This is a genomic window from Posidoniimonas corsicana (assembly GCF_007859765.1).
GTDB classification, from domain to species: Bacteria; Planctomycetota; Planctomycetia; order Pirellulales; family Lacipirellulaceae; genus Posidoniimonas; species Posidoniimonas corsicana.
In genome coordinates this window covers 1617981-1848666 of record NZ_SIHJ01000001.1, presented here as the reverse complement: position 1 = coordinate 1848666, position 230686 = coordinate 1617981, and the positions used below count along the sequence as shown (strand labels likewise).

General features: G+C 66.9%; 176 protein-coding genes and 1 tRNA gene (1 of these 177 running past the window's edge). 82 read left to right on the top strand and 95 right to left on the bottom strand.

Annotation, left to right across the window (positions count from 1 at the left end; translation table 11 throughout):
• Window positions 1-89: 89 nt before the first annotated feature.
• Window positions 90-1127 carry a DUF1559 domain-containing protein gene (locus tag KOR34_RS07110; RefSeq protein ID WP_197531211.1) on the top strand — a complete coding sequence of 346 codons (1038 nt, stop codon included), beginning with the start codon at window positions 90-92 and terminating at the stop codon, window positions 1125-1127.
• A 63-nt stretch (window positions 1128-1190) separates the two neighbouring features.
• Window positions 1191-1607: a carboxypeptidase-like regulatory domain-containing protein gene (locus KOR34_RS07105; RefSeq protein ID WP_146563506.1), complete on the top strand. Its 417-nt coding sequence runs from the start codon at window positions 1191-1193 to the stop codon at window positions 1605-1607.
• 659 nt (window positions 1608-2266) lie between these two features.
• Here the strand turns inward: KOR34_RS07105 and KOR34_RS07100 are convergent.
• Window positions 2267-6760 (bottom strand): carboxypeptidase-like regulatory domain-containing protein, encoded by a 4494-nt coding sequence (locus KOR34_RS07100; RefSeq protein WP_197531210.1) that lies wholly within the window; start codon window positions 6758-6760, stop codon window positions 2267-2269.
• Window positions 6761-6887: 127 nt separating this feature from the next.
• Entirely contained in the window at window positions 6888-11792 is a 4905-nt protein-coding gene (locus KOR34_RS07095; protein WP_146563502.1) for a vWA domain-containing protein, read from the bottom strand.
• 280 nt (window positions 11793-12072) lie between these two features.
• Between KOR34_RS07095 and KOR34_RS07090 the strand changes: the two genes are divergently transcribed.
• The 5 genes from KOR34_RS07090 to KOR34_RS07075 are packed head-to-tail and all read left to right on the top strand — an operon-like array spanning window position 12073 to window position 17513.
• Window positions 12073-15360, top strand: coding sequence for a type VI secretion system Vgr family protein (locus KOR34_RS07090; RefSeq protein ID WP_146563500.1), 3288 nt, complete (start codon window positions 12073-12075; stop codon window positions 15358-15360).
• Window positions 15361-15412: 52 nt separating this feature from the next.
• Window positions 15413-15712: a PAAR domain-containing protein gene (locus KOR34_RS07085; RefSeq protein ID WP_146563498.1), complete on the top strand. Its 300-nt coding sequence runs from the start codon at window positions 15413-15415 to the stop codon at window positions 15710-15712.
• A gap of 7 nt (window positions 15713-15719) precedes the next feature.
• Window positions 15720-16349, top strand: a complete 630-nt coding sequence (locus KOR34_RS27450) for a DUF6931 family protein (protein ID WP_390620773.1) — start codon at window positions 15720-15722, stop codon at window positions 16347-16349.
• Window positions 16346-17023: a papain-like cysteine protease family protein gene (locus KOR34_RS07080; RefSeq protein WP_197531208.1), complete on the top strand. Its 678-nt coding sequence runs from the start codon at window positions 16346-16348 to the stop codon at window positions 17021-17023. Before KOR34_RS27450 ends, KOR34_RS07080 begins: the two co-directional genes overlap by 4 nt.
• Window positions 17024-17048: 25 nt before the next feature.
• The gene (locus tag KOR34_RS07075) at window positions 17049-17513 is read left to right on the top strand and encodes a hypothetical protein (protein WP_146563494.1); all 465 of its coding nucleotides are present in this window, start codon (window positions 17049-17051) and stop codon (window positions 17511-17513) included.
• Here the strand turns inward: KOR34_RS07075 and KOR34_RS07070 are convergent.
• Window positions 17507-18604, bottom strand: coding sequence for a hypothetical protein (locus KOR34_RS07070; RefSeq protein ID WP_146563492.1), 1098 nt, complete (start codon window positions 18602-18604; stop codon window positions 17507-17509). The genes KOR34_RS07075 and KOR34_RS07070 overlap by 7 nt on opposite strands.
• A 514-nt stretch (window positions 18605-19118) precedes the next feature.
• On the opposite strand from KOR34_RS07070, the gene KOR34_RS07065 reads away from it, so the two are divergent.
• Entirely contained in the window at window positions 19119-19745 is a 627-nt protein-coding gene (locus tag KOR34_RS07065) for a hypothetical protein (RefSeq protein ID WP_146563490.1), read from the top strand.
• Here the strand turns inward: KOR34_RS07065 and nagB are convergent.
• From nagB to hemQ, 12 genes are all read right to left on the bottom strand, one after another.
• The gene (gene nagB / locus KOR34_RS07060) at window positions 19742-21673 is read right to left on the bottom strand and encodes a glucosamine-6-phosphate deaminase (RefSeq protein WP_146563488.1); all 1932 of its coding nucleotides are present in this window, start codon (window positions 21671-21673) and stop codon (window positions 19742-19744) included. The two genes, KOR34_RS07065 and nagB, sit on opposite strands and share 4 nt — an antisense overlap.
• A gap of 37 nt (window positions 21674-21710) precedes the next feature.
• Window positions 21711-22760: a Gfo/Idh/MocA family protein gene (locus KOR34_RS07055; RefSeq protein ID WP_146563486.1), complete on the bottom strand. Its 1050-nt coding sequence runs from the start codon at window positions 22758-22760 to the stop codon at window positions 21711-21713.
• Window positions 22757-23638 (bottom strand): sugar phosphate isomerase/epimerase family protein, encoded by an 882-nt coding sequence (locus KOR34_RS07050; protein WP_146563484.1) that lies wholly within the window; start codon window positions 23636-23638, stop codon window positions 22757-22759. The genes KOR34_RS07055 and KOR34_RS07050 overlap by 4 nt, the downstream gene beginning before the upstream one ends.
• A gap of 253 nt (window positions 23639-23891) precedes the next feature.
• The gene (locus KOR34_RS07045) at window positions 23892-25031 is read right to left on the bottom strand and encodes a formylglycine-generating enzyme family protein (protein WP_197531207.1); all 1140 of its coding nucleotides are present in this window, start codon (window positions 25029-25031) and stop codon (window positions 23892-23894) included.
• Window positions 25032-25048: 17 nt separating this feature from the next.
• Complete coding sequence (locus tag KOR34_RS07040; RefSeq protein WP_228714647.1) at window positions 25049-26275, bottom strand: Gfo/Idh/MocA family protein; 1227 nt, start codon at window positions 26273-26275, stop codon at window positions 25049-25051.
• A 158-nt stretch (window positions 26276-26433) separates the two neighbouring features.
• Window positions 26434-27603 carry a LamG domain-containing protein gene (locus KOR34_RS07035; RefSeq protein WP_197531206.1) on the bottom strand — a complete coding sequence of 390 codons (1170 nt, stop codon included), beginning with the start codon at window positions 27601-27603 and terminating at the stop codon, window positions 26434-26436.
• A gap of 536 nt (window positions 27604-28139) precedes the next feature.
• Entirely contained in the window at window positions 28140-28652 is a 513-nt protein-coding gene (locus tag KOR34_RS07030) for a sigma-70 family RNA polymerase sigma factor (RefSeq protein ID WP_197531205.1), read from the bottom strand.
• A gap of 342 nt (window positions 28653-28994) precedes the next feature.
• Window positions 28995-29549 (bottom strand): hypoxanthine phosphoribosyltransferase, encoded by a 555-nt coding sequence (gene hpt, locus KOR34_RS07025; protein WP_146563474.1) that lies wholly within the window; start codon window positions 29547-29549, stop codon window positions 28995-28997.
• A 59-nt stretch (window positions 29550-29608) separates the two neighbouring features.
• Complete coding sequence (locus tag KOR34_RS07020) at window positions 29609-30862, bottom strand: NupC/NupG family nucleoside CNT transporter (protein ID WP_146563472.1); 1254 nt, start codon at window positions 30860-30862, stop codon at window positions 29609-29611.
• Between the two features lie 73 nt (window positions 30863-30935).
• Window positions 30936-31568 carry a uracil phosphoribosyltransferase gene (upp, locus tag KOR34_RS07015; RefSeq protein ID WP_146563470.1) on the bottom strand — a complete coding sequence of 211 codons (633 nt, stop codon included), beginning with the start codon at window positions 31566-31568 and terminating at the stop codon, window positions 30936-30938.
• A 66-nt stretch (window positions 31569-31634) separates the two neighbouring features.
• Window positions 31635-33014 (bottom strand): vanadium-dependent haloperoxidase, encoded by a 1380-nt coding sequence (locus KOR34_RS07010; RefSeq protein WP_146563468.1) that lies wholly within the window; start codon window positions 33012-33014, stop codon window positions 31635-31637.
• Between the two features lie 206 nt (window positions 33015-33220).
• Window positions 33221-34060 (bottom strand): hydrogen peroxide-dependent heme synthase, encoded by an 840-nt coding sequence (gene hemQ, locus KOR34_RS07005; RefSeq protein ID WP_146563466.1) that lies wholly within the window; start codon window positions 34058-34060, stop codon window positions 33221-33223.
• Window positions 34061-34314: 254 nt separating this feature from the next.
• Here hemQ and KOR34_RS07000 point away from each other — a divergent pair, with 254 nt between their 5' ends.
• The 4 genes from KOR34_RS07000 (at window position 34315) to KOR34_RS06985 (ending at window position 38101) form a co-directional block, all read left to right on the top strand.
• Window positions 34315-35391 (top strand): DUF3500 domain-containing protein, encoded by a 1077-nt coding sequence (locus KOR34_RS07000; protein ID WP_197531204.1) that lies wholly within the window; start codon window positions 34315-34317, stop codon window positions 35389-35391.
• A gap of 53 nt (window positions 35392-35444) precedes the next feature.
• Window positions 35445-35975, top strand: coding sequence for a type 1 glutamine amidotransferase domain-containing protein (locus KOR34_RS06995; RefSeq protein WP_146563462.1), 531 nt, complete (start codon window positions 35445-35447; stop codon window positions 35973-35975).
• A gap of 412 nt (window positions 35976-36387) precedes the next feature.
• Window positions 36388-37107, top strand: coding sequence for a hypothetical protein (locus KOR34_RS06990; RefSeq protein WP_146563460.1), 720 nt, complete (start codon window positions 36388-36390; stop codon window positions 37105-37107).
• Window positions 37108-37189: 82 nt separating this feature from the next.
• Entirely contained in the window at window positions 37190-38101 is a 912-nt protein-coding gene (locus tag KOR34_RS06985; RefSeq protein WP_146563458.1) for a hypothetical protein, read from the top strand.
• Here the strand turns inward: KOR34_RS06985 and KOR34_RS06980 are convergent.
• The 6 genes from KOR34_RS06980 to KOR34_RS06955 form a co-directional block, all read right to left on the bottom strand.
• Window positions 38091-39590 carry a pectate lyase family protein gene (locus KOR34_RS06980; RefSeq protein ID WP_146563456.1) on the bottom strand — a complete coding sequence of 500 codons (1500 nt, stop codon included), beginning with the start codon at window positions 39588-39590 and terminating at the stop codon, window positions 38091-38093. The genes KOR34_RS06985 and KOR34_RS06980 overlap by 11 nt on opposite strands.
• Before the next feature lie 166 nt (window positions 39591-39756).
• On the bottom strand, window positions 39757-40227 hold the full coding sequence (locus tag KOR34_RS06975; protein ID WP_146563454.1) for a hypothetical protein: 471 nt from the start codon (window positions 40225-40227) through the stop codon (window positions 39757-39759).
• A gap of 44 nt (window positions 40228-40271) precedes the next feature.
• Complete coding sequence (locus tag KOR34_RS06970) at window positions 40272-41786, bottom strand: SpoVR family protein (RefSeq protein WP_146563452.1); 1515 nt, start codon at window positions 41784-41786, stop codon at window positions 40272-40274.
• A gap of 90 nt (window positions 41787-41876) precedes the next feature.
• Complete coding sequence (locus KOR34_RS06965) at window positions 41877-42989, bottom strand: DUF444 family protein (protein WP_146563451.1); 1113 nt, start codon at window positions 42987-42989, stop codon at window positions 41877-41879.
• Between the two features lie 111 nt (window positions 42990-43100).
• Window positions 43101-45161, bottom strand: a complete 2061-nt coding sequence (locus tag KOR34_RS06960; protein WP_146563449.1) for a PrkA family serine protein kinase — start codon at window positions 45159-45161, stop codon at window positions 43101-43103.
• A gap of 605 nt (window positions 45162-45766) precedes the next feature.
• Window positions 45767-46900, bottom strand: coding sequence for a hypothetical protein (locus KOR34_RS06955; protein ID WP_146563447.1), 1134 nt, complete (start codon window positions 46898-46900; stop codon window positions 45767-45769).
• 173 nt (window positions 46901-47073) lie between these two features.
• Here KOR34_RS06955 and KOR34_RS06950 point away from each other — a divergent pair, with 173 nt between their 5' ends.
• Together KOR34_RS06950 and KOR34_RS06945 are read left to right on the top strand one after the other, a co-directional pair.
• Window positions 47074-48309: an ornithine cyclodeaminase gene (locus KOR34_RS06950; protein WP_146563445.1), complete on the top strand. Its 1236-nt coding sequence runs from the start codon at window positions 47074-47076 to the stop codon at window positions 48307-48309.
• Window positions 48310-48837: 528 nt separating this feature from the next.
• Entirely contained in the window at window positions 48838-49698 is an 861-nt protein-coding gene (locus KOR34_RS06945; protein ID WP_228714535.1) for a dimethylarginine dimethylaminohydrolase family protein, read from the top strand.
• A gap of 390 nt (window positions 49699-50088) precedes the next feature.
• Here KOR34_RS06945 and KOR34_RS06940 read toward each other — a convergent pair whose 3' ends face one another.
• Window positions 50089-51549, bottom strand: a complete 1461-nt coding sequence (locus KOR34_RS06940; protein WP_146563441.1) for a DUF6666 family protein — start codon at window positions 51547-51549, stop codon at window positions 50089-50091.
• Window positions 51550-51824: 275 nt separating this feature from the next.
• Between KOR34_RS06940 and ade the strand changes: the two genes are divergently transcribed.
• The 3 genes from ade to KOR34_RS06925 all read left to right on the top strand — a co-directional run bounded on the left by ade (window position 51825) and on the right by KOR34_RS06925 (window position 55535).
• Complete coding sequence (gene ade, locus KOR34_RS06935) at window positions 51825-53459, top strand: adenine deaminase (protein ID WP_146563439.1); 1635 nt, start codon at window positions 51825-51827, stop codon at window positions 53457-53459.
• An 89-nt stretch (window positions 53460-53548) separates the two neighbouring features.
• A complete protein-coding gene (locus KOR34_RS06930; RefSeq protein ID WP_146563437.1) occupies window positions 53549-54484 on the top strand; it encodes a serine/threonine protein kinase in 936 nt (311 codons plus the stop codon).
• 55 nt (window positions 54485-54539) lie between these two features.
• Window positions 54540-55535, top strand: coding sequence for a serine/threonine-protein kinase (locus tag KOR34_RS06925; protein ID WP_146563435.1), 996 nt, complete (start codon window positions 54540-54542; stop codon window positions 55533-55535).
• Between the two features lie 27 nt (window positions 55536-55562).
• Here the strand turns inward: KOR34_RS06925 and KOR34_RS06920 are convergent, their stop codons facing one another.
• A complete protein-coding gene (locus KOR34_RS06920; protein WP_146563433.1) occupies window positions 55563-56003 on the bottom strand; it encodes a DUF1016 domain-containing protein in 441 nt (146 codons plus the stop codon).
• Between the two features lie 97 nt (window positions 56004-56100).
• Between KOR34_RS06920 and hemB the strand changes: the two genes are divergently transcribed.
• From hemB to KOR34_RS06890, 6 genes are all read left to right on the top strand, one after another.
• Window positions 56101-57120: a porphobilinogen synthase gene (gene hemB / locus KOR34_RS06915; RefSeq protein WP_146563431.1), complete on the top strand. Its 1020-nt coding sequence runs from the start codon at window positions 56101-56103 to the stop codon at window positions 57118-57120.
• Between the two features lie 123 nt (window positions 57121-57243).
• Complete coding sequence (locus tag KOR34_RS06910; protein WP_146563430.1) at window positions 57244-58788, top strand: alpha-N-arabinofuranosidase; 1545 nt, start codon at window positions 57244-57246, stop codon at window positions 58786-58788.
• 17 nt (window positions 58789-58805) lie between these two features.
• The gene (locus KOR34_RS06905) at window positions 58806-59792 is read left to right on the top strand and encodes a family 43 glycosylhydrolase (RefSeq protein ID WP_146563428.1); all 987 of its coding nucleotides are present in this window, start codon (window positions 58806-58808) and stop codon (window positions 59790-59792) included.
• Window positions 59793-59884: 92 nt separating this feature from the next.
• The gene (locus KOR34_RS06900) at window positions 59885-62806 is read left to right on the top strand and encodes a PSD1 and planctomycete cytochrome C domain-containing protein (RefSeq protein WP_146563427.1); all 2922 of its coding nucleotides are present in this window, start codon (window positions 59885-59887) and stop codon (window positions 62804-62806) included.
• Window positions 62807-62829: 23 nt separating this feature from the next.
• Window positions 62830-64314, top strand: a complete 1485-nt coding sequence (locus KOR34_RS06895) for a DUF1501 domain-containing protein (protein WP_146563424.1) — start codon at window positions 62830-62832, stop codon at window positions 64312-64314.
• A 29-nt stretch (window positions 64315-64343) separates the two neighbouring features.
• Window positions 64344-65075: a 3-keto-disaccharide hydrolase gene (locus KOR34_RS06890; protein WP_146563423.1), complete on the top strand. Its 732-nt coding sequence runs from the start codon at window positions 64344-64346 to the stop codon at window positions 65073-65075.
• Between the two features lie 6 nt (window positions 65076-65081).
• Here KOR34_RS06890 and KOR34_RS06885 read toward each other — a convergent pair whose 3' ends face one another.
• From KOR34_RS06885 to KOR34_RS06835, 11 genes are all read right to left on the bottom strand, one after another.
• On the bottom strand, window positions 65082-67976 hold the full coding sequence (locus KOR34_RS06885) for a glycosyl hydrolase (RefSeq protein ID WP_228714534.1): 2895 nt from the start codon (window positions 67974-67976) through the stop codon (window positions 65082-65084).
• Window positions 67977-68024: 48 nt separating this feature from the next.
• Complete coding sequence (locus KOR34_RS06880) at window positions 68025-71348, bottom strand: BNR-4 repeat-containing protein (RefSeq protein WP_146563419.1); 3324 nt, start codon at window positions 71346-71348, stop codon at window positions 68025-68027.
• A 60-nt stretch (window positions 71349-71408) separates the two neighbouring features.
• Entirely contained in the window at window positions 71409-71843 is a 435-nt protein-coding gene (locus KOR34_RS06875; protein WP_146563417.1) for a hypothetical protein, read from the bottom strand.
• 65 nt (window positions 71844-71908) lie between these two features.
• The gene (locus KOR34_RS06870; protein ID WP_146565870.1) at window positions 71909-72928 is read right to left on the bottom strand and encodes a DUF1559 domain-containing protein; all 1020 of its coding nucleotides are present in this window, start codon (window positions 72926-72928) and stop codon (window positions 71909-71911) included.
• A gap of 101 nt (window positions 72929-73029) precedes the next feature.
• A complete protein-coding gene (locus tag KOR34_RS06865) occupies window positions 73030-73722 on the bottom strand; it encodes a PEP-CTERM sorting domain-containing protein (RefSeq protein ID WP_197531203.1) in 693 nt (230 codons plus the stop codon).
• Window positions 73723-73796: 74 nt separating this feature from the next.
• Entirely contained in the window at window positions 73797-77834 is a 4038-nt protein-coding gene (locus tag KOR34_RS06860; RefSeq protein WP_146563413.1) for a beta strand repeat-containing protein, read from the bottom strand.
• A 220-nt stretch (window positions 77835-78054) separates the two neighbouring features.
• The gene (locus tag KOR34_RS06855) at window positions 78055-79509 is read right to left on the bottom strand and encodes a FecR domain-containing protein (protein WP_146563411.1); all 1455 of its coding nucleotides are present in this window, start codon (window positions 79507-79509) and stop codon (window positions 78055-78057) included.
• A gap of 2 nt (window positions 79510-79511) precedes the next feature.
• A complete protein-coding gene (locus KOR34_RS06850) occupies window positions 79512-80039 on the bottom strand; it encodes a sigma-70 family RNA polymerase sigma factor (protein ID WP_146563409.1) in 528 nt (175 codons plus the stop codon).
• 190 nt (window positions 80040-80229) lie between these two features.
• Window positions 80230-81699, bottom strand: coding sequence for a porin (locus KOR34_RS06845; RefSeq protein WP_146563407.1), 1470 nt, complete (start codon window positions 81697-81699; stop codon window positions 80230-80232).
• Between the two features lie 126 nt (window positions 81700-81825).
• Complete coding sequence (locus tag KOR34_RS06840; protein WP_146563404.1) at window positions 81826-84021, bottom strand: cation:dicarboxylate symporter family transporter; 2196 nt, start codon at window positions 84019-84021, stop codon at window positions 81826-81828.
• A 239-nt stretch (window positions 84022-84260) separates the two neighbouring features.
• Window positions 84261-85244 (bottom strand): pectinesterase family protein, encoded by a 984-nt coding sequence (locus tag KOR34_RS06835; RefSeq protein ID WP_146563402.1) that lies wholly within the window; start codon window positions 85242-85244, stop codon window positions 84261-84263.
• A 610-nt stretch (window positions 85245-85854) separates the two neighbouring features.
• On the opposite strand from KOR34_RS06835, the gene KOR34_RS06830 reads away from it, so the two are divergent.
• Window positions 85855-86775, top strand: a complete 921-nt coding sequence (locus tag KOR34_RS06830; protein WP_146563401.1) for an N-acetylglucosamine-6-phosphate deacetylase — start codon at window positions 85855-85857, stop codon at window positions 86773-86775.
• 9 nt (window positions 86776-86784) lie between these two features.
• Here the strand turns inward: KOR34_RS06830 and KOR34_RS06825 are convergent, their stop codons facing one another.
• The 3 genes from KOR34_RS06825 to KOR34_RS06815 form a co-directional block, all read right to left on the bottom strand.
• Entirely contained in the window at window positions 86785-87954 is a 1170-nt protein-coding gene (locus KOR34_RS06825; protein ID WP_146563399.1) for a hypothetical protein, read from the bottom strand.
• An 81-nt stretch (window positions 87955-88035) separates the two neighbouring features.
• Window positions 88036-88485 (bottom strand): hypothetical protein, encoded by a 450-nt coding sequence (locus KOR34_RS06820; protein WP_146563397.1) that lies wholly within the window; start codon window positions 88483-88485, stop codon window positions 88036-88038.
• Window positions 88486-88553: 68 nt separating this feature from the next.
• Window positions 88554-89528 (bottom strand): DUF1559 domain-containing protein, encoded by a 975-nt coding sequence (locus KOR34_RS06815; RefSeq protein WP_146565868.1) that lies wholly within the window; start codon window positions 89526-89528, stop codon window positions 88554-88556.
• A gap of 493 nt (window positions 89529-90021) precedes the next feature.
• Here KOR34_RS06815 and KOR34_RS06810 point away from each other — a divergent pair, with 493 nt between their 5' ends.
• The gene (locus KOR34_RS06810) at window positions 90022-90747 is read left to right on the top strand and encodes a GntR family transcriptional regulator (RefSeq protein ID WP_146563395.1); all 726 of its coding nucleotides are present in this window, start codon (window positions 90022-90024) and stop codon (window positions 90745-90747) included.
• Between the two features lie 143 nt (window positions 90748-90890).
• Window positions 90891-92171, top strand: a complete 1281-nt coding sequence (locus tag KOR34_RS06805; protein WP_197531202.1) for an NRAMP family divalent metal transporter — start codon at window positions 90891-90893, stop codon at window positions 92169-92171.
• Between the two features lie 16 nt (window positions 92172-92187).
• Here KOR34_RS06805 and KOR34_RS06800 read toward each other — a convergent pair whose 3' ends face one another.
• Window positions 92188-93216: a Gfo/Idh/MocA family protein gene (locus KOR34_RS06800; RefSeq protein ID WP_146563391.1), complete on the bottom strand. Its 1029-nt coding sequence runs from the start codon at window positions 93214-93216 to the stop codon at window positions 92188-92190.
• A gap of 1102 nt (window positions 93217-94318) precedes the next feature.
• On the opposite strand from KOR34_RS06800, the gene KOR34_RS06795 reads away from it, so the two are divergent.
• The 5 genes from KOR34_RS06795 (at window position 94319) to KOR34_RS06775 (ending at window position 101026) form a co-directional block, all read left to right on the top strand.
• Window positions 94319-95107 (top strand): PEP-CTERM sorting domain-containing protein, encoded by a 789-nt coding sequence (locus KOR34_RS06795; protein WP_146563389.1) that lies wholly within the window; start codon window positions 94319-94321, stop codon window positions 95105-95107.
• Window positions 95108-95236: 129 nt separating this feature from the next.
• Window positions 95237-97036, top strand: coding sequence for an alkaline phosphatase family protein (locus KOR34_RS06790; protein WP_146563388.1), 1800 nt, complete (start codon window positions 95237-95239; stop codon window positions 97034-97036).
• Between the two features lie 63 nt (window positions 97037-97099).
• Complete coding sequence (locus KOR34_RS06785) at window positions 97100-98047, top strand: hypothetical protein (protein ID WP_146563386.1); 948 nt, start codon at window positions 97100-97102, stop codon at window positions 98045-98047.
• Between the two features lie 33 nt (window positions 98048-98080).
• Window positions 98081-100015 (top strand): alkaline phosphatase family protein, encoded by a 1935-nt coding sequence (locus tag KOR34_RS06780; RefSeq protein WP_197531201.1) that lies wholly within the window; start codon window positions 98081-98083, stop codon window positions 100013-100015.
• 135 nt (window positions 100016-100150) lie between these two features.
• Complete coding sequence (locus tag KOR34_RS06775) at window positions 100151-101026, top strand: glucosamine-6-phosphate deaminase (protein ID WP_146563382.1); 876 nt, start codon at window positions 100151-100153, stop codon at window positions 101024-101026.
• Between the two features lie 187 nt (window positions 101027-101213).
• Here the strand turns inward: KOR34_RS06775 and KOR34_RS06770 are convergent, their stop codons facing one another.
• From KOR34_RS06770 to KOR34_RS06700, 15 genes are all read right to left on the bottom strand, one after another.
• Window positions 101214-102221 (bottom strand): right-handed parallel beta-helix repeat-containing protein, encoded by a 1008-nt coding sequence (locus KOR34_RS06770; RefSeq protein ID WP_197531200.1) that lies wholly within the window; start codon window positions 102219-102221, stop codon window positions 101214-101216.
• Window positions 102221-103555, bottom strand: coding sequence for a purple acid phosphatase family protein (locus KOR34_RS06765; RefSeq protein ID WP_146563378.1), 1335 nt, complete (start codon window positions 103553-103555; stop codon window positions 102221-102223). Before KOR34_RS06765 ends, KOR34_RS06770 begins: the two co-directional genes overlap by 1 nt.
• A 106-nt stretch (window positions 103556-103661) precedes the next feature.
• A complete protein-coding gene (locus KOR34_RS06760; RefSeq protein ID WP_228714533.1) occupies window positions 103662-105140 on the bottom strand; it encodes a hypothetical protein in 1479 nt (492 codons plus the stop codon).
• Between the two features lie 138 nt (window positions 105141-105278).
• A complete protein-coding gene (locus KOR34_RS06755; protein ID WP_146563374.1) occupies window positions 105279-105746 on the bottom strand; it encodes a carboxypeptidase-like regulatory domain-containing protein in 468 nt (155 codons plus the stop codon).
• A 50-nt stretch (window positions 105747-105796) separates the two neighbouring features.
• Window positions 105797-106948, bottom strand: a complete 1152-nt coding sequence (locus KOR34_RS06750) for a DUF1559 family PulG-like putative transporter (protein ID WP_197531199.1) — start codon at window positions 106946-106948, stop codon at window positions 105797-105799.
• 83 nt (window positions 106949-107031) lie between these two features.
• Entirely contained in the window at window positions 107032-108114 is a 1083-nt protein-coding gene (locus KOR34_RS06745) for a hypothetical protein (RefSeq protein WP_146563372.1), read from the bottom strand.
• Window positions 108115-108179: 65 nt separating this feature from the next.
• Entirely contained in the window at window positions 108180-109574 is a 1395-nt protein-coding gene (locus KOR34_RS06740; protein WP_146563370.1) for a hypothetical protein, read from the bottom strand.
• Between the two features lie 74 nt (window positions 109575-109648).
• On the bottom strand, window positions 109649-110812 hold the full coding sequence (locus tag KOR34_RS06735; protein ID WP_146563368.1) for a hypothetical protein: 1164 nt from the start codon (window positions 110810-110812) through the stop codon (window positions 109649-109651).
• Window positions 110813-111476: 664 nt separating this feature from the next.
• Complete coding sequence (locus tag KOR34_RS06730; RefSeq protein WP_146563366.1) at window positions 111477-113492, bottom strand: c-type cytochrome domain-containing protein; 2016 nt, start codon at window positions 113490-113492, stop codon at window positions 111477-111479.
• Between the two features lie 14 nt (window positions 113493-113506).
• Window positions 113507-115921, bottom strand: coding sequence for a DUF1549 and DUF1553 domain-containing protein (locus KOR34_RS06725; protein ID WP_146563364.1), 2415 nt, complete (start codon window positions 115919-115921; stop codon window positions 113507-113509).
• A 2-nt stretch (window positions 115922-115923) separates the two neighbouring features.
• On the bottom strand, window positions 115924-118362 hold the full coding sequence (locus tag KOR34_RS06720; RefSeq protein WP_146563362.1) for a PPC domain-containing protein: 2439 nt from the start codon (window positions 118360-118362) through the stop codon (window positions 115924-115926).
• Complete coding sequence (locus KOR34_RS06715; RefSeq protein ID WP_146563360.1) at window positions 118362-119696, bottom strand: DUF1501 domain-containing protein; 1335 nt, start codon at window positions 119694-119696, stop codon at window positions 118362-118364. The genes KOR34_RS06720 and KOR34_RS06715 overlap by 1 nt, the downstream gene beginning before the upstream one ends.
• Before the next feature lie 31 nt (window positions 119697-119727).
• The gene (locus KOR34_RS06710; RefSeq protein WP_197531198.1) at window positions 119728-120777 is read right to left on the bottom strand and encodes a DNRLRE domain-containing protein; all 1050 of its coding nucleotides are present in this window, start codon (window positions 120775-120777) and stop codon (window positions 119728-119730) included.
• 263 nt (window positions 120778-121040) lie between these two features.
• Window positions 121041-122042, bottom strand: coding sequence for a 2-hydroxyacid dehydrogenase (locus KOR34_RS06705; RefSeq protein ID WP_146563356.1), 1002 nt, complete (start codon window positions 122040-122042; stop codon window positions 121041-121043).
• A gap of 495 nt (window positions 122043-122537) precedes the next feature.
• A tRNA-Lys gene (locus KOR34_RS06700) sits at window positions 122538-122610 on the bottom strand.
• Window positions 122611-122833: 223 nt separating this feature from the next.
• Here KOR34_RS06700 and leuC point away from each other — a divergent pair.
• Genes leuC through KOR34_RS06685 form a run of 3 tightly spaced genes read left to right on the top strand, consistent with a single transcriptional unit; the run spans window position 122834 to window position 125830 of the window.
• Entirely contained in the window at window positions 122834-124246 is a 1413-nt protein-coding gene (gene leuC, locus KOR34_RS06695; protein WP_146563354.1) for a 3-isopropylmalate dehydratase large subunit, read from the top strand.
• 50 nt (window positions 124247-124296) lie between these two features.
• The gene (gene leuD, locus KOR34_RS06690; RefSeq protein WP_146563353.1) at window positions 124297-124893 is read left to right on the top strand and encodes a 3-isopropylmalate dehydratase small subunit; all 597 of its coding nucleotides are present in this window, start codon (window positions 124297-124299) and stop codon (window positions 124891-124893) included.
• Window positions 124877-125830 (top strand): hypothetical protein, encoded by a 954-nt coding sequence (locus KOR34_RS06685; protein ID WP_146563351.1) that lies wholly within the window; start codon window positions 124877-124879, stop codon window positions 125828-125830. The genes leuD and KOR34_RS06685 overlap by 17 nt, the downstream gene beginning before the upstream one ends.
• 96 nt (window positions 125831-125926) lie before the next feature.
• On the opposite strand, the gene KOR34_RS06680 is transcribed toward KOR34_RS06685, so the two are convergent.
• The 3 genes from KOR34_RS06680 to egtD all read right to left on the bottom strand — a co-directional run bounded on the left by KOR34_RS06680 (window position 125927) and on the right by egtD (window position 129782).
• Entirely contained in the window at window positions 125927-127117 is a 1191-nt protein-coding gene (locus tag KOR34_RS06680; RefSeq protein WP_146563349.1) for a hypothetical protein, read from the bottom strand.
• 378 nt (window positions 127118-127495) lie between these two features.
• Window positions 127496-128776: an ergothioneine biosynthesis protein EgtB gene (gene egtB, locus KOR34_RS06675; RefSeq protein WP_228714532.1), complete on the bottom strand. Its 1281-nt coding sequence runs from the start codon at window positions 128774-128776 to the stop codon at window positions 127496-127498.
• Window positions 128777-128804: 28 nt separating this feature from the next.
• Window positions 128805-129782, bottom strand: coding sequence for an L-histidine N(alpha)-methyltransferase (gene egtD, locus KOR34_RS06670; protein ID WP_146563347.1), 978 nt, complete (start codon window positions 129780-129782; stop codon window positions 128805-128807).
• A gap of 401 nt (window positions 129783-130183) precedes the next feature.
• Here egtD and KOR34_RS06665 point away from each other — a divergent pair, with 401 nt between their 5' ends.
• Window positions 130184-131197 carry a hypothetical protein gene (locus tag KOR34_RS06665; protein WP_146563345.1) on the top strand — a complete coding sequence of 338 codons (1014 nt, stop codon included), beginning with the start codon at window positions 130184-130186 and terminating at the stop codon, window positions 131195-131197.
• Between the two features lie 10 nt (window positions 131198-131207).
• Here KOR34_RS06665 and KOR34_RS06660 read toward each other — a convergent pair whose 3' ends face one another.
• Window positions 131208-131696 (bottom strand): thioredoxin family protein, encoded by a 489-nt coding sequence (locus tag KOR34_RS06660; protein ID WP_146563343.1) that lies wholly within the window; start codon window positions 131694-131696, stop codon window positions 131208-131210.
• A gap of 105 nt (window positions 131697-131801) precedes the next feature.
• On the opposite strand from KOR34_RS06660, the gene KOR34_RS06655 reads away from it, so the two are divergent.
• From KOR34_RS06655 to KOR34_RS06585, 15 genes are all read left to right on the top strand, one after another.
• Window positions 131802-132323, top strand: a complete 522-nt coding sequence (locus KOR34_RS06655; RefSeq protein ID WP_146563341.1) for a peptide chain release factor family protein — start codon at window positions 131802-131804, stop codon at window positions 132321-132323.
• A 72-nt stretch (window positions 132324-132395) separates the two neighbouring features.
• On the top strand, window positions 132396-133079 hold the full coding sequence (locus KOR34_RS06650) for an HAD family hydrolase (protein WP_146563339.1): 684 nt from the start codon (window positions 132396-132398) through the stop codon (window positions 133077-133079).
• Window positions 133080-133114: 35 nt separating this feature from the next.
• On the top strand, window positions 133115-133867 hold the full coding sequence (locus KOR34_RS06645; RefSeq protein ID WP_146563337.1) for an MOSC domain-containing protein: 753 nt from the start codon (window positions 133115-133117) through the stop codon (window positions 133865-133867).
• A gap of 159 nt (window positions 133868-134026) precedes the next feature.
• Window positions 134027-135526, top strand: coding sequence for a Si-specific NAD(P)(+) transhydrogenase (sthA, locus tag KOR34_RS06640; RefSeq protein ID WP_146563335.1), 1500 nt, complete (start codon window positions 134027-134029; stop codon window positions 135524-135526).
• 48 nt (window positions 135527-135574) lie between these two features.
• Window positions 135575-137326: a DNA polymerase/3'-5' exonuclease PolX gene (polX, locus tag KOR34_RS06635; protein ID WP_146563333.1), complete on the top strand. Its 1752-nt coding sequence runs from the start codon at window positions 135575-135577 to the stop codon at window positions 137324-137326.
• Between the two features lie 107 nt (window positions 137327-137433).
• A complete protein-coding gene (locus KOR34_RS06630) occupies window positions 137434-137835 on the top strand; it encodes a hypothetical protein (protein ID WP_146563332.1) in 402 nt (133 codons plus the stop codon).
• Window positions 137836-138063: 228 nt separating this feature from the next.
• Entirely contained in the window at window positions 138064-139434 is a 1371-nt protein-coding gene (locus KOR34_RS06625; RefSeq protein WP_228714531.1) for a trypsin-like peptidase domain-containing protein, read from the top strand.
• A 42-nt stretch (window positions 139435-139476) separates the two neighbouring features.
• Entirely contained in the window at window positions 139477-140397 is a 921-nt protein-coding gene (gene thiL / locus KOR34_RS06620) for a thiamine-phosphate kinase (RefSeq protein WP_146563329.1), read from the top strand.
• Between the two features lie 45 nt (window positions 140398-140442).
• Window positions 140443-140922 carry a tRNA (adenosine(37)-N6)-threonylcarbamoyltransferase complex ATPase subunit type 1 TsaE gene (gene tsaE / locus KOR34_RS06615; RefSeq protein WP_146563327.1) on the top strand — a complete coding sequence of 160 codons (480 nt, stop codon included), beginning with the start codon at window positions 140443-140445 and terminating at the stop codon, window positions 140920-140922.
• A 569-nt stretch (window positions 140923-141491) separates the two neighbouring features.
• Window positions 141492-142199 (top strand): PEP-CTERM sorting domain-containing protein, encoded by a 708-nt coding sequence (locus KOR34_RS06610; RefSeq protein WP_146563325.1) that lies wholly within the window; start codon window positions 141492-141494, stop codon window positions 142197-142199.
• A gap of 203 nt (window positions 142200-142402) precedes the next feature.
• A complete protein-coding gene (locus tag KOR34_RS06605) occupies window positions 142403-144184 on the top strand; it encodes a hypothetical protein (protein WP_146563323.1) in 1782 nt (593 codons plus the stop codon).
• A 103-nt stretch (window positions 144185-144287) separates the two neighbouring features.
• Window positions 144288-145388, top strand: coding sequence for a DUF1559 domain-containing protein (locus tag KOR34_RS06600; protein ID WP_146563321.1), 1101 nt, complete (start codon window positions 144288-144290; stop codon window positions 145386-145388).
• Window positions 145385-145822 (top strand): hypothetical protein, encoded by a 438-nt coding sequence (locus tag KOR34_RS06595; RefSeq protein WP_146563319.1) that lies wholly within the window; start codon window positions 145385-145387, stop codon window positions 145820-145822. The genes KOR34_RS06600 and KOR34_RS06595 overlap by 4 nt, the downstream gene beginning before the upstream one ends.
• Before the next feature lie 71 nt (window positions 145823-145893).
• Window positions 145894-147915: an endo-1,4-beta-xylanase gene (locus KOR34_RS06590; RefSeq protein ID WP_146563317.1), complete on the top strand. Its 2022-nt coding sequence runs from the start codon at window positions 145894-145896 to the stop codon at window positions 147913-147915.
• A 198-nt stretch (window positions 147916-148113) separates the two neighbouring features.
• Entirely contained in the window at window positions 148114-151584 is a 3471-nt protein-coding gene (locus tag KOR34_RS06585; protein WP_146563315.1) for a hypothetical protein, read from the top strand.
• Between the two features lie 8 nt (window positions 151585-151592).
• Here KOR34_RS06585 and KOR34_RS06580 read toward each other — a convergent pair whose 3' ends face one another.
• The 3 genes from KOR34_RS06580 to KOR34_RS06570 all read right to left on the bottom strand — a co-directional run bounded on the left by KOR34_RS06580 (window position 151593) and on the right by KOR34_RS06570 (window position 155684).
• Window positions 151593-153071, bottom strand: coding sequence for a pectinesterase family protein (locus tag KOR34_RS06580; protein ID WP_197531197.1), 1479 nt, complete (start codon window positions 153069-153071; stop codon window positions 151593-151595).
• Between the two features lie 187 nt (window positions 153072-153258).
• A complete protein-coding gene (locus KOR34_RS06575; RefSeq protein WP_146563311.1) occupies window positions 153259-153813 on the bottom strand; it encodes a cbb3-type cytochrome c oxidase subunit I in 555 nt (184 codons plus the stop codon).
• An 80-nt stretch (window positions 153814-153893) separates the two neighbouring features.
• Window positions 153894-155684, bottom strand: coding sequence for a PQQ-dependent sugar dehydrogenase (locus KOR34_RS06570; RefSeq protein WP_197531196.1), 1791 nt, complete (start codon window positions 155682-155684; stop codon window positions 153894-153896).
• A gap of 360 nt (window positions 155685-156044) precedes the next feature.
• Between KOR34_RS06570 and KOR34_RS06565 the strand changes: the two genes are divergently transcribed.
• A complete protein-coding gene (locus KOR34_RS06565) occupies window positions 156045-159056 on the top strand; it encodes a tetratricopeptide repeat protein (RefSeq protein WP_146563307.1) in 3012 nt (1003 codons plus the stop codon).
• A 76-nt stretch (window positions 159057-159132) separates the two neighbouring features.
• Here KOR34_RS06565 and KOR34_RS26475 read toward each other — a convergent pair whose 3' ends face one another.
• From KOR34_RS26475 to KOR34_RS26470, 4 genes are all read right to left on the bottom strand, one after another.
• Window positions 159133-160488 (bottom strand): hypothetical protein, encoded by a 1356-nt coding sequence (locus tag KOR34_RS26475; protein WP_197531195.1) that lies wholly within the window; start codon window positions 160486-160488, stop codon window positions 159133-159135.
• Window positions 160489-160889: 401 nt separating this feature from the next.
• The gene (gene hslU / locus KOR34_RS06555; protein WP_146563305.1) at window positions 160890-162233 is read right to left on the bottom strand and encodes an ATP-dependent protease ATPase subunit HslU; all 1344 of its coding nucleotides are present in this window, start codon (window positions 162231-162233) and stop codon (window positions 160890-160892) included.
• A 439-nt stretch (window positions 162234-162672) separates the two neighbouring features.
• Window positions 162673-163230 carry an ATP-dependent protease subunit HslV gene (gene hslV / locus KOR34_RS06550; RefSeq protein ID WP_146563303.1) on the bottom strand — a complete coding sequence of 186 codons (558 nt, stop codon included), beginning with the start codon at window positions 163228-163230 and terminating at the stop codon, window positions 162673-162675.
• An 84-nt stretch (window positions 163231-163314) separates the two neighbouring features.
• Window positions 163315-163482 (bottom strand): hypothetical protein, encoded by a 168-nt coding sequence (locus KOR34_RS26470; RefSeq protein ID WP_197531194.1) that lies wholly within the window; start codon window positions 163480-163482, stop codon window positions 163315-163317.
• Window positions 163483-163594: 112 nt separating this feature from the next.
• Here KOR34_RS26470 and KOR34_RS06545 point away from each other — a divergent pair, with 112 nt between their 5' ends.
• A complete protein-coding gene (locus tag KOR34_RS06545) occupies window positions 163595-164176 on the top strand; it encodes a hydrolase (protein ID WP_146563301.1) in 582 nt (193 codons plus the stop codon).
• A gap of 168 nt (window positions 164177-164344) precedes the next feature.
• On the top strand, window positions 164345-164563 hold the full coding sequence (locus KOR34_RS06540; protein WP_146563299.1) for a carbon storage regulator: 219 nt from the start codon (window positions 164345-164347) through the stop codon (window positions 164561-164563).
• Window positions 164564-164587: 24 nt separating this feature from the next.
• Here the strand turns inward: KOR34_RS06540 and KOR34_RS06535 are convergent, their stop codons facing one another.
• From KOR34_RS06535 to KOR34_RS06525, 3 genes are all read right to left on the bottom strand, one after another.
• Window positions 164588-165538: a cell division protein FtsQ/DivIB gene (locus KOR34_RS06535; protein ID WP_146563297.1), complete on the bottom strand. Its 951-nt coding sequence runs from the start codon at window positions 165536-165538 to the stop codon at window positions 164588-164590.
• Window positions 165539-165602: 64 nt separating this feature from the next.
• Entirely contained in the window at window positions 165603-166481 is an 879-nt protein-coding gene (gene murB / locus KOR34_RS06530) for a UDP-N-acetylmuramate dehydrogenase (RefSeq protein ID WP_146563295.1), read from the bottom strand.
• Between the two features lie 114 nt (window positions 166482-166595).
• A complete protein-coding gene (locus KOR34_RS06525) occupies window positions 166596-167072 on the bottom strand; it encodes a tRNA (cytidine(34)-2'-O)-methyltransferase (RefSeq protein ID WP_146563293.1) in 477 nt (158 codons plus the stop codon).
• Between the two features lie 134 nt (window positions 167073-167206).
• On the opposite strand from KOR34_RS06525, the gene KOR34_RS06520 reads away from it, so the two are divergent.
• Genes KOR34_RS06520 through KOR34_RS06505 form a run of 4 tightly spaced genes read left to right on the top strand, consistent with a single transcriptional unit; the run spans window position 167207 to window position 170585 of the window.
• Window positions 167207-168250, top strand: coding sequence for a Gfo/Idh/MocA family protein (locus KOR34_RS06520; protein ID WP_146563291.1), 1044 nt, complete (start codon window positions 167207-167209; stop codon window positions 168248-168250).
• Window positions 168251-168284: 34 nt separating this feature from the next.
• Window positions 168285-169256 (top strand): lysophospholipid acyltransferase family protein, encoded by a 972-nt coding sequence (locus tag KOR34_RS06515; protein ID WP_146563290.1) that lies wholly within the window; start codon window positions 168285-168287, stop codon window positions 169254-169256.
• Window positions 169243-169572 carry a Rieske (2Fe-2S) protein gene (locus KOR34_RS06510; protein ID WP_146563288.1) on the top strand — a complete coding sequence of 110 codons (330 nt, stop codon included), beginning with the start codon at window positions 169243-169245 and terminating at the stop codon, window positions 169570-169572. Before KOR34_RS06515 ends, KOR34_RS06510 begins: the two co-directional genes overlap by 14 nt.
• A gap of 56 nt (window positions 169573-169628) precedes the next feature.
• Entirely contained in the window at window positions 169629-170585 is a 957-nt protein-coding gene (locus KOR34_RS06505) for a GNAT family N-acetyltransferase (protein WP_146563286.1), read from the top strand.
• Between the two features lie 738 nt (window positions 170586-171323).
• On the opposite strand, the gene KOR34_RS06500 is transcribed toward KOR34_RS06505, so the two are convergent.
• Together KOR34_RS06500 and KOR34_RS06495 are read right to left on the bottom strand one after the other, a co-directional pair.
• The gene (locus tag KOR34_RS06500; RefSeq protein WP_146563284.1) at window positions 171324-172418 is read right to left on the bottom strand and encodes an SAM-dependent methyltransferase; all 1095 of its coding nucleotides are present in this window, start codon (window positions 172416-172418) and stop codon (window positions 171324-171326) included.
• Between the two features lie 96 nt (window positions 172419-172514).
• Window positions 172515-174836: an ATP-dependent helicase gene (locus tag KOR34_RS06495; RefSeq protein ID WP_228714530.1), complete on the bottom strand. Its 2322-nt coding sequence runs from the start codon at window positions 174834-174836 to the stop codon at window positions 172515-172517.
• Between the two features lie 280 nt (window positions 174837-175116).
• Here KOR34_RS06495 and KOR34_RS06490 point away from each other — a divergent pair, with 280 nt between their 5' ends.
• The 11 genes from KOR34_RS06490 to greA all read left to right on the top strand — a co-directional run bounded on the left by KOR34_RS06490 (window position 175117) and on the right by greA (window position 185137).
• Window positions 175117-175404, top strand: coding sequence for a DNA-directed RNA polymerase subunit alpha C-terminal domain-containing protein (locus tag KOR34_RS06490; RefSeq protein ID WP_146563281.1), 288 nt, complete (start codon window positions 175117-175119; stop codon window positions 175402-175404).
• Between the two features lie 48 nt (window positions 175405-175452).
• Complete coding sequence (locus KOR34_RS06485) at window positions 175453-176796, top strand: hypothetical protein (RefSeq protein WP_146563279.1); 1344 nt, start codon at window positions 175453-175455, stop codon at window positions 176794-176796.
• A gap of 13 nt (window positions 176797-176809) precedes the next feature.
• Complete coding sequence (locus KOR34_RS06480) at window positions 176810-177229, top strand: hypothetical protein (protein ID WP_146563277.1); 420 nt, start codon at window positions 176810-176812, stop codon at window positions 177227-177229.
• Window positions 177230-177240: 11 nt separating this feature from the next.
• Entirely contained in the window at window positions 177241-177873 is a 633-nt protein-coding gene (locus tag KOR34_RS06475) for an ATP-binding cassette domain-containing protein (RefSeq protein ID WP_146563275.1), read from the top strand.
• A gap of 289 nt (window positions 177874-178162) precedes the next feature.
• On the top strand, window positions 178163-179095 hold the full coding sequence (locus KOR34_RS06470; RefSeq protein WP_146563273.1) for a hypothetical protein: 933 nt from the start codon (window positions 178163-178165) through the stop codon (window positions 179093-179095).
• 239 nt (window positions 179096-179334) lie between these two features.
• Window positions 179335-180753, top strand: a complete 1419-nt coding sequence (locus tag KOR34_RS06465; RefSeq protein WP_197531193.1) for a Mur ligase family protein — start codon at window positions 179335-179337, stop codon at window positions 180751-180753.
• 261 nt (window positions 180754-181014) lie between these two features.
• Window positions 181015-182151, top strand: coding sequence for a UDP-N-acetylglucosamine--N-acetylmuramyl-(pentapeptide) pyrophosphoryl-undecaprenol N-acetylglucosamine transferase (locus KOR34_RS06460; protein ID WP_146563269.1), 1137 nt, complete (start codon window positions 181015-181017; stop codon window positions 182149-182151).
• Window positions 182152-182330: 179 nt separating this feature from the next.
• Window positions 182331-182720, top strand: a complete 390-nt coding sequence (locus KOR34_RS06455; RefSeq protein ID WP_146563267.1) for a response regulator transcription factor — start codon at window positions 182331-182333, stop codon at window positions 182718-182720.
• Window positions 182721-182729: 9 nt separating this feature from the next.
• Window positions 182730-183716, top strand: coding sequence for an endonuclease/exonuclease/phosphatase family protein (locus KOR34_RS06450; protein WP_146563265.1), 987 nt, complete (start codon window positions 182730-182732; stop codon window positions 183714-183716).
• A gap of 104 nt (window positions 183717-183820) precedes the next feature.
• Window positions 183821-184531 (top strand): zinc ribbon domain-containing protein, encoded by a 711-nt coding sequence (locus tag KOR34_RS06445; protein ID WP_146563264.1) that lies wholly within the window; start codon window positions 183821-183823, stop codon window positions 184529-184531.
• A 126-nt stretch (window positions 184532-184657) separates the two neighbouring features.
• Entirely contained in the window at window positions 184658-185137 is a 480-nt protein-coding gene (gene greA, locus KOR34_RS06440; protein WP_146563262.1) for a transcription elongation factor GreA, read from the top strand.
• 31 nt (window positions 185138-185168) lie between these two features.
• On the opposite strand, the gene KOR34_RS06435 is transcribed toward greA, so the two are convergent.
• The 9 genes from KOR34_RS06435 to rimO form a co-directional block, all read right to left on the bottom strand.
• Window positions 185169-185942 carry a carbon-nitrogen hydrolase family protein gene (locus KOR34_RS06435; protein WP_197531192.1) on the bottom strand — a complete coding sequence of 258 codons (774 nt, stop codon included), beginning with the start codon at window positions 185940-185942 and terminating at the stop codon, window positions 185169-185171.
• Between the two features lie 1026 nt (window positions 185943-186968).
• Window positions 186969-188081 (bottom strand): glycoside hydrolase family 43 protein, encoded by a 1113-nt coding sequence (locus tag KOR34_RS06430; RefSeq protein WP_146563258.1) that lies wholly within the window; start codon window positions 188079-188081, stop codon window positions 186969-186971.
• Between the two features lie 289 nt (window positions 188082-188370).
• A complete protein-coding gene (locus KOR34_RS06425) occupies window positions 188371-190173 on the bottom strand; it encodes a hypothetical protein (protein ID WP_146563256.1) in 1803 nt (600 codons plus the stop codon).
• 600 nt (window positions 190174-190773) lie between these two features.
• Window positions 190774-194154 (bottom strand): efflux RND transporter permease subunit, encoded by a 3381-nt coding sequence (locus tag KOR34_RS06420; RefSeq protein WP_146563254.1) that lies wholly within the window; start codon window positions 194152-194154, stop codon window positions 190774-190776.
• A 30-nt stretch (window positions 194155-194184) separates the two neighbouring features.
• Window positions 194185-195501 carry an efflux RND transporter periplasmic adaptor subunit gene (locus KOR34_RS06415; RefSeq protein ID WP_146563252.1) on the bottom strand — a complete coding sequence of 439 codons (1317 nt, stop codon included), beginning with the start codon at window positions 195499-195501 and terminating at the stop codon, window positions 194185-194187.
• A gap of 127 nt (window positions 195502-195628) precedes the next feature.
• Entirely contained in the window at window positions 195629-195937 is a 309-nt protein-coding gene (locus KOR34_RS06410) for a DUF167 domain-containing protein (protein ID WP_228714529.1), read from the bottom strand.
• Window positions 195934-196980 (bottom strand): CPBP family intramembrane glutamic endopeptidase, encoded by a 1047-nt coding sequence (locus KOR34_RS06405; protein ID WP_146563250.1) that lies wholly within the window; start codon window positions 196978-196980, stop codon window positions 195934-195936. Before KOR34_RS06405 ends, KOR34_RS06410 begins: the two co-directional genes overlap by 4 nt.
• Before the next feature lie 21 nt (window positions 196981-197001).
• The gene (gene pgsA / locus KOR34_RS06400) at window positions 197002-197565 is read right to left on the bottom strand and encodes a CDP-diacylglycerol--glycerol-3-phosphate 3-phosphatidyltransferase (protein ID WP_146563248.1); all 564 of its coding nucleotides are present in this window, start codon (window positions 197563-197565) and stop codon (window positions 197002-197004) included.
• Window positions 197566-197588: 23 nt separating this feature from the next.
• Entirely contained in the window at window positions 197589-198977 is a 1389-nt protein-coding gene (gene rimO, locus KOR34_RS06395; protein WP_228714528.1) for a 30S ribosomal protein S12 methylthiotransferase RimO, read from the bottom strand.
• A gap of 169 nt (window positions 198978-199146) precedes the next feature.
• On the opposite strand from rimO, the gene KOR34_RS06390 reads away from it, so the two are divergent.
• Together KOR34_RS06390 and KOR34_RS06385 are read left to right on the top strand one after the other, a co-directional pair.
• Entirely contained in the window at window positions 199147-199914 is a 768-nt protein-coding gene (locus tag KOR34_RS06390) for an ImmA/IrrE family metallo-endopeptidase (RefSeq protein WP_146563244.1), read from the top strand.
• 182 nt (window positions 199915-200096) lie between these two features.
• Window positions 200097-200510 carry a hypothetical protein gene (locus KOR34_RS06385; protein ID WP_146563242.1) on the top strand — a complete coding sequence of 138 codons (414 nt, stop codon included), beginning with the start codon at window positions 200097-200099 and terminating at the stop codon, window positions 200508-200510.
• Window positions 200511-200519: 9 nt separating this feature from the next.
• Here KOR34_RS06385 and KOR34_RS06380 read toward each other — a convergent pair whose 3' ends face one another.
• The gene (locus KOR34_RS06380; protein WP_146563240.1) at window positions 200520-201323 is read right to left on the bottom strand and encodes a hypothetical protein; all 804 of its coding nucleotides are present in this window, start codon (window positions 201321-201323) and stop codon (window positions 200520-200522) included.
• 205 nt (window positions 201324-201528) lie between these two features.
• Between KOR34_RS06380 and KOR34_RS06375 the strand changes: the two genes are divergently transcribed.
• The 4 genes from KOR34_RS06375 to KOR34_RS26465 all read left to right on the top strand — a co-directional run bounded on the left by KOR34_RS06375 (window position 201529) and on the right by KOR34_RS26465 (window position 205201).
• Entirely contained in the window at window positions 201529-202746 is a 1218-nt protein-coding gene (locus KOR34_RS06375) for a hypothetical protein (protein WP_146563238.1), read from the top strand.
• Window positions 202747-202776: 30 nt separating this feature from the next.
• Window positions 202777-203790: a DUF6268 family outer membrane beta-barrel protein gene (locus tag KOR34_RS06370; RefSeq protein WP_146563236.1), complete on the top strand. Its 1014-nt coding sequence runs from the start codon at window positions 202777-202779 to the stop codon at window positions 203788-203790.
• Between the two features lie 145 nt (window positions 203791-203935).
• The gene (locus KOR34_RS06365) at window positions 203936-204928 is read left to right on the top strand and encodes an acyl-CoA desaturase (protein ID WP_228714527.1); all 993 of its coding nucleotides are present in this window, start codon (window positions 203936-203938) and stop codon (window positions 204926-204928) included.
• Window positions 204929-205045: 117 nt separating this feature from the next.
• Window positions 205046-205201, top strand: a complete 156-nt coding sequence (locus tag KOR34_RS26465) for a hypothetical protein (RefSeq protein ID WP_197531190.1) — start codon at window positions 205046-205048, stop codon at window positions 205199-205201.
• Window positions 205202-205209: 8 nt separating this feature from the next.
• Here the strand turns inward: KOR34_RS26465 and sucD are convergent, their stop codons facing one another.
• From sucD to sucC, 3 genes are read right to left on the bottom strand one after another with little or no spacing between them, the layout of a single operon-like run.
• Complete coding sequence (gene sucD / locus KOR34_RS06360; RefSeq protein ID WP_146563232.1) at window positions 205210-206088, bottom strand: succinate--CoA ligase subunit alpha; 879 nt, start codon at window positions 206086-206088, stop codon at window positions 205210-205212.
• 41 nt (window positions 206089-206129) lie between these two features.
• Window positions 206130-206489 (bottom strand): four helix bundle protein, encoded by a 360-nt coding sequence (locus KOR34_RS06355; protein ID WP_146563230.1) that lies wholly within the window; start codon window positions 206487-206489, stop codon window positions 206130-206132.
• Window positions 206490-206540: 51 nt separating this feature from the next.
• The gene (sucC, locus tag KOR34_RS06350) at window positions 206541-207728 is read right to left on the bottom strand and encodes an ADP-forming succinate--CoA ligase subunit beta (protein ID WP_146563228.1); all 1188 of its coding nucleotides are present in this window, start codon (window positions 207726-207728) and stop codon (window positions 206541-206543) included.
• An 879-nt stretch (window positions 207729-208607) separates the two neighbouring features.
• Between sucC and KOR34_RS06345 the strand changes: the two genes are divergently transcribed.
• The 8 genes from KOR34_RS06345 to KOR34_RS06310 all read left to right on the top strand — a co-directional run bounded on the left by KOR34_RS06345 (window position 208608) and on the right by KOR34_RS06310 (window position 216091).
• Window positions 208608-209984, top strand: a complete 1377-nt coding sequence (locus KOR34_RS06345; protein ID WP_146563226.1) for a Na(+)-translocating NADH-quinone reductase subunit A — start codon at window positions 208608-208610, stop codon at window positions 209982-209984.
• Between the two features lie 83 nt (window positions 209985-210067).
• Window positions 210068-211345, top strand: coding sequence for an NADH:ubiquinone reductase (Na(+)-transporting) subunit B (locus tag KOR34_RS06340; RefSeq protein ID WP_146563224.1), 1278 nt, complete (start codon window positions 210068-210070; stop codon window positions 211343-211345).
• Window positions 211335-212093: a Na(+)-translocating NADH-quinone reductase subunit C gene (locus KOR34_RS06335; protein ID WP_146563222.1), complete on the top strand. Its 759-nt coding sequence runs from the start codon at window positions 211335-211337 to the stop codon at window positions 212091-212093. Before KOR34_RS06340 ends, KOR34_RS06335 begins: the two co-directional genes overlap by 11 nt.
• A gap of 57 nt (window positions 212094-212150) precedes the next feature.
• Window positions 212151-212765, top strand: coding sequence for an NADH:ubiquinone reductase (Na(+)-transporting) subunit D (locus KOR34_RS06330; RefSeq protein WP_146563220.1), 615 nt, complete (start codon window positions 212151-212153; stop codon window positions 212763-212765).
• 57 nt (window positions 212766-212822) lie between these two features.
• Window positions 212823-213455 (top strand): NADH:ubiquinone reductase (Na(+)-transporting) subunit E, encoded by a 633-nt coding sequence (nqrE, locus tag KOR34_RS06325; protein ID WP_146563218.1) that lies wholly within the window; start codon window positions 212823-212825, stop codon window positions 213453-213455.
• A gap of 118 nt (window positions 213456-213573) precedes the next feature.
• Complete coding sequence (gene nqrF / locus KOR34_RS06320; protein ID WP_146563216.1) at window positions 213574-214791, top strand: NADH:ubiquinone reductase (Na(+)-transporting) subunit F; 1218 nt, start codon at window positions 213574-213576, stop codon at window positions 214789-214791.
• Window positions 214792-214795: 4 nt separating this feature from the next.
• On the top strand, window positions 214796-215860 hold the full coding sequence (locus KOR34_RS06315; protein WP_228714526.1) for an FAD:protein FMN transferase: 1065 nt from the start codon (window positions 214796-214798) through the stop codon (window positions 215858-215860).
• A gap of 12 nt (window positions 215861-215872) precedes the next feature.
• Complete coding sequence (locus tag KOR34_RS06310) at window positions 215873-216091, top strand: (Na+)-NQR maturation NqrM (RefSeq protein ID WP_146563214.1); 219 nt, start codon at window positions 215873-215875, stop codon at window positions 216089-216091.
• Here the strand turns inward: KOR34_RS06310 and KOR34_RS06305 are convergent.
• The 13 genes from KOR34_RS06305 to KOR34_RS06245 form a co-directional block, all read right to left on the bottom strand.
• The gene (locus KOR34_RS06305) at window positions 216088-217386 is read right to left on the bottom strand and encodes a glycosyltransferase family 87 protein (protein ID WP_146563212.1); all 1299 of its coding nucleotides are present in this window, start codon (window positions 217384-217386) and stop codon (window positions 216088-216090) included. The genes KOR34_RS06310 and KOR34_RS06305 overlap by 4 nt on opposite strands.
• Window positions 217376-218350: a polysaccharide deacetylase family protein gene (locus KOR34_RS06300; RefSeq protein ID WP_146563210.1), complete on the bottom strand. Its 975-nt coding sequence runs from the start codon at window positions 218348-218350 to the stop codon at window positions 217376-217378. Before KOR34_RS06300 ends, KOR34_RS06305 begins: the two co-directional genes overlap by 11 nt.
• Entirely contained in the window at window positions 218313-219731 is a 1419-nt protein-coding gene (locus tag KOR34_RS06295) for an NAD(P)/FAD-dependent oxidoreductase (RefSeq protein WP_146563208.1), read from the bottom strand. Before KOR34_RS06295 ends, KOR34_RS06300 begins: the two co-directional genes overlap by 38 nt.
• A gap of 1 nt (window position 219732) precedes the next feature.
• Window positions 219733-220563, bottom strand: a complete 831-nt coding sequence (locus KOR34_RS06290) for a glycosyltransferase family 2 protein (protein WP_146563206.1) — start codon at window positions 220561-220563, stop codon at window positions 219733-219735.
• Window positions 220564-220609: 46 nt separating this feature from the next.
• The gene (locus KOR34_RS06285; RefSeq protein ID WP_146563204.1) at window positions 220610-221413 is read right to left on the bottom strand and encodes a WecB/TagA/CpsF family glycosyltransferase; all 804 of its coding nucleotides are present in this window, start codon (window positions 221411-221413) and stop codon (window positions 220610-220612) included.
• Window positions 221410-222489, bottom strand: coding sequence for an NAD-dependent epimerase/dehydratase family protein (locus KOR34_RS06280; protein WP_146563202.1), 1080 nt, complete (start codon window positions 222487-222489; stop codon window positions 221410-221412). The genes KOR34_RS06285 and KOR34_RS06280 overlap by 4 nt, the downstream gene beginning before the upstream one ends.
• A 58-nt stretch (window positions 222490-222547) precedes the next feature.
• The gene (locus KOR34_RS06275; protein WP_146563200.1) at window positions 222548-223486 is read right to left on the bottom strand and encodes a glycosyltransferase family 2 protein; all 939 of its coding nucleotides are present in this window, start codon (window positions 223484-223486) and stop codon (window positions 222548-222550) included.
• The gene (locus tag KOR34_RS06270) at window positions 223483-224877 is read right to left on the bottom strand and encodes an O-antigen ligase family protein (RefSeq protein WP_146563198.1); all 1395 of its coding nucleotides are present in this window, start codon (window positions 224875-224877) and stop codon (window positions 223483-223485) included. The genes KOR34_RS06275 and KOR34_RS06270 overlap by 4 nt, the downstream gene beginning before the upstream one ends.
• 17 nt (window positions 224878-224894) lie before the next feature.
• Window positions 224895-226196: a lipopolysaccharide biosynthesis protein gene (locus KOR34_RS06265; protein ID WP_146563196.1), complete on the bottom strand. Its 1302-nt coding sequence runs from the start codon at window positions 226194-226196 to the stop codon at window positions 224895-224897.
• A gap of 68 nt (window positions 226197-226264) precedes the next feature.
• Window positions 226265-226972, bottom strand: coding sequence for a tyrosine-protein kinase family protein (locus tag KOR34_RS06260; protein WP_146563194.1), 708 nt, complete (start codon window positions 226970-226972; stop codon window positions 226265-226267).
• A gap of 39 nt (window positions 226973-227011) precedes the next feature.
• Window positions 227012-228565, bottom strand: a complete 1554-nt coding sequence (locus KOR34_RS06255) for a GumC family protein (protein WP_146563192.1) — start codon at window positions 228563-228565, stop codon at window positions 227012-227014.
• Window positions 228566-228603: 38 nt separating this feature from the next.
• Window positions 228604-229971: a glycosyltransferase family 4 protein gene (locus KOR34_RS06250; protein WP_146563190.1), complete on the bottom strand. Its 1368-nt coding sequence runs from the start codon at window positions 229969-229971 to the stop codon at window positions 228604-228606.
• Window positions 229968-230686: the 3' portion of a sugar transferase gene (locus KOR34_RS06245; RefSeq protein ID WP_228714525.1), read on the bottom strand. Its footprint extends 391 nt past the window's final position; 719 of the gene's 1110 nt are visible here — the last part of the coding sequence; the start codon falls outside the window, past its right edge; the stop codon is at window positions 229968-229970. Before KOR34_RS06245 ends, KOR34_RS06250 begins: the two co-directional genes overlap by 4 nt.

Below are 230686 nucleotides of genomic sequence, written 5' to 3'. Positions count from 1 at the left end.
CGTCGCCAGGCTGCTCTGGCTCCTTATCCGCCACGCGACAAGACAGACGTCCGCAGGCGTAGGTTCTTATCAAATTGAGGGTATCTATGATGTTCCGGCGATCCCAGACGCGCGGTTTTACTCTGGTTGAGCTGCTGGTGGTCATCGCGATCATCGGCGTGCTGATCGCGTTGCTCCTGCCGGCCGTGCAGGCGGCCCGCGAAGCCGCCCGCCGCATGCAGTGCTCCAACAAGCTGAAGCAGATCGCGTTGGCGATGCACAACTACCACGACTCGAACAAGGTGTTCCCCCCGGGCGCGCAGCAGAGCTCCACAAACATCGGCAACGCCAGCTACTACGTGGGCTGGACCCGAGAGATCATGCCCTTTATGGAAGACACTCAACTCAAGGACCTCTACATACCCGACGTGCCGGTCAACAGCACGACCGACTTGGGCGCCAAGACTTTCCGCGAAACTTTTGTTCCCGCGTACCTCTGCCCTTCCGACCTGACGCCGGAACTGGCTGTGCCCGCGAGCGGGCCCACCAACGGCCAGCAGTTCGCCACGTCTAGCTACGCGGCGAACGCGGGCCGGGGCGACGGCTTCGTGACCTGGTACCTGTACGAGGACGTGGGCAGCCCAAGCGACGTCAACACCCAGACCGGCCGGGAGTGGGGCTGGCGTGGACCTGTGCACACCACGATGGCGCCCGGCGCGGCGAAGCCAGCCGGTGTGGGGCTGCTGAAGCGTGAGTCGATCGCCAAGATCACCGACGGGACGTCAAAGACGATCCTGGTCGGCGAGTCGACCAACGACTTTACTCAGCGCCGCAAGTTCTGGGCGTGGACCTGGGGCAACTACCTGATGGCTCAAACCGTGCCCCAGGCGCGGACCTTCGATCACGACTTCCCCAACTGCCCGAACGACACCGGAACCTCCGGCGCCTACCCCGGGCGGTCCCGCCGCACCTGCATGTCTGCTTGGTGGGCTCGGCACCCGGCGGGGATGAACACCGCCATGTGCGACGGATCGGTCGGTTTCACGACCTTCGATATCGACCTCAACCTGTTCGCGTCGCTGGGCAGCATCGCGGCGGCCGACGACGAGAACTCGGTCTACGGCCCGCCGACCCGCGGCGGCCGGTAGCTGCTCGGCTGCGACAGCCGCTACCTAACTACCTGCACGACAACGAGAGAAAGACGCTGCGAAATGCCGGATCGCTTTGGATGGCGCCCGTTGGGGCTGCTTGGGCTGGGTGTGGCTTTTATGGTTGGTTGTGGGTCGTCCGCCGGGCTGGTTCCCGTGGAGGGCGTGGTAACTCTGGACGGCAATCCCCTGCCCAACTGCCAGGTGCTGTTCTACGTGCCCGGTGGGGGCGCCGAGACCAACTTCACCGACGTGACCGACGCCCAAGGGAAGTTCTCGCTGACCACCATCAATAACGAGGGGGTCGGCATCAAGCCTGGCAATTACACTGTGCAACTCCGGACCGGCTTTGCGGGCCCCGAACTGACCGAGACCGACCCGATCCCTAAGGAGCTGGTCCCGCCCGCTCAGCAGGAGCAGCAGTTTGAGGTTCCGCCCGAAGGCGACGCCAACGTCACCTTCGCGTTGACAAGCAAGTAGCCGGCGGCGGCGATCCAAGTCGCCGCGTTGACGAGCAAGCATACGCCGGCGGGTTCCGTGGAGCCCGCCGGCTTTTTCGTGCGCCGAGCCAGTGCTTGCGAAGAGATCCCGCCGCCCGCGACAACCGGGCTAGTCCCGAGCCAGATCGGCATCCCCTCCGCCCTGCGGGCGACGAGTGTATCTGCGACTAGCCGTTCAACGACGAAGGCTGAACACGCCAGGCTCACGGCGCGCCAATTCTGTGCCGTTTCACGCGGATCGTGGTGGAAAACGGCCACCTCGCGCGATCCAATGGGGGTAAACGCCTGTGCGCCCAGATACCTGCCAGTGACACTGGCAGGCAGGAGTTCATGCTGCGCACGTTGACCAGCGTTTCGTTTAGTGGCGTTAGGTGTCCGAACGGAGCGCCCCAAAACGGACAAAACCCCAACGGCGGCGTTTTTAGGAGTTTGCCCCAATCCACTATCAGTCCAGCACTTACGGCGAGACAAGGAGGAAATAGGCCCCGAGTTTTGTCCCTTTCGCGCGTGTTTTTGGACAAAACGAATCGGCTACCCCCCGCCTGGCAAGTAGTAAAGAGTGCCGGACGGCGGAGCGCTTCGCAGCCTCAACCGGTGGTGGTCGATAGGCCAGCTCTTGCCGGCGTGAGCAGCCGGCCGCTAGAGCGAGAGCTTAAGCTCGGCGGTCGCTGTGGCGCCCGCCTTGACCTCGACGCCCGTGGCGCCGACGCGTTGCGACTGCTCCTTGACGCTCCAAACGAGGTACTTGCCCGGCTTCACGCCAGTGAAGAGGAATTGACCCTGGGCGTTCGTGCTGGCCGAGGCGACCGGCTGCTGCGACGGGTCCCGCAGTTCGACGGTGAGCCCCGGCTGGGGGCGGACCCCCTCGGTCACCGCGCCGGCTACCCGACCTAACGACGCCTGCTCGGCGGTCACCAGCCGCACAGGCAAGCACAGTTCGCGAGTGAGACCAACGCCGTTAGTCACCTGCGCGGTGACCTCGGCGAGCGGAACGCCCGCCGGCATCGGCAGCGGCGCCACCCAACGCCCTGGGCGTTGCGGATCGGCGACGGCCGCAACGACGGCGGCGCCCTTGGGCGGCTTGCCATCAACCGCTGCGCCGACGAACAGCGAGACCGACGCAACGCCCGAAAGGTCGTCCACGGCGGTCACAGCAAACTCTACCGGCTTGCCGGCGACCGGGGTCGCGGTCGGCGAAACGGCAACGGACGTGGGCGGGTCGCCATCAATGACAATCGGCTGCAGGGTCTGAGCGATCCGGTCGCCTTGGCCATCAAACACCGTCGCGCGGAGCACGCGTCGCCCGACGATGCCATCGGTTGCGAAGCTACCCTGCTGCCCAGAAATCGTTGGGTGGATCGCGAATCGCCCGCCCACCACCTTCGGCTGAACCTTAACCATCCCCTTCCTTGCGGTGTTGTAATACCGCCGCCTATCCACGACCACCGAACCATCGGACGCAAGCTCGCCCAGCACAAGCTCCAGCGTAGCCCCGGCCGGAACGGGCGCCGCATCGGCGGAGTAATCGAGCCCGTCGCCCGACCGCACCATCGCCGGCGCAGAAAGGAGGATGGTCGGCGAGGGCACAACGTCAAGCGTCCCGTTCATCCCGTACGCGGGGCGGCGAGCACGGCGGACGATCGAACGGTCTACCCCGTTGATGGCGAGTCGCGTCAGCACCTGAGGCTGGTCGCTCCAGTCGGGCGCCAGCGTGGCCGAGAGCGTTGCCACCGGGTTCGCGGCGCCGAGGACGGCGTGCAGCCTGCCCCCCGCAACGATGGGGGCCGCGGCGTGTGGGTTGCTCAGCGACCAGGACAGTTCAACCTGCTCGGGTGATCCTGGCAGGCGCTCCGCCCGCAAGGTTGCGACCGTCGCGCCGCTCTCGTCCGGAGCGACCCGGGCGTCGAGCACACGGACGTACTCGCTTGGGTCGCGAACCGACAGCGTCGCGTCTTGTTGGTAGAGCACCTTGCCAGACGACGACTCAGAAACAACTACGGAGACTTTCTCAATATCCAACTCAGCTGTCCCGCCGGGGGCGGGACCACCCGCGGTCAGTACCAGTGGGACCTCGCCCAGCGCAGGGGCGACTGCCTCCGCGGAAAACGGACTGCCCGCATGCACGTCCGCCTTGATGGCCAAGTCGCGCGTCGTGCGGTTCTTGACGATCCAGCGCACCAGCCGCGGCCCGGTGCTGGGGGGGAGTTCGTAGTGGGACTGCAGTTTGCTGCGGACGCCGGCGACCACGGTGTACACCTCAACGGGCGACGCGGTGCACAGGCCGGGCGTAGCGATAGGTACGTGACGCACCCGTCGACCATCGGTCAATCGGAGCAATACGCCTGAGGTCGCGGCCAGGTCGGCGAAACTAGCGTTGCGGTCAAGTTGAATTGCGATCCGAAGCACCGTCCCATCGGCACACGCATCCTTGCTCTGACTAACCGCCAGGCAGGAGGCGGGCTGAAGAACGGTCGCATCCAGTTCGTCAGGGGCAACACCGACAATCCGCAATACAAGCTCCTCGCTGCGCTCACGCTCAGACAACCGAGGAAGGCCTATCCGCTGCTCGTGATCACCATTGCTGCGAAGGGGGGATACCGCGATGAGCTGTTCGCCAGACCTAGACTCTACCGACAGACGCTTGGACGCCACCGCGGCGAAGACAACTCCGCCGATATCCGTGGCGGCCGCCGCGAGCCGCTCGGAGTTTCCGAGGCGCCATGCGTCAAGCTGTGCCCGCCCCACCGCCAGGGCAGGCTCCGCCTGCCGCCCGTCGAGCGCCGCAACAAACACCCCTGGCGTCAGCACCCGGCTCGCGCGGTCACGGACCGGCAGCGGGCAGTCGCCTTCAATACGGTCGCGTGCGTCGGCGAGCGCAGCTCGGACATGGGCCAGCATCAGATTCTGGTCGAGAGGACCGCTTTGCGCGGCCGTAGATTCGACAGTCGCGGTAAGTTCGGGGGAAGGACACGCCATCATCTCCAGCAGACGCGCCGTGAACCTCGCCTCGCGGATCGCCAGCCCGCGAGACACGAAGCCGTCTTCCGACTGCCACGCATCGGGGCTCTCGGCAGACCGGGTGCGCCGCGCCACGAGCTGTTGCAGATCGTCAGCCAGCAACGCGGCTGCGGCGCCTACCGCCAGGCAGAGTGCCTCACGTCGGTCGGCATCGAGCATCGCGGTATCGAGGAGCGTCTCGGCGGTGGAGATCCGCTCCCAATCGCCGCTGGCTAGCTCGTCACGCAGTGGGTCTGTCACTTCAGGCGCCATTGGCCCCAGCAGCGTACTGAGCTGCAGGTCTAGTTCACCTGAGAGCGCGGCGATCTTCTCGATAGTCGCGAAAACGTCCTCCGCCCCTGTGCGATGTGGCGGCGATTCCAAGAGCGCCGACAAGCGAACGGCGTCCTGCGCAGCGCTGTCCCAAGCGACGTGGAGTTCAGAGCGCCCGCGGATGACGGGGAGAATCTCGGGGAGAATCGCCAGAGCACGATCACGGGCGTCGAGTCCCGTGGCGATGCTGCGTTGCACTGCAATCGCCCGAAGGTACAGATCGGCCGCACGCTGAGTGTAGCTTTCAATCTCAGCTACGCTCACGTACCCTGGCTCGCTGACGCCCGCCCAGGCGGTGCGGCTCGCGCCGTCCGCGTCGGCAAGCCATTGTTGAGCCCATCCAACAACACGCGGGTTCAACCACGCCCGCTCCCTTAGCAAACTCACCTCAAGCATACTGACGGCGGATTGCGAGGGCAGGCTCGGATTACTGGCGACAACACTAGCAAGCGCTTCGAGGTCGGCAACCTCCAGCAGCTGCAGACCGCTGCTGCGCCGCCGCAGTTCGTCGACCGCCAACGGCGCCCGCTCCCGGAAATCGGCGGGCGACTGCAAGATCACACTGATGCCCGCTTCGGCTAGCCTTGGGAAGTCGATCTCGGCAGTCGCCTTTCGGAACGCAGCGACCGAGGCCGCGCGGGCGGCTTTGGCTTTCACGTCGTTGGGTTCTGAGTTAGTCGATTCGAGCAGCGTCGCCCATGCTTGTTCGGCCGCGTCGGTGCTTGATGGGCTGTCAGCCAACATCGATGCTAACGACAGCCGTACGCGAGGTGTAACGAGGGATAAGACATTGCTGATGTCCCGCTGCAGGTGCGGCACGTGCCTAGCCAGCATCGCGTTTACACTATCAACAGGCAGACCACGACGCCAACGTCTCTCAATCTCCAGCACTTCATGCTCCAGACGATTGAGGAGACGCGGGGCCACCGCCCTGGCGCCACCCGCGACCATTGCGTCCCGCTCGGCCCATACTTGCTTAAGGCCGGAAGGATACTCGGCAACGGCCGCCCGGAGAGTCATTTGCTCATCCTTGCGGTTGCTGACCGTCAATAGGAAGTCGATGTCCTGGTCGGCAAGCAGTCGCGGCGTCTGCGGCTGTGAGCCAAACCGGGAACTCCATTCCGAGACGCGCCCGCACACATACTCGCCCAACTCAGCGGCCGATACCCGGCCGTCAGTGACGCCGGACCGGTTGCAGCCGTCCGCGTAGCCCCGGAGCGCGGCTTCGAAGAAGAGGCCGAATGTCGTGCGACCCGCACCGGTGATCTCGGTAGTACTCTCGCCCGGCGAGCAGCTCAATAGCGTCAGTCGATTCGGAGCGCGCCGCTCCTTCAGAACCGCGTAGACCTCGTCCCCAACTCCCGACGGAAGCTGGCCAGCGGGTCCGTTCGCGACGTGCCATGTGAGGTCAAGCACCAGCAGCGTTGGTCTAGGGCTCTCGTCCACTTGGTCGAGCAACCGTCCGAGCCTCAGCCCGCCCTCCCCTGTGACTGGCCTGAACTCCTTGGTCATGACCACGACCTGCCCGTCAGGATCCCTGGTGGCATATCCGGACAGGTAGATCAGGCGAGGAGTGTCGCTGTCGGAATCTCGTTGCAGCTCGGCGTGGAAAAGGTCGGCGGAGAGGTTTCGGTCCGAACTAAAGGTACTGCGCGCGAAGAACTCGCCGGCGGCGAGCGCGTCGCGGTCGTTCTCGGCACAGACGTTGTCGGGGACCAGTTGGGTGCGGAGATGACTGGCCCAGCCCGCGATGAACGTCACCCGTGGTGGGGGATCGACCCAAGCCGCGACCGCCGCCAGCACGCCAACCAGGCACGCCGCCGTTATCGCTATGCCCCACACGGAGCGTCGCGAAGTGATTGTTGAATTGGCTTGACCTTCGTTCATCAGGATTAGACCGAGGAGGTGGATATCTTGGTGAAAAGGTCGGTCAGTTGTTCGATGCGCCTAGCCACCCTACCGCGGGGAGTGGTCGCGGGGCGGTCGGCGTGGGCGGCGGGAGGTCATGTATCCTGAGCATCTGTTGCCGCGACTCGGCATGACGCTTGAAGTCAGCCAACGATGTTAGCGAGAGCCCCTTCACAGTCGCTGCGACTTGGCGGCGGGTGAGCGGCCAGAAGCGAGCGACGCTCCGCCCGGCTTCTGTGTACACCTTAAAGTCGCTCCCCGGTACGTTCGCCCCCAGCAGATTGACCATTACCGGGTGCTTGCAAGACAGCTCGATGATTAACGACGACTGTTCGACCAACTTCCCCGTAGAGTCTGGGAGCATTCCGGACTCGACATCAACGCGGTTGACCACCAGCGGCATGGCGTCGAGTTCCCAGTTCCGACCGGTCAGCTCGGCGAGCGACTGAAAGTCTTGCTCACGCCGAAGTGAAAGCGAGGCGGGAGAGTCCTCCTTAGCCGTCCACCAAACGGAGAGCTGGCCCGGTGACGATTGGCTTTGAGTGCTGAACCGCGTCACTTCGTAGCAGGGCGCGGCGTAACCGTACACGGGCTTCCAGCACCACGCTCCTGCGGAGTCGTGTTCGGACTCAATCCACAACCGACTGGGCCGAACCACCCGTAGCGCGCCTTGTGTTGCGTTACCGCTATCCCACTCTCGCTCCAAGGCTAGCAACCAGCAGGTGGCATCGTTGGGGAGCTTTCGATGCGATACTATCGTGCCACGCCACTGGTCGGTTCTAAAGCTCGGCTTTCCTTCCCACTGAAGAGCACCGAGCGTCGTCGGGGCAAAGGTGGAGCGATCGCCTCCCTGCACGACCTTTAACAGAAGGTGATCGCCGGCGTCTACCACCACCCGTGGGGAGTTCTTCGCGCTTTCGTCACTGCCAGAATCGAGGACGTAAGCGCCGGGCGGGATAGGCGTGGGCTGCCAACCGAATGGATCTGCCTGTGGAGCTACTTTCGCTGCGATAGCTTTCTGCCCATGATCGGCATTGACAGAGGTTAGCTGGATCGTTCGATCAAACCGAAAGACACTGCGTAGTTGCTGCTCTAACGTGCTACGTTCTTCAGCCTCCCACCAGCGTCCCGGAGGAGAGAGAGACGGGAGAAAGGCGAATTGAGCGCGCGCCGCTTCTTGCTCGGAAGCAGCAACCCGAAAACCAATCACCTGCAGCGATACGCCTGCGCCGGCAAGCTCGTCTTGAAGGACTTCGCCGAGCGTGGCCCCCTCTGGGTTGGCCAAGCCATCGCTCTCGATTCGGTTGTCCAGCCCGTCAGTGATAGCAACGACCGACCTGTAACCGGGAATCTCGCGCAAGTCTTTGGCGGCCGCAATGATAGCCCTCCCAAGCGGCGACTCGTTCCACGGCTCGATCCTAGGATACGCAAGCATCGCAGTAAGACGGCGGACCAGCTCCTGATTCTGAGGGTCCCATCTGGTAGGCGCGAGTACCTGCCTTACCGTTGCTTCAGCGTTGGCAACCGTCTTGTGGGAGCCGACAGCCTGGCCGAAGACCCAGACGCTTACTTGAACGCCTGCCGGCGTGTCCATCAGGAGAGAGGTCAGCGCATCAACAGCCTGTACGTACTTGGACGAGCCTGCGTCACCTACGGGTCCCATGCTTCCCGACGCGTCCAGCACGAACGCGATCCCGCCTTCAGCAGATAGGCCATTCTTGTCCATTCCACTTGCGACTACCGTGACGCCGGCCGAGCCGACGGGAGGCGGGCTGTTCGACTGGTAGTCCGGGCGATGGTAAACAACTACGTCGACCTCACGCGACGCCCGGTGGCCGCGCTGCCACGCCCGCAAGGATAGCCGCCGCGTCTCGACTACCGGCATGTCGCCAATGGCTTCATCGCGTCCATCTGCGGCGACAACCACTTGTGGGAAAGCCCCCACGTTGCCACGGATGCATACCGCACGACGCGCCGATTTGCTCGGAGTGACTACCCTCACTCCATCCGCAGCTTCGACGCTCAGGGCGGCCGCGCCGGCCATGGCGCCCTCCACGCCACAGCTGAATGGCGGGGCGACGCCCGACACCAAGCTGACTCGCTCAGGCGAAGTGATCGCAAGGGAAACGGGCCGCCGAGCGCGATTGCTTAAGCGGTCGGTCGCACTCCGCCCAGGTAGCAGCCGCTCCGCCTGTGCCAGGTAGGTGGTCGCGGCAAGCTCAGAGTACGCCGTAGCGACCCCCTCCTCGCTGTTCCACCCGTCCTCCAACACCCGCTCCGCCCGGTTGAGTAAGAAGCGGTAGAGTTGGACCCGCGTGAGCTCACTGGGTAACGAACGCTGCTTGCAGTAGTCGGCGCCTGTATTCACGCGCAGGTCCGCATCGGCCGCGGCAAGGAGGCTAGAGTAGCCCGATTCGTTCTGCTCAAGGTCCGCCGCCAGCCGTTTTGCCTGCAGGCTAGACGCGCGGACAACTCGCCGGATTCTCTGCAGGTTGACCTCAACGCTGGACACTACCGCCGCGTCAGCCGTACTAGTAGTCTGGGTCAACAATGCCGACATCGCCGCCTCGTACCCCTGCCGCCTGTCCAGGTGCTGGTCAAACCGACGCTTGCCAACGGCAGCCACCGCCAGACGAGCCCGACACCGTTGTTCCACCTGGCGCCACTTGGCCAACTCGGCTTGCGAGAGCACCGCCCCACGCTGATCTAGCGGCGCCTGACCGACCGACGGTGGCGTCACGCTAAGCAGCCGAATCCGCTGGCTGGTCTCCAACTCGGGCGCAATCAACGCTGCGTCGCGGTTGTTCCACAGCGCCGGGCCGGACCGTTCAATCAAGTCGGCCTGCCAGGACTGCATCAGTGAGCGGAGGGCGAATAGGCTCTTCTCGAGCTCTAGACGGCGTCGTTCTACCTGCGCCAGGCCGGTCGGTTGAACTTCGGTCGCGCCAGGCCCTTCCACCAGCAGGTCGCTTAGCGCATGGGCGCTCTCCCACGCCTCCTCGACCGACAGGCAGAGCTGAAGAAGGTTCTGTTGGTCGTCGCGCGCCGCGTGGGACAAACCCACGACTGCTTCCGTGTACCGGGGGAGCACCGCAAACGCGGCATCCCGCGCCGCCATCCCGGCGCGGACTTTCCCCGCCTCTTGCTGAAGCCGATCATAGATCTCGACCGCGTGCTCCAATGCGTTTTCAGCCTGCGGAAGCTGCTGCTCACCGCAGAAGAGAAGGTCCTCGCCCTGACGCCGCAGCCCGTCAGCCTCAGCGAGGTCAGTCGCGACCCAGGCAAGCACCTCGGCGGCTTGACCCTGCTCGACCACTCCCCCATCTGACGCCACGCGCTCGGCCAGGCGTCGCGTCTTCACCGCGACACGCAGCGGGTGATCCCACCTCTCATCGTCAAGACCTTGCGGCAGTCCCTCTGCCATCATGACAACCAGATGCGCCTCTGCCGGGCGCACGCCAGATCTGGGTGATACAGCCGCAATGGCGCCAGCCGTTTGCTGCAGGCGTGCGCAAGGCGCGTCCTCAAGGTGATCTAGCAGTTGGTCGAACACCTGCCGCCGAACCTGCTCGACCTCTTCGGAAGGAACCGATCTCGAAACCAGCTCCCACGCCGACCGCGCCTCACTTGCTGGACTCTTCAGCAGCTTCGCAATCAGCGGGTCGACAATGTCGTCCTTTCCAGTCCCAGGTATAGCCGCAGCCAGTTGAATCGGGTCCGGATCGCGATCCAACCGCGCCGCTACCAGCTCAAGTTCGCTTGCAAGGCTCTCAGCAGCCTCGGCAACCGATCTCGCAAGCTCAGGAGAGCCCGCCGCAAGCAGTTGTTCGTGCCGAAGCCGCAGCAGCCGCAGTCGGCGCCACGCGATTGGGGCAGTCGTCTCTGGCTGTCGTAACGCCCTCCCCACAAGTTCAATCCGCTTGGAGAGGCTCTCGACCGTGCGCTGCTCGATTGCCGGCCCCGCCAGCGGCGTTGCGCGGTACCCGGGGTTAGCAAGGGCTAGGTCTACCCCGGAGAGCCGACGGAACGACTCATCCCCCTCCGGCAAGAGCATCGTTTTTTGCTCGCGTCGATGGACCAGTCCCGCCCTGGCTTTCACGGTCGCGCGCAGGTATTCCGCGAGTTCCCTGCCGCTGATCCTTCCATTCTGGTCGACGTCTTGGGCAGCCCCACGAAGTCCTTCGATGAAGGTGTTCAGGAAGATGGTCTTGCCAGCAGCAGGCTCCCGCCACGATCTCTCCCCAGGATGGCTGGCGGAGATAACGACCAAGTTGGGAATCGCTTCGATCGCGGTGTTGAGCTCTCTCAGACCTTCCGCAAACCGGTTGCTCAACACGCCGAACGGCGTCAGACCGGGCTCCTGCGTGGCGTCGAAGACAACGAGCTTGAATTGTTCGGGCGGCAGTTTGCGTAGCTCCGCCAACAGGGCGCCTACCCGAAGGCGACGGGCGGGCGCGTCCGCCGGATCCGCGTCCGAACGGAGCAGGAATGGCCCCGTGTTGTCGCAGCCGCCGTGCAGCGAGACCAGCACTACTGCCACGTCTTCGTTCAACTGCTCGGTAGCGTCCGCCCACCCAAAGGACTCGTCGGCTAGAGTCGGCTTCTTGGGACATTCAATCAGTAGCTCGCCACCAAGTCGCAACGAGTCAGCCCCGCCCCTCAGGCCGCAGGCGCTGACAAGACCGTTCCAGCCCCAGGCGTTGTGGGGGGTGTGAAGGTTGTTTGCGTAGTCTGCTCCAACAACCGACAGCCCCACTGACTGCGGCGGCTGAAGATACGCGGTCACCCAGGCAATCGCAGCGAGCAATCCGCCAAAGCAGCAGAGACCAACAGCCACTAGCGCCCGGCGCCATGTCAAGACTCGCCCGACGCCGGTAGAGCGCACACCGCCTCCTCTTGTCACAGCTGCACGATCGGTGGACTTCATATTGGGTGTTCACCGGTTGAAAGCCGAGAGACGCCACGCCGCTTACACCGGGGCGTGTTGCTGAAACGTAGCACCCGCTTGGTGCTGTGTGGTGAAAAAGCGACGCCACTGCAGGGCCCTCACAAACGCGACGACCTGGAGCTCCGCTTCATCCGATAGACTCCACGCTCGCGTCACGGATTTCCCACCCATCACGGTCGATTGCCGAATCCTCCGGTCGCCCAGGCTCCGAAAAGATCTTCGAGACGCCCGCCGACTCCGCCGCCCCTCCCCGCCGCCCATGAGCTCCGACAACCCAGGACAAAGCGACGCGTCCTCCGACGACCAGGAGCTCAGCCAGGACAATCGCGCGCTGCGAATCTCGACGGCGCTTAATCACGGGGTCCTGCTCGTTACCCGCTTTGCTGGGCACGAAGGCGTCTCCATACCGTTTCGGTTCGAGATCGAGCTTCTCTCCGAGCAGGACGACGTTGAGTTCAACAAGCTGCTCGGCGCCTCGGCGACCGTGACCGCCGAGATCCCAAACATGCCCGCCCGCAAGTGGAATGGGGTTATTACGCGGTTCTCACAGCTGTCACGAGACGACAACTTCACCCACTACTCCGCCACCCTCGAGCCCGCCACCTACGCCCTCGCCCTCCGCACAAACTGCCGCGTCTTCCAGGAAGAGAAGATTGACGACATCCTGGACACGCTGCTTGACGGACTGGACGTCATGAAGCACTACACCAAGGCGGACCAGCGGCAGCCCCGCAACTACTGCGTGCAGTACCGGGAATCCGACTTTGCATTCTTCAGCCGTCTGGTCGAAGAGTACGGCCTGCTCTACTACTTTGAGCACCAGGACGACGCCCACACTCTGGTGCTCTGTGACGACTCGACGCAACTCAGCGAAATCCCCAACCTTGATCCGGTCGACTTCTGCGAGATCAACGAGGGTGACGGGACCGTCAAGACCTGGGAGAAGACCCAACGCCTGACTCCGACAAGCGTGTCGCTGAGGGACTCCCACTTCCAGCAGGCCGGCGATCCGTTCAAGGCGGAGAAGGACCTCGCCGACGAGGTCACGGTGGGCACGGTCAACCACAAGCTCAACCCCGCCGGCGCGAGTCACGAGCACTTCGACTGCCCTGGTCGCTACGCCGTACGGTACGACTCCTTGGGCAAGGCGTCCCTCGAGATCGAGCAGGACCAAGTCGCGGAGAGCCCGCTCAAACATATCGCTACCGATGCGTCGGCCGTCGCTCAGCAGAAGTGCGAACTGCTCGCCAACCAAGCGATCAGCATCGCCGGCGAGAGCGACGTGCTTCCGTTCTCTCCTGGCGGCGTGTTCACGCTTAACGGGCACTACAACGCCGACGGGGCCTACCTGCTGACGCACGTCAGCCACGTGGTGACGCTGGGCGTCGGTGTAACATCGGCTGCAGCGGACGATTCGCTGCAATACTCGAACGCCTTTCAGTGCCTTCCCTCATCGCTTCCGTACCGTACGCCACTCGCCACCGCCAGGCCGCTGGCATACGGGCTGCAATCCGCCAGGGTGGTAGCCGACCTGGACGCCAACCGCGGCGCCGACGACTTCAAGGAACAGCTCATTGACCAGTACGGACGCGTCAAGGTCCAGTTCTTGTGGGACCGCCGTGAGGACGCCTCGGCTGGTGAAGGGAACAACGAAGCGCCGTCCGACGGGGACGACCAGCAGCAAGAAACGGCCCAACCCGCCGACCGGTCGTGCTGGATTCGCGTCGCCCAGTTCTGGGCCGGCAAGCGCTGGGGGGCGTTCTTCCTCCCGCGGCATGGCCACGAGGTGTTGGTGGCATTCGAGCACGGAGACCCCGATCGGCCGGTCATCGTCGGTAGTTTGTACAACAGCGAGAACATGCCGCCGATGGAGCTGCCGACCAACACCGCTGTCAGCGGCATCAAGTCGTGCAGCCTACGCGGAAACCCGGAAAAGGACTCCAACTCGATCGTTTTCTTCGACGAGCTGGGCAATGAACATCTGGACCTGCATTCGGAGAAACACACGATATCGGTCACCGAAGAAAGCCATCACGAGTTTGTGGCGGGTCCATCGGTGAGAGTATTCGGCGGCCTGTCGCGGCTCTTCTCATCTGGCGCCGGCGGCGGCCCAGCGCCCCAAGCCAACCCGAACAAGCTCAAGGCGGCGGTCACCAAGAAGTACCGCAACATCGGCCTGGCCAAGAACTTTGAGGCCGACATCAATGTAACGCTGGGCAACGCCGCGAACATCGTCGGCGGCGTCCCGTGCGGCAGCTCTAACGAGTCGGTGTTCGGGGGCAAGCTCGGCCTCTGCATCGACCCGATGGGTTGGCTGGACGACGGCCTAGCCAAGCAGGTCCAAGACCTGCTGATGCCTACCGGGGAGTGGTCGGGGCTCTTCGGTCAGGGACGATACCTTCACTACGGCTCAGAAACCACCATCCGGCACGGCAGTGAAATCAATCGGCGTAGCAAGCAGGCGTTCGACAGTTCTAACCCGCGCACCTCAATGGTGGCGGGCATTGTCACCGCGTCGGCGGCGCTAACCGCGCTCGGCTTTGCGTCCCAAACTAAGAACCCGATCATCTGGGAGAACCTGGTCCGGTCACTCGGGCCGCGGGGCGTGAGTGGCGCGCTGCTCAACCTACTAATCGAGTTCGAGAAGGCCTACGGCGAGACGGACGCCGGCGCTGAGAAGCAGAGTGAGGCGAGCAGCCTCTCAGCTCAAGCGGATGCACTCAAGTCGGACTACGCGTCGCTCATCTTGCAGCTAGCAAGCAGTGTGACCGACCAGGGCGCCGCGTTGACCGCAGCGGGACAGCAAGGCTCAGCGGCCCAGCAGGCCAAGGCCGACTCGGAGGACAACTCGGTCGACGACGCGGAGCAGGAGGCCGACGACGAGAATGAGGAGGATGCGGCCACCACGAGTGACGACTCCGATCAGCCAGATGACTCGAGCGACCAAGACGCCGATGGCCCTAGCGACGACGAGATCACCTTCGGCTCAGACGACGCCGACGTCTACCAGTGCTACGACGGCCTGCTCGCAACCGGCGCGCGCCACATATCTTTGCGGGCGCGAGCGACCGATGACGACGACACCGACCCATCGCTCATCCACCTTGACGCCCAGGGGTCTGACGGCGACGACAATGGCGTCGTAGCGATCAACTCCACCGGACAAGCCACGGTTGTGTGTGGCCCCGCCAGCGTGCAGATCCGCCGTGACGGACAGACCGGCCAGATCGATATCTCCGCAGGCAACGACGGCGCCATTACGCTGTCGGTTGGTCCTGAAGGGTCGGGTTCTCAGATCACCATGACCAGTGACGGGATCAAGCTGTCGGTCGGCCCTGATGGCGGGCCCTGCCTTGAGCTGACTTCCAGCGGGGTGACCATGAGCTGTGGATCCAACAGCGTCGCGGTTGACGAGTCGGGACAGACAACCCAGGGGATGAACGTATCGCAGCAGGCTGAGATGTCGTTCGAAGCCAAAGGGACGATGGTCTCAATCGAGGGATCGGGGCAGACCGCCGTGAAGGGCGCGGTCACGATGATCAACTGACTGAGAACCTATCCCCGCATTACACCATCCACACTCTTTCCGAGGACCCACAATGGGCGCGCCGGCCGCCAGGCTCACCGACATGCACGTCTGTCCGATGGTCACGCCCGGCGTGCCGCCGATTCCGCACGTTGGCGGACCAATTTCTGGGCCTGGGGCGCCGACTGTGCTGATCGCATCGATGCCCGCCTCGGTAGTCGGCGATACGGCCGTGTGTGTCGGGCCGCCGGACACTGTGGCGATGGGCAGTTCGACCGTCCTGCTAGCCGGCGTGCCCGCCGCGCGAATGGGCGACTCAACCGCCCACGGAGGCTCGATCGTACTCGGCGCACCGACGGTATTAATGGGCTAGTAGTTTCATGCTCCCTCCCCCATCTGCAAACTCCGACCTACCGCCTGCTGACGCAATCGGTGAGTTGGCCGACGACATATGCGTCACCTCGACCGCGGCAGGGCCTTGGCCCGCCCGACTAGTTAACGAGTCTGCAGACGCCTACTTCGCTCGGCTAGTGGAATCGGGGGAACTTGACGCCGCCGTTCGTTTCGCCGCCGTACGGATGGGCCCGCGAAGGGCAACCTGGTGGGGAAGCATGTGCGTCTGGAACACCCTGCGGGACCAGCCGGACGCCAGCCCCAACGCGGCCGCGGCAGTGGACGCCGCGGTGCAGTGGGTCCTGACCCGCACCGAGGATTCAAGACGAGCCGCCCGCGAGGCGGCCGACGCGGTCGGCATGCAGACTCCCAGTGGCGCCGTAGCCGCGTCGGCCTTCTGGTCGGAGGGTAGCGTCTCACTTGTCGGATGCCCCGATGTGCCTGCCCCTCCCGGCGTCGCGGCCAAACTCGTAGTCAATGCCGTCACCATGACCGCAGCGGCGCCCGCGTCCGCCGAGCGCACTGCCGCACTGCTCCAGTCGTTACGAATCGCGGCCGAGGTTCTCGCAACGCCCTCACCATGGTCCGCCGTGGCCGTAGAGGAGTCGCCCGCGTGAGCACCCTCGCACCGCACGTAGACATTCCCTTTTGCCCGCAGCAGCGTCTTGACGGCGCCGAGCGCACCTGCGGCGCCGCGGCGTTGATGATGGTCTACGGTTCCTTCAACTCACGTCCCAGGCTAGCGGACGTGTGGCGGTCGGTTGCACAGCCGGGTCCAAACGGCCCGCGGGTGCCCACGCATCGGCTGGCCGCTGACGCAATCGCGAGCGGCAAGCCGGCGGTCTGCCTGAAGTCGGGACACGACCCTTCAGAGTGTCTGCGATGGCTGCTTAACGCGGGCTGGCGCGTGATTGTGAATCACCTATTTGATCGGCAAAGCCACGAGGGTCACTTCTCCGTCCTGCTTGAAGTCGACGCGCACACGGTCGTCCTCCACGACCCCCTACGTGGCCCGTCACGGCGGGTGACACTGCCGCGGTTTCTCGACGATTGGCTGCCCGCCTCGCCCACGGAGGAGGTGCCAGGCGGGATGCTGGTTGCCATCGGCGCCAAACGCTTCGCGGATCTCGATGACGACCGCTGCCCTGAGTGCGCGTTACCGTTCCCGCTGCCTCCCGAGCTGGGGGTCGGATGGGAAACCGCTTGGAATCGGCGTTGGCAGGCGGCGTTCTGTCCGCACTGCGACGCCTGCGTTGTGCCCACATGGCGGCCCGTGACGCAAGACGCGTAGCTGTCCCACCAAGCCGCCTACCCTCGTGATCGAAATCAACATGGCCAATCAGCAACGAATCGCCTCGATTCTCAACGCGATGCACCAAGCGTACGGCGACCTGATCGCGGCCCAGCAGGGACCAGTCGATCCTGGGCTACGCCAAGAGCTGGCCCGCATTGCTACCGGCGCCAAGCGGTGCATGGCGGAGCTCGGTGCGGCGCATCAGGCGGCAGCCACGGATCTCGCCGCCAAACAACAGCACGCCGCCAAGCTAGAAGTGGCAAACAAGCAGCGGATCGACGCCCAACGGCAGAAGCTGGCGTCGCCCCAGGCAGCCCCCTGCCCCGCCCCTGCAATCAACCCCAAACTTGGGGCTCTGCTCTCGTCAGAACTACTAGCCCGCCAGGCGCCGGTCGGAGAGCCACCACAACAGTCTGACACTTCCGGCGGCGTGCTTGACGGTTGGGAGTGGAGCACACGTGACCTTAGGCCCTTTACTGCTCAATAGCGGAAACGCAGTTCCGTGCGGATGAGTGTGTCGGTCCATGAGCGGCTCGTGCCCGCCGTAGCGTACGAGACGCCCATATCCGCGCGGTCGCAGAAGAACACGCGGAACCCACTGGCGACATTGATGAACGTCGCACCGCCGGTCGGGACGGTGACCCCCGTCGCGTCGGTGAACGCGCCGTCCTGGAACCGCCAGCCGTTCAGCTCCAGAACACCAATGACAGGCACGCATGGGTGGGGTCTGGCGATGACGCGGTTGTAGGCCATGTTGTACCGAAGCACCGGACCTGCGTAGTCGCTGGTCCCACCGAGCGGAATCCACTCGGTGAACTCAGCTTGCATGTACGAGTTGGCTGATAGGTTCAGCCCAACAATCATCCCCGGTTCAAGGGACACATGCCCCGTCCCGAGTCCCTTGAGCGATGAACCCTGCGGGATGTGGGTGTTGAACTCAAACGCCACCTGCACCAACTCGGTGTCGAATAGCAACGACTTGGTCCCAACGGTCATGTCGCCAAAGCCGGCGAAGTGCCTGCCATCCGCGTCGATCGAGCGGTAGCTGTACTCGAACGACGCACCGAACGCCCCTTGGGCGACTTCGCTGTAGTGCTTCAGCTCATCGTAATCGAGCCCGGTGAATGCCGAGGGACTGCCAGAAAACGACGGCCCCGGCCCGCTCCCGTTCGCGCGCGCCCAGAAGTACTCCGCCCGGTCGGGGGTAATCATGTCCTCGGCGTGATCCCATCGCAGCCGCTGCTGGTTCTGCGGCCTGACCGCGCTGGTGAAGAACGCAGCGTCGGCAAGGGGACGCCAGCGCGGATCGTAGCAGGGGTCGGGGCAGCAGAGCCCGCGGTACACGCCGCGGGTGAATCGTCCCCACCGCGAACTGTCGCGGCAACCGGCGCAGCAGCCGCCTGCGCCACAGGACTCGCCGCAGAACTCACAGAATGAGATCTCGATCTGGGCGACAGGCGCCTGCACGAGAACCGGCTCCGCTAGCACCTCCTCCGGGGCGGGCGCCGGCAACGGCTCGGTCGGAGTCGGCGCAGCCGCGACATACGCGGACTCGGTGAACGGGAGCGGGAGACGCAACACGTCCTCGTCCGCAACAGCAGGTCTAGTCGCCGCATGCGCCGCTAGCACGGCCATCGCGAGGCGCAGCAGCCATCGCACGCGTTCATGACGGCGCCACGGGCGTGGTGTCGGCAGGCTCATGCGGGCGAGGGGCTGTAGAGCAGGAATAAGGCGGCGGCGGAGTAACTCAACTGCCGAAGTAACAGACGTACCGGACCGTTGTAGTTGCTGTAATCGTCATTCTTGATCCCGGGACTGTGGTCGACAAATGAACGATCGCCGTAAAGTGCGAGCCCGCCAGGCGGCGTTCCGACTGCTAGCATTGGCCGTGGTCGCCGGGGCTACAGCCCGCGCACCCGCCGGGGATCTGGCCATTCCGCCAGACCCAACGGCAACGCCGCCAACCGGCTTCTGGGCGAACGCCGCTTGGGCGTGCCGGCGTGTGAGACTCCGCTGCCAAACCTCAGCGGCCGGCAAGTTTCTGACGAACGCTATACGGCCAATCAGCAAGCTGACTGGCGGGATCATCCCCGTGCCGAACGACAACCACTTCGCTGGCGCAATGGAGCTGCACTCAACCAAGCCTGCCGGGATGGCGCCCGGCGCAACGCCCAAGCCCCCTCCGCCGCCGCCGCCCGGGGTAGCCGCCGCCGCCAAGATCAAAGCGGAGAAGGCGCAGGCAAAGATCCGCCGTGAAGCGGTCGCCTACCTGGCGGGCCTCGACTGCCGGTACTACCCGGAGGCCGAAGCGGCGCTGATTGCGTCGCTTCGCGCCGACCGCGACGAGTGCGTCCGCCTTGAGGCGGCCCGTGCGCTGTTGAGCGGTTGCTGCTGCACGCCCGCGACCGAGAAAGCGCTCAGGATCAGCGCAAGCGGCACCGACGAGGACGGCAACCCATGCGAGCGGTCGAACCTGGTCCGACAGACAGCGCTCGCAGCGTGGCAGAAGTGCCAGCAGTGTGGCGTCGCGGCGCCGCTGACTCCGCCCGAAGCCCCCGTCAGCGCAGCGCCAATCGACGACGGACTCGTTCCCGCGTCATACACCGATCCAGCGCCACCCGACAGTGCGTCGACTCGCCAGCCATTGCCGGCCGCGGACCAGTCCCCCGATTCGCCCAACGGAGGACTGCTCGACCTGTGGCGGGCGTCCGCCCGCTAGACCAAGCTGGTGTCGCCCTTCCACTCGACGAAGCCTTCGATCGCTTCGTACTCGGCCAACCCAAGCTGGTCGTAAAGCCGCGCGGTTGCGCGGTTGCGGTCTTCGGCGCGTTGCCAGAATTCCCGTGGGTCGGCGCCGGGGAACAGCGCCTTGTCCTTCTGCGACTCGTGCTTGAAGATCGCCACCCGCTTACGCAGCAGCTCTTCGGGGCTGATCGGAACCGCCATCTCAATCTGCTCCGGCCCCCACTCCTGCCACGCCCCGCGGTACAACCAAACCTGCATGTCCGCGTACCAGTCGTCCTGCGAGACCTCGCCGCACGCCTGCAGCACGGCCGACAGGCAGACGCGGTGGGTGCCGTGCGGGTCCGACAGGTCGCCGGCGACGTACACCTGGTGCGGCTGCACGCTGCGGAGCAGTTCAACGGTAATCCGGACGTCCTCCTCGCCGAGCGGCTTCTTGCGGACGCGACCGGTTTCATAGAACGGCATGTCCATGAAGTGGAGGTTCTCGTCCGACACCCCGCAGCAACGGGTTGCGGCACGGGCCTCGGTGCGGCGGATGACGCCCTTGATGAACTGGACCGCCTCCGCGTCGACCTGACCTGGCTGCTTGTGCTTCAAGAAGCCGTCGATCTGCGACTCGAGCTCGGCTGTCCGGTCGACGTCGATGTTGAAGTGGCGATTAAACTCGCTGACAAAGTCGGCGAACCGCTGCGCGTCGTCGTCGAAGACAGCAATATTGCCGGATGTCTGATAGGCCACGTGCACATCGTGCCCCTGGTCCACAAGACGGATCAGGGTGCCGCCCATGCTGATGACATCGTCGTCCGGGTGCGGGGAGAAGATCAGGACGCGTTTCGGGAACAGGTGGTCACCGGGCCGGGTCCGGTCACCGGGCTGCTTGCGGCGTTCCGGCTTTCCGCCCGGCCAGCCGGTGATGGTGGCTTGCAGCGATCGGAACACGCGGAGGTTGAGGTCGTAGGCGGAACCACAAGTAGCGAGCAGGTCCTGCAGCCCCTCTTCGTTGTAGTCTTCCGCCGTAAGCTTCAGGAGCGGCTTCTCGAGCTTCCGGGCGAGCCAAATGATCGCCTTGCGGACCATCGCGTCGTCCCAGTTGACCGGGCCGACCGACCACGGTTCTAGGCAGCGGGTGAGCTGCTCCGCGGCCGCCTGGTCAAGCACGACCTGCGCGTTGGGGTGTTCCTGCAGGAAGCTCGCCGCCACGATGGTCGAAATATCTCCCTCGACGGCCTCGGCGACGATCGGCGCTTTTCCCTCGCCCCACGCCATCAGTACGACCTGCCGCGCGTCGAGGATGGTCCCCACGCCCATCGTGATCGCACGTCGCGGGACGTTGTCTTCACCGAAGAAGTCGCTCGCGGCGTCACGGCGCGTGACACGGTCGAGAGTGATCATGCGGGTCCGGCTGTTCTTGCCGGAACCGGGCTCATTGAACCCGATATGTCCGGTGCGACCGATGCCCAGCAGCTGCAGGTCAATCCCGCCGGCCTCGGCGATCTTGCCTTCGTAACGGCGGCAGTAGTCGGCGACCTCTTCCTCGGAGAGCGTGCCGTCGGGGACGTGCGCGTTCTCGGGTTTAATGTCGACGTGGTCGAACAGGTGCTCCTTCATAAACCGGACGTAGCTCTGCAGCTCCTCTGGCTGCATTGGATAGTACTCGTCCAGGTTGAAGGTGATGACATTCTGGAAGCTGAGCCCGTCTTCCCGGTGCAGCCGGATCAGTTCGTCATACACGCCGGTTGGCGTGCTGCCGGTCGCGAGCCCCAGCACACAGGTGCGTCCCTCGGCGGCGCGGCCACGGATCATGGCGGCAATCTGCTCCGCCACCGAGCGACTGGCGTCGGACGCCTGGCGGAACACGCGACACGGGATGCGTTCAATCTCTTCGATCAGCTGCGGGGTCATTTCGTCTGCTGCTTAAACGGTTACGGTCAGAAGGGGGTTAGTTTAGAGCCGCCTTGAGGCTGGCGGTTTCGAGTCGGCAGATCTCCACCGCGTCACGTGCGGCGGCTGCGGCAAGCGGGCCCGGGTCAGCGCCGTTGCTCAACACGTCGACGACGTGGGTCAGTTCGGCCTCGAACGCCCGCATGGGATCGCCGTCGCCTAGGCTGACTGGGGTAGCCGTTCCGGCCTCGTCGAGAATGGTCGGCTGGCAGCGGTAAGCGGCATGATCGACTCCAGACTCGGGGTGAGATACCGCAAACTCGAACATCAGCGCAGCGCGTTCTAATTGGATCTCAAAACCGTGCAGGAACGGCCTGCCCGGCTGCCCGACGACGCCGCCCTCACAGTGGGCCGAGATCCCCGGCGATTCGAACTCGAACAGGCTGTGCCAACGCGCGGGCAACCCCGATCGTTGGGATCCACGGGTCGTAACGACGGTGGGCATTCCGAACGCCAAGCGGATGAACTGCGCGTCGTGGACATGCAGGTCGAGCATTGGGCCGCCGACCTGGTCGGCGTCCCAGTAGTTATCGAGCCAAGCCGGGTCGGCAATCAGCCGCCGGAAGGTCCCGCCCAAGACCGCCCCGTGGCGACCCGAACGGATCTCGCCCAGCGCCCAGGCGTACTCGGGGAAGTAGGGCAGAACGTGACCGATCAGCAGAATTCGGCCGTTGGCCTCGGCGGCGGCCATCATGCGGTCGCACTCCGCGACAGTCATGGCCATCGGCTTTTCGCAGAACACGTGCTTCCCGCCCTCCAGCGCACGGACCGCGGCGTCCGCGTGGAGCGCTGGCGGCAGGCACAGGTCAACCAGGTCCACTTCAGGGCAGGCAATGACCTCATCGAGCGACGCGAACGACGCCACCTCAGATAGGTCCACCTGCGAGCCGGCGGGCCCAAAATTGCCTTTGATTCCGGTCCAATCCCCAGCCCGGCGGCGAGCGTCCCGACTGCAAACCGCGGTCACCTCAGCGCCAGGGATCTGCAAGTAGGAGAGGTAGTGCACCATCCCCATGAAACCAATGCCGACGACGCCGATGCGTGTCACTGCGGGGCCTCGCCAGCAGAGTGTTGTCCCTCCAGCAGCCCGCCGATGAAGGTGATCGCGTGTGCAATCTCCGACCGCTGGCGTTCGGGCTCCTGAGGTATCTCGCGTTCGATGGTCAACGGCCCGCGGTAGCCGATATCACTGAGGGTCTTCAGAAACTCAGCGAAATCGACATCGCCTTCGCCCAGGGGCGTTTCGGCGCCCCAAGTCTCCCCCGGGTTCTCCGACCACTTGGCGTCCTTGCAGTGCACGCTCCGCACGTACCTGCCAACCTCCTTAAGGGCGAAAATCGGCTCGCCGCACCCGTACAGGATCATGTTGGCGGGGTCAAAGTTGACAAACAGGTTCTGTCGGCCGACTGTCTCTAAGAAACCCACCAGCACGCCCGCGGGTTCCTGGCCGGTCTCGAGGTGTATGTTCACGCCGCGCTCGGCCGCGTAGTCACACGCCTCGCGGACGGCGTCGACGATAGCGGTGTACTCGGGATCGGCAGAGTCGTGGGGAACGAAACCAATGTGCAGACCAGTTGCATCGACGCCCAACGCGACGGTGAAGTCGATGATCTCCTTGAGTTCCGCAAGCCGCGCGGCGCGGGTCGCGGCGGGCGCCAGCCCGACTGTCTGCTGCACCGTCGGAATGTCGGCGTAGCTTTCTCCGTCGAAGCCCGCGAACACCACCGTCACACGCATGCCCAGCTCTTCGGCCTTCTTTTTGAACTGGGCGGCGGTCTCCGCGGAGCGTGTCGTCTGTTGAGGCGCGTGCAGGTGCAGCGTTGGCGTGCCCAGATCGTGTGCTACGTCTAGCCGGACGCCAAACCCTGCATCGATGCTTGCGAACACGCCAATAGGGTAATCCGCTGCGGAAACGCTGTTGTTCATGCGAGAGTACCGATCCTTCACCCCTGATCGGGTGGGCGGCGTGTTGGCTTCGACCCGAGCGGCCGCCGGGTCGAAATGGGAGGTGAGATTGTTAGTCTGGCCGCCAATGCAGGACGCGTCAACCGAAGCGAAACAGCTGTAAAACAGCTGGAATAGGACGTAAAGCGTATTCCTGAGGTCGTCTGCGCAGGCCGACGAGACGCCTGCGCTAAACGACAACAACCGCTCGCTTACGCGCTGCGCGATTCCGCTACTACTGCGTAGGCGACGCGTCGTTCAGTTCGGCAATCGCTTGCGGCAGATCCTTGTCGACGAGGCCCCGCTCGCCACGCCCTTCTTTGTCGATACGGAAGTCGGCGATCTTCTGGATCCGCGGCACATCGGCGTCCCAGAACTTCGCCCAGGCGTCGCGGGGGGGAGGGTCAACGGGCCTAACTACCCGAAACCCAATGTCTTGCGACTCGTCGCTCGCGTACCACCACGGGCTCTTGGGGGTATTCGGGTCGTACGCCGAAAGTTCCTCATCGTCCGTAGCGCGTCTGGCCGCGCTGCGGCAAGCCTCCGGGCTCATCAGGCACGACCCACCGCGGAGGACTCGTGGGTAGGTCTTGGTGGCAGGCGTGAACCCGAGCGGCGACTTGGCCAGTTGTGAATATCCTTCCTCAGCATACGCGTCTAGGACCCACTCGCCGGCATTGCCGTGCATGTCGTAAAGGCCCCAGGGATTTGACTTCTTGAGTCCGACCCGGTGCGTAACATCGTCGGCATTGCCGTCGTGCCAGGCATACTCGTCTAGGCGCGAGGGGTCGTCTCCGTACGAATAGGCCGAGTCGGTCCCGGCGCGACAGGCGTACTCCCATTCCGCTTCGGTTGGCAGGCGGTAGAACTCGCCCGTGATCAGACTCAGCCACTTTGTGTACTGCTTGGCCGCGAACTGCTTCATGGATACGGCGGGGAGGTCCGGATCCTCCCCGGCGGTGAACGTGAAACTGGGCTCGTACAGTCGGGATGGCGCAGTGACGGCGTCCACTCGGTTGGCGTCGGTCACGGGACGGACGCCCAGGTCATCGAACCGCTCGAACACGCCGCACAACGCCATGAAGTTCCGGTACTCGGCCCAGGTCACCTCGCGAGCGCCCATCCAGAAGGGCCGGATCGCAACCTCGCGCCTGGGCCCCTCGTCGTTCGATCGGCCCGACTCTCCTTCAGGGCTTCCTAGCAGCACCTTGCCGCTTGAGATGGCCACCATCTCGAACTGGACGGACGTGCCCGGGATGGTCTGCTGGTAGCTCTCATGATCATCGGCAGCCAGCCTGCCCGCCATCATTGCACTGGCGAACAAAGCTAGCATGCAAACGCCGGTCCCAGCGTCAGACAGGACACGAGTCTTCATCGCTCTCCTCCGAAACATTAGGCAAACGCGGTGACGCCCGGCACGGCGACACTCGGCTCGGGCACATCGGTCCAAGCGTACTCCGCGGGGCCCAACCGCTCGCTGCTCGACATCGCGTCCTCCCAGCTGAGCGTCTTGCCGGTGTACGCGGCCACGCGCCCCATAATCCCAATCATGGTGCTGTTGATCATGTAGTCTGAGTTGTCGATCGGCTTGCCGTCACGGATAGACCGGAACAGCTCCTCATGCTCCACGCGGTACATGCTCGGCTTCGGCCCATCGTACTTCCATTTGTTCTCGCCGGTGATCTGGTGCGCAAGAATCTGGGCCTTGCCCTTGGTCCCGTGCACCAGTTCGTCAACATGCATCGAGCAGCCGTCCTGTTGGCGGCACGTGAAGTAGACGCTCTGGCCCGCGGGGTACTCGTAGAAGACACTGAAGTGGTCCCAGACGTTTCCGTACTTCGACTGCACGCGCTGCTGCCGGCCGCCAAGTCCCATGGCCTTCACAGGGCTGGCGTCGCCCAGCAGCCACGCGGTTTTGTCGAGGCTGTGGATCGCCTGCTCGCCGATGATGTCGCCGCTTAGCCAGGTGTAGTAGAGCCAGTTACGGATCTGGTACTCCATCCGGCTCCAGTCCGACTTGTCGCCGCGGTGCCAGAGAGCGCCGCCGTTGTAGGAGGACTCAATCGCAATGATATCCCCGATCGCGCCGTTCTGGATCTGCTCCATCGTGGCTCGAACGCCCGGGTCGTACCGCCAGCAGAGACCCGAAACCACCGCCAGCCCCTTAGACTTTGCCTGCTCGCTAGCAGCCGCCACCCGCATCAGCCCGGGAACGTCGACCGCCACCGGCTTCTCTACGAAGCAGTGTTTTCCCTTAGCCACCGCGTACTCGAAGTGCTGCGGTCGGAAGTGGGGCGGCGTGGTGAGAAGCACAACGTCAACGCCACAGTCAATCACCCCCTTGTAAGCATCAAACCCGGAAAACATGCGTTCCGGCGTGACATCCACCTGATCGCCAACCTTTTCGTCAAACTCGACGGCGGCCAGGGTGCTTTCGAATCTGTCAGCAAACGTGTCGCCAAGCGCTACCAGTTTGGCGTTCGGATCGGCATGCAGAGCATCAATCGCAGCCCCGTTGCCGCGTCCGCCGCACCCAATCAGGCCGACTCGAATGGTGTCGTCGCCGCCCGAATGCACAGCCGGCGCCGTCGACTCGCCACTGGCAAGCACGGGGGCCATCGCCGCCACGCCGGCGACGTCTGCCAGGAATGACCGGCGGCTGCTTGAGCTAGCGTCTTTCTGAACTCTTGGCATGTTCTTGCCTATTGGTGCTTGAGGGAACGATGTTGAAGCAAGGCAGTTCGGTCGACGTGCGTCGGGCACTCCGCCGATGGACGTCAGGTGGCGCCCCTGCCTCGCTTGTGGTGCGCCTGCAGCTGTGTGTCATCTAACGGGTAGTCGTACAAAGCAATATCTCGCAATTCGCCCTGGAAGAGCCACGATGTCAGTGACTTTGGCACGAACTCCGCCGCTCCAATTCGGGCGGGCCACTCGAAGTCTATCAGCGACATCCGATGAACGCCTTCCGCGGCCAGCTCTCCATCGACGTACAGCTCAACCGCCCCTTCCACCCATTGGCCCTCCGCTTCCCTCAGTGGTCGGAACCGGGCCGCAACGTGTGTCCAGCGGTGTCGCTCCAGCGGCTCATCGCTGGTGAGCGCCTGCCAACCTGCCCCGTACTCGCCCGAGCCGCTCCAGAACTGCCAGCGGTCGTCAGCGCCCGCGTAAAGGGTAAACCCGAAGCACTGCTGGGTGGATGTGCCCGCCCCCAGCACCCAGCGAGACGTAAACACCGACTGGTACTCGGGACCGCCGGTGACGTTCGCCCAGCCCTCGATGGTAAAACCGTTGGTGAGATCTACCCGCGGCTTGGTGTCGGGTTCGATGTAGCAACCGCCATCAAAGTAGGCGCCGCGTTCCTGGGTCAGCGCAACCGCTTTCGACTCAGACGGCCACGCGCCAACCGATTGGCCGTCGAACCCGTGCTGCGTCAGATCCAACACCCGGCGGTTACGGCGCACGTGCATCAGGGGCCAGTAGGCGACGGGCCGATCACCCAAGACAACCTGTTCATAGGGGTGAAACCGATCGGTCACCTGCGACCAATCGCGGACGATATCGCCCGGATGCTCGATTGACACAACCTTGGAGGATGAAGCGTCGGGTGCCCAGTAAAACTCTGCGCCTTCAGACGGCCCGAGCTCTCGCAGCACTGCTGGACGACTCTCCCCGGGCCGGAGGGAAACCACTCTTATATCGCCGCGGTGACAAAACACTTGCAGCGGTTGGTCGGGCTCGACCACTGCCGAACACTCGGAGTCCTCACCTTCCACCGCCGCCAGTGCGGTCTGCAGCGTAATCCGCCCTTCGGCGGTAGCGCTGACGCGGCCCTGATGCACGTAGATCCCGTGATCATCGACGATCGAAACTTCGGCGGGCGCCTCAACGATCACCTCGGGCCCCGCCAGCAGTTGGATCCGTGCAACCCCATGGGCAAGCTGCACCACCTCCCCACGCCGCAACTCATCGCCTACCTGGAGCGGGCGGAGCAGACCTACCGCGGACGCCGCCGGTGATAGGCCGGTAATCGACCCCAGGCGGCCGTCCTGGTGATCGTTCACCGCCAACCTTGGGCGTAGCGAAGAGTGCAGCCCCTGCTGTTGATCAACGGCGGAGACGCGCCGGAGGGAGCCACTGGGTAACAGTCTTCCAGCAACAAGGCCTACCGCCATCGCCAAGCTGGCGGCAACTGCCAACAGCGCCCAGCCCGGCCGCAGTCCCCGCTTGGCGTTGCGTGGCTGCCCGCTCCGCCCCCGGACGCTTAAGGCGGGGTTCGCGGAGTGCGGGTCTGTGGCAGAGTAGTCACGCAAACACTCTCGCAGATGAACCGCTTCGGTGAATCGACGAACGAATGCGGGCTGTGTCCGCATCTGCTCCGCAAGCTCACTCTGCTGCTGGGGCGATAGTTCGTCGGTCACCAGCTTGTCAAGCAATCGCTCGAACTGGTCATCGTGGCTGGTGCTGCCCGTGGCATGAGTCACTGTCAGTACCCCTCGCTTTCCAGCGAAGTTCCAATGCATAGTTCGAGGGACCGCCGGATTCTCGACAGCCTCGCCGCAATCGTGTTCGGGAGCTTGCCAAGCCGCTCCCCGATCTCCTTGTGCGACATACCGGCCCCGAAACGCATTCGGATTACCTCTTGCTGAAACGGCTCGAGCTTCTTCACGCAGCCCGCGAACGCCCTCCAGCGGGCTTCAAAGCTCTCCCAGTCACTGGCTTGCTCGTCAGCGACCTGGACGAGCAACTCCTCGTCGAATTCTGCGTGCAGCACTTTCTTGCGAGACCGCAAGTGGTTGAAGGTCTCGAACCGTGCGATCGCAATGATCCAGCGGACGGCCTCCTCGTCCGGTGTTTCCCCCTCGAAACGAAACTCGGGGAGCTTTCGCCACGCCACCAGGTAGGTCGTCTGAATCAGATCATCAACCGCCCCCCGATCGAACGGCAGCATCGTGGCGATGAACCCACGAATCCGCCGCTCGTGTCGCGCAATCAACAACACGAAGTCTTCGGGGTCTAACGTTGATCCGGTCAACCCATTCCTCGGCATTGTCGATTGGCCGTTGGGGCTCGTGCGTCTTCGATCCAGCGCGCGAGGTAGGACCCGCTCTATGACAGTAACGTCGGCCGCGTAGGGGATGTGACATCCCCGCGAAAGAAAAGTACAGAATAGCGTGCCTACAGCACCATCGACGCCGTGATTGCGGCATCATGCAGCAACCTGGCGGCCCTCCGCCGCTGGGCTCCGATGCGGGTGCTGGACAAATCGGCACCTAGCGACCGGCCGAACGCCCGGCATCACGCCGGCACAACTGCGCGACTTGCCCTTTTCGCCTGCCGCTTAGCTCTTGTGAGCGGCAGTTAGGGTCTTGTGGTGGTCGAGGTCTTGCTCTTCCAACGCAGCGAGGTAGGGGAGGTTCCGATAAAGGTCCTCGTAATCCAGCCCGTACCCGACGACAAACTCGTCGGGAATGTCGAACGCGACAAAGTCGGGCTCTGCCTGCACTTCCTGGCGTCCGTGCTTGCGGAGCAGCACGGCCGAGCGGACGCTAGCCGGGTTGAACTCCTGCATCTTCTCGACCACCTTCACAAGCGTGTGGCCGGTGTCGAAGATGTCGTCAACGAGCAGCACGTCGCGTCCTGAGATGTCGAGCATCGGCTTGGCGTTTACCACCAGCTCGCCGCGGGTGGTGGTGGCGCCACGGTAGCTGCTGGCCTCGATGACGCCGAGCCGCATCGGCAGATCGATCTCACGGATCAGGTCCGCCACCAGGACCATGCTGCCGGTCAGCACACTGATGATCGTGAGCTGCCGGTCGGCGTAGCACTCGGCGATCTCGGCCGCCATACGCGCGACGCCCTGATTAAGTTCTTCACGAGTGAGAAGGGTCTTCATGGGCGCCGCCGTAGTAGGTGCTGAATGCTAGGTTAGGAGGTATCGGTCCGCGGGTCGCCTCAGAGCAGCAGCGACGCGATGCAGGCGGTCATGAATGCCGCCAGGGTGCCCCCCAGCATGGCGCGCAGGGCCAGTTTCGCCAAGTCGCCCCTGCGTTCGGGTGCAATCCCGCCTATCCCGCCGAGCTGTATCCCAATTGAGCCAAAGTTCGCAAATCCGCACAGTGCGTAGGTCAGGATCGTTGCCGAGCGGCTGGTGATCTGCTCGTTGGCGATGGCGTCGCTCAGTGTGAGGTAGGCGTAGAATTCGTTGAGGACCATCTTTTCCCCCAGCATCGCCCCGGAGGTCAGGCAATCGCCCCACTCGATCCCCATCAGCCACGCGAGCGGGGCGAACAGGTACCCGAACCCTTTCTGTAGCGTCCACGCCGCGTCGCCGGTGTACCCCGCGAAGCCGCCGACCCAGCCAACCAGCGAGTTCAGCATCGCAACCAACGCGACGAAAGCGATCAGCATCGCGGCGACGTTGAGGGCGAGCTTCATACCGGCCGACGCCCCTTCGGCGGCCGCCTCGAGGACGTTGCCGGTCGACCGCTCCATCCCCGCCGCGGCCGCGTTGGCCGTTTCGGGCTGATCGACCTCAGGCTGCATCACCTTGGCAATTAGCAAGGCCGCCGGCGCCGAAATGACCGACGCGGTCAGCAGGTGCCCGGCATCGATGCCAAACTTGACGTAGATGGCGAACACGCCACCCGCGATCGTCGCGAAACCACCTACCATCACGACCATGAGTTCTGAGAGGGTCATCTGCGCGACGTATGGCCGGATGACCAGCGGCGCCTCGGTCTGTCCGACAAAGATGTTCGCGGCGGCCGAAAGGGTTTCAGCACCGGAGGTGCCGAGCGTCCTTCGCATCACCCACGCCAGTGCCCCAACCACCAGCTGCATAATCCCCAGGTGGTACAGCACCGACATCAGCGATGAGAAGAAGATGATGGTGGGGAGCACACCGAAGGCGAACGTCCGCAGTAGCACCACCCGGGGCGGCATACCCTCGTCGGCGTCGTTTGGGTTGACGCCAAACATCAGCATCGACCCTTCGTCGACGAAGGCGAGCAGTTGATTGAAGAACTCTCCAAGCTGCTGAAAAATGTACTGCCCCCCGGGGGCCTTCAAGATCAGCAGGGCGAACGCGAGCTGCAACCCCAGTCCCATCAACACGACCCGCCACGGGAACCGCGATTTGTACGAGCTCATCAGCCAGGCCAGCAAGATCATCACTACCAGGCCCAGCAGTCCAATGTATCGCTCCATGCGCACCCTCGGAGAACAAGCAGTCAATAGGCCGACCGGCCACCCACCGCATCAGAGCAGGTGGCGGTGACGGTCAACGGACGATCGTGTTGAACGATCGGTCTCCGGCGTCACCTAGGCCGGGCACGATGAACTTCTGGTCGTTGAGCTCGGCGTCCACCTTGCAGACAAACACCTGGGCCTGTGGGAACTGCGACGCCACAGCGTCCACGCCCTCCTGCGATGCGATCAACGACAGGACCTTCGCGCGGCCCACGCCCCAGTCGTAGAGTGTCTGCAGGGCCGCGACCGCCGACCCGCCGGTCGCCAGCATCGGGTCGAGCACCAGAGCAGTATCAACCGGCTGGCCGGGCGGAAGCTTGTCGTAGTAGCGGACAGGCTGGGCAGTCGCTTCGTCGCGGTACAGCCCGAGGTGCCATACCTCAGCGGACGGGATCAGATCGAGCACTGGGTCCACCATGCCCAGGCCGGCGCGAAGGATCGGCACCAGTCCGATCCGGTCGGGCAGCTCATATCCCTGCGCCATGGCGACCGGCGTCTGCACCTGGGCGACGGTGGTCGCCAGGTCTTTGGTCGCCTCGTAGGCGAGCAGCGTCGCAAGCCGTCGGACGGAGCTGCGGAACTCGGCGGGACGCGTGGTCTCGCAGCGCAGCACCGTCAGGTGCCGCTTGATGAGCGGGTGGACGACCTCATGGACGCCTGGCATAGATGACCCTGTTTCGCCTGTAGGCCCTGGTTACCACGGCCCACGATTCTACGGCTAGCAGAGCTGTCAGAAAAGCCGGCGACGGGGCCAGGCGGCGCCCAGAGTGACGAGCAGCAGTGTTGCGGACGGCTCCGGCACCAGGCCGCCCGAAGCGATGAACGGTCCACCGCCAGCGATGTAGGTTGCAATCTGGCTGCCGGTCACCTGCGCCACGGTGTCGTCAAAGTTCCAGTGGATGCCCAGGTAGACCCGGCTGCGGCCGTTCTCGGCCATCGCTTGGCTAAAAGAGGAGAATGTTCGCTCGACGCCGGGCATCTCCTCGGACGTGAGCGTGAACAGGACGTCGTCCGTCCCGTAGAACTCCTCCAGGGTCTGGAAGAGCGCGCCGCCAAACGTGGCGTGGCCCGAAAGGTACGTGGGAAACGGTGGGGTGAAGTCGTTGCCCGTCCCGCCTGGGGCGCCGAGCGGAGTCCAGTTGGGGTCGCCCTCGGTAAGCGGGTTGCCGTCGGAATCGCCCTCGCGGATGCCGGTCACCGGCCGCCAAAAGTCGTACTCAAACTTCGAGTTCCACGCCACGATTCCGGCGTCCGCCATCGCAACGGTCGCCTTGGCGAATAGCTCAGCATTCTCTTTGACATTGTTGCCCTCTTGCACGGCAATCTCACGCAGCGCCTGGTTGTACATCCGCATCGGAGTGCCCATCCCAACTCGGTCGTACGCCCAGAAGTAGGCGATTTCTTCCTGATCGGCGGTCCGCGAGACGCTGTTCTTGGCGCCGAGTTCCTTCACCTCGTTGTACGCGTCTGCGTACTCCTGGCTGGTGAGATCCGGCATCGGCGGGGGCATGAACTGCTTGTTCGACTCGAGCATGAATGTGTCGACCTCACCCCAAGCCGGGCCCCACGCTTGCTGGCCCGGGTTTAGCGGGTCGGGCTGCCAGTGACCAACCGCGTTGGTCGGCATGTACTGCGAGCTCGAGTTGTAGCCGTCGTTGGCGCGGCCCTGGATGATCCTGTTCGCGATATAGGTCCCTAGCGCGATGCCTTCCTGCTTCTCCATGCTGTCGGGGGTCTGGGCCAGGCTGAGCGACAACTGGTTGTCCAGCATCGCCTGCTGGTCTGAGTAGATCGAACTCAGCACGGTGTAGGCCGCCTGCGCCGCGGCCGCCTTGGACGAAGCCGTGTAGGCCGGCGATGCGTGCCCGGCGCCGTAGTCGTAGAACATCGTGGCGTTGGGCGAGGTCATCGCGAACGCGTCGTAGATGGCGAGATTCATCATCGCCATACTGCGCGAGGCCATGCCGGGGTTCTGCAGCGTGGTGTTGGCCACCAGCACATCGGACGCCAGCGAGTTCCAATCGAGCACGGTGTCCGCCGCGGCGTCGACGCTAGCTGTCAGGCCGATGGCGCAGGCGAGCAGCAGTCGGTTGAGGAGGGTCTTAGTCATCGCCGCGGTTCCAGGGGTGCGAGTGCCTACTCTGTTTTCGATCCGACGCCGCTTATTGCTTTCGCCAACCGCGCGTTCAATCAGTGAAATTCAGCAGCAAGCAGACGCAGACAGCCCACCCCGCGGAAGTCGGGGGAGAATAGAAAAGATGCGCAGAAACCGGGCGTGTCGTCAGCTTGGCAGAGAACCTACCAACTCAACGCGCATTAGGCTGTTACCCGACAGTGCTCAACAAGGTGCTTGGCGTCGCAGATGTACCCCACCAGGAACGGGCCGAACTCCGCGTAGCGGGCGCTCGCCTCGTCGAAACGCATCTGGTAGACAATGTCTTTTAGGTACTCTGGGTTACTACCCCACAGTGTAACCCCCCACTCCCAGTCGTCCAAACCAATTCCGACGGTAATCAGCTGGCTCACCCGGCCGGCGAACGCCATCCCACTGCGGGCGTGCTCGCCCATCAGACGGTTCCGCTCTTCCTTGGGCGTCAGGAACCAGTTTTCCCCCACCTCCCGCTTCTTGTTCATCGGGTAGAAGCAGCACGACTGGTACGGCGGGAACTCGGGCGTAAGTCGTTGCCTGTTCATGCCTTCCAGCCTGGCGGCGTAGGCCTTCACCTTGGCTTCGTAGGCTGGAGTGCCCGGCTCGTCGCCCTCGGCCGCCACCCGTTTGCCATAGTCCTCGATGCTGGGAACGTACTCGCTTATCTCCGTCACGGAAACAAACGAGTAGCTAGGCCGCAGAACCGGCCCAGCCGCGCTAGCCATCAGACGCTGGTGGACCGAATCCACCTTCAGCGGATCGGGGTCCATCACCATCAGGCCAAAGTCCGCCTTGTGGCCGCTGACAATCGAGGTCTGCAGTCGCAGCGGCGCCTCGTCGGAATCGGGATCAAGCGCCGCGATGAGCGCGTCAGCCACCTGCTGCCGCCCTGCACCGTCCAGCCCTGCCAGAGCCGATCGGTCGAACGAGTAGTAGAGGTGGCTGCAGTGCCAACCTCCGCCGGCGGGGGTCAATGATTGCTCTGACGATGGGCGGTCGTGCTGCATGGTGGTCTAAGTTTGGTGCTTCGTACTGGGCAAGCAGGCAGTATATCAGGCGCCCGCTGAATCGGCAGGCCGCCGCCCTCGTATCTCCTCCGCTTGCCGGCGGTTTGACCTATCCACAGGCCTGATGAGGGCCCTCGACGCCCTGTTCGCGGGTCGATTAGCAGCATTGGCGTCACGGGTAGGCTGCCGGTTACAATCGCGTTGCAACGCCGCCCCGCTAACCCTTGTCGACAACCCTCATGTCCCAACGGCCAATGCATCACCTCCTGCACTCGACCTATGCGACGCTCGTCGGATTGTGCCTCATCGGCGTCGCTCGCGCTCACGAGCACGCCCATCACGACGCGCCCAGTACTCAGCTAGAGGTCAATGAGCAGATGCGACAAGCGGCGATCGATTTCCTCGCCGCGCTCCCCCCCGAAACGCGCGGCCAGACGACCTTCCCGTTCGACAGCGCCGAGCGGACGGGGTGGAACTTCGTGCCGATGGAACGGTCTGGCACGCCGCTCAAGGCGATGACTCTCGAGCAACGCCGCGCCGCCCGCCGTCTGATGCGGTCAGCGCTCAGCGATAAGGGCTACCTGAAGGCGACCACCATCATGTCGCTTGAGCAGGTCCTGAGGCTCATCGAGGCCGACCGCGAGAATGTCGAGGGCATCCGCGACCAGGAGAAGTATTGGTTCGGGGTGTTCGGCGACCCCGCCGGCGAGGGCCCCTGGGGCTGGCGGGTCGAAGGGCATCACCTGTCGCTCAACTTCACCTCAGATGGGCGCCTGGTTGTCTCCGCAACGCCACTGTTCCTCGGCGCCAACCCCCACGAGGTGAGAGTGGGGCCTCGGATCGGCCTCCGAGCGTTGGGCGAAGAAGAGGACAACGCCCGGCAGCTGATGGCGTCGCTTAGCGAGGAGCAGCGCGACAAAGTTATCATTCAGCCCGCCGCGCCGCGAGATGTCCACACCTTGCCCGGCGCGCCAATCGACCTCGGCGCGCCAGCCGGGCTCGCGCTGGCCGACATGACCCCCAAGCAGCAGACGCTGCTCAAGACTCTTGTCCGCGACCTGGTCCAGCACCTCCGCCCTGAGTTGGCCAATGAAGAGTTGCGAGCCATCGAGCAGGCCGGCTACGGCAAGCTCCACTTCGCGTGGGCCGGCGGCCTCGGCCCAGACGACAACCACTATTTCCGCGTGCACGGCCCTACACTGGTGCTTGAGTACGACAACGCCCAGGGCAACCACTCCCACCTCGTGTGGCACTCCACCGAGAACGACTTCGGGCTCGACTCGCTACAGAAGCACTATGAGCGCCACCACCTACCGGCTGTGGCCCAGTAGCAGCCATAACTGACCACACGTAACCGCAACGAATATCCACGCGAGACCTCTCGATGGACCATCCCCTCACCGGCAAACGCATCCTCTCCTTCGTCGGCGACATCTACGAAGACTTGGAGTTGTGGTACCCCAAGCTGCGGATGATTGAAGCGGGCTCCGAAGTGGTGGTCGCCGGTCCTGAGGCGGGGGTGGTCTACCAGGGGAAGAACGGCTACCCGTGCAGGTCTGACGCGTCATACCAAGAGACGACCGCCGCCGACTTCGACGGCTTGTTGGTCCCCGGCGGCTTCATGCCCGACAAACTGCGTCGCGATGAACAGGTGCTGCAGCTGGTCCGCGATTTTGACGCCGCCAAGAAGCTGGTAGCCGCCGTCTGCCACGGCGGGTGGATCCCGATCTCCGCGGGCGTGTACCGCGGCGTGCGGGTCACAGGATCGCTTGGAATCAAGGACGACCTGGTCAACGCCGGCGCGGTTTGGGAGGACGCTCCGGTGGTTGTGGATGGCCACCACGTCAGCAGCCGCAAGCCGGACGACTTGCCCGAATTCTGCCGCGGGATGCTGGAAGTTCTGTTGAAACAGTGACGGACAAAACTCTCCGAGTCTGCGTCAGCACTCTACGGGGCCCAGCCTGGCAAGCGTATCACGTCACTGTTTCGCGGCCGGCGCCTTAATTCCGTAGCCAAGTTCTAGCTCAGTCGGGACTCCTTCCTGGCTCGCACCATGTCGCGTGCTCGGCTAGCCCTGAGCATGCATCGCGACAGGATCGGACGCGCAGCCTCTCACCTGCGGCTCGCCCCCGGCACGGTCGCCGTCCTGCGCAGAACTATCTCTCGCCCGCGTGAAAGCGTTTGCAATACTGCGTGCGTTGCGGTAACGTCGGCGGGCGTGGGGCCCAGAACCCCGCTCCTCTCTTCTCACATGACCATCAGCTGTCACTTCTACGCCCACGCGTGTGGGCCGCTTCTTCGTTTCCTCTTCATCCGGGAGCAGTCTCATGAAATGGTTTCTAGCAGCGGCTTTGGTAGGCGTCGTGGCCCAGGTTTCTAGCGCGGCCACTATGCTGTTCGACTTCGGCAACTCGGGCCAGCAAACGCTGGTGAACGGCTGGAACAACGTGCTGTACCCGAATCCGGACCCGGCCCCACCGCTGTTCGCCGTGTTCGACAGCAACGGCGCCGTCGTCCCCGGGGTGACACTTGAGTTCACCGACCAGTTCTTCATCAACGGTCCACCCTCGCAACTGGGGACCGAGAGCCCTTCCGGCGACGCCGCCGCCTACCCAGTGAGCGCCACCGACGACTACTTCTTCGGACACACCGGCGACTTCGCTGGCGGTGCGGACAACCCAACCGGCGCCTTCAAGCTTACTGGCCTCGACCAAGCGACGTTGTACGATTTCACCTTCATGTCGTCCCGCACCGGCGTGAATGACTCGCGCGAGACGGCATACCTCGTCACCGGCGCAAACTCTGCCAACGGGCTATTGGAAGCCGCCAATAACGACTCCGAGGTTCTGAAACTCACCGGCATCATCCCGGACGGGAACGGTGAGATCGAGGTAACGGTCTCGGCGGGACCGAACAACACCAACGGCAACGAGTTCTACTACATCAACCTGATGCAGGTTGACACGGGGGGCCAGGTGCCCGAGCCCGCAGCGGCAGCTCTTGTACTGATGAGCGCTGCCGGACTGAGCAGGCGCCAACGCCGGTAGCCGCCGGTTCTGAGTTGGCCTCCCTCGTATCCCGCCGCGCGCGCTGCGCCGGCGCCTGAACTCGAACCACAGTGAGCAAATCATGTACACGCACAACGCGCTGCACGCGCTGGCTTTGGCGGGCTTCTTGTCCGCCACGGCCAGCGGCCAGCCGCTAAACGTCATCTTCTACGGCAACAGCTTCACCTTTGGAGCCGGCAGCACCCGCTCTGTCGACTCGCTGTTCCGCGACATTGCCGCCGCCGCGGGTGAAGAGTCGCCCTTCGTCGTGAGTGCGGCGGTCTCGGGACAGGACCTGGAATGGCACGTCGCGAACAACACTGCGCGGATCTTCTCGTCGATCCCGCCCGCCAACGACTGGGACTTGATCGTGATGCAAGAGCACTCCACAAAGCTCACCCGGGCCTACCCGGACTCACCGCCGTTCCCCGCCAGCATTGAGGAGTCAAAAACGACGGCCGTTCAGCTCCACGAGGTCGCGAAGACCCGGAGTCCGGGCGTCCGCCCAATGCTCTACGAGACCTGGGCTCGCGGGCCGGGGCACGAGTTCTACGGCGGCCCTTCACCACTGTTCTCAGGACCCGACGAGATGCAGGCCGAGATTCGGGACGGGTACAACTCGTTGCGTGACGCACTCAACGACGCCGCTGGAGATGACCTGACGACGATCGCACCGGTCGGCGACGCCTGGCAGGAGGCCAACTTCGACAATCTCCACTCCGGGGATCTTTGGCACGCCCAGAACCGTGGGACACTGCTGGCAGCGCTCGTGATCTACGGCACGGCCTACGGCGATGTGTCCACCAGCGACATCGACCTGAGTGGCGTGCTGGCGTCGCTCAGCCTCACCGCGGATGACGGGGCATTCCTCACCGCAGCGGCCGACGCCACCCTCAGCAGGGGGGCGGTGCCCGAGCCGACCGCGTTGGCGATGGCCTCGTTGGCTCTGTCGCTGGCGGTGCGCCGTCGTCAGCGGCGGCAGCCTACCCGCTGATGACGTCGACGTTGTTGCCCAGGTTGGTGTAGTCGATCTTTTCGTGCGGGTCGGTCTGGTTGAGGAACTCCTCGACATTGGTATAGCCGTCGCCGTCGGCGTCCTGAGCGCCGTCGGCGACGGAGTTGGGGTCGAGGCCGTGGCCGGCTTCCCAGTCGTCGGGCATTCCATCGTGGTCGGTGTCGGCCGGGACCGACTCGGGGTCGTAGCGGTAGTCGGGGTACCCGCCTACTTGGTCCGGGTCCGAGATGATACCCCTCTCGTGAGCGAACTCGAGGGTGCGGACCGACTCTACAACTCGGGCGTCTACGGGGTCACGACGCGGAAGCGTCGCGCCGGCCTTGCCCAAGACCTCTTCATATGCCTGCTCGGCGGTCTGTTGATTGACCGGCCAGCCTTCGAACGGCGTATTAACGCGGGCTAGTTCTTCCGGCCCACGCATCCCCTGCCAGTTGTTGGCCGTCACGTCTGGATAGCCCTCGACGATGTTTCCGGCGACGTACCACTTGCCCGGTCGCTTGGGGGCCGCCGCGTACCAGTCGCCCGCGGACCAACGGGACCCTGGCGAGTACATGTCGCGCTGTTCGATACGGGCGATTGTTGACAGCATGTTGTCGTTGGTGGCGGGGCCCGGCTTGTAGTAGTTGTTGATGACGTTGATCAGCGAGGTCTCATCACCGCCATCCATCGTGCGGTGCCGCCAGTTGCAGATCACGTTGTTGCGGTAGTCAAACTCGCCCCCCATTCCAATCGACGGGTTGCGGCCCGTGTTGCACGCGAAGAGGTTGTGATGAAACGTCGCGTCCTCGCCGCCCCAGGTGCCGCCGAACTCGTGCCCGGGCTTCATACCTTCGCTAGAGATGCAGTACTGGATGGTCAGGTTGCGGACCGGGTGCTTAACGGTCTCGGAACGGCCGGTAAGCGGATTCTCGGTCGGCTCCATATTGCGGTAGAGCGAGATATTCTCGTCACGCCCCCAGCTCACGCTGCAGTGGTCCACGATGATGGTGTGGTTGGGGTTGCCGCCGATATTGTCTGACCCCTGGCCCCCCGAGGTCACGCCACGCCGCACCCGCAGGTGCCGCAGGATTACGTTGTGGGTGTCGACGTCCAGCGAAGCGCCGGCGATGCAGACGCCGTCACCCGGCGCCGTCTGGCCGACGATCGTGATGTCGGGGTTCTCAATCGATAAGTTCGACCGCAGGTGGATAATCCCGGCGACGCGGAACACGACGATCCGCGGACCGTCTGCCTCGATCGCGGCGCGAAGACTGCCGGTCCCGCTGTCGTCGAGGTTAGTCACCTCGAGGACCTGTCCGCCACGGCCCCCCGAGGCAAACATGCCACCGCCCCAAGCCCCCGGGAAGGCTGGGATCGCGAACGGCAGACGCGGCGGGAGTGGGGGCGCCATGCCCGACTCCGGCGCCGACTTCGCCTCAAATGCAGGAACACAAATCAGCGACAACGCGAGAACGCGGACTAAACGCATGGGAGGGCTGCCTGTGGGGAGGGGAGGAATCGACGAATGCCGAGCAGGTCGCGTCCAGCGAGCCTACCAAACGCCACTGGTCGAAACCACAAATCCTGCACCCGCAGGCAGGCAATGCAAAGAGTGGGACTCGGCTAGCAACGCCGAGCCTCGCCACGTCCTTGTATCAGGACACGGCGGCCAGGAAGTCTCCGGCCAGACGATTGACGACTTCCTTGGTGAGCTGCATCGCGACCTCGCGCCGCAGGCCGCCCCTTGGCTTCTCATAGCGGTGCAGGCTGATCGACCCGCCGGTCCTTACCAGCAGCTCGTAGTAGGCGAGCGAAGCGTCGTCCTGCTGCGGCTTAGTCGAGCGGAGCTGCACGACGCACGCCTCAGCGTCGGCTTCGACAGGGCAGATCGGCTCCAGCAGGTAGGTGATCTTGTCGGTAAGCTGTTGGGCCACCAGCCTGACGTGCGGCATCGGCGCGCCGGTCAGCTTGTTGGTCTCCAGCCGCAGCTCAAACAGCGACAACGCCAGCGTGCCCGCGCGGTCGACGCGCACCACGAGCTTCTCACCGTTCTCAGACGCCGAGACAACCGTCCCGTCGATCTGAGCGGCGTTCAGCTTGCCGGCGAGTGTGTGGGCTAGGGGCATGTGTTGGTGTCTGCGGGCGGTTCGGGCGTCGACTGGCTTGGGGATCAATCGTCGTCATCCGGGTCGACGTCGTCGCCCTGATCGACCGACACCTCGCCGCCATCGAAGGAGATGACGGTCTGCGTCTCGTCGAGGATGGTGGCGATGTGCACCGGGCGGGTCCACAGCCGGTGCAGGTTCCGCAGGGTGTCCTGCGCGTAGTTCGTTTGCAACTCGACGCCCGTGTACTCGTGCTCCAGGTAGAGCTCGCCGCGGTTCTTGTAGTTGCCGTCGACCACGGCGATCTGCGGCCGGCCGAGGTTGGTCAGGTTGGCCAGCAGCTGCTGCTTGACCTGGGGGAAGGCGCGGGTCTCTATCTCATAGTACTCCGTGCCCGGGTTGTAGCCAAACTTGAACAGCTTGTGCTGACGCACAAAATCGAGCGTCAGGAACGAATCAATAAAGGTCAGGTCGTTGTGGACACGGCGGACCTCGAAGATCTTGTCCCGGCCCTCGCCGAGCTCGCGGTCCCAGTCCTGGCGTTCAGCGTAGTCGTCGCAGTCCTCGTACTCCTTGCCGTAGGCGCCGCGGTTCCAGCGGTCCTCGATGTCGCGGAACAGCTCGATGCCGAGCTTGTACGGGTTCAGCGAACCGCCTGACGACGCCACCGTGCCGGAGTGGTGATCGGCGAACTGCACGATCTCCGCCGCGCTGGCGATCTGGGTGGTCATCATCTTGCTGTGCCAGTAGCTGGCCCAACCCTCGTTCATGATCTTGGTCTGGCCCTGTGGGGCGAAGTAGTAGGCCTCGTCGCGGATAATCGACAGCACGTCCGCCTGCCACGCGTTGAGCGGCGCCTGCTCCAAGAGGAACAGCATCACGTCCCGCTCGGGCCGCTCAGGGAGCCTCTGGGGCTGGGGGTTGTCCTCGGCGTTATTCCGCTTGTACTCCGCCTTGGGATTCACGAACGGGTCCAGGTACTCCTTGCTGTCGAACCGCGCCGGCTTCGGGGGTGAGTGCTTGTTCTCGCCGTTGTCGTGCTTATCGGCCCGGCGTTTGATGAACGGCGAGTGGATGTCGATCAGGTCCTCGATGCTCAGGCAGGCGTCGATGAACTCCTCGACCGGCTCGACGCCCACCTCGTCCATGTAGCGGCGGATCCGCGCGCCGTGGTTGGCCATCTGGTCCATCATCTTGCGGTTGGTGTGGCCGAACCACGCGTTGCACTTGAAGAAGTCACAGTGTCCGTACACGTGGGCCATCACCAGCTTCTGGTCGACCATCTCGTTGCTCGCCATCAGGTAGGCGTAGCAGGGGTCGTTGTTGATGACCAGCTCGTAGATCTTCTGCAGCCCGTAGTGGTAGCCCTTGCCGAGCTTCTCGTACTCCATCCCAAACCGCCAGTGCGGGTACCGCACCGGGAAGCCCCCCTTGGCGGCGATCTCGTTGAGCCGATCGGCCGGGACCATCTCGAAGATGGTCGGGAAGAAGTCGAGCCCGTGACCGGCGGCCAGCTTCTCGATCTTCTCCTGCCACTCCTGGAGCTCAACGGGCAGAGGGGCTAATTCTGAGATGGGCATGTGGGTGGCTATTGGCTGTCAGCCATCGGCTGTTGGCTACCTACAGCCCACTTCACGAGGGGTGGGCTGCCATGGGATTGGCTTGGTTTGTTACTTGCCTTTGCCGAGGAACGTCTTAATCGACTCGTAGATCGCGTCTTTATCCTCAATCTCGCTGGTGACGATCGCCTCGTGGTTCTCGCCGAAGCGGCTCTTCAGGCGGCCGAGGAACTCGCCGCTGCCGTACGGGCTTTCGACCTGACCGTAGGCGTAGAGGTTGACGTGGGGCAGGATCCGCTCGCCGAGCTGCGAGAACGCCTTTTCGTTGTCCTCGCCCCAGTTGTCACCATCGGAGAATTGGAACACGTAGATGTTCCAGTCGGCCGGCGGGAACTGCTTCTCGATCAGGTCGGCGCACACCTTGTACGCGCTGGAAATCCGCGTGCCGCCCGACTCACGGGTGTGGTAGAAGGTGTGCTCGTCGACCTCCTTGGCCACCGCGTCGTGGATGATGTAGCGTTTCTCCAGGCCCTGGTACTGGCTGCCGAGCCAGGTGTCGATCCAGAATGCCTCGGTGCGGACGATCTCCTTCTGGTCGTCGGTCATGCTGCCCGAGACGTCCATCACGTAAATGATGACCGCGTTGACCTCCGGGTGCTGGACCGTGCTCCAGCTGCGGTACTGCTTGTCCGACTTGATCGGCACGACCCGCGGGTCGCTGGCGGTGTACTCGCCGGTCGAGATCTGCCGCTTGAGCGCCTTGAGATAGGTCCGCTTCTTGTGCCGGAGCGACTCGGGACCGGTGGAGCGGATGCTGTCGTACTTGGCCTTTTCGTCCTGCAGGTTGGCGTCGCCCTTGGGCTGGATGCGGGGGAGCTCAAGCTCATCGCCCAGGATCTCCGCCAGTTCGTCGAGGCTGACGTCGACCTCCATGAAGTGCTCGCTGCCGGGGTCGCTCCCCGCCTCACCCGGCCCGCCCTGGGGCTGGCCGCCCTTGCCGACCGGCTGCCCCTCCTCACCGTCGCCCGTGCCGACGCCACCGGCGCCGTTGTCGCCAAACCGGAACCGCGGCACGTCGAGCGACGGGATGGGGATCGACACGAGGTCCTTCCCCTTGCGGCCCATCATCTCGCCCTGCGTGACGTACTTGCGGAGGTTCTTGCGCAGGCGGCCGCGGACAATCTCGCGGAAGCGGCGTTGGTCTCTCTCGATATCTAGCGGCATTGGGCTCTATTGGCCCACCCCGGTAAGGGATGGGACTGGTCAGCGTTGTTGTGTTCCAGCCCCACCCCTGGCGGGGTGGGGTGATCGAGGCCAACTGGGCATTGGTTGCGGCTACTCCTCCTTCTTCACATCCCCCCGCGCGAAGATGCTCGCCACGTACTGCAGCACATCGGTGGCGGACTCGTCGTCGTAGCCGAAGTCACGGATCAGGCGGCCTTTGACGATGTCGATCTTCTGCTGGGTGTCCGTGTCTACGACATTCGACACCAGGCTGGTCAGCTTGATTGAGTCCTTCTGGTCCTCGAACAGCTTCAGCTCGAGCGCTTTGTGCAAGCGTTCGTTGCTGCGGAAGTCGAACTTCTTCCCGTCGATCGAGAGCGCACCGATGTAGTTCATGATCTCGCGGCGGAAGTCGTCCTTGCGGCTCTCGGGGATGTCGATCTTCTCTTCGATCCCCCGCATCAGCCGCTCGTCCGGCTCTTCGTACTCGCCGGTGAACTTGTTCTTCACCTTCTCACGCTGCGTGTAGGCCTTCACGCTGTCGATGTAGTTCGCGCACAGGCGGGTCAGGGCGTCCTCGTCGGCGGCGATCGCCCGTTGGACTTCGTTCTTCACGATGTTGGTGTACTCCTCTTTCACCACGCCTAGGAGGTCCCGGTACTCCTGCTTGGTCTCATCGCTGTTGATTAGGCTGTGGTGTTTCAGCCCTGTCTCAAGCTCGTTGAGCACCATGAACGGGTTGATGCTCTTGGCCTCCGGGTGGGCGACCAGCGCGTTGGAAAGCTTGTCCTGCACGTAGCGCGGCGAGATGCCGATCATGCCCTCGCTGGTGGCCTGCTCGCGGAGCTCGTTGATATTCTCCTCGGTGAAGCCGGGCAGCGTCTTGCCGTTGTAGAGCTTGAGCTTCTGCAGCCGAGTCAACCCAGCGTGCTTGGGCTCCACCAACCGGGTGAGTACCGCCCACATGGCGGCCATCTCGATGGTGTGCGGGGCGATGTGCTTGCCGCGGACCGTTTTGTTGTTGTAGTCCTTCTCGTAGATGCTGATCTCGTTCTTGAGGGTCGTGACGTACGGCACGTCAATCTTGACGGTCCGGTCGCGCAGGGCCTCCATGAACTCGTTGCTCTGCAGCCGCCGGTACTCCGGCTCGTTCGTGTGCCCGATAATCACCTCGTCGATGTCGGTCTGGGCGAACTTCTTGGGCTTGATGCGGTGCTCCTGGCTGGCGCCCAGCAGGTCGTACAGGAACGCCACGTCCAGCTTCAGCACCTCGACGAACTCGATGATGCCGCGGTTGGCGATGTTGAACTCGCCGTCGAAGTTGAACGCCCGTGGGTCGGAGTCGCTGCCGTACTCGGCGATCTTGCGGTAGTTGATATCACCGGTCAGCTCGGTGGCGTCCTGGTTCTTTTCGTCCTTGGGCTGGAACGTGCCCACCCCAACGCGATCCTTCTCGCTGAGGATCACCCGCTTGACGCGGATGTCCTGGACCAGGCGGGTCCAGTCGCCGTCGTAGCTCTTAAGCCGCTGCTGGTAGATGAACCGGCAGTAGGGGTCGAGGTAGCCGTCGACGCGCACCTGGTAGTCGTCCTCGCCGCGGCCTTCGTTGAGCTGCGACTCAACCTCGGGGCGGAAGCGGGTGGGGATCAGGTGCAGCGGCTCCTCGTTCATCGGGCACCACTGGATCTTCGACGCGTCGTCGGGGTCGTTCTCGTCGACCCAGCCCAGCGTGTACAGGGCGCCGTCGTCGGTGGCGCTGTAGCGCTCGAGGCCCTTCTTGAGCAGCCGCGCGATGGTGCTCTTCGAGCTGCCCACCGGGCCGTGCAGCAGCAGCACGCGGCGCTCGATGCCGTAGCCGTTGGCGGCGCTTTTCAGCGCGTTGACCAGGTCCTTGAGCGTCCGCCGCAGGCCGAACACCGCGTCCTTGCCATCGCCGTCTGGGTCGTCGAAGAAGCGGTAGTGCACGTGCTTCTCGCGGCGGGTTTCAACCGTGTCGACGCCGTACGACAGGATCATGTCGTACAGCCGCTGGTACGCGGTGCGGGTGACCTTGGGGTTCTGGCGGACCAGGTTCAGGTACTCCTCGAACGTCCCCACCCAGTTTTTACGACGGAACTGGTCTCGGTCCTGCCGCTGAGCCACCAGCTCGATGATGCTGCGTCCGTTGTCCATGCCGCGCGCTCCTGGATAAAGATACGAATGACCCTGGATATTCTCTTAGGGACGCAACAACGGCGGGTTCCGTTCGGGCTTGCCCCGGCCCGCGCGTCCTTGCTGTCCCATCGTTTCCAACGCACCAGCCATTCACTCCCGACAATCGCGCCCGCCGTCAAACGGCCTGCCCGTAGCGGATTTCGCACGGCAGCGGGCGTGCGGCAGAGGGGGCGGAGAGAGAGAACCCGCCCGGCACGCGGGAGGCAAACAAGGCTCCCGTCGCGACTCTTAGAAACGCCCGAGGGCGAAATTGGCAAAGAGCGGAAGGTGGGGATTGTCGCGAACAGAGGGAGCAGGCGCCGGCGAAACCATGCCGGCAAACAAGCCCTCGTTCACTTAAAGTATCAATCGGAATTGCGCCGCGGGCAACACCGACTTTGGAAGTTCTTCCGGCGCGATGTGCGCAAACCGCCGGAAACCGCTCGGAAACTAGGTTTCTCGCGGCGCTGCAGAATCAGCAATTGCGCTAGACAGAGGGCCCGCAAAATCCCCCCAACGGAGGGGACCCGACCTTGCCGGCGGCGTCGAGCAGCTTCGTCGAGTAGGCCTCAGCGGGCAGCCGATTAGGAGGTCGGCTTCTTCCGCCGCCGACCGCCACGGCGGCCGCGGCCGCCAGACCCGCCACGCGAGTTGAACTTCTTGCGCTCGGACCGGGCCGCGATGTTCGCGTCGACTACCACCGAGATGGCGTCGCCCCACGAAGGGACGCTGCGGTGCTTGGGCGTTGCGCCGTCGTCATCGGCATCCTCTTGAGCGTCGTCCGCACCGCCTTCGGAGGCCACCATGTCCTGAGGTTCATCTACCTCGCCGAGCGCGGCGAAGCTCTCGTCCACCGCCTCGGCGGCCTCCTCCTCGGCGGTGGTCGCGGTGTCGACCGGGGTCGAAGAAGAGCGGCGGCGGCGCCCACGGCGGCGGCGGCGGCGGCCGGTGCGCTCCTGGCCGTTGCCCTCTTCCTTCGGCGGCTGATCGCCACCGGCGGCCTCGCCGTCGGACGGGGCGTCGGCGTGCTCTTCATCGTTGTCCGTGTCGGCGGGCGCCTGCTTTGCGGCGGGCGCGTCGGACTCGGAGCGTGCAGGAGGCTCTTCTGCCGACTCGGGCGTTTCAGGGGCGGGGGCAACCGGCGCCTTGGAACGCTTGCCCGCGAACGGGAACCAGTCCGGCAGCGTGAGCTGCGACTTCGGCGCCAGGTCCCACTTGCTGGGGGCGGGCTGCTCTGCCTGATCGGCTGCTTCGGCAGGCTCGCTTGCCTGCTCGGCGGCGGGCTCGACCCGCACCTGCTGGTCCGCCGGCTCGTCGTCGGCGGGATCCTCGAGAACGGTGTCGTCGCTGCGTTTTGATACCGCGTCGTCTTGGGTATCCGCCTGCAGTTCGGCCGCGAACGCCGCCGGCGGCGCAGGCTCACTGGGCGCGACAGGCTGCTCGGGCTCGGCCGCGGGTGGCGGCGCCGCCTGAGCCGTCGCCGGCGGGGGCGTGGGGCTAACCGGCTTCGCGGCGGGGGCGTCGATGCCGAAGTCGCCTAGCAGGTTGTCCCAGCCGCTAGCGGGGCGGGTCGGCTCGTCGTACTCGACGTCCTCGGTCGGCTGGGTAGGTTGCGACGCGGGGGAACGGGCCTCCGGCTGCTGCTCAACCTCATCCGAGGGAGCGGCGCCTAGCTGGCTCGCGAGTTCGTCCCAGTTGCTCTTGTTTTGATCGCTCATTTGACTCGGTTGGTTCCGATACGGCTTTTTTGCCGGCCGTGGCGCCTGCCTGCGGCGCCGATTAGACGTAAGATTCATCATTATAGGGGTTTGTGGCCGACTCAGGAAGTCGGACCCGCCGCCCCGGCCGAGCTGGCAATCTGCGTAAACCGTCCGGAAGGGAGAGGACCGCCATGCCCGACGCTAGCCCCGCCGACCACGTCGAAGATGTCGAGGTCGCCGGCCACATCATCGATAGCCTGATCCTGCCCAAGGTGCTCGACACCGTCACCTCGGGCGGGGGAACGTTCAAGATCAAGTCGATTACCATCGGCCAGGGCCGCAACGACCCCAGCCGCGCGTTGGTCGAGGTGCGTGCCCCCAGCGAGCCCGCCCTGCAGGCGATCCTGGCCGCCATCTCCGACCACGGCGCCGTGCCCGTACACAGCGTCGACTGCCAAACCGAGCCCGTCACGCAGGCCGGCGTGCTGCCCGAAGGCTTCTACTCTTCGACCAACCAGCGGACCGAGGTGCGACTCGGCGATCACTGGGTGGGGGTCGCCGACCAGGAGATGGACTGCGGCGTCGTGATCGATTCGGAGGCCGGGCCCCGCTGCGTGCCGATGTCCGATGTCAAGCCAGGCGATCGGGTCGTGATCGGCCACGCCGGCGTGCGGGTGTTCCCCCCCGACCGCGGCGACGACGGCGGGCACGCGTTCGCGTTCATGAACAGCGCTGTGTCGACCGAGAAGCCCAAGGCCGCCCAGGTGCGTAAGATCGCCGAGCTGCTCCGCGAGAACCGGGCGGGCCGCGGCAAGACGCTGATTGTCGGCGGCCCGGCGATCGTGCACACCGGCAGCGGCCCGTTGCTGTCTGAGCTGATCCAGGGCGGCTACGTGCACAAGCTGTTCGCCGGCAACGCCCTGGCCACGCACGACATCGAGCAGGCGATGTTCGGCACCAGCCTGGGCGTGCACCTGGACGACGCCACCATCGCCGAGGCGGGTCACGAGCACCACCTGCGGGCCATTAACCGGGTCCGCCGCGCGGGGTCGATTGCCGCAGCCGTCGACCAAGGGATGCTCACCTCCGGGGTCATGCACGATTGTGTGAAGCACAACGTCGATTTCCTGCTGGCCGGCAGCATCCGCGACGACGGCCCGCTGCCCGATGTCATCACCGATGTGCTGGACGCGCAGCGGCAGATGCGCGACGGGATCCGCGACGTCACGTTCTGCCTGATGATCGCCACCACGCTGCACTCCATCGCCGTCGGCAACCTGCTGCCGGCCTGGGTGAAGGTGGTGTGCGTGGACATCAACCCGTCGACCGTCATCAAGCTGAGCGACCGCGGCAGCTTCCAAACCGTCGGCCTGGTGACCGATGTCGAGCCGTTCTTGCGGTCGCTGGTCAGCGAGGTGCGATCCTGATGAAGGTGGAGTACATCAACGGCGTCCCCCGCATCAAGCCGGCATGGCGGCCCCGCTTCAGCTTCAAGACATTTCTGCTCCTGACAGGCGTAACAAGCCTACCGCTCTACTGGTACAGCCGTCCCGAAGAGCACTGGCATGTTCATGAAAACGCGATCGTGTGTTGGAGAGAATTCGGCCTCTTGGGTTCGCAGAAAGCGGCAAGGAGCGTCATCTTTCTGCCTGAAAACTGCTTCCCCCGAATAGGCGATTGTTGGGAGTGTCCCAACTTTGTCGGCCGTTGCCTCCAAGATGCAAAAAGGGACCAGCACCTCCATTCAGACCACGTCTTATGGCAAGCGACCTCCGAAGGAATTTCTCACATCGAGCATGAAGGTGCCATGAGCCCGTCTAGGCTTAGTCGTTACCTTGCGACGACTCCACAAGGCAAACGAACGGCGAAAGGTTTCGCACAGTTTTGCGAGGAGCTCCGTGGGGACATTCCAGATTAGTATCTCGAAACCGATGGATGGCTTAGTAAGGTGAATCGTGACCACGCCCGCTAGTACCCACGCTGCAAACCAGCCCCGCATCCTCATGTGCCCGCCGCTGTTCTACGGCATCGAGTACGAAATCAATCCTTGGATGAGCACCGAGCGGCAGGCGGACCACAAGCTGGCCGGTGAGCAGTGGGACGGACTGCGCGCCGCGCTCCAGTCGGCCGGGGCGTCGATCGAACTCATGACGCCCGTCAAAGGCCTGCCCGACCTGGTGTTCACCGCCAACGCCGCGATGGTCTACCGGGACCGCGCGATCGTGGCCCGCTTCAAGCACCCGCAGCGGCAAGGCGAAACGCCGCTCGACCGCGCGTGGCTCGAGCACGACGGCCTCTCGGTCGACGACCCGCCCGCCGACCTCAGCTTCGAGGGCGCCGGCGACGCGCTCTTCTGCGGCGACACGCTCTACGCCGGCTACCGTATGCGGAGCGACGCCGGCGGCCACCAGCAGATCGGCGAGATGCTCGGCGTGCGGGTGCTGCCGCTCGAGCTGGCCGACCCGTACTACTACCACCTCGACACCTGCTTCTGCCCGCTATCGCAATCCGAGGCCGTCTATTTCCCTGGCGCGTTCGACGAATACGGCCAGAAGGTCCTCGAGGCCAACGTCCCGACGCTCATCCCCGTCGCGGCAGACGAGGCCCGCTCGTTCGCCTGCAACGCCGTGGTGGTTGGCAAGACGGTGGTCACGAACGCCGGCTGCCCCCAACTCCACAAGCAGCTCAAGGAGCGAGGCTACACGCCGATCGCCACCCCGCTGGGCGAGTTCGTCAAAGCCGGCGGCAGCGCAAAGTGCCTCACGCTCCGGCTCGACGGCGAGGAGGCCGCGGCCTGGAAGCAGACGGCCGACTGACCGCGTCTCCTCGGAATTGGCAGCCGGGCGTTTTGTCCGTTCTGTTTTGTCCAAAAACACGAGCGAAGGGGACAAAACCCGGGGCACACCGCTGCCCAGATCGTTCGTAAGTGCTTTGCAATTATTCGCTTGCGACAATCCTCCCAGACAAGGCGGCGGGGGTTTTGTCCGTTTTGGGTGGGGCGGATCGGACACCCCAGCCAACCGATCCAGACGCGGCGCAGCGAACCGCGGGCGTTCCAAATGGCGGCACACCCATGGTCAGCAACCATTGGACCGCGCGGGGTGGCCGGTTTCAGCAACAATCGGGCGCCGCAAACGAAAAAAGCCCACCCCTCGCGGGGTGGGCTCTTCGGTCGATCAGCGACGGCTGGCAGGTCGCCGTCGGGATCAATCGTCGTCGTCGACAAAGAACGAGCCGTTGTCGGCCACGCTGAACATCGGACGCCACGGGCTCTTGTACCAACGCTTGGCGGAGTGGCCGTAGTGCCACACCAGGTTCAGGCCCAGGTTCCAGCCTTCCTCCTCGGCCGCCGACTGGCCCGAGCCGCCCGGCGAGAGGTAGGTGAAGCCGGTCTGCAGCGACCACGTGTGGTTGAGCGGCGCGAAGATCTCGCCGCCGAAGATCCCGTAGCCGCCGCCGCCGCCCGCGTACAGGCTGAACTCGCCGCCGGCACAGGCGTGGTACTTCCAGAAGCCGAGGTACTGGTCGATCGGCTGGTAGGTGCGCGTCTGGCCCACGGTGCCGACCACGCCGGTCATCTCCTGGCTGTCGCTGCCGACGGCGAACTTGAAGCCCAGCTCGTGGCACTTCGGGTTGATCACGCTGATCTGGCCGCGGACCTGGTGGAAGCTGACCGACTCGATCCGCTCGTCACGCATCATGTCGTACACCACGCCGTACTGGAAACCAACCTTGTTGCGGCGGAACAGGCCCGCGGTCAGGAAGTGCTGCGTGTGCGAGTCGTCGTACAGCGGGTTCTCCGAGCTGCCGTGGAACTGGCTGCCGACCGCCTGGTAGCCCACCTGGTAGCCGAGGCCCGGCCAGGGGATCCAGGCCATCTTGCCGCCCAGGTTCAGGCCGCCGTGGATGCCGAAGTTGCCGCGGTCGCGGTACTCGTCCAGCGGCCCCTTGAAGCCGTGCACGCCGGTGAAGAACGTGAACTCCTTGATCGGCGGGATGTAGATGCACAGCGGGATGGCGCCGCGTTCGACGCAGTTGCCCAGCACCGGGTCGCAGCAGCCGCCGCCGCAACCCACCTCGCCGCAGCAGCAGTCGTCGGTGGGGTAGCCGCAGCTCGGCATGTCGCAGCAGCCGTCGACGCACCCGCACCCGGGCTCCACGAAGCCGCAGCCCGGTTCGGCGAACCCACAACCGGGGTCGCCGCAGCCGCAGGCACAGGACGAGTCGGAGAACATCTGCACGCCCGGGTCGTACGGCTCGGTCGATTCGTACACCGGCGCCGAGGCGCCGTCCGGTCGGGGCGCCATGATGCTCTCTTCGGCGGTCTGCATCACGCGGGCCGCGGTGCGGCGGGTGTGGCTGGCCTGCGAGACGTAGCCCACCTGGCCCTGCTGGCCGGTGGGTAGCTCGCGCGACGCCGCCTGCCGCTGGTTGGTGGCCGCGATCGGCGTGGCCTCGGCGGCCGGGAGCTGAGCCGGCTCCTGAGCGGACGCCCGCTTCGCCCGCTGGGCGATCGACGGCCGCTGGAAGCGGGCGGTCGAGCGGGCCGCGCCGGCCGACGACTCGGCGGCGACGCCCTGACCCTGGCCCTGCCACACGAGCTCGGCTCGGGCGGGCTGGATGCTAGCAAAGAGAACGATGAATGCTAAAGCGATTCGGGCACGCATGGTGATTCCTCGGGGACGGTCATGCGGCGATCGGACTGCGCAGCAGCTGCGTGTCGCGATGCGCCAGGCCCCCCTGGAACACTGCTTGGCATTGGTATCGACCCGGGCGTGGTCGGCCCTTTCCAAAAAGTCGTCGTAACCCAAAAAGTTTTCCAAACGCCCCCGTGCCGGCCGCGCGCGGCTGCTGGCGCCCGCGGGTCGACGCGTCGCCGCAATTCCGCCATATTGCCCGCTCCCCAGCGGCTTCCCCAACCTTACTCACAGCGGCGGCGACGATGGCAGACTTCGAGGTCCAAGGGCAGTTGGTCGATATCCCCGGGCGCCGCACGCGACCCGTGACCGTGCGGGTCGAGGGCGGCCGGATCGCCCAGATTACCGACACGCCCGACGCCCCGCCCACATACCTCATGCCTGGCTTTGTCGACGCGCACGTGCACGTGGAGAGCTCGATGCTCGTGCCGACCGAGTTCGCCCGGGCGGCGGTGGTGCACGGCACGGTGGCCACGGTGAGCGACCCGCACGAGATCGGCAACGTGCTGGGCGTGGCAGGCGTGCAGTACATGCTGGACAACGCGCAGCAGTCGCCGTTCAAGTTCTACTTCGGCGCCCCGAGCTGTGTGCCGGCCACCACCTTCGAGACCGCCGGCGCCGCGATCACGGTCGAGGAGGTGGAGCAGCTGCTCGACGACCCCCGCATCCCGTACCTCAGCGAGATGATGAACTTCCCGGGCGTGCTGAACGGCGACCCGGACTGCCTGGCGAAGATCGCCGCCGCCAAGTCCCGCGGCAAGCCGGTCGACGGGCACGCGCCCGGCCTCCGCGGCGACGACGCTGCGCGGTACATCGCCGCCGGCATCACCACCGACCACGAGTGCTTCACCAAGGAGGAGGCGCTCGACAAGCTGGCGGCCGGCTGCAAGATCTCGATCCGCGAGGGCTCCGCCGCCCGCAACTTCGACGCGCTCTACACGCTGATCGGCGAGCACCCCGGCATGACCATGCTCTGCAGCGACGACAAGCACCCCGACGAGCTGCTGCTGGGGCACATCAACAAGCTGGTCGCGCGGGCCGTGGCCGGCGGCGTGGACGCGTACGACGCGCTGCGTGCGGCCTGCGTGACCCCGGTCGAGCACTACTCGCTGGACTTGGGCCAGCTGCGCGTCGGCGACCCGGCGGACTTCATCGAGGTCGACTCGCTCACCACGTTCGGCGTGCTACGCACGTGGATCGACGGCGGGCTGGTCGCCCAGGCCGGTTCGACCAAGCTGCCGAGCCCGCCGGTGGAGGTCGTCAACCGGTTCGAGGCCCGCGAGGTGACGGCCGCCGAGCTGCGACTGCCCGCCGAGGGGGCCGCCATCCGCGTGATCGACGCCGTCGACGGGCAGCTCGTGACCGGCTGCGTCGAAGCGCCCGCCCGCGTGGTCGACGGCGCCGTGGTTTCCGACGCCGACTCGGACGTGCTGAAGATGGTGGTCGTGAACCGCTACGCCCGGGCCGACCCGGCGGTAGCGTTCGTGAAGAACTTTGGGCTCACGCGGGGCGCGATCGCCTCGAGCGTCGCGCACGACTCTCACAACGTGATCGCCGTGGGCGTCAGCGACGACGACCTCGCCGCGGCCATCAACCTGGTCATGCGGGACGGCGGCGGGCTGAGCGCCGCCTGCCTGGCGGACGACCAGCAGGCGTCGCAGCCGCTGCCGGTTGCCGGCCTGATGGCCACCGGCGACTGCCAGACGGTCGGCGAGGCCTACGGGCGGCTGGACGCGCTGGTGAAGTCGTGGGGGTCGCCGCTACGGGCGCCCTACATGACGCTCTCGTTCATGGCCCTGCTGGTCATCCCGGCGCTGAAGCTGAGCGACAAAGGCCTGTTCGACGGCGGACGGTTTGAGTTCACTCCCGTGTTCATCTGAGCCCAGCCGATTTGCCGCCGCCGACTCCCGCCGGGTATAACGGACCCGGCGGCCGACGCGCCGCCCACTCGATTCACGCAGGGGCGCACATGGCGGCACACACCATCGGCGGCTACGAGGTCGTCCACACCCTGGGCCAGGGCGCGGCGGGCGCTGTGCACCTGGTCCGCAGCGTCGAGTCGGGCGACAAGTACGCCATGAAGGTCCTCCACCCCGAGGAGGCCGAGAAGCCGTCGATCCAGAAACGCTTTGTCCGCGAGGCGGTCGTGCTGCAGAAGCTCGACCACCCGAACATCGTGCGGTTCGTTGAGTGCGGGATCGACGACGACGAGCTGTTCATCGTGATGGAGCTGGTCGAGTGCGGCTCGCTCAAGTCCGCGCTAAAGCATTACGGCAAGTTCCCCTGGCGGACCGCCGTGAAGGTGGCGGGGCAGGTCAGCGAGGGCCTGGCCCACGCGCACTCCCACGGCATCATCCACCGCGACCTGAAGCCTGCCAACGTGTTCCTGGCCAACGACGGCCGCGTCAAGATCGGCGACTTCGGCCTCGCCCGCGACCTCAACCGCCACCGCCTGACGCTCGAGGCGGCCGCCATCGGCACCTGCCGCTACATGGCGCCCGAGCAGATCCGCTGCGAGGACCCGCTGACCGGCAGCGTCGACCTCTACTCGCTGGGCGCCATCCTCTACCAGATGGTGGTCGGCGCGCCGATGTTCGACGGCTCGACGCACACCGAGGTGTTCGAGGCCCACCTCTCGGGCGAGCCGCCCCGCCTGGCCGAGCACAGCCAGGACTGCCCGCCCGAGCTGGACGCCCTGGTGGCGAGCCTGGTCGCGAAGGCCCCGGCCGGCCGGCCCAAGGACGCGCAGCAGGTGGCCGCGGCGCTGCTCGGCATCCTGCGGGCCGGGGGCGAGGGCGAGCAACGCGACCCGCGCCCCAAGCCTTCGGCGCCGGGCAAAGAGACCATCGACGAGCTCTCGATCGAGATGATCTCCGATTCCACAAAGTTTGACACCACGCTCTAATAGCCGCACCACCCGGGCGTTCGCCCCGGAAGCACCCCGGCTGCAAGGCTCCCCCATGACGCAGCGGCAGATCGGCGACTACGAATTGCTAGACAGGCTCGGCGAGGGCGCGGCGGGCGTCGCGTACCACGCGCGGCACGTCGAAACCGACCAGCGCGTGGCCCTCAAGCTGCTGGTCGACTCGGTGGCCTGCGAGGAGGAGATGCAGCAGCGGTTTGTCCGCGAGGCGACTGTCGCACAGAAGCTCGACCACCCCGGCATCGTCCACTTCCACGACTGCGGCATCCACGACGGGCAGATCTACTTCGCCATGGAGCTGGTCGACAGCGGCACGCTGGACGACGTGCTGGCCGACGGGGGGTCGCTCCCGTGGCGCGAGGCGTGCGAGGTCGCCGCCCAGACGTGCGACGCCCTCGCCCACGCGCACAGCCGCGGCGTCGTGCACCGCGACCTCAAGCCGGCCAACCTGTTCCTCACCGCCGACGGGCACGTGAAGGTGGGCGACTTCGGCCTCGCCCGCGACAACGAGCGCCACCGCCTGACCATCGCCGGGCAGACGGTCGGCACCTGCCGCTACATGGCCCCCGAACAGGTCCGCGGCGAGGACGAGCTGACCGGCGCCGTCGACATGTACGCGGTGGGGTGCCTGCTGCACATGATGACCACCAACGACTGCCCCTTCAGCGGCAACACGGTGGTCGAGATCTTCGAGCACCACCTGTTCACCGCGCCGCCAAGCCTCGCGCTGCGGTGCCCCAACTGCCCGCCGGCGCTAGAGGAACTGACCGGCCGGCTGCTTGCTAAGGACGCCGCCGACCGCCCCACCGCCGAGCAGGCCCGCGACGCGCTGCTCGCCATCGTCGAGGGACGCGACGTGCAACTGCCCGCCGCGGCGGCTGACGAACCCGCACCGCCAGAGCCGAATCTGACCGAACGGCTCAAGGCCAACGCCGCCCCAGAGGAGAAGAAGGTCTCCAGCGGCCGGCTGCTGGCCACCGCGGCCATCCTGGTTGTCGCGGCGGTCCTCGCCTTTGTCGCGTCGCGCGGCTGACCCCGCCCCGCTCCACGGCGCAGCACCTTAGCCCGCACCGCGGCGGCGCATGTAGTCGCGGACCTTCACCCGCAGCTCCTCGCTGGACCAGCCCTCCTTCTCCGCCTGCTTCAGGAACCGCAGCTGCAGCGGCCCGTCCAGTCGCGCCACCGCGGCGTGCGCGCTCCACGACTGCGACGCCAGCCGGTTGCGGATCGGCACTCGCCGCGCCACCGAGGCGTAGCGGTTGATCATCTCCGGCGAGATCGCGCCCTCGCACATCTGCGAGAAGGTCTCGCCGAAGCCGTCCTCGCCGGCGTTCAACAGGTCGCCGATCCACCACGGCCCGGCCCGTTGGCACCACAGCGCAAACTGCAGCGGACCCTTCCACGCGTCGAGCGAGGGCTTGCCAGTGATCCGCACGCCGACCGACGTGAAATCGAATGGGCCGACAGAGATCTTGGGCGGCGGCTTGGGGGTGTCGGACATGCGGTGGGGGGCGGACAGGTCGGGTGAGCAGTAGATTTTGCGTCGGGCGGGCAGATAATGGAAGGCTGATCCGACCGAGTAGCCAAGCAAGGTGATTATGTCGCTGCCCTCCTACGACTCCCGCGGCCCGTTCCCCCACACCCGCCTGCGGCGTCTGCGGCGCCACGCCTGGTCGCGGGACCTGGTGCGGGAACACCGGCTGAGCGCCGCCGACCTGATCTGGCCCGTGTTCGTCTGCGAGGGGTCGGGCCAACGCGAACCGATCGCCTCGATGCCCGGCGTCGAGCGGCTGAGCGTGGACCTGCTGCCGGCCGCGGCGGCCCGCGCCGCCGGGCTGGGCATCCCGGCGATCGCGATCTTCCCCGCCACGCCGCCCGACAAAAAAACCGACGACGCTCGCGAGGCGTTCAACGCCGAGAACCTGATCTGCCGCGCCACCCGCGCGGTGAAACAGGAAGTGGGCGACGCGCTGGGCGTGGTGGCCGACGTGGCGCTTGACCCGTACTCCAGCCACGGGCAGGACGGCCTGGTCGAGGACGGCTACGTGGTCAACGACGAGACCCTCGACGCGCTCACCCGCCAGGCGGTGGTCCAGGCCCAGGCGGGGTGCGACGTCATCGCGCCGAGCGACATGATGGACGGGCGGGTCGGCCGCATCCGCCACGCGCTCGACGAGGCGGGCTTCGACCGCGTGCTCATCATGTCGTACGCGGCCAAGTACGCCAGCGCGTTCTACGGGCCGTTCCGCGACGCCGTGGGCAGCGCCGGCGCACTCGGGACCGGCGACAAGCGGACCTACCAGATGGACCCCGCCAATACCGACGAAGCGCTGCACGAAGTGGCCCTCGACCTGGCCGAGGGCGCCGACATGGTGATGGTCAAGCCGGGCATGCCCTACCTGGATATCGTGTCGCGGGTCAAGCAGCAGTTCCGCGCGCCGACCTACGCTTACCAGGTGAGCGGCGAGTACGCGATGCTCTCCGCCGCGATCGGCAACGGCTGGCTCGACCGGCAGAAGGCGGTGCTCGAGAGCCTGGTCGCGTTCAAGCGGGCGGGGGCCGATGGCGTGCTCACCTACTTCGCGGTCGAAGCCGCCGAGTGGCTGCGCGAACACTAACGGCCGACCGCAACCCCAGCGCCGCCGCCCCGTGTGCGTGCGGCCGCCCGGCGTGCTACAATCGGGGTTCGCTTGTCTAAATTTTTGTTACCTTTTCCGTACTCCTCGCGCCCCGATCGCCCTATGCCTCGCTGCATTCGTCTCTTCTCTGTTGCCCTGCTCTGCCTGACCGCGGCCCCCACCCTCGCGGGCGAGGCGACGGCGGTCGTGAACGTGGATCAGGACGCCGGCAGGATCAACCGCCACATCTACGGCCACTTCGCGGAGCACCTGGGACGCTGCATCTACGACGGCATCTGGGTCGGCCCCGATTCGCCCATCCCCAACACCGACGGCGCCCGCAACGACGTCGTCACGGCGCTCAAGAACCTGAGCATCCCCAACCTGCGGTGGCCCGGCGGCTGCTTCGCCGACGACTACCACTGGCGTGACGGCATCGGCCCCCAGGACAAGCGCCCCAAGCGGATCAACATGCACTGGGGCCAGGTGATCGACACCAACGAGTTCGGCACGCACGAGTTCCTCAACCTGTGTGAGCTGCTCGACACCGAGCCCTACCTGGCCGGCAACGTCGGCAGCGGCACGCCCCAGGAGATGCGTGACTGGATCGAGTACATGACCTTCGACGGCGACAGCGAGCTGGCCAACCTGCGCCGCAAGAACGGCCGCGAAGAACCGTGGAAGGTGCCCTACTTCGGCGTCGGCAACGAGAACTGGGGCTGCGGCGGCAACATGCGGCCGGAGTACTACGCCGACCTCTACCGCCGCTACTCCACCTACTGCCGCAGCTTCAGCGGCAACCGCATGACGCTGGTCGCCTGCGGCGCCAACGGGCTCGACGCCAACTGGACCCGGGTGATGACCGAGCGGATCGGCCGCCGGATGCCGGCCATCTCGCTGCACTATTACACGGTCTACCCGGCGTGGGCGAACAAGACCGTCGCGACCGGCTTCGGCGAGGAAGAGTGGGCGGCGGTCCTCAGCGAGTGCCTGCGGATGCGCACCGCCATCGGCAACGCCGAGGCGTCGCTCGACAAGATCGACCCCCGCAACCGCATCGGCCTGTTCGTCGACGAGTGGGGCGCCTGGTACCAGAACGAGCCCGGCACGCCCGGCTACGCGCTCTACCAGCAGAACTCGCTCCGCGACGCGCTGCTGGCTGGCATCACGCTGCACATCTTCCACGAGCACAACGACCGCGTCCGCATGGCCAACATCGCCCAGGTGGTCAACGTGCTGCAGGCGATGATCCTCACCGAGGGCGACAAGATGCTGCCGACGCCCAGCTACCACCTGTTCGAGATGTACCGCGTCCACCAGGACGCCACGCGGCTGCCGCTGGACGTCGAGTCGCCCGAGTACGCCTTCGGCGACCACTCGCTGCCGGCGCTCAGCGTGTCGGCGTCGAAGAACGAGGCCGGCGAGGTCAATATCTCGATCGTCAACGCCCACGCCACCGAGGAGATGGACCTGAAGATCGACCTCAAGGGCTCCGAGGCCGAGTCGGTTACGGGTCGGATCCTCACCGCCAACCAGCTCGACGCGCACAACACGTTCGACGCGCCCAACTCGGTTGAGCCGTCCGGGTTCGACAACGCGAAGCTGTCCGGCGCCACGCTCGAGGCGGCGATCCCGGCGCACTCGGTCGTGGTGCTCACCCTCAAGTAGAACCCGCCGAGCGTGTGATGTCTCGATTCCTGGTTTCGATCGCCGCGGCCGCCCTCTGCCTGCAAGCCCTCCCCGCGCCCGCGGAAGAGGTGCTGCTGCTGCCGTACTTCGACAGCAACGGCGAGAACGGCGTGTTCCTCGCCTGGAGCGCCGACGGCGTCAGCTTTTCGCCGGTCAACGAGCGCCGCCCGATCTTCAAACCGCCGCAGTGGCGGGGGCAGAACCTAACCCGCGACCCCTCCATCATCTGGCACGACGGTCGGTTCCACATGGTGTGGACATCGCACTGGACCGGGCGGTGGTTTGGGTACGCCAGCTCGCCGGACCTGAAGGACTGGTCGAAGCCGCAGCAGGTCCAGCCATTCCCCGACGGCGAAGAGCAGCCCAAGAACATCTGGGCGCCCGAGATCTTCCACGACCACATCGCTGGGGACTTCAAGATCGTCTGGTCCTCGACGCTCCCTAGCGAGCTGAGCGACGACGACCACAGCGTCGACTCGCACGGCCACGACCACCGGATGTACTACACCGCAACCAAGGACTTCCGGTCGTTCAGCCCGCCCGAGCCGATCACCGTCGACCGCGACAAGAGCGTCATTGACGCGTACGTGGCCTGGGACCAGCAGGGCGAACGCTGGGTGATGGTCTACAAGAATGAGTACCCGATCGCCGACGGCGGCAAGAACCTGGTGCTGGCGTTCTCGCCGCCGAAGATCTCGCCGCGGAGCTTCACCAGCACCACCGAGCCGATCGTCGGCCCCGGGGCGCCGATCGCTCCCGAGGCGATGGTCGAAGGACCCTCGCTGGTGCGTTGGCAGGACCGCTGGCTGCTCTACTGGGACAGCTACATCCTCCGGCATTACGCGATGGCGAGCTCCACCGACCTCGAGCAGTGGCAGGACCACACGCGAGAGCTCAAGATGCCGGTAGAGCGGCCCCGCCACGGCACCGTGTTCGCCGCTGAGCGGTCGGCGATCGGCTGGCCGTTGCCGCCTGGCGAGTAGCCCGCCGCCACGGCTAAACGCACGACGGTTTTTGCCCACCCCACGCGTTTCGCGTATGCTCAGTTAGAGCACGCCCCGCCTTCCTGGACGGTATGATCCCCCCCCCCACCCCAACGGCGCCCAAGCCTTCGCCCCGGCCCGCTAGCCGCCCCCGCAACCGCTGGGGCTGGCGATTGGCGGCTGTCGCTGCGTTGTCGACATCCGCCGCGGGTGCGGCAGCTGCCGAGCCGGACGGCCCCGTCCAGTTCAATCGGGACGTCCGGCCCATCCTGGTGTCGAACTGCCTGAGCTGCCACGGCGGTGTGAAGCAGCAGGGCGGGATCTCGTTCGTGTACGCCGACCAGGTGCTGCCGCCCGACGGCTGGGCGGTCGAGCCGGGCGACCCCGACGCCTCGCCGCTGATCGAGCGCGTCGAGATGGACGACCCAGACCTGCGGATGCCGCCCCCCGAACACGGGCCGCCGCTGACGCCCCGCGAAGTGGACGTGCTGCGTCGGTGGATCGCCGAGGGCGCGTCGTGGCAGGACCACTGGGCGTTCGAGCCGCCCGTGGAGCCCCCGCTCCCCGGAGTCAATGACCAGCAGTGGCCGCGCGAGGACCTCGACCGCTACGTGCTGGCGCGGCGGGAGCAGGAGGGGCTCGCCTCGACGCCCGACGCGCCGCCGTACCGCTGGCTGCGGAGGGCGAGCCTCGACCTGACCGGCCTCCCCCCGACGCCCGCCCAGCGGCGGCGGTTCCTGTCCGAGCTGGAGTCCGACGGCGAGGCCGCGTACCAGCAGGCCGCCGACCGGCTGCTCGCCTCCCCCCACTACGGCGAGCGTTGGGCCAGCGTCTGGCTCGACCAGGTCCGCTACGCCGACTCGATGGGGCTCGGCCTCGACTCGCCGCGGTCGGTGTGGCAGTACCGCGACTGGGTGATCCGGTCGCTCAACGCGGACCTGCCGTACGACCAGTTCACCGTCAAACAGATCGCCGGCGACCTGCTCCCCGGCCGCGACCCGGACAACCTGGTCGCCACCGCCTGCCAGCGGCTCACCCAGTCGAACGAGGAGGGCGGAACCGACGACGAGGAGTTCCGCGTCGCCGCGGTGCTGGACCGCGTGAACACCACCTGGCAAGCGTGGCAGGGCATGACCTTCGGCTGCGTCCAGTGCCACAGCCACCCGTATGAGCCGTTCCGCCACGAGGACTACTACCGGTTCACGGCGTTCTTCAACAACACCGCCGACTCCGACCTGGACGACGACGCGCCCACCTACCGCGCGCCCAACGACCCGGCCGACAACAAGCAGGCCGAGCAGCTCGACGAAGAGATCCGTTCGCTCGGCGAGCAGATCTGGGCCGCCGGCCACGAGCTGCTATCCGACGAACAGGCGTGGCGTCCGCTCACCGGCCTTACCGCCAGCGCCAACAACGCCACCAGGCTGCAGGTCGAACGCGCCGGCGACCACGACGAGTTCTTCACCGTGGGAACCATCGAACGCGGCGCCCGGTTCACCCTCGAAGCCCCGCTGCCTGCCGACCTGCAGCCGCTCACCGCCATCCGTGGCGTGGTGCTGCCCGGCGCGCCAGAAACCGCCCGCGCAGACTCCGAGTGGGGGTTCGTCTGGTCGCGTGTCGAGGCCGAGCTGGTCGTGCCATCGGACGAGGGCGAGCAGGTTTCGCCGCTGAAGATCGCCCGGATCATCGGCGACGAGCCGCACCCGCTCTTCTCGCCGCAGGCGAGCCTCGACAAACGCTCCAGGCGTGGCTTCTCCGCCCTGTCGCGCATCTACCACCCGCGGAGCGCGGCGTTGGTGCTGGAGCAGCCGGCGGAGGTTCCGCCGGGCGCCCGGCTGCGGCTGCGGATCGCGCACGACGTGCAGATGGTCGGCGCGTTCAGCCTGGTAAGTCGGCGCGGCCACCTGGCGGTGAGCGACCGGCCCGGGTTCACCGCCCTGCTCACCGCCCCCGCGCTGGCCGAGCAGCGGCGCCGGCTCGGCCAACTCACGAAGCAGCGGCGGGCGATCCCCTCCACCGCTACCCCGGTGATGCAGGAGCGGCCCGCCCACCTTGCCCGCGAGTCGCACGTGTTCGAGCGTGGTCTGTTCCTCGACAAGGGGCCGTTGGTCACCCCCGGCGTCCCCGAGTCGATGCCCGAGCTGCCCGCCGGGCGGCCGGCGGACCGGCTCGCACTTGCCCAGTGGCTGGCTTCGCCGGACAACCCACTGACGGCGCGGGTCGCCGTGAACCGCGTGTGGGCCCGTGTGTTCGGCGCCGGGCTGGTGGAGACCGAAGAGGACTTCGGCTCGTCGGGCGAGCCCCCGTCGCACCCGCAGCTCCTCGATTACCTCGCGCTCCGCTTCCAGGGCGAGCACGGCTGGCGATTCAAGCCGCTGCTCCGCGAGCTGATCCTCTCCAGCACGTACCGGCAGAGCGAGGTCGCCACGCCGGCCGCCAAGGCGGCCGACCCCGCCAACCGCCTGCTGAGCCGGGGGCCCCGCGTCAGGCTCCCCTCCGAGGCGGTCCGCGACCAGGCGCTCGCGCTGGCCGGGCTGCTGTCCGACCAGATGTACGGCCCGCCCGTCCGCCCGCCGCTGCCCGAGGGCGTGTGGCGGCCGTTCGCCGCCGGCGACAAGTGGCCCGCCCCCGAGCCGGGCAGTCCGCAGCGGTACCGCCGGTCGATCTACACGTACACCAAGCGGAGCATCCCGTTCCCGACCTTCGCCACCTTCGACCAGCCGTCCCGCGAGTTCTGCGCGCCGCGTCGGCTGCGGTCCAACACGCCGCTGCAGGCGCTCGAGGTGCTCAACAGCGAGGCGTTCCACGAGTGCTCCGTGGCGCTCGCGGAACGCATGGCCGGCCGCGGCGAGGACCCGCGCGAGCAGGTGCGGTGGGGCTTCGAGCTGGTCACCTGCCGCCCGCCCACCGACAGCGAGTCGGACGTGCTGGTCGAGCTCTTCGAGCACCCGGACGGCGGCGGACAGGCGGTCGCGGCGGCCCTATTAAACCTGGATGAGGTCCTGATGAAGTAGCCGCGACAGGCTGCCCGCCGCCCATGAACAACCACACACTCAAGACCGAGGTCGCCCGCCGCGGGGTGGAGCTCGCCACCCGACGGACCTTCCTGCACGGCTGCGCCACCGGCGTGGGCGCGATGTGGATGGCGTCGCAGCAGGCGGCCGCGTCCGCGAGCGCGGCGCCTTCCGGAGCGCCGCTGCCGCACCACCCGGCGAAGGTCAAGCGGGTCATCTTCCTGCACATGATCGGCGCCCCCAGCCAGCTCGAGCTGTTCGACTTCAAGCCCGAGCTGCAGGCCTACGACGGCCAGGACTGCCCGGCCGAGTTCCTCGAGGGGAAGCGGTTCGCGTTCATCCAGGGCGTGCCGAAGATGCTGGGGCCGCAGTACCCGTTCGCCCAGCACGGCGACAGCGGCGCCTGGGTAAGCAACCGGCTGCCGATGTTCGCCAAGCACGTGGACGACGTCTGCTTCATTAAGTCGATGCAGACCGACCAGTTCAACCACGGCCCCGCCCAGCTGATGGTCCACACCGGCCAGCCGCGGATGGGCTACCCGTCGATCGGCTCGTGGGTGACGTGGGGCCTCGGCTCCGAGAACGAGGACCTGCCCGGCTTCATCGTGCTGCTCTCCGGCGGCCGTCAGCCACGCGTCGGCAAGGCACTGTGGAGCGGCGGCTTCCTGCCCTCGGTCTACCAGGGCGTGCAGTGCCGCTCCAAGGGCGACCCGGTGCTCAACATCGCCAACCCGCCGGGCGAGTCGCGGCGGGAGCGGCGGGTGCTGCTCGACGCGCTCCGCCGGCTGAACCAGGAGTCGCACCAGGCCTTCGGCAGCGACGAAACCCTCGCCCGCATCGCCCAGTACGAGCTGGCCTTCCGCATGCAGTCCGCCGCCCCCGAAGCGATGGACATCACGCGCGAGCCGCAGCACGTCCGCGAGGAGTACGGCGCCGAGCCGGGGGCCGAGTCGTTCGCGAACAACTGCCTGCTGGCCCGCCGCCTGGCGGAGCGGGGCGTGCGGTTCATCCAGCTGTACGACTGGGGCTGGGACACGCACGGCTCGAGCAAGTCGGAGGCCCTGAACGTCGGGTTCCGCACCAAGTGCCAGGAGATCGACCGGCCGATCTCAGCGCTGCTCACCGACCTGAAGCAGCGGGGCATGATGGAGGACACGCTGGTGGTGTGGAGCGGCGAGTTCGGCCGCACCTCGATGCGCGAGAACCGCGGCGGCGCCGAGATGAAGTTCGTCGGCCGCGACCACAACCCCAACGCGTTCACGCTCTGGATGGCGGGCGCGGGCGTCCGCGCGGGCCACACCCACGGGGAGACCGACCCCATGGGCTACTCGGTCGTCGGCGAGCCGGTCCACCTGCGGGACTTCCACGCCACCCTGCTGCACCTGCTGGGGCTGGACCACCGCCGGCTGGCAGTCCCGTTCCAGGGGCTCAACCAGAAGCTGACCGGCGTCAAGCAGGCGCGGCTCGTCACCGAGGTCCTCACCGACCGACCGGCGGCGCACGTCTAGTCACCTCCTTCCCCAGGCAGACCCCGTCCATGGCGTTCCGTACCCAAGTCTTGACGCTAGTAACCGCCGCGATGATCGCCGGCCCCGCCGTCGGAGCAGAGCCCGTAAAGCTGTTCGACGGCCGCTCCCTCGAGGGCTGGGTCGATGAGGCCGGCAAGCCGGTCAGCAGCGGCTGGCGGGTGGTCGACGGCGAGCTGTACTGCCCCGGCCACGTCGGCTCGGTCTACACGGCCGACGAGTACGGCGACTTCGAGCTGTCGTTCCGCTGGAAGATCGCCGAGCGCGGCAACAGCGGGGTAAAGTACCGCGTCCGCCACTACAAGCGGGCGTTGTGGGGGCGGCCCGGGTGGCTGGGGCTGGAGTACCAGCTGGCCGACGCGCCGGGCCCCACGAAGCACTCCACCGGCGCCCTCTACGAGCTGTTCGCCCCCGCCAAGTACGAGAACCTCCACCGGCCGGGCGAGTACAACCAGTCGCGGATCGTCGTCCGCGGCGACCACTTCGAGCACTGGCTCAACGGCCAGAAGCTGGTGGAGGTTGACCAGGACTCCGCCGCCTGGAAGAAGCAGCTCCGGGCGAGCAAGTTCGCGCCGGTCGACGGCGTGTTCGAGAACCGTCGCGGCCGCATCATGCTGCAGGACCACGGCGCCAAGGTCTGGTTCGCGGAGGTTGTGCTCCGCCCGCTCGATGAGAGTCCGGTCGCGTCCGAGGCCCACCTGCCGGCGTCGCGCGGCTCACAAGATCGGCCCGCCCGCCGCTAGCGGCGGTCAGTTGTTGCTGACGGGCGCCGCGCTGTCGGACGGCAGTTGCGCCAGTTGGCCATCGCCGCTCGCCAGCACCCGCACCGGCCCGAGCAGGCCGGAGGGCACCAGCGGCGACTCGGCGGTGAAGCGGCGGATATTGGTCTTGGTGTACCGGCGCGGCGCATCCGGCTGGGCGTCGCCGATCAGGCGGTTGGGCCAGAGGTTGACGACCTCCACCTCAAGCTCGTTCTTGCCCTGCCGCAGGGCGTTACCGGCCCGCAGGCGGAACGGCCGCGTCCACGCCACGCCCAGGTCCTGGCCGTTCAGCGTGACGCGTGCGGAGGCCTCGACGCGGCCCAGGTCGATCCAGTAGTCGTCGCCGGTCGGCCCGTCGGGCAGGTCGAACGTCTGCCGGTAGACCGCCGCCCCGGAGTAGTAGCGGATCGCCGGGTCCGACGACTCCGACCAGTCGGTAAGCTTCTCGAACTCATGACTCGCCGGTCCGCCCCACGCGGGGTCGAACGAGACCAGCCACGGGCCGGTGAGCGTGGCGACCGTGCGGGCGGGTGTCGCCTCGACCGGTGGGGTCGGGCCGCCGCCGGCGTGCGGGAACACCACGAACGCCGAACCGTGCGGCGCCAGATCGAGCGTCAGTCGGGTCCGGTCGCCTTGCCGCTCAACGCCGGTTGCAGCGTGAATCTCGCCGGTGACCGGGTCCCACACCTCGGGCGCGTCCGCCTGCGACCGGAACGTGCAGGCCGCGGTGGCCGGGCGGTTCCGGCGGTTGGCGACAAAGTACACATCCGCGACCGCGGTGCGTCGGTGGATGAAGTCAAACGCGCCCGGCCGCCCGCGGGACTCGACCGAAAAGTCGCCCGCCAGGCCGAGCCCGGCCAGCGCGTCCACGGCGGCGACGTCCTTGATGAGACCTTCGCCCCACAGCTTGTCGGCCAGCTCAGTGAACTCCTCGGCGTGACCCAGGCCGTAGGGAATCTCCGGCTTCGGGCCGACTACCGTCGCACCCTCACCGACCAACCGGGCGATGCTCTGGAGCGTCGCCAGGCCGTAGTGGCCGCTCGGCGGGAGCACCAGCACCGCGTAGCTGGCGCCGCCGTCAAGCAGGATCCGGCCGTCCTCAACGCGGGCGTGCTGGTTGACGATCTGCGCGTTGGCGACATCGTAGTCGTACTCCGGCAGGACGCCGGCCGGGTCCTCACGCTTCAGCCGCACGAAGCTCGGGATGTTCTCGCCGTAGAAGTACAGCACATCGGCGGCCGGCTGGCCCTGCTGCAGCATGAACTGGCAGCGGTTGAGGTAGCCCAGAAAGCCGTCGGCCTGGCGCCACCAGGTGACGTTCGGATTCAGGTGCGTGCCGGCGAAGTACGCGATGCCCGGCACGCCCTCTTCCTGCGGTGAGCAGGGGAAGGTGTGCCACATGACCATGTTGAGCCCCTCGCACGCCACGCGGTCGAAGTCGGGCTTGAGGTCCTCGGGCGTCTTCTCCCAGTGGGGGCCGATCGTGGTGAACGCCTCGGCCATCACGAACCGCCGGCCGTACACGTGGGCCGCGGAGGCGGGCTGCTTGACGAATAGTCGCTCAAAGTCGCGGACGCGGTGCGTGCGGGAGCTGGCCCAGTACTCGCCCATCGGGATGTCGCTCAGGCCCAGGTTCTGGAGCGCGTCGACCGGCGCCGCGTGCGGCCCGCCAGACTCCGGGTGGATCCCGACGCCGCGCTGGTGGGCGTAGTGCGCGAACGCCTGGTACTTCCCGTCGGCGATCAGGTCGGCGATAGTGCGGCGGAAGTCGTTCAGGAACCGGTTGGACTCCTCACGGCTGCCGACCGCGTAGCCCGCGATGGCGGGCAGGAAGTGGTAGATGTCGTAGCCGCGCCGCGCCGAAAACTCAAACGGCATGGCGGGGGTCCAGTTCACCGGGCCGAGCTCCCAGCTGTCGGTGTGCAGGAACCGCAGCGACCGGCCGACCAGCGGTCCGGCCGCTTCAAGGATGGGCGTAAGGACGTCGTCGCAGTACTTGTGGAACGCGGCCGGGTCGAGGTAGTCGATCGCCGGCCCCTTCCAGTTGTCGCTGGAGGTCGAAACATGCGCGCCCGACGGCGTGTAGCCGAACCGCAGCACCCGCCATCTGCCTGGGGGCGCGTCCCACGAGAGCATGTCATCGCTGACGCGCGAGGTTAGGTCGACCACCGAGTCCGGGTCGATGCAGACCTCGGCAGGTTTGCCCTCGCCTACCTCAACCAGGTGCGACGCGTCGACCGCCGTGAAGTGGCCGGGGTAACGGTGGTAAGCCTTCTGCTCGAAGTTGTCGACCCGCGCGACGCTATCCGGATCATCTGGCTGCGGGAACGCGAGCACCATGATATCGCGGTAGAACCCGTTGCGTGCCTCGGGCCGAGGTACTTCTACGTGAACGCCCTTGCCGCCCTCGACGGTCAGCTCCGACCAGACCACCTTCTTGGCCGACTGCTCGGGCGTGACAGACGGACCGCCCAGGTTCCAGCCGCTCTGGATGTTGAAGCCGAGTTCCAGGCCCAGCCTGTCCGCCTCGGAGAGCGCGTGCACGAACAGCTCGACCCACTCCGCCGAGGCGAAGTCCGGCCCGTGCTGCGGCTTGATGTTCTGCCCGCTGCTGGCGTGGGCCGCGTCGACGATGTTGGCGCCGCCGATGCCCTTGTCCCGCATCGCCTCGAGGTCGCGGGTGATCGCCTCCTTGGTCACGTTGCCGTTGAGCCACCACCACCAGCACCGGGTGCGGGAGATCATCGGCGGGTCGGCCCAGCCCTGCTCAAGCGGCATGACCGGCTGCAGGGACGCCTGCAGCTCAGGCCGGACCGGGCCGTCGATCGGCTCGGAGAGCACTTCGTTCGGGACTACCAACGCCAGCAGAGCCGCAACCAGCAAACCCAGGCGACAAGAGCAGAGAAGAGTTCTTGATGTCATGCCACTATCTTAACGTACGCGGCCGGCGGAGCCACAAGCCAGGAGGACGCCCGCCAGCAGCAGAGCGGCGGGTTCGGGAACGGCCGCCGCAGAGGCTGGCTGCGACGAGAGCGTGTCCCCGAAGGAAGCACGCCAAATCGCGTAGTCCGCCCCGTCGATTCGCGAGTCCAGATTGGCGTCGGCGGCCAGGCCGGCCCCAACTGCGCCGAGCGTGTCGCGCCAAACCGTGTAGTCGGCGGCGTCGACGACGCCGTCCGCGTTGAAGTCGCCCGGCAGTCCGACCGCGACTTCAAGCATGCCGAGCGTCAGCAGTTCGGCAGCGTCCCAGACCAATCCGGCGGATAGCTGCGGCAGCGTCAATTCGTCGAAGAAGCCCGACGCGGCGGCAAAGTCGAACAGGTCAAACCGGTCGCCGGCTTGCAACGCAAAAGCGCCGTCGGCCAGCGTGACCTCAAGCTCCCCGCCGGCGCGGAGCGTCTGGCCGATGACGATCGTGTCGTGCGCGTCGGGTGTGGCGATGTCCATCGACAGCAGCGCGCCCTGCTGCAGGTCCAGGTCGCCCTGGACGACCAGTTCGGTCACCCCGGCGACCTCCGCCTGTTGCTCGGCTGTCAACCGGAAGTTATCGAAGCTTACGCTGCCGGCCGTGCTGTTGTCGAACGACAGCCCTACGTAGTTGATCGCGTCGATCGACATCCCGACCTGCTCGGTGCGCTTCAGCACGTCGTCCACGTACCATTGGGCCGAGAAGCCGCCGCCGTCGCCCGTGGTGTCGATCACGATTTTCAGCTCCGAGGCGTCGCCGAAGTCGACGCCGCTGGCGTCCAGCTGCTGAGGGCCGCCAGTGTTAGTCCCGATGAAGGACTCCAGCGCCGATCCATCTTGGGTGTCGCGGTACAGCATCCACGCGATGCCGCGGTTGTTGGAGTGGCGGTCCTCGTGCGAGCTCTGTCCCGGGCTGGCGATCGGGTCCTGGCCGAAGCCCAGCGCGATCCAGCGGTCGGTCTGGTTGGTGACGTCCATCGTCAGCGTGTAGGTGCGGTCCGCCTGCGGGTGGAACTCAAGGAGGGCGCCGCCCTCCTGGCTGCCGTCAATCGTGCCGTCGTCGCGGAAAGCGCTGCTGGCCGACCACAGCACGGCCCCGGTCTGCAGGTCGCCCGACTCGACAAGCTGGCCGTTGAGCGGGCCGCCGGCGCCGGAGAACGTGTCGCTGTACAGGGTGGACAGCGCCAAGCCCCCGATGACCGTCACCCCCTCGCCGACGGAGATCACCCCGCCCTGCCCCGCGGAGAGCGTGCCGTCGAAGGCGCCGCTGGCCGTGACTTGGCCTCCGGCGGCCGCGTGCACGGCGCCGCGTACGGTCGCGGTGGGTTCAACAACAAGCTGCTGCCCTGCCGCGAGCGTGAAGGTCGCATCGAGCTGCGAGACGTCAAGCTCGGCCGTCGGCGCCACCGAGATGCGGGGCGTGCCCGCGAGCGTCGCTCCACCCTGCAGGGCGAGCACGCCACGCTCGATGGCGGTTTCGCCCGAATAGGTGTTTGCGGCGCCGGCCAGCGTGACGCGGCCGCCCCCCAGCACCCGCAGGTCGCCGGCGCCGCCGATCCCGCCGCCGGTCAGCGTGTAGTTGCTCACCGCGTTGCGGAAGGTCGTCGAAACAGGCGCTATCTGAGACGCCACTTCCACGTTGAAAGCGGCGGCGCCGTCGTCGAAGGTGACGCGTGTTGGCGCCAGGTTGCTGTAGGCCGCGTCGGGGAGGTCGTCGCCCTGGCTGTCCCACTCGACCGCAATCCCCTCGCCCGACCACCCGCCGGAGTTCGCACCGGACCACACCAGGTTGCTGGCCAGCTTGCCAAACTCGAGCACGCGCAGCGGCGTGCCGACCGACGACGACTGGTTCGCGCCGTTCTCCTGGACGAAAACCGACACCACGCCGCTGTCAGCTAGGCGGGCGTGGTCTAGCACCGGCTCACCAACGAAGTCGCGGGCGTCGGTGCGGACAATCTCCCAGTCGGTCCAACGCGACGCCTTGCTGGCGGTGGCGATGATCAGGTCGCCGTTGGTGTAGTAGTCGGCCGCGACGCCGGCGCCGTCGCCAGGGCCGGGCGACAGGTACGTGACGTACAGGTTGCCGTCGGCGTCGTAGCCCATGTCGGGGCGCGAGCCGACGGCGCGCTGGGTCGGCAGCTCGGTGCGGACCCACGCGGCGCCGGGATCGGCGGGCGTGTTGCTCGGGTCGCGGAAGTAGTGGTAGTAGGCGGCCGGGCCGGTGGTGAAGCCGGTCAAGGGGGCCGCGTCGTCGGTCTTGTGCCACATCACGGTGTGCACCCGGCCGTCCGGGTCGACGATCTGGGTCTGCTGGTTCATCAGCGTGTTGCCCCGGTCGAGTGGCACGACCGTGGCGCCGGGCGAGTTGAGCGTGATCGGCGAGCCGGGCGTTCCGATCACGGCACCGTCGTTGTTCCGCCAGGTTGCGCCGTTGTCGTCGCTGTAGGCGTAGGCGATGTCGTGGTTGGAGCTGCCGGTGGCCGACTCGCGCCAGGTCCACGTGGTGTGCATGCGTCCGGTGGAGTCGATGTCCAGTCCGTTGAGGTACGCGTTGCGGTTGTTCGAGCCGGAGCCGTACGGGTCGTTGTAGAAGATGGGGTCGGTCCCGTCCACGAACCGCTGCGGCGCCGCCCACGTGGAGGTCGACGAGTCGAGCGTGGTGATGTTGACGTTGCCGTTCCCGCTGGACCCGGTGCGGTACGTCATCGCGAGGGCGCCGGTGCTGGGGTCACGGATAAAGCGCGGGTAGGTGACGTCGCCGAGCGTGGGCCCGCCCACGTTCAGCGAGTCGCGTTCGGCGTTTAGCAGCGACGCGTCCCAGCTCGCCGCCGTGGCGGCGCCCGGCACGCTGGTCATGTAGCGGAGGTCGTCGTTGTGGTGGTCGTAGGCCAGGTGGAGGCTGCCGTCGCCGGCGATGCCCAGTGAGATGACATTGTGCGCGTCCCAGGAGGGCGAGTCGCCGTTGTCGAGGTTGACGCCGGTGTCCATCACCTCCCAGGTTGCGCCGGTCAGGCTCCGTCGGCCGAGCAGGAGGTCCTCGTTGCGGCCGCGGTGGTACCACACGGCGTACTGGTAGCCGCCGTAGGTGAGGAGCGCCTCGTTCTGGTGCGCCGAGCCATTGATCGCCGGCCCGTAGAGGGCGCCGCGGGGCATCAGCAGCGCCGAAGCATCGAGCACCGAGTCGGTCAGCAGCGGCAGCTCCGGCGACGCCGCCGGGGCTTGACCGCCAAGAACGCTCAGGAAGGCCGTAAGGGCGGCGAGTCTCAGGTGTCGTGTCAGGAACTGCATTGCGTACTGCCAGCCAATTGGTGCTTCTTCTCTGTCCCGCCGCGGGTTCCGGGCCGCTGGCTAGAACTTCTCGTCAAACGGGCCGCTGTGATTGCTGCCCTGCCAGGTTAGCTCGATCGCCAGGTCGTCGGTCGCGCCGTCGATGGTGACCTCCAGGCCCGACTGCTGTTCGTTGGAGTACTTGCGTGGCGCGTGCCAGCGGAGCTGGCGTTCGCCAACCTGCTCGACCGCCATTACCGCCACGGGGAACGTGCCCACAGGCGCGCCGTCCCCCTTCTTGTAGCAGGTCAGCTCGAATCGGCCCTGACCGTCGAGCGGGCCGATCGACTGCCGCTGGCCCGGCGGCGACACCATCACCTGCCCGGTCGTAAGGGGCTGTCCGTCGATGGTGACCGTGCCCGAAACGGGGACGAGCCCGTGGGACTCGCCGCAGCCGAGTGCGGCCGCCAGCAGCAGCGTCGCGACCGCCGCAAGGTTTATTCTCGTGGTTTGCATCTAGTTGAGTCCTAGTCGTCCGCGCGTGACGCCGGGTTGCATGTGGTCGTTGGCTCGCCGCGTTGCTAGCGGCCCCCGCCGCTGCTGCCGGGGTCGGTAAGCGCGACGTCCGCCTCGGGCATGCGGGTCGACATCCTGCGGTAGGTCTCGCGATCGATCGAGTCGATGACAAACGACACGCTGCCGTCGCCCATGGCGAAATTGGCGCCGCCGGGGTGCATGCTGTTGAAACCGGCGTGGCTCTCCTGCGTCGGCACCTTCAGCTGCACGAACTCGGGCAGCGTGTTGAGCGCGTAGAACGTGCTCCGCATCGACGAGGTGCCCCGGTTGCCGTTCGACCAGATGTTGCTGTGCTCCCGCAGGTGCCCCTGGATGGTCTCGCCAAAGAACAGGGTCTTGCTAGTGCCGTCGATAATCTCACGCAGCTTGGTCTGCTTCGCGTAGAAGAAGACGCCCGTGTTGTTGTACTTCATGTTGAACACGCGGCCGCGGGCGTCGCTCCGCACGGCCTTGTAGAACTCCTCGCCGACCGCCGGGGGGCCAACGTCGCCACTTACGGCGGCGTAGCTGCCCGTGGCGCACTGGATGCCGGCCGGCACGTTGTGCTGGTACTCGGCGAAGGGCTGGCGGTCGCCGTCGCTGGGGCAGACGTAGCCGTCTACCTGGGTGGCGAGCGCCCGCTGCAGCTGGGGGTCGTTCCAGTTCCAGGCGCCGGGGAACCAGATGTCGGTGTTGTCCAGGTCGAACAGGTCGTAGAGCGGCTGGTTCTCGACGAACGGCAGCAGCTCGACAAACACGCTCGCCCCCTCGCGCTGGTTGGGGTCGGCGCCGGTGAGCGGGCAGTCGGGGTCGTTGTCGCAGCCGACCCGAGCCGCCGGCAGCCTGCCAAACGTGCTCTCGTAGTTCAGCGAGGCGAGCGAGATCTGCTTCAGGTGGTTGACACACTGCATCCGGCGGGCCGCCTCGCGGGCCGACTGCACGGCCGGAAGCAGGAGCGCGATGAGCACTCCGATGATGGCGATCACCACCAGCAGCTCGACCAGGGTGAAGCCGCTTTCGCGACGCGGGCGCCTAGCACGGTCCATTGCGTTTGCCTTTCGCAGAGATCGTTTACATGTCTTCCGCCGCGCCGGCCGCCCCGCCACAACGGCGGGGCGGCGGCAATCGGCGTTGCTCTGGGTCGCGTCTACTTGCGGCGACGCCCTGCGGCGGCCGCGCAGCCCAGCAGCAGCAGCGTCGCGGCGGCGGGCTCGGGGACCACGCTCAGGGTACCGACCGCGCCGAGCACGCCTGCGGCGCGCACGTCGGCGTAGAAGCCGACGACGCTGGCGTCGTTGGGCGTCGCGGGGGTGCGGGTGGTGAGGATGTTCCGCACGCCGGCCTCGTAGTAGCCGGCCTCAAACGTGTTGACGTCCGTGCGGGCGATGAAGAGCGAGTCGTACGCGGGCGAGCTGCCGCCGGTCAGACCGTACTCCGACGTTCCATCGAAGCCACGGGAGAACACCTGGCCGTTGCCGCGGGCGTAGACCGCGACGTAGTCCTCACGCGTTCCGGCGACGGGCGTTGTCCCGCCGACGTACAGGCCGAGGTCCTGGTTGCCGGCGACGCTCAGTTCGGCTTGCAGCTCCTCGCCGACTCCCAGGCTCAGGCCGCTCCTGATAAACGCGTACTGCTCGATCCCGTCGTAGTCGGTTGTATTGAGTTCAAGGGTTTCACTGTTGATCTGCCAGGCAGCCGTGTTTGCCGCGCCGCCATTGGCGTCGAGGATAGCGGTGCTGGTGTAGGCGGAGAGGTCTCCGCTGAAGTCGTCAATCACGGCGGCCGAAGCAGTGGTCGCGGCGAACAGCAGAATCACAGGGGTCCATCTCGAAGCAGTCATTGGAACAGTCTCCAGGAGAAACATGGTCGCCCGCCGCTCCACGCGGAGCGGCGGGACCGAGGAAAAGAAGCAAACTAGGCGGGCCGGCGGCGACGCCGCCCCAGGCCCAACAACAGCATGGACGCCATTACCGCGGTGGCCGGCTCCGGCGCAGCCGCGGCGCCGCCCACGGCGGCGTTAGCAGCGCCGTAGTTAGACCTCCACAGGTTGTAGTCCGCCTGAACTACCAGCCCGCTGGGGTCGCCGGTGCCGTTGCCCATCAGGGCGGCGGCGTCCTGGCCCAGGTTGTCACGCCAGACCGTGTAGTCGGCCGCGTCCACCACCCCATCGCCATTGAAATCGCCGTCCAGTCCGACGGAGTACGTCAGCACCAGGTCCGTCAGGTTCTGGATCGAGGCGCTAAAGTTCGTTGGCAGGTTGAAGGTGATGTCGCCGAGATCGGACAGGATCTCCGCGGCGGTGAGGATCGTGAACTGCTGACCATCGCCCGGGACAAAGCCGCCGACCAGGTCAACATCCACGAGCCCCTCGAGCACCGCGTTGCCGGTAACGGCGAGTGACGCGAAGCCGGTTTCGGACAGGTCGACCTGCAGCGTGCCCGCGCCGGCCAGCGTGAAGTCGCCGTCGACGTCGATCACGTCGGCGCCCGCACCAGTGACGATCCGCAGGTTGTCGGCGCCGGCAAACCCGTCGCCGTCGGCGCGGAGGTCGCCGTAGAACCCGATATTGCTGAAGATGTCAGTCGTCGCGGGGGTGGCGGTGTAGGAGACGAAACGCGATCCCCCCTCGTACCAACCCAGCTCGACGTCGTCATTGGCGAGACGCGCGATAAACAGCCTCTCGGCGTTGACCTCAAACTCTTGCTCGAGCGGAATCTCCGCATTGCCATTGAACCCGCGGCCGTTGAGCTGCGCGAGCGTACGCCAAGCGATGAACAGATAGTCGCCTGCGCTGCGGTTGTCGCCCGAGCCGCCGTTCCCTAGGTCGGCGTGGTTCTGACCGATGGCGAGGCCGAAGTCGCGGTTGATCAGGGTCGACGGGGCGTCGATGTGCAGCTCCTCGCCCTGGGCGAGCGTGACATCGTTACGCAGGAGCAGCACCTGCTCGGCGCCGTCGGCGCCGGTGGAGGTGACGTCGATCGTGCCCGCCGCGTCCGAGAACGACACGTTCGTCACGGTCCCCTGGTCGAGCACCTTCGAGAACGCGTACTCGCTCAGGCCGGGCGTGTTGAAGTCGTCGACCAGCGTGACCATGGTATTGTTGGTCAGCGCCAGCGTGCCGTTGACCACTACGCTGCCGACCGACGCGTCGGCGGTCACGGAAAGGGTGGCGCCGCTGGCCACGGTGGTCTGGCCGCGGTAGTTGTTGCCGCTGTTGCCCAGGGTCACCGTTCCGGCGTTCACGTTCACCGGGCCGTAGCCGGTGATGCCGCCGGTCCCCGTGAACTCGTACGCCGCGGCGGAATTGAAGGTGACGCTGCCCGGCGAGACGACCGAGTTCACCACAACCTCTTTCGCGCCGCCGGCGCCAAACGTCACCGCGTCGAGGTCACGGAAGGCCGTGGCGCCGCCGGTCCAGTTGCTGCTGCTCCCGACGTCCCACTCGTCCGATGCGCCGACCCCATTCCAGGTGAGCGACGCCCGCGTGCCCGAGACATTTAGGTTGACCTGGCTCGCGGTCGAGCTGACCGAGAGCAGCTGCCGCGGGTTCAGCACGTTGCCCACGTTGTCCACAACCTGGGTCTGGAGCGATCCCACCGAGGGCGCCGACCCGCTGTTGTGCGTAACAAGGCGGTACGCGCCGGTGGCTAGCGAGCCGTCGACAGGGGTGACGCTGACGGTGGCGTTCACGCCACTCGCGCCCGTGATCGCACCGGAGACGGCAATCAGATCGTTTTCAGATCCGCCGACGGTTGTGGCGTCGCCCAGCTCGTAGTTCCACTGGCCATCGGCGCCGAAGTTCGACATGCCGAGGTTTCCGGTGATGTTCAGCGTGCCGCGTCCGTTGTCGCCAGGGGTGAGTGAGTTGTCGCCGAAGACCGTAAGGGTTGTGGCCTGCACCTCACCGCCGCCGCCCAGTTCCTGCCCCTCCTGCAGGCTGTAGTCGCCGAAGCTCGTGACATTGAACCGGGCGCCCGCGCTGACCTGGATGCTGCTGCTCCACAGTTCGCCCGTGTCGCCGCCTCCCTGGGTCACTACCAGGGCGCCCTCTTCAACAACGGTAGTCCCTTGGTGGAAGTCGTAGTTGAAGTCGGTCCCGGTCGAGATGGTGAGCGTCCCCGCGCCGCGTTTGATCACATTCACGTTATTCACCGCGTTGGTGTCGGGCGTGCCGTTCAGGTCCGCGTCGATGGGCACGCCGTCGGCGTCGGTGGCGAAGTCGGTGATGCGGCCGGTAATCGTCGTGTTGCCGGCGCCGCCGAACACAAAGTTCCGCACGCCCGTATCGGGCGCCGAGATCGTGCCGCCAAGCGTGAGCGTTCCAGAGGTCGACTCGAAGTTGTACTGCGTGCCGCCGACCTCGCCCTTGATCGCGCCGGCCCAGGAGTTGGACCCCGCGCTGCTGAGGTGGGACGCCTCGATCCCTGCGCCCTCGCGGGCGCCGGCGACAAGCACCTCATTGCCGACGTTGACCCCGCCCGACAGCGCGATGCGGCTGGTCGAGGCATTGCCCGCGAGGGTTGTGCCGCTGGCTGCGGTCCCGTCCGCGGCGCCCAACGCGCCGCTCGCGCCCAACGCCAGCACGCCGCCGTTGACCTGGGTCTGCCCGCCGTGCGACTTGGCGTTGTTGAAGGTGATGGTCTCGGTGGTGAGCGTGTTGCTCAGCACCACGGCGCCCGCGCCGCTGATGGGATTGGCGAACACGCCGCTGAAGCCGCCGCCCTCACCGTCGCCGCTGAACCCAAACGACGCGCCGGCCGCGACGCTAACCGCGCCGTCAACCGCCCCGTTGGTCGCCACGCGCAGTGCGCCGCCATTGACGGCCGTGGCGCCGGTGTACGTGTTGTTGGCCGCCAGCAGCAGCGAGCCGGCGCCCGTCTTTGTTAGCCCAGACGATCCCTGGATCACCGCGGCGATGGTGTGTTCGCCACCGGTCACGTCCACAATGGCGCCGCCATTTAGCGTCAGCGCCGCTGGGCCGGCCAGCGTGTAGCCCGCCGCGGCGTTAGTGAAGCGGACTTCCTGCAGCGTCACCGCCGAGTCGAGCGTCACGACGCCCGGTGCGTTGGCCGCGGTGAGGGCGCTGCTGAAGGTCGCCGAGGACGTGGGCACGACGCCCTCCGACCAGTTACCCGACGCGTTGAAGCTGCCGCCACCGTCGACGTCCCACACGTTGGCGGGGGCGCCGATGATGGTCTCGGTCAGCAGGAAGTTGTCAAACGTATGCCCCGGGTTCACCGTGTTGTTGAACGTGAGGCCGACCGAACCGATTGACGAGATCGCGTTTCCGATCGCCACCGGGCCGCCGGTCCGCGACACGCCGTTGATCAGCAGATCCGCGGTGTAGCTGGCCCCGTCCGAGGCGGTGGTGAGCAGAATCTCCAGGTTGTAAACCGTGCCCGCAACGATGTCCAAGGAGCCGTCGGACAGCGTGCCGCCCCCGGTTCCTGGACCGCCAAAGAACTCGACGTCGCCGGCGTTGACGCCGCCGTCGATGTCGCGGATCAGCGCCCACGCCTGGCCTCCAGGGCCATCGGTGAAGCGGTCGTCGTTGCCGCCGTCGGCGCCGGGCGCGCCGATGAAGTCGGCCGCCGATCCTGAGGCGAAACCGACGCCGCCCCAGTCGCCCGAGACGGCCCCGGCCGCGATGTCGACGCTCAGGCTGTACTCCGCGTTGGCCTGCAGCGTGAGGTCCAACAGCGCCGACCCGGAGAGCGTGCCGTTGGTCGTGCCGTTGTCTAGAAACGGACTGTTGGCCAACCAGGCAGAGGACAACCCATTCGCCACGTCCGGCGCGACGCCGTTGAGCAGCCCGCCCGAGCCGCTGAAGTCATCGGAGTAAAGAGTCGTCTGGGCGTCGGCCTGCTGGGCCACGCAAGTGCCGATCGTGATGGTCGCCGCGAGCGCGAGGAGTCGGCCTATCCGCTGGAGTTGATTCCGTCCGCCGTTCATGGGTGCCTCAGTAAGTGAGAATGCCTACTTGATTTAGTGACGAGTCGCCGACAGCGGTGGTTGGCGTACTGCCAATCCCGCACCGCGGCGTCCGCGCGAACCGGGCCCGCGCGGGCGCAAGGCCGGGCGTCTGCTCCCAGGGCCCGACCGCGACCTCCGACGTCCGCCTGTTCCGTTCGTGCCGATCGCGGGACGCCATTCGCGTCGGCACGGCCACCGTTTAGATGGCTTCTTTCACGCCGCCCTGGTTCCGGCCAAAGGCGTACCACTCCACACGGAGGGCCATCGGGTTTACCGGGCTGCTCCGCATCGACGGTGGCTCCTGGAACGAGCCGTTCCAGACATCGATCTCGACAACGTTGGCGCCCGCCACAAGCCCGTCCGTAACGTTCACGAACCGAAACTCCGACTGGCGGAACGCCTGCCCCGAAACGTTGTCGATCCAAGAGTCGACCCGCACCGGCGCGCCGTTGACGCGCACCTCCTGGATGCCGTTGTCGGCCAGGAAACGCCCGAACAACTGCACGGTGCTGACGTCGTACCCGTCTAGGTTGAAGGTGGTTTGGAAGGTGTACAGCGAGTTGGTGGCCGCGTTCTGCGGGTCCCGCACCGAGACCCACTGCGAGCTCGCAGGGTCGTTGGGCAGGTACCGCTCGTCGGGCTCGCACAGCACGGCCGGTCCGGGCCCGCCGAACCGCCCCTCCGGGCCGCGGACGATCCGCCAGTGGGGGTCCTCGTCCCCGACGCGAAGGTTCGCGCCCGTGTTGAACAGCTCGACCGGCCGGTAGGGCTGCAGGGCGCCGAAGTCGAACGCCTCGTCCTCGCCGATCGCCTCGCGCGACCGGCCCATCAGCCGCCCATCGCGGTCGACGCTGAACGCCTCGCCGCGGGTAAGCAGCACACCGTCCGGGCCGGCGCCAACGCCCCGGCTGGGGATCGCCCGCACCTGCCCCTTGAGCACCTTTGTTCGCACGCCCGACTCCCGGGACGCGGAGACCGTGAACGTGGTCCCCATGTCCTCAACACTCATCGCGTCGGTCAGGATGGTGAATCCCGCCGCCCACTCCGCGACATTTACCGCGACCTCGCCCCGGCGTAGCCGCACCCGGTCGGGCGCGTCGAATTCCAGCTCGCACGGCGCCGAAGCGACGATCTCAGCGCCTGCCCCGACGCTGATTCTGGCGGCGCCCCTCAGCAGCGTTACGCGGCTGCCCTCCCGCAACGACTCGCCGATGCGGAGCTGATCGCCCTGCCACAACGCGTTGGTGTGGTCGGCGAGGGTCGCCACGGGCGCCGGGGGTCGCGATAGGGTTCTTTCGGTAGACTCCGCCACCTGCTGCCCGTCGCCCCGCAGCAGCACCGCCATCGCCACGCCGGCCGCCACCGCGGCCAGCACCCCCATCGACGCCCGCCGTCGCCAGCGGCCGCTCTGCCCCTCAGGCTCCTTCGGGAGCTGGACTGCCCGAGGGGCTCGACCGTTTCCCATCAGGGCGCCGGTCCGGAATCCGTAGCGGAGGTCGACGCCGAACCGCGAGTACTCGACGTACAGGTCGCGCGCCAGCTGGTCGACGTCCAGCAGCGACTCCAACCGCTGCAGCTCCTCGGCGTTTGCGTCGCCGCGGAGCGCGCGATCGAAGAGATCGATCAGATCGTCCTCTTTTCGATTGCCTGCCATAGTCACCCGGTCGCCAGCTTTGAATTGATACAGTGGAACAAGGTCCGGCGGAGGCGGCCGAGCATCATGGATACCGACGCCTCGGACTTGCCCTCCAAGCTCGCCAGCTGCTTGACGGCCAGGTTCTCGGAGTACCGCAGGTTCAGCAGGTTCTGCTGCTTTGCGGAGAGCTTCGCCACACACTCGGACAGCGCCTCGAGCCGGTCCTCTTCGCCGCCGCCGCCGAGCCGGTCGTAGCTGTCCGCGACCTTCTCCATCACGGCGTCGCTGAACAGCAGGCGCCGGCTGGACTGCCGCCGCTTGAAGTTCTTGACGTTGAAGTACGCAATCTTGATCGCCCAGCTCCCAAACTCGGTGCCGGGCTGAAACTCCTCAAACTTCTCCCACATCAGCACCGTGGTCTGCTGGTACACGTCCTCCGCGTCCGTCATGTTCATCAGCATCGCGTAGATGTAGCCGAACACCCGGCTGCGGTGCGCAGCCACGAGTTCGGAAAACGCAATGATCTGTTCTTCGGAGGGGTCGGGCATGGCGGGACCTCGGGGCGGCCCCTGCCGGTTCCGACGGCGCGGGCCAAGTGGCTGCTGGAAAGCTGCCCCGGCACCAAGGAGATGTCGCGCCGCGCCGAAACACAACGCGAATTCTGAAGAGAAACCCGTTTCGGGAGAAAATCGCCTCAAACGGGGCGTCCGCTAGCCTCGGCCACCCGCAGTCGGCCGGCTAGAACGCGAACTGGATCTGGTTCCGGAACAGCCACCCCGCGTTGCCCGGCGTGATGTCGAGCGACTGAGAGTTAATCGGCGAGCCGTTCACGTGCGTGATGTCCAGCGTCCACTTGGCGTGCTGACCCCGGACGTACCACACGAACCCGCCGGCCACCTCCTCGGTGCTCTCGCTCCGCACGCCCAGCGTCCCCGACGTGCCCTGCACGCGGGACCAACGGGCAACCAGCTCAAGCCGCTCGGGACAGACAAACTTGCCGGCCTGCAGCCAGAACCCGTGGTCGAACAGGTCGGGGATGGCGGCGCCCTGAAACTGGGAAATATTCCGGAAGTAGTACTCGTACGTCAGCGACCAGCCCTGCAGCTTGAACGACGCGTCCACCGCCCACAGGCTGACGGTGTACTGGTCGACGGCCAGCGGCAACAACGACGCCAGCGTCTGGCCCGAGTCGACCACCCGCGAGCTGTCGAACTCCGTAAACCCCGAATCGTTGATCTTCGAACTCGCGAACCCGCCCCCCACCCGGGCGGCGAGCGACTCGTGCTCTTCGAGGTCCGCCAGCTGGCTCGCGCCCCAGTCGCCGATCGGGTACCCGTAGACACGCATTGACGTGGCGAAGTTGTCGTCCAGGGCGCCGCTGCTGCCCGTTTCCGCACCGCCGGTCACCAGCCCGTTGAACAGGGCGAACTCCCAGTGCACGGGCTTTCCAAACACGTCCTCTTGCCCAAACAGCCCCCAGGCGAGCGAGCGGTTGACGTCAAAGTACATGCTGGCCACAGAACGGTCCGTAAACTCGAACTCTCGGCCGCTGATCTGCCGGGCGAGCGAGAATGGCATCTTGTACTTGCCTGCCTTGAACCCGAGCCGGCCCCGCGGGCGGCCCAGCAGGTCGTGGCCCACGTCGTACACCATGTAGTAGTCCAGCAGACGCATGTCGTCGCCGCTGCTGCTGCGGCCGTCGAGCTGCAGGAAGTACTCGAAGTCTGGCGTGAAGACGCTACCCGAAAAGATGAGTCGCGCCCGTTTGAGCTGGAACTGGTTGAGGTCGTCGTCCGGGTCTTCGTAGTGCGTGGCCGTGTGCCGCAGCTGCCCCCAGCCGTTTACCCGCATGACAAACGGGGCCCGTCCGTCGTTCAGTTCCACTGGCCGCTCGCTAACCACGACGAACCCGTCGTCGTAGCCGACCCGAACATGCCGCAGCCACCCCTGCCCCGCCCACGAATCGCTTGGGCAGTCCCACGCACAAGGTTCGATCGACGCCGACGTCAATTCTGGCGTGTACAACGCCGGCGCGACGCCGCTATCGGGGACGGCGTCCGGAGCAACCGCCATCAGGGCGGGCAACTCGAACTCAACTGCCCCGTCCTCCTCGCCCGCGTGGGCCCCGCTCGCCAGCGAAAGAACCACCAAAGCGCACAGAGCGGCGGTGGCGGTTCGCAGGGCGAATTGAAGGGGCGAGTCCGCCACGTGGCTGCGTCGTCGAGGCTTGGGGAACGGCGCGCGCACGCGCAGCCTGCCCCAACAATCGGCAAACTCGCCGCAGACTCCTTAATCCAACCGGCGGCGATATCGGCGCCGGCGCCGCTTGCGGCCCTACTCGATCCAGTGCAGCACGTCCCGCACCACGCACCACCGCGGCTGCTCGTCCTTGTGCAGCTTGCCCAGGATCCAGTAGTCGTAGAGCTGCTCGGCGGCGCCGTTCCGCCGCTTCAGGTTCAGCCACGTGTTGATGAAATGGCGGAACTGCGACCGCTCCGGCACGAAGTAGCAGAGCGGGCTCTTAGCGTTGAATCCCTCGGGTTTGACTACTGCAAACTCGGGGTACTCCAGCGTCCAGGCGGCGCCCTCTTCGGCTGTCGTTGCTAGCACCTCGCCATTCTCCGGCGCACTCTCAAAGAAGTCCCGGGCGCTGTCAAGCTCCACCCGTTCGATGTGAGGCGCGATCCCGTAGTCCTTCAGCGCTCCCCACCCCCAGCCGAGCGACGTGTCGGTCCTGCGGGTCTCGGACGCGAGACCGCCGGCAAGCACCGCCACCGTCAGCGGCGGACCCCCGCGGAGCGCGTCGGCTAGCGCGCCGAGCGACTCGAACTCACGCCGCCGGTGGTCGGGCACAACAAATGCGCTGGTCAGCTCCATGTAGGGATTCATCTCCGGGAGCAGCGCAGCCCGCTCGACGGTCGCCTCCAGCGCGCCCATCGCGACATCGAACCGGTCGTCCTCCAGCCACTCGATCAGTTCGCTCGCCGGGAACAGCACAAACTCGATCGACACCCCCAGGTCGTGCGCCAGCTGGTGCGCCATGTCGATGTCGTAGCCCACGAGGTCGCCGTCCTGGTTCTGGTAGGCGAACGGCAGGCGGTGGGGGTCCACGCCGACACGGATCACGCCCCTCCGCAGGATCCGCGCCATGCGGTCCTCGCCCGGCTGCCTGGGCTCGGGGTTCGGGCCCGCGTCCTCAACCACGACCGCCTCGGCCGGCTCGCCCAAGAGCTGCCGGTCCACGATCAGGCGTCCACGGTCGTAAGAATCTTCGAAGCTGTACTCCAGGAATGACCGCATCGACATCACGGTCACCAGGAACAGCACCGCGGTCACCGCCGCGGCCCGCCCCAGCCGCAGGTAGTTCATCCTGAGCGTGCCCGACAGGCAGCAGATCGCGAGCAGTGAGAACACGAGCAGGTGCATCGTCTTCATCAGGTCGCCGAACCGGCTCGCCACCACACCGGAAGCCAGGTACAGGTTAAAGATGTCCGACGGCAGCTCGGCCAGCTGCAGCAGCAGCGGGATCGAGATCACCGGCTTTGCGAAAGCGCTGAAGAACCCGGTTCCGATCAGTTCGGGCAGCGAGGTTGGGTCGATCCGCGAACCGTAGAACCAGGCGGCGAACGGGATGAACACCAGCCCCACAATCCGCCCGATGTCCGGGAACGGGTACGCGAACTGCACCGCCTCGCTGGGCGCATGGACCACGCTCTTGTCGTACACGCCGTGCCGCGTCATCAGCCGACGCCCCGCCTCGGCGATCATCGGGAGCACAATGAATGTGTTGCCCAGCGCGAACGCCGTGATCAGCACGTCGCGCGACTCGCGCAGGATCTCGCGGTGCGAAAACGGCGTGCTCGCCGCCACCATCGCCGGCAGCACCCAGAAGGTGATCAAGACCGACGCCAGCGCGTACACGAGCAGGTAGCCCTGCAGCAGCTCGAACTTCTCCAGTGACAGCGTGCCCGCGGTGTGACCCGCGATGCCGAACATCCCCAGCGGCGCCAGACGCAGCACCATGTTATTGAGCCGCCCGAGCGCCAGCACCAGCACGTCTAGCGTCTCGATCAGCAGCTCCTTGTTGGGCACCGAGATCAGCGCCACCCCCAGCCCAACCGAGAACAGCACCACCGCCGGCACCAGGTTGTTGGTCAGCGACCAGAACAGGTTCGAAGGGATAAACAGCTCGAGCCAGTCGGTCGTGACCGGCTCCTCTACCAGGCTGGTGCTGAAGAAAGACCCCGCGTCCCACGGCGGGAAGCAGAGCGACATCACCACCAGCACCATGCCGCCCACCGCCCACAGCAGCAGCAGCAGGCTGACCGCCACCCACGCCACGCGGCCGCACTGCTCCGACGACAAGCGGCCGATGTTCGAGGTCAGCGAGATCGCCACGTACGGCAGGATCGCCATCTGCAGCAGGCCGACAAACGCGTCACCGATCCACCCCACCCAGGCGCCGTACTCACCGAAGAACAGCCCCCACGCGACGCCCAGCGTCAAGCCGAGGAGGATTCGTGAGGTCATGCTGCCGCCTGCGAGGACCGGGGATCGTGGTTCAGAGCAGGTGAATTATAGCGTTGGCCCGCCACGCCCTTCCCGCGGCAGCCGCCACAGACCCCAGCCGCGGCAGTCGGCCCGCGCGTTCTGAGGTGGCCTGTGTCAGCTGTGGCGGTTACGCAGCCCACCAAGGCGCGAGAATCAGGCTTACGCAGCAAGGCGGGAGGCTTCCTACGGAAACTTCTTCGCAAGCACCTATGGACCCGTCAGGGGCCTACCTTGGGCTCCCTTGTCACAACAGGGCGCCACGGATCGGCGCCGCCGAACACCTTCTCGATGCTCAACGGCGGCGACTCCTCCCGAGCCCACGGCTCACGCGTGTCCGTGTCGGCGCCGGGGCCGGCATTGCCGCGCTCGCTGTACCGGATCGTCGATGGGTCACGCACGGCCCAGATGTGCCAGCCCTCCGGTCGGACCGCGTCGCCGAGTTCGCAATCGACAAACGCCGTCATCGCGTACGGGCGCCAGGGCCGGCCGAGGTAGACCTTCGCGTCGGGCGCCGCGGTCAGCCGGCAGTTGTGGAAGACGAATCCATAGGGCTGCTCGCGCGGCGTCGACGCCGCGGTGACATACCCGCCGCCGCGGCAGTGGATGCCGCAGTCCTCAAACCACGCGACCGCGCCGCCAAAGATGAAGTCGACATGCCCCTCGATTGTGCACCGTTCGAAGTAGACCCGACCCCGGTTCAAGAACACCGTATCCTGCCAGCCCAAGAGTCGGCAATTTCGGAACACGAGCCGGTCGCCATCGGTGCGGAGCGCCAGCGCCTGTCCGACCGGGCCGGCCGAGTTCTCGATCGTCAGGTTCTCGACCTCGAAGCCGTCGCCATCTATCTGCAGCGTCGGCGTTCTAAACGTGCCGATCGCCTCGCCGTCCGGCCCTTCCATCTTGGCGTGCAGGCCGCCGGTCAGGATCGTCGTGGCCGGGTCGTCGCCCACCAGCCGCAGGTGGCCACGCTCGCGCTGCACGTATACCCGCTCCTCGTACCGACCGGGCTTCACCTGGATCACCCAGGGAGGCCCCGATGCGCGATAGGGAGCGCCGTAGATGGCAGCCTGGATAATCGTGTAGTCGCCACTCCCATCGCCCGCGACTACCGCGTCCGGCGCTTCAGCGCTGACGCGCAGACCAGTCGCGAGCAGGAGTAAGAACGCGACACATACTGCCTGGTCGATAAACGCCTTATTCATTGTTGGTCCTTTCAAGTAGCGTCCGCCGCGCAACTGCTCTGCGATAAGAACGTCTCATTCTAGCCGACCGACTCGCGCCAGGTTCGCCCCGCCGGCCGCATACCGAGGCCCCACTAGCGCAGTCTACCCGCAAGATGAGCCCCCTAGCAGACGCAGCACACCTTCAGCCTTAGTGCCAATCTGGATGAACCAGCTACCCTGAAGGCCCAAGCAGACCGCTGCGAGAGCAGGTTTGTGGACCCTTGCACGTCTAGACTCGCCCTCTGAGCCATTCGGAATGCTCTTCCTCTCTTCTTCGCCAACGTTGTCCGGCTCTCAGGGACTTACACCTCTCGGAAGGCGGCACGTTCAGCCATGCAGGGTCGAAGCGAGACAAGTGGATGCCTCAACCCTGCGTGAACAGATCTCGAGAAGCTGTGGGTCCGACATGAGCCGGCGCCCATGCAAGACGAGTTGCCGGTCGTGAGTCAAAGGACCGTGACGCAGGCGTCGGGCCATCGGATAGGTTTCGCGAGAAGACTGCGCATTGGAGGGTTGCACATTCCACTCGATCGCGGAAGACTAGGCCTTCATATGTCGTATGATTGGACGGAGAGAAGGCACACCGCGCATGGAACAGCATCAATTCATTGACCTGCAGGTGAACGGCTACGGCGGGGTCGACTTCAATTCCGATGGGCTAACCGCCGACCAGCTGCGCCGGGCGTGCGTTCTGCTCCGCGAGCAGGGCACGAGCCAGGTGCTGGCGACCCTGATCACCGACGACCTGGCGGCGATGCGTCGGCGTGCGAAGCGGCTGTCCGGCTTTATTCGCTCGAGTCCGGACGTGGCCCGCACACTGGTCGGCATCCACCTCGAGGGGCCATTCATCAGCCCCGCCGCCGGCTACGTGGGGGCCCACCCGGCGGCGGCGGTGCGGCCGGCTAGCGTCGAGGACGCGAAGCTGCTGATCGACAGCTGCGAAGGGCTGGCCCGGCTGGTCACGCTTGCCCCCGAGCACGACGAGCAGGCCGCGACGACCCACTACTTGGCGGACCAGGGGGTGATCGTCTCGGCCGGGCACTGCAACCCGTCGGCGGATGATCTCGACCGGGCTAGCGACGCCGGGCTGTCGATGTTCACGCACCTGGGGAACGGCTGCCCGCTCGAACTGCCGCGGCACGACAACATCATCCAGCGGGTGTTGAGCCGAGCCGACCGGCTGCGGGTCTGCATGATCGCTGACGGCGTCCACATCCCGTTCTTCGCGCTGAAGAACTACCTGCAAGCCGCCGGCCTTGAGCGGACCATTGTCGTCAGCGACGCCATTGCGGCCGCCGGCTGTGGTGCGGGCGAGTACGAGTTGGCCGGGCAGAGGGTCGTTGTCGACGAGAACCTGGCGACCTGGTCGCAGGACCGTTCGCACCTGGTTGGCTCGGCGCTCAGCCTCCCCCGTGCTTTCCAAAACCTCCGCGAGCAGGTTGGGCTCAGCGAGGCAGACGCCCTGCGGCTGACGGTGGAGAACCCGCGGGCGGCGCTCGAAGGAACTTAGCAATAGCAGCTATAGTCCGCCGCCCGATTTATGATTCCGCGGCGACCGGCCGTGCAGGAGAAGAACCGCCGGCACGCAACACGCAGCGAGGACCGCGGCGGTCGGCGAGGGTGCGGAGGTGGCCGCAGCAGCTGTTGCAGCGGACTCCAATGCGTCGCGCCAGATGGAGTAGTCGGCCGCGTTGACGACCCCATCCTGGTTGCCGTCCGCAGCGCCGGCTCCGCCGTACTGGCTCCGCCACGCGGCGTAGTCATCGCTATCGACGCGGCCGTCGGCGTTGTAGTCGCCTGCCGCCGCAACCGCTGGCGCAAGGTCCCAGTAGTCGACGAAGGGCTGGTAGTCGACGCCGCCGATCTGGTCGCCGTAGTGGGCGGCGATGCTGTTGGCCAATGTATCTAGTCCGGCGAAATCGGGGAACGTCTCGCCAGTCCCGACTTCGGCCGCGTTTAGGCCGATGCGAACCTCGATCGGGAGGTTCTGAACTTCCCAGTCGACGCCCGACCGGATCGAGGACAGCGTGCCGCGCTCGAACGCCATCATCGAAACGCCGTCGAGCGTTTCCGCCACGCCCTGAAACCACGCGTTGCGCTCCGCGGTGTCGTCCCAGCCGATGGACGACGAGCTGTCGAACCAGACGGGCAGGTCCGCGTAGATACGCACGTCGTCGGCGCCGTTCGCGTCGAGCAGCGAGCGGACATCCTGATAGGTGTCGCTCAGCAGGTACAGCATCTGCTTCTTGCCCTGCGGGTCGGCGGACCCCCAGTTGCTTAGTCCCTGTGGCTCAATATCAAGGTGCAGGCTCGGGATCCGCTCGGCCGGGTCGGTGCGGGTGAGGTTGTAGTTAATGAGCCTGGTGTAGACGTGTGCGAGCAGCGACGAGCGGTTCTCCGGAAAGATCCAGGTGTTCGCGCCCAGCAGCATCTGCGGCTCTACGCCGCGTGCGTTCAGGCTCGATAGCCAGCCGGCAACCTTGTCAGGTTCGCTCAGGGGAAGGTTGCCGAGGCTTAGGTAAAGGCGATCAAAGTTGTTCGCGGCGACGTGGGCGAGCACCTCCTGCTGGCGGACCGGGTCGCCGATGACGTTCTCCGACCCGTAAGGGTGCGACTCCGCCCGCCACATCCACGCCGACCGTGGCGCCGCCGGGGCGGTCGTCGCTGTCAGACCGAAGACTAGAATCAACGCAGAGCAGGCTCGGACGCGGCGCGTCGTTGCAGCTGGTCGGTTTGGTAAAGTCCAACGGGACGTCATACGAACGCTTCGCTATCGCTGCTTCTGGCTGGTGAGCTTCAACTCGAAGTCGTTCTCGGCGCCCGGGCGGACCTCTACCAACAGCCCGGAGGTCATCTTGCTGGCGTACCGGTCCGGCACAAGGGACCGGACCGGCTGCGTGGGCGGCTTCTCGAAGTGCTGGCTCGCGTCCTCGCCGGTCTGGGCGATCACGGCCACGCGGTGCTCGCCGACGATGGCGCCGTCCGCGTCTTCGAAGGTAGAGAGCACAAACCGGCCCTCGGCGTCGAGCTCGCCCTGTGCGGGCCACCCCTGCTCGGGCGTGAACACGACGCTGCCGCTGGTTACCGGCTTGCCATCAAGCGTCACCACGCCGGACGCCGCCGCGGTTTCAAACTCACGCCCGCCGCAGCCAATGGCGAAGGTGAACGCAATCAGCGTTAAGCAGATGAACGGCGACGGGGTGTCAGGTCGGGTGCGCATAGGGAATGGGGTGTCGTCCACGGAAGCGGGGCCAGAGGGGTCCAAGGCGATGGTTTCGCCGGCGGTTGCTACTCTTCCGCCAGGACCTCTTCTCCGCTGCGGCTGGCCATGGCGTAGTAGGCGTTCTCTTCGATGCTCTCGTTGATGAGCCGCGCGGAGCCGTCGGCAAACGAGAAGTGCACGCCACCGGGGTGGGCGCTGTTGAACGACAGGTCGTTCTCGCGGATCCGCAGCTTCGGCTCGTCGCTGGCGCGTTGCCGCGTGGCGTACTTCATCGGCCAGAAGACGTTCTTGCCGGAGTAGACCCAGCCGCTGCCGTCCGTCGGGTCGGCGACGCCGGCCATCCACGTGCGGGCGGAACCGATGTCGCCGGCCAACTCGCCGAGCACGGCGGTCTTGCTCGTCCCGTCGGTGATGTGCCGGAACTTGGTCTTGCTCATCACGTACATAACTCCGCCGGACGCGGTTCCACCTGTCGAGCAACCCAGCACGGGGTCCACCGGGCATAGGCTGTCTTCACTGGACGAACCGGAGCACGCGAACTTGCAGCCCATCACGGCGCCGTAGTGGCCCCGCAGCGCCGAGTCCTCGATGCTGGTGACGCCCGATACGCCGAGGTTGGTCGGTTCGTACTCGGGGTTCGACGGGCACTTGAACGCGTCGATCGGCGTGGCGTACGCGGCGACGATGTTGGGGTCGTCCTTGTTGTCCCACGGCGCGTCGAGCGACGGCCCCAGCTCCGGATTGAAGTCCAGCAGCCCACTAACTGCGAGCTCTTCGTGGAACGGCAGGATCTGCGCGAGGTGGCTGTAGCCGGACTCGTCCGCTGCCGACGGGAACCGACCGTAGGTGTCCGAGTGCAGCTGGCAGGCAAAGCCGACCTGGCGGATCTGATTCAGGCACTGGGACCGGCGGGCCGCCTCCCGCGCCGACTGCACGGCGGGGAGCAACAACGCGATCAAAACTCCAATGATCGCGATGACGACCAGCAGCTCGACCAGGGTGAATCCGGTTGACCTGACTCTCGACTCAGCTCCGGGCATTACGTTACTCCATAGAAACGCGAGGGACTGACCGACACGCACGCTTGAGAGCGCGTCTCAAACGCGGCTTGAAGGTCTCACTACGAGCCCTTCCACAGCCTCAGTTTCAGGCGAAGCCGCCACATCGCCTCCTCTGGATGCACCCGACAGGAGGGGCGAATCCGCCACCGCTCGCAAAGTGCATTCAGTTTTGATAATGTATTCTTAACAGCGGGTCAAGCAGAATCCAGCGTCCCCCTCCCGCAAAATGGAGACCGCGGCCACAACTAATCCGCGCCAGTGCGGGCGCCGATGAAGCTTCGAGAGTGAACCCCTGCAGGGCGCCAAGGCGTTTCTGAATTGCGGCGAGTACGATGCTCGGAGTAGCATAGAGATGAGCGTTACGCCTGATATCCGTGTTCAAAACCCCCGACACCGATTGTCCGAAGCCGGCCACGCGGTGTCGCAGCGGTTCCTCATCCATTTCCCGGGTGGCAGATAGCGTAGGAAGAGAATGAGTCGTCTGGAACTGAGTTCGACGAAGGTTTTTCGGTCGCAACGGTACCCATCGGTGCAGGCGATCGTTGAGGTTGACCGCGACGCCAACCGCTCGCTCGCCGACAAGGCGGGCGACCTTATTCTCGGGAAGATCATCTCGGGCGAGTTCGCCGCTGGGCACCGCCTGAAGTCCACCGAACTCAGCGAGCAGCTGGGCATGAGCCGCACGCCGGTCACCAAGGCCATGGCGAAGCTTTCGTCGGAAGGGATCCTGGCGCAGCCGAACAACCTGCAAGCGATCGTCACCCCCGAGGCGTGCGAGTGGCTGGTGCAAACCCACGAGTTGCGTCAGCTGCTGGAGCCGGCCGCCGCGGAGCGTGCGGCGGGCAACGTGCCCGACGATGTGCTGGACGACCTGCGCACTCTGGCCCGCGATGCCGAAGAGTCGGGCGGCCAGTTGTGGGAGGAAGCCGCCAAGTACTTCGACTTCGCGCTGCACCTGTCGCTGGCCGACTACTGCGGCAACGTGCCGATCAAGGTTTCGATCCGCAGGTGCTGGAAGTTCAAGATGCTCTCTTACGACCTCTCGGAGGGCTGCCGATCGAGCCTGCTGCAGGAGTACGAGCAGCACCTTGCAATCCTGTCGGCGATCGCCCGCGGCCACGGCAAGCGGGCCCGCAAGGAGATGGCGAACCACCTGCAGGCGGCGTCGGTCGAGCGTTTCTCGGAGCGTGTCATCTGATCCGCCGACCCCTGCGGGCTGAGCACGCCGCTTCTGCCGACGGGCGTTGACCACGAGATTGCATGCACTACGATGCCTGCATGCATTCTGGCCCACGGGGCCGGAGCGTCGCCGGTCGAACGAACCAGCCTAGGCATCACGGCATGATCAAGCACATCCGCAGGCTGGGGCCCGCCATTATTCTGGCGTCCATCGTTCTCGGCCCTGGGAGCATCTTGGCAAGCTCTAAGGTGGGCTGTCAGTACGGGTACGAATTCCTGTGGGTCACGCTGACCGCCACCCTGCTCATGATCGGGCTAACGGCGGTCGGCGCGCTGATCGGCATCACTGTGGCCGGCACGCCCTGCGGCGAGGTCGCGGGCCGCTTCGGCCGCGCGGCCGCCGTGGCAGTGGGCGTGACGCTGTTTCTTATCGTCGCGTTGTTTCAGGCGTCCAACAACATCGCGGTGCTGGCCTCGCTGGAGTCGTTCTTGGGCATGACCGGCGGGGCGCGGTCTCCTGTGGTTGATGTCGTGGTGCTCGGGGGGCTGAACGCGCTCATCGTCGCGGTGCTGTTCGGGTTTCGAGAAACCTACCGCCCGCTGGAGAAGCTGATGAGCGTGATGGTGATCGCGATGTTCGCCGGGTTCACAGTCAACCTGTTGCTGGCCAAGCCATCACTGAGTGGAATGATCGCCGGGCTGACGCCAGGGTTTCCAGCAGGGCAAGAAACGCCACGGTTCCTGCCGTTCCTGCGCGACGGCGTCTTGACCGACGACCTGTGGGCGGTGCAGGCGCTCGTGGCGACGACGCTGTCTGTGGCGGCGGCGTTCTTCCAGCCGTACCTGGTGCGAGAGAAGAACTGGTCGACCGGGCAGGCGAGAATAGCACTAACCGACACGGCCGTTGGCATCGCTATCCTGGGCGTCATCTCGGGGATCGTGATGGCCACCAGCGCAGCGGCGCTGCACGGCAAGGTCGATCCGGACGCCCTGCGGTCGGCCGGCGACGTGGCCGAGCAGCTGCGTCCGCTCTTCGGCGACCAAGCGACCCTGGTGCTCTCGTTGGGGATCTTGGCGGCCGCGTTCAGTTCATTCCTGGGAAACGCGTTGGTCGGCGGGGTCGTGCTGTCCGACTCCCTGGGTTTGGGCTCCTCGCTGGGCGGCCGCTGGCCACGGTTGCTGACGGTCGCGGCGCTCGGGCTGGGCTTCCTCGGCGCAGCCGCGTCCACGCTCACCTCGCTCAGCGTGGTGCAACTGGTCGTTGTGGCGCAGGCGTTGACCGTGCTGGGGGTCCCGCTGCTGTCGGTGGTGATGCTGTGGCTGGCCGGGCGGATCGCTTCGCCGGCCAAGCCGCTGCTGATCGGCCTGACGGCGCTCGCGACCCTAGTCGTGTGCGCGCTCGCGGTCCGCACGGCCTGGCGGATCGTTCTGACGCTCGCGTAAACCAACGTCGCGTTGCCTACTGGTCCCGCTGGGCGGCTTCGTCGATGACCGACTGGACCGATACCGGCCGCCCGCCCTGGCGGTGGCTTTCGTCCGCGGCCTCCATCATCGCGAGGATCTCCAGCGTCTCGCTGGGCTGGACGGGGGCTTCGCCGCCGTCGAAGAACTCGCAGATGCTCTCCACCAGCGCGTCGTAGCCGTGGAAGCCGTGGGTGCTGACCGTCTTGCGCTCGCCGTAGATCGTGTAGGAGTAAACCGGCTTCTGAGTCGCCAGGGCCCAGACGATGCCGCGGCGGCCGTCCCGCCACGTACCGACAACCAGGGCGCCGTCAGCGGTGTCTTGCCGGATCACGCTCTCGCAACCGGGGCCCAGGATCGCGTACAGCGCTTCGACGCCGTGGATGCCGTACCAGAACAGGTCGGGGTGGTGCGGCTCGGTCTTGTAGGGGGTGGAGGTCGCCGCCCCCATGACCCGGCCGAGGTCGGGCGTGTCGCGGAGCGCGTCAAGCTTGGCGCTAAACCGGAGCGGCGATGAAGAGAAGAACCGGGTGTCGGTCTTCTTGGCCACCTCCATCAGCTCCACGAAGTCGGCGACCGATGCGGTGGCCGGCTTGTCGATGAACACCGGCTTGCCGGTCGCCACCCGGCGGAACAGCTCCAGGTGCGTGCGTCCGTCCACGCTCTCCAGCAGCACCGCGTCGGCCCGGTCAGCTGCTTCCTCGGGCGAGTCGACAACCTCGACGCCCATCTCCGCGAGTTGGTCAGTGAACATTCCGACGCGGTCTCGGCTTGCGGGGATGTCGTCACTCCCGCCCGGGTACACGGCGACCACCCGGTAGCGTGCCAAAGCCCCGGTTGCGGCGGGGTCGTTGATCAGCTTGGCGAACGCCACGCTGTGGCTCGTGTCGGCGCCGATGATCGCGACCCGCTTGGTTGCCGGCTGCGCCGGCTCGGCACACCGCCCGGTTGCGGCGGGCGAGAGCAGCAACGCCCCAATGGCGGTGGCAACAAAGCAGTACGTATCGGCTCGGTTCAGGATGAACATGGTTCGGCCCACGAATTCTGGAAAGGAGTCTTGGAATTGAGTCTTTACGCTACGCTCCTCCGAACAGGAGCACCGGGGTGTTGCCCCGTTCTGAGCGCTCCGCTCGGACTATCCAACAGTCAACTCAGTGGAACCACAACGCCACGACGGGCTCGACGCATCCGCGCCTGCGGCAGCATCGCCTTTGATTGATACTTGTCTCGCCATCGTGGTTCCGCTCTGGCGCCCTCGCACCCCCGCCGGCCTGGGTTTTGACCGATTCGTTTTGTCCAAAAACACGCGTGGAGGGGACAAAACTCGGCGCCTATCTTCGCCTTGGTCTTCGTAAGTGCTTGTAGATCAATGTCATACGGTGCCTGCCTCCGAAACAGGCGCCAGGGTTTTGTCCGATCGCCGCCGCGAAACGGGACACAGCGGACCAAATCAACCACGCGAGCGGCCGCTCACCCAACAGCGCAGCAGCAACCGGGCCCGCCCGCTGCCGCGGTGGGCCTTCCCTGGATGCGTGTACGTAAGTTCACATGCCATTAAACCACACCAAGTGGCCGGTTCCCACAAGAATCCCCCTGCGCAACCATCGGCGACAGCCGCTGGATTCTGGACAGCCAGCGGTCGGGCGCTTCTCACCTGAACGCCGTGCTCCATCTGCGATCCAGCCATGTATCGTCTGCGCCCACCCAGCTTCTCGCTCAGCGCCTCCATTCCCCTGTGGGCGTTATCGCTGAAGCAACGGTCACGGCGCCCGGGGCAGCCGCGGCTATCCGGGGGACGCCGGCGGGTCGAAATCCGTCGTGCGCCCCAGAATTGCATTGCATCCAGATTGCCTTAGTGTATACATTAGGCCTGCGGGGGGAAGGTTGTCGAGCGTTAGGTCTTCCCGCCGAATCACGGGCGAAACGCCGGTTGAGCGAGCGTGGCAGATCGCACAGGACTCTTGTTGGTGCGGTTGCTTGACTGGCGGCGGGCTCGGATAGGGCGGATAGGAGTCCAGCGAATCGGGGCGTTTGCTGCTGCACACCCCGAGGCGGCTTGGACGCGCGAAAGGCGAGGTGCGATACCCGGGCGTTATCCCATTCACTTTCTTCTACTGCGAGCCGAACCAATGCCGAAGACACCCTCCGACGAGCATCTGACCACCAGCCCAGCGGGCCACGCCCGCCCCTCCTACTGGGACGCGATCACCGCCCACTGCGCGTCGTACGCCGACTACAGCAAGCGGCTGGCTAGCTACACCGCGGCGGCCGGTCTGGGGGCGTTCTCGATGGGCCAGACGGCCGAAGCGGCGATCGTGCACGTCGACCTTGGCGACGGCATCGCCCACAACGAGGCGGGTTCCTTCACCGACCTCGACCTCGACACCAACGGCACGGTCGACTTTGTGTTCGGCCAGGCGACGCTGTCCTACAGCGGCGTGCGGATGTCGGTGTTCGGCAATCCCCTGTTCGCGCCGGAGGCCCGCCTGCCGCTCGACGAGCTGTCACAGAACTACACGAACACCGAGAACGGGAACCCCTACTACATCCGCTCGTTCCAGTCGGGCGATGTGATCGGCCCCGGCGCCCAGCAGCCGCTCAACGGCGCCTACCCCAACTACACCGGCATTGTCTCGACCAACACGAGCAACTTCCGGAACGACTCGGAGCCGCAGTACTGGGGGTTTGGCCTCAACATCAACGGCGAGATCCACTACGGCTGGGGCCGCCTGACGACCTTCAACGACGGCGGTTCGCCCGCTCAGTACACCGCCGTGCTGCACGAGTACGCCTACCAGAGCGAGCCGGACGTCGCGATCGTCGCGGGCGTGGTCCCCGAGGCGAGCTCGCTGGCGTTGCTGGCCGCCGGTTTCGGCGGCCTCGGCCTGGCCGCTAAACGCAAGCGGGCGGCGGCCTAGCGCTGGCGCCGTGTCGCCCGGGTCGATTAGGTCTGGCCCGCGACAGATTCGAAAGCGGAGGCCCCTCCCCCGCGGGAGGGCCTCCCGCTTCCGGTTGTTTTTCTTGCCTCCCTTGGTTCCACCACCTTCATGGCGCCGACGAGCAGCTCAACACAGCGTAAAGTGCTCCTGGTGGGGTGGGCCGGCGCCAACTGGCAGGCGCTTCAGCCGCTGCTTGACGCCGGCGCCATGCCGGCCCTGAACGCCCTGCGGACGGCGGGCGCGTGGGGCAACCTGGCCCCTATAAAGCCCTGCGTGCCGCCCATGCTGTGGACCTCGCTGTCCACCGGTACGCGGGCCGACAAACACGGCGTCTGCAGCTTCTTCGAGCCCACGGATGAAGGGACGGGATTGTCCCGCGTGGCGGCCGCACAGGTCCGACGGCCGACCGTTTGGAACGCGTTGTCGACCGACAAACAGAGTTCCGTTGTCGTCAATTGGCCCGCAACGGCTGGTGGGGAGCAACCGCACGCTTTCGTCGCCAGCGACGAGTACTTCCGCCAAATTCATTCAGCGACGCAGGCTCGCCGCGACTCTCAATACACGAACGGTCGCCTCGCCAAGCACGTCATCGAATGCCGCTGCGCGGCAGGAGACTCCGCGGACGAGCGCTTCGGGCGGGTGCTCGACGCATTGTGCCACGTCCATTCGGTCGCCTGCGGCTTAGTCGAGGAACAGCCCTGGCGTCTGGCGGCGGTATGCTACCCCGCCGTACAAGAGCTGGTTGACTGCTCACCGAATCCGTTGACGCGGGCTGAGCTCACGCGGTCCGCCTGGCGTCTTCTCGACGCGATGCTCGCTGAGCTGATGTCTGCCGCGGGTGAGGCGGTTAACTTGATCGTCGCCAGCCCGTGCGGCGACGCCGGCGCGTCGACGCCGCTTGCTCAGATGGGCATCCTGGCGGCGGTGGGGCCGAGCATCGAGCCCGAGCGACAGGTCTACGGCGCGACAATCCTCGACATCGCCCCGACGGTGCGACGGCTCTTGCGGTTGAAGCCCGACTCCGCCGCAGACGGCCGCGTGCTCAGCGACATGCTCTGCCAGGAAGCCGCCGACCGCCGATCCCCCTACGATCTCACCCCGCGCGATGCCGCCGCCGACGCGCCGCGTGGCGCCGAATGCCGGAGGAGTTCCTTCGAGGTTGCTCCAGAGGTGGTCTCCGCCGACGAGTCTCAGCTGGAACTGGTGCGTTGGAACCAGCGGCTCAATCTGGCGCACGCGCTGCACGACAGCAACCGTGTCACCGACGCCATCGCGTGTTGGCGGACGCTCTGGGAAGAACGCCCAGCGGAGCCGGCCTACGGGGTCAACCTGGCGAGCTGCCTGCTTCGTGACCGGCGCCTGGACGAATGCCGCGGTGTGATCGAGCGTCTGCCGAAGTCCGAGCGTGAGGGCGTGGAGGTGCAGCTGCTGCTTACGCGGTTGGCGCTCGCCAGCAAGGACATCGCAGAGGCCTCCGCCCTTGCGATGGAGCTATCCGCCCGACGCGAAGCAGACCCGCACACGCTCGGCGAGGCCGCCAGCGTGCTGCTGGAGTGCGGTCACCCCGACGCCGCCGAGGCGGCGCTGCGCCGCGCGATCGAGATCGCGTCAGGCAACGCCGCCGCCCATGTCGGGCTGGCACGCGTGTGGTGGCAGCGTGACGACGCCGAGCAAACCGCCGCCGAGGCCCGCAAGGCCCTCGCGATCGCCCCGGCGTACGCCGAGGCACGATTCCTGCTCGCCGAGGCGTTACACCGTGCGGGCCGCGAGCGGGAAGCGATCCCCGAGTTCGAGCGGTGCCTACGCGACCAGTGGCGAACCAGCGACGCCCACTCGCACCTCGCCGGCCTGTACGCCAAACGGGATGCGGCAATGGCGGTGCGACACCGAGAGCTGGCGGGCGTTTAGCCCGACACAACACAGGCGAACTAGCAAGCAGACCGAACCCACGACTTACCAGGAAACCTACCGATGCAGAATCGTGGCATTATTGCGCCCCTCACCTTGCTGACCGCGACCGTCCTGTTCGGCGCCGCGCGGTCTGAAGCCGATGTGCTGCTCTACGACTTTGAGACGGACGAGCAGCACCGTGAAGCCAACCTGGACACCAACCCGACCACGCCGCCCGGCTGGGGTTCGTTCGGCACCATTACGACCGACCGCGGCGCCACGACGGACGCCTCGGCCGGTTTGACCGCCCGCTTCCACGCCGGCGACTTCGACCTGCCCGCCGACCTGGCGGGCAACTGGGGAATCGTCGACGTCGGTGACCGGTTCACGCCCTACCGGAAGGACCTGTCCGAGTTCGCCGGCGTGAGGCTCGACATGAAGTTCAAGAACAACGCCGACCTGCCCTACGTCGGGCCGTTCGCGGTCGAGGTGGGCATTGGATTCATGGTGCCTGGCATCGGGGAGGACGAGAGCCTCCAGGTCTACTCCGAGCCGATCACGCTCACCGAGGAGTACGACTCCTACGAGGTCATGTTCGCCGACCTGGCCTTCGTGCAATCCGGCGCGGTCCTGGAGAACGACCTGGCCAACAACGCGTTCCTGAAAATCCGCATGCTGAACACGCTGGAGAGCGAGGGCCGCATCGCCTACTACTACGACGAGATCTACGGCATCACCGGCCCCGAGGGCCTGCCCGGCGACTACAATGACGACGGGCTGGTCGACGCGGCCGACTACACCGTTTGGCGGGACAACACCGGCGCGCCGGCCGGCACGCTACCCAACGATGTCGATGGCGGCGAGATCGGTGCGCCGCAGTACGCGACCTGGCGAGAAAACTACGGCGCCGGGGCCGGGCCTAGCGCAGCCGGCGCCGGCGTCCCCGAGCCCACGGCGTTGGCGATCGGGGCTCTCTCGCTGCTGATCGTGTGCGGGCGTTCCCGCCGCAGCGATTGGACTCGGGGCTAGCCGGCAAAGGCGAAAGGCACGGCAGCAATGGCGATGACACGCAGCGCAAACAAGGTGCTCCTCATCGGCTGGGACGCAGCGGACTGGACGATCCTCCGGCCGCTGCTGGCAGCCGGTGAGATGCCTGCGCTGCAGCGTCTGATGGAATCGGGAGCGAGTGGCAACCTCGCCACGATTCAACCGATCCTCTCGCCGTTGCTGTGGACCTCCATCGCCACCGGCAAGCGGCCAGCGAAGCACGGCGTGTACGGTTTTACCGAGCCGCTACCCGACGGCAGCGGCGTCCGCCCGGTAAGCTGCACGAGCCGCACCACCAAGGCGGTCTGGAACATCCTGTCGCAGAGCGGCCTAGCGTCCAACGTGGTCGGCTGGCTGGCGAGCCACCCCGCCGAGCCAATCCGCGGAGCGGTGGTGAGCGACTACTTCCTCCACCCGGAGTCGCTGTGCGGCGCCGCGGACGGCCTGCCTGCCGAGGCCTGCCACCCGGCGTCGCTGGCGCCGCTGCTGAAGAACCTTCGAGTCGACCCCCGCGACCTGGACGCGGAGGTGCTGCTGCCGTTCGTCCCCAACGCGGCGATGATCAACACCGACTCGGATCGCCGACTAGAGCAACTGGGGACGCTGATCGCCCGCACGGCGAGCGTCCAGGCCGCGGCGTGCGCGCTGATGGCCAACGAGCCGTGGGAGTTCATGGCGGTGTACTTCGACATGATCGATCAGGTGGGGCACCACTTCATGCCCTACCACCCGCCGGCGATGGAGGGCGTGTCGGAAAGCGACGCCGCGATCTACCGCGACGTGGTGCGCGGCTGCTACCGGTTCCACGACATGATGCTCGACGCCATGCTGCAGCAGGCGGGCGACGACGTCACCGTGCTGGTGGTGAGCGACCACGGCTTCCACAGCGGCGCCCAGCGGTCGGGGACCAATGGTTTCGACAACCCCACGAGCTGGCACCGCCAGCAGGGCGTGGTCTGCGCGGCCGGGCCAGGCATTCGGGCGGGCGAGGAGCTGCGCGGCGCGAGCCTGCTGGACGTCACGCCCACCGTGCTGAAGCTGCTCGGTTTGCCGGTCGGCGCCGACATGGACGGCCGGCCGTGGCTTGAGGTGCTAACCGACGCCACGCCCCCTAGAGTGATCTCCAGCTGGGACGATGTCGACGGTGCCAGCGGGATGCACCCGCCCGACTACGAGATGGACCCCGTGGACGCTGCGGGCGTGCTGCAGCAGCTGGTCGCGCTTGGGTACGTCGAGGCGCCATCGAGCGACACGGTAGCGACCGTCCGCTCCACGCAAACCACGCTGGAGGTCAACCGCGCGTTGTCGCTGATGGACGCCAATGACATGCCGGCGGCGGCGGCCGCCTGGCGCCAGCTGCTCGAGCAGGCAGAGCTTACCCCCGTGCTGGAGGAGGCGTGCCGCGTTGAGCTCGCGCACTGCTGCCTGCGACTGGGGAGGTTCGACGAGTGCCGTCAGATCCTGCGAGGGATTCTCAATCGGTCGCCGTCGGCGCCCGCCGCGGCCTACCGGATGATGCAGCTCTGCGTGTCGCAAGGCAGCTACGGCGAGGCGTTGGAAATATACGACCGCGCCGACCCCGACGTTGCGGACTCGGGTCCGTTTCTGGTGCTGGCCGGACAGGCCTACGCGGCCACCGACCGGCAATCGGACGCGGTTTCCGCCTATTCGCGTGTGCTTGAGGCCGACCCCGACAACGCGCTGGCCCTCGCGGGACTGGCGCAGGTTTCGGCCGATCAGGGCGACTGGCAATCGGCCTCCAACCTCGCCCTGCAGGCGGTAGGATTGGACACCCAACTCCTGTCCGCACACCACACGCTCGGTGTTGCATTGGCGGAGCTCGGTTGCCACGACGAGGCTGCGGAGGCGCTGAGAACGGTGCTGAAGCTTGACCCGCGTCACCGCGACGCGACCCGTCGACTCGACCAGCTCCAGGAGCAGTCGGCATGAAGAACCAGTGCAGCCTTGCCCAGCCGGCGCAGGCCGGGAATCGGCAAGATGAGCAGGCGTCGGCGATCGGAACGCCGGGGCAGAGACAATACTAGGCACGGCGTGACGCCGAGTACTCAATTGGATGGAAGCGTGATGGAAGTGAAGGTATTCGAAGCAGCGAGCGAAGCAGGCGTGGCCGCCGCACGCGAGGGGGCGGAGCGTATCCGGCGTGAACTTGCCGACCAGGGGGAGGCGTCGATCGTGCTGGCGACCGGCGCGTCGCAGTTCGCGATGCTGGCGCAGCTAGTCGAGGAACCCGGTATCGACTGGAGCCGCGTCACCCTCTTCCACCTCGACGAGTACGTCGGCCTGCCCGTCAATCACCCGGCCTCGTTCCGCGGGTACCTGTGGCAGCGGTTCATCTCAAAGCTCCCCGTTCCTCCGAGGGCGTACCACCTGCTCAACGGCGAGGCCGACCCCGCTGCCGAGTGCCAACGGCTGGGCGACATCATCTCTCAGCAAGAGATCTGCGTTGCGTTCGTCGGCATCGGAGAGAACGGACACCTGGCCTTCAACGACCCGCCCGCCGACTTTGACTGCCAGTCGCCGTTCCTCGTGGTCGAGCTGGACGAGGCGTGCCGTACCCAGCAGTGGCGGGAGGGGTGGTTCGACTCCTTGGAGAGCGTCCCCAGCCGCGCCCTCAGCATGAGCGTGCCCGAGATCCTCCGCTGCAAGTCGATCGTCTGCACCGTGCCCGACCGCCGGAAGGCCGCCGCGGTGCGGGCCTCGCTGGAAGGCGAAGTCACTGCCCAAGCGCCGGCGTCGGCCTTGCGTCGTCACCCCAGCGTCACCGTCTATCTAGACGAACCGGCCGCCTCGCTGCTCCGCCTCGACTCGGCCTCGCTCCTGCGGCTCGACGGCGCCGAACCGTCACGCGCCGGAGGCGGTAAGGCGCCGTACATGTTCCACGTGGGGAGCGAGGCGGCAACGCACGGCAACCGGACGGCGTCCCCACCGGTGCAGCACTAGCAGTCTCGCCTGTCACTAAACCGATTGCTCTCGCCCATCGTCTGGGGCCGATCGATTGTGCACAAGCACGCGCTAGCTTCCCTCTGCAGGCGAAGATTCCGCATGCGTGCCGCCCGAGTAGCACCCAAGAGGACTCTCAACGAAGCCGGTAACGGCGCTCAGCAACCTTGAAGCACGGTACAAGGTCCTACGGGCTCTCGGCGTCAGTGCGGTTCGACCAGAACAAGTTCTGCCGGTTTGCCTCGGGACGCGGGATGGCCGAACGCACCGCGGCGGCCGAGTGCTGGGTGAACGAGTTGCCCTCAACCAGCAGGTTGCCGCTTCCAGACAGGCCGTACTTGTTGTCGACGAACGAGTTGCCGGTCACCTCCACCCGCTCGGGCACTGCGGCCGCCGAGTAGTCTTCGCGGGTGTTGGCGTCCGCCATGAAGCCGACTCCGGCCATCGAGTTGCGAAGGATCAGGTTTTGCTCGATACGGATCCGTCGATCGGTCAGCCCCGGGTAGTCGATGATCTGAATCCCGTCCTCGGCGTTGCCGGCGATGACGTTCTTCCGCACCAGGATCTCGATTGGCTCGCCTTGGAACGGCTGCAGACGGATCTCGATGCCGTCATCCAGGTTGTCGACGATGTGGTTGTGCTGGATGACCACGGCGCACGCCTGGTCGAGGTCGATGGCGTCGTCCTCGTTGCGCTCGAACAGGTTGTGCTCGCACAGCCCGCCGCCGCCTTCGAAGTCGATCGCGTCGACGTTGTTGACGAAGCGGTTGTGGCAGATTGTGGCTGTTGCGTAGCATGAGACGCCGTCATCGCCGCCCTCGATGGTGAAGCCGGCAATCTCGGTCGATCCGCCCGAGTCCGCCTTGATAAGCACGACTTGCTCGGCGCGCCCCTCGTTGTGCTCGTCCTCCGGGACGGCGCCGCTGAGCACCGTTCGCTCGATCACGCGCGGGTCGGCCCCGGGCGTGTACTCGGAGCAGAGCTTCACCGACTTGCCTCCAATGACCAGGCTCTCGCGATAGACGCCGGGCGACACGAGCACCCGGTCGCCGTCCGCGGCGGCGTCGATCGCTGCCTGCACCGTCTTGTAGTCAGAGGGGACCCGGTGGGTCGTCTCGCTGGCGAGCATCGGCGCCGCGGTGGCCAGCAGCAGGCAGCACCAAGTGGGCGCGAGCCGAGGGCTTGCGTCTTGCATCATTCGGCCTCCGCTTGCTTGGCGTTGATCTCGGGCGTCTCGACCTCATGCTCGTGGAGCTCGGCCTGGCCCGACTCGTCCTTGCGGAGCGTGAACGAGTCGTACAGCTCGCCGGTGGCGAGGCGCGCCTCGTACTTGATCTCGTCCGGCGACACGCGGATCACCTGGAATAGCTGCACGCCTGAGGCGACGCGGGGCACATCCCACTTCTCCTGCAGCTCGTACATCTTCGGCCCGCTCACACTGACCACGTACACGGTGTTGCTGCTCTTCCCGCTGACCCCGTCCGACACGTTCTTGGGCCCGCCAAGGCCAGACCGGGCGTAGGCGTGGTCGTGCCCCTGCAGCACCATGTCGACGCCGTGCTTCTCTAGCACGGGCCGCCAAGCGGCGCGGAGCCGCGCGTTGTCGCGTTCTTTGGCCGCCGAGAAGATTGGGTGGTGGAAGGTGACGAAGGTCCACTTCGGTCGGTTGGGATCGGACAGCACCGAGTCGAGCCACAGCGTCTGCCGCTCGATCTGCTCGTTGGAGTTGAGAGAGATGATGCGGGCGCCCTGGTAGTCGACCCAGTAGACGGTCTCCTCCAGTCCCGGGGGCCCGTTGAGCGGGAACGAGAACTGCGGCCGCCAGTGGCGGGAGAGGCCCTCGCCGTACTCGTGGTTGCCCGGCGACGCGATGGACGGGATCATCCCGTTCAGCCAGGCGCCGGCGCCGAACCACTCGCCCCACTCGGCGTCGCGGTTGCCGCGGTTCACCAGGTCACCGGCGTGGAGCATGAACGCCGACCGCGGCGCGTGCTGGTTCGCTTCGCGAACCACGCGCGACCACATCGCACGCACCGCGTTCTGCGCGTCGCCGAAGTAAACGAACGTGAACGGTTCGGGCTCGGCGCTGGCGGTGCGGAACTGGTGCCACTCGCTCCAGTGGGTTCCGTCGCCCACCCGGTAGGCGTGCATCTTTCCGGGTGCGAGATCGTCGACCCGAACGGTGTGCTGCGCCCAGGTCCCCAGATCCGAATCAAACGGGCTGCACACGCCTTCAACCACCCGCGCACCGGGCACCTGCCCCGTCCGCAGGTTGCCCCGCAGCAGCTCGCCGGGGGCGATCTCAATAACTGATTCAGCAATCGACGCATGCGTCCGCCAGCTAACTGCGATCGAAGTCTTCGGATCTCCGGGCCAGGTAAGCACCACGCGATCGGGCAGCGGGGTGGGCGTGTGCTGCTCTGCTTCGGTGAAGGTCGGCGCCGGCGCGTCGTGCCCCTCGTGGGCCAAGGACGGCGCCGTGGTCATCAGCAGCAGCGTTGTGAAGAAGGAATAGATTGTAGATCGCATGTCGTCAGGCTTGGGGTACCGTAGGAGGAAACTCATGGAAGCAAGACGCGGCGGTCGACCTGCCCCGGTCGACCGCCGTGATAAACTGCAGCACGTGGGCGTCAGGCTAGCAGCCGCGGCGCCGCATGAGTGCGGAGGCGGCGGCCAGCAGCACCAGCGTAGCCGACGCTGGCTCAGGGATCAGAACGATTTCGGTGTTGCCCCCGAATGCCCGAGCGAAGGTTGTTGAGAACGCCGAGCCATCGGCCAGCGTTCCGCTGATCGACCCCGAGCCAAATGGAACCACGTAGGGGAACTGCGACGACCCAACCGGCACAATGCCGTTCACGAGGAAGTCGGAACCGAAGATCCGCACGGAGCTGCCGCCGAGAACCCTGAGGTCGCTCGCACCGAAGTCGCCGCCCTTGATGTCCAGACGGCTTCCCAGGTCGGCTGTCACACTCAAGGAGTCGGCCGATGTGATGTCGATCTCGCCGGTTCCGGCCTGCAGCTCAACCGCGACAGCGCCCGCCACGAGATCACGCAGCGTGGTCGACGCGCCGGTGATGGTATTCACCGAGAGATCGCCCAGCCGCATGCTGTTGAGCTCGACGCTTCCATTGAGGGAGTTCGCGATCACCGCAGGCGGCGCCATCCCGTCGCCGGCGCCGGCCACTTCGACGCCGGAGATTCGCACGGCGCCGCCAGCGACCGCTGGGATCTCGATCGCGTCGGTGCTTCCAGCGACGCCGAACACGCCACCAGTGGCGGTCACCCGACCGCCGAACGAGCCGATGGCGCCCCCCTCCGGCGCGAAGACGCCGCCGTTGATCTCGACCACCGAGTTGCCGGCGGCTTCGACGTTCGAGATCAGGCCGCCATTGATCGTGGTGTGCGAGGAGTCGCTGGCTTCGATCGTGTCGTCAACCTGGAAGTAGTCGATCACCACCTGGGCCGAGCCGGCAACCACCAAGTCGTCGTTGACCTCGCCGCCGGTGAAGTGGGCCGAGGTATTGTCGAAGAACTGAAGCTCGTCGTCGAAGCGGCCGCCGCTCGCCACCAGCCGCGACGAGCCGGTGAAGAACGCGTCGTCGTCAACACGCGCGGTGCTGGAGAACGTCACGACGGCGTCGTCGCCGGCCTCGAGGTCGTCGATGACGCCGCCGAACATGGTGGCCGTGGCCGCGCCGCTGATGAGCAGGTTCCCGCCGATGTTGGCGCTCGATGAGATCTGCACCTCCGCGGCGCCGGTCGCCTCGATGTTGCCGCCTACCGATGCGCTGCCGACGATGAACGCCACCGAGTTGTCGGCAGCCTGGATGTCGCCCGCGGCCGATCCGCCGGAGAAGAGCAGCACCGAACTGCCGGTGAGGCCGATGCTGCGGCCCTCGTTGGGGTCGCCCGAAGGCGCCGCCGCGATGTCGGCGCCCGACACCACGTTGAGGATGGTCGAAGTGGCGCCCGGGCCGTCCTGCGCCTCGACGTCGGGTGAAGCGGTAGAGATCAGGTTGACGGCGCCATTGCTGTAGATCGTCGCGGCTGGAGAGTGGCCGCACCAGATCGCGGCCGCCAAGAGCGCAGCCGGCGTGAGGGAGGCGATACGCAAACCTAAAGGAGCATCGTTCATTAGTCTTTGCCTCGGTTCGGAGGGTGTCACTAGCAATCTTGGGTACGTGTGTTGGCTTGAGCTTCTTGCGTCACGATTGGGGCTGTTCTCACCTCGTAGCGGGACCTAGCCGCGGACTCACTCGCTAACAAAGACCTGCCAGCCCTCAGACTTGCTGATGGAGATCTGAAGGTCCTCGCCGCCTTCGGGCGGCACGTCGAAGGTGGCTTGCTGCGGGCTCTCGTAGACCATGGTCAACTCGCCCGCGTTGGGGATGTTGATCGACCGCTGCTGCAGGCGGGCCCGGAGCCTGTCGTCCAGCTTGCCCCGGAACGACACCCGGTAGGACCCAGGGGCTACGCCGCTGGAGTCGCGGGCCCGCAGGTCGAACCGGCCGGCCGAATCGATCATGCCGAAGGCCCGCTCCCCCCCGCTCACGGGCGTCAGGGTCAACCGGCCGCCGGCGGCCGGCGCGCCTTCGAGCAGCACGGTGCCTGCGGCGCGGACGGCGCCGTCATCGCACCCGCAAGCCGCCAGCAGCGCCAGCGTCAACGTGGCGGCAAGCGTCCTCGATCCGGTGTCCGGTCTGGTTGGCTGTCGTTTCACTAGGTGCTTCGTCGGTGTTGTGCGGGCCAGTCACGGCCGCCAGCAGTGGTCTAGAACGCGCTGTCGTCGATGACGTTGCCGTCGTTCCGCGAGCCAAGGTCGAGGTACGTCTGCATCTCGATGTCCTCGCGGAGGAAGTGGACGGACCCGTCGCAGAAAGCGAAGAACGCTCCGCCGGTGTGCCAGCTGAACGCGCAGTCGTCGTCGGCCGGGCCCGATTGGAGGTACACCGGCACGCCTTCCTGCAGTCCATCGTAGAAGTTGCCGACCGACTTCGGCGAGATGTCGCAGTTGATGGGCGCGTCGCGGGCGGTCTTGAAGATGGTGTTCTCGTCGCTGTTAGCGCCGCCCATCCAGATTGGCCAGTCGGTGTTGCCGTTCCGCTGTGCGATGTAGTAGGCGGACTCGCCTATCAGCAGCGTGTTGGACAGTCCGTCAGTAATGTTGGCAGGACGCACCCTGGTGAGCCCCGTCTTGCCGCCCTGGTAGCCGTTCACCGGGTCGATCAGGCCCATACGCTCCAAGCGTGCGGTGGCGTTGTCGCATCTGTGCTGGAAGATGCCCTGGTCACCGTAGCCGCCCGACCCCTTGTAGTCGCTGGTGGCGTAGTTGTTGATCCACTCCCACCGCCCCATATGCCCCTCGGCCATCGCGGGCAGTTCCGAGGAGGGGCACTTAAACGTTGGCAGAGGCTTGTCGCCGCCACGCCAGACGATCTTTCCGCCGTTGGTGCGAGAGAGGAACACGGCACCCGAGTAGAGCAGGTTGGGCGGTGGGAAGTTGGCCTGGGTGGAGGCCGGCAAGCCGGACGCGTCCCACACCTGATCGTGCAGCGCCTGCTCCTCGAGGTGAGGCAGTATGTGGGCAATCCATCCGAGCCCGCGGTCGCAGAAATAGGTTTGGTCCTGCTCCTGCTCCTCTTCGCTGCCGATGGCGAGCTCCGAAGAGTTCTTGCTGGGGTCGCCGCCGGCGACCCCGATCGGGTACGCGCCCTCGATCTCGACATAGTTGATGACCGCCAGGGCGTCGTTCTTGAGGTTGTTCTGGCAGGACGCCCTCCGCGCTGCCTCGCGGGCGGCCTGCACCGCGGGCAGGAGCAACGCAATCAGCACTCCGATGATGGCGATCACGACCAACAGCTCCACCAGGGTGAACCCTGGGCTGCTCTGCTGGGGAGTCGGGTGGATTCGTTTCCGGATCATTAGCGTCATCGGGTCAACCTCATGTCTTCAGGGAAGGGCTACGCCCTCGAGGCAGTGCGGGTTGGCGGCCGTGCCAACGGTGGTTAGCGGCGCGCCCTGCGGTGGGAACGCCGCCGCGAGGCGCCGGCAAACAAGGTGGAAACCGCCAGGAGGCCGGATACACCGGGTTCTGGCGCGGCCTGCGCCGCGGCGGCCAGCCCACTCGCAGCGGTCTGACCGTAATTGGATCGCCAGACGTCGTAGTCGCTCTGCTGGTAGGTGACGCCGAGGCCGTCGCGCCAGACGGTGTAGTCCGCCGCGTCTACCGAGCCGTCGGAGTTGAAGTCGCCTGGCAGGTCCGGCACGATGGCCGCCGGGCCAAACAGCACGCCGCCCACCAGGCTGCGTCCAGGAACGGCGCCGTCCGCGGCGATCGAGAACTGGAACAGCAGGTCCGATTCATCGGTCAGGCTGCCGGCGTTGACGGCTGACCCGAGCGAAAGCGAGCCGCCGTTGGCAGACAGCAGCGTGGCGCCCTCCAGGTGGGCTTCACCGATGCGTGTCGAGGTCCCGGGGCTTGCGGCCCAGCCACCTACCGTGTTGGCAAGACGGGACCAGTTGCCGCTGTCAAGCACGCCCGTGGGCGACTGCACGAGGTACGAGTCGATGCTGACGTCGAACTCCGATTGGTTCTCCAGGGTAGCCTCGCCGGTCGCCTGATCGACCACCAGCACGACGTTGTTGCGCTGCGAGAATTCAACTTCGCCAGGGAACACCCCGACGCCCTCGACGCTGTAGGTAAAGTCGAAGGTCGGCTCGACCTGGCCGATCTCGCTGGGCGAGAACGCGTCGTAGGGCGAGCCGATGGCGATGCTCTCACCCGCGGCGATCGACAGCGACGACTCAAGGTTCACCTCGCTGATGATCTGGTCGTTGGCCTGGCCTTCCAGCCAGCCGGCGGTCGCGTTGTCCTCGAGGCTGGCCCAGGCGACGGAATCAAACGTGTCTTGGGCGGCGACCAGCAGGTAGCCGTCGATGCTCAGGGGGCCGCCGCTGTCGTTGCGGAGCGACGCCGAGCCGGTGCGGGGGTTGATAACGATCGACAGGTCCTGGTCCTGCGCGTACGCTTCGCCGGTAGGCAAAGCGGCCGCGGTCGCCAAGAGGATGCAAGCCAGTTGTGTACGCATGATCTTCTGTCCTTGTGGCAGGTTGCTATCTCAAGGGGTGCGATTGCTCGCGGCTCGTGAGGTTGCTAGGTGCGGTTGCGGCGGACGAACAACGCGAGCCCGCCGACCGCGGCCAGCAGGGCGGCCGTTGGTTCTGGGGCGGCGCTGGCGTTGAGGGCGGCCGACAGCGTCATACCGCTGTTGGCGTCCGCGAACGCCTGCTTGAACAGCAGGAAGTCCGCCGGGTCGACATCCCGGTCAAAGTCCAGGTCGCCCGCGGCGCCGAGCGTCAGCGGGCCGTCGATCGCCGAGCCGAACGCCGCGAGGAACACGTCGAAGTCGTCCAGGTCGGCGTCGCCGTCAAAGTCGAGGTCCGCGGCGCCGCCGGCGCCGTCGTAGAAGATGGTGAGCGCGGGCCGCAAGCCCTCGCCGACCAGCGTCAGCGTGCCCGGGTTCTCACCGAAGGCGACGCCGTAGGGCAGATCCTCTTCGGTCAGGTTCTCGACGCCGGGGATGACGGTCTCGCCGTCGAAGAAGCCGTGGTCGAAGCTACCGGTTAGCTCGGACGCGATCACGTCCCAGCCGTCGCCTGAGTTGTTGCTGATCGCCCAGCCCTGGTTTGTCTCGCCGTTGACCAGCCAGTCGATCACCGCGTCGGTCGCGTCGAACTCGAAGAAAGAGAACGCGAGCGCCTCGGAGAAGCCTAGCGGGTCGGTCGAGTCGAGCACGCGGTCTTCAAGGGCGGAGAGGATATCTTCAGAGTCAAGGTCGGAGCTGGTGGTGCCGAACAGCGGATCGTCGGTCTTCTCGGTGAAGCCGCCGCCGTCAATCACAAACTGCTGACCCTGGAAAGTGAACACCTTTGGCTCGTTGGGGTCGAAGAAGTCGGCGGACAGCGAAGTCTCGCCGGTGGCCGGGGAGAGCGGCGTGCCCGAGGGCGTGAACTGAAACTGATCCGCGGGGCCGAACGGCCACTCCACGAAGGTCGAGTTGGGTCCATCGGGGAATATGTTGAAGGTCAGGTCGGCCCACGAGTCGTCCTCTTCCCAGAATCGCGGCGTCCCGAGTTCGGGCGGCGTATTGGGCCCGATGATCCGGTGAAACGCGATCTCCGACTGCGATCCGGTGCCGCTAGTCTTGAAGAACGACAGGGTTGCTCGGGTGATTGTGAACGCGTCGGGGTTGGTGGCGACCTCGTCGGGGATCGCGCCACCCTGGCTCACCAGCAAGTTGTTGAAGCGGATGGCGCCCTGGGCGATGTTGCCGCCGTCGTTGCCGTCGACCGTGATGGTCGGGTTGCCGGAGCGGTCCTCGGAGCCGGTCAGGTCGGCGGACACAAACTCCACATCGTCGGTTCCTTCGTAGACGACACCCGTGGGAAGGGTGAGGCCGTTCTGGAACGTCACAGCAAACTGGGCGTGGGCCTGATTGGCGAGCAGCAGGGCGAGCGCCCCAACGGCCGCTGCGGTTCTAGTCGTCACGGGGATTCCCTCGAGTTGCTTTGTGCGCGGTGGGTAACAGAGAGTTGTCTTGTTCAAACACGGCGTTGGGCCGGTTAGCGGCGGCGGAAGATCGCCACGACCCCAGCCAGCAACGCCAGCACGGCCGAACCCGGCTCGGGCGCGGCGGCGGTCATGGCCGCGAACGCGCCGGCGCCGTTCACCTCGTCGAACGCGACCTTGAACCGGGCGAAGTCCACCAGGTCCACGTCCCGGTCGAAGTCGAGGTCGCCGAGCCCGCCCCGGTTAGGCAGCTGGTTGCCCAGTCCGCTGCGGAGCAGCGTGTAGTCGTCGGCGTCAACGTCGCCGTCTTCGTCGAGGTCTCCTGACACGCCGAACACAACGTTGAGCTTCGGCCGCGCCTCGGCCTCGGTGAGGCCCAGCAGGTCCAGCAGCTGCTGCACGCCCGCCTGGCTCTCGGGCGGGTAGGCCGAGACGGCGAAGTCGGAGGTCAGGAAGTCCCAGCCGTTGCCGGTGGTGTTGTTGATCGCCCACCCCAAGTTCACGGCGCCGGCCTGCCAGGCCTTGACCGACTGGGTCACCTCGATCGACAGAAACTCGTCGTCTGACAGATTGAAGTCGGGGTCGAGGCGGCCGTCGAGCGGCTCGGTGCGGCCCGGTTCGGCGTCGTACGCCAGGGCCTCGTTGCCGACCGCCAGGGCGGGGCTGTCGCCTACTTCGATCGGGTTGGTCGGCAGCAGCAGCGTGTCAATGCCCGGCTCAGGGTTGACGCGTGGCACGACGCTGCCACCCATCGACTGCCAGGTGTCGGTGTCTTGCCAGGGCCCCGCCGGGCGGTTCCGGTCCTGGGGGATGCCGGCGTCGGCGTCGACGAGATCGCTGGAGCCCTGCTCGATGCCGAGCACCCGGTTGAAGCTGATCACGGCGTCGTCCGCCGTGTTGCTGGTGACGTACAGCACGACCTCGGCGAACAGGATCTCTTCGCTCGTCGGCACCTGCCCGGGGCCGTCGCCGATGATGTTCTCGAACCTAAGGGCGCCCTGCGTACGGTTGTTCTGGTCGCCGGTGGAGCCGTCGTTCTGGTCGACGGAGATCGCCACGTCGTTGGGGAACGCGGTGATGGCGGAATCAGAGCGGTACTCAACGTCAACCGTCCCGCTGTAGCCGTTCACGCCCTCCTGGAAGGTGACCGAGGCGGCCTGGAGGGGCGCCTGCGTCAGGGCGACGATGGATAGCGATGCTGCAATCAGGTGTTTCACGGTGTTCTCCTGCCTCTTGTTCTGCGGTGCACACGACACGGAGGTCTGGGGAGCGTAGGCAAAACGCTGCGTGACCTCGTCACGCAGCGGACCGGGTGGGCAAAGGGCTGCGGAACTACCGCAGCAAGCAATCCTCCGAGGCTTCCTTGCTCGCACTTCGTTGGCTAAAGGCGGGCCGCTCTCGCGGGGCCAGACAAAGTTCGAACGTCGAATTAGCGGACAGACTACCGTGGGTTTTCACGTCCGCAACGGTCGGCGCAATCATTCACCGAATCTTTGCGGCGCGCTCACAGTCGCGTTGCCGAACCTTCACATACCGGCCCGATCAACGCCTTTGCGTGTTAAGAGCAAGTAATGAATTGTTGAAGAGGCGTCACCCAACTGGCGCCGCGGGACGCTAGATAGGCTGGGCGGGCAATCCTGAAGGCCTCCGCTGCTAACGCCGTACGGACCTACTGTTGGCGCAACACACTTTCAATTAGGAACTTGAGGTGATACCCCCGATCCCTGCGTACGGAGATGAAGATGAAGGCGTTCTTAACTTGGCCACCCGTGACAGAACGACTGCCAGTCGCGCCTAGCAGAGCCACAGAGCGCCACAGCGCGACCCCGCTGTGGTGTGGGTGACACGAAACCACTCAACGTGTGGTTGAAGAAGGCGACGCTATTCCGCGCCCCGAAGCAGCGTCTGCAGCCTGGCCTCGAGATCGGCCAGCAATGCTTGTTGCCCTGATAGTTCTCTGCGGCGGGCATCCAACTCCCGCTGCTGCTCGGGAGAGGGACCCTGCATAGAACTTGCCAAGTCCTCCGCACACGCGTCGCGACGCTCACGCGCGACTTGCTGCTTCCTTGAGACTTCCTGCAGCGCGCGGGCAATCTTTTCTCTCGCCACCCTCTGCAAGGTCGCCGCGTGGACAAGTAGTTCATCGCTACAAGCCGGTTCAACCGCTAGCTCGCGGAGTGCGTCGTCCATGTTGGCCTGCACCGCGGCCAACCTCACTAGCCGCTGGCCAAGAGACTCAAACTCCGCACGGGACGCTGTGGCTGCCTGCTCAAGCTCCCTGGTCTGCTCGGAGTCGCCCATGGCTGACTCGAGCCGTGCGATCGCCTCCTCGGTTTCCGCGATCTGGTCACGCAGGCTCTCCGCGCTGGCAAGCAGGTCGGAAACGTCCCGCTGCAGCGACGTGACGCGCTGCACCAGCGCGGCGGCGTCGGCAAGACTCGTGGGGTCGGTTACGGACAGCGACGCCGTCGTGGGCACGGCCCGATCACCAGAGGACAGTTCTGGAGGGCGGGCGCCCGCTTGCGGAAGGTCGGCGAGGCTGGTCGTCGTCTCGCCGTTGGCAAGCTCGAACGCCACCAGCTGATCGGATCCCACGGACCACCTCCACAGGCTTCCGTCGAGGCAGCCAACCGCGATGGCGTCATTCCCGAGTGGGGCAATAGCGGTCGGCATCGACGGCAACGGTTCAGACTTGTGCAGAGCTTTTCCGTCGGCGTCCCAGACGATCACTCGCCCGTCGCGGCCGGCGGTCACCAATCCGGCCTCGGTTGCGACCAAATCAAGCACCCCGTCCGCGTGCGCGGTCCAGCGGGCGGACTGCTGGCCGGTGTGCATGTTCCACTGCCGCACGGTGCCGTCTTCGCTCGCCGTCGCCAGGGTATCGCCACGATCGACCCACGCGACCGCGGTCACAGCGCCGTTGTGCCCCCTCAGCGAGTGAAGCGTGCTGCCCGACTCGGCTTCGACCGCATAGACGCCGCCGGCTCGGTCGGACGACGCCAGCAGCAGCCCCTCGGGGGAGAACCGGGCGTCGAGCACCCAGTCGGTGTGCTTCTCAAACCGTCGCGTTGGGACGAGCGTGTCAGCAGGCGAAACCTTGACCTTCCGGTCGGGACCGCCCCATGCGACCGAGCCGTTGCTCGGTGAGATATCGACGGCCAGGACCGCGTCAAACTCGTCGGACCGCGTCGCAACCCGCTCGCCCGACCGCGCATCCCACATCACCACGCCTCCTGACTGCCCGTGCACGCCGCCGCCGGCCAGCAGCAGCGAACCGTCTCGCGAGAAGCGGAGCGTCTGCGGGACGCCCTCGGGGTACGGCAGCACCTCCTTAAGGCGCCATTTGTCGATGTCGACAAGAAGCACCTGTAGCTGCCCGCCGACTGCCACCACACCGGTGTCCACGCTAGCGTCCAGCGCGACCACTGGGTCGGAACGCTCGCCAAGGAACACTAGCGGCGCAGCGGCAGGACTGGACGCCGGCGCCCCGACCGGGGCGTCCGCCGGCGTCGGCGTCGAATCGGGCGACTCCAGCAGACCGCCGGAGATCCAGCTCTTAAGGACCTCCAGTTCTTCCTGCGGTATCATCCGGCCGCCGGGGGGCATCGCGGGCTCGTCCTCGTGGGCGGTCACCAGGTACAGCAGACTCTCATCCGGCTGCCCAGCGACCACCACCTCGCCAGAGTACGAACCTTCCATCACCGCGGGGAACGAGGAGAGGTCGAGGTCAGCCTCGCTCCGGTTCGGGTTGTGGCAGCCGACACAGTGGCTGCGGAGTACGTCACGCACCTCGCCAAGGAACGTGACAGGCTCACCGCTCGCGCCGTGTCCGGTGAAGAGAAAGAACAGCAAGGCGATGCAGGCACGCACGACGGCGGCGAGTGGGCGGCAATCCATCTGGAGCAGGCCGATCAATGGTTGAAGACAAACTCTTTAGAGTTCAGCAGCGCCCAGAACACGTCCTCCAGGCGCTCACGTGGTTCGTCGGCGTCGATGCCCGGCAGCAGGCGACCCAGCTCGACATCCGTCGGCGGTCGGGAGTAGCACCGCAGGTAGAGGTTCTCGATCACCTCGCGCGGGGTCGCCCCCTGCTCAAGCAGCTTCGATACGACGCCCCCGCTGGTGACCTTGTCGTTGGTCGCCTGGCCGTTGATCAGGTGCAGCGTCTGCGACAGATTGGGCTTCACGTCGACCTCGCACGCGCAGACCGTCTCGCGCGGAGCCCGGCCGAAGGTCGTCAGGAAGTAGTTGCTGATGGAGCCGTCGGCGATCTGAATCGCCCGGGCGCCTACGGGAAGGCGGGGAAAGTCGTCGACCGTATCGGTCACCTGCGAGACGCTGTCTAGCAGCGACTCGGCCCGCATCCTCCGGACGTCCGCCTTGGCAAAGTTCGCGACATCCTCGCGATTCGAGTCGTTCGCCAACGTGGAAAGCTGATAGGTGCGGGAGTTGCAGATCAGCCGCACCAGGGCGCGGAGGTCGTAGTTGGTTTCGATCAGCTTGTCCTTGAGCAGCTCCAGCAGCGCCGCGTTGCTGGGCGGGTTGCTGATTCGGACATCGTCGACCGGGTCGACCACGCCGCGGCCGAAGTGGTGGGCCCAGACAATGTTGGCCAGGTTGCGGGCGAAGGCAGGGTTGTCGTCCGAGACGATCCAGTCGGCGAGCGACTGCCGGCGGTCGGCGGCGCTCAGGTCGGGCGCGGGCCCGCCCAGGTATTTGGGCGTCACGTCCCGGCCTTCGATAAAGTGCCGCACCTCGCCCTGCCCCGAGTCGTAGATGATGAACTCACGCGGGTCGCGGGACTGCTTGAACCCGACCTGAGCAAAGAACGAGACGAACCCGTAGTAGTCGTCCATCGTCCACCGGTCGAACGGGTGGTTGTGACACTGGGCACACTGGATCCGCATGCCGAGGTAGGTCTGCGCGACGTTCTCGGCGAGCTGCAGCGTGTTTGCTTCAATCTGAAAGTAGTTGGTGGGCGGCGTGTCGAATGTGCCCCCGCTGCTGCCCAGCACGTCCGCCAGCAGCTGGTCAAGCGGGCGGTTGTCGGCCACCTGCTCGCGGACCCAGTTGTGGAAGCCGAGCAACGCCTTGTAGCTGACCTGATTGGAGGTGCGGATCCGCAGCAGCTCGCCCAGCCGCATCGTCCACACGTCGGTAAAGCCGTCGCTCTCGATCAGACGGTCGATCAGCTCAGCCCGCCGGTCGGGAGACGTGCTGGCAAGGAATTCCTCCCGCAGCTCCACGGACGGCGTCACGCCGGTCAGGTCGATGCAGACGCGGCGGAGGAACTCCTCATCGGTGCAGACGCCCGAGGGCGAGATCTGCAGCTTGCGGAGCTTGTCGTGCACCACGGCGTCTACCTCGGTCCAAGGCGCCGGCAGCTCGGGCGACTCCGCTGAGCCTGCCGGCAGCACGATCACGGGAACGCCCTCGGTGAAGGTGGCAAACCGGGCCATAACAAACGCCTCGCCCGGGTTCTTCGACCGGATGACGCCTCCCTGGTCAACAGCGGCGGAGTTGTCGTTGTTGCTGAGGTAGACCGCCCAGGGGGTCACGTCCCGCGTGCCGCCGTCGGAGTAGGTCGCCAGAACAGTCAACCGTTGTGGCTGGCCATCGCCGACCAGCACCGCCTCGGGCGGGAACAGCTCGATCCCGACTGGCGTGGCGGCGTCTGGGGCGTCAGTCTCAGCGCCCTCGGAGATCCACCGCCGCAGCACTTGGTGCGACGCGCTCCCCTGCTCGAAACGCTGCCCGCCCGCGTGGGCCGCCTCGGCCAGCGCTTTTGTCAGCAGCAGGCTGTCGTCGGGCCGCGACAGGTTGACCCGCCGCCCGGGAAGCTCCTTCGTGATCGCGTGGTGGTCGCCGGCCGCGTCGTACCCGAACAACGACAGGTGGAACCCGTTTTGCCCGCGGGCGGCGCCGTGGCACTTGCCCGCGTTGCAACCGGCTTTCATCAGCACCGGCATCACTTCCCGACGCAACCCGATAGGCGGATCGTCAACCGGCCGCTCAACGCGCACCAACGCCGACACGCTCTGACCGTCAAGAGTCGCCGTGACGGTAGCCGTGCCGCCCCCAGCGGGACTGAGCACGGCTCCCTTGAGCGTTGCAATTCCAGCGGGCGGATCGACGGCAAAGTCGACCTCTTCGGTCACGTCGCGCGTGGCGCCCGAGGGCAGCACCTGGTGCACCACCACGCTCTGCGCGTCCCGCGCGCCCGACAGACGGATCTCCGAGGGGTAGAACCGCAGCTCGTCCGCCTTGAGGTGCGTGTGTGCAAGGAGGCAAACAGCGGCGGCCAGACAGCAGGTGGTGCGTTGCATCGCTAGTCCGTTGAAGTTTGCACGGAGAGGTTGGTCGTATCGACCGTCGAGCCGGCCGACTGCCGGAGGATCTCCAACCGGCTCCGCAGGTCCTGCGGCTGCGCGCCCCGCCTAAGAACCTCGAACACGCCGCCCCGGGCGTGATACTCCCGGCGGCGCTCGCCCGCTTCTGGGATCGACAGCTCGACAAACAACGTGTTGTGGACGGCAGCGGGCGTTTGGTCGCCGACCTTCAACGGAAACGTCAGGCTGGTGGCGCCGGAGCGGAGGGTGACTTCAGGCGCGGCCGCGTGCTTAGGGAGCCCAAGCAGCCTGGCTCTGACTTCCCCTTCTGGCAGACGTTGCCAGTCGATCGTGCAGTGCACTTCGGCCTCTGCCCCTTGGGACGCCGAGCCGGGCTCAAGCTGTATCACGGCGTATGGTTCTTCCACACGAACCGTGAAACGCTGTGAGCTGGTCCAGACCTCGGCGCCGTCGACCCGCGCCGTGGCGATCAACACCAGTGGGTAATCGCCCGGCGCTGCGCGGTCCAACGCGATCAGCGGAAACCGCCCCGCCGAGTCTTTCGCCCCGATGCGGACCTCGTCCTCGCTGGTTTCCACCCAGCCGGGCAGCCGCAGCGCCGTAAGCGTGACCGAGCCTGCGAACCCGTGTTGGCGATCAACCCGCACGTCCAGTTCCATGAGCCCGTCTTGCGACAGCGCGGCGTTTGGCTGCACGACCGCGATGCTCACCGGCTGGCTTTCGGTCACCACGAGGGGCATGCGATCGGTGTCGACGCCGTAGTAGGCCGCGCGGCGGGGTTGGCCACGGACCAGGCCGACCCGTTGTCGAAGCCCGCCCTCAACCGGGATGGCGCCGGTGTGGCCAATACCGTGGAAGCCGACCAGCGCAGCCCCCGGCTTGGCGTCGCTGCTCGCTTCGAACACCACCTGACAAAGGTGCGAGTCTGCGGCCAGCGGTTCAATCGTGGCGGTCACGCCCACTGGCAGCCCGGACGGTTCGACGGTGACCGGCCCGTGGAACCCACCGCGTGTCGCGGAGAGCAGCATCGCGGTGCGTCCGCCGGGCGCGAGCGTGATGCCCTGCGCCTGCTCGGGCAGCGACGCGTGGGGGCCGGCCGCCGCCAGCACCAGGCTGGGGCGGGGTGTGTCGATCTCCACTCGGTAGACAAAAGTCTCCCCGCCCCGGTCGAGGTGATCGCGTACGCTCACCACGTGCCGGCCGCTCTCCGCAGCGGTCAAGCTCACGACGCTGTCGTGCACGGCCGCGTCGTCGTTGCTGGCGATCACGCGGCCATCGGGGCCCATGACCTGCAGGACGGAGTCGATTGGCGAACCAAGCCGGGCGCCAAACAGTTCGAGTCGAATGCGGTCGCCGGCCGTCAGGTTCACGCCGAACTGGTCGATCTCACCCGACTGCGACAGCACGCCGTTCAACGCTACCGGGGGCTGCCCCGCCTCGCTCACGCCGGCTGGGTCCTCCAGCACGTTTGGCAGGCCCACCACCCGCAGCCGAACGGGCAGCAGAGAGGGCGCGCCGTTCCGGTCGTCGTGGCGGTAGGCAGTGTAGCCATCCGATTGAGCTGGCAACGGAACCGTCGCGTGGATCTCGCCGGTTGCGTCGCCAATCAATCGGGCCGACAGCGACTCGCCCGGCGCCCCGCCGCACGGGTAGGCGACTACAGGCTGGCAACTCGGCCCCACATGCAGCAGGTAGCTCGCGAGGTACTCCCCGTCGAACGCCGCGTCGCGCACGCGGAAGTAGTGGGTCCCGGCTTGCTCGGCAACGACCGAAAGGTGCGGGTCGTGCCCTAGCACAGGCGAGTCGTCCATCGCCTGCAGCACCCGGCCGTCTGGCCCGACGACCTCCAGGTGGGCGTCCAAGAACACCCCACCCAGCCGCATCGCCACGACCTGCGCCGACACCCGCTGGCCCGGCTCGAGCTCAACCCGATACACGTCAACGTCTGCGCCCTCGATGACGCCGGCTACTGTCTCACCCGACGGCTCAACGCGTTGGGCGGACGCTAGATCGTTATTGGGTTCCTTTTCCTCAACGACGGGGTACGGGCCGACGCGGAGCACCTGCGGGTGCGACGCGCCGCCGGACCCTACGACCCAGAACAGGTGCTCGCCAAGCGTAGCCTCATTGCCGTCTTCCAACGCAGCGACTGCCTGCCCCTCGCCTTGCGAGCGGAACTCAACCAACCGCACGCCAGGTCGGTCGAAGAGCAGGCTCTTCGCGGAGTCGAGTCGATCTCCCTCCAGCGCCAGCTCGACGGCGGCGCCGCGCTGCACGCCCCGCGGAGAAAAGCCCTCAATCTCCGGCGGCTGGGCGACTGCGCTGGCGGCGATCAACACGACGGCCGCTGTCTGACAGCAGACGACCCGCATGAGGCGCCAAGCGCCCGCGTTATGTCTTTGGATGAGTTCAAGCATCAGGCGATCAGCTCTCTCACCACCCGCCCGCCGTCGACGATATCCAGCGGACGGTTGCCCGGAGCCATTAGTTCCTTCGTCGCGTCGACGCCCAGCAGACGGTAGATCGTGCAGGCGAGGTCCTCGGGCGAGACCGGGTCGCGGTCTGGCTCGGCCGCCAAGGCGTCGGACGCGCCGTGGATGTAGCCCCGCTTTAGCCCCCCGCCCGCCATCAGCGTGCTGAAGACCCGGGGCCAGTGGTCCCGGCCGGCGCCGGCGTTGACCATCGGCGTGCGGCCGAACTCGCTGCACACGATGACCAGCGTGCGGTCCAGCATGCCGCGTTCGTCGAGATCGCCGATCAGGGCGCCGAGCGCCTGGTCGAGCGGCGGCAGGATGCGCTCGGTGGTGCGGAAGTGGTAGGTGTGCGTGTCCCAGTCACCGTAGTTCAGCGATACGAACCGCACGCCGGCCTCAATCAGCCTCCTCGCGAGTAGCATCCGGGCGCCCGCCTGGCTGCGACCGTAGCGTTGGACCGTCGCGCCGGACTCCGCGCGGAGGTTGAACGCCTCGCGGGCAGAGGGTGAGAGCAGCATGTCGTACGCCCGCTGATAAAACGAGTCGGCCGCGTCGATAGCCGGCGACTGCTGCATGGTCTTGAAGTGTTCGTCGACCGACGCCAGCAGGCCGCGGCGGTGGGCGAATCGCTCGGGGGAGACCGACTCCGGCAGCGCCAGGTCGCGGACCTTGAAGCTGCGCCGCGCAGGATCGGCGCCGAGAGTAAACGGCCCGAACGCCGAGCTGAGGTAGCCGCTGCCGGCGTACTCGCTGGTCAGCCCCGGCACGCAGACGTAGCTGGGCATCTCGTTGTGCGGGCCTAGCTCCGAAGCGACCACGCTGCCCATGCTTGGGAAGACAATTGCCGGGCTGGGGCGGTTGCCGGTGATCATGTTGTGCGTGCCGCGTTCGTGGGCCGCCTCGGTGTGCGTCATCGAACGCACCACCGTCAGCTTGTCAGCGACCCCGGCGGTCTTGACCATCAGTTCGTTAAACCGCTCGCCCGGCAGCGAGGTGGGGATCGAGTCCATCTCGCCGCGGTACTCCGAAGGCGCCGCCGGCTTCGGGTCGACGAACTCCTGGTGGGCAATCCCGCCCGGCAGGTAGATCTGGATCACTGAGTCGCACGCCGGTCCTGACGAGCGCGGCGCGGCCGCCGATATCGCCTCGGCGACGGCCCGCTGCCGGAAGAAGTCGCCAAGGGTAAGCCCCAGCGTGGTTAGCGCGCCGACCTGCAGGAATTCGCGACGCCCGACGTGACCGGTGGGGCCGCAACAGGAGTGAGGTTGACGCTTCATGCTTTCGCCTCTTGAGGGGGGGGGTGAATTGCTAGCGGCGGTCGAGCCCGGCCACCGGCGTGTCAGCGGCCCGGCCGCGCGGCTCAAACTCGATCTCCAGCCGGGGCCGGATGTCGCGTTCGACCCAGTCGCTCGAGTAGAAGTCCCAGCCGTTGCCACCGGTGTTGATGAACACCCAGCCGTAGTTCGGCTCGCCGTCGGCCCACCGCTGGGCGGTCGCGGTCACGTCGAACTCGACCAGCTGTCGGTCCATGTTGATCTCGCCGAAGCTGAACCCGTCGCGGAGCGTGCTGGCCTCTAGATCGTCGGCCCGCAGCCCGCCCGACATGCGGTCCCAGGTCGCGGACTCGTCCCAGGGGGCGAGCACGCGGTGCAGGAACACGGTCGTGCCCGGGTCGAACACCACAACCGTGAGCTTCGCGGAGCGGACGCGGCTGCCGGCGGGAACCTGATGCTCGCCGTCGCCGATGACGCCGCCGAACCGCATCAAAACTTGGCTCTCGCCGCCGCCGTTGTTCGAGTCGCTGGTCATCGTGCCCTGACGGTCCAGCGACTTGCTGGGCGCGATGCCCCAGATTTCGGTGTCGATAGCGCCGCTATAGCCCTGTTCTCCTTGCCGAAAAGCTACCCGCCGCACCGCTACTGGCTGTGGTTGTTTGGGGGGAGTCGTGACGGCGGGCGCCGCCGGCGCTGCGTCCAGTCGGGTCGCTTCGAACTCGTACGACCGGCCGCCGCCGCCCGATTGGAAGTCGACCTCGCCGACAAGCTTTCCGCCCACCCGGTTGAACGCGAAGGTGACCTCGGTCGGCACGCCCGACCGCCTGGTCGCAAACGTGAGCGTGTACGCGGTCTTGCTCCGCTTGGCCGAGCGGAGGCGGCCGGTCCGCCCCTCGCTCTTCATCGTCCCCGCGACCGGCGCGCCCGCCGGCCCCTTGGTGATTTCAAGGTTGAGGTTGGCGTGGTAAATCTCGCCACCGCCATCGATACGCACCTCCCAATCGCCACAGACCGGCGCCCATTCCACCCCGCGGTCGGCGTCGGCCGCCAACAAACAGGTTGGCGCCAGGGCCGGTAGAAGCATCGCTATCCAGCGGGATCGCATGGCAAGGCAGTGCACGGCAGCCTCTCGAAGGTAGCCATTCTGGTGCGGCGGCGAGCGGGGATGACTCGGCCGCGTGAGGACGATTGGACGATGAGTTTAGGCGCCGGCCGTGCGAATGCGACCACGGCACGCTGGATTCACCGATTCTTCGCGCAGCGTTTGCACTGGCTTCCCACTTGTTCGCTGCGCTGCCCAATGAGCGCGTGAACATGCGCAGAGTGACAACCACACAACGCGTGGGGTCAGCGCGTCGCGGCGCCCATCCGCAGGCGGGGGTCGTTTGAGAGGATCGTTACCGGCCGGCCGCCGATAATCTCTCGACAGCGGTCGAGCGTCTCCAACTCCAGGCGGCGCATTGCCTCGGCAGTGTAGAACGCCAGATGCGGGAGCAGCATCACGTTGTCCATCGTGTAGAGTTCACGGAGCGGATGGGTCTGGCGGTCGACCGGCTCTTGACTGAAGACGTCCAGCCCGGCGCCGCCGATCTGGCCGTGGCGGAGCGCGTCGAGCAGCGCCGCCTCGTCCACCAGCGCGCCGCGGGCCGTGTTCACAAGCACGGCGGTCGGTTTCATCGCGGCCAGTTCGGCCGCGCCGATCAGGCCGCGTGTCGTGTCGCACAGCACCGCGTGGAGCGAGACGAAGTCGCACTCGGTGAGCATTGCGTGCAGATCGTCGTAGGGCTCGATGCCGGCCGAGTTCATCTCCTCGGGGCTCTTGTGGGGGTCGTAACCAACGATCCGGGCGCGGAAGCCCGCCCCCGCCATCCGGGCCAGCGCGGCGCCTATCTTGCCGCAGCCGATGATCCCAAGCGTCTTTCCAGCAATGTCGGACGCCAACCACTGTTCGGTCGGCCAGGCCCAGCCGTCCGACTGCATGACCCGCCCCAACGCGGGCAGCTTTTTGGCGAGCGCAATCAGCATCGCGAACGCGGCCTCGGCGACCGTTTCCTCCGCGTAGCCCGGGATGTTCACTACCGCGACCCCGCGGGCGTGGGCCGCCGGGATGTCGATCGCGTCGATCCCAACACCGTACTTCACGATACCCCGCAGACGAGGCGCCGCGTCCAGCACCCGGGCCGACACCGGCGTGTAGCACATCAGCAGCAGCTCACAATCGGCTGCCGCCGCGCACAGTCCGTCCTCCGATACGTCCTCGGGCAGCAAGAGCAGCTCATGCCCCCAATCCCTCAGCGTCTGATCCACCAGCGGCGTTTCGAGCTCACGGTCGCAGCGGACAATCTTCATCGGCCCCTCGACAACAGGACTACGCCCCACCCGCGACGTTCACCCGGTATTCAGACGGTGCGGCAGATCGACAATGGACCTAGGTCCCTGGGACACCGTATACAGCAGATCCAGCCAGACCGCGACGGCGACGCGGCTGAGCGTCAGTCATTCTGCGCCCACCGGCCGGTTGCGGCAGGGCACTAGGCACACGGCAAGAAGGACAGCCCGTGATAGTCGCATCAAGCATGGGAAGCATTCGAGTGCGTGCGGCTCCTCGCCAGGCGTGACGTGAATCACGCGTATTGCGACCGGCGGTCCAGACGACGATGTCCTAACATGTCGAGACTGGCGGCCTCAGGTTTGGCCGAAGAGATCCGGCAAACAACGCCTCCGCTCAAGAGGCGCCGCAGGTCCGGTTGAGCGGAGGCGTCAAATCTGGCGCCTCTGACCCGGAAGAGACGGAAGTGACGGAACCGAGAAGGTGAGACCCTCTCGGATACGGATAGAAAGTAATGAGCCCGGCGCGACTCGAACGCGCGACCCACGGATTAAAAGTCCGTTGCTCTACCGACTGAGCTACGGGCTCATTGAGCGGCGGTCGGGGGACCGCAGCGGGGGCCATCGCGGCGAGGGCCCACTGCGGGGACACGTGCCGGCCCCCGCGAGGTTCGCATTCTAACCGCAAAGCCCGCAGGGCGTTAGCCCCATTCGGGCCGCCGGCTACCCGTGGGCGAACCCGCGGTTTACACTGAGGGTCTTTGATTGGCTCTGGCACGCCGCCCCCTCCCCTTTCCTCATACCCGACTGACATGACCGCTTCGGCCCCACGCACGCTGTTCGAGAAGATCTGGGACAACCACGTCGTCCACGCTGAGGAGGGCCGCCAGACCATCCTGTACATCGACCTGCAACTGGTCCACGAGGTCACCAGCGCCCAGGCGTTCGAGGGCCTGCGGCTGGCCGGCCGCAAGGTGCGGCGTCCGGAACGCACCATTGCGACCGCCGACCACAACGTGCCGACCACCGACCGCAGCCTGCCGATCGCCGACCCGATCTCCAAGCAGCAGATCGACACCCTGGCCGCCAACTGCGCCGAGTTTGACATCCAGTACTACGGGCTGGGGCACCTGAACCAGGGCGTGGTCCACGTGATGGGGCCCGAGCTGGGCTACACGCAGCCGGGCATGACCATCGTGTGCGGCGACAGCCACACCTCGACGCACGGGGCGTTTGGCGCCCTGGCGTTCGGCATCGGCACCAGCGAGGTCGAGCACGTGCTCGCTACCCAGACGCTGCTGCAGTCGAAGCCCAAGACGCTCGAGCTGCGGGTCGACGGCGAGCTCGGCTTTGGGGTTACCGCCAAGGACCTGGTGATGTACCTCATCGGCAAGCTGACCACCGCCGGCGGCACCGGGTACTGCATCGAGTACACCGGCGACGCCATCCGCGGCCTGTCGATGGAGGGCCGCATGACGGTGTGCAACATGTCGATCGAGGCGGGCGCCCGGGCGGGCATGATCTCGCCGGACGAGACCACCTTCGAGTACATCAAGGGACGCAAGTTCGCGCCGCAGGGCGCCGACTGGGACAAGGCGGTCGCCCAGTGGAAGAAGCTGCCGACCGACGAGGGCGCTGCCTACGACAAGTCACTCCGCTTTGACGGCGCGGACATCGCCCCGCAGGTGAGCTGGGGCACCAACCCCGGCCAGGTCGCAAGCGTCAACAGCAGCATCCCCAACCCGGCCGACTTCTCCGACCCGACCGACCAGAAGACCACCGCCCAGGCGCTGGAGTACATGGGCATCGCCGCCGGGACCCCAATCACCGACCTCAAGCTCGACCGCGTGTTCATCGGCAGCTGCACCAACGGCCGCATCGAGGACCTGCGGGCCGCGGCCGCGGTCGCCAAGGGAAAGAAGGTGTCCTCGCACGTCAGCGCGATGGTGGTGCCGGGCAGCGGCGTGGTGAAGCAGCAGGCGGAGGACGAGGGCCTGGATAAGATCTTCAAGGAGGCCGGCTTCGAGTGGCGCGAGGCGGGCTGCAGCATGTGCCTGGCGATGAACCCCGACAAGCTGGAGCCGGGCGAGCGTTGCGCGTCGACCTCCAACCGCAATTTCGAAGGCCGCCAGGGCCGTGGCGGGCGGACCCACCTGGTCAGCCCGGCGATGGCGGCGGCGGCCGCTTGTGCGGGTCACTTTGTCGACGTGCGTGAGTGGGGTTGAACGCCCACTCTTGCGTCGCCCTCTCTATACACCTCGTTTAGCTGAAAGCCATGAACCCTTTCACCACACACACCGGCCTAGTCGTCGCGATGGACCGGGCCAATGTCGACACCGACCAGATCATCCCCAAGCAGTTCCTCAAGCGGATTGAGCGGACCGGCTTCGGCGAATTCCTCTTCTGGGACTGGCGGAAGAAGCCGGACGGCAGCGAGGACCCGGACTTCGAGCTGAACAAGCCCGAGGCGCAGGGCGCCAGCGTTCTGCTAGCCCGCCGCAACTTCGGCAGCGGGTCGAGCCGCGAGCACGCGCCGTGGGCGCTGGAAGACTACGGATTCCGCGTGATCGTGGCGCCCAGCTTCGCGGACATCTTCTACAACAACTGCTTCAAGAATGGCATGCTGCCGATCGTGCTCGGCGAGGACCACGTTGAAGAGCTGTTCCAACGCACCGAAAAGCACCCCGAGTACAAGCTGACCGCCGACCTGCACGAGCGGGTGCTCACCGACGATCACGGCTTTGAGACGCCGTTCGAGGTCGATGACTTCCGCCGGCACTGCCTGATCAATGGGCTGGACCACATCAGCCTGACCCTCGAGCACGAGCACAAGATCTCCGCCTATGAGGCGAGCAATGAACCCGGCGCCTAGCCGCTGCGTGCCGCTGGCAGCCGCGGCGCTGCTCATTCTGGCGACGCCGCTCCTCGCCGCCGAGACGCGGGTGCTGCTAGACGGGTTGCGGGCGCCGGTGGCGTTGGCCGCCTCGCCCAACCCGGCGGGAGGCGTGCTGATCGCCGAGCGGGACCCCGCGGCGGTGAAGCTGTGGAGCGCTACGGGCGGCGACCGCGTGGTGGTTCCCGCCCCGCCTGATGAGTTGGCGGCCGGCGAGTCGACGCCGATGGCGGTCGCCTACCTTTCCGAGCAGGCGTTCGTGGTCGCGTGGAGCAGCGTCGAACTGCAGCGACCGGCGGTTGCCCTCTACGCGTTGCAGTCGACCGGAGCGGCCAAGCTGAGCAGCGTGCGGCGGTTGGACGAGGAAGAAGCGGCCGTCGCCGCACCGATGAGGTCTTTGAGCCGTGGCGCGCGATTCTTGTACGCGGTGGCCGGTGAGAACCCCACGCTCATGCTCAAGGCGCGGCACAACTCGGGGCTGCTGAGCCGGTTCCGCACCGCCGCCGAGTTATCCGGCGCAATCAATGCCCTCTGCGAGAGTCCCCAGGGCTACCTCACCGCCGCCTCGGGCGGGGCGGTTGAGTTCTTCGAGTCCGATCCGACGGCCGGCCAACCGCTCGCCCGGTACGAGACGGGGTTGGAGAGAATCTGGGCGGTCACCTACGGGAGCCAACCGCGGCCCTATGCGCGGCTGCTCTACGTGATCGGGTCCGCACAAGGCGAAGAGCCGGCGGAAGGCCTGTACCGCATCGATGCGGCGGTGGACGCCAGTGGCCGCCCCGCGGCGAAAGCGACGCCCATCGTCCAGGCGCCCGGGCTGCTCGCGGTGGCGTTCGGCGCCGAGGGCGAGGCGCTGCTGCTGCAGGCTGGCGAGTCAGGCGGCGGCCGGTTGCTGCGGGTCGTTCAAGAGTTGTAGCTGACCGGTCAGCGCATAAATAAACCCGGGCGGATCAAAGATCCGCCCGGGTTTCGTCTCGGTCCTTAAGGGGGGCCTAACCTACAGGGGGTTTAATTACTCCTGGTCCCCGTCGTCCGCGTTCATATCGAGCGGGGCGTCCGTGTCGGTGTTAGACGGCACATCCGGCGTGGCGCCCTCTGCCGAGTCGCTCATATCAAGATCAGCCTCGGCTTCACCATTGGCGTCAATCTCGGCGCCCGCCTCAGCGGACGCTTCATCGACGGCCGCGTCGGTGCGAGCCTCGGCATCCGCGTCTGCATCCCAGCGGTCGTTGTCGCCGGAATCGATCGCGGCCGCCGCCCCAGCGCCGGCCGCGGCGCCCATGATGGCTTCACGCGAAGGCGCGGCTGGCACGTTCACGTTATCGCCTCGGTTCACGGCGCGGTCGGCGGAGGGAGCGGGCGGGGGCGTCAGCGGACGCGCGGCGGTGTAGCGCTGCGAGTCCCGCTCGCTGTAGGCCGTGCCGTCTTGTCGATCGGCAGGCTGCGGACGCTGACCCTGGTCCATTGTGCCGGCCTCGCGTGAGTCCCCGATGGTGCGGACGCTTGTGACCGTCACCAACCGACGCCGGCCGTCAATGCACATCCACTCCTGGTGGCCAACCTGAGATTGCGACTGCGATGCCGAGTTGTACGACGCCTGCTGATTTGCGTAGTCGTTCTGATACTCTTGATCGTAGCCGGCCTGGGTGTTTCCGGTGCGCGCCTGGTAGTTTTCGTACTGGCTGGTCACCACCTGGCTATCGGCGTAGCCCTGCTGGCCATACTGACGCTGATTGGCGCCCTGGTAGTTGACCCACCGACCATCACGCTGAACCATCCAGGTGTTCATCGGCGTGCGGTACCACCACGCGCCATTGCGTTCGACAAACCGCCAGTCGGCATTGCGGTCGGCGTCGTCGAAGTTGACAGATGCACGCGAACGAGCGTTGGCGTCAAGATCTCGCGGACGGAGGTTGCGGGAACGCTCCCGGGCGTCCTGGGTGGACTCGCGGACGTCGCGACGGGCGTTGTCGAGGCTCTCGGCGGCGCCGCGGCGGGCATCACCAACCGCATCACGGGTGGCCTGGGCGGTGTTGCGGGCCGTGTCCCGGACCGCGTCGCCGGTCACTTGGGCCTTGCCAGCCAGGTCGTTCGCGCCACGGCTCAGAGTGCCGCCGATGTCCTCGATGCCGTCCTGCGCGTTGACGCCAACCGTGACAACGCCAGCCAGCAGCATCGTGCTGAAGAAGTGATAGATACGCATCCTATTCCCCTTTCACAAGTGTGGTTCAGTTTGCTGGGCTGCGTGGGCGATCCACCCGGGTCGCTTGTCGCCTGGCAGCCGTCCTTCAGTGGTCGACGAAGGGATGCAATAGGCATGCCAGTCGTGCCGCCCGGCGCGCTTGCGTCCAGCACGGCGCTAGCCACGCCAGATTGAGCCGCAAACTATCGACCAACGCCGGGCAGCGGCTCGCGTGGGGCCGATACGATGAGAAGAGTGAGCGCGCGGCGAGCACTGATGCTGGTCGGTCGATACGCAGGTGGCGGCCCACGCATCAGCGGCGCGGAAAGCAGAGCAAGCAGGCCGGGGTTCAAGATCGCCCAGGTCGGGCGCAGCGCCGCTGGACGGCGGTCATTTGGGCTATGCTTCCGCCGCCAGGCGGACGCCGGCGAATTGCCAGCGCGAGTCGGCCGCAAAGAAATTGCGGTAGGACGGGCGGATGTGGTCCGAAGAGGTCGCGCAAGAACCACCACGCAGCACGTACTGATTGCACATGAACTTGCCGTTGTACTCGCCGAGCGCGCCGGCGGGCGGGCGGTACCCTGGGTAGGGCGAGTAGCTGCTGGAGGTCCACTCCCACGAGTCACCGAAGAGCCGGTGGAGCGGTCCACCGCTACGACGCCGCGCGGCGGGGTGCGGCGCCAGCCCGTCGGCCATCAGCACGTCGGCGAAGTTCCCTTCGACGGCTTGCATCTGGGCGGCGGCCTCCCACTCGGCCTCGGTCGGCAGCCGGGCGCCGGCCCAGCGGGCGTACGCGTCGGCCTCGAAGTAGCTCAGGTGGGTGGCCGGGCGGTTGAGGTCGAGGGCGACCCGCCCAGCCAGTGTGAACTCGCTCCAGCTGTCGCCGTCGCGGCGCCAGTAGATCGGCGAACTCCAGCCTTCGGCCTGCACCGTGTTCCAGCCCTCCGAGAGCCACAGCTCGGGCCGGCGGTACCCGTCGTCGGCGATGAAGGCCAGGAACTCGCCGCAGGTCACCGGCGAGTTCTTCAGGCGGTAGGGCGAGAGCCAGACCGGGTGCCGTGGGGACTCGTTGTCGTAGGCAAAACAATCGCCGCTGTGGCCGATCTCACGGCGGCCCTCCTGGTACGAGGTCCAACCGTCGTCGGGCGTCTCCGACGCCGGCTCGTTGTCTAGCCCACCGGGCAGCACGGCGGGCTGGAGTGGGTTGATCGAGAACGCGTGCTTGATGTCGGTGAGGATCAGCTCCTGGTGCTGCTGCTCGTGCTGCAGGCCCAGCTCGATAATCCGCTCGGCGCCGGCGTCCCGCTGGCAGAGCCCCTCGGCGATCGCCTCACCCAACCGCTGATCGACTGCCCGGCGGTACTTGTGGACCTGCTCGAGGGTCGGGCGGCTGAGCACGCCCCGCAGCGGCCGTGGGAACGGCACACCCACGGTGTTGTAGTAAGAGTTGAAGAGCGACTCGAATGCGGGGTCGATCGGCTCATGGCCACCGACCCGACTGAGCACGAATGTTTCGAAGAACCACGTCGTGTGCGCGAGGTGCCACTTCACCGGGCTGGCGTTAGCCATCGACTGGATGGTGGAGTCTTCGGGCCCGATGTTGGCCGTTAACTGTTCCGTGAACCGCCGGACACGTTCGAAGCGGTCGGTGGCCGACTGGGGTTCGGTAAGCAGTGACACGTGATCCCTTCGGTAGATAACCCGGCGGCTAGCGGGCCGCCCGCAGGAGCAGCACCGCGAAGTAGCGTCGCGTATCGTTCCACTGGCGGGCGAGCTCCAGCCCTGCGCGCTCCGCCATCGCCGCGAACTGTGGGATGGTGTACTTGTGTGAGTACTCGGTCCGGATCGCCTCGCCGCGGCCGAACGCGACCGGCTGGCCGTCGACACTCACCCGGTGGTCCCGACGGCTGACGAGCGCCGCCTCGATCCGCCCCTTGTGAGTGTTGTAGTGCGCGTGGTAGTCAAAGTCTTGCAGCTGGAAGTCCGCCCGCAGCTCCCGGTTGATCCGCCGCAGCAGGTTCTTGGTGAACTCGGCGGTCACCCCCTCGCGGTCGTTGTAGGCGGCGTGCACGACGGCGGCGTCCTTCCGCAGGTCGACGCCGATCAGCGCTTGCCCGTCCTCACCGGCGATCTCGCGGATGTTTCTCAAGAGCCCGACCGCCGCGGCTTCCTCAAAGTTGCCGATGGTGGACCCGGGGAAGTAGACCACAGTGGGCGCGGACCGGTCCAAACCTTCGGGCATGGGCAGCGGCTCAGTAAAGTCGCCGCACACCGGCTGGATGGCGAGGCCCGGGTATTCGGCCCGCAGCGCGTCGCAACTCGCTTCGAGGTGCTCACGAGAAACGTCGACGGGCAGGTAGGTCGAACACGGGTCAAGATGGTCGAGCAGCAAGCGGGTCTTGAGGCTGCTGCCGCTACCGAACTCAACGAGGTGAACCGGACCCGCAAACTGTTCGGCAATCTCTCCCGAGTGCCGACGCATGATCTCGAGTTCGCAGCGGGTCGGGTAGTACTCCTCAAGCTCGCAGATCCGGTCGAAGAGTTCCGAACCTCGTTTATCGTAGAGGTGCTTGCTGGAGATGCGTTTCGGGCTCCCCATCAACCCTGCCAGAACGTCCGCGCGGAAGTCGTCGGCGGGGTCGGCAAGCTGCTGGAGAGTAGAGACCGCGGCGTCGATGGCTGACATTCAGTAGCTCGGCGTCGGATGAGTTCGGGAGGGTGGAGGGAAACCACACGGCTGCTGGCCCGGCGGCCGCGGCCAAAGTAGCAACGGCTGTGCCAATCGCTTGCAAAGTCCGCCGCGGCCCCACGGAAACGCGGTCGAATCCCATGGCTACCGGAGTTCTAGGCAGCTACTGCGCTGTTGCCCAGTTAGCAGATCTCTGAACAGAAGGACGGTCGGACCTGCACTGGCGCCGACGGGGCCCCGCACGCGGCCAGTCTACTAGCCGTGCCGCGCCCAGACAACCTTCGGAGGCTAGCGCCGGTTGCCACGGTTAGTTGGGTTACAAACGCCTGCGCACCCTCGAATTGGGTACTAGACTTGTCCGAAACAGCCCGCCCGCTCACTCCTCGTCTGGGAAACCCATGTCACGCGACACTCAGCTGCTCGACAACTGGTCACACGCGCAAACCGCCCTGCTCAACCGCGGCAACCTGGTCGCCGGGCACCGTCTGCAAGAGCTGGACCTGTTCACCGATGAGGGGCTCATCCAGACGCTCACGACCCACCCGCGGAGCGCGCTGGGGGTCAACACCATGGGCGTGGACCCCAATAACCGCGGCGACTGGCGGGAGGGCGACGCCGGGCACTACGACGCCGCGACCCTGCTGCAAGCGGTGCGTGACGGCCGCCTGTGGTTGAACCTGCGGCGGGTGATGGACTTCCACCCCGAGTACAACGCGCTGGTCAATCAGCTCTACGACGAGCTAGAAGCGACCGCCCCCGGCCTGTCAACGTTCAACAGGTCGGCCAACCTGCTGATTTCGTCCCCCACCGCGCTGGTCTACTACCACATGGACTGCCCGGTGAACATGCTGTGGCACATCCGCGGCGAGAAGCGGGTGTGGGTCTACCCGCTGGAAACCGGCGTGCTGCCGGACTCGACGATCGAGAGCGTGCTCATCGGCGACGCTGCGGAGGAGGTCGAGTACCGGCCCGAGCTCGACGAGGTCGCCGAGGTGTACGATGTCGAACCGGGCCAGATGATCACCTGGCCGCAGCACACGCCGCACCGGGTGGTGAACACGTCGGGGCTGAACATCTCGCTGTCCACCGAGCACATGACCCGCCGGGCGGTCCGCAAGAACAACGTCTACCTGGCGAACCGCCACTTCCGCAACCTCCTGGGCGGGTCGTTCCACTCGACCAAGCTCGACGGCTTCGGCCCTGCGTGCAAAGAAACCGCCCTCCGCATCTGCCGCAGGCTGCCGTGGCTGGCGCCGAAGGCCCCAGAGGGCTTCCGGTACCCGGTAAGCTTCGAGATCGACCCGCAGGCGCCCAACGGCGTGCGGCTGCTGGACGGCTCGACCGAGGCCCCGGCGGTCGTGGCGCCGCTTCCCGAGGCGCCCGCCGTCGGCGAGCCGGTATCGATCGGCTAGCGTCGGCCTGCTAGCGAGCAGGGGCCGTCGCGGCGGCGGGACGCACCGCGTGCTGAGCCTGCCGCGGCGGGCCGAACACCGCCTCGGCGAACTTCTGCGGCGGCAGGTAGCCCTCGATACGGGTAACCTCCTTGCCGTCGGCGCCGACGATCACCGTTGTGGGGTAGGCGCGGATCTGCAGGTGTTTAACCAACTCTTGGTTGTCTTCACGCATCAGAGCCACCGGCTCGCAGCTCTTCGACAGCGCCGCGGCAATCTGCGGGTGCGAGTAGGTGTCCTTGAGCATCTTGACGCAGAATCGGCAGTCTTCCGAGCTGATGTACAGCAGCACCGGGCGGCGAGACTTCTGCGCGGCATGCCAGGCGGCGTCCGCGCCCACGTGACGGAAGACTGGGGCCGTGTGCTGGTGCTTGGCCGCCGGCGGCTGCTGCCCCGTTTCCGCGGCGAGTAACGGCGTAGCGGCCCAGGCCGCGAACAGCACGATGAACAGGCGTGTCATTTCAGAAGAGTCCCCGCTAGAACTACGAAACGGATGAGGCGTCCAAAGCGTCTATCGGCGCCCACGCTGCGGGCGATTGTGCCCCAAGCCACGGTTTCGCAATAAATGCACGTCGATCCGCCCCACCCGGCGACAATCTCACCAGACGACCTGAAAGACGACTGCGAGGTCCGTCGCCTGAGGCGGTCCGGCCCCGGCGGCCAGCACCGCAACAAGGTCGAAACGGCGATCCAGCTCACCCACCGCCCAACCGGTGTCGTCGCCGAAGCTAGCGAGCGGCGTAGCCAGGCCGAGAACCTCGCCATTGCGCTGCTGCGGCTGCGTGTACGTCTTGCGCTAGCGGTCAGGGGCCCAGCGGATGCGACCACTTCGCAACAGCCGTCCGACTTGTGGCGCCGCAGGACCCGGGGAGGGAAGCTAGCGGTCAATCCGGCGCATGACGACTTTCCCAGCCTGCTGGCGGAGGGCTTGGACCGCCTGGCCGCCGCCAATTGGGACGACCGCGAAGCGGCCGAGCAGCTCGGGGTCAGCCGCACTCAGCTCGTAAGGTTTCTGAAGATTGAGCCCGCCGCCCTCGAATTGCTCAATAGCCAGCGAGAGCAGCAGGGACTCCCCCCCCTGCGGTGACGAAAGCGGACGCCGCCGGCTAGAATTGCCAGGCGTCTCACCTCCTGGCCTCCCTCCCCTTCCCCCAAGTGCATGAAGACCTGCCTGTTCGACATCGACGGAACCCTGATCCAGACCGGCGGCGCAGGCCAGGTCGCATTCGCCCAGACGTTTGCCGACCTGTTCGGGGTGGACGAGATCACCAAGGAAGTTTCGTTCTCCGGCCGCAGCGATCGGGCGATCGCTCTGGACCTGATGAGGTCGCACGGCATCGAGGTGAACGAGTCGAACTGGCACGTTTTCCGCAACGGCTACGCCGAGCGTCTGCCGGCGGCCCTCGAGGAGTGTGTGGGCCGAGTGCTCCCCGGCGTCGAGTCTCTGCTCGACACGCTCAGGCAGCGTGGCGACGTGCTCATCGGGCTGCTCACCGGCAACCTCGAACAGACCGCTGAGCTGAAGCTTGGCTACTACGGCCTCTGGGACCACTTTCCGTTTGGCGGGTTCGGAGACAACTGCACCGAGCGGAACGACATCGCCGCCATCGCGGTGGAGCACGCCGTCCGCCTGCACGGGGAGCCCGGCGCCAAGGATGCCCACACGGTGGTCGTGATCGGCGACACGATGCACGACGTCACCTGCGCCCACTCGGTTGGAGCCAAGGCCGTGGCCGTCCCGACCGGCGGGCAGTCGGCCGATGAGCTGGCACGCAGCAACCCCGATCTGCTTGTCGACACCCTTGAGCAGAGCGACGAGTTGCTCGCCTGGTTCGACAACTAGCCCCCACCTCCTCCTGACGCGATACGACAAACAGCATGCCGAGCGTCACCCGACTCACGGTATTCCCCATCAAGTCGCTCGACGGGATGCGGCTCAAAGAGGCTGAGGTGCTCGCCTCGGGCGCACTGCGGCACGACCGGCGCTACGCTCTGCAGGACGAAGCGGGCCGCTTCGTCAACGCCAAGCGGTTCGCGGCGGTGCAGCGGATCCGGTGCGAGTTCGACGCTGACGCTGCCGCCGTGCTGCTTGCCTGCGACGGCCAGCAGAGCACGTGGTTCCCCCTGCCCCAGGGCGCGGAGGAAGTCGGGCGATGGATCGGCGGAAGACTTTCTCTTGTGTGCACCGTTGTTGAAGACGAACTCCGCGGCCTGCCCGACGACACCGACGCGCCCGGCCCGACCCTCATCAGCACCGCCAGCCTGGAGGCCATCGCCCAGTGGTTCGATCTCAACCTCGACGAGACGCGGCGGCGGATGCGAGCGAACATTGAGATCGACGCCCCCGAGCCCTTCTGGGAGGACCGGTTGGTTGGCAGAGAGGTGCAGCTGGGCGCCCTGCGGCTGCTGCCAACCGGCGTCTGCCAGCGCTGCGCAGTTCCTGCCCGCGACTCGCAGACGGGCGAACCGACTCCAGGTTTTCAGAAGAAGTTTGCTGCTCGACGCGAAGCATGCCTGCCGGAGGCCTCGCCGCGTGGCGTATTCAATCACTTCTACCGGGCCGCGCTCAACACCCGCCTAGCCAGCCAACCGGGCGTCCTCCGCGTCGGCGACGTGCTGTCATTCGTATAGCCGACGGATCAACCGGCACGAACGGCACAGCCGGCGCAGCGTCGCGGGAATCGCCGCATCCGCCGCCGTGCGGCGCCCCGGCGGCCCACACCAACACCTACGCTTGCCCAAGGCGTCGACAGCGACGCCGCAATCCATGCAGGCACAGGCAGCGGAACCATGCGTTACGACTTGGCGGTAGTTGGCAGCGGACCCGGCGGACAGAAGGCGGCCATCGCGGCGGCCAAGCTGGGCAAGCGGGTTGCGATCATCGAGCGCGAGAGGAAGCTGGTGGGCGGCGTCTGCCTGCACACCGGCACAATCCCCTCGAAGACCATGCGTGAGGCGATCCTCCACCTCACCGGCTTCCGGCAGCGCGGAGCGTACCCCGACCTGTACCGCAACAAGCGCCAGATCACCATGGACGAGCTGCGCCGCAAGCTCGGCCAGGTTAGCCGCACCGAGTGGGAGGTCCTGCAGGACCAGTTCGACCGGAACGGCGTCGATGTGCACACCGGCGAGGCGTCGTTTGTCGATCGCCAGACGCTCCGCATCGGCGGGCCGGGCGAGCACTACCTCATCAACGCCGACAACGTCATCCTCGCGCCGGGCACCAAACCCGCCCGCCCCGCGCACATCCCGTTCGACGGCGCCACGGTCTTTGACTCCGATGAGTTCCTCGACCTGGACCACATCCCGCGGTCGATGGTGGTGGTAGGGGCCGGCGTGATCGGCATTGAGTACGGGCTGATGTTCGCCACGCTCGGCGTGAAGGTGACGCTGATCGACGGCCGCCCCAACCTGCTCGAGTTCTGCGACCGCGAGATCATCGACGTGCTGGTCTACCACGCCCGCTCGCTCGGGGTGACGCTCCGCCTGGGAGAGGCGGTCGAGAACATCCACAAGCTGGACGACACGTCCGTCGCGGTCGAGCTGGCCAGCGGCAAACGCGTCGTCGGCGAGACCGTGCTGTTCAGCGTGGGCCGGCAAGGCGACACAGCGGCGCTCAATGTCGAGGCGGCCGGCCTGACCGCCGACAAGCGGGGGCGGCTGGAGTGCGACGAGAACTTCCAGACCAACGTCCCCGGCATCTATGCCGTGGGCGACATTGTCGGGTTCCCCGCTCTGGCCAGCGCCTCGATGGAGCAGGGGCGGCAGGCCGCCAGCCACGCGTTCAACCAGCGGTTCACACCCAGCGACAGCATCCCCTACGGCCTGTTCACCGTCCCCGAAATCTCGATGGTGGGCAAGAACGAGGAAGAGCTGACCAAGGACTGTGTGCCGTACGAGACCGGCGTCGCCCGGTTCTCGGAAATCGCCCGCGGCCAGATCGTAGGCGACACCACCGGCCTGCTGAAGCTGCTGTTCCACCGCGAGACGCTGCAGCTCTTGGGCGTGCACTGCATCGGCGACACCGCAACCGAGATTGTCCACATCGGGCAGGCGGTGATGCGGCTGGGCGGCACGATCGAGTACTTCCGCGACACCGTGTTCAACTACCCGACGATGGCTGAGTGCTACAAGGTGGCCGCCCTCGACGGGCTCAACAAAGTCCGGCTGACCCACACGCTCCCAACCCCGGCGCCGCTCACCAGCGACGCGGAAAAGCCCAGCGCAGCGCCGATCGCGCCGGCGCTGGTTGCGCCGACGGTTGACGTGTCCCCGGCGCCGGTTATCTAGCGGTCGGACGGCGTCACCACGGCGGCACGCTGTGGTACAATCCGCCGCATGACCAACCGCGAGATCTCCGCCGTGTTCGACCAGGTCGCGGACCTGCTCGAGTTTCAGAACGCCAACCCGTTCCGGGTCCGCGCCTACCGCAACGGCGCCCGCAAGCTGAAGGACCTGCCGCAGCCGCTCTCACAGCTGGTGGCGGACGGCGCCGACCTGACCGACATCGACGGAATCGGCAAGGACCTGGCGGAGAAGATCGCCACGCTGGTGCGGACCGGGTCGCTGCCGATGCTCGCCGAGCTCGAGCAGCAGGTCCCCGCGTCGGTGCTGCCGATGCTCCGCGTGCCGGGGCTGGGCCCCAAGAAGGCGGCCGCCCTGTACAACGAGCTGAGCATCGCCTCGCTCGACATGCTCCGCGCCGCCTGCGAGGAGGGCAAGGTCCGCGAGCTGAAGGGCTTCGGCAAGAAGACCGAGGAGACGATCCTGGCCGGCATCGCGCTGGCGGAGCGCGCCAACGACCGGATCTACTGGGCGGCGGCGGATGAGGTGGTCCAGGCGCTGCTCGACCACCTCCGCCCGCTGGGGCAGGTCAAGCAGCTCGAGGCGGCGGGCAGCTACCGCCGCGGCAAGGAAACCGTCGGCGACATCGACCTGCTGGCCGACTCGACCGACGTCGGCGCGGTGATGGACCGCCTGGGCGAGTTCCCCGGCGTCGCCGAGGTGATCGCCCGCGGCGACACCAAGATGTCGGTTCGCCTCGACAGCCAGTTGCAGGTCGACCTGCGGGTGGTTCCCTCCGAGTCGTTCGGCGCGGCGCTGCAGTACTTCACGGGCAGCAAAGAGCACAACGTGGAGGTCCGCGGCCTCGCCAAGCAGCAGGGCCTGAGGGTCAACGAGTGGGGCGTGTTCCGCCTGACCGAAGAGGGGGAACAGGGCGAGCGGGTCGCGGGCGCCACTGAGGAAGAAGTCTACCAATCGCTCGGCCTGCCGCTCTTCCCGCCTGAGCTCCGCGAGGCGCGGGGCGAGTTCGAGCTCGCCTCCGAAGGCGGCATGCCCGACCTGATCGAGCTGGCCGACCTGCGCGGCGACCTGCACATGCACACCAACGCGACCGACGGCAAGGCGACGCTCCGCGAGATGGTCGAAGCCGCCCGCCAGCGGGGCCGCGAGTACATCGCCATCACCGACCACTCGAAGCGGGTCTCCATGGCCGGCGGGCTGGACTCGGGCCGGCTGCGGGCGCAGTGGGAGGAGATCGACCGCCTCCGCCCTGAGTACGACGACATCGTCATCCTCAAGGGCATCGAGTGCGACATCCTCGAGTCAGGCGAGATGGACTTGGACGACGATGTTCTGGCCGAGGCCGACTGGGTGGTCGCAAGCCTGCACTACGGTCAGAAGCAGCCCCGCGAGAAAATCATGCAGCGGCTGCTGTTCGCCGTCCAGCACCCGAGCGTGTCGATCATCGCCCATCCGACCGGCCGGCTGATCAACCGCCGCGAGCCCTACGACCTGGACGTCGACCAGCTGATCGAGGTGGCCGCCCAGCACAACAAGCTACTGGAACTCAACGCCAATCCGGCCCGGCTCGACCTGGACGACTCCCACTGCGCCATCGCGAAGCGACTCGGCGTGCCGATCGTCATCAGCAGCGACGCGCACCACACCGAGGGGATGGACGTTCTGCAGTACGGCGTCAAGCAGGCCCGCCGCGCGGGGCTGACAGCCGCGGACGTGGCCAACACACGGGCGTGGCGCGACCTGAAGCCGCTGCTAGCAAAGCAGGCGGCCGACCTGCCTGATTAGGGCGAGTTTGCCGCTTTGGCTGGGGCTGCGGGCCGCTGGCGCCGATCGACAAAGGCGGGGGGAAACGTGCGCATGGATGGTCGCTCGGTTCCTGTTGGCGTTGTTCGATGAAAACCTACCTACTCATGCTGTCCGCAGCGGCGATGCTGTTCCCGGCGGCCGGCTGCACCGTTGGGCTGCCACGCGGGCCGATCGAGCCGTCGATCACCGCCGACTGTGTCGACTACCTCAACGAAAACTGGATCCCGGCGTCGCACACCTCCGCCGCGCCTTGCGACGGCACCTGCAGCGAGCCCGCGCCAGCGCCAGCAGCCGCGCAACCGGCTGGTTGCTACGTCAGCGGCGACTGCCCGATCTCGTGCCGTGACTGCCCGCTGATCCCCAACCCGGGGTCGCAGCCGCCGTACGTCGATCCCGGTCCACCGGGACGGTTCCTGCCGGTGCCGGTGCGGCCCGCGTTCGCGCCGCAACCGATCGGCTACCCCGCGTCGGGACCGGTCGGTTGGTGATAGGCGGCCGCCAGTCAAACCTCGGAAATGGGGCGAAAGTCGTGCTTCGGAAACACCCTGTGGCAAACTGGGCTATCTGTGACGGGGCCCAATTGTACGGCTTAAGCCGATCGTGAGAGGGGGCCGATCCCACTCTTCGTGACACGGTCTAGCCGCCGTGCCGCCCGGCGCCCTGCCCTTGCTGGCATGTGCGGAACCCAAGTTTGCACCCGCCCGAGTCACCGCACGATGCAGTCCCAACCTGTTTTCGCCGCCCGCCTTGCGTCCCTGGTCGCCGTCACACTGCTGGCGGCGCCAATCACGGCGCGGGCTGCGGAGCCCTCGGACCTGCGGATGACTCCGGTCGTCCGAGCGGTCCGCGACGCCGCGCCGTCGGTGGTCAACATCCAGGGCCAGAAGGTTATCGCCGCGACCGGCGCCGGCGCCGGGCACTCGGCGTCGCGTGAGGTCAGCGGCATGGGCACCGGGGTGGTGATCGACCCGCGGGGCTACATCCTCACCAACCACCACGTTGTCGCCGGGGTGCGGCAGATCAACGTCACGCTAGACGACGGGCGACACTACATCGCCAAAGTAGTCGCCCACGACGCCCGCACCGACCTGGCGGTCATCAAGGTGAACGCCGGCCGGCCGCTGCCCACTATCACGCTGGGCACCTCGAGCGACCTGATGACCGGCGAGTCGGTGATCGCAATCGGCAACGCGTACGGCTACGAGCACACCGTGACCCGCGGCATCATCTCGCAGCTCCACCGCGACGTGCAGGTCAGCGACACGCAGTCTTACGACGACCTCATCCAGACCGACGCCAGCATCAACCCCGGCAACTCCGGCGGCCCGCTGCTGTCGATCGAGGGCAAGATGATCGGCGTCAACGTGGCCGTGCGGGCCGGGGCCCAGGGCATCGGCTTCGCCATCCCGGTCGACGCCGCCCTCGGCGTCACCGCCGAGCTGCTGAGCATCGAGCGGATGGAGAACAAGTGGCACGGCATCGAGACCGCCGGCCAGACGCCGGACGGGTCCGGGCTGGTGGTGCGGCGTGTCGCCTCCGGCGGCCCCGCGGCTGCCTGCGGCCTGCGTCCCGGCGACGTGATCCGTCGCGTCAACAACTCCGAAACCCAGCGGCCGCTCGACATCGAGCTCGCCCTGCTGGGCACGTCGCTCGGCAAGTCGGTGCCGGTCGAGGTGCTCCGCGACGACCAGCAGGTTGAGGTCTCGCTCTCGCTGGCCGCCCGTGGCCGCCGCGTGCAGGTTGCCTCGCAACCGGCCGACCGCCACGACGATCTCGCCTGGGACCTGCTCGGCATGGACCTGGCCAAGGTCCCCGACGACGAGTTTGAGAAGTTCAGCACCCGCTACCGCGGCGGCATGCGGGTCGTCGACGTGCGGCCCGGCGGCCCCGCCGCTAAGCAGGGCATCCGCGACGGCGACATCCTGGTCGGCATGCACGAGTGGGAGACCGCCTCCGAGCAGGACCTCCGCTACATCACCACCCGGGCCAACCTGGCCACCCGCGGCCCGGTCAAGTTCTACATCCTCCGCGACGGCGAAACCCTGTTTGGCCACATCGCCTGCAAGCAGAGCGCCAGCCGCCGCTAGACGCCGCTTGCACATCGGCCCGCCGCGGGCGAAACTCGCGGCATGGAACGCGACCTCGTTGACTGGCTGCAGAAGACGCTCCCTCCGCACCCGCTGCTGCGGGTCGGGCTGGGCGACGACGCCGCTGTGCTGTCGCTCCGCCAGACGGCTGACTTAGTCGTGACGACCGACTCGCTCGGCGACGGCTCGCACTTCCTGCTCAACGAGGCCGAGCCACGCTGGATCGGCCACAAGTGCCTCGCAGCCAACCTCAGCGACCTGGCCGCCATGGCCGCCAAGCCGGTGGCGGTCGTCGTTTCGGTAATGCTCCCCCGCGGCCACGCGGACCCACTCGCCTTGGCGAAGGGCCTGTACCGCGGCATGCTGCCGCTGGCCGAGCAGTTCGAAACCATCATCGCTGGCGGCGACACCAACGTCTGGGACGGGCCACTCACGGTCAGCGTCACCGCCTTTGGCCAACCGACCGACCGAGGCGCCCTGCTCCGCAGCAACGCCCGGGCGGGCGACGCCATCCTCGTGACCGGCGAGCTGGGCGGCAGCATCACCGGACGCCACCTCGACTTCACGCCCCGCGTAGCGGAGGCGTTGCTGCTCCACCAGCGGTACGATCTGCACGCCGGCATGGACATCACCGACGGCCTATCGCTGGACCTCAGCCGGCTGTGCGCGGCCAGCGGCCGCGGCGCCCTGCTCGACGCAGCCGCCATACCCGTCTCGCCGGCGGCCCAGCAACTCGCCGCCGCGGACGGGACCGACCCACTGCACCACGCGCTGTCCGATGGCGAAGACTTCGAGCTGCTGCTGACCGCGCCCCGAGAAACCGCCGAAGCCATGCTCCGCGAGAGTCCCGTGGAGTGCGGCCTTTCGATCGTGGGCGAGGTCACTGCCCGACCAGGCATGGAGATCCGAGAAGCGGATGGACACACAACCACTCTCGAACCGACGGGCTTCTGGCATGGCTAGCCGGATCCACTAACTACCAACCTCCAACCACTTGTTGACACCCCCGTGAATCCGCTCGAGATCGAAATCCACTCCCTCACCGACACCGACCGCCTGGGCCAGGCACTCGCGGCTACGCTGCCGGCGGGCACGACCATTTCGCTGATCGGCACGCTCGGCGCCGGCAAGACCCGACTGGTGCAGGCCGTTGCCGCCGCGCTCGGCACGCCCCGCGAGGACGTGACCAGCCCGACCTTCGTGCTGCTCAACGAGTACACGTCCGGCACGCGGCCGGTCTACCACTTCGACGCGTACCGCCTGAAGGACGACGACGAGTTCCTCAACCTCGGCCCCGACGAGTACTTCGAGGGGGTCGGCCTGACGTTTGTCGAATGGGGCGACCTGGTCGCCAACTGCCTGCCGAGCAACACGGTGCGGATCACTATCGAGCCGACCGACGGCGAGTCACGGCACGTCACGATCACAGGCCTGCCCCCCGAAGACGCGGCCGCATTGAAGGCCTCTCTCGGCCAACCCGGCGCTTAGGGACTTCCAACGGCGCAACCGGAAAGAAGTGCGGAGCAACGGCATTTAGTCGTTGTCTGTTCCACTTCACTGTTTTCTCAGCGGCAGAGAGTGCAAAAACTAAACACCAGGCAGATGAAATCACGCAGTGGTATAGGGTGTTTTCGCTTTCTCAACTAACAATGTTGCGAATGCGCCTCGTGGTTCCGCGATTGCGCAAAACGCCGCTAGTTTCCTTGACCCTTGGCTCAAGGCCCTTCTATATTCCGGCTGAGCAGGCGGCTTGGTCACGACGGTCCAACGCCCGCTTCCCTTTTCTTGCGTTTTGAAACTCGTCACAAGCAGCCGCCCGGTTGGGCAAAGGCCTTGTCTAGGTCGGCAGAGGGTTGATCGCGATCCTTGACGCTGAGCCGCGCACTAGGAGATGTCTGGACTTGACGATTGAGTGCTGTTGCTAAAGTACTTGAGCAGCCCTGCGGCCCAAGCCGACGAGCCTCAAGTCAATGCGAATGAACGACCCCAGGAACGATAGGTAGATGGCGCCTCGTTTGTGTGTTTGATTCGACACCCTTTTCTGGTGGAGTGACCTCATGAAACGACTAATTGCTGCGGTGCTGGCCACCATAGGTGTGGCGGCCACCGCGTCGCCTGCCTCGGCCCAGGTGTTGATTGCTGAGTTCTCGGAGCAGACCATCCCGACGAACCCACAAAACGGATTCGGGTCGTTTACGTTCGGCGACCTGAGCGTTGCGGGCGCGATTACCGACGGCCCCGACAGCCTAATCTTCGATGTTCAGACCGATGACGACGGGTCCAACGGGTTGTTCGGCGGCATCGGCGTTGACTACGGCCCCCAGGTAGAGATCGCGCCGGGCGTGGTAATCCTGCAGCCGATCGATTTCGACCCAGCGGTCTCCTGGTGGGAGATGCGAGTCAGGAAGCTGGGCAACAACGCCGCCGGCACCATCAACACCGTCTACCGCGACGTGGACGTTCTGGGGCAAACCGCCGAGGAGTACCAGTTCAATTTCGACCTCAACAGCATCCCCGACGACGGCGAGTTCCATCTTATTTCGGTGGACGCGACAAACTTTGGGTTCATGCAGAACTCGCAGGGTGTCGGCGACGGCGAGAACAACCCGGGATTGAATCAGATTCAGATCCAGAGCGTGTTTGGATCGTCGGACAGGCTCAACGTTGAAGTCGACTGGGTGCGGATCTACACCATTCCGGAACCTGCCAGCCTGGCGTTGTTTGGACTGGCGGTAGCCGCCATGGGCGTCGGTCGTCGACGGTAGACGGCGCCTGCGGGCGCACGAAATCAAACGGAAGATTGAGCGAGCCAAGCTCTTCTGGCTGCGTTCTAGCACACTCGTGGAGTCGGGCGTCGAGAGATCGGCGTGACCGGGGCACCTGGATCCCGGCAAGCCGTAGGGCAAGCGACTGTCGGTTCGGGGCACGAATCAGACCAACCATGCATCACCTTGCGGAGGCTTCTTGGATGAACTTCACGCGCTCAGTACGCCCGGCGATTCTGCTGTGCGGCGTCGCAGGCCTCGCCCTGTTCGTTCGAACGGCTCAGGCAGACAGCGTCGTGCCGGCGACCTTCAACGGTCTGATCGTCAACAACACCACCGGGCAACCGGGCTGGGGTGGATTCGGAGACTTCTCGTACAACGGCGCCGACACCACCCAGGTCAGCTCGGTGGGCCCGTACGGCGCGTTCGTGTACGACTCCGACGCGGCTAGCGGCGGCGATCTGATGAACGGCAGCGGCGCCGGGTACAACTCGGCGCTGAACAGCGAATCGCCCTTCGACCAGCTCACAGGCCACGTGTTCGACATCAAGGCGGACGACTTCCCCATCCTTGACCGCGCCGGCTTCGGGCACAACTTCAACCCGGACAACTACGAGATCCAGGTCGTGTACCGTCCGCTGCCGACCAACGAGGCGCCGGTCTTCAATATCCAATTCGACACACACGACGGCTTCGTCGTGGAGGACCGCGACGGGCTGCCAGGCTTCGGCGAGGGCAAGCGGTCCGGCGAGCAGCACCAGTGGGGCTTCGGCTACACGGACGACCAGGGCAACGGCATGACCATCCAGGAGTTCTACGACGCCAACCAGAAGGACTCCGATGGTTTTGTAACGATCTCAACGCCCCTTAGCGACGGCGCCGGTGGCGTTGGCCCGGACTGGACCTTTACTGGGCCGACCTTCCTGTTCAACAGCGGCGACCAGACTTTCCAGGGGCTCAACACGATCCAGGGGGAGGGCGCGATCGACTTCGGGACCTTTGAGGACCTAGCGCCCAACGGCATCGGCCAGGTTCATATCCAGAGCGCGTTCACCGACGACGAGTCGATTGTCGGACGCCTGCACATCGAGGTGAAGCGGATCACCGTTGTCCCGATCAACCCGGACCCGACGCTCGTCGGGCGGCTGGACGCGATGAGCGGCATCAGCCGGCGGTTCGGCACGCCCTTCTCCACTCAAACCAACCCCGATGGGTCCGGCGCCATCGACAATGCGGACTCCGAGTTCCGGGTCATCCGCGAGCTGGACCAGCTGCAGAGGTTCGACCAGAACGGCTTCACCAACCTGATCATCCAGACCGACGACGACGACGAGACCGGCGGCTTCGGCATCTGGCAGGAGCCGGGGTACCAGGTGTTCGACGGCAACGAGGCGACCGTTGAGATCCGGGCGAAACTCGTTCCCCTCAACCCCAACGCGCAGGAGGCCGGCGATCGGGCCGCGTCGTTCGGCGTGGTGCTGAACGATATGGACGGTGACGACTCGGCTGGGGTTGGCGGCGAGGAGTACCGCTACGAGGTCCAGACCGCCGACCTGAGCGAGGACGCGTTCACCACGCTCCAGATCCCGCTCGCCGACTTCACCTCTCAGCAGGCGTTCGAGTTCGTGAACCCCGGCGACGGGCTGCTGGATGACTTCAACCTGTATTACATGGGGATCGTCACCAACCCAGACGCCGGGCTCGTCGGCGTTGAGATTGAGTATATCGAGATCCGTCTCCCCTCGCCCGCGTTGCCGGGCGACTTCAACGGCGACGGAACCGTTGACGCCGCCGACTACACGGTGTGGCGTGACGGGCTCGGTTCGGAGTTCACCGCGTCCGACTACGAGGTCTGGCGCGACAACTACGGCGCATCGCAAGGCGGCGTCGCATCGGCGGCGCCCGAGCCCGCGTGTGTGTGGTTGCTAGCAGCAGCGGCCGGCCCGCTCGCCGCCCGACGCCGCCGTGCTCGCCCGTGCTGTTGACCCGCGATCCAAAACCACTCATCCGTTGGCGGCGTGGAGAACGCCGTGCCGCGTGGCGTCGGCGCTGCTCGCACCGCCGCGAAATGTCGACTGGAGGATGGACATGAAAAGGACCCGTACCCCCTCGCCAACCGGCTTCACGCTCGTTGAACTGCTGGTGGTGATCGCGATCATTGGAATCCTGATCTCGCTCCTGCTGCCCGCGGTGCAGTCCGCCCGTGAGGCGGCGCGCCGCGCGAACTGCGTCGCGAACCTCAAGAACGTCGCCCTCGCGGCCATCAACCACCACGACCAGATGGGCCACTTCCCGGTCGACGAGGACTACTACGCCGGGACCACGCCGCTGCGAGAGATCAACCTAGCGGACCGCACCGCCGGGCGGTGGATCGGCATCGCCGAGGCGTACCGCAAGTTCCCAGCCGGGCCAGGCGGGGCGCCCGGCGGCCCGGACGGCGGGGGGTGGATTGTGCGCGTGCTCCCCTACCTGGAAGAGCAGCCGCTGATGGACGTGTTTGCCCCATTCCTGGAGGGCCGCTGGCCTGTGCTCCGCACCGGGCTCAACGCCAACGACCCGGCGCTGCGAAACGCCCTGGCGCAGCAGCCCGCGGTGCTGAACTGCCCGAGTGACGAGTTCATCGGCCCGCGGACCGACCAGTTCCCGTTCAGCAGCAGCGCCAACGTGGTCGGTGCGCCAGCCCTGGTCGCCACGACCTCCTACAAGGGCAACGCCGGCGACGGGGACTTCGAGCAGCCATCGCCAGAGAACCCGATCGGGTTCTGGACCTACGACCCGAGCTTCCGCTGCTACAACGGCACCGACTGCGTCGGCATGTTCTGGCGCACCACCTACTACAAGGGCGGCGTCAAGATGCGGCAGGTCACCGACGGAACAAGCAAGACGTTTCTGGTGGGCGAGGCCTCGCCGCTGGACAACAACAGCGCCGCTTGGTCCAGCGACGGCGACTGGGCGATCACCGGCATCGAGCTCAACTGGAACTACCAGGAGTCTGGTTTCTGCACCGGCACTAACGGGACCGGCGGCCGCGACTGCTGGCCACGCATCAGGGGCTTCCGCAGCTTCCACCCGGGCGGGGTCAACTTTGCGATGGTCGACGGCTCCGTCTCGTTCATCACCAACAACATCGACCACCTCAACTACCGGGCGATGTCGACCAGAGAAGGCGGAGAGATCGAACTGCAATGACGCGTGCCAATCGCCCGCTGCTCGCCACCCTGGCCGGCTGCCTGCTCCTCGCGCTGCCCGCCGGGTGCTCGCGCAGCCCGTACGACGCCGACGTCTCTGGCGTGGTGACGCTTGACGGTGCGCCGATCGGGCCCGGCGTGATCACGTTTGCGCCATCGGGCGCGATGGCCAACCCCGCGGTCGGCGCGATCGCTGCCGATGGTGCGTACTTCCTGAAGACCAAGCATGAGCGGGGCGTCGACTCCGGGAAGTACGATGTATCGGTCCAGGTTTTCGAGCCGGAGGAGAAGGTCGCGCCGGGCGAGCGTTCGATGCAGGAGCCGATCCCGCTCGTGCCCGAGCCGTACCTCCGCACCGACACGTCCGGCCTGAGCTTCGATGTCACGCCCGGCCGACAGACCATCGACGTCGCGCTGTCGAGCGACAAGGGCTAGCAGCGTCGCTGCTCAAGGCGGCCCATTTGCGGCGCACTCGTACGCACCGACTGTTCGAACCGGAGGGGCACATGCCGCGATGCAACCTGGTGCTGGCCGCGGTGTTCGTCGCTGTTTTCGCCTGGCGGGCGGATGGGCAGCAGACCTACCTTCTGAACGACTTCAACAACCGGGGGATGGACGTCCTCATCGACGGCCTCGCGGAGGAGTTGGGGCCGTTCGCCGCGAGGTACTTTGACTCGGACGGGTTCGGAGTTGCGTCGTCGGACTTTTCCACGCCACTTGACCTGACCGCCGCGTCGGCCGGATCACTCAACGTCCGCTACAACCCACTCGAGGGTCACGGCACGGACTACTTCACAATCGACCTGTTCGACTCGCACGGCGGGTCGCTGCAATACGAGGTCGACACAACCGTGCCCTCGGCCCCCGGCCAGTTCGGCTTCTACGACTTGCCGCTCTCCATCGAGTCGCCCAGTTCCGGCTCGTACGGCGACTTCGATTTTTCCAGCGTCCGCGGCTGGGGCTTCTCCGGCCAGCCGGGCAGCGACGGGCCGTTCAACGTCAACCTGTGGAACGCCGAGATCGAGGCGCCCGACCCGCCGGTCAACTACGGCGGACGCGACCCCAACTCGCCCTGGCGGGCGGAGGCCGCGCAGCGCATTGATCAGCACCGCAAGTCGGACCTGACGCTCCGCGTGACCGATGCGGCCGGTCAGCCGACGCCGGGCGCCACGGTTCGCGTCCGCCAGACACGGCAGGCCTTCCAGTTTGGAACAGCCGTTGCTGTGGACCAGCTGCTGGGTGGGTCCGCTAACGACAAGATCTACCGCGACACGGTGCTCGAGCTTTTCAACACCGCCACCCTCGAGAACGGACTCAAGTGGCAGCCACTGGCGGGCGACTGGGGGCCGGGGTGGTCGCTCGCCGAGAGCGTGCAGGCGATCGACTGGCTGCAGCAGAACGGGCTCGAGTCACGCGGCCACGTGCTAATCTGGCCGGGGTCGCAGAACCTGCCGTCGTACCTCGACCCGCTGATCGCCCCCGCGCAGTCGGGCGACCAGTCCGCGCGCGATCAGTTGCAGCAGGAGGTGCTGGACCACATCGAGGAGGTGGCGACCGCCACGGACGGCAGGGTCGTCGACTGGGACGTCGTTAACGAAATCGGCACCAATAACGACGTGCTCAACATCTACGGCGAGCCGATCATGGACACGTGGTTCGCCGCTGCCCACGAAGCCGACCCGGACTCAAAGCTCTTCATCAACGAGTTCAACATCATCTCCGACGACGAGAGATCGAAGCGGCAACGCTACCTCAAATCCATCCAGGGACTCGTCGACCGCGGCGCCCAGATCGACGGCATCGGGATGCAGGCCCACTTCCACGACTTCTCTTTGACGGACTTTGACGGCGTCGGCGGTAGCGACCCGCAGACCGTGTGGGACGTGCTGGACATGTTCCACGACGCGACCGGACTGCCGATCACCATCACCGAGTTCGACCTGAACGACGACAACGAGACCCTCAAGGCGGAGTACCTGCGCGACTTCCTGACCGCCACGTTCGCGCACGAGGCGGTGGAGGGGTTCATCATGTGGGGCTTCTGGGAGGGGCGGCACTGGCGGCCCGATTCAGCCATGTTCAACCAAGACTGGTCCGAGACGCCCGCCGTCGAGGTGTGGCGCGACCTCGTCCTGGACGAGTGGATGACCGACGAGGAAGGCCTCGCCGACGACGTCGGAGAATTCGCCCTCAGGGCATTCGACGGGGACTACGAGATCGTCGTCACGATCGACGGCGAGGAGTACACCTTCTCCGGCATTGAACTCCTGGACGACTTAGACCTCACCCTGCAGACGGCGTACGCTGTCCTGCCAGGCGACTTCAACCGAGACGGCGTGGTCGACGCCGCCGACTACACCGTCTGGCGCGACGGGCTGGGGAGCCTCTACTCCCAGCCCGACTACCTCACCTGGCGAGGCAACTACGGCGCCATGCAAGCAACGGCCGCCGACCCGGCGCCGGAGGCCACGGCCGCAGCCCTTGCTGCGATAGCGTTGCTGTGCGGCGCGGGCTGTCGGGCGCGATAGGCACGCGGCAGGGAAAACAGCTCGTGCGGCTGCCGTCAGTCGGCCAGCCCACTTCGTTGATCGCCGAGAGTCCACTCTACCCAGCATGCTTTCGCCTGAAACGGCGGTTGTACGGCTACTGAACGCCCGCGTGGCGGCAGCCGCAGCGGGCACTTACAATGGGAGGCAGCCGACGTACCTCCCGATGAGCCCGTCCCCTTGCCCAGCCGCCCCCCCTCCCCCCGGCGCCGATCACGGCTGAGCTTCGAGCCGCTCGAAACGCGGCAGCTGCTCACCGCGGCGCAGCTGATCGACCTCAACACGACGCCGCTCGGCGACGGGCCGGACGCGTTCGCGTCGATCGGCGGGGACGTCTACTTCCAACAGGATGGCGACCTGTGGCGGGTCCCGCCCCTCGGCGAGCCCCAGGCGGTAGTCGACGATCGGTTCGTCTCGCCGGAGGGGCTGTGGCGGGTTGGCGGCTACCTGCTATTCAGCAACGGCGACGGGATCTGGTCGTTCGACCCTGGCGTCGATGAGGCGACGCTAGTCATCGCCGCCCCCAGCGCACAGACATCGTTCCGCCCGTGGGGCGATCGGATGCTCGTGTCGCGCGGCGATAACCTCTGGCTAACCGACGGCACGGCGACTGGGACCAAGCTGTCGGTCGCCGCCGATCGGCACCTGTCGTTTATCTACTCCGCCGAGCTCGGCGGCGAGCTGCTCTTCTCAGCCTACGACGACGACCACGGCCACGAGCTGTGGAAGGTCGACGCCGCCGGTGACGCCGGGCTCGTTAAGGACATCTGGGCGGGCGGATCGTCCTCGAGGCCCACGAGCCTGATCGCCACCGGCGGCTGGGTCTACTTCACCGCCAACGACGGCGAGCACGGGCCGGAGCTGTGGCGGTCAGACGGGACCGAGCAGAACACCACGCTGGCCCACGAGTTCTACCCCGGCGACGCCAACGTCCCGGCGCCCACCGGCATGTCGGTGGTGGGGGACTACGTGTACTACGCGGCCACTTCAACTCTCTACGGCCGTGAGCTGCACCGCACCCACGCCGCCACCGGCGCTACGTCGCTAGCGGCGGACGCGCTTCTGGGGAGCTCAACGACCGGCAACCCGCTGTCTTCCAACCCGCAGGACTTCCTCATCCACGACGGCGCCGTTTTCTTCACAGCGACCAACAGCGCCGGCGGACGCACGGCGATGAAGTACGACCCGCAGGCCGCGGCACTCGTCAACCTGACGCCTGGGCTGTCACGCGAGTGGATGCGACTTTACGAAGCGGGCGGTCAGGTTTACATCGTGGCCGCCAACCGAGGAGTGAACTCCAACCACTATCTCGACTGGCAGGTGCTGCTGAGCGACGGCACTGCCGCTGGCACAACGGCGGTCGACACACCGGCGTTGTTCCGCGAGACCACGTGGCCGGCCGTGTACGATGAGGGCGCCGCCGGCCTGACGCTGACCTTTGTGCAAACCCGCGAGCACGCGGTCTGGAGGCTCACGCCGGCAGGGGTGAGCGACATCGGGGCGGTCGACTCGAGCCTGATCTCGACTGCCGGGATCCGCGTCGGCGACTACCGGGTGCTCAGTTTCACCAGCTTTAGCTCCCCCTCCACCGGTCTGGGCGACCTGTGGGCCGTCAACCTCGCCGACAACACGCTGGCTCAGCTCGGACAGATCCACGAAGACACTCCGTTCATCGTGGCCGGGGGCCGGGCCTACTACAACGGCTGGGACGGGCAGGCCGGGCACGCGGTGTGGGCCACCGACGGCACGGACGCGGGGACGGCGGTGGTCGTTGACCTCGACGCGCGCACCGACGGCTCCACCCTGTACTACGGCGGGCGTAACTCCTTGGAGTTCAATGGCGAGCACTACTTCGCGGTCGGCGTGGGCGCCAGCGGCGCCGAGCTGTGGGCCTCGGACGGCTCGCCCGCCGGCACGCGGCGGGTGGCCCCCACGGGGACCCAGAGGCCGCAAGACCTGACCGAGTTCGACGGCTCGCTGTACTTCATCGCCGGCCGGCCGGGAATCATCGGGCTAGTCCACCAGTTGTGGAGGGTAGCCCCCGACGGAACCGCCGAACAGGTCGAAGGCGTGCGGGCGACCCGCATCCGGGTGGAGAACGGCGCGCTGTACCTCGAGGGGGCGATCGGCGACGACGCCGGACTGTTCCGCAACGACGGCGGCGGTTTCCAGCTGGTCCGGCGGTCCTACCAGGTGAACGGGACCAACGGCGACTTCAGCTTCCCCCCCGTCGAGCAGGACGGCCGCGTCTTCTACCACTTCGGCAACATCTACCGCGAGGACCTGTACGTGCAGGACCTCGCGACCGGCGCCTGGACCAAGCTCGCCGACGCGCGCACCATCGCTTGGATGCGACCGTTCGGCGAGGGCGTGATCTTCAGCCGCCGCGACAACAACGTCGGCGACTACGATATGTGGTACACCGACGGCACGGTCGACGGCACGCGACCGCTGACCGAGTTCACCCCGGCGCACGAAAACTCGTCCACGTTCCTCCCACTGTTCGAGCAGGACGGCTACTACTACTTCCGCATCGAGACCGCCGAACACGGCTACGAGCTGTGGCGAAACCAGGGCACGCCGGAGAGCGGTGAGCTGGTCATGGACATCCGCCCGGGCGAAGCGGATTCGTTCCCGACGGCCGCGCACGTGCTGGGCGACCGCGTGCTGTTCATCGCCGACGACGGCGTTCATGGCCGCGAGTGGTGGGTGCTCGAGAGCGGCCAGTCGATGCCGCGGCTGCTGACCGACATCGCCGCCGGCGAGGACGACGGCGTGCCGTCGTCGACGGACGTGTACCGACACGGCGACTACGTCTACTTCACGGGCTACGACCCGGAGCACGGCCGCGAGGCGTGGCGGACCGACGGGACCGCCGCCGGTACCGTCCTGCTGCACGACGTTTGGCCCGGACCGCAAAGCTCTCAGCCGCGCACCTACAGCGTGGCCGGCGGGCGGCTGTTCTACCACGCCGACGACGGCGTCCACGGCCGCGAGGTGTGGGCCCTGCCGCTTGACGCGATCCCCACCCCCGGCGACTACGACGCCGACGGATTCGTGACCGCGTCCGACCACGCCCTGTGGCGGTCGACCTACGGTTCGACCACCGACCTGCGGGCGGACGGCAACCGCGACGGCCGCGTCGACGCGGCCGACTACACCGTGTGGCGGGACGCGTGGACCGCGGCGCCCGGCGACTACAACGCCGACGGCGCCGCCACCGCTACGAACCACGGCGTGTGGAGGTCGACCTACGGCTCCACCACCGACCTGCGGGCCGACGGAAACGGCGACGGCCGAATCGACGCCGCCGACTACACGGTGTGGCGGGACAACCTGGCGCCGCCCCCCGCCGAGGGACGCGACACGCCAACGGAGCTCGCGCCGCAAGCCGCCCCACTCGCCTCATCGCTTTCAGCAGCGCCGACCGCCGCGGCTGCAAATGCAGCGTTGGACCAAGCGTTGGCCGCTTGGTCGCCGACCAGCGACCCGCTGCTGTTGGCCCTGCGCCCGACTACCCCACCCAGTCAGGACGCGGCCGCAGCGGAGCTCGCCGACGCCGAGCCCAACGACGAGGCGCCGGGAGCGTCGGCCCCGCCGCTCAGGGCGCTGATAGACAACTGGTGGCGGACGGTCGATCGCCAGGGCTGACGGGTGATTCAGCGCGGTTCTAGATCGATCGACCGCGGCTCCGGCGTCCAGCCGTTGAGCACCTGAGCCGGGTCAGAGTAGCGATCGATGAGCGCCACATCTTCGGGCGTCTTCAGCTCGCGCATGATCGGGTGCCGCTTAGACAGGTCCAGCGGATCGCCGTTCAGGTCCATCGTGTTGTGCTCCCAGAACCGGACATTCTCCCAGCTGAAGGTCTCCTCGGGCTCGACCGAGACCACGCCCTCGGGGACGATCCCGCTCATCCGGCAGTCGATCAGCACGAACTCGGCGAACGGGTAGTTCTGGCCGTGGTTGTTGGGCAGCCGGGCCAGCACCGCGGGCGTCTTGTAGCCGGCGGGGTTGGCGTCGGTTACCGACCAGGGGAGCGGCTCATCGCTCCCAACGATCACGCAATCCTTGAAGACGTGCCCGTGGGCGCCCTCGGGATTGCGGATCCACTGCAGCGGCCCGATCGACCGCAGCTCGCACCGCTCGAAGAACGCCGAGCCGTAGCTGAGGATCGAGTCGCCGTGCCCGGTGAGCTTTGAGTCGACCAGGTAGATGGTTCCCCGCAGCGTCAGCGCGTCGCCCGAGCCGTTGAGCGTCATCCGCTCGACCGAGTTACGATCGCCGGTCACCTTCAACGCCTCGGCCTGTCCCAGGCTGTAGTTGTTGATCGTGAAGTTGGCCAAGCGGATCTCGCTCGAGTCCAGCGCAGAGAACGCCGGCCGGTAGGAGAGGCCGTTGCGGCCGGGGTTGAACGCGCTGTTGTTGCCGTACCCGACGACCGTGGCGTCGCGGTCCTCGCCCCGGATGGTCAGCTTGGACTTGTTGCGGAAGAAGACGATCTCCTCGTACACGCCGCGTTTGACATCGATCGTCACCGGCTCGGCGGGATTGTCGGGCACAAATTCGATGGCGCCCTGCAGCGTGCTGAAGTCCCCGCCGCCTGCGTCAACCGTCAGACGCGTAGCGTCTGGACTCGGCGCGTCGGCCTTGGTGCTGAAGGACCAGCCCGCGCCGGAACCGATTCCGGTGAAGCCATCGTGCTCGATCACGCCGGGGTCGATCTCCACTCGGTACCGGCGGCCGTAGTCCAGCACGTGGCTGTGCAGGTCGATCGTCGCCACCTTGCCGCGAACGATCACCGGGTAGAAGTGGAACCCCTCAAATCCGCCAATGACCATCTCCTGGTACGGCGGCTCGGGCAGCCCCGCGGCGGCGCGCTCGGCCCGCTCCTTCTTCGCGATGGTGAGCGACGGGTTTGGCCCCGCGGAGATGCTCATGTCGAGGCTGTCGACGAGCTCATTGGTCTGGGCATCGTACACGCGGATCATGCCGCTCGTCCCCGCAGCCGGCGGGCTGCCGAACTTGATCCGCAGGTGGGTGTCCGGGTTGACGTTGGTTGCGCCGCGGCTTGGGTAGACGGCATAGCCGCCGGCTTCATCCGCGGCCTGAGTGTGGCTGCAGGCGGCTACAGCGAGCACAGCCAACGCGAGGCAGCAGATACACCGGCCCGCACCGCCTGGCGCCGCCGGACCGCCGTCGGGAAGGCTGCCTACCGGTTGGCGCATCAGGCGTGAGAGGGAAACCAACACTGTCAGAGTCTGAGGCATGATGCCGCCGCTCCCTAGTCTCGGAGGAGACACGCAGAGAGCGCGATCGGCCTCTGCATCAGCCGTGACTGGCGACCTCCGTCCCCAGCCAGGCGGCCACCGCTTCGGCGGTGGACTGCACGCGTTGCTCCTGGCCGTTCTCGGTCTCGTCGAGCACGATCGCGCGGCGCGGCTTGCGGACACGCAGCCGGGCGCGGCAGACCTTGGCGGGGAAGCCGCCGTGGTCGTCGTTGCGGGGACGGGCCTCCTCGTGCCGCTCGATCGTGACGCTGTCGATGTGGTCCAGGCGGAACGTGCAGGGCTTGCCGACCTCGATCACCGGCGAGTAGGCGTCGTAGCGGCCCTCGCCGGTCACGCGGTCGAGCACCAGCCGCACCCGGCCGACCGCCAGCGTCACCACACCGATCAGGAAGAACGCGGCGCCCATCAGGAAGCCCAGGCCAAGCGGGACGAGCTGCAGGTAGCCGCCGATCTCCCGCGTTGTCGCCCAGCCGAACCACCCCGTGGCCGCCATGATCCCTACGCCGAGCAGCGTCGCGAAGACCATCCACACCACGCTCCCGGGCACGCCCCTCAGGACCAGTCGTTCGGTGGTGTTCTCCACGACGCGCATCACACCAATCTATTCGATCCGCCCGCCCGAAACTTTGGGCGTGCCCGACAAATCGGCGGAGGATTGGCGTCGCCATGGGTTCAGCACCGCGGGCGCCGTCCCCATCGCGTCATCGGGCAAGACGCCGCAACTGCGGCCAGCGCCAACAGCGCGGCGGCGGGCTCAGGCGCGGCGGACGGACCGGCCGAGGCGTTTGACGGGGCGCCATAGTTTTCTCGCCACACCGCGTAGTCTGCCTGGTCGACGACGCCATTGAGGTCGGCGTCCGCCGCCAGCAGGTAGCCGGCGTCGCCCAGCGTGTCCCGCCAAACGGTGTAGTCGGCCGCGTCCACCTGCCCGTCACGGTTGAAGTCGCCGGCCAGGGGCAGCGTGTCGGTCGCCAGGTAGATCACGCCGTTCCGCTTGGACGAGAAGTACACCTCGCCCTGCGGGCCGCGGCCGATCCGCACGTCCGACCGCGAGGAGTTCAACAGGTCGATGAACCCGTCGTACACCTGGGCCGGCGTGCCGGGGTTGTTGTCGTGGTCGAGGGCGAGCCGCAGCTTGCCGACCGTGGCCTGCGTCAGCTCGCCCGGCTCGTCGCGCGACGGGTCGTCTGGCGACAGGTCGGTGACCGCTGAGAGCATCTCGTCGAAATCAGAGAAGAAAAGCTCCCCGTCGCGTGCGGCAGAGCCGTTGGTCTTCGACGAGAAGTCCGTGAACAGGAACAGGTTGTTGAGCCGCGGCTCGGCCGCGTTCTGGATGACGAAGCCGCTGGCGATCGAGTTGCCCGACGATCGGTCGCCAACGGGCGCGTCGTGGTCGTACTGGGCGACCGGGTAGCTGTAGCCTAGAGTGGCCTCGTTGGCCGGCAGCGGCGAGACCCCCGTAAAATAGCCTTCGCCGCCGCTGTTGTCGGGCGCCTGGTCGTGGACGAAGGTCCCCTCGCGCTCGGTCCAGCCGTAGTTGTGGCCGGGCAGCACCAGGTTGACCTCTTCCATGTTGTTGCGGCCGATATCGCCCACGAGCACGTGCACGGCGCCCGATGCGTCGCGGTCGAACGAGAACGTGTGCGGATTGCGGAAGCCGTAGGCGTAGACCTCCTGCAGCACGTCGGGGTCGGAGCTGTCGGCGAAGGGGTTGGAACCCGGGATGCTGTAGGGCGAGCCGCCGTCCTGCAGTGGGTTGATGCGGATCATCTTGCCCAGCGCGTTGCCCAGGTGCTGCGGGTCGTCGTTGGGGGAGTGCTTGGTGTTTGAGTCGCCGTGGGTCAGGTAGAGGAGGCCGTAGTCGTCATCGCCCGGCTGGGCGTACGGGTTGAAGGCCGCCTGCTTGATGGGGTGATCGAACACCGGCATCTGCACGCGGAACAGCTCGCGGTGTGACTGCGACGACACGCCCCCGGAGTCGTGGTCGTAAGTCCACTCGGCCAGCACGCCGTCGGCGCCGGTGTTGCCGTAGGTGCTGTCGCCCAGGTAGTGGTGGGCGGAGGTGTTGCCGGGGCGCGACTCGAGGTAGGTGGTGTAGAGCTTGCCGTAGCCGGCGGCGCCCTCGTTGTCGAAGTCGGGGTGGAACGCCACCGACTGCAGTCCCCGCTGGCTGGAGTTGCCGAACACGCTGCGGCCGGTGGCGGATTGCACCGCCGCCGCCACGTCGAACCACTTAGTCGCCGACGCCGTGCCCCCGGCGCCGGTCGGCACGGTAAAGATGTCCCCTTCCTCGGTCGTTACAAACAGGCTGGAGTCGCCCGAGCGGGTGGTCATGTTGACGATGCTGTCGTTGCTCGACGGCAGCGTCACGTAGGGGCGGAGGTTGAGCTGGAAGTCGGCGAACGAGATCGTGTCGTTCAGCAGGTCCTGTGCGGCGGCGGGCGTCGCGGACAGAAGCAGCATGGCTAGCACTGCCCCCCACCCACACCGCGGCATCCGACACGGTTCACACTCGCTCTGCATAGTCGCACTCCGTTCGCCAGAGATGAGAAGACGTAGGACAAGGACCGCCCGCCGGCGCTCGCCGCACCGACCGAACGCTCCGAGTATCCCACTCCACCCACCCCCGAACGAGCGAACCGCAGGCGGCTGTCCGAAAACGAGGCCTGGTTGCAAGCAACGCAACTCCGGCTACGTCCGATCGCCCGGCAGATGAGTCTCGATTAAAGCACCGCCGGGTCTGTTGCGAGAAGTCGCGTGCAGCCGCAGCCGGGGATATACTCCAGTGTCCTTATGCCCATCCCTCCTCTGCGGAAGACTCCTATGTCGCACCGATGCTGGGTGCTCGTCTCTCTCGCTGTTTGCAGTGTTCTCGTCGTCCCCGCGGGGCCCGCGTGCGCCGATCTGCCGGACGACCGTGTCGTAGCCGTGCGGCGGACGCCCATCGACCGCCCCGCGGAGAGTCGAGCCGGCAAGTCACTGTTTCGGGACTCGCTGTACAACGAGCTCGCCCGGCAGACGGTGCTGCTGTCGGCCCGGGAGGAGTTCGGCCTCGCGACGCGCGACGGCTCGTTCTTCGAGGAAGCTAAGTCGGACTCGCCGCGGACGTTTGGGGCGTGGATCGACCTGTGGATAGGCGACGCGGCCGAGCTGTCGGTGCAGCAAGGCGGCGCGGAGGTGCTGCGCGAAACGCTGCCGGTAGAGTACGAGAAGGTGCGCACCTACCTCACGCTGGCGGTCGAGCTGGAAGAGCTGAGCCGCGGACCCGTTGCGGAGATGCTCGCCGAGGCGGGGTACCAGCGCCGCCCGAACCAGGTGGTCGACTCCGCGCCGCTGCCCGATGGCGCCGCCGAGGCGCTGCTGCAGATGAACCACCTGTCGCAGTGGCGGGGGCTGCGGCTGGTGCACGGGGCGATCCGTGAGTCGGGCGAGTCGCCCGAGCGGCTGGCGGCCCTGGCGCAAGGGTACGCCAACCTGTCGCAGCTCTACACGCCGCTGCTCGACCTGCGGACCAACGCCTGCCGCGCGCGGTCGTTGCTCTACTCCCAGCGGCTGGCGGCCCGCTGGCCGGACAGCACGCACGGCAAGTGGCGGCGTGCGTACGCGCTGGTGATGATAGGCATCGTCCAATCGGGGCACGAGACGGCCCGCGAGATCGAACGTGCTGAACGTGCCGACGACGACCCGCCACCCTGGGCGCCGATGCTCGAGGAGTACCGCAAGTACAACACCGCGGCGTTGCGGGATCGTTTCCGGGATGTCGAGTCGCCTCTCAGCTCGCTGGCCGGCGCGCTGTGGTGCCGAGCGGTGCAGCAGCATGACTGCGAGGGCCTCACGCTGCAGGCTTGCCGCGAGCAGCTGTCCGTCCACCCGGACGGCCTGTGGATGATGGATGTCCTGTACGAGGAGTCGGGCGTCGGCTTCAATCACCAGGTGACCGCCATCATGCCCGCGGTGCACAGCCAGCAGATCGCCCGCTGGATGCCCGAGCTGCCGGACCTGCCCGAGGCGGTCGCCCAGATGGTGCGCGACACCGACGAGGCGGCCGTGGACCTGCCCGTGCCGAGCATCGCCAACGAGTTGATCCGCGCCGGCCGCGACGACCCGGGCGAGCCGTCGCTCGCCGTGCTGGGCCGGGGGGTCGAGGCCTGGGCGGCCCTGCACGCGGCGCGGCGGGGGCAGTTCGTCAAGCACTCGCTGGGGATGGACGCCTCGTACGAGATGGCGGCGCTCGAGCCGGTGATCGCGGGCTACCCACTGGCGCCGCTGATCCGCACCCTGGCCGAGCCGCCGGGCTCGCCCGCCGCCGACTACGCCGATGGCCTGAGCGACTTCGTCATGGTCGACGGGGCCGGCCTGGGCGCCCTGTACTCGATCGTGTACCGCCTGCCGAACAACGTGCGGCTGGAGAACATGAACGTCGGCCGGCTGAAGCGGATGCTCCGCGCCTGCCGCATCCAGGTGGAGCCCGACCTCCACCGCACCATGACTAAGCGGTACAGCAGCAAGCCGAAGATGCTGATCTACTTCAGCGAGCAGCTCTCCGACGTCAGCCGCGACTCGCCCGTGCTGATCTCAACCAACGTCCGCTGCCGCTGGGACCTGTTTAAGAACAAGCTCGACAAGCTCCATCAGCAGTACCCCGACTACCCCTCGCTCAACCTGGCGATCGCCAAAGGCTGGCTGGCCCACGGCGACCGCGGGCGGGCGATCGAGTTCTACGAGAAGTACACCGCCCAGGCGCCGGACCCGGTGGCGCTCCGCAGCCTGGCGCACGCGTACTTCCAGGAGGGCGACGAGGACATGTGGCTCGCCACCATGAACCGGATCTTCCAGCACGAAGACTACGGCCTCCGCCACGCGCGGGCCGCCACCGCCATTGCCGCCACGCTGATGCACCAGGGCAAGCACGAGGAGGCCCTGCCGTGGGCGGAGCGGGGCGCAAGCTCTGGCGCCAGCGACACGATCGCCGTCCACTGCGACTGCCTGACCGTCCTGGGCCGGCACGGGGAAGCCGAGGAGCAGGCCATCTACAACACCCAGCGGTACGGCATGAACTACGGCCACGACGACTGGTACGACTGGTGCGCCGAGAACGGCCGCGGCGACCTGGAGGGCGCGTGGGCCCTCAAGCAACGCCGGCTGGCGCGCCACCGACCGCCCGATGACCGCGACCACGCGTTTGCCAATACGCTGCACCAGTTGGTCACCGACCGCCACGCCGAGGCCCGCGACACGCTGGCCGCCCGGCTGGCAGAAAAGTTCAGCCCCTTCGACTCCATCGCGCTGGCGATGCTGCACGACCAGCTAGGCGAAGCCGAGCAGCGCGACGCCGTGTTGCAGAAGATGATCGACCTCGACCCCGCCAGCCTGACCAACGCCTCCCCCTACTTCCTTGACCTGGCCCCCATCCTGAAGGAAGCGGCGGACAGCGGCGACGTCGATCACGACCGTGTCGCTGCGGCGGTCAAGAAGTACCAGGAGAAGTCGAACGTCAACCTCACCGGCACGTACGGCCTGATCGTGGGCTGGTTCCTCCACAACCGCGACCGAGACGCCGAGGCGATCGAGCACTGGAAGCCTGCCGCGCGGTACTCAAAGCCCAATTGGGAGCGAATACTGGCCTGGAAGTTCCTCCGCGGCGCCGGCGTCGACCCAACCCAAATCGAGGGACGCTACTACCGCAACCAGTTCTGGCGTCCCGACGCCCCTGCCGAAGACAACTCCAACGAGGAGGCAGGGCAGTCAATCTCCGATGAGCCGCAGACGGACGGCGGCGGCCGCAGTGGGGCCGCCGCCGAATCCGCTGATGCAGAAGCCAGACAAGCAGAATAAGCCAACGCCGCGGCGGGCCGGCCGCGGCGTTGGCGTCGATGCGGGCGCCGGCCGGGCGCCCGCTCCCTCCCCATAATCATGCCACGGCGGGCTTGCCGCGGCGGCGCCACCCTGCGATGGCCGCGCCGACAACCGCCAGCACGGCCGACGACGGTTCCGGCGTTGGGATGTCGATGTCGCCGGTAAGCGTGCCGACCGCCTCCAACGCGTCGACGTCCTCGAACTCGTAGCCGAACGTCCCGCTGACGTCGAACGCCGTGTCCCACAGGTGGCCGCCGTGCGACAGGTACGACACCGCGAACGCGCCGGGCCCGAGGCCGGTCTTGGACAGGTGCATGATCTCGCCACCGTCCATGAACACCGACCCGATCACGGCGCCGGATGCGTCGATCACGCCCGCGGTGAACGGGTCGACCGTGAACAGCAGCTCGTCACCCGGGCCCCACGACAGCGACGTGTGGTCCAGGTCGGGTTCGACGTCGCTGGCCATGGTGCCGTCGACGTCGATCAGGTGGAGCGACTCGGGGTCAAGCCGCAGGCCATCGCCCATGCCGCTCAGCAGGAGCGACTCGACCGCGGCGACGATCTCGCTGTGGGGGATCCACGGCGTGATCAGGCCCGCCGACGGTCCGGAGGCGCTGAACGCGAACACCGACACGCCGGTCGCGGCGTCGACGTCCAGCGAGAACCGGTTGGCGTCGGCGGTGGCGGGGCCAACGCCGAAACCTCCGATGTAGCCCTCAACCACCGGCGTGGGGATGCCCGCCGGGCGGTTGTGCGTGGGCGGCTCGGCGCCCCAGACCTCCAGCGCGTCCAGGTCCTCCACCACGTGGTGGTTCACGCCGGGGCCCAACCCGGGGCCGGCCGGCGGCGCCTCGATCACGGCCCACACGTCGGCCACGTCGCCCGTGGGCGATAGGTCGACCGGGTCGGGGTCCTCGAAGTGCACGTGGGCCTTTGCGGCGCCGCTGATGCCAAGGTCGGCCGTGACCGAGAACAGCAGCGTGGCCGTGTTGTCGGTCACCTGGCGGAACAGGAAGTCGCCGCGGTTGGCCAGCGCGTCGATCTGGCCCTCGCGGTGCTCGAACGAGTACGTGGGCGACCCGAAGTCGAACGCGTCGACCGAGCCGCTATTGGGGCCGCCGCTCCCGGGGCCCAACGGGCCGTACGGGCCGGGCAGGCCGTCCCACGACACGACCTGCAGCGGGTCGGGCGTGGCGAAGGCGTCGTGGTCCTCGATGTTCACCAGGTTGGGGTCGAGCCCCAGCACGGTCGCCGCGGTGAACCAGTCGGTGTGCGAGTACTCCTTGCCGTACACCTCGCGGGCCGGCGTGGCGCCCGCGGCGTCGGGGCCGATCTTGACCGTGGGCAGGAAGGGGACCGTGGTGTAGTAGTCCCCGGCGTGACAGACCGCGGAACAGGCGGTCGCCAAGACCGCCGCTCCGGCCGCTAGTGCCCTCCCTCCGTGGGGCCTGATTGCTGATCGCATTACACTTCCCTCCTCATGCGCAAGGAGACACCCGGGGCGCGGGTTGCGCGACCGCACCCCGGCTCCCGCTCGGCAAGCGGGATGAGCTCTCAGAAACACGCCCGGCAGCAAACAGCCCGGGCAGCGCATAAAGTCGATCAGCAAAGAAGAGAGCGGCCCGCCAGGAAGCGGGCGCGCACCGGCCATTCTGCGGCGCGACGCCGGCGCGCGTCAAAGGTTTTGCAACAAGGGGCCGTGCGGTTTAGAGCCACCTCGAGCGGAGCGTTGCGGTTTCGCCTGCGACAACTCGCAGGGACCGCCCGGACTCGCCTGGCGGCGGCGGTGCGCACAGCGTGCTTGCGCGACTACAGGATGAACCGGCTGAGGTCCTCGTCGGCGGTGATCTCCCTGAACCGCTCGTCGACGTAGGCGGCGTTGATCGGCACGGCGCCGGTCTTCATGTCGGGCGCCTCGAAGCTGAGCTCCTCCAGCAGGCGTTCCATCATCGTGTAGAGCCGCCGCGCGCCGATGTTCTGCGTCGTCTGGTTGACGTCGAACGCCAGCTGGGCCAGCCGGTCGATGGCGTCGTCCGTGAAGTTGACGGTCACGCCTTCGGTGGCCATGAGAGCGGCGTACTGCTTGGTTAGGCTGGCGCGGGGCTCGGTGAGGATCCGCACGAAGTCCGCGTGGGTGAGGTCGTTCAGCTCGACGCGGATCGGGAAGCGGCCCTGCAGCTCCGGCATCAGGTCACTGGGGCTGACCTTGTGGAACGCGCCGGCGCCGACGAACAGGATGTGGTCCGTCTTAACGTAGCCGTAGCGGGTCTGGACCGTGGTGCCCTCGACGATCGGCAGGAGGTCGCGCTGCACGCCCTGGCGGCTGACGTCGGCGCCCTTGCCCCCTTCGCTGGCGACCACCTTGTCCATCTCGTCGAGGAAGATGATGCCCAGGTTCTCGGCGAGCTCGACCGCCTTGGCGTTCACCTTGTCCTGGTTGATCAGGGCCTCGCACTCCTGCTCGAAGAGCACCTTGCGCGCGTCCTTGACGGCCATCTTGCGGCGGGCGACCTGTTTCGGGAGGATCTTCTCCAGCATGCCCTGCATGTCGATGTCCATGCCGCCGTCGCCGCCGCCCATGCCGGGCAGCATCATCGCCTGCACCTTCTTCTCGGTCTGGATCTCGACCTCGCGTTCCTCCATCTCGCCGGCGACCAGCATGGCGCGCATCTTCTCGCGGGTCCGCTCGTGCCGCTCGGCCGGGTCCTCCTCGCCGGGCCCCACGCTGAACGACGACGGGGTCGGCGCCAGCAGCTCGAGCAGCCGGTCGTCGACCCGCCGCTTGGCCTCCGCCTCGACGCCGGCCATCTCCTGCTCGCGGACGATGCCGATGGCGTTCTCCACCAGCTCGCGGACCATGCTCTCCACGTCGCGGCCGTAGTAGCCGACCTCGGTGTACTTGGTCGCCTCGACCTTGATGAACGGCGCGCCGGTCAGCTTGGCGAGCCGGCGGGCGATCTCGGTTTTACCGACGCCGGTCGGGCCGATCATCATGATGTTCTTCGGCGCGATCTCCTTGCGGAGCGACTCGTCGACGCGCTGCCGCCGCCAGCGGTTGCGGATCGCGACCGCCACGGCGCGTTTGGCGTCCGCCTGACCGACGATGTGGCGGTCGAGCTCAGTGACGATCTCGCGGGGGGTCAGTTCTTTCACGGCGTTGTTGGGTAGGAACGTTGGTGTACGGGGATGCTACGTTGCGTGCCAGTCAGCGCCGCAACTCAAACACTGTCTTGCCTTGTTACTGCGTAATTGCGCTCCGCAGTATGGACACAGGCGGCCCTTGAATCGCGGATTAGTCCCATTGGGATGCAAGTACCAAATCTTTGCCCAACGGAGGGGACAGCCTGTTAATTCTTGCAGCTGTGCCATCGCTAGCGTGGCATCTAGATCTCTCAGCTCTGCTTCGATTGCAGGGGTAACTTCGGAGAATTGAGGAATCCAGACCCCACACTTCTCGCATTTGACTCCCCGCTGCGGCCAATCTGAGTCTGTTAGATTCTCGATCTCATCTCTTGAGTAGGGCGTATCGTACATGAGTGCGGAGCTTTGCAATGTGTAGCGACAGTCCCACCAATCCCCTCATTCTCAAACGTCATCCTGCGGAAAGCGTCTCAACGACGATGTTGTGGTTGGAGTAAACGCAGATGTCCGCGGCGATGGCAAGCGCCTCGCGGACGATTTCTTCGGCGGACAGGTTTGAGTGCTTCGCCAGCGCCCGGGCGGCCGCCACCGCGTAGTTGCCGCCGGAGCCGATGCCGAGGATGCCGTCGGACGGCTGGATCACGTCGCCGGTGCCGCTGACGAGCAGGGTGTCCTTCTCATCGCAGATGGCGAGCAAGGCCTCCAGCCGCCGCAGCGCGCGGTCGGTCCGCCAGTCCTTGGCCAGCTCGGTCGCGGCGCGCGGCATGTTGCGGGGGTGGTCCTTCAGCTTCGCTTCAAATCGGTCCAGCAGCGCGAACGCGTCGGCGGCCCCGCCGGCGAAACCGGTCAGCACGCGGCCGTCCAGAAGCGGGCGGATCTTCCGCGCGTCGGACTTCATGACAGTGTCGCCCAGGCTGACCTGGCCGTCGCCGCCCATCGCGACAACGCCGTCCTTGCGGACCGTCAGGATTGTGGTGGAGCGTATTCTTGGGCGAAGGTTCTCTGGCATGCTGGCCATTGTCCGCGGCCCGGCGAGGCAGGCCAAGGGGCGGGCGGAGATTCGTCGGCGCCCGCTGGACATCCCGCGGCGCCGCTAGCCGCCCAGCGGCTTCCCCTTGCACAGCCACTTCTTCTCGCACGCCGCCCGCCCGCACTTGACGCAGGCGAACTTGGGGTCGCCGACAATGGTCTTGAGCTCGTCGAACTTGCTGACAAAGTCCTTCTTAGACCAGTCGCAGAGGGTCTTGCACTTGGATGACATGGGCGCCCGTGGGTGCTACAAGCGGCGCCGTGGAGCCGCGGGGTGAATTGGCGTAGGGGCTGACGGCTACTATTCTATCATCCGGCCCCCACCCCCTGGAAAGCGCCCGACTATGCCCGCCCCCCTGCCCCGCAGCCCCGAACTGATGAACGCCGACGACACGGCCCTGCTGGTCGTGGACGTGCAGGAGCGGCTGGCCCCGGCGGTGCGGGACCCGGCCCGGCTCACCTGGAACTGCGGCCGCCTGCTGCAGGGCGCCGCGGCCCTGGGTGTGCCGGCGGCCGCGACCGAGCAGTACCCCGAGAAGCTGGGCCCCACGGTCCCAGAGCTGACCGAGCACCTCGCCGGCAGCGCCGCCGCCAAGCTGATGTTCAGCTGCCGCGAGTGCGGCGACCTGCTGTCCGGGTGGCAATCGGACGGCCGCGAGCGCGTGCTGCTGGCCGGCATCGAGACGCACGTCTGCATCCAGCAGACGGCGCTCGACCTGCTGGCCGCCGGGTTCCGGGTGTACGTCGCGGTGGACGCGGTGAGCTCGCGCCGAGAGGTCGACCACCAGACCGCGCTCAGGCGGATGGAGTCGGCCGGCGCGACGCTGACCACCACCGAGGCGGCGTTGTTCGAGTGGTGCGTCGAGGCCGGCACGGCGCCCTTCAAGGCGATCAGCGCGCTCGCCAAGCAGGCTCCCCCTGAATGACCGGCTGGTCCGCCTATCCCTCCTAAAGTCGCGCCGCCCGCCCGCGAACAAACCGCACGTTCCGCTTGACAAGCGGGCTGGCATCGTTGCATTCCGCGCGACCAGCCGATACGCTGTCACCAGCCGGCAGGTATGGATTTGGGCCGGCCCCTCCCAAGGACCCCCTCCGTGTTAGTCCTCTCCCGCAAGATAGGCGAGCGTCTGCTGATCGGCGACCAGGTCGTGGTGACCGTGGTCAAGGCCGGGCCGGGCGGAGTGCGGCTGGGCATCGAAGCCCCCGCCAACATGCCCGTTGTCCGTGAGGAACTGGCCCAGCAGATCGCCGCGGAGGAAGAGCTCCTCCGCCAGGACGCTGCGTTCCTCGAAGCCGACCGCGAAGCCGACTGACCCCCGCCGACTTAGCCGGGTCGCTTATTTGACGACCTCGTCGCCGCTGCCGGTCTCGGCCTGCGCTGTCCGCTTGCCGTCTTTCTTCTTGGCGATCCGTTTGGTCGTGTCGAGGCCGCGACGCAGGTCGATGATCTCCGGCGAGTTGTAGCCGTCCAGCTGCACGTGGTTGCCGGACACAAACCGCTGCAGCGTAGCCAGCTTGGCGGCGAAGGCCGGCTCTTCGGTCGGCACGCCCGGGGCGGCGCCCCAGAAGATCCGTGTGCCGCCGATGGTGATCACCTCGAACTGGTAGTAGTGCAGGTCGCCGCGGATCTGCGGCTGCCCCAGGGGCGCGATGTCCGCCAGGCTGAGCCGGGCCCAGTTGTCGCCCATCGCGTTGATCAGCGACACCGCGTCGTTGACCTGGGGGTCGACCCAGGCCTCGCCCGTGGGCGGGGCGCCGCGGACGCCGGTGATGCGGGGCATCCGCCGCAGCTCGCCGTCCTTCAGCCCGGCGGTTGGGAGCCGCACGGACTCCGCGTCGATCGGCGTCAGCGAAACGCCGGCCGGCGATTCGACCGCCACCACGGCCAGCGGCCGCCGCCACTGCAGCTCGACCCGCGCGCGGTTGGGCGGCTGCAGCTCGACCTTGTCGACCTTGCGGACCCAGGGCTCGTGGCGGAACGCCTCGGCGATGCGTGCGACCGCCTGCTGGGCGTCGATCACGCTGAGCGGCCCCTGCAGCGTGGCGCGTTCGATCGCCTGCTCGCGGATATCGACCCGCACCCACGGGGGCGGGGGCGTGGTGTCGACCGCCGCGGCGGTGATCTGAAAGTCCGCGTGGGTGCGGAGCGGCACCTGCGAGACGCGCCACACGGCGGACCCCACCCAGCCGAGGCCGACCAGCACCGCGCCGCCCAGCAGCACCCGCCAGCGGCGGGACACCGAGGCGACAGTGGCCGAGATGAGATTGCCGTTCGATTGCGCAGCCACCGGTCAGCCTCCATGCCAACAGACGGGGGATCCGGCGCGTCGCGCGCCGCGTCAGCCGGGCTAGTTACCAGATTTCCAGCTCGGTTTCCAGCTCGACTCCCAGCCGCTCGGCGACGCGGCTGCGGACGGTATCGATCAGCTTCAGGACGTCGGCGCTGCTGGCGCCCGCCCCGGCGACGATGAAGTTGGCGTGCTTCTGGCTGACCTGCGCCTCGCCGACGCTGGCGCCCCGCAGGCCGGCCTGGTCGATCAGCATGCCGGCGCTCATGCCGCGGGGGTTCTTGAAGATGCAGCCGGTCCGCTCGTCGGCCATCGGCTGGCTCGCCTTCTTGATGATCCACTGCTTCTGCAGGCGCTTGGTAAGCTGCTCGGGGCTGTCCTCCTCGAGCTGGAACTCGGCGTCCAGGATCACCAGCTCGTCCAGGCTGCTCTTGCGGTAGGCGAACACCATCTCTTCGCGGTTGCGGCTGACGATCTCGCCGGTGCGGGTCATCACGGTCGCCGCGCAGGTCCACTGGCCGATGTCGCCGCCGCGGCTGCCGGCGTTGCCGTGCAGCGCGCCGCCCACCACGCCCGGGATGCCGACCAGCGGGTCGAGCCCCGCGAGGCCGTGCCGCACCGACTCGCTGATCACCTCGGCCAGCACCGCGCCGCCGCCGGCCTTGATCGAGTGGCCGCTGACGCCGATCGCCGAGAACGCGGGCGCGGCCAGGCTGATCACCATGCCGCTGACCCCCTCGTCACGCACCAGCACGTTCGAACCGCCGCCCAGCACGCGCACGGTCAGCCCCTCGCTGTGGCACCGCTGAACCAACTGCTGCAGCTGCTCGACGCTCTGGGGCTCCGCAAAGTACTCCGCGGCGCCGCCGGTCTGAAACCAGGTCCGCTCGGCGATGGGGGCCTGGGGCTTGAGGATCTCTTTGAATTCGGTAGCCAGTGACATTGCAAGCGCGAGGAAGGGGAGCCTGTCGTGGAACGGGTCTATTGGACGGGATTGTACCCTCCAGGGAAAGAGCGGTAGGCGAGAAAAGCAGGCCGGGCGGCGGCAAAACGGCCGCTATTCGCCCCCCCCCCACTGCCGCAGCGCCTCGTACCCGGCGACCGCCACGCAATTCGACAGGTTCAGGCTGCGCACCTCGGGGCGGGTCGGGAACCGCAGGGCCCGGTCGCCCGCCGCGCGGCGGATCTCCTCCGGCAGGCCCTGAGACTCGCGGCCGAAGAGCAGCACGTCGCCCTCGCGGTACTCGGCCCGGGTGTAGAGCCGCTCGGCGAATTTGGTAAAGCACCAGAACCGCTCGAACGGCAGCCGGGCGGTGAGCGACTCCCAGTCGTCCACCACCTCCCACGCCAGGTGTTGCCAGTAGTCCAGCCCCGCCCGCCGCAGGTTGTGGTGATCGACCTGGAAGCCCAGCGGCCTGACCAGCCAGAGCTTCGCGCCGAGCGCGACGCACGTGCGGCCCACGCTGCCGGTGTTGTAGGGGATCTCCGGCTGGTACAGCACGACGTGCAGCCGGGGCTCGTAGGGATCGGGCATAGCGGGTCGGGTCGGTGTGGTGGAGGGGCGGCCGGGTGGAGGGGGCCGCCGCGTGCCCCTATACTAGCGGGTCTCGCATCCGGGCCGCACCGTCCGGCAAGACTTCTCCCACCGTTTGAGACCCACCCAGCGCCATGCCTATCGGTTTTGGAATCATCGGCTGCGGCATGATCAGCCGCTTCCACGCCCGCGCCATCAACGACGTCCGCGGCGCCAAGCCGGTCGCGTGCTTTGACCGCAACCCGGCCAACGCCGACAAGCTGGCCGAGGAGTTCGGCCTGACCGCGCACCACGACCTCAAGCAGATGCTGGCCGACCCGGCGGTCGACGCGGTCACGATCGGCACCCCCAGCGGCGCGCACCTGGAGCCGACGCTGGCCGCCGCCAAGGCGGGCAAGCACGTGATCGTCGAGAAGCCGCTGGAGGTCACCACCAAGCGGTGCGACCGCGCGATCGCCGCCTGCGAGGAGGCGGGCGTGAAGCTGGGCGCGATCTTCCCGTCGCGGTTCCACGACTCGTCGGTGCAGATGAAACGGGCGGTCGACAAGGGACGCTTCGGCCGCGTCACGCTGGGCGACGCCTACGTCAAATGGTTCCGCACCCAGGAGTACTACGACAGCGGCGCCTGGCGCGGCACCTGGAAGCTGGACGGCGGCGGCGCGCTGATGAACCAGGCCATCCACACCGTCGACCTGCTGCAGTGGCTGATGGGCCCCGTCGAGGAGATCCAGGCCCAGACCGCCACGCTGGCGCACGAGCGGATCGAGGTGGAGGACACCGCGGTCGCGACGCTGCGGTTCGCCAGCGGCGCGCTGGGCGTCATCGAGGCCTCGACCGCCGTCTACCCGGGCTACCTGAAGCGGATCGAGCTGCACGGCTCACAGGGCACCGCGGTGCTCGAGGAGGAGGACCTCAAGACCTGGGACTTCGCCAAGAAGCTCAAGTCCGACGAGAAGATCCTGGCCGAGATGAAGAAGTCGAAGAGCACCGGCGGCGGCGCCGCCGACCCGGCGGCCATCGGCCACCACGGCCACACGCTGCAGATCCAGGACTTCGTCAAGGCGATCCAGAAGGACACCACCCCCGCGGTCGACGGCCACGAGGGACGCAAGAGCGTCGCGATCATCGAGGCGATCTACAAGTCCGCCAAGACCGGCCGGGTCATCAAGATGGCCTAGCGACGGCGGCGGGCGTTCTGGCACAATCGGCCCCATGCCGAGCGCCGCCAAACCCGCCGCCGACTACGCCGCCTACTTGGCGCTGCGGTGCGTGATCGCCGTGATCCAGGCGCTGCCGATGTCGGTCTGCGAGCGGGGCGCCGCGTTGCTCGGCGACCTGTTCGGAGGCGTGCTCGGCTTCCGACGCCGGCTGGTGGACGAGAACCTGACCCTCGCGCTGCCCGGGGCTGCGCCCGCCGAGCGCCGCCGCGTCGCCCGGGCGATGTGGCGGCACCTGTTCCTGATGGTCGCCGAGATCGCCCACGCGCCGCGGGCCGTGCACCGCACCACCTGGCGGCGCCACTGCCGCGTGCCGCAGATGGAGCCGGTGGTCCGGACTCTGCTGCTCGACCGGCCGAAGGTGGTCATCTCCGGCCACTACAGCAACTTCGAGTTCGGCGGCTACATGCTGGGGCTGTTCGGCTTCCCGTCGCACACCGTGGCGCGGACGCTCGACAACCGCTTTGTAGACCGCTTCGTCAACGACTTCCGCGGCCGCACCGGCCAGCACATGCTGCCCAAGCAGGGCAGCCGCGACGCCATCGAGGAGCTGCTGTCGGGCGGCGGCACGCTGACGCTGCTGGGCGACCAGGCCGCCGGCGACAAGGCCTGCTGGGTCAACTTCTTCGGCAAGCCCGCCTCAACCCACAAAGCGGTGGCGTTGTTCACGCTCGGCTACGAGGCCCCGACTATGGTGACCGCGACGCGCCGCATCGGCGGACCGCTGGAGTTCGAGGTCGAGCTTGCCGATCAGGTCGACCCGCTGGCCGAGGGGTTCGCGTTGGGGTCGGTCCCGGCGCTAACCGAGTGGTACACCGGGCAGCTCGAGCGGATGATCCTCCGCGCGCCCGAGCAGTACTGGTGGGTCCATCGACGCTGGAAAGGAACCCCGCCGCCGCGGGCGCTCAAGCGCCTGTCCCGCCAAGCCGAAGCGACCAACGCCGGACAGCCCGATGCCGACGCCTGACTCAACCTGGCACGACGCCGGCCCCGCCGACCAGGTCCCGCCCGGCGCGGTGATCGAGGCGGTGGTGGGCGACCGGATCGTGGCGATCGCCAACGTCGAGGGGCGGCTGCACGCAATCGACGGGATCTGCGCGCACCAGGGCGGGCCGATCGGCAAGGGCCGGCTGTCGGGGTGCACGGTCACCTGCCCGTGGCACGGCTGGCAGTACGACGTCGCGACCGGGCGGCAGACGCTGAGCCAGACCATCCGGCAGGCGTCCTTTGCGGTGAAGGTCCAGAGCGATAGGATACTGGTGAGCCTCGAGCCGCCGGGCTAGCGTCCGGCAGCAAGCCGCTTGTACCCCGACGTAACCTCACCAATCGCGGCAGCGCGTTGTTCCAACTGCGCAGTTTCAAGAACTCGGACCCCCCCGCGATCGCGGAGGTATGGAACCGCCAGCCGCCGCAACGCGGGCTGGTGCAGCCCGTCACGTCTGCCCTGCTGGAGCAGATGGTGTTCTCCAAGCAGACGTTCGACCCGGAGGGGATGATCGTCGCGAGCCGCAACGACCGCATCGTTGGCTTCGCCCACGGCGCGTTCGGCCCCACCGAGGACGGCGCCGACATCGACTACTCGATGGGCGCCACGCAGATGCTCATGACGCTGCCCACCAGCCGCACGCCGGAGCTGGTGTCCGACCTGCTGGGGGCCTGCGAGGAGTACCTCCGCTCGCGCGGCGCCAAGGTGCTGTACGGCGGCGGGATGCGCCCGCTCGATGGCTTTTACCTCGGGCTGTACGGCGGCAGCGAGTTGTCCGGCGTGCTGGACTCCGACCGGCTCACCACCGAGGCGTTCGAGTCGAACGGCTACGAGGTGGCGTGCCGGGCGATGGTTATGCACCACGAGCTCTCCCGCTACCGCCCCGCCGTGTCGCGCGAGCAGCGGCTGCTCAAGCGTGAGACGCAGTTCCAGCAGAACTTCTCGCCCACGGTCGACAACTGGTGGGACGCCAACCGGCTGGCCGACGCCGAGCGGCAGGTGTTCCGCCTGACGCCCCGCTGCACCTACGAGACCCTCGCCCGCGTCGAGTTCTGGGACATCGAGCCCCTGGCCACCCGGTGGGGCATCCGCACCGCGGGCCTGCGGGACCTGTACGTCGCGCCAGACGAGCGGCGGCGGAAGCTGGCCTCGTACCTGCTCGGCGAGGCGTTCAAGACGCTGCGCAAGCGGGGCGTGGCGTTGCTCGAGGCCCACGTGATGGCGGACAACGAGCCGGCGCTCAACCTGTACCGCGGCCTCGACTTCACCCAGGTCGACCGCGGCGTCGTGTTCCGCAAGCCGGGCGGGTGAGGATTGGGGGTGAGTTGAAGGTGAGTTCGCACGGCGCTCGCCGCTAACCCCCTCGCTCTACTGACATACCCGGTGGACGCCGACGAGTTGGCGAGCCGACGAGACGGCGCCACTGCCACCCGACGGACAACGACCATGCTGGGTCGGCGCTATCTCTCCGTCCAGTGGCGATGTTGTTCTAACGACTCTCCGCGGGACCGCTCACTTCACTTCCCACCTTCAGTTTGTTGCTGAAACCTGCCACCCAGCGCGGTCTAATGGACAGTGGATTCGTATGCTCGTCTGCCAACACGGGGAGGCGCCACGCCACGACGTAGCGAGACCAGACCGCAGCGAGCCATCGCGCTCGTCGAGCCGTTGCAGATTGACTGATTTGGCGCCGCCATACTGTCCGATCGGCGCGCCCAAAAACGGACAAAACCCGACCGCGCCAATTCAAGGGAGATTAGCGCAACCGACTAACTTAAAAGCACTTACAGGAAACTTAGGGAGGAATAGGCCGTGAGTTCTGTCCCCTGCGCGCGTGTTTTTGGACAAAACGAATCGGACAAAACCCGGGTCTGAAAGCCGACGCGGGCGCCGGGGGCGCTCCCGATAGGGGAGCCCCCGCGATGTACCTGTAGCCGTTTCCTAGCGCACGGGGGCTGCCGCGGAGCGCCCCCGGCACCCGCGCGCGGGGCGCTCAAAGGTGTAGCTGCCCCGGGCTTCCGATCGTTTAGCTTCTACGCGTTGATCAACTCACCGCCGCAGGCGGCGTTGGCCGCGGCTGCGGAGCGCGGCCAGGCAGAGCTCGCAGCGATTGAAGGCGAGCTGCCGCAGGCGGACGTCCTTGTAGCCCCAGCCCTTCACCCGCTTTACGACCTCGTCCAGCGCGTCGGGCTCGGCGAGCGACCAGTCGGGAAGCTTGAGCGTGAGGATCATCCCGCGGATGGTGATGCTGGGGTGGGTGACCACCGGTTCGACCGCGTCGAGTGTGTACTGCGGCGCGGCGTTCACGTCGCACGCCAGCCAGCGGGCGGGCTGCAGCTCGCTGCGGCGGACGTCGCCGGCGCGCATCTTGAAGTGCAGGAAGTCGGGGTGCTCGGTGAGCAGCGGGTCGACCTCCGCCGGGTCGACGCCAATCACACCCATGCCGCGGTCCAGCAGCGCCTGGCTGGCGCCGCCCGGGGCGCAGCCCAACTCGATCCACACATCGCCGGCGTGGGTCGGCAGCGCGGCCCAGCGGAGGGCCTCCTCCAGCTTGAGGTACGCGCGGCTGACGGCGTGCTCGGGCAGGCGGATGCTGGGCGTGCCGCCCGGCCAGCGGTCGACCCGCGAGCGCATCTGGTGCGCGCCCAACCACCACTCGTTCGGCTCCACCAGCGCGATGTCGAGCACCGCGCCGTCGGTCGGCGCGGTCTGGGGGTTGTGCAGGGCGCCCTCTGGCGCGGCGGCGCTGACGCCGGTGCGGACCAGGGCGCTGAGCTCGTCGCGGCCGGGCTCGAAGCCGCCCGCTCCGGGCACCTGCTCGTCGCGCCGCCAAACATGCAGAGCCACCGGCCCATGATCAGCAACCAGCTGCCGCACCTGCTCGTTGTCCCACACCTGCGCGGCGAGCTCGTCGAGCTGGTCGCTGCCGCTGGCCTTGCCGAGCGACAGCCCGCGCGTGCGGGCGAAGGTCATGCGGGGGATCGCCTCGCTGGCCAGGGTGATCGGCGAGGGCGCCTTGAACGTGACGAACCCGGGCCGGCTGAATGCCAGCCGCCAGTCCGGCGCGCGGCGTTCCACCTCCAGCTTGAGCGCGTTCTGGGCGCCCGCCTGGCAGGCGGCAAACAGGTACTGACTCTCAACCATAAACGCCGCCTAGTCTCAATCGGGGTGGTGTCGCTGCGGGAGCAACAGAGTATCGCCGCGCCGTGGCGGCGCCGCCAGCGGTGGGGATCACGGTCGTTACCGGTTGCCCACCGGCTGCAGAGGGCTGTGGGCCAGCACGATGCGTCGCTCGCCCGCCAGGGCGAACTCGACGGTCGCCGCCCGGCGCTTGCCCGAACCGCTCAGCGACTTGATCTTGCCGAGCCCGTATTCCGGGTGCCGCACGGTCATGTCGAGCGAGAAGTCGTCCGGCGAGGCCTTCGGCGTTGTCGCGGGGCGGGGCGTCTGGTCGGTGAGTTCGGCGGCGGTGGTGATGGCGGCCGAGATCCGCGGCTCCGGCTCGGGCGCCGGCGCCGCGTTCGGGTCGACCCAGACTTCTTCTTCGGGCGGCAGGTCGAACTGTTCCCACGGGTCGACCTCCAGCGAGCCGCTGCCGTGGTCGGACTGCATCTCGTGGGTGGGCATCTCCATCAGGAAGCTGCTGGGCACCGCCATCCGCCGCTGTCCACGGAAGTCGCGCAGCCGCACCAGGCTGAGCTGCAGCTCCGCTTCAGCGCGGGTGATGCCGACAAAAGCCAGGCGGCGTTCCTCCTCAAGCTGCTGGGTGTCCATCGAGCTCCGCTCGTGCGGCAGGATGCCGTCCTCCACGGCGACCAGGAACACCACGGGGAATTCGAGCCCCTTGGCCGCGTGAAGCGTCATCAGCGTGACCTTGTCAGAGTCGTCCTCCCAGTTGTCGGTCTCGTTGACGAGCCAGGTGCGTTCGAGGTACTCCTCGAGCCCGGCCTCGCCTTCAAACTCCTCGTCGAACTGGCGGGCGTCGGTCAGCAGTTCCTCGATGTTGGCCAGCCGGCTGGCGTCCTCCTCGTCGTCGCTGTCGACGAGCCGCTGGCGGTAGCCGGACTCGGAGATCACGCTGCCGATCACCTCCTCGACCGGCCCGCCGGCGTGGGCGGTGAGCTTGTCGATCAATGCGACGAATTGCGAGAGCTTGGCCGCCGAGCGTTTGGCCAGCCCCTCGATCAGGCCCGACTCGCGGGCCGCCTCGAGCAGCGGGGCGCCGTACCGGTAGGCGTGATCGCCGAGGGCCTCGAGCGTCTTCTTGCCGATGCCCCGCGTGGGCGAGTTGACGGTCCGCTCGAAAGCGACGTCGTCCTTCGGGTTGTTGATCAGCTGACAGTAGGCCAGCACGTCCTTGATCTCTTTGCGCTGGTAGAACTCCTGCCCCCGCACCATCTGGAACGGCACGCGGTGCGCCCGCAGCGCCCGCTCGATCGACCGCGACAGCGCGTTGATGCGGTAGAAGATGGCGAAGTCGCTCGCCTTCCGCTCGCCAGACTCGATCGCGTCCTGGATCTGCCGGGCGATGCTGTTCGCCTCGGCGTCCTGGTCGGCGTAGGTCACCAGCCGGATAGGCTGGCCCTCGTCGTTCTCGGTGAACAGGGCCTTCTTCTTGCGCCGCTGGTTGTGGCCGATGAGCGTGTCCGCGGCCCGCAGGATGGCCTTGGTGCTGCGGTAGTTTTGCTCCAGCCGGATAACTTTGGCCTGCCCGTAGTCCTGCTCGAAGTCGAGGATGTTGTTCAGGTCGGCTCCGCGCCAGCCGTAGATCGACTGGTCGGGATCGCCCGTGGCGGCCAGGTTGGGGTAGTCCAGCGAGAGCGCCCGCAGGATCACGTACTGCGCGCGGTTGGTGTCCTGGTACTCGTCGACCAGCACGTAGCGGAAGCGGCTGTCGAGCTCGGCGCGGACCTCCGGGTTGTCCTTCAGCAGCTTCGCGACGTGCAGCAGCAGGTCGTCGAAGTCAACCGCGCTGGAGGCCAGCAGCCGCTGCTGGTACGCCGGGTACACACGGGCCACGACGCTCGACAGCGGGCTGCTGCTGCGGGGCTGGTACTCGTCGGCGGTGATCAGCTTGTTCTTGGCGGAGCTGATCCCGCTGGCGATGCGGTCCGCGGTGTAGTGCATCGTGGGAATCTTCTCGGCCTCGATCACCCGCTTGAGCGTCTGCCGCGAGTCCGAGGTGTCGTAGATCGTGAAGCTCTGCCCCAGGCCGACTAGGTCGGCGTGCTCGCGCAGAAGCCGGGCGCCGAAGCGGTGGAAGGTGCTGACCCACACCCGCTGTCCGGGCGCCAGGTTCTCGACGCGGCGGCGCATCTCCTGGGCCGCTTTGTTGGTGAACGTCAGGGCCAGGATCTGCGACGCGTACACGCCGCGCGAGAGCAGATGGGCGATCCTGTGGGTGACAACGCGGGTCTTCCCACTACCCGGGCCCGCGAGGATGAGCAGTGGGCCGTCGACGTGCAGCACGGCCTCGCGCTGGGCGTCGTTCAGGTTCTCGAGCAGCTTGTCCAAGGCGGTCTGCAGTTGGTGGTCGTCGGCGGCCGGTGGCGAACACGCCATTCTAACGCCGCGGGGCCGCGCGGGGACGGGGCTCAACCGGCGCCCGATGCTAGCAGGGGCCGGGAAGCCGCCGGAATTTTTTCCGCAGTCCGTACATTTTCTGGCCTTGATTCGCTATACTCCCGCGATCGGCGCAACGGATCGCCCGTCTCTAGAGTCACGCCCCACGGGTCAAGACGGCCCGGGCGAAGGCTGACGAGTGGGCCCGCTAATCGCCCAATCCGCCACCGGCGGCCGCCGCAGCCGGACCGCCAGCACACAATGGGAGGGACCCCACGCCATGGCTACTCGTATCCCCATGGACCGCGCCCAGGCGCAATCGGAAGAGATGAAGGAACGGCTGGAGATGAGCACCGCCGAGATCGGCCTGGCGGTCCGCACGACGAACTGCCTGGAGGAGAAGGGCGTGTTCACCGTGCACGACCTGCTGCACTGCACGCGCGAGGACCTGCTGAGCATCTCGAACTTCGGCGAGAAAACGCTTGAAGAGGTCTACAAGGCGCTGGAGAATGTGGGTTTCTACCGCCCCGGCCGCGCGACCCTGCCGGCGCAGCGTAGGGCGAAGTAACGCCGCCGACCGCATAGCGTCGGCGCCCCCACTGACTCCGCGAAGCCGATGCGTTCCCGATTCCGCCTGTGGTTGAAGAAGCGGGGCGCCCGACGCAGCGGATCGCCACGGCTGGCGCTGGCCGCCGAGCTGCTGTACCACGTCGTGTTCCTGGCGGTGGGCGCCGTGGCGCTGTGGCTGCACGTGCAGAACGTGCTCGCGCCCGAGTGGAAGGTCCGCTCGGACCTGTCCGGCTACCTGCCCGGACGCTGCGAGATCATCGGCAAGAAGAGCAACCCGCAGGCCGGCCCGGCGGGCTGGGAGTACCAGCCCGAGTGCCGGGTGCAACTCGAGCAGGCGGGCAGGTTTCTGCCGCCGGTGTGGGCGATGGCGGGCGAGCCCTCGCCCCACCGCAACGACTCGGACCGAACGCTACAGAAGTTTGAGGTCGGCAGCCAGGCGCCCTGCTGGTACGACCCGGCTGACACCAGCCGGGTCACGCTCACCCAGCGGCGGCGCTGGTGGCCGTGGCTGGTCACGCTGATCCCGTTCTCGCTGATCGTGCTCGGCGTGGTCGGCGTGACGCGTTCGTTCCTGCGGGCCGGGATCTCGCCCGAGCGGCGGCAGTCCGTGGCCCAACGCGCCGGCCGGCTGGAGGCGGTGCTCGCCCCCGCCAGCGGCGCGGTGGTCGGCGCCGGCCTGCCCGACACTTCCCAGATTACCGACAGCCCCGGCGTGCGGCTGAAGTACCGCCTGCCGTCGCTGGGCGACTCGGGCTGGCGGATCGCCACGCTGGCCACCATCTGCGTGGCCTGGAACCTGCTGGTGGTGTTCTTCCTTTCGGGGCTCGGCTTGGAGTTCTGGAGGGGCCGCCCGCAGTGGGCGCTGCTGCTGGCTATCGTGCCGCTCGCCATCGGCGGGGTCTACATGGTTGTGCTGCTGTACCACGAGGCGCGGTCCTCGACCGGCATCGGGCTGACGAGCGTCGAGGTGTCCGACCACCCGTTCTACCCGGGCGGGAGCTACCGCGGGCAGATGATCCAAACGGGTCAGTTCAAGTTCCGCGGGCTCACGGTCTCGCTGGTCTGCGACGAGGTCGCGACCTTCTGCGAGGGCACCGACACCCGCACCAGCGTGCAAGAGGTCTACCGCCAGGTGGTGCTTCAGGAACCGCGGGGCGAGGTAATCACCCACAAGCCGCTCGAGCGGGCGTTCTCTTTCCAAACGCCCGCCGACGCCATGCACTCGTTCAAGGCCCCGCACAATGAGGTGCGGTGGTTCCTCGAGGTGCGCGTGACGCCGCTCCGCTGGCCGTCCTTCCGCCGGAGCTTCTTGGTGTGCGTGTTCCCACCCGCGGTGGCTTCGGGGATCGTGCAAGCCGCCCCGCCCCCATCGCCGCAGACGGTCGCCTAGCCGGAGCCTCACTTTGCCATCTACCAACGCGCCGCCCATCGCCGACCCGGACGTGTCGATCCGCTTTGCGGACTCGAGGCGTGAGTACAACGCCGGCGAGTCGCTGCGTGCGGTGTGCGCGGTCCACAACGCGGACGCGCTCGAATGCCGCAGCGCCGAGGTGTCGGTGCTGTGGCGTACGGTCGGCAAGGGCGATGAGGACCTGCACGTGCACTACTTCGAGCGTCTGCTCGGCGAGGATGCGCGGCTCTCTTCACCGTTTCAACTCGAGGTGCAACTCCCCGAGAGCCCGCTCTCGTACGATGGACTCAGCGTTAAGATCTGCTGGTGCGTGCGGGTGCGCCTCAACCTGGGCGGCTACCGCACGCACGTCACCGAGGCGCCGTTCCGCTTGGGCAGGACAGCGCCGCCGGAGCCGAGGGAGGCCACATGACAACGCCCTCGATGATCCCTTCACGCGACAGCAACCCGTTCGCCACCTGCTGGACCCGCCCCGGCGCGCTGCCCTTCCTAGCCACCGGCGGCGTCAGCGTGGAAGCGTGTGTCGCCCAGCTAATGTCGAGCGACTGGCGTGGGCAGATCCTCGGACCGCACGGTTCGGGCAAGAGCACGCTCCTAAAGGCGATTGGTCGCGAAATCGAATCGCTCGGCACGCCCGTGCGCTGGATCAGGGGAGGCCGCGACTTCGCCCCGCCGTCCGACCCAGCGGTGCGGGGCCGGGTCTGTTTGATTGATAGCTTCGAGCAGCTCAGCTGCTGGCGCCGGCGGCAGTGGCGGCGCCGCGGATGGGGGGTGGTAGCCACCTCTCACTCGACTGCGGGGCTCCCAACGCTCGCCAGCCTGTCCCCTTCCTTCAACGACCTGACCTGCTGCTTCAATCGGCTCACCCGCGATCATGAGACCTCGGTCACGCTCGCCGACCTGCGACACGCCTTCGGCAGGCATGGCGCCAACGCACGGGAGATTTGGTTCGACCTGTACGACCGGCACGAGCAGCGCCGGCGCGAACCATCGCGCCTGGATTTCGTACAGGAACCCGGCAAAGGATTGTCGCGTGCATGCGGCGGGCCCGCTTGAGGCGGCCGCCGAGGCGCAACCCCGTTCTGCACGGCGGTTAAGGCCCCCCAACTCGCGGGGCGGCCAGGAGTCTTTCAACACCGCGACCTCTGCTCCCCCTACACTTACGGGCGACGCCGCGCCAGGCCCGCCGCGACCGGCGCCAACCGCTACAACCGACGCAATTGGCGCAGAACTAATCTGCTTCCAAATGCTCAAGTCGGCTCAGTAATTGGTTGCCCAGCAGGTGGTTTAGGGGTTACATCAGTATATGAGAAAGAACGTCTTCACCATGCCACGAGCCCGAACTATGCCATCTCGAGTCGTCCTGCTCCGCAGCCTCGTCGCAGCCGCAGTGCTGGTAGGCGTCGCCGACTTGGCGAACGCGCAGTGCTCTACTTGTGCTCAGACCTCGGCCGGCTACACTCCGGTCGCACAGACTTCGTACATGCCGGTCGCCCAAACGGCCTACATGCCCGTATCCCAAACGGTTTACTCGCCTGTCACCACTCAGGCGACCACGGTCTACCGGGGCTGGTACCCGGGGATGTACGTCCGACGGATGCTTGGTTGGGGCGACCCCGCCCCCGCCGCGGCGGCAACCTACACCACGGCCGCGTACCAGCCGACCTACCCGCCCAGCTACAGCGTGGGTTACGCGCCGGCCACGTACAACGTTGGGTACGCCCCGACCGCCTACACGGCCGGGTACGCTGCGGTCGCCTCCGCTACCTACACCACCAACTACCGTGCCGTGACCCTTTCGCCGGTCACCACCTGCTGCGAGCCGGTGGTGCCCGCGTGTGCGACCGACTGCGCTAGCTGCGGCGGCAATGGCTGCTCGAGCTGCGCCGGCGGCGCCAGCCAGGCGGTCTACCAGGAGTCGCCTTCCAACTACGGCAACGATAGCTACGGCGGCGGGCCCACACCGGCGCCCTACATCGATCCGAACGCCCCGGTGGCGACCGAGCGTCAGAAGCCGCCGGTTGAACAGGAGAAAGATGCGGAGTCGGACGAGGAAAGCGTGCTCGACGCCGAGCAGTCCAACTTCTTCCACGCCCCGCCGCTCTACGCACCCAACGCCGTGGACCGCGTCACGCGGAAACCGGCCGCCCCGGTCTGGAACGCCGTGTACAAGCGTGACACAAGCGTCCGCCAAGCGTCCGCCACCACGCAGCAGCCTGCCCGGGCCCCGCAGCACCGCTCGCTGGGCGCCAGCGGCTGGTCGTCGGCGTCGAACTAACGCGAACGAGCCACCTGAGAACTCCACAGCCCGCCCCTGCATTGCTCGGGGGCGGGCTTTTTTCGTGCGCCCAGCGCGATACCGCCAACGACGCAAACCGTGCGGAGAGCGGAACTTCGCACCGAATCCAGGGCAGCCCCAGAACTTCCCTTGACGCGGTTCGGGGATTCGCCGAACATCCTGTCACCCCAAGGACGGGGACGTCAACTATGCAACTCACGCAGGCAAGGAGGCCGCGCGTGCAGAAGACTCTTCGACAACCGGTCGGCGTATGCCTACTCGACGCCCTGGCGGATGTTCGGGTGTTTGGTGACCGCAGCGTCCACGCCGAGAGCTGCACCACCGACGCTACCGACACCCGTCCCGGCGATGTCTACTTCGCCCTGGACAGCTGCGTCGAAGACCCCACAGCTGCTGTGAAGCTAGCCGTGCAGTGCGGCGCGAAGGCCGTCGTCACCGACCAGTACCTGCCGGTCTTCGAAGTCCCGCAGTTCGTGGTCCCCGACGCACGGGTGGCCTACGGCGAGTTCTGCCAACGCCTGGTAGGCGACCCGAGCCGATCGCTGACCGTGGCCGGCATCGCCGGCGCCCACGGGAAGTCGACGGTAGGGCGGCTGCTGGCCCGCATCCAGCGGCACGCCGGCGCCCGCTGCGGCTGCCTGATCGACAACCTGGAGTTTAACGGCGCCGCCGCACTAGAGACCCACCTCCCGGCCCCCGGAGCCGCTAGGCTCGCCCGGTGGCTGGGCGATTGCGAGGCCGAGGGCTGCGGATCCGCGGTGCTCGAGCTGTCGCCCCGCTCGCTCCGTCAGCACAGCCACGCCGGCATCCGGCTTGGCGTGCTCTGCCTAACCAACCAAACCTTCGACCGCTCCGGCGGGCGCTCTCCTGAGGAAGAACGGCTGCTGGCGGCCGCCCTGGTTGAGGACCTGCCGCCGTTCGCCACGCTGGTGGCCAACGCCAACGACCCCCACTGCCTAAAGCTGCTCGCGGGACGCGATGGCCTGTGCGTCACCTACGGGCTCGACAAGCCCGCCGACGTGCAGGGCACGGTCGTTGAGTGCGGAGCTGGCGGGCAGGTGATGATGGTCTCCATCGGCGCCGACACGGCGGCGGTCAACCTACCGATTTCCGGCGATTCGTTCGCCCTCGACTACCTCGCAGCGATCGCCACCGCGCACGCGATGGGCGTCAGCCTGCACGACGCCGCGTCCGGCGTCGAGTCGGTGGCCAAGCTGCCCGGCGTGATGCAGGGCTCGCCCTGCGGGCAATCGTTCCCGGTCCTCATCGACCAGGGCGCGTCGGCCGAGCGGGTCCGCGCGTCGCTCAACTCCGCCCGATCGATGACCACCGGACGCGTGATCGCTGTGCTCGCGGAGAACCCGCCGCTGTCGGTCTGTTCGGTGGCCACTGCGCTGGGCGACCTGGTGATCTGCCCGCGGGACGGCGAACCGGTCGAGACCGGCCCCCAAACCAAACACGTGGAAGACCGCTTCAGCGCCGTCGCGTTAGCGCTCGCCCTCGCCGAGCCCGGCGACACCGTGGTGCTGACCGGGTCCCCCAAGCCGCCGGCTTGTCGCCGGGCGGAAGAAGGGCTTGTGCGCCAGCTGCTGGAGCTCCGCCTGTCGAACACCAGGGAGCCTGTCACGATGCCCTAAAGCGGCGCAAGCCGCTCACCAAACCATGCTGAAGCTTCATCGTCGGTGACGCAAGATTGCGGGGTCTAGCGTCGCCACCCTCCCCTGGGTTGGAGCATGCTGCCACGAGGTTCCGCGGTAACTGGGTCAACCGCTCCTTGTGGTGCTTCACGATGAAGCTTAATTGCTGAGCGCCGGGGCGGCTTGCCGCCCCGGCGACTCAGCGGATACACCCCTCGGGGCCGGGCCTGGGGCCCGGCCCTTCCTTATTGGCGCGCCGTCATGATTCTAAGCCCGCACCTTGTCATCGCCGGCGGCGGCCGGCTGGGCAATCTCTTCCCCGGGCTCGCCGTCGCCCAACGGCTAGGTGAGCTCTGCCCCCAGCTGGAGCTGACCTTCGTAGGCTCCGGCGACGCCAGCGAACGGCACGACGCGCTGACGGCCTGCCACAACTACCTCTCGGTGCCGGCCCACGCGCTGCCCCGCAGCCCGCTGGAAAGCATCCGCTACCTGACCGACAACACGGCGGGCTACTGGGCGTCACGCTGGCTGCTAGGCGAGAAGAAGGCCTCGCTGCTACTCGGGTTAGGCGGCCCCGTATCCGGCGTCATGGCCCGAGCCGCCCACAGCCGCTGTGTGCCGTTCGTCCTGCTGGAACAGAACGCCCGCGTATCGCGCACCGCCCGCACCCTGGGGCGGCACGCCGAGGCCGTCTGCCTGGCTCACTCGGACGCCCAGTCCGGGCTGCCGGTCGAGTCGCCGCTCGTTGTGACCGGCGTGCCCACTCGAGATGAGTTTTCCCAGATCCACTCCGGCGCGCTGCCCGCCACTGGCAACCACGAAGGCGGCAAGCAGCTGCTTGTGCTGGCGGGGGCCAACGGATCTCGGTCCGATGTGCTCAATCGTGGCGTCGTGGCGGCCTTGGCCCGGGTCCGCAAGAACCTGGACGGCTGGCGGATCGTCCACCAAGCAGGCAGAGGCCAACTGCAGGCAACCGAACTCGCCTACCAAGCTGCCGGGCTCGACGCACTGGTTGTTTCACAGCTTGACGAGATCGCCACCGCGTACGCCGCCAGCGACCTGACCATCTGCCGCGCCGGCGCGTCGACGTTGGCCGAGTTGCAGGCGGTCGGCCTGCCTGCGATCGTCGTGCCAGACGCCACCGTCGTGGACGACCACCAAGCCGCCAATGCGGCCGCCTGTGTCTCGGCGGGAGCGGCCGTGATGGTGGCTGAGAACGGCCCGGAGCCGGTTGAAGTTAGCCTCGCCCGACAGCTCGGTCAGCTGCTCCCCAACGATGTGCGCCGGGCCCGGATGTCGCAGTCGGCCCGCGCTATCGCCCGCCCGGACGCGGCGTCTCGCGTCGCGGAGCTGTGCGCCGGCCTGCTCGGCCTGGTCGCCGAGCGGGCAGCCGCCTAGGTCGGGCCTTCCGGCAAAGCCTTGGTTTCCCCGCTGGTGGGCCCACGGCGCCTTTGAAAACCGGCGGCAAGCCGATATATCTAAGGGCTTACCCTTGCATCGATTAAGCGGCCCTTCGATCCCCGGCTGACCACGCCGGCGGCCCTGCCAGGGCCCCAATACGCATACGACAGAAAGCCATGGCCAAGACTTCCGATTCCGACGCCGCCGCCAAGCGGGTGCTGCTTGTTGACGACGACGCCGAGATTATTGAGTCCCTGCGGCTAGCCCTGGAGTCCAACGGCTACGAGGTGCTGGTCGCCCGCGATGGCAATCAGGGACTCGCCCTGACCGAGCGGGAGAATCCGCAGCTGGTCATCCTCGACATGATGATGCCCAAGCGGAGCGGGTTCCTGGTGCTAGAGAAGCTGCGCCGCACCAGCGAGGACCCGCCGCGCGTGATCATGATCACCGCCAACGAGGGCAGCCGCCACAAGGCTTACGCGGAGATGCTGGGCGTGGACGACTACCTCCGCAAGCCGTTCCCCATGGACCGGCTGATCGACAGCGTAAAGCGGCTGATCGGCTAGCCGCCCGGCATGGCCGACGCCCCCCCTCCCCCGCCGAAACCGGACCGCGACGGGCCCGGCCTGCTGGCTTTGACCACGCGTCGGTTGGTGTGCCTAGCGTCCTTCGCTGCAGCGGCGGCCTCGCTCTACGCGGGCTTCGACGCGCTCCACTGGACGGCGCGCCTCGTAACGCCGTTCCGCCCCCAACTGCTGGCGGCCGGCGTGGGTCTGCTGCTGTTGTCACTCATAGTGCGTGGCGGCTGGAGCTCGTTAACGGCCTCGACAGCTGCGATTGCGATCAACCTCTCGTACCTTTGGCCGTGGCTACTCCCCGTCACGGGCCCACCGCCAACCGAGTCCTTCCAACTGATCAGCTGGAACACTTGGACCGGGCATGAGACGCCGACGGAAGTCTCAAAGTTGGTTGCAGAAAGCGGCGTTGATGTTGCCCTGCTGTGCGAGCTACCCCGCTCACTAATCGGCCCCACGCCGCCTCGGATCGAAGGATACGACACCGACTCTCACGATCAGTACGCGATTGCGGTCCGCAGGGGTGGACCGGTAGAGCTCATCTCCACGCGGTTCGCCAGGCCGCCTTACGCCCTCGAAGCGCGGGTGCGTTACGGAGAGCGTGAGATCCGACTGCTCGTGCTGCACGCCACGCGCCCCACCACCCGGGAAGGCTGCCGGATCCAGGACGTACAGATGATGGGGCTGCGGTCGTGGTTCGACACTAGCCCGCTGCCAACCGTCATCGTGGGTGACTTCAACCAGACACCCTGGTGCCCCAGGTTGAGTGAGGTCATCGCGGGCCTAGGCCTTACCGACACCTCGCGGGGACGCGGTCTGACCTACACGTACCCGGCGGGCGTCCCCCTCCTCAGCCGCCTGGTCGGGGTGCCGATCGACCAGTGCCTCATAACCCCCGACCTGGCCTGCGGGTCGCGGTGGGTGGGCAACGCCCACGGCTCGAACCACCGGCCGGTTTACGCCGAAGTCGGGTTTCGCAGCGACTAGGCGCACCGATTGGCAATCGCCGCCGCAGGACATACAACTAAGGTTCACCCCGCCCGCGGACACGGCTGCCGCTCAGGGCCCCCTCGTTCAGGATTGGCTCCTCGATGTCAACAACCACGGTCCCCGCCGAATCGCTCATGGAGCTGCACCGGCTGCTGCAGCAGCTGGAAGACCTCCGGGGCCGCCTGGAGCGTGGCCCCCGACAGATCGCCGCCCACCAGGCAAGCGTCGCGAAGCTCGAGGCAGCCGCCGCCGCCGCGCACGAGCTGGTCAAGCAGACCCGCATGGCCGCCGACGCCAAGCAGCTCGACCTCAAGAGCGGCGAGCAGCGGATCGACAACTGGAAGGTGAAGCTCAACGAGTGCTCCAGCAACAAGGAGTACCAGGCCCTCGGCGAGCAGATCGCCGCCGCCGAAATGGCCAACAGCGTCATGGAGGACGAGATCCTCGAGGCGCTCGGCCGCGTCGACACGCTCACCGCCGCCGCCGCCCAGGCCGACGAGGACCTGGCCAAGGGCCGGCAGGAGCTCCAGCGGGTCACCAAGCAGGTCGAGGACTCCGCCGACGTCATCCGCGCCGATATCGAGCGGGTGGAGGGCGAGCGGGTCGAAGCCGACGCGAAGCTGCCCAGCGATTTCCGCGCCGAGTACCAGCGGATCGTCAAGGCCAAGGGCGCCGACGGCCTGTCGGCCGTGGAGGGCAAGACCTGCACCGGCTGCGGCCAGCAGATCACGCTGAATATGCAGAACACGCTGGCCATGTCCCGGCCGGCGTTCTGCCAGTCCTGCGGCGCCGTGCTCTACCTGGGCGGCTAGCAGCGACCGGTCTTTACAGCAGGCCGCAGACCCCTCAAAATACGTCCATCAGCGGGGCCCTCGGAGAGAGGGCCCTGCTTCTTTTTTTGGCTACCCCCAACGCGACCCGACCGAGTGAGTTGTGACATGAGCGACGCCGTCCCCATGACCCGTGCCGGCTACGAGAAGATCCGCGCCGAGCTGGAAGAGATGGAAAACGTGCAGATGCCGGAGATCACCAAGCGGATCGCCGAGGCCCGCGCCGAGGGCGACCTCAAGGAGAACGCCGAGTACCACGGCGCCCGCGAGTCGCAGGGCATGCTGCAGGCCAAGATCAACTCGCTCAAGACCAAGCTCGCCAAGGCCACCATCGTGGACATGTCGAAGCTCCCCAAGGACGAGGTCGTGTTCGGCTGCACCGTCAAGGTGAAGGACCTCGACTTCGGCGACACCGAGGAGTTCACCATGGTCGGCGCCGGCGAAGAGGACATCGACGAGGGCCGCATCAACGTCACCAGCCCGCTGGCCCAGGGCCTGATCGGCAAGAAGGTCGGCGAGGTGGCCGAGGTCGAGGTGCCCGCCGGCGTCAACAAGTTCGAGATCCTCGAGATCCGCTTCGACGATTAACTGGTGCGGCTAGAGCCCTCCGCGCGCGGCGTCAACGCAGCACCCGGTCGGCGAGCGCCGGCACATTGGTGCGAAACGAGTCGACCTCGGACAGGTCTAGCTCGGCGGTGATCAGCTGCTCCTCACGGCCCGCCTCGGCCAGCAGCTCGCCCATTGGCGAGACAATCCGGCTGCCGCCCAGGAACTTGAACGGCCCGTCCGTGCCAGCGCGGTTGGCGGCCACGAAGAACGCCTGGTTCTCGATCGCCCTGGCGCGGGTCAGGTAGTCCCAGTGCGTCGGCCGCGCGACCGGCCAGGCGGCAACGTTGATCAGCACCTGCGCGCCGCTGATCGCCGGCAGCCGGTACAGTTCGGGGAACCTCAGGTCATAGCAGATCGACAACCCCCAATCGACGCCCAGGCAGCGGACCGCGGTCGGCTCGACGCCGGGCCGGCAGTACGCGTGCTCGCTGGCGGGCGGCGGCGAGTAGAGGTGCATCTTGCGGTACTTGCCGAGTAGGCGGCCGTCGGCGTCGAGGAACGCCAACGCGTTGTAGACCGCCCCGCCGTCCAGTTCAGAGAGCCCCGCGACCACCGCGATCGACTGCTCCGCGGCCGCCTCAGCCAACCGATCCACCGCCGGCCCGGGCCAGGGCAGAGCCGCCGCCGAGAACTTCTCCGGCCAGTAGCCGGTGTCGCTCATCTCCGGGAACACCACCACGTCGCACCCCGCCTGCCGGGCGTCGCCCACCATTCGGACCATGCGGCCCAGGCTGTGGTCCGGGTCCCCCGTCCGGCAGTCGAGTTGGGCAATCGCGATCTTCATCCGTCCTCCAAACCAGCCCGGGCAGCGCTGCGGCCCGCTTCCCACGACTCGCCCACGCGAGCCCTCCCCTACCAGCGCCCCCGTCATGGGCTTCGGCGAGCGACTCTTGTCCAATCGTGCACACAGGCAAGGACAAGAGTTCGCGGCCGATCACCGACCACTCCCATCCGCCCTATAACTCGTCTCTTATGACCCCTCACCACCACATTGGACCGCGCGGGGTGGCTCACTTTCTACCAAGAACTGGCAGAATGCCCCAAATCGAAGCGCGGTGGTCGCCCGCCGCGATTGCCCAACCCAGAGGCCAACATCCCCACCGGACCACACCCCCGATCGTGTCGCGTCTCCCGAACCCCTCCACGAGGTCTTGCGGCTCTATAAAAGACCTGTTGTGTGAGAGCTCTCCAAGCACACCTTATTGCGTGTAACGACAGATCCAAATCGGCCTCTGAGGCGCCTCCCACAGTTGAGAGAGAGGGCTTCGAGCTGGTTTTGTCCGATTCGTTTTGTCCAAAAACACGCGCGGAGGGGACAAAACTCAGGGCCTACTTCTCCTTAGGTTTTCTGCAAGTGCTTTTTAAACCGTCGGTTGCGCTAATCTCCTCACAGTAGCTGGGGTGGGTTTTGTCCGTTTCTGCGCGCCGATGGGACAAAACGGCGCCGACGAATCGGTCGAACCAAGACGAGCAAGCCCGGATCGCTGCGGCCCGGTCTGGGTACGAGGGGTCCGTCCTGCCGTTGTGGTTCCTCCCGGCGCCGGCGAGCAGGCATACGAGCGCACCCTCCATTTGACCGCGCCGGGTGGCCGGTTTCAGCAACAAACTGGCAGCAGGGCGTAAGAGAAAGCCCCCGCGACCGCTCGCCCCGCCGCAATTCGACGCGTCAGCGAGGGCCCACAGCCATCAGCGCCCACGCATCAGCCGCAGGGCGTTAGCCCCCGGTTCGCCCCGCCAACCAACGTGCGCCGGCTGAAGCGTGTGGTTGCCAGGCGGACACTCGAGGTCGCTCCGATTAGACCGCCCCCCATTAGAAATCCTCCAGCCCCCACCGGCTTGCCAGCCGGTCCGCCTCGGCGTCGGTCAGGTGCACCACCGCGCCGTGCTTGGGGGAGGTGAAGTTGGTGGTCTTCATCACGCCCTCGTTGAAGCGGCCGATCGACTTGAAGGTCTTGAAGTCGGTGGTCTCGCTGAAGCCGAAGTTGTGGGGCCGCAGGCCGAACACGTCGTACATCAGCACGTAGGTGTCCGTGCCGAGGCGGCGCCACACGCTGGGCGCCTCGCAGGCGACCCGCTCCGGGTCGACCTTGGTGTCGTCGAAGACATAACCCTCGTTGATCCGGTCGGACACCGCGTGGCGGATGCCGCCGGGCCGGTCGTGGGCGACGTAGAACAGGTGGTACGCGCCGGCCGCGTGCACGATGTCGCTGTCGATGATGTTGCGGTCGCGGGGGTACTGGAACAGCTCCTGCGGCTCGCCCACAAACCCGGTGAACGCCTCGTTGGCGTACGCGTAGTACAGGTTGTTGCGGCCCCGCCCGAACCGCGTGGTGAACGACACCAGCATCTTCTCCTCGGCCGGGTCGTAGATCACCTGCGGCGCCCACAGGCAGCCGACGTCGCTGAACCGCTCGAACTCCTCGCCGACGTGGTAGATCGTGTGGGTCCAGTTGATCAGGTCGTACGACTTCATCAGCACCAGCGCCCGGTTGTTGCCCCAGTCGTACTGCTCGCCCGGCCGCTCCCACTCGGTGTCGCGGAGGCCCTCGCGCTGCGCGAAGATGTGCAGGTCGGTCAGGCCGAGGTAGAAGGCGCCGTCCGGCCCGCGGGCGATGTAGGGGTCGCGGACGCCCTGCTGCTCGGCCAGGTCGCGGCCGCTCATCACGGCCCGGCCGTGGTTCAGGTCGGTGAAGGTGTAGCCGTCGCGGCTGAGGGCGAAGTGCGGGCTGTGGTCGTCGTCCTTGTGGAACACAAACAGGTAGGCCGCCAGGTCGGCTTCGGCCGGCGCCGCGGCGGGCTTCTCCCCGGCGTGCCCCGCAGGCTTCATCGGCGGCAGAGCCAAGCCGCCCTCGGTCTGAGCCAGGCAGGGCGAGCTGGCCGTCAACCAGAACAACAGGGCTGCAGTTAACAGGGTGCGGGTCATGTTGAGTTCCAATGAAAACAGGACGAGCGATGAGGCGCTAGTCCTAGGATAGCTGAAGATCGCGAGGCGGGGAGGACGGGCGGATAGCACTGGCGAACGAAGTCTTTGGGCGGCACTGGCTTCGCCAGTGCTGACTCAAGTGTGACTCTGTCGTGGTTCCCACTTGCAGAGCCAGTGGCGCCGGGCGCCACGGTCGATGCATCCAACTGCCACTTGCCAGTCGGCGGAAGGTGCGATGTGAGAGTAGCTTTCGCGTGTACGCACCGCCAGCAGAAGCCCTTGCGATGCATCAATGCAGTGTTAACTTGCAGGACTGAGTCCGCCGCCCGCCGATCGCGGCCGCAACTAGGCTGAGGGAAAGGATCGACGACGGTCCAGGCACAGCGACATAAGTAAGCTGTAATGAGGCGTCCGGTGAGAAGAAGTCTCGACCGTCCCCATAATCTGTCGAATAGAGGTCAAACTCAAAACCTGCACCATCCGCCAGGAATCCACTTAAACGGACATCGCGATCGGCAATTACGGTGGGCACGCCAGACTCGAGTTCCACTAAGACCCCATCGAGGTAGAACTCTGTTCCAATGATGTCCACGGTACTGCCCGATTTTGCGCGGAGTAGTCCGGCGACTACTCCACCTTTGATGCTAAGCATGCTGCCGTCGGAGGCGTCGAAGTTGAAGCCCACGTTCCCGCCGCTTATGTTCACTGTGCCGCCGTCGGAGGCCGTGAAATAGGCGCCCACGGTCCCGCCGCTGATGTTTACCGTGCTGCCGGTGTTGGCGTTGACGGAACTGGCCACGGTCCCGTCGCTGATATTCACTGAGCTGCCGCCGGAGGCCCAAAGAACGCCACTCAAGTGACCGCCGCTGATGTTCAACGTGCTCCCGTCGATGGCGCCGGAGGTCCTTCTCAAGGAACCGCCGCTAATGTTCACCGTGCTGCCGTGTGAGGCGCTGAAGGTCCTTCCTAGAGAACCGCCGGTAATATTCACTGTGCTGCCGTGTGAGGCGCCGAAGGATTCGGACACTCTCGCGCCACTGAGGTTAACCGTGCTTCTATCGAAGGCGGCGAAGTCAAGTAAGTGCCCGCCACTTACGTTTACGACTGATCGAGCGGCTTCCAGTCCACTTAGGATGAGTCCGTCCTCGACATGCAGCGTGGCGTCGACCACGGCGAAGTTGCCGCCCAGCCAGGTGTGTTCGTCTTGGAATGTGAGCGTCTGTCCAGCCCGCAAGCCAGCCGGCGCAGGTGGGCCCGAGCCATCGACAATGATGGGCGTCGTGTCGATCGGTTCTAGAGGGGCCGAAATGAGCGTGACGCCTGCCACACGGTCGCCGGCTTGAGGGGAGAAAATAAACGGCGAGCCATCCGTCAGCGTGCCGGTAAGAACGTCGCCGTCCTCTAGTGTTATTGAACCGCCGGTGTACTTGGCTCCATTCAACTTAAACTCTCCACCCTTCAGCGCGACGCTGCTGTCGTCGAGGGCCCGGAAGGAGTAGCCCACGGTCCCGCCGTTGATGTTCACCGTGCTGCCGCCGTAGGCCGTGAAATAGGCTCCCACTCTCCCGCCGCTGATGTTTACCACACTGCCGGAGCTGGCGTCGAAGGAACCGCCCACGGTCCCGCCGCTAATGTTTACCGTGCTGCCGGTGTGGGCGTCGAAGACGGGGTCCACGGTCCCGCCGCTGATGTTCACCGTGCTGCCTGCGTTGGCCTCGAAACTACCACGCACTCTCCCGCCGCTGATGTTTACCGTACTGCCTGTGTTGGCGTCGAAGCGGGAGCCCCCGTCCCCGCCGCTGATGTTCACCGTGCTGCCTGCGTTGGCCTCGAAGGAATTGTCCACGAACCCGCCGAATACGTTCACGAACACGTTGGTGCTCGATCCGTCAGGCAAGCCAGCATTAAAGCTCGTTCCAATCCGCCCCCCATCGAACAGGTTGAGCGTTGTACCCGAGCCGATGGACTCGAGATGATCGATCACTGTCGGTGGGGCGTTGATGACGCCGGACGGTAGCGTCTGGGATGCAACAGGAACCGTGGCAAAGGCCGGCAGTAGCAAGGCGATCGCGCACCGATATTCAAATCTCATGGTTGGCCTCTTGGGAAGAGACACAAGAATGCCGGGGAGGAAACCCAAATAAGATTCGAGCCCGGCTGGTGGTGTCTCTAGATCTGAATATAACCGCGCGCTATGGAGTACTTGGAAGAGTGTTTGGGCAACGCGAAGAGGCTGCGAACGGTGAGTAGGCGCCAGCCTGCGGGTTTGCATATTGTAGCTGGGCGACATTTGCGGATCAAACAGCTTTCAGGGCGTCCCTGTGAGAGCACGCGGCGCCATCAACCAAGCATATCGAGCCTGCGCGTGCTCAGGGGTATCCTGTAGTAGGCGCCATAACTCGGACTGGTCACCACCGCCCGAGTAGACAACCTTCCTACGCCGCCGGCTCGCAGACCTCATTCGATTTGAGTGTCCTCACACCCCGGGCGGTTGGACCAACCGCTATGAATTGCACCCGTGGCAAATGCGCTGAGGTGCGCCCAACCCCTGTCGCTTGAGCGAGCAAGCAACGGTTACTGGAACCTTTCGTCATTGTTTTGTTTGGGTAGCGACGGCGCGTCTGGGCCTTCCCCGCTTACGCGTCGGGCGACGAGACGCGGCTCGCGGCCGCCGCTGGCGACTCCCCCCCCGCTAAGCCGGGTTCGAATCCCACAGCAGCGCCTCGCCCGCGTCGCGGGCGCGGACCAGCTCGATCGCGGCGAAGGCGCCGCCGGCCAGCAGCACGACCGCCATCGCGACCACCCCCGCCCCGGGGCCGGCCTGCGACCCTAGGGCCATCGCCATCAGCGCCAGCACCACCGCGCCCAGGCTCCGCCAGATCCACAGCGGGATGTTGTAGGCGATCAGGTAGCAGCAGGGGATCACGACCAGCGTCAGGATCGTGGCGAACGCCAGGCCGAACACCACGGCGCCGGTGAGCGGCTGCCAGAACTCGGCGCCGCCGGAGATGTTGAGCAGCAGCGGCAGCAGGCCGCCGATGGTGGTCACGGTGGTCAGCAGCACCGGCCGCAGCCGGTTGACGCCCGCCTCGAGCAGCGCCTCGCGGACCGGCAGGCCGCGTTTGCGGGCCTGGTTGGCGAAGTCGACCAGCACGATGGCGTCGTTCACCACGATGCCGGTCAGGCTGACCAGCCCGATGAACGACGCCAGGCTGAACGGGAAGCCCGACGCCCACATGCCGATCACCACGCCGATGAACGACAGCGGCACCGTGACCATCACGATCATACTCTGGCGGAAGCTGTTGAACTGCATCGCCAGGATCGCGGCGATGAGCACCACGCCGATGATCATGCTCCACAGCAGGTAGCCGAAGTTCTCGTCGCGTTCGTCGTTCTCGCCGGTGAACTCGGCCTGCACTCCCTCGGCCAGCGTGGTGGGGCGGCCGATGTGGTTCTTGGCGAAGCCCTCCAGGCTCTTCTCGGCGTCGGCGGCGGGGCGGAAGCCGAGGTCGGGCAGGATCTGGTCGTTGATCCGCTTGAACACGTCGGCGGGGGTGGTCGGCGCCACCACGTTGCACTTGGTCACCACCGCCCGCTGCCGCTCGTACCGGTTGATGCTGTACAGGCCGGCGTCGCGGCGGATGTCGGCCAGCTGCTCGATGGTGGCCCGCTCGCCCCCCTGCCCGGTGAGCGTCAGGCGTTTGAGGTCCGCCGGTCGGCGGCGGTACTCGGGCGCCAGCTGCACGCGGACGTCGACGTCCTCGTCGTCGAGGGTGATCTGGATGCGGTTGTCGCCGGCGATGGCGGTCTGCACCGCCTGCGCGATGCGGGCCTCGTCCATGTCGAACAGGCCGACCACGCTGGGGGTGGGCTCGATGACCAGCTCGGGGCTCTCGTCACGGAAGTCGGTCTGCACGTCGACCGCGCCGCGGACCTCGCGGAGCCGCGCGGCGATCTCCTTGGAGATCTCGCCCAGCTGCGTGAGGTCGTCGCCGGTCAGCCGGACCGACACGTCCGCTCCGCCCGGTGGGCCGTCCTCGACCTCCTCGACGCTGAAGGTCATGCCGGGGATCGGCCGCACGTTGTCCCGCAGGTAGCGGATGACCTCCTGCTCGTGGATGCTGCGGTCCATCGGCGGGACCAGCTCGACCTGCACCTGGCCAAACTCGGGGCCGGTGGCCGGGTCGTCGTCGACGCGGACGGCCAGCCCGCCGGACGACCCCGCCGAGGTCACGTAGTGCGACAGGATGCCGCTCTTCTCCCACCGCCGCAGCGGCTCGGTGATGACCCGCGACGCGTTGAGCGTCTCCTCGATGCTGTAGCCCAGCGGCAGCTCGTACTTGACGATGAACTGCCCGCGGTCGCTGGTGGGGAAGAAGTTGAACCCGAGCTGCCCGATCAGGATCTTGGCGCCCCACATCGCCAGCAGGCACCAGATCATGACAAAGCCGCGGTGCGCCAACGCGAACCGCAGGCTCCGCGCGTAGACGCGGGTGAAGAAACCAACGTCGGGCCTGATCCGCGCGGTGTGCTGCGGCCCGTCGGCCCGCCCGCCGACCAGCGAGTGGAACGACTGCGACTCGTCCTTTACCGGGGTCCGCTTCTTGTACCAGCGGGCCGCCACGGTGGGGATCACGAAATGGTCCACCAGCACCGACCCCAGCAGCGCGACGCTCACCACCTTGGGCATCACGCCCATGAAGTCGCCCATGATCCCCGGCACGAGGATCATCGGCAGGAACGCGGCGATGGTGGTCAGGTCGGCGGCGATCACGGGGATGCCGACCTCGTGGATGCCGTTCTTGGCCGCGTCGACCGGGTCCTCGCCGCGTTCGATGTGGCGGTAGATGTTCTCCGCCACGATGATCGCCCCGTCCACGACCATCCCCAGCACGAGGATGAACGAGAACACGACCATGTTCGACACCGGGATGCCGGCGAAGAACAGGAACTGTAGCGCCACCGCCATGCTGAACGGGATGGCGATCAGCACCAGCAGCGAGATCCGCAGGCCCATGGTCCACGCCAGGATCACCAGCACCAGCATCGCGCCGAAGATGGCGCTGGAGCCCAGCACGCGGAACATCACCCAGATCTCCGACGACGCGTCGCGGGTGATGGCGAAGGTGAAGTCCGGGAACTCGTCCCGCAGGCCCTCGACCACCTCGCGGACGCCGCGGGCAGCGCCGAGCGTGTTGATGTCGGACTCCTTGTTGACCATGATCAGCGCGCCGGCCTGGCCGTCGAACTCGGCCAGGTTCATCACCTTGCGGTGCGAGTCGATCACCTCCGCGATGTCCGACACGCGGATCACGCGGCCCCCCTGACTGCTGACCACCGCCTCGCGGATGTCGGCCACCCCGCGCAGCTCGGTCTCGTTGCGGAGGGTGCGGTCGTACTCGCCGGTGGTGAACTCGCCGGCGGGCACTTCGGCATGGAAGTTGGCGATCGCCTGCTGCACCTGCGCCAGCGAGATGCCGTACTGCGACATCAGGTCCGGGTTCACGTTGACGTGGATCTCGCGCTCTTTGCCGCCGAACAACTGCGTGTTGGCCACGCCGTCGACGGCCTCGATCTCGTCCTGCACGTCCTCAGCGATGGTCTTGAGCGTGCGGTCGTCGAGCCCGGGGGGCGCCGTGATGTTCAGCAGCATCAGCGGCATGTTCTCGAAATCGATGTCCGTGACGATCGGCTGGACCTCACGCCCGAGCGGCAGCTCGTTGGTGATCCGGTTGACAAGGTCCTGGACCTCGATGCGGGCCGCGTCGGGGTCGACGTCGTCCAGGAAGATGACCTGCGTCACCGCCGACCCGCGCATGCTGGTCGAGGCGATGAAGTCGACGCTCTGCAGCTCCTTGAGCGCGTCCTCGACCTTGCGGGCGATGTTGTTCTCGGCCTTGGCCGGGTCGGAGTCCGGGTACGGGATCGCGACGATCACCACCGCCTTGGTGATAGCGGGCGAGCGCTGCACCGGCGTGAAGTAGCCCGCGTACACCGCCATCAGCAGCACCAGCAGCGTCAGCACCAGCACGGCGCGGGGGCGGTCGATGGCGAGGTTGGTGATGTTCATGCGGTCCGCGGGCGCCGGGGCTGGCCGGCGTTAGTTGACGTCGGCGGCCTGGTCCTGGTCAGGCCGTCGCTGGGCGGTGGCGTCGGTCATGCCGCCGCGCAGCTCGTCGGCGTTCACCACCCGCACGTACTGGCCGTCGGTCAGCCGCTGCTGGCCACGGGTCACCACGGCGTGCAGGTCGTGGTCGGCGGCCGGCACGACGATCGAGTCGCCCTGGTCGACCCACTGCTCGAGGTTCACCCGGTTGGCCACCCGCAGGTCGGCCTGGCCGACCTCCCAGAAGATCGCCTCGACCGGGGTGGGCTGCTCGCGGACGGTGAACAGGTAGGCGTCGGCGCCGCGGAACATCACCGCCACGTCGGGCACGCGGTACGCCAGCACGCGTTTGGTCACCAGGTCGGCCGTGGCGACCATGCCAGGCCGCAGCAGCCGGTCGCGGTTGTCGATGCGGATCTCGACCTCGAACAGCTTGGTTCGCTCGTCCGCCACCTGGGCGATCTGGTGCACCTCGCCGTTGATCATCGGCGGCCGGGCGCCGAACGCGTCGCGGCCCTCCAGGTTCACGCGGGCGCGGAACACCTTGTCCTCCGGGTCGGCCGAGCGGTTCTCGCGTCGGGCCTTCTCCACCTGCCGCATCCGCGCCTCGAGCTCGCGGACGCGCGACTCGGGCACGTCGACCACCAGCAGCAACTGGTCGTTCTCGACGACTTCGAACACGGCCTCGTGGGCGGTCACCGACTCGCCGGCCTCGACCAGGCGGCGGGCGATGGTGCCGGTCACGGGCGAGACCAACACCGTGTCCTCCAGGTTCTTGATCGCCACCTCTTGCTGGGCGAGCGCGACCGCCTGGCGAGTGAGGGTGTCCTGGTACTCGGCCTCGGTCAGCGCGCCGCGGCCCTGCTCGAACAGGCGGCGGTCGCGGCGGAGGTCGGACGCGGCCTGCTCGAGCTGCGCGACCGCCTCGGACTTGCGGGCGGCGTAGATGCGGTCGTCGAGCCGCGCGAGCACCTGACCGGCCTGCACGCGGTCGCCCACGTCGAGCGGCCTGCCCTGCTCGTTGACGCCCAGCTCCTGCACCCGTCCGGCGACCTCGAAGGCCAGCGTGTAGTCTTCCCACGCGCGGATCTTGCCACTCTGCCTGACCGTCAGGTCGACAACCTCGGGGCGGATCGCGGTAACGCTGACCAGCGCCTTGGTGCGCGCCGCGACCGCGGGCTTCGCGACGCCAGCCGCGTCGTCGTGCACGCCGGTGCTCCGCGAGCTGACGTACCACATCACGGCGCAGGCGAAGACCGTGATCGCGATCAGCACGACGTACTGACCAACCTTCTTGGCAACTTCGGTCACAGCGGGGGTTCCGGAACGAGTCGACGAGGCGGGGCCACAGCGGGTGGGCGCCGACCGACAGCATGATAGACGCCCTGCGCCGGTCCGACAACTTTCGCGGCGCCGGGCCGCACTGTACCCGCTGCGGTCAGTCCGCCAACAGCTCCGCGACCGTTTGTCGCACCGCGTCCGGGTCGGCGCCGACCAGCAGGAAACGTTTCTGCGGGTTCGTCGGCCCCGCGAAGAGCTGCACCTCGGATGGCCGCAGGCCGAGCGCCTTCGCGATTACCCGGCCAATCGCGGCGTTGGCCTTCCCCTTCTCCGGCGCCTGGGTGACGCTGACCAGCAGGCGGCCGTCGCGGACGCCGGCCACCGCGTTGCAGGCACCGCCGGCGCGGGCCTTCACGGCCAGCACCACGCCCTGGGGGTGCGGCGACAGCTCCAGCGGCTCGCTCACGACGCGTGCGCCGTGGCGTACGCGGCCAGCAGCGAGATGGTGTTGAACGTCATGTGGGCGAAGATCGACGGCGTGATGCGGTGCGTCCGCTGGTAGAGGTAGCCGAGCATCAACGCCAGGATGAACAGCGGCCCCACCGCGGCGCCCTGCGACAGGTGCAGCAACGCGAAGACGAACGAGCTGATCAGGATCGGCCCCCAGCCGTGCGGCAGGCCGGCGAAGGTCTCTTCGGGCGGGGTGGGCGGCGTGCCGCGTCGGCGGCGCAGCCGGCGTAGCGTGTGCACCTGGGGCGAGGCGTAGGGGTTGTCGCTGTCCACGAAGCGGCCGGCATCGATTTCGTCCTTCGGCTCTGGCTCCTGGCCATCGTCCTCGCCCTCTTCGAGGGTCAGCCGGCCGGCGATTCCCAGGGCCTCGTCCTCGACGCGTTCCATCCATCCCTGGAACAGCAGGCGAAAGACAAACTCTTCGAACACGGGCGCCACCACGCCGGCGGTCAGCCAGGCCGCCAGCAGCACCAGCGGGTTGGAGTCGTTGAGCAGCTGCAGCAGCGTGGGGTGCTCGGACTCAACGCCGAGCCCCACCACCAACAACACCTGCAGCGCATAGACCGGCAGCAGCGACGCCAGCGCCGTCACGACCCCCAGCCGCAGGTCCGACAGAACCTCCGTTCCGTCCTCGGGCAGACCCACGTCGCTCAGGGTCGAGCGCCCGGACTTGAGGAAGAAGACCACCAGGCCGAAGACCAGGCCCAGGTTCAGCACAGCCGACAGCACCGCGAACTGCACAAACTGGTCGGCGGTCATCGCCGATTGGGCCGGGGCCTGGTCGGCGGGACCTGAGCTGGCGCCCGCCTCGAGCAGCGACAGGATCAAGAAGCCGATCGCGAGGAACGCCCCCACCGGGCCCCAGGGAACGGGCCAGCGGGGCGTATACGGCAGGAAGCTCCCCTCCCGCAGCCGCTTGCGGACCAGCACCGCCCAGATGGGCGCCGCGATCACCGCGAACAGCGTTAGTTCCTTCAGCGCCTCAACGATGTCCGACATGGTTCCCCGTCAAAAGGTCGGTTAGCGACCGCCGCCGCGGGCGAAGGCCACCACCGCTTGCACGTACACCACGCCGGAGTAGAGCGTGATCGCGACCGCCCCCCACAGCGACGCCAGGAACGCCATCCGCAGCCACTCGACCGGGGGCGTGGGCAGGGCCATCAGGATTAAGCCAATGATGATCGCAGCGCACTGCAGCGCCATCTTCCACTTGCCGACCCACTTGGCCGAGAAGTCGCCGCCCGAGCCCTCCACGAAGCTCCGCAGCGCGGTGACCAGCAGCTCGCGGCTGAGCACCACCACCGCCATCCAGGGCGCCACGCCCAACCCGGGCGCCGCCGCCAGGTAGACGAACGCGCCGCACACCAGCAGCTTGTCGGCGAACGGGTCGAGGATGCGTCCGAGCTGGGTGACCTGGCCGTACTTGCGGGCCCAGTAGCCGTCGAGCCAGTCGGTGGCGGTCGCCACGACGTACAGCGCCAACGCGGCCCAGACGAAGCCCAGCTCGAGCCCCGCGAAGCAGAGCACCGCCATCACGATGCGGGCCGCGGAGAGCGTGTTGGGGACGTTCCAGACGTTGGCCATGGAGCCTAGCGGTTGGGGCGGGTTTAGCGGGCGGGTCCGACCGGCGTGCCGACCAGGTCGTAGTCGCTGCGGGCGACAATCTCACACGGCACGAGGTCGCCCGGCTTGAGGCCCTCGCCAGAAACGTAGACCACGCAGTCGACGTCCGGGGCGTCGGCCACGGTGCGGCCGAGCCACACGCCCTCTTCGCCCGGCAGCGGCGCGTCGATCAGCACCTCCGGCTGGGCGCCGATCTGGCGGTCGCCCCACTCGAAGGCGATCTCCTGCTGGGCCTGCATCAGCCCGGCCTGACGCTGCTGCATCACCTCCTCGGGCACGTGGTCGGGCAGCCGGGCCGCCGGCGTGTCGGGCTCGTTGGAGTAGGTGAACACGCCGAGCCGCTCGAAGCGGGCGTCGCGGACGAAGTCGACCAGTTCCTCAAACTGCTCGTCGGTCTCGCCGGGGAAGCCGGTGATAAGCGTGGTGCGGAGCACCAGTTCCGGGATCCGCTCGCGGAGCTTGCCGACCAGCTCCTCGGTCTGCGCTCGGTTCACCCGACGCTGCATCCGCTTGAGCATCCGGTCGTTGATGTGCTGCAGCGGCATGTCCAGGTACGGCACGACCTTCTTGCTCTGGGCGATCGTGTCGATCAGCTCGTCGGAGAAGTACATCGGGTACAGGTACATCAGCCGCACCCAGTCGAGGCCCTCGACCTTCTCAAGCTCGCCGAGCAGCTCCACCAGCCGGGGCTCGCCGTACAGGTCCATGCCGTAGTAGGTGGTGTCCTGGGCGACGACCACCAGCTCGCGCACGCCGGCCGCGGCCAGCTCGGTCGCCTCGGCGACGACCTCCTCGATCGGCTTGGTGGCGTGCTTGCCCCGCATCTTGGGGATTGCGCAGAAGGTGCAGAGCCGGTCGCACCCCTCGGAGATCTTCAGGTACGCGTAGTGGCCCGGCGTGATGCGGAGCCGCTTTCCGTCTTCCAGCGGCTTAGCGGGCGCGGGCCGGAACACCAGCCGCTGCTCCTCCATGCCGCCGATCAGCCGGTCGGCCACCTTGGTCACCTCGTCCCGCCCGAACACGCCCACCAGGTGGTCGATCTCGGGGCGATGGGTCAGCAGCTCCTCTTTCTGCCGCTCGGCCAGGCAGCCGCTGACGATCACCCCGCGCAGGCGGCCCTGCTTCTTGAGGTCAAGCATCTCGTCGATCGCGCCGAACGACTCGAGCCGCGCCTGCTCGATGAACCCGCAGGTGTTCACCACAGCGAAGTCGGCCCCGTCGGGCGAGTCGACCAGCTCGTACCCCTCCAGCCGCAGCAGGCCGAGCATCCGCTCGCTGTCCACGGTGTTCTTGGGGCAGCCGAGGCTGATGAACGCGTAGCGTCCCTTCGGCCCGTCGGCGCGCTGGAGGTCGTCGGTGAAGGTGGAGGCCAAGCTCTGGTTCCCTGGGAGCGGTCGTGACAATCGCTCAATTGTCGCGGTTCTGGTGGCGTTCTTGCAAGCGCCCCGCGGATCCGGCGGTATCCGGACTTCCCGCTTGCCCCGCGGCCCCGACTCGATTAGTGTACATGCGTGCACATTCACCCCTGGGGAGCACGGGCCAATGATTGGCGAGATTCCCGCCGAGGAGCTCTCGGCTGTCGTGGAGATGGTGTCGCGGGAGGTGCTGTGGGAGGCCGGCGTCGACCGCCCGCCGGTCGACGCGATCGCCGTCGCGGCCACCCTGGGCTGCACCGTGGTGGCGGGCGGTGGCCGGGCCGGGCGGGCGTCGCGGGTTTCTTTGGGCGGCGCAGCATCGTGCCAGCCGCACGCACCGGGCGGGCAGGTGATTGTGCTCTCGGCCGAAGACCGGCCGGAACGCCGGCAGTGGTGCGTGGCCCACGAACTGGGCGAGCTGCTCGCCGGCCGCATCTTCGACCGGCTGGACGCGGACCCGAGCGAAACCCCAGACGCCGCCCGCGAGCGGCTGGCCAACCGGTTCGCCAACTGCCTGCTGCTCCCGAAGCGCTGGTTCATCCCGGACGCGTGGGAGTGCGACTGGGACCTGCTCGCGCTTAAGCAGTTGTACCGTTCGGCCAGCCACGAGCTGATTGCCCGCCGCATGCTGGAGCTGCACGACGGGCCGATCGCGCTGACGGTGATCGACAACGGCGAGCAGACCTGGCGGCTTGCCGCTTGGCGCCGAGAAAGCCCGCGGCGCCCCCCACCGCCCTGCCCGGCGGAACTGGACGCCTGGCAGGCGGCGTTCGCGTTGGGCGATCCGGTCGACTCGCGTCCGCGAGCCGACGGGGTCCAGCGGGTGAGGGCTTGGCCCGTGCACGAGCCGGACTGGAAACGCGAGATCCTGCTGACCGAATTCGAAGACCCATAACGCTGCAGCGACTAGCGACGCGTCAGGACGTGTTAAACTCTGGTGACGACCAGCCGCGTTTCCAGAGGTTGCTTAAGCCTCTCGGGAGCGCCTTGGAGCTGGGTCGGCGTGCGGCCTGCTAGTGAATGAACATTGGCATGTTGCTCCGATCCCGCTCTTGAGCAAACGTGTCGAGGTCAGCCATGTCCGACGCCACCAACCCCTTTGCCTCTCCGGCCACTGAAGCCGACTACCGTCCGGACGGGCTGCCCGACTCGGCGCTCACGCCTGACCAGCGGCGGCTGCTACAGGTGGGTGAGCTGGTTGTGGCCTGGGAGCGGCGCCGGCTCTGGTACAACGCCGCGCTGGTGGCGGTCAGCCTGCCGCTGATCCTGGCGGGTCTTATCGCGGGCGCGGTCGACCAGGACGAGGCCTTTGCATTGATCCCCGCGGCTATCTTCGCCAACGCCTGCTTCCTGGCGGGCCCGCTGGTCGACGGCTACTGGACCTGGCTGCTGGGGCCCACCACCAGGCTGAGCACCGTGCTGTTCTGGCTCGGCACCGCGGCGGCCTGCGGCCTGGCCATCATGGTCTGCTCGGCCATGGTCTTCGCCTAAACCGCGGCGCTAGGCCGCCAGCCGCCGCTCGGATAGCAGCGGCTCAGGGAACGCCGTCGATGGCGCTGCTACGCGGGCGAGCGCCTGCTCGAGCGCCTCAAGGGACCACGGACGGCCGAGCACCGCGGCGGCGCCGATGCGGGTGGCGGCCGCCACGACATCGCCGCGTGGGTAGTCGAACACCGCGATCACAGGAGCCCCTACGCGCCGGCGGCGGGCGCAGAACTCGGCCAGCCGATCCGCCTCCCGCCCGTCCAGTTGGTCGCCGTCCCACACCGCCAGCCGCTCGCCACTGTGCGGCGGCTCGGGGCGTCCCCGCCTGGCCCACAGGCTGGGGAAGCCAAGCCCGCGGAGCGTGTCGATCCACATCCGGCCGTCGTCGAAGGTCTTGGCGTTGACTAGCACTAGTTGGTGGTCCGTGCCGGCGGCAGTCTCACGGGCGTCGTCCGCCAGCTGCCACCAGTAGACCCGCGGCACGCCCTCCCAAGGCCGACCGGTGCGGAGCTCGCCCTCGCACCAGTCGCCGGCCACCGCTACCAGCTCGGCCGCTGGCGCCCAACTGCGGAGCTGCTTAACTGCGTCGCGCGGCAGGTCGCCGGGCCGGGCCTGTGCTAGCAGGACCCGATCGATCAAGCCCTCGCCAAGAACCCGCTGCGCCTGCAGCAGGTTCTCCGCCCTCTTCCAGAGGTTTGCGCTCGGCAACGCCGACTCGACCATCTGCAGCTCGTCACGGCTCAGCCGGCCGAGCAGCAGCGTGCGGCTCGCGGGCGAGCTAGCAGCATCGAGGGCGGTTGGTTCTTCGATTGGAATCATAGCGCCGCGAGGTTAGAGGTTGCGGGCCGGTCGAGCCAGATCGCTTTGGTTTCACGGGGTCTGACGGACGGCGCCGGCGCCGCAGTCCCGGGCCTTCCGCAACCGGTTCGCCTTGACCGCGGCCGCCACAAACTGATACCTACCGCCCGCTTATCGGTACAGAATCAACGGAGCGAGGAGCTGCGAGCCGGTGCTGCCGCGCGCATTGAAACCCGAACTGGTGTGGGCCCTCGCGGCATTGGCGATGGCGCTTGCGCCGGCCGCCTACGCCCAGCGGGTGCAGGTCCCGGAGGCCAACGGCGCCTACGGAGCGCCCCCGCCGCCGTCGTTCGCTCCGCCGGCGGCCGGCGGGGCGACCCCCATGTACGGCGCGCCGCTCGGAGGCGCCGGGTTCGACCCCTACGCCCTGCCCCCCAGCAGCCCCCCGCCGGTAGTGTCGCCCTATTCGGTGGCCCCCCCCAGCTACCCGCCGCCCTACCAAGCCGCCCCCGCCGCCCCCTACGGGGCGACGCCCTACGGCACTGTGCCCCCGTACCCCGAGGCCGCCGCCGGCCCCAGCCCTTATGCCTGGGAGTCGGGGACCTACGGCTTTGAGACCGCCGACGGCGGGACGCTCGAATTCCAGAGATTTCTTCAAGAACTGGCGTTCGAGTACACCTTCCTGTACGGCGACCACAGCGCCGACGCCCTGGAGATCAACCGGCTGGAGATCAGCAGCACGGTGGCGTTCCCGATGTTTGGCAACATCAAGGCGCCGCTGCTGGTCACCCCGGGATTTGCTTTCAACTGGCTTGAAGGGCCGGTCACCGTTCCGACGATGACCTCTTCAGGCGCCGACCTGCCGCCCCGCGTGTATGACGCCTACCTCGACCTGGCCTGGTTCCCCCAGCCCACGCCGATGTTCGGCGCCGAGCTGGGCGTCCGGACCGGCGTCTGGACCGACTTTCAAGAAGTGAACAGCGACTCGGTGCGGATCCTGGGCCGCGGGCTCGCTAAGGTGCGCGTGTCCCCGACGCTAGAACTGCTAGCGGGCGCCGTATACCTCGACCGCCTGCGTGTCAAGCTGCTGCCGGCGGGTGGCTTCCGGCTGCAACCAAACGACATCTGGGACATCTACATGGTCTTCCCCAACCCCACCATCCGGCGGCGGCTGGCGCCCTACGGCGGCGTCGACTGGGTGTGGTTCACCGCCGGCGAGTACGGCGGGGGGTCGTGGACCATCCGCCGCCTGACCGGCCCGGACCGGTTTGACTACAACGACATCCGGATCTCGACCGGCTTCGAGTGGGAGAACCAGAGCCAGGTGAGCGGCCACTTTGAGGTTGGCGTGGCGTTCGACCGCGAACTGGTCTACGCGTCCGGCGACCCGCCCACGTTCTCGCTCGACACGACCTTCATGATCCGGGCCGGCGTTGAATTCTAACCCTACGAAACCAGGCGGGATAACCCGATGATGTCTGCTCGCACCGTCGCCGCGGCGATGTTCGCCCTGCTGCTTGCTGGCGACGCCGGCCGCGCGCAGACCCCCCCGCCGCCGCAGCACGTCGACCCGCTCGCAATGCCGTCCGCAGTGATGGCGGTCTCCGACCCCTACGTGCAGCCAACGCAGGCCACCAGCGCCTCGAACGGCGTGCTGATGGGCTCCGCCGACACCCAGGCTTCGGGCTCGATCCTCCCGCCGGGCACGCGTGCCGGCGTGTTCCAGAAGCTGAACGTGACTGCCGAATGGATGCCCCGCTTCGACGACGACTCGGTCGGCGTGACCGGCATCGGCGCCGATGTGGTCTTCGGCCTGCCCCTGATGTCACGGGAGACCCCGCTGATCATCACCCCGGCGTACCGCACGAACTTCCTGTCGGGCCCGGACTTTGTCGACCTGCCCGCACGCGTGCACGACGCGCAGGTCGACTTCCACCACTTCCGCCAGCTGAACGAGAACTGGCTGTTCGACGGCGCGGTCACCCTGGGCGTTTACGCCGACGACCACAGCTGGGACGAGTCCGACGCGTTCCGCGTCACCGGTCGGGCGCTGGGCGTGCGGGACTTCCACAACTACTGGAAGGGCGTGATCGGCGTGGTCTACCTGAACCGGGCAGGCTTGTCCGTAGTGCCCGCGGCCGGACTGATGTACGACTGCGGCGACTTCAAGGCCGACTTGGTGTTCCCGCGGCCCCGCCTCGCCTGGCGGACCTACTGCGCCCGCCCCGGCTGCGACGAGCGGTGGGTCTATCTGATGGGCGAGATCGGCGGCAACCGGTGGGCGGTCCAGCGCGACTCTGGCGCCAACGACATCCTCGCCTATCGTGACCTGCGGGTCCTGATTGGGACCGAGCGGAAACTGGTCGGCGGCCTGTCCCGCCGGTGGGAGTTGGGCTACGTGTTTGACCGGGAAATCGAGTACGAGCTGTCGTCGTACGACGCGCCGCTGGACAGCTCGATGTTCATCCGTGGCGGTTTAACGTACTAACCAGCAACGCACCCCGCGGGTGGCTGACTAACAGGCGACCAATTAGACTGATCTCCGGACTATCGCGATGGCGTCCAGGGCGGGTCGGGAGCCCCCGCCGCCCGCACGGCGGACGCGCCTCGTCTCCTCCGCCTTCGGACCAATCATGGCTGCCGACTCGACGCTCGAACTGCCCGACACCGACGCCCCCGAAGCCGACCCGGTAGGCGCCGGGGCCGACGCCGGCCTGCGGCCGCTCACCCGCCCGCCGGGCGTCGACGGCAAGATCTTCTGGTACTACGCGGTCGCGTTCGTGCTGATCCACGTGGCGGCCTGCCTGGCGTTCGTGCCGTACTTCTTCAGCTGGTCGGGCGTTGTGCTCGCGGTGCTGGGCTACTACTGGATCGGCGCCATCGGCATCAACCTGTGCTACCACCGGCTGCTCACCCACCGCGGGTTTGTCTGCCCGAAGTGGCTGGAGCACTTCTTTGCGATCCTGGGCGTCTGCAACCTGCAGGACGCGCCGGCGCGGTGGGTGGCCATCCACCGGATGCACCACCAGTTCTCCGACATGGACCGTGACCCGCACAGCCCGCTGGTCGACTTCCTATGGGGCCACGTCGGCTGGCTGGTGTACCAGAACAAGTACTTTGCCACGGCCGACTTCTACGACCGCTACGCGCGGGACCTTCTGAAGGACCGGTTCTACATGCGGCTGGAGAAGAACTTCATGTGGTTCTGGGTCTACGTGATCCACGCCGCGTTGTTCTATGGCGCCGGCTTCGCCGTCGGCTGGGCCACCTCCGGCACAACTGCGGGCGGCGTCCAGCTGGCGATGAGCTGGCTGGTGTGGGCCGTGTTCGTGAGGACGGTCGCCGTGTGGCACGTCACGTGGGCGGTGAACTCCGTGACGCACCTGTGGGGCTACCGCAACTACGACACCAAGGACGCCAGCCGCAACAGTTGGTGGGTCGCCCTGCTGACCAGCGGCGAGGGCTGGCACAACAACCACCACGCCAAGCCGCGGTGCGTCGCCCACGGGCACCGCTGGTGGGAACTGGACGCCACCTACTGGGTCGTGCTGGTGCTGGAGCGGCTGGGCCTAGCGACCGAGGTGGTCCACCCCAAACGGTACGAGCCGTCTGAGGCGCGCCGCTAAACCGGCAGAGCCGGCGCCACCGTTCGCCAGATCCGATCGTTGCGCGCCCACCCGCCGCACGATCGCCGCTCCCGGCCCACCGAGTCGCCTATGCTTGTGGTGAAGGAGCCTCACCCCATGCTAAAAGCGACCGTGGTCGCGGCCGGACTTCTCATGGCCGCCACGCAGAAGACCCCGTTCGACCTGATGGACGTGCACATCTCGAGCACGCCGTTGGTCGAGCTCAGCATCTGTGTGCTGGTTCTGATCGCCGTGTTGGCGAGCGACAAGTAGCCAACCGGCTACTTGTGGTTGGCGATCGCCCGCTTCATCGCTTCGCCCATGTCGGCCGGGCTCTCGGCGACCTCGATGCCGGCGTCCTGCAGCGCGGCGATCTTGTCCTCGGCCGTGCCCTTCCCGCCAGAGATCACCGCGCCCGCGTGGCCCATCCGCTTGCCGGGGGGCGCCGTGCGGCCGGCGATGAACGCGGCCACCGGCTTGGTGACGTTGGCCTTGATGTAGGCGGCGGCCTCTTCCTCGGCGGTTCCGCCGATCTCGCCCATCATCAGGATCGCCTCGGTGTCGCCGTCCTCCTGGAACAGCTTCAGGCAGTCGATAAACGACGTGCCGTTGACCGGGTCGCCGCCGATGCCGACGCAGGTCGACTGGCCCATGCCCAGGTTGCTCAGCTGCCACACGCCCTCGTAAGTCAGCGTGCCGCTGCGGCTGATCAGGCCGACCGGGCCCTTCTTGTGGATGTAGCCCGGCATGATGCCGATCTTGCACTCCTCGGGAGTGATCACGCCCGGGCAGTTGGGGCCCACCAGCCGGACCGGCTTGTCCTTGATGTAGTCCCACACGCCGACCATGTCCATCACGGGCACGCCCTCGGTGATGGCGCAGATCACCTTGATGCCGGCGTCGACCGCTTCGATGATCGCCTTGGCGGTGAACGGGGGCGGCACGAAGATCATCGACGCGTCTGCGCCGTGCTTCTCGACCGCCTCGGCCACCGAGTCGTAGACCGGGCGGTCCAGCACGGTCTGCCCGCCCTTGCCGGGCGTAACTCCGGCGACCAGGTTGGTGCCGTACTCGATGCAGTTGCGGCTGTGGAACTCGCCCGCCTTGCCGGTCATGCCCTGGCAGATGAGGCGAGTTTCTTTGTTGACTAGGATCGACATGAGAATTGGGCTCTTGGCTGTTGGGCAGAAGCCTTCAGCGATCAGCTGTCAGCTTTCAGCTTTTTTAGGAGCGAAGCGAGCATTCGCTTGACTTCGCAGATGTGCTTATTGAGTTGAGTCCATTGATCCTGGGTCAAGTAGCTCAGGTCATGGGACAGTCGCAGGTGGTACTCGGTTTCGGAGGCGGACCCCATCGCGATTTGTAGGAAGCGGGCGAAGTCGGCGTCGGTCCCCCGACCGCAACCTTCGGCGATATTGGCCGGTATCGAGCTCATCGATCTCCGTAGTTGACTCGTAACTCCGTATCGCTCGTCGCTAGGGAAGTTCTTTGTCTCCCGATAGACGTCGAGGGTGAGCTGATGGGCCTTCTGCCAAACGACCAAATCATGAAAGCTCTTCATCGGCAAGCCCGTTAGCTGGCAAGCTGATGGCTGATCGCTGAGAGCTGACCGCTAGGCCGCCCCCGCGGCCGCCACGACCTTCTGAGCGGCGTCGGTCAGACCGTCGGCCGTGATGATGTCGACGTCCGACTCGGCGAGGATCTTGCGACCCTCTTCGACCTCGGTCCCCTCCAGCCGCACGACCAGCGGCACGTTGAAGCCGACCTCCTTGTACGCGGCCAGCACCGCGTTGGCGATGGTGGTGCACTGCATAATGCCGCCGAAGATGTTCACCAGCACCGCCTTGACGTTGGGGTCGCCCAGCAGGATGCGGAACGCCTCGGTGACCTGGTCCTTGTTGGCCCCGCCGCCGACGTCCAGAAAGTTGGCCGGCTGGCCGCCGTGCAGCTTCACCAGGTCCATCGTGCTCATCGCCAGCCCGGCGCCGTTGACCAGGCAGCCGATGTTGCCCTCCAGCTGCACGTAGCTCAGGCCCGCCTCGCCAGCCCGCAGCTCGTTAGGGTCTTCCTCGCTGGTGTCCCGCATCTCGAGGATGTCCTTGTGGCGGAACAGCGCGTTGTCGTCGAAGTTGATCTTGGCGTCCAGCGCCATCAGGTCGCCGCCGCCGGTCACCACCAGCGGGTTGATCTCCGCCAGGCTGCAGTCCTGCTCCACGAACAGCTTGCAGATGGCCTGCATGAACTTCACGGCCGACTCGACCGAGCCGCCCTCCAGTCCGAGCTTCGCGGCCAGGCCCTTGGCCTGCTCGTCGCTCAGCCCGCCGTCCGGCAGGAACGCCTCCTTGTAAATCTTCTCGGGCGTCTCCTCGGCGACCTTCTCGATGTCCATGCCGCCCTCGGTCGACACCATCAGCACCGGCTTCTTCACGGCACGGTCGACAACGATGCCCAGGTAGAGCTCGCGGGCGATGTCGCAGCCGCCTTCCACCAGCACCTGCTTGACGGTCTGCCCCGCGGGTCCGGTCTGGATGGTGACCAACTCGCCGCCCAAGAGCGCCTTGGCGACGCGGGCCGCGTCGTCAGCGGTCTTGACCAACTCCACGCCGTGCTGGTCGGAGCCCTTGATCGTGCCCTTGCCGCGGCCGCCGGCGTGGATCTGAGCCTTCACTACGGCGATCGGCCCGCCGAGCTTCTCGAAGGCTGCCGCGGCCTCCTCCGGCGTCTTGGCGACGATTCCGTCCGGCTTCGGGATGCCGTAGCTGGCGAGGAGCTGCTTGCCCTGGAACTCGTGAATATTCATAGATTCTCTGCTGCGCAGGTGATGGGGCGACCCCATCGGAGCGGGAATTGTGGGGCGGGGGTGGGTCGGTGTGCGGGTCGATTGCTCGAGAAGCGATGGAGTATAGAGCCGCCCCTGGAGAGCTTCAACGGCCCCAACGTCTTTGCAAACACCGCCTTGCGAGCTTCAACCATCAGCGGTCTCTCGGCTCGCCGAGCGCGGCGATGAGCACCACGCTCGAGCGAGGCCACTCTGGTTCGGTCGCGTAGCGGGTCCGCTCTGCGCGGCAAGAACAGCACTGCCGCTTCGAGTGCAGCTGAAGGCGTGCTCGGCTGACCCCGCAGCGGTCGGCGAATCTTCTCGTTGGTGGGAGCAGTAGGGGGTTAGTACCGCCGAGTCGCATCGACGACGCAAGAGTGCTCTCGCCACCTGCCTGTGCTCGAACGTATTGAAACACTCACACCGGGCCGGTGGATCGACGCGATCTCGAATGGCCCGCAACTTCCCCTCCGTGGATTGCTGCCCCCCCGCAAATCGCTATCATCATGCGGTCAGAGGGGATACCAACCGGGCCTTCTGCTCCCGCGGAAGCCGCATAGCCCCGGATTTCTCCCCCAGGATGCTCTCGCTCGGGCGGCTGAGTCAGCACGATTCCTACACCTTCGGGCCGGCCGAGAATCGACGAAAAGTTAAAGCCCCATTGACGTAGCGACGATATCGTGAAAAATTTCACAGTTGGCCGGTGCCCGCGGTCCGCCTCACCCAGCTGTGAACCGCCACGCCGCCGCTACCGGGCCGCCCCGGCGTCGCCGCGTTAAGTCGCGGGCCCGGTCGCGCCCATCGATAGCACTGGGGCGGTTTACGCCCAAAATCCCAATCTGTCCCACATCGTGGAATGGCATGACGCGTCGGTTTGAAATCAGCAAGGGCCTGAATATCCCGCTCAATGGGGAGCCCCGCCAGACAATCGAACAGAGCCCGCCGGTGCGGCACTACGCCCTCTTGGGTGACGACTACATCGGCATGAAGCCGACCATGGAGGTCGCCGAGGGGGACGAGGTCCGCAAGGGCCAGCTGCTGTTCACCGACAAGAAGAACGAGGGCGTCCGCTTCACCGCGCCGGTCGCGGGGAAGGTGGTCGCTGTGAACCGCGGCGCCAAGCGCCGGTTCGAGTCGCTGGTAATCGAGCAGGCGGGCGACCTGGAGTTTGTGTTCAACTCCTACCCCGACGCCAACCTGGCCCAGCTGCCACGGGAGCAGGTAGTCGACAACCTGGTCAGCTCCGGGCTGTGGACCGCGCTGCGGACCCGCCCGTATAGCAAGGTCCCGGCGATCGACTCCGCGCCGGCGGCGATCTTTGTCACCGCCATCGACACCAACCCACTGGCGATCGACCCCAGCGTCGTGCTGGCCGACCTGCAGGCCGACTTCATCGCCGGGCTCGAGGCGCTGAGCGTGCTGACCACCGGCCCCACCTACCTGTGCAAGGCGGACGGCGTCAGCCTGCCGGGCGAGGACCTCGCCTGCGTCGAGGCGGTTGAGTTCAGCGGCCCGCACCCGGCCGGCCTGGTGGGCACCCACATCCACTTCCTGATGCCCGCCCACATGGACCGCACCGTGTGGCACATCGGCTACCAGGACGTAGCGGCGGTGGGCCGCCTGATGCGGACCGGCGTGCTGATGACCGACCGTGTGGTGTCGATCGCCGGCCCCGCCACCAACGACCCGCGTCTGGTGCGGACCACGCTGGGCGCCAACCTCACCGAGCTGACCGACGGCGAGCTGCGGCTGGACGCCGGGCAGAAGGCCCGCATCGTTTCGGGGTCGGTTCTGGCGGGCCGCACGGCCGAGTCCCCGGTCGACTTCCTCGGCCGGTACCACACGCAGGTGTCGGTGCTGGTGGAGGGGTCCGAGCGGGAGTTCATCGGCTGGATGCTCCCCGGGTTCGACAAGTTCTCGTTCTCCCGCGCTTACGCCGGCAGCTGGCTCGCCAAGTTTATGCCCCCCGACCGGGGGTTCGCGCTGACCACGAGCACCGGCGGCAGCCACCGCGCGATCGTGCCGACCGGCGCCTACGAGAGCGTGGTGCCGCTGGACATCGTCCCCACCCCGCTGCTCAAGGCGCTGGCCGTCGACGACACCGAGACCGCCTTTGCGCTCGGCGCCCTGGAGCTGGACGAGGAGGACCTCGCGCTGTGCACCTTTGTCTGCACCAGCAAGAACAACTACGGCACGCTGCTGCGTGACTGCCTGACAACAATCGAGCGGGAGGGGTAACCCCCCTCACGCACCTCCCACCCCGCCGGGGTGGGCCGTGGCACAGTAGCCAACAGCCAATCGCTAACCGCCAACAGCTATCCATGAAATTCCTTAGGCAACAGCTCGACAAGGTTGCGCCGCTCTTCGAGAAGGGGGGCAAGCTCGAACGCCTGTACCCGCTCTACGAAGCGCAGGACACGTTCCTGTTCACGCCCGGCGAAACGACCAAGTCCGCCTCGCACGTCCGCGACGCGCTGGACATGAAGCGGATGATGTCCATGGTGATCGTGGCCCTCGGGCCGTGCATCCTGTGGGCGCTCTACAACACGGGCTACCAGGCGAACCTCGCGATCTCGCTGGGCGCCGCGCCGATCGACTCCTGGCGCGAGACGCTGCTCGCCCCGCTGGGGCCGATGGTCCACGACCCCAGCAGCATCCTCGGCTGCTTCATCCACGGACTGGTGTGGTTCCTGCCGGTGTACATCGTGACGATGGCCGTCGGCGGCGTGTGCGAGCTGGTCTTCTCGCTGATCCGTGGGCACGAGATCAACGAGGGCTTCCTGGTCACCGGCATGCTGTTCCCGCTGACGCTGCCCCCCACCATCCCGCTGTGGCAGGTGGCGCTGGGTATCATGTTCGGCGTGGTGATCGGCAAGGAGATCTTCGGCGGCACCGGCAAGAACTTCCTCAACCCGGCGCTCACGGCTCGGGCGTTCCTGTACTTCGCCTACCCGGCCCGGATCTCGGGCGAGTGGGTGGCCAGCGGCGCGTCGAACATCGGCGTGTGGGTCGCGGCCAAGCAGGCGGACGCCGTGTCCGGCGCCACGACGCTGGGCGTGATGGTCAACGCCGGCAAGGGCGTGGGCCCCGAGGCCGCGATGTCGCAGGCCAAGAACGCCGACTTCACCTGGCTGGACTGCTTCCTCGGCAACATCCAGGGCTCCATGGGCGAGACCTCCACCCTCTGCTGCCTGCTGGGCGCCGCGATCCTGATCGCCTCGGGCATCGGCTCGTGGCGGATCATGGCTGGTTGCGTGCTGGGCTGCCTGGGCATGGGCTTCCTGTTCTGGGGCTTCCGCGGCACCAGCGACAACCCGCTGGCCGACATCGCCCCGTGGTGGCACCTGGTCATCGGCGGGTTTGCGTTCGGCACGGTCTTCATGGCGACCGACCCGGTGTCCGCCGCGATGACCGAGATCGGCAAATGGTGGTACGGCATCCTGATCGGGGTGATGACCGTGCTGATCCGGGTGGCCAACCCGGCGTTCCCCGAGGGCATCATGCTGGCCATCCTGTTCGGCAACGTGATGGCGCCGCTCATCGACTACTACGTCATCCAAGCGAATGTGAAAAGGAGGATGGCCCGCTATGCAGCGTGACTCCACCGCCGGCACGTTTATCGTGGCCACCGTCTTGTGCGTTGTCTGCTCGTTCCTGGTCGCAGGGACGGCGCAGCTGCTGGACGGCAAGATCAAGAGCAACAAGGTCGTCGACCGGAAAAAGAACGTCCTGATCGCCGCCGGGCTCGTGGACGCGTCCGCCTCGCCCGAACAGGTCGACAAGGAGTACGACGACAAGATCAAGGAGGTCATGGTCGACCTCGCCACCGGCCAGCCGGTCAGCGACGACGAGCTGCCCAAGGGCTACGACCCCAAGAAGGCGGCCAACGACCCCAAGCTGAACGTCCCCGTCGAGAACAACGCCCTGATGGGCATCCGCAACCGCGAGCCGTACGCGCCGGTCTACAAGATCGCGTCCGGCGGCTACGTGCTGCCGGTCTACGGCAAGGGCCTGTGGGGCACCCTGTGGGGCTTCCTCGCCCTGGAGGATGACGCCACGACCGTCAAGGGCATCACCTTCTATGACCACAAAGAGACCCCCGGCCTGGGCGCCGAGATCGCCGACAGCGAGCAGTGGAAAGAGCAGTGGCCCGGCAAGAAGGCGATCGACTCCAACGGCGACGTCCAGCTCCAGGTCAAGAAGGGCAAGACGGCCTCCGACAACCCGGCGTTCGACTACACCATCGACGGCGTGTCCGGCGCGACCATCACGTCCAAGGGCGTCGACCACCTGATCAAGTACTGGCTCGGCGACGACGGATTCGGCAAGTACCTGGCGAAACAGTAACCACGCAACCACGGCCCAAGCGGCGAGTCCCTCCCGCAGCAGCCCGGAGCACGACCCATGGCGAAAGCCTCCCCCAAAGACGTTCTGGTCGACCCGATCGTTAACAACAACCCGATTGCGCTGCAGGTGCTCGGCATCTGCTCCGCGTTGGCGGTCACGACCAAACTCGAGACCTCGCTGCTGATGGCCGGGGCGGTGATCTTTGTGACCGGAATGTCCGGCGCGGCGGTCAGCCTGGTCCGCAGCTACGTGCCCAGCAGCATCCGGATCATCGTGCAGATGACCATCATCGCGTCGCTGGTGATCGTGGTCGACCAGTTCCTCAAGGCCTACTTCTACGACATCAGCAAGCCGATCAGCGTGTTCGTCGGCCTGATCATCACCAACTGCATCGTGATGGGCCGCGCCGAGGCCTACGCCATGAAGAACTCGCCCGGCATGAGCTTCCTGGACGGCATCGGCACCGCGCTCGGCTACAGCCTGATCCTGGTGGTCGTCGGGTTCTTCCGCGAGCTGCTGGGGAGCGGCAAGCTGATGGGCTTCGACGTGATGCCCGACTCGTACGTCGGCAACGGCCTGATGCTGCTGCCGCCCAGCGCGTTCTTCCTGATCGGCGGGTTCATCTGGATCCTCCGCACGCTCAAGCCCGAGCAGATCGAGCACGACGCCTAGCCCGTCCGCCGGTCCCCCCCGCCGTTAGCGTTCAGCCAACAGCAAAGAGCCAAGACAATGGAACACTACATCGACATCTTCCTCCGCTCGATCTTCGCGGAGAACCTGGCGCTCGCCTTCTTCCTGGGCATGTGCACGTTCCTGGCGGTCAGCAAGAACGTGAAGATGGCGGTCGGCCTGGGGATCGCGGTGATCGTGATCATGACCATCACGATCCCGGCCAACAACCTGATCTACCAGTTCCTGCTGAAGGAGGGCGCGCTGTACTCGTGGCTGCCGGCCTCGGCCTCTTCGGCGCTCGGCATCACCGCCAGCACCAACTTCGAGTACCTCGGCCTGATCAGCTACATCGGCGTGATCGCGGCCATGGTGCAGATCCTCGAGATGACCCTCGACCGATTCTTCCCGCCGCTCTACAACGCGCTGGGCATCTTCCTGCCGCTGATCACCGTGAACTGCGCTATTTTGGGCGGGTCGCTGTTTATGGTGGAGCGTGACTACAACTTCCCCGAGAGCTGCGTGTTCGGCTTCGGGTCCGGCGTGGGCTGGGCGCTCGCCATCGCGGCCCTGGCCGGCATCCGCGAGAAGATGCGCTACAGCGACGTCCCCGCCGGGCTGAAAGGCCTGGGCATCACCTTCATGACGGTCGGCCTGATGGCCCTGGCCTTTATGTCCTTCGGCGGCATGTAGCACAGCGCCGCCGCCCGACACCACATCGAATCAAGAGAAACCTCGAGTCGCCTGTCTCAGGCTTGCCCGCTACGCCCCCTGGGCCGATAGCCGAAAGCCAACAGCCGAAAGCCAATACATGACCGTTATCCTTGGCATCCTGTTGTTCACGATCATCGTCCTGGCGCTGGTGGCGATCATCCTCGCCGCCAAGAGCCAGCTCGTCGCGTCCGGCGACGTCGAGATCGTGATCAACGAGCAGAAGACGATCCACGTCCCCGCGGGCGGCAAGCTGCTCAACGCGCTGGCCGACGAGGGCATCTTTGTCTCCAGCGCGTGCGGCGGCGGCGGCACCTGCGCCCAGTGCGAGGTGAAGATCCACGAGGGCGGCGGCGAGATCCTCGAGACCGAGAAGGCCCACATCAGCAAGAAGGAGGCCCGCGAGGGCTGCCGCCTGTCCTGCCAGGTCGCGGTCAAGCAGGACATGAAGGTCGAGGTCCCGCCAGAGGCCTTCGACACCAAGAAGTGGGAGTGCACGGTCCGCTCGAACAACAACGTCGCGACGTTCATCAAGGAGCTCGTGCTCGAGCTGCCCGAGGGCGAGGACGTCAACTTCAAGGCCGGCGGCTACATCCAGATCGAGTGCCCGCCGCACGTGGTCCACTACAAGGACTTCGTCATCGACGAGCGGTTTCACGAGGACTGGGACAAGTACAACGTCTGGCAGTACACCTCGAAGGTCGACGAGGAGGTCGTGCGGGCGTACTCCATGGCCAACTACCCGGGCGAGAAGGGCATCATCATGCTCAACGTCCGCGTGGCGAGCCCCCCGCCCCGCATCCCCGACGCGCCCCCCGGCAAGATGTCCAGCTACATCTTCAACCTGAAGCCGGGCGACAAGGTCACGATCTCCGGGCCTTACGGCGAGTTCTTCATCAAGGAGACCGACGCCGAAATGGTCTACATCGGCGGCGGCGCCGGCATGGCCCCGCTCCGCAGCCACATCTTCGAGCTGTTCAAGAACCTCCAGACCGGCCGCAAGGTGAGCTACTGGTACGGCGGACGCAGCTCGCGCGAGCTGTTCTACGTGGACCACTTCCGGAAGATCGAAGAGGAGTACCCGAACTTCAAGTTCAACATCGCCCTCTCCGAGCCGCTGCCCGAGGACAACTGGACCGGCTACCAGGGCTTCATCCACCAGGTGCTGCTCGACAACTACCTGAAGGACCACCCAGCGCCGGAAGACATCGAGTACTACATCTGCGGCCCGCCCATGATGAACGCGGCCGTGTTCAAGATGCTCGACGACCTGGGCGTTGAGAAGGAAAACATCGCCTACGACGACTTCGGTGGGTAACGGCGTGGCTACCGGTTACCGCCTTGTCGGCGCCTGCCTGCTGGCGTTCGCCGCCGGACCGCTGCTGATCGGCTGCGCCCCCGGCCCGGTCGACGGGACCATCCAATCGGCGCCCTCGGTGGTCACGTTCGCCGGACCGACCATGGGCACGCGGTACTCGGTGAAGGCGGTCACGCCGGACGCCGCGGAGCGGCTGGAGGAGTTGCAGCACGAGGTCGACGCGCGGCTCGCCGAGATCAATCGGCGGATGTCCACCTACGACCCTGAGTCGGAGCTGTCGCGGTTCAACCAGTCGGAAAGCGACGACTGGTTCGAAGTCTCGCCCGAGACCGCCAAGGTGGTCGCGTACGCGCTACGGATCTCGCAAGACACGGACGGCCGGTTCGACCCCACCGTTGGTCCGGTCGTGAACCTGTGGGGCTTCGGCCCGGACGGCCGCCGCACTGAGCCGCCGACCGACGAACAAGTGCAGGCGGCGCTCGCCCGGATCGGCTACCAGTCGATCGAAGTTCGGCTCGACCCGCCCGCGATCAAGAAGTCGCGGCCCGACGTCTACCTGGACCTGTCGGCCATAGCCAAAGGTTACGGCGTGGACGCCGTTTCCGACCTGCTCGCCGAGCTGGGCGCGACCGCGTCGATGGTCGAGATCGGCGGCGAGGTGGTCTGCCGCGGCGTGAAGCCGGACGGCCAGCCCTGGCGGATCGGCGTCGAGAAGCCCGACGAGAACGGCAGCACCCTGCAGACGGTGTTGGAACTCCGCGACCGGTCGATCGCCACCTCCGGCGACTACCGAAACTTCTTCGAGGAGGACGGTCGGCGCTTCTCCCACACCATCGACCCAGCCACCGGCCGCCCCGTGCAACACAAGCTGGCTACCGTGAGTGTGCTGGCGCCCTCCTGCATGCGGGCCGACGCGTTGGCGACCGCGTTGTTGGTCATGGGCCCCGACGAGGGGTACAATTGGGCGAACGAGAACAGCGTGGCCGCCCTGCTCATCGAACGCACGCCCGAGGGGTTCCGCGAACGCCGGACGCCGGCGTGGGACTCCCTGTCCGAGGGCGACAACTAGAACCTTTCCGCTATGACCCAAGTCCTGATCACCGCCGCCGTGTTTGCGATCGCCCTGGCCGGGATGGCGATCGGCGTGCTCATCAGCAACCGCCGCATCAAGGGCTCGTGCGGCGGCCTGGCCAACTTCAAGGACCGCGACGGCAACTCCATCTGCGAGGCCTGCAGCAACCCCTCGCCCGAATGCCGCGGGGAGCGGGCCCGCGAGCACGCCGCTTCGGCAAACGACTAGCCGGGGGGGCGTTCCTCGGCTCGCGTCGCACAGCGCCGGCAGGCCAGCCAGAGCATCAGCAGCAACGCGGCCGCCAACGCGGTCCCGTTGATGCTCGTGACGAGCGTGAACCCCGTGTCCGGCGGGGCAATCCCGAGCTTCTGCAGAAACGCGCGCGTCGATAGCAGGTTGAACGAGGGCGTTAAGCAGAGGGCGGCCAAGCCCCACCTAGCCCACCTTGGGATCCCCCGCCAAGACCGCTCCGGCCGCCCGGTCGCCAGGCCCGTGATGGCCGCCACCAGCAGCAGCGCGTCGTACGACTGGTGGAATACCGTGACGACGATAGCCAGCGCCGCGAGCGCGCCAGACTGCGTCGCAGCGCCCGCCGAGTCGCCCTGACTATTCAACCGCCGCAGCGCGACGCCAATCGGCGTCAGCAGCACCAGCATCACGGCCATGCTAACCGCGTAGCCGGGGCTCCAGTCCATCCACTTGCTGATCAGGCTCAGCAGGTCGACCTGGGTGAAGCTGTTGATCGGCAACTGGTCGACCTGCGCCGCACGAGCCTCGGTGCTGTCGGTGATCGATGCGAGGAACGAATCGAATCTACCGCCAGCCGCCAACCAACCAACCGCCGCCGCCGAAGCAACGCCCGTCAGCCCGCCACCCCGCACCGCCGCCTTCAAGTTCCCCCGCACGGCCAGCAGAATCAGCAGCGGGATCAGGTAGGTCGGCTTCCCGGCCGCCAGCAGCACGCCGCAGGCGGACAGCCAGGGCCGGCTCGCGGCGTAGCGCAACGCGACCAACGCCCCCAGCACCAATTCTAACGTGAAGTAACCTGACGCCAGCGTGGCCTGCCCGCCGCGTGTCATCAAGAGCAGGCAGCCGATCAGCGGCCACGCGCCGGGCGCCTGGGCCGCGTCGGCGGACAGCCGCGCAATCGCGTAGATCATCGCCAGCAAAAGCGCGAAGTAAGTCACGCTTGCCGGCAGCAGGGGGAGCAGCGTAAGCGGTGCGTGCAGAAGAAAATGGGACGGCGTGTAGAGCGGAACGGGGTCCGCAACGGGGTAGCCGTCCACAAACGCCTGGCCGTAGGGACTGACGCCATCGACAAACGCCTGACATGGATAGTAGACGCCGTGCGCGAAGTCGAAAAAGCCGTCCTGTTGCGGGTCGTACGGCCCTGAGACATGCCGCCCCTCAAAAGCCCGGTAGCCGCCCAGGCAGATGCAGGCGGCGGCAACCACGCCGAGCGCGGCGAGGGCGGCCAGCGGCAGCTCCCAGTCGCCGGCGGGCCTGCTGTCGTCAGCCCCCATCGCCCGCCCCGGAAACGGCCGCGATGGTATCCTCCCGGCCCAACGGAGGGACCGTCAGCCCGGCGTGCGCGGCGACCGTGTTCAACTCGAAGTGCTCGGCGAACCGCTCGAGCATCTCGACCAGCAACGCCCACTTCGCTTCCCCGGGCAGCCTCATGCCCGGGAGAAAGGTAAGCTCCGGATCGTCCTCAGCGCCCATGAAGTCGAGCGGGTGCAAGAGCAGCGACGGCGCCACGCCACGGACCTTGCAGAGCCGCGCCGCGGTTTGCAGATAGGCCGCCGCCGCGCCGCGGGAGTACTGCGCCAGGTGCGCGAGGTAGGTCATGTGGATAGGCGTTCGCAGCAGCGGCATCGTGGTGACGGGCAACTCGGTGATGCCGCCGTACGGCGTGTCGATGCGGTGCGGACGCAGCGGGCGGAAGGCGTCGGTCCACGAGCCGAACATCTGCCCGCGTGGACCGCTGCTCCAGAGCGAGTTAGCCGCGCAGTACATCCGGGCCAGCGGCGCCGTGGCCGCCGGCAGGCTGCTGGAGTCGTAGGCGTAGTCGAGCTCGGTGAGCAAGCCGAGCAGCTGGGCAGAGTTGCTGAAGCCCGGCCCACGGAAACCCCGCGGCGGTGCGCCGGTCAGGAGCCGGATGGCGTCGTGCGCGTCCAGGATCTCGCGGCGTTGCTCGGCACGGGGGAGCGTCTGCAGCCATGGGTAGTGGTTGTAGGTGTGGTTGCCGATCTCGCAGCCGGCCTCGGCTAGCTGGCACACCGCGTCGCGTCCCGACTCGGACTCCAGATCCTTGCCGACGACAAACACCGTCATGCGGAGGTCGAACCGCTCGAGCGCAGCCACCACACGCGGTGCCACGACGTCCAGGTAGCAGGGGTAGTGTTCCCAGTTCCCCGGCCCCAACGTCCTCAGGTACGCCCACTTGTTGTCAAGGTCGAGCGATAAGCTCGCGAGCGGCTTGCGCATCGTCACCTCGTGTGGGTCGGGTGGGGGTTGTCGGGCTTTGACCAGCAGCAAGCGCCGGGGCCAGCACACCGGCGATCGCCTCGTCGGCAACCTGCACGGTCTCGTTGACGTTGAGGTTCCCCTTGAGTATGTGGGCCGAGTTCACTGCGTACACGCCGGGGATGGAGGTCTGCAGCGGGGGCAGACGCTCGGAGTAGCCCAGCGTCGGCAGCGCCATAACGCTGCGGGCCCGGCAGACCTGGAACGCCTGCACGTCGTCGCGAGAGAAGTGCGGGTACATCTTCTCGAGCGTGCCGATCCACCGCTCACGGAGCGACCCGTCTGACTCCTCGAACAGCGGGTCGTCCGACGGGACGTACTTCGGCAGGTAGACCAGCGCGTGCCCGCCGAGTTCTTCCCGGTCGACGATAGTGGTCATCTCGATCACGGCGGTGAGCGGCACCCACGCGTCGGTGATGTTCGTGACGTAGTACTTGGAAATCGGCTTCTTGAGCAGCAGCGATGCGCAGACGATGCCCAGGTACCGCACGCCGTCGAACCGTTCCCGTTCGCCGGCCGTCAGGTCCGGGAGCGCCCGCGAGATGACCGGCGTCGGCGTCGTGAACACCACGTTGTCGAAACGCCGCGGCGGCTCGCCGCCGTAGGTGACCCTCACCCCGCCCTGTTCCGCCGCCACGGCCTCATGGACGGGCGCGTCGCACTCGATCCGCACGCCGGCGCCGCGGAGCGTCTCCGCAAGCCGATCGAGGATCGCCGCGTACCCGCCGGGCACGTAGCCGAACATCTCCTTCTTCAGCCCTGAACGCCGCGCCGCGTACATCCGGTTGATGTGGGCCCAGATGAACGCGGCCGAGGTGTCCCGGTAGGCGTCGCCCAGCTTGGCCTTGAGCAGCGGCAGCCAGATCTTCTCGAACACGCCGGCGCCCGAGTGCCTGCGGAGCCACGACTCGACCGAGACCTTCTCCAGGGATTTCCAGTTCTTCAGCTTCGAGGCGTAGAAGATCGTGGCGCCCAGGCGGAGCTTCTCCGCCAGCGTCAGCGGCGGAAAGCGGAGGAACTCGACGGAGTTGGACATCGAGTAGAGTTCGCCACCGGAGTAGAAGCCGGTCTTGGTCTCAACCCACCGCATCGACTCCTCCACCCCGATCTCGGCGAGCAGGGCGTGGAGGTGCGTGTCCGAGAGCAGCGTCACGTGGTAGAAGCGGTCCCAGGTGACATCGCCCAGTCGCCAGGCGCTGGCCAGGCCGCCCAGCGTGGGCGCGGCCTCCAGCAGCGTCACCCGCTGACCGCGTTGCGCAAGCCGGTACGCGAGCGTCATGCCGAGCATCCCGCCGCCCACGATGGCCCAGTGCTTCCGATTGTCCGCTTCCGAGTCGTGCATGCTACCTCCCCAGCCGGCGGCGGACGATCAGCGACATCGTCTGCCGGATCGTGCGGAGGACGTTCATCTTGCTCTCGCCGGGCTTCTGGTCGTAGCGGAGGATCATCGGCGCCTCGCCCATCACCAGCCCGCGGCCGCGGAGCTTGAGCAGCACGTCGACCATGCAGGAGAAGCCCTGCTCGCTGACGAACCGGTCGCCGTAGTGCCGCATGGCGTCGGCCAGGGGCGCTGCGCGGTACGCGCGGTAGCCGCAGGTGTAGTCGCGCACGCCGTGGATCGGCAGCGCAAGCTTGAACAGCACCAGCGAGGCTCGGCTCAGCAGGTTGCGGTACAGCGGCACGCCCACCACCCTCGCGCCGGGCTGGAAGCGGGAGGCGATGACCAGGTCGTGCCCCTCGTTAATCATGGCGAGCATGCGGGGCAGCAGGCCGGGCGGCTGGGTGTTGTCCGCGTCCATCGTGACGATGATGTCGCCGGGACCGGCGTCGGCCACCGCGGCCTCCAGGCCGGTGCGCAGTGCGGCGGCCAGTCCGCGGTTCCGCTCGTGCCGCACCACCCGCACGGGATAATGAAACGACGCCTGGCTGGCAACCATCGCGGTGTCGTCGGCGCTGCCGTCATCGACAACGATGATCTCGTGTTCCAGCACGCCGTCTGCCAGCGTCGCGGAGATTGCGTCAAGCAGCGGCGGGAGCGCGGCGCCCTCGTTGAACGCAGGCAGCACAACCAGCACCCGGCGACCGTCGCGATGGGCGACCGCGCCGGAGCTGACCAGCTCGTCCGTATCGGCCAGCGAGAGAGGGCTGTCGGGGAGGTGGTTGATCGAGGTCATGGTACTCTGTTTCGCCTGGAGTTGTTCATGTCCGCCTGCCGCCGGTTCAGCCGTAGCACACCTGCGCCCGCGGGGGATCTCCCGGGTGGGTTGGGCGCCAGAGGCCCGACCACTGCGCCGCGAGCAGGGTGACGTACAGCGGGTTGAGCAGCCCGTACCGTTTCCACAGCCGACGCGGCTCCTTCACCAGGCGGTAGAACCACTCGAGTCCCCGGTCCTGCATCCACTTGGGCGCCTGGTCGAGCTGGCCCGCATGGAAGTTGAACGCGGCGCCAACGGCCAGCAGCGGCATCGAGACCTCCTCGCGCATTTCGTACGCGAACACCTCCTGGCGAGGACAGCCGAGCCCAACAAATGTGACGCCGGCGCCGCTGTCGCGGATCTCGGCGACCAGTTCCTGACGCTCGTCCGGCGTGAGCGTGCGGAACTTTGACGCCCGCGCGCCTGCGATCTGCAGGTCCGGAAAGCGTCGCTGCAGGTTGGAGGAGAGCGCCGCAAGCAGATCCTCGTTCCCCCCGAACAAGAAGACTGGCACGCCGTCCGCCGCCGCCTGCTCACAAACGTGCAGCATCAGGTTCGGCCCGTACACGCGGTCTGCTAGGCCGGCGCCGTGCATCCCGTTGAGCGCCCAGCGGACCGGCTGCCCATCAGGGCAGAGCATCTCGAACGAGTTCAGCCGGTAGCGGTGCGCGGGGTCGAGCACGCCGGTCATCAGGCCGTGCACGGCTAGCGCAGAGACCGCATACGGGCGCCGCTCCCGCGCGGCCGCCATCACACGGCCTACCGCCCCGGCGTAGTCGACCCCGTCGATCATCACCCCCAACACGCTGTGCTTGGTGTCGCTGGTCATGCGATTGCCGCCTCCGTCCAGCGTTCGACGTTGGCCTCGTAGATCTGCTGCAGGATCTCCGGGACGTCGTGCTCCAGGCGCCAGTCGGGGTAGTCCCGTTGGAACGCGGCGAGGTCGCTGATCCACCAGATGTGGTCACCGGACCGGTTCCCCTCCTCGTAGGTCCACTGCAGGTCACGACCGGCGACCTGCTGGCACAGGTCGATCGCCTCGAGCATCGAGCAGTTGCTGTACCGCCCGCCGCCGATGTTGTAGACCGCCGCGCACTTGGGGTCCTGGTAGAATGCGTGGAAGGCGCGGATCAGGTCGGCGCTGTGGATGTTGTCCCGCACCTGCTTGCCCTGGTAGCCGAACACGCTGTACGGCTCGCCGGTCACCGTGCACTTCATCAGGTACGCCAGGAAGCCGTGCAGCTTGGCGCCGGAGTGGCTGGGGCCTGTTAGGCAGCCGCCGCGGAAGCACGCGGTCCGCATGTCGAAGTACCGGCCGTACTCCTGCACAAGCACGTCGGCGGCCACCTTCGACGCCCCGAACAGGCTGTGCTTGGAGTTGTCGATCGACATGTCCTCGCGGATGCCGCCGGCGTAGGTGTGGTCGGGGTCGATCTCCCAACGCGTGGCCTGCTCGACCAGCGGCAGGCTGTTGGGCGTGTCGCCGTAGACCTTGTTCGTCGAGGTGAAGATGAAAACCGCGTCGGGGCAGTTCTGCCGCGCCGCCTCAAGCAGGTTGAGCGTCCCCTGGGCGTTGACGCCGAAGTCAATCTTCGGCGCCCGCGCCGCCCAGTCGTGCGAAGGCTGTGCAGCGGTGTGGATGATCAGCTCTACCGCCGAACCGTACTTGTCGAACAGCGCGTCGACAGCCGCGTCGTCGCGGATGTCGATGCTCTGGTGCGTGTACCGGCTGCCCAGCCGCTGCTGCAGCCGCAGACGGTTCCACTTAGTGGAAGCGTCTGCGCCGAAGAACTGCTGCCGCATGTCGTTGTCGACGCCCACAACGTCGAACCCCGACTCGGCGAAGAAGGCCGCGGCCTCCGATCCGATTAACCCGGCAGAGCCGGTGACTATCGCTACGCTCATGGTTGTCTACTCTCCGCTTAGGTGTCGCCTCAGTCGATGTGTCTACTCTCGCCGCCAACTACCCGCGTGCCCGGCCGCCGGTCAGCATCCGTTGCACCCGCTGCACGGTCAGCTTGGGCGCCAGGCTAGCCGCGAGGGCCAGCTTCAACTTGCCGCGGAGGGCGCGGTCTCCGTACAGGTCGCCCACGCCCGCCAGGTAGCTGGACCGGGCGTAAGCGTCCAGCCACTCCAGCGCCCGGCGGTGCAGCGGCGCCGAGTCGCGGGACTCGGCGAACTCCTCGTAGCTGATCGGCGGCCGCCCGGCGCCGCGCCGCGTTGCCAGCTCGCGGGCGTAGTCGATGCCCCGGCGGATCGACTTCATGTACCTGCCGTTGAGGCTGCCGCTGTGCACCCGCACGTGGTACATGACCGGCCCGATAGTGGAGATCTGCGACGCCTCGCTCAGGCGGAGGAACAGGTCGTGGTCCTCGCTCACCAGGCGGTACGGCCAGTACGCGCCGACCCGGCGGACAAGTTCTGTGCGGGCCATCACGCTAGCGTGGACGATGGCGTGCCGACCCTCCTCTAGCGCGCGTCGGATCTCGGTGTGCGTCGCGGGCATCTTCAGGCTGCCCCCCACACGCGTGGCGCCGAAGTGCGAGGTCTGGCAGCCCACGCACCCGACCTCGGCGTGCAGGTCCAGGTAGGCCGCCTGCCGCTCGAGTCGCTCGGGCAGCGAGAGGTCGTCCGCGTCCATCCGCGCGACGTACTTAGCTCGGCAGTGGGCCAAACCGGTGTTCAATGCCGCGGCCAGCCCGCCGTTCTCCTGGGTGACGACTCGCACCCGCGGGTCCTCCAGCGAAGCGAGGTACTCCGGCGTCCCGTCGGTCGAGCCGTCGTCGACGATGACGAACTCGAAGTCCGCAAGCGTTTGCCCCAGCACCGAGTCGACCGCCGCCGGCAGGTACGGCATCGCGTTGTAGGCGGCCATCAAGACCGAAACTCTTGCATCGCTCATGCCATCGCTCCTGTTGCACCCCAGCCGCCCGAGGCGGCGCCGGCCCGGCGGGTCGTCGCGGCGCGGGCGGTCTCCGTTCGCGGCGCGAGGGCCGCGCAGACAACCAGCACGCCGGACAGCACCACCATCTCTCGGGGCATGATGTAGGTAGTTGTGGTGAAGCTGCTGGCGACGATGGTGACCATCATCGCGAACAGCATGCGGTAGGCCGGCTGGTCGGGGCTAGCGCCCAGGACGCCGAGTCGGAGCAGGGTCGTCCACCCGATTGAAACCACCAACGCTGCGCCGATGAGGCCGGTGTGCAGCATGGTTTCGAACACCACGTTGTGCGCGTGCCCCGGCGCCCACCGCAGGGCGTGGAGCAGCTTCACCCGCCGGTGCTCGGTCCAGAAGGCGCCGTAGCCGAATCCCTGCACGTAGCGGCCGTCACCCAGCTCGTAGAGTTTCTCCCACAGCGGCAGGCGGCCATTGAGCGAGCCCGCGTCCTCGCGGCGGCCCATGTTGGCGGCCTGCCCGGCGTCCTTAAGCAGCTTGCCGCCTGTCAGGCCGGCTGCGACCAGCGCGCCGCCCAGCACCACGGCGCCAAGGGAAGCAAACACGACCCGTTGCCGCCAAGTCATCCCGAGTGCGTAGTAGGCCGCGACGCCGACCACGCAGCAGGCCAATGACGTCCGAGACCGGGTCAGCAGCAGCGCGGCGGTCATCAGACCCGCCAACACGACGAACCGCCAATCGATCCCGCCGCGTCGGATCCTGGCGAACCCCAACGAGCCGATGATCACGAACGTCGCGTACTTGGCCAGCACGTTGGGGTGGAGCGAGCCCGACAAGCGGAACACGCCGTCGACTTGGGCCGGGCTGTACCCGGCAACCACCGTGGCGCAGGCGACGGCGACCGAAAGCGTGCACGAGAGCGTCAGGATCTTAGCGATCTCCAACGCCGTGAAACGCAACGCCATCCCGAACGCGAGCATCGCGTAAACGGAGATGCGAACCAGCTCCAGTCCGGTGCTCAGTCGACTTTCGCTCCACACGTAGGACGCGAACAGGACGGCTAGGAACGCCGCGATCAGCGCTGTCAGCAGCGTTGACTCGAACACCGCGTCCCGGCGTCGGGTCGCCAGGCAGTACACCGCCAGCAACCCTGACAGCGCGAACGCCGCCTTGCGTTCAACGGGCACCCCTCCCATGTCCTTCTCCACCGCCTCGGCGCCATCGAGGAGGGCCTGCACAACCTCCGCCTCGGTCAGCCCTGCGCTGCGGAAATCGTGCATCATCCCCATGTACATCAGGCATAGCAAAATGGAAAACACCCAAACGCCCGCGCCGAACACGCGTAAGCGGCGCGGACCGGCGTCGGCAGCTTCGAGTGTGTTCGGCGGGGTGTGCATGGTGTCGCAAACGCTCGCTATGCGCGGGCATGGGATGGTTTGGGAAGGTCAACGTCGGAGTGGTAGTGCTTCCACATCGCGTCCCATGCCAAGATGTGCAACGGCGCCGACCGAGCGATCATCGCCCAGGCGATGCCCATTGGGCCCTGGGCGTAGACCAGCGGAGCGCCGACCAACAGGGCCGCGGCCAGCTGCAGCAGCGAGACCTGCGTCATCTTCTTGCCCAGCTCCAACGCGGTGAGCGCCGCGTCGACCGGAATCGCCACCGCCTGCAGGCAGACAGCGGCCGCCAGCAGCAGCACGAGTTGCGGGTCCGCGAACTGCTCGCCGAAGAACACCTGGATCATGAAATCACCGGCCCACGCGAGCAGGAACATCCCGGCGGCCGCGAGCACGATGCCGGCCAGTGTCAGACGCACGGTGTGCGTGAACAGGCCCGGCGTGCCGTCCGCCGCCTGGACCCGCGCCGCCCACGACCGCGCGAACGAAGTCATCGCCAGAATCAGCGGGTTAGCCAGCATGACCACCGAGAACGCCGCGCTGAACACGCCCAACGCGTCCATGCCGTGCATCCCGAGCAGCATCCACCGCAGCACGCCGTCGCCGATAAGCCACGCGACGGCGACCACCAGCATCCAGCGCCCGAACCCCCAGTTGGACCGGGCATCGCGTGACAACTCCTCGGCGATTACTCCACCGCCCCGCGTGAGACGCCATACCACCGGCAGGCAGAGTCCGGCCGCGAGGGCGGTCGCGACCAGCGCTACGCTAGGCGTGAGCCTGCCATTGTGGGACAGCGTTAGCAGCGAACCGACCGACAGCACCGCGATGGGCCCATCCAGCAGCAGCAAACCGGCGGCGCGGAAGTCGGCAATGAACACACGGCGGACATGCTCGCGGAGCAGGAACAAGAACGAGAGCGGCGCCATCGCAAGGCAGAACGGCGACAGCCAATTCTGCAGCGGAGCAGCGAGCAGTCCGCCTACAACGCACAGCGCCGCCAGGCCGACGGCCATCGCAGCCGCCATCACCGTGTTGCTGGCGCGGTACCGCCGCCGATCAACCTCGTTGAGCCGACACGCCCGTGCCGTGTAGGGGACCCACACCAGCGCGTTCGCAACGCCCGCCACCAGCCAGAACAGGAACGGACCCAACGCATAGATCCCAAGCGCCTCCTTGCCGAGCGTCCTGCCGACGATCACGGTCGCGGCGAAGCTCGCCAGGCTCACGACCGCCTGATCGGCCACCGTCCACGCCCCTTGCGCAGACGCGTTGGCAGGCGTCACGTCTGTCGAAGGGTGTCGGGGGATGGTCTGCATTGAGGGGCGTAGAAGGTGTTGGGCCTGCCGCGGGGCCGGGCCGGATCATCGTCTATTAGGGGTGTGTGCTAGAGGCCTGAACCGAACCAACGTGGCGAGAACCTCTTTCGTCGCGTGACTACCGATCCAACAACCGGGACGCCGGCCTGCGTGAGGCGGCTCAGCGCGCCGCTGGCGGCCTGGCGGCGGGTCTTCTGGCTGCGGAGCACCAGCAGCACCGCGTCGGCCGCTTGCGCGAACGAAACCACCGCGCCGGCCAGCGTGTCGGCCGGCGGCAGGTCGAGCAGCAAGATCGCGTACTCGTCCCGCAGTTCCGACAGCAGGGACGAGAACTGATCGGCAAGCGTCAGCGAAGTGTCGAGCGCACCCGATGGCATCACGTCGAGCCCCTTAACGCCGGTGGCGTGGATGCAGTCGGTCAGTTCGGCGGCGCCGGAAGCGGCCTCGGCGAGCCCAGGAGCCGAAGCGAGGTTGAACGACCGGGACAGCTGAGGCCTGTCTGCGTTGCAGTCCAATAGCAGCACGGGGCCTAAGCTATGGCTAGCAATGCGGATCCCGGTGTTTGCCGCGATGGTAGTCGCGCCGCACTGCCGGTGGCATCCCAGCAGCCCCACAACGAAACCGCTGCCCGGATTGGCTTCGCTGGTCCGCAGACGCCACACAATGGCGTCGTAGGGGTCGGGGCCCGGCCGATGCGAGGCGGCAGACCCGTCGAGGGCGCCGGCGGTCGGCCTGGCGGCGGACGCCCCAGGTTGTGAGTGTTGACTTGGGTCCATGCTTACCCCGCGGCGAGCCGCGGCAGTCTCCGGCGGTTGCTAACGTTGCAGGACGCGGCCGTGCCGGCGTCCCTCGGGCACCTCGGCGAACACTGGCAGGCCCAAGTCGTGCTCTACCTCGCTCGCGGACCGGACATTGCCGTTGAGGCTCTCGCTGAGCACAACGGCGCCAACGGCCCCCCCAACCGCCAGCATCAGGGCGCCGGCCGCCACCAGCAGCTTCGAGGGGCTGACCGGCTTCTCCTGCAGCGTCGCGGGCTGGGGCACGCTGAAGCTCGACACCCGCTGCGCCTGCAGCTCTTCGTCGATGCGGGCCTGCTCCAGGTTGTTGGCGTACTTGAAGTACTTGTCGCTGGCCAGCTGCGCCTCGCGCTGCAGACCGTCGACCTCTACCTCAAACTGGTTGAGCCGTTTCATGTCGCTCACGACCAGCCTTTTCTGCTCGTCGAGCGCCTTGAGCCGGGCGGACAGCCCGGCGGCCAGCGTCTCCTGCTGCTTGAGCTCGAGCGACAACGCGCGGCGGACCGGGTTGATGTCATCGACGGTCTCCTCCCGTTGCTCCTGCTGCTGGTCGACAATTTCCTTAGCCTTGGCAACCTGCGCGCTAACCGCCTTGACCATCGGGTGGTCCTCGCTGTAGCGGGCCTGGTAGTCGATCTGCTTGACCTGAAGCTCGTAGAGCTGCTCGCGGAGCAGGTCGGCGCCGATGTTGGGGATTGACGTCTTGGACGACACCAGCCGCTCTGGCAGTTCCTCGATCTTGGCCTGCAGGTCTTCGATCTTGGCGGACGACTCCGCGTACTCCTGCTCGGCCTGGTAGAGCGACAGCTCGATCGCGCTGAGCTGGCTCTCGTACGTGCTGCGCCTGCCCTGGATGCTGGAGAGCTCCATGCGGTTCTTGGCGTCCCGCAGCCTGGCCTCGGCGTCCTCGAGCTGTTGCTTGAGTAGGCTGGTCTGGTCGGCGAAGAACGCCATCGACCGAGGGTTGCGGAAGATCTTCATGTACTCGGCCTGGTAGAGGTCGATCAACGTTGCGAGGATGTGCTGCGCCCCCTCCGGCGTGTCGGCCTCGTACGAGACCACGATCACGGTGGAGTCGCGCTCGGCCGAGACGTCCAGGTTCTTCGAGAAATCGATGACCGCCTGCTCGCGATCGGACACCCGGTCAATGCTCTTCACCATCGCAACCAGCTTCCTGACCGGCGTCATGATCGTGTCGGCGACCGCGTTCTTCTCCTCGGCGCCGGCCGGTCCGCCCTCCAGTACGTACTGGGGGCCAACCTGGTCGACGACCTTCTCGGCCAGGCCGCGGCTCAGCCACAGGTCCATCGCAGACTGCACCTCGGAGTCCCGGCTGCTCTGCTGGAGCATGAGGGTCTGACCGGTGGTGGCGGTCGGGTCGATGCCCACCGACTCGCGGCCTACCCGCATCAGGATCTTCCCCTCAGACAGGTAGGTGCGCGGCGCGAAGAGGATCACCGCCACCCCGAGCGCACAGACCGCGATCGGGATCAGCACGAGCTTCCACTTGTGACGGAACACAACCTCGGCCAGCTCGCGAGGGTGGGTGAACGTGTTGTTGACGTTTGGCATGACGTGCGTTCCTGTACTCCCGCCGATTGGCGGTGTGACTACTCTCCAACCGCCTCAAGCGGTTGCAGGTTGAGGCTGGGCCGGGTGACGGGCTCCGCGGGGCGGCTTGTTCCGGCGGCCCGCCGGCGATCGGCCGCCGGAGCCATGGCCGACTGGTAGACCCGGTCCAGCACGGCGCCCCGCGCATCCCACGCGAAGTCATCCGCCCGCCGCGTGGCGCCGTGGCTGAGCCGCAGCAGCAGCTCGCCGTCGCCGGCCAGGCGGGTGATCGCGTCAGAGAAGCCAGCGATCACCTCGCGGGGATTGGACGGCGGCAGGCGGACGGCGCACTCGTCGCTCATGATGTCCGCCGCGCCCTGGTGGTCGATGCCCACGATCGGGAGCCCCGCCGCGAGCGCCTCGAGCAGACCGGCGCCAGACGTGTCCCGCAGGCTGGTGAACGCGAACACGTCGGCCCAGCGGTAGTGTGGGAGCGTGTCGGGGTACGGCCCCCAGCCGACCCATTCGATGCGGTCGTCGACGCCGAGACGCTTAGCCAGCCGGACGAGGCCCGCCTGACCGGCGCCCTCGCCAAGCACGCGGACCTCGCACCGCACATTGGGCGGGGTCTTTGCGAGCGCGTGCAGCAGCAGCGGCAGACCCTTCCAGGCGCGGAGACGGCCGGTCCACAAGATCCGGAGCGGTCGGCTCGGGTCCCGCTTTGACCGGAGTGGCGCCGGCGGGTAGCTGAGGCCGGCCTCAAGCTCCACAGCGGTGTCTAGGCCCCAAGAACGCTCAAGGTCTCGCTGAGCGAGCCGCGTCGCCGACATCACGCACGCGCTCCGACGGGCGACGCGACGCAGGCGCGGGCTGAACCGCAACTGGAGCCAATTCACAACGTTCCGACCTGCCTCGCGTACCGCGTTGTACGGGTCGAGCACGCTCAGGAAACGAAGCGGGAAGTTCTGTGTGCCACCCAATGGACCCCAGACGAACGGCGCGCCAACGCGCCACCCGTACCCTGGCTCGCGGAACCCACAGAAGTTCACCTGGTGGACCACATCGAACGGCCGCGCGGCGTGCAGCTCGGCCGCCAGCTTCGCCACCCGACGGTGCCACATCCGGTAGCCGACACAGTACAGCAGATCGTGGGACCGACACGACATTCCGATCACGCAGTGCGGCACGTTCTGGAATCGGATGCTCGGATCCGCGCCGTCTTCAACCGCAAGCCGCTGGAGCTCGTCGGCGTCGAGATCGGAGTGGCACATCACGGTGACGTCGTGTCGTTGGGACGCCATGAGCGCCCGCGCCCAACCGACCCGCGACTCGGCGGACTCGGTTGGGTGGCACGCGTACGCGATCGCCAGCACGCGGGGACGCTCTGCGATTACGGCTGCTTTGTCCTGCCCTGCCCCGGTGGTCATCGCGGCCCCCGAGACAGCAGCAGGGACGGGCCCGTGGTTATCAAGAGCCAGAGGTCGTGACGCAGGCTGCGGCGGCGGGAGTACCGCAGGTCCATCCGCATCCACTCGTCAAAGGTCACCGAGTTGCGCCCCCACACCTGCCACGTGCAGGTGATGCCGGGCTTCACCTGCAGACGCCGACGCTGCCACGGCTTGCACGCGAGGGATTCGTCAACCGGCAGCGGCCTGGGTCCGACCAGCGACATCTCGCCCCGCAGCACATTTATCAGCTGCGGCAGCTCGTCCAGGCTGGTGGCGCGGAGCAACCGCCCGATCGCTGTCACCCGAGGATCGCGGTACATCTTGAACGCGGGTCCGTCCTGCACGCTGTGCTGGCGGAGGTCCGCCTTCTGCGCCTCGGCCTCCGGGATCATGGTGCGGAGCTTCAGGATCTGGAACCGGCGACCGCCAAGCCCCTCCCGTTCTTGGCGGTAGAAGGCGCCGCCGCGGGAGGTTGCCGCAACCGCGCCTGCCAGCGCCAGCAATACCGGCCCGGCCACAAGCAGGCCGGCCGTCGCGCCGGCGATGTCCACTGCGCGCTTCCACGCAGGCGTTCCCTGCATGAAGACCTGTTCGCCCTGGTCGTCGCCGGCGCCGGCGCCGACCGGCTCGCTCGCGCGATCGCCCACCGGCGCGACGATCTCCGGATCCCGCGAGTCAAAGTCCGGGTAGACGC

What these genes read in the sequence shown, in the direction of transcription:
- KOR34_RS07110 (WP_197531211.1), top strand. Translation starts at nt 90, where the DNA reads ATGTTCCGGCGATCCCAGACGCGCGGTTTTACTCTGGTTGAGCTGCTG.
- KOR34_RS07105 (WP_146563506.1), top strand. Translation starts at nt 1,191, where the DNA reads ATGCCGGATCGCTTTGGATGGCGCCCGTTGGGGCTGCTTGGGCTGGGT.
- KOR34_RS07095 (WP_146563502.1), bottom strand. Translation starts at nt 11,792, where the DNA reads ATGAAGTCCACCGATCGTGCAGCTGTGACAAGAGGAGGCGGTGTGCGC.
- KOR34_RS07090 (WP_146563500.1), top strand. Translation starts at nt 12,073, where the DNA reads ATGAGCTCCGACAACCCAGGACAAAGCGACGCGTCCTCCGACGACCAG.
- KOR34_RS07085 (WP_146563498.1), top strand. Translation starts at nt 15,413, where the DNA reads ATGGGCGCGCCGGCCGCCAGGCTCACCGACATGCACGTCTGTCCGATG.
- KOR34_RS27450 (WP_390620773.1), top strand. Translation starts at nt 15,720, where the DNA reads ATGCTCCCTCCCCCATCTGCAAACTCCGACCTACCGCCTGCTGACGCA.
- nagB (WP_146563488.1), bottom strand. Translation starts at nt 21,673, where the DNA reads ATGACCCCGCAGCTGATCGAAGAGATTGAACGCATCCCGTGTCGCGTG.
- KOR34_RS07050 (WP_146563484.1), bottom strand. Translation starts at nt 23,638, where the DNA reads ATGAACAACAGCGTTTCCGCAGCGGATTACCCTATTGGCGTGTTCGCA.
- KOR34_RS07045 (WP_197531207.1), bottom strand. Translation starts at nt 25,031, where the DNA reads ATGAAGACTCGTGTCCTGTCTGACGCTGGGACCGGCGTTTGCATGCTA.
- KOR34_RS07040 (WP_228714647.1), bottom strand. Translation starts at nt 26,275, where the DNA reads ATGGCCCCCGTGCTTGCCAGTGGCGAGTCGACGGCGCCGGCTGTGCAT.
- hpt (WP_146563474.1), bottom strand. Translation starts at nt 29,549, where the DNA reads ATGAAGACCCTTCTCACTCGTGAAGAACTTAATCAGGGCGTCGCGCGT.
- KOR34_RS07020 (WP_146563472.1), bottom strand. Translation starts at nt 30,862, where the DNA reads ATGGAGCGATACATTGGACTGCTGGGCCTGGTAGTGATGATCTTGCTG.
- upp (WP_146563470.1), bottom strand. Translation starts at nt 31,568, where the DNA reads ATGCCAGGCGTCCATGAGGTCGTCCACCCGCTCATCAAGCGGCACCTG.
- KOR34_RS07010 (WP_146563468.1), bottom strand. Translation starts at nt 33,014, where the DNA reads ATGACTAAGACCCTCCTCAACCGACTGCTGCTCGCCTGCGCCATCGGC.
- hemQ (WP_146563466.1), bottom strand. Translation starts at nt 34,060, where the DNA reads ATGCAGCACGACCGCCCATCGTCAGAGCAATCATTGACCCCCGCCGGC.
- KOR34_RS07000 (WP_197531204.1), top strand. Translation starts at nt 34,315, where the DNA reads ATGCATCACCTCCTGCACTCGACCTATGCGACGCTCGTCGGATTGTGC.
- KOR34_RS06995 (WP_146563462.1), top strand. Translation starts at nt 35,445, where the DNA reads ATGGACCATCCCCTCACCGGCAAACGCATCCTCTCCTTCGTCGGCGAC.
- KOR34_RS06990 (WP_146563460.1), top strand. Translation starts at nt 36,388, where the DNA reads ATGAAATGGTTTCTAGCAGCGGCTTTGGTAGGCGTCGTGGCCCAGGTT.
- KOR34_RS06985 (WP_146563458.1), top strand. Translation starts at nt 37,190, where the DNA reads ATGTACACGCACAACGCGCTGCACGCGCTGGCTTTGGCGGGCTTCTTG.
- KOR34_RS06980 (WP_146563456.1), bottom strand. Translation starts at nt 39,590, where the DNA reads ATGCGTTTAGTCCGCGTTCTCGCGTTGTCGCTGATTTGTGTTCCTGCA.
- KOR34_RS06975 (WP_146563454.1), bottom strand. Translation starts at nt 40,227, where the DNA reads ATGCCCCTAGCCCACACACTCGCCGGCAAGCTGAACGCCGCTCAGATC.
- KOR34_RS06970 (WP_146563452.1), bottom strand. Translation starts at nt 41,786, where the DNA reads ATGCCCATCTCAGAATTAGCCCCTCTGCCCGTTGAGCTCCAGGAGTGG.
- KOR34_RS06965 (WP_146563451.1), bottom strand. Translation starts at nt 42,989, where the DNA reads ATGCCGCTAGATATCGAGAGAGACCAACGCCGCTTCCGCGAGATTGTC.
- KOR34_RS06960 (WP_146563449.1), bottom strand. Translation starts at nt 45,161, where the DNA reads ATGGACAACGGACGCAGCATCATCGAGCTGGTGGCTCAGCGGCAGGAC.
- KOR34_RS06955 (WP_146563447.1), bottom strand. Translation starts at nt 46,900, where the DNA reads ATGAGCGATCAAAACAAGAGCAACTGGGACGAACTCGCGAGCCAGCTA.
- KOR34_RS06950 (WP_146563445.1), top strand. Translation starts at nt 47,074, where the DNA reads ATGCCCGACGCTAGCCCCGCCGACCACGTCGAAGATGTCGAGGTCGCC.
- KOR34_RS06940 (WP_146563441.1), bottom strand. Translation starts at nt 51,549, where the DNA reads ATGCGTGCCCGAATCGCTTTAGCATTCATCGTTCTCTTTGCTAGCATC.
- ade (WP_146563439.1), top strand. Translation starts at nt 51,825, where the DNA reads ATGGCAGACTTCGAGGTCCAAGGGCAGTTGGTCGATATCCCCGGGCGC.
- KOR34_RS06930 (WP_146563437.1), top strand. Translation starts at nt 53,549, where the DNA reads ATGGCGGCACACACCATCGGCGGCTACGAGGTCGTCCACACCCTGGGC.
- KOR34_RS06925 (WP_146563435.1), top strand. Translation starts at nt 54,540, where the DNA reads ATGACGCAGCGGCAGATCGGCGACTACGAATTGCTAGACAGGCTCGGC.
- KOR34_RS06920 (WP_146563433.1), bottom strand. Translation starts at nt 56,003, where the DNA reads ATGTCCGACACCCCCAAGCCGCCGCCCAAGATCTCTGTCGGCCCATTC.
- hemB (WP_146563431.1), top strand. Translation starts at nt 56,101, where the DNA reads ATGTCGCTGCCCTCCTACGACTCCCGCGGCCCGTTCCCCCACACCCGC.
- KOR34_RS06910 (WP_146563430.1), top strand. Translation starts at nt 57,244, where the DNA reads ATGCCTCGCTGCATTCGTCTCTTCTCTGTTGCCCTGCTCTGCCTGACC.
- KOR34_RS06905 (WP_146563428.1), top strand. Translation starts at nt 58,806, where the DNA reads ATGTCTCGATTCCTGGTTTCGATCGCCGCGGCCGCCCTCTGCCTGCAA.
- KOR34_RS06900 (WP_146563427.1), top strand. Translation starts at nt 59,885, where the DNA reads ATGATCCCCCCCCCCACCCCAACGGCGCCCAAGCCTTCGCCCCGGCCC.
- KOR34_RS06895 (WP_146563424.1), top strand. Translation starts at nt 62,830, where the DNA reads ATGAACAACCACACACTCAAGACCGAGGTCGCCCGCCGCGGGGTGGAG.
- KOR34_RS06890 (WP_146563423.1), top strand. Translation starts at nt 64,344, where the DNA reads ATGGCGTTCCGTACCCAAGTCTTGACGCTAGTAACCGCCGCGATGATC.
- KOR34_RS06880 (WP_146563419.1), bottom strand. Translation starts at nt 71,348, where the DNA reads ATGCAGTTCCTGACACGACACCTGAGACTCGCCGCCCTTACGGCCTTC.
- KOR34_RS06875 (WP_146563417.1), bottom strand. Translation starts at nt 71,843, where the DNA reads ATGCAAACCACGAGAATAAACCTTGCGGCGGTCGCGACGCTGCTGCTG.
- KOR34_RS06870 (WP_146565870.1), bottom strand. Translation starts at nt 72,928, where the DNA reads ATGGACCGTGCTAGGCGCCCGCGTCGCGAAAGCGGCTTCACCCTGGTC.
- KOR34_RS06865 (WP_197531203.1), bottom strand. Translation starts at nt 73,722, where the DNA reads ATGACTGCTTCGAGATGGACCCCTGTGATTCTGCTGTTCGCCGCGACC.
- KOR34_RS06860 (WP_146563413.1), bottom strand. Translation starts at nt 77,834, where the DNA reads ATGAACGGCGGACGGAATCAACTCCAGCGGATAGGCCGACTCCTCGCG.
- KOR34_RS06855 (WP_146563411.1), bottom strand. Translation starts at nt 79,509, where the DNA reads ATGGCAGGCAATCGAAAAGAGGACGATCTGATCGATCTCTTCGATCGC.
- KOR34_RS06850 (WP_146563409.1), bottom strand. Translation starts at nt 80,039, where the DNA reads ATGCCCGACCCCTCCGAAGAACAGATCATTGCGTTTTCCGAACTCGTG.
- KOR34_RS06840 (WP_146563404.1), bottom strand. Translation starts at nt 84,021, where the DNA reads ATGACCTCACGAATCCTCCTCGGCTTGACGCTGGGCGTCGCGTGGGGG.
- KOR34_RS06835 (WP_146563402.1), bottom strand. Translation starts at nt 85,244, where the DNA reads ATGAATAAGGCGTTTATCGACCAGGCAGTATGTGTCGCGTTCTTACTC.
- KOR34_RS06830 (WP_146563401.1), top strand. Translation starts at nt 85,855, where the DNA reads ATGGAACAGCATCAATTCATTGACCTGCAGGTGAACGGCTACGGCGGG.
- KOR34_RS06820 (WP_146563397.1), bottom strand. Translation starts at nt 88,485, where the DNA reads ATGCGCACCCGACCTGACACCCCGTCGCCGTTCATCTGCTTAACGCTG.
- KOR34_RS06815 (WP_146565868.1), bottom strand. Translation starts at nt 89,528, where the DNA reads ATGCCCGGAGCTGAGTCGAGAGTCAGGTCAACCGGATTCACCCTGGTC.
- KOR34_RS06810 (WP_146563395.1), top strand. Translation starts at nt 90,022, where the DNA reads ATGAGTCGTCTGGAACTGAGTTCGACGAAGGTTTTTCGGTCGCAACGG.
- KOR34_RS06805 (WP_197531202.1), top strand. Translation starts at nt 90,891, where the DNA reads ATGATCAAGCACATCCGCAGGCTGGGGCCCGCCATTATTCTGGCGTCC.
- KOR34_RS06800 (WP_146563391.1), bottom strand. Translation starts at nt 93,216, where the DNA reads ATGTTCATCCTGAACCGAGCCGATACGTACTGCTTTGTTGCCACCGCC.
- KOR34_RS06795 (WP_146563389.1), top strand. Translation starts at nt 94,319, where the DNA reads ATGCCGAAGACACCCTCCGACGAGCATCTGACCACCAGCCCAGCGGGC.
- KOR34_RS06790 (WP_146563388.1), top strand. Translation starts at nt 95,237, where the DNA reads ATGGCGCCGACGAGCAGCTCAACACAGCGTAAAGTGCTCCTGGTGGGG.
- KOR34_RS06785 (WP_146563386.1), top strand. Translation starts at nt 97,100, where the DNA reads ATGCAGAATCGTGGCATTATTGCGCCCCTCACCTTGCTGACCGCGACC.
- KOR34_RS06780 (WP_197531201.1), top strand. Translation starts at nt 98,081, where the DNA reads ATGACACGCAGCGCAAACAAGGTGCTCCTCATCGGCTGGGACGCAGCG.
- KOR34_RS06775 (WP_146563382.1), top strand. Translation starts at nt 100,151, where the DNA reads ATGGAAGTGAAGGTATTCGAAGCAGCGAGCGAAGCAGGCGTGGCCGCC.
- KOR34_RS06770 (WP_197531200.1), bottom strand. Translation starts at nt 102,221, where the DNA reads ATGCAAGACGCAAGCCCTCGGCTCGCGCCCACTTGGTGCTGCCTGCTG.
- KOR34_RS06765 (WP_146563378.1), bottom strand. Translation starts at nt 103,555, where the DNA reads ATGCGATCTACAATCTATTCCTTCTTCACAACGCTGCTGCTGATGACC.
- KOR34_RS06750 (WP_197531199.1), bottom strand. Translation starts at nt 106,948, where the DNA reads ATGATCCGGAAACGAATCCACCCGACTCCCCAGCAGAGCAGCCCAGGG.
- KOR34_RS06745 (WP_146563372.1), bottom strand. Translation starts at nt 108,114, where the DNA reads ATGCGTACACAACTGGCTTGCATCCTCTTGGCGACCGCGGCCGCTTTG.
- KOR34_RS06730 (WP_146563366.1), bottom strand. Translation starts at nt 113,492, where the DNA reads ATGGATTGCCGCCCACTCGCCGCCGTCGTGCGTGCCTGCATCGCCTTG.
- KOR34_RS06725 (WP_146563364.1), bottom strand. Translation starts at nt 115,921, where the DNA reads ATGCAACGCACCACCTGCTGTCTGGCCGCCGCTGTTTGCCTCCTTGCA.
- KOR34_RS06720 (WP_146563362.1), bottom strand. Translation starts at nt 118,362, where the DNA reads ATGCTTGAACTCATCCAAAGACATAACGCGGGCGCTTGGCGCCTCATG.
- KOR34_RS06715 (WP_146563360.1), bottom strand. Translation starts at nt 119,696, where the DNA reads ATGAAGCGTCAACCTCACTCCTGTTGCGGCCCCACCGGTCACGTCGGG.
- KOR34_RS06710 (WP_197531198.1), bottom strand. Translation starts at nt 120,777, where the DNA reads ATGCTTCTACCGGCCCTGGCGCCAACCTGTTTGTTGGCGGCCGACGCC.
- KOR34_RS06705 (WP_146563356.1), bottom strand. Translation starts at nt 122,042, where the DNA reads ATGAAGATTGTCCGCTGCGACCGTGAGCTCGAAACGCCGCTGGTGGAT.
- leuC (WP_146563354.1), top strand. Translation starts at nt 122,834, where the DNA reads ATGACCGCTTCGGCCCCACGCACGCTGTTCGAGAAGATCTGGGACAAC.
- leuD (WP_146563353.1), top strand. Translation starts at nt 124,297, where the DNA reads ATGAACCCTTTCACCACACACACCGGCCTAGTCGTCGCGATGGACCGG.
- KOR34_RS06685 (WP_146563351.1), top strand. Translation starts at nt 124,877, where the DNA reads ATGAACCCGGCGCCTAGCCGCTGCGTGCCGCTGGCAGCCGCGGCGCTG.
- KOR34_RS06680 (WP_146563349.1), bottom strand. Translation starts at nt 127,117, where the DNA reads ATGCGTATCTATCACTTCTTCAGCACGATGCTGCTGGCTGGCGTTGTC.
- egtD (WP_146563347.1), bottom strand. Translation starts at nt 129,782, where the DNA reads ATGTCAGCCATCGACGCCGCGGTCTCTACTCTCCAGCAGCTTGCCGAC.
- KOR34_RS06665 (WP_146563345.1), top strand. Translation starts at nt 130,184, where the DNA reads ATGTCACGCGACACTCAGCTGCTCGACAACTGGTCACACGCGCAAACC.
- KOR34_RS06660 (WP_146563343.1), bottom strand. Translation starts at nt 131,696, where the DNA reads ATGACACGCCTGTTCATCGTGCTGTTCGCGGCCTGGGCCGCTACGCCG.
- KOR34_RS06655 (WP_146563341.1), top strand. Translation starts at nt 131,802, where the DNA reads ATGCACGTCGATCCGCCCCACCCGGCGACAATCTCACCAGACGACCTG.
- KOR34_RS06650 (WP_146563339.1), top strand. Translation starts at nt 132,396, where the DNA reads ATGAAGACCTGCCTGTTCGACATCGACGGAACCCTGATCCAGACCGGC.
- KOR34_RS06645 (WP_146563337.1), top strand. Translation starts at nt 133,115, where the DNA reads ATGCCGAGCGTCACCCGACTCACGGTATTCCCCATCAAGTCGCTCGAC.
- sthA (WP_146563335.1), top strand. Translation starts at nt 134,027, where the DNA reads ATGCGTTACGACTTGGCGGTAGTTGGCAGCGGACCCGGCGGACAGAAG.
- polX (WP_146563333.1), top strand. Translation starts at nt 135,575, where the DNA reads ATGACCAACCGCGAGATCTCCGCCGTGTTCGACCAGGTCGCGGACCTG.
- KOR34_RS06630 (WP_146563332.1), top strand. Translation starts at nt 137,434, where the DNA reads ATGAAAACCTACCTACTCATGCTGTCCGCAGCGGCGATGCTGTTCCCG.
- KOR34_RS06625 (WP_228714531.1), top strand. Translation starts at nt 138,064, where the DNA reads ATGCAGTCCCAACCTGTTTTCGCCGCCCGCCTTGCGTCCCTGGTCGCC.
- thiL (WP_146563329.1), top strand. Translation starts at nt 139,477, where the DNA reads ATGGAACGCGACCTCGTTGACTGGCTGCAGAAGACGCTCCCTCCGCAC.
- KOR34_RS06610 (WP_146563325.1), top strand. Translation starts at nt 141,492, where the DNA reads ATGAAACGACTAATTGCTGCGGTGCTGGCCACCATAGGTGTGGCGGCC.
- KOR34_RS06605 (WP_146563323.1), top strand. Translation starts at nt 142,403, where the DNA reads ATGAACTTCACGCGCTCAGTACGCCCGGCGATTCTGCTGTGCGGCGTC.
- KOR34_RS06600 (WP_146563321.1), top strand. Translation starts at nt 144,288, where the DNA reads ATGAAAAGGACCCGTACCCCCTCGCCAACCGGCTTCACGCTCGTTGAA.
- KOR34_RS06595 (WP_146563319.1), top strand. Translation starts at nt 145,385, where the DNA reads ATGACGCGTGCCAATCGCCCGCTGCTCGCCACCCTGGCCGGCTGCCTG.
- KOR34_RS06590 (WP_146563317.1), top strand. Translation starts at nt 145,894, where the DNA reads ATGCCGCGATGCAACCTGGTGCTGGCCGCGGTGTTCGTCGCTGTTTTC.
- KOR34_RS06575 (WP_146563311.1), bottom strand. Translation starts at nt 153,813, where the DNA reads ATGCGCGTCGTGGAGAACACCACCGAACGACTGGTCCTGAGGGGCGTG.
- KOR34_RS06570 (WP_197531196.1), bottom strand. Translation starts at nt 155,684, where the DNA reads ATGCTGCTTCTGTCCGCGACGCCCGCCGCCGCACAGGACCTGCTGAAC.
- KOR34_RS06565 (WP_146563307.1), top strand. Translation starts at nt 156,045, where the DNA reads ATGTCGCACCGATGCTGGGTGCTCGTCTCTCTCGCTGTTTGCAGTGTT.
- hslV (WP_146563303.1), bottom strand. Translation starts at nt 163,230, where the DNA reads ATGCCAGAGAACCTTCGCCCAAGAATACGCTCCACCACAATCCTGACG.
- KOR34_RS26470 (WP_197531194.1), bottom strand. Translation starts at nt 163,482, where the DNA reads ATGTCATCCAAGTGCAAGACCCTCTGCGACTGGTCTAAGAAGGACTTT.
- KOR34_RS06545 (WP_146563301.1), top strand. Translation starts at nt 163,595, where the DNA reads ATGCCCGCCCCCCTGCCCCGCAGCCCCGAACTGATGAACGCCGACGAC.
- murB (WP_146563295.1), bottom strand. Translation starts at nt 166,481, where the DNA reads ATGTCACTGGCTACCGAATTCAAAGAGATCCTCAAGCCCCAGGCCCCC.
- KOR34_RS06525 (WP_146563293.1), bottom strand. Translation starts at nt 167,072, where the DNA reads ATGCCCGATCCCTACGAGCCCCGGCTGCACGTCGTGCTGTACCAGCCG.
- KOR34_RS06520 (WP_146563291.1), top strand. Translation starts at nt 167,207, where the DNA reads ATGCCTATCGGTTTTGGAATCATCGGCTGCGGCATGATCAGCCGCTTC.
- KOR34_RS06515 (WP_146563290.1), top strand. Translation starts at nt 168,285, where the DNA reads ATGCCGAGCGCCGCCAAACCCGCCGCCGACTACGCCGCCTACTTGGCG.
- KOR34_RS06510 (WP_146563288.1), top strand. Translation starts at nt 169,243, where the DNA reads ATGCCGACGCCTGACTCAACCTGGCACGACGCCGGCCCCGCCGACCAG.
- KOR34_RS06500 (WP_146563284.1), bottom strand. Translation starts at nt 172,418, where the DNA reads ATGGTTGAGAGTCAGTACCTGTTTGCCGCCTGCCAGGCGGGCGCCCAG.
- KOR34_RS06495 (WP_228714530.1), bottom strand. Translation starts at nt 174,836, where the DNA reads ATGGCGTGTTCGCCACCGGCCGCCGACGACCACCAACTGCAGACCGCC.
- KOR34_RS06490 (WP_146563281.1), top strand. Translation starts at nt 175,117, where the DNA reads ATGGCTACTCGTATCCCCATGGACCGCGCCCAGGCGCAATCGGAAGAG.
- KOR34_RS06485 (WP_146563279.1), top strand. Translation starts at nt 175,453, where the DNA reads ATGCGTTCCCGATTCCGCCTGTGGTTGAAGAAGCGGGGCGCCCGACGC.
- KOR34_RS06475 (WP_146563275.1), top strand. Translation starts at nt 177,241, where the DNA reads ATGATCCCTTCACGCGACAGCAACCCGTTCGCCACCTGCTGGACCCGC.
- KOR34_RS06470 (WP_146563273.1), top strand. Translation starts at nt 178,163, where the DNA reads ATGCCATCTCGAGTCGTCCTGCTCCGCAGCCTCGTCGCAGCCGCAGTG.
- KOR34_RS06460 (WP_146563269.1), top strand. Translation starts at nt 181,015, where the DNA reads ATGATTCTAAGCCCGCACCTTGTCATCGCCGGCGGCGGCCGGCTGGGC.
- KOR34_RS06455 (WP_146563267.1), top strand. Translation starts at nt 182,331, where the DNA reads ATGGCCAAGACTTCCGATTCCGACGCCGCCGCCAAGCGGGTGCTGCTT.
- KOR34_RS06450 (WP_146563265.1), top strand. Translation starts at nt 182,730, where the DNA reads ATGGCCGACGCCCCCCCTCCCCCGCCGAAACCGGACCGCGACGGGCCC.
- KOR34_RS06445 (WP_146563264.1), top strand. Translation starts at nt 183,821, where the DNA reads ATGTCAACAACCACGGTCCCCGCCGAATCGCTCATGGAGCTGCACCGG.
- greA (WP_146563262.1), top strand. Translation starts at nt 184,658, where the DNA reads ATGAGCGACGCCGTCCCCATGACCCGTGCCGGCTACGAGAAGATCCGC.
- KOR34_RS06435 (WP_197531192.1), bottom strand. Translation starts at nt 185,942, where the DNA reads ATGAAGATCGCGATTGCCCAACTCGACTGCCGGACGGGGGACCCGGAC.
- KOR34_RS06430 (WP_146563258.1), bottom strand. Translation starts at nt 188,081, where the DNA reads ATGACCCGCACCCTGTTAACTGCAGCCCTGTTGTTCTGGTTGACGGCC.
- KOR34_RS06425 (WP_146563256.1), bottom strand. Translation starts at nt 190,173, where the DNA reads ATGAGATTTGAATATCGGTGCGCGATCGCCTTGCTACTGCCGGCCTTT.
- KOR34_RS06420 (WP_146563254.1), bottom strand. Translation starts at nt 194,154, where the DNA reads ATGAACATCACCAACCTCGCCATCGACCGCCCCCGCGCCGTGCTGGTG.
- KOR34_RS06405 (WP_146563250.1), bottom strand. Translation starts at nt 196,980, where the DNA reads ATGTCGGACATCGTTGAGGCGCTGAAGGAACTAACGCTGTTCGCGGTG.
- pgsA (WP_146563248.1), bottom strand. Translation starts at nt 197,565, where the DNA reads ATGGCCAACGTCTGGAACGTCCCCAACACGCTCTCCGCGGCCCGCATC.
- KOR34_RS06390 (WP_146563244.1), top strand. Translation starts at nt 199,147, where the DNA reads ATGATTGGCGAGATTCCCGCCGAGGAGCTCTCGGCTGTCGTGGAGATG.
- KOR34_RS06385 (WP_146563242.1), top strand. Translation starts at nt 200,097, where the DNA reads ATGTCCGACGCCACCAACCCCTTTGCCTCTCCGGCCACTGAAGCCGAC.
- KOR34_RS06380 (WP_146563240.1), bottom strand. Translation starts at nt 201,323, where the DNA reads ATGATTCCAATCGAAGAACCAACCGCCCTCGATGCTGCTAGCTCGCCC.
- KOR34_RS06370 (WP_146563236.1), top strand. Translation starts at nt 202,777, where the DNA reads ATGTCTGCTCGCACCGTCGCCGCGGCGATGTTCGCCCTGCTGCTTGCT.
- KOR34_RS06365 (WP_228714527.1), top strand. Translation starts at nt 203,936, where the DNA reads ATGGCTGCCGACTCGACGCTCGAACTGCCCGACACCGACGCCCCCGAA.
- KOR34_RS26465 (WP_197531190.1), top strand. Translation starts at nt 205,046, where the DNA reads ATGCTAAAAGCGACCGTGGTCGCGGCCGGACTTCTCATGGCCGCCACG.
- sucD (WP_146563232.1), bottom strand. Translation starts at nt 206,088, where the DNA reads ATGTCGATCCTAGTCAACAAAGAAACTCGCCTCATCTGCCAGGGCATG.
- KOR34_RS06355 (WP_146563230.1), bottom strand. Translation starts at nt 206,489, where the DNA reads ATGAAGAGCTTTCATGATTTGGTCGTTTGGCAGAAGGCCCATCAGCTC.
- sucC (WP_146563228.1), bottom strand. Translation starts at nt 207,728, where the DNA reads ATGAATATTCACGAGTTCCAGGGCAAGCAGCTCCTCGCCAGCTACGGC.
- KOR34_RS06345 (WP_146563226.1), top strand. Translation starts at nt 208,608, where the DNA reads ATGACGCGTCGGTTTGAAATCAGCAAGGGCCTGAATATCCCGCTCAAT.
- KOR34_RS06340 (WP_146563224.1), top strand. Translation starts at nt 210,068, where the DNA reads ATGAAATTCCTTAGGCAACAGCTCGACAAGGTTGCGCCGCTCTTCGAG.
- KOR34_RS06335 (WP_146563222.1), top strand. Translation starts at nt 211,335, where the DNA reads ATGCAGCGTGACTCCACCGCCGGCACGTTTATCGTGGCCACCGTCTTG.
- KOR34_RS06330 (WP_146563220.1), top strand. Translation starts at nt 212,151, where the DNA reads ATGGCGAAAGCCTCCCCCAAAGACGTTCTGGTCGACCCGATCGTTAAC.
- nqrE (WP_146563218.1), top strand. Translation starts at nt 212,823, where the DNA reads ATGGAACACTACATCGACATCTTCCTCCGCTCGATCTTCGCGGAGAAC.
- nqrF (WP_146563216.1), top strand. Translation starts at nt 213,574, where the DNA reads ATGACCGTTATCCTTGGCATCCTGTTGTTCACGATCATCGTCCTGGCG.
- KOR34_RS06310 (WP_146563214.1), top strand. Translation starts at nt 215,873, where the DNA reads ATGACCCAAGTCCTGATCACCGCCGCCGTGTTTGCGATCGCCCTGGCC.
- KOR34_RS06305 (WP_146563212.1), bottom strand. Translation starts at nt 217,386, where the DNA reads ATGGGGGCTGACGACAGCAGGCCCGCCGGCGACTGGGAGCTGCCGCTG.
- KOR34_RS06300 (WP_146563210.1), bottom strand. Translation starts at nt 218,350, where the DNA reads ATGCGCAAGCCGCTCGCGAGCTTATCGCTCGACCTTGACAACAAGTGG.
- KOR34_RS06295 (WP_146563208.1), bottom strand. Translation starts at nt 219,731, where the DNA reads ATGCACGACTCGGAAGCGGACAATCGGAAGCACTGGGCCATCGTGGGC.
- KOR34_RS06290 (WP_146563206.1), bottom strand. Translation starts at nt 220,563, where the DNA reads ATGACCTCGATCAACCACCTCCCCGACAGCCCTCTCTCGCTGGCCGAT.
- KOR34_RS06285 (WP_146563204.1), bottom strand. Translation starts at nt 221,413, where the DNA reads ATGACCAGCGACACCAAGCACAGCGTGTTGGGGGTGATGATCGACGGG.
- KOR34_RS06280 (WP_146563202.1), bottom strand. Translation starts at nt 222,489, where the DNA reads ATGAGCGTAGCGATAGTCACCGGCTCTGCCGGGTTAATCGGATCGGAG.
- KOR34_RS06275 (WP_146563200.1), bottom strand. Translation starts at nt 223,486, where the DNA reads ATGAGCGATGCAAGAGTTTCGGTCTTGATGGCCGCCTACAACGCGATG.
- KOR34_RS06270 (WP_146563198.1), bottom strand. Translation starts at nt 224,877, where the DNA reads ATGCACACCCCGCCGAACACACTCGAAGCTGCCGACGCCGGTCCGCGC.
- KOR34_RS06265 (WP_146563196.1), bottom strand. Translation starts at nt 226,196, where the DNA reads ATGCAGACCATCCCCCGACACCCTTCGACAGACGTGACGCCTGCCAAC.
- KOR34_RS06260 (WP_146563194.1), bottom strand. Translation starts at nt 226,972, where the DNA reads ATGGACCCAAGTCAACACTCACAACCTGGGGCGTCCGCCGCCAGGCCG.
- KOR34_RS06255 (WP_146563192.1), bottom strand. Translation starts at nt 228,565, where the DNA reads ATGCCAAACGTCAACAACACGTTCACCCACCCTCGCGAGCTGGCCGAG.
- KOR34_RS06250 (WP_146563190.1), bottom strand. Translation starts at nt 229,971, where the DNA reads ATGACCACCGGGGCAGGGCAGGACAAAGCAGCCGTAATCGCAGAGCGT.